The organism is Enterococcus sp. 3G6_DIV0642, assembly GCF_002140635.1.
Lineage (GTDB): Bacteria > Bacillota > Bacilli > Lactobacillales > Enterococcaceae > Enterococcus_D > Enterococcus_D casseliflavus.
Genome location: NZ_NGLH01000001.1, coordinates 57,672 through 288,357, shown reverse-complemented (window position 1 = coordinate 288,357; position 230,686 = coordinate 57,672). Strand labels below are relative to the sequence as shown.

Genomic DNA, 230,686 nt, shown 5'->3' with positions numbered 1-230,686 from the left:
GCTTTGAACTTATCCCGCTGTTCAATCAAGCGTTTGTGGATAAATTCGATCGCTCCGACATCCAACCCACGGGTCGGATTGGCAACGATCAATAGATCAGGATCGCGGCTGATTTCTCGTGCGATAATCGCTTTTTGTTGATTCCCGCCGGACAATGCCCGTGCCGGTACGATCTCATTGACTGTTCGTACGTCAAATTCTTGAATCAAGTCACGAGCAAACTCGTTGATCTCTCCATAGTCCAAGACACCTGCATTACTCAAAGGTTTTTTGTAGTAGGTTTGTAAGGCGATGTTTTCTGATAACATCATATCCAAGACAAGCCCGTATTTATGGCGGTCTTCTGGCACATGACCAACGCCGGCTTCGGTGACTTTCCGAGGCTTGAAGTTGGTGATGTCATCGCCATTCAGCAAGACCTTGCCACTTTCGACTTTCCGTAAACCAGTGATGGCTTGTAACAGCTCTGATTGCCCATTGCCATCGATCCCAGCAATCCCCAATACTTCACCTGCACGTACTTCTAAGCTTAAGTTTTTGACTGCTTCTAAGCCGCGGTTTTCTTTTACGACTAAGTTTTCAACAGAAAGCACGACTTCTTTTGGTGACGCCTCTTTCTTCGGTGTCTTGAAGGACACAGAACGACCAACCATCATATCGGCCAACTGTTGGGAGCTGACGTCTTTGACATTGACAGTGCCGATCCCTTGTCCCCGACGGATAACTGTACAACGGTCTGCCACCGCTTTGATCTCATCCAGTTTGTGGGTGATCAAGATGATCGATTTCCCTTCGCGCACCAATCCGCGCATGATTTCGATCAGCTCTTCGATTTCTTGCGGTGTCAAAACTGCCGTTGGTTCATCAAAAATCAGTACATCTGCGCCGCGGTAAAGAGTCTTCAAAATCTCTACCCGTTGTTCCATCCCGACAGAGATGTCACGCACATAAGCATCTGGATCAACCGATAAACCATATTGTTCAGAAACTTTTTTGATTTCTTTGCGGGCTTTCTTGCGATCTAACACACCGAGATGATGGGGTTCGCTTCCCAAAATGATATTTTCTGTTACAGTAAAGGCGTCTACCAGCATGAAATGCTGATGCACCATACCGATCCCCAATTTGTTTGCTGCGGTCGGACTCGTGATATTCACTTTTTTACCATTCATCCAGATTTCACCAGATGTTGGTTCCAATAATCCTGACAGCATATTCATCAAGGTCGACTTGCCCGCTCCATTTTCACCAAGCAATGCGTGGATTTCTCCCGGCCTTACTTGCAAGTTGACATCGTCATTGGCTTTGAACGTTCCAAACTCTTTGGTGATATGACGCATTTCTACAACATATTTTTCCTCAGCCAAATTACTCACATCCTTACTTTCTAATTCGCTTATACAAACCATTCGTCATGTCAAAAAAATAATTGCTATTGCTTAGGATGATTACTATCCTCATGAAAACCCGTAGCTTTCATCAACATAGTAATCCAACAACGATCATCTTGCCCTAAGCTAGGGCAAGATAACCGAAAAGAACCACTTTATTTTTCAGGTGTTTCTGGTACTTCTACTTTGCCGTCGATCACGTCTTGTTTCGCTGTTTCGATCGCTGCTTTGGCATCATCTGAAAGGAACCCTTCAGTAATGTCTACACCGCCATCTTTCAAGCCGTAAACAATGTGTTCGCCGCCAGGGAAGTTATCTTCTAACGCACGAGTTGAGATATCTTGTACCGCTGCGCCAACACCTTTCAATGTTGAAGCCAGTGTGAAGTTATCTTCTTTGCCGTCAACAGTTGTGAATTTTCCTTCGTCTTGTTGATCGCTATCCACACCGATGACCCAAACTTTTTTGTCTTCTAGGTCTGCTTCGTTCAATTGTTCGTTGATTGCTTTTGCTTCTTGGAAGACACCTGCACCCGTACCGCCAGATGCGTGGAAGATTACGTCAGCGCCGCCTTGATACATTGAAGCTGCCAATGCTTTTCCTTTGGCAGGATCACCAAATGATGCTGCATATTGAGAATCAATGGTAATTTCTTTGCCTAGTTTTTCAGCTGCGTCTTGAACACCCTTTGTGAAACCAGCTTCGAAACGGTCGATAACGACGCCTTCTTCACCACCGATGAAGCCGACTTTGTTTGTTTTGGTTGTATAAGCTGCAGCATAACCAGCTAAGTAAGCTGCTTCATTATCTTTAAATGTTGCTGAAACAACGTTGTCTTTGCCTTCGATCACATCATCGATGATCCCGAATTGTGTATCAGGGTTTTGGTCAGCTGCTGCTGCGATTGAATCTTTCAATAAGTAACCCACACCGAAAATCGTTTTGAAACCATTTTGAACGGCACCATTTACGTTTGTTGTGTATTCTGATGCTTCATTTGATTGCACGTAGTCATAACCACCAGCACCGCGAGCGATCCCGTGTTCTTCCCCCCATGCTTCTAAGCCTTCCCATGCGGATTGGTTGAATGAACGGTCATCCACCCCGCCGATATCGGTAACGATTGCGACACTATGCGCTGCATCAGTCGTACCGTCTGCAGAACCGCCACCAGTTGAATCAGTTGAACCTGAATTTCCTCCGCCACAAGCACCAAGTAAAGTCAACCCAGCTACTGCAACAATACCGAAACTAAATAATTTTGCTTTTTTCATTGCTGTAAAGCCCCCTAAAAATATAGTTTTTTTCAACAGCCGCATCGACTGAATGAACATGGTTTATAAATCTTTGTTCGTGAAGTAATAAGGCAATAGGCCTTCTACCGTGGTTTCTTTGATGACACCATCATCGCCGACTAAGGTCACCGGCATATCTGGCGCACAAAATTCCACCATGACCTGGCGGCAAGCACCGCAAGGAGAGATCGGTTCTGGCGTATGACCCGCCACAACCAAATGTTGAAACTCTTTTTCGCCTTCAGAAACGGCTTTGAAAAAAGCGGTTCGTTCTGCGCAATTTGTTAAGCCATATGAGGCATTTTCAATGTTGATACCTTGATATATCGTACCATTTTTGGCAACGAGACAAGCACCGACCGGAAACTTAGAGTACGGCACATACGCTTTATCTAAGGCGGAAACGGCGGTGTCGATCCACTCTTTTTTCGCTGTTGTCATTGTCTTCCCCGCTCTTATTTTTATTTTTTACTACTTTACTTAATAATGCTAAGCTTAGTAGCCAGCACCTGTTGAGCCAGTCACAATGGCAACACTTGCGCTTGTTCCTAAGCGGTTTGCGCCCGCTTCGACCATAGCTGCAGCTTCTGCTTCGTTGTGGATACCACCAGAAGCTTTGACACCCATTTCTGGTCCTACTGTTTCACGCATCAAGCGAACATCTTCAATGACTGCCCCACCAGTTGAAAAGCCAGTTGAGGTTTTCACGAAATCTGCACCAGCTGCTTTGGCTAATTCACAGGCTTTGACGATTTCTTCGTTGTCTAATAACGCTGTTTCAATGATTACTTTGACAAGCGCTTTGTCTTTGGCTGCTTCAACGACTGCTTCGATGTCTGCTTGAACTTTTTTGTATTGTTTTGATTTCAAGGCACCTACGTTGATTACCATATCGACTTCATCTGCGCCGTTTTTGATCGCATCTGTTGTTTCATAAGCTTTGACCTCAGATGTGTTTGCCCCTAAAGGAAAACCGATCACGGTACAAACAGCCGTTGGTTCGCCTTGTAATTTTTCTGCTGCTAATGAAACCCACGTTGGATTGATGCAGACAGAATAGAAGTGATAGGTTTTTGCCTCTTCGATGATTCGTAAAACATCTTCCTCCGTTGCGTCTGCTTTCAAAATCGTGTGGTCGATCATGCGATTCAATTCCATTTTTATTCGCTCCTTATTCTGTAATAATGTCATGGATCAATGGCGGTTCTGCGCCATCTTCCCCAATTTCAATATTTTGGTCGATCAATGCTTTGACATCCTCGATTGCTTCGGTATTGCTATAGATCGTCAATAGCGATTCCCCTTTGCTTACGGATTCGCCAACTTTCTTATGCAATTTGATGCCCACGGCATGGTCGATGTCTTCGTCTTTGGTCTTACGACCTGCCCCTAACATCATCGCCGCGATCCCTAGCTCATTGGCAACTAATTTCGTCACCACGCCGCTAGTTTTCGCTGGGACTTCCACTTCATATTTCGCTGTCAAAATCTTGCTCGGGTCATCGATCACTGTAGCGTCTCCGCCTTGGTCTGTGATCATCTGTCTGAATTTTTCTAACGCTTTGCCTGAATGCAGGGCTTCTTCCAACAGTTGGCGTGCTTCTTCCAATGAATCAGCTTTTTTCGCTAAAACGACCATTTGGCTGCCCAGTGCATAACACATTTCTTCCAAGTCTTTCGGTCCTTTTCCTTGCAGTGTCTCAATGGCTTCCACCACTTCCAAACTGTTGCCGATCGCTTCCCCTAAAGGCTGTGACATATCAGAAATGACTGCCATCGTTTGGCGATTTGCCAATTTTCCGATGCGGACCATCGTTTGGGCTAAGCGTTTGGCATCCTCCAAGTTTTTCATAAAGGCGCCATCGCCTGTGGTTACATCTAACACGATCGCATCGGCACCTGCCGCGATTTTTTTACTCATGATCGAGCTGGCGATCAATGGGATCGAACTAACCGTTGCCGTCACATCTCGTAAGGCATACAGTTTTTTGTCTGCAGGAGCTAAATCTCCTGATTGACCGATCACGGCCACTTTGCTTTCATTGACTAATCGGATAAAGTCGGCTTCAGAAAGCTCGATTTTAAATCCAGGGATCGCTTCAAGCTTGTCTAACGTCCCACCAGTATAGCCTAAGCCGCGCCCAGACATTTTCGCAACTGGTACGCCAACACTAGCCACTAAGGGCGCTAAGATCAATGTGGTCGTATCACCGACACCGCCAGTCGAATGCTTATCGACTTTGATTCCTTCAATTGAAGATAGGTCGATCACTTCACCAGAATTTGCCATTGCTAGCGTTAAGTTCGTGATCTCTTCATCTGTCATATCTACATAAAAAATAGCCATCAACAAGGCACTCATTTGATAATCTGGAATACTTCCTTCAGTATACGCAGTTACAATGTAGTCAATTTCTTCCTTCGTCAATGACTTGCCGTCACGTTTCTTTTCAATTAAATCCACCATTCGCATCGAAATGACCCTCGCTTCCTTTAACATTATACAATAATTTTTCGTAGGGTAAACCACTTTAGTAAAACAGTTTACTAAATATCGCAAAACTATGAAAACACTTACAAGAAGAAATATACCGCATTATTTCTCGCTTGTCAATGTCTTCACGCTCTCACGAATAATTAATTTTGTATCAAAAATCTTATTTGGAATTCGCCGTGTCGGAAACTCAATGGCGTCCACTAAAAACTTCGCTGCGGTAAACCCGATCTCAAAAGTCGGCTGCATGACCGTGGTAAGCGGTGGTGTGATGTATTCCGATAATTTCAAGGCATCAAAGCCGATCACCGAGTAGTCTTCTGGTACTTTTTTGCCCGCCTCATAAATCGCTTGATAACAGCCGATCGCCATGGCATCGTTGCCACAGAAGAACGCTGTGATCTCTTTATACTTCAATAATTCCTTCGTTGCTTCGTACCCGCCGGTAACCGTTAATTCAGCATTTTCTACATATCGGCCTTTAAAAGGGATCTGATGATCCTTTAAGGCATGGCGATAGCCATTGAACCGTTCCTCTAATTGATAGTAGCCGGTGATTTCTTTGAGCATCGCAATGTTGCGGTGACCATTTTTGATCAAATAGCTAACAGCTTGGTAGGCGCCTTCGTATTCTTTCACGATCAAACGACCATTGTCCCGCTGATTGATCCCACGATCGACTAAAATAATTGGTCGGTCATCAAAGAACCCGCTCTTCAAGGAATAATCCTCTGGCAGCAAATGCGGCGTCGCTAATAAGATGCCATCTACCGAACGATGAGACAGTTCATTCAAATATTGAACCTCTTTTTCTTGGCTGTGGCGCGAATTGCATAACACTAACATGTAACCTAGTGGATTGAAATAACTTTCCGCCCCTTCAATGACTTTAGAGAAAAAGAAATCCGTCACATCAGGCACGATCATTCCGATCGTTTTTGAATGGCGGTTGATAAGATTCGAAGCAAAAAAATCCGGCTTATAGTGATATTTATTTACGATATCTAAGACCCGCTTTCGGGTTTCTTCACTAAAACGGCTGCCTTTATTGTTTAGGATCTGCGACACGGTCGTGACAGAGACGCCAGCCATTTCAGCAATCTGTTTAATCGTCAATTTCATCTGCTTCTCTCCTCTCTTGCCTAAAGTGTAGCAAATTTTTCTCAAAAAAAATAGCACACTTTCAACAAGTGTGCGACTTTCTTTTTCGTTGATCAAAAATGGCCCGATGATACAGACAGCTCTTTTAGCGGAGCTGCGATTGCCCCAAAGGCTGATGACAACAGGCTTTTTGAAAAACCAACTGGTCCAGTTGCCGCTAACCAGCGCTTGTCTTGGCGATGCCTTTGATCTGTTGAGAATCAAAGAGCAGCTACGCTTCTTTTACGCTTTGAATGATGTAATAGCCTTTGTCTTTTTTGATGATTTCGGCATTGCCAAAGGTCTCTTGCATTTTCTTTTGAGCACTCGGCGCCCCTTGTTTCTTTTGGATCACAATCGTTAAAGTCCCGCCTGCTTTAAGCAAAGGAAACGCCCCCGTCAAAATCTCATGAACGACTTCTTTTCCTGCCCGAATCGGTGGATTGCTAAGGATCGCCGCATAAGCAGGTTGATTTAATTGGGCATAGATATTGGATTGATGGATATCTACCTGTTCAATGCCGTTACGCTGGGCATTGCCTTTTGCCAAATCCACTGCCCGCTGATTGATATCGATCATCTCGACAGGTCGTTGACTCGCATAAGCTAACGCTAAGCCAACAGGTCCATAGCCGCACCCAACGTCCAGCAGACTTCCTTCTGGCAGCTCCCCCCACTCAAACGCATCGATCAGCACCCGCGAGCCATAGTCCACCGTGTCACGGGAAAACACCCCGCTATCTGTCACAAAATGAAAGTTCTTTCCTCTTAATTCAAACGACCACTGCTCAAAATCATGGGCCGTATCAGGATTTTCTGTATAGTAATGATTACTCATGGTTATGCTCCTTTCTTCTATTTCCTCTTCGCTTGTTTTTTCTACTGGTTTCTACTAGTTTTTCCTTGTTTCTTCTATTCGAACAAGTGAACATAGTGAAATCACCAGTAAAAAAGCCCTGCAAGATTTGTCTGCTGCTTCTTTCTAATCATACCGAAAAACAGCCAGAAGTAAACGCCCAGCAAAAAAAACAACGAAAAAACAGTTTTTTGTTGTTTCTGCAAAGGAAATCATGTCTTTTTTCCAAGTTCCGCAGGTTTCTATGGTAAAATACTTTCGAACAGTGGCCCGTCGCTTCTAATAGAAACCGATGATGCCGCAAAAAAGGAGCCTACTATGCAAGAAACCATGAATTTTTATCAAATTCCTCGTGAGCAATGGCAAGGGTTTTATACGAACGGCATGATGCCTTTCACTCAAGAAGAATTGGATAATATCAAAAGTTTGAACGACCGGATCTCGGTCCAAGATGTGGAAGATGTTTACGTGCCTTTGTGCCATCTGATCCATCTTTATATGAAAGAGTTTGAATCATTGACCCTCAGCAAGGGACTCTTTTTACACCGCTACGTCAAAATGCCGCCTTTTATCATCGGCATCGCTGGAAGTGTCGCCGTCGGAAAAAGCACCACCGCACGGCTCGTCCAAAATTTGTTGGCCCGTTTGTTTCCCCGTAGAACCGTCCAACTGATCACCACTGACGGCTTTTTGTACCCGAACGAAGTCTTGGAAGAACGCGGCAGCTTGAATCGCAAAGGATTTCCAGAAAGTTATGACATGGAAGCCTTGATCAACTTTTTGAATGCGGTCAAATCAGGAGAACCAGACATTCAGATCCCCGTCTACTCCCATGAAGTCTACAATATTATTCCTGATACGTATGAAACGATCAGTCAACCAGATATCTTGATCGTGGAAGGCATCAATACCCTGCAACTGCCTGCCAACCAACAAATCTATATCAGTGACTTTTTTGATTTTTCAATTTTCGTGGATGCCCAACCAGCACTGATCGAAAAATGGTATTTGGAACGATTTGAATCATTACTAGACACGGCCTTTCAAGATCCCAGCAATTATTATTACCAATATGCGATCGGGGATCGCAAGGAAGCGATTAAAATGGCAAAAGAAGTATGGAAAAATGTGAATTTAAAGAATTTACACGAGTATATCTTGCCTACACGCAGCAGAGCCGATATAATTCTTCATAAAACAAAGCACCATTTGATCGATGAAGTGTTCTTGCGCAAGTATTGACCGCTTCATTTTTATGATTATGCTGTTGAAAAGGCCCAGCCTTTTTTCAATAAAAACTAAAAGAATTGAGGTAATTTATTGTGACAAACGTTGACACTTTGCCAAACGTCGAAAAAATTATCGTACTTGATTACGGTAGTCAGTACAACCAGCTGATTACACGCCGTATTCGTGAGTTCGGTGTTTTCTCAGAATTATTGAGCCACCGCATTACCGCTGAAGAAGTAAAAGCGATGAACCCAAAAGGGATCATCTTATCTGGCGGACCAAACAGCGTCTACGACGAGAACTCTTTCGGCATCGACGAGAAAATTTTTGATTTAGGCATCCCAGTTTTAGGGATCTGTTACGGCATGCAGTTGATTACTTATAAATTAGGCGGAAAAGTTGAACCTGCCAAAAACCGTGAATACGGCAAAGCAGAATTGGAAGTCACTTCTGATGCAGCGGCTCTTTTCCAAAACACGCCCGCAACCCAAACCGTGTGGATGAGCCACGGGGACTTGGTCACTCAAGCACCTGCAGGCTTTGATGTCGTGGCAACGAGCAAAGATTGCCCGATTGCTTCTATCCAAGATGCCGAGCGCAAAATGTACGGTATCCAATTCCACGCAGAAGTTCGCCATTCAGAATACGGCAACGACTTATTGCGTCACTTTGCCATTGACGTTTGTCAATGTACAGGTGATTGGACAATGGACAACTTCATTGATATGGAAATCGCAAAAATCCGCGAACAAGTGGGCGACAAAAAAGTCTTGCTTGGTCTTTCCGGCGGGGTCGATTCTTCTGTCGTTGGTGTTCTTTTACAAAAAGCGATCGGCGATCAACTGACTTGTATTTTTGTTGACCATGGTCTCTTGCGTAAAGGCGAAGCCGAGCAAGTAATGGAAAGCTTAGGCGGCAAATTCGGCTTGAACATCATCAAAGTTGATGCCAAAGAACGTTTCCTATCAAAACTTGCTGGGGTTTCTGATCCTGAAGAAAAACGCAAGATCATCGGTAATGAATTCGTGTACGTCTTCGATGATGAAGCAACCAAACTAGCTGGCGAAGAAGGCGTTTCTTTCCTTGCCCAAGGAACCCTTTATACCGACGTCATCGAATCAGGAACCGAGACTGCTCAAACCATCAAATCACACCACAATGTGGGTGGTTTACCTGAAGACATGCAATTCAAATTGATCGAACCATTGAACACCTTGTTCAAAGACGAAGTCCGTGAATTAGGGACTCAACTTGGCATGCCAGACAGCATCGTATGGCGCCAACCATTCCCTGGACCAGGTCTAGGCATTCGTGTCCTTGGCGAATTGACAGAAGAAAAACTAACGATCGTCCGCGACTCGGACGCAATCTTGCGGGAAGAAATCGCAAATGCCGGCTTAGACCGCGACATTTGGCAATACTTCACCGTCTTACCAGGCATCCGCTCCGTCGGTGTCATGGGTGATGGCCGGACCTACGATTATACCGTCGGCATCCGTGCAGTCACTTCAATCGATGGCATGACCGCTGACTTTGCCCGCATCCCATGGGAAGTCCTACAAAAAATCAGCGTCCGCATCGTCAACGAAGTCGCACACGTCAACCGGATCGTGTACGATATTACGAGTAAACCACCTGCTACTGTGGAGTGGGAATAATCTTCAAAAAGACAGAAACCCTCTGTATCAAGGGTTTCTGTCTTTTTTTATTTTGATTCTTTCCAACAGATATTCAATACACATCAAAATATTAGTAGACGAGCAAAAAGGGAATGACCAATTTTATTTTTTTCTATGTTTCCAATTGAACTAAATTCTTTACGAGTAAAAACGTACAAATTATTTTATAAAAAAAGAGTGCGGAAAAATATTCCACACTCTTTTTCTATTTACATATTCTTATCTATCAGTTGTTACTGATAAACTTAACCCAAAATACCAAACGCACTCAAAACGATCGACAAGATCAAGATGATCCAAATTACTCGAGTGGAATTTAGTTTCTTTTGGCCTAACATCCAGTAGGTCAGCAAGACGAGCAAGATAGGTACAAGGGATGGCAAGATGGCATCCAACGTGTCTTGGATCACCAATTCGACGCCATCTTTTTTATAGACAAAAGGAACAGTTGCTTTGACCACAGAGGGAATCAAGGCACCAATCACTGTGACCCCTAAAACGGTTGCGGCATTGGTGAAGGCCGATAATTTGTCTTTCAAGGTTGTCACTAATTTGACCCCTTGTTTGTAACCTAGAGGTAGCAACGCTGCCCGACCGAAAAGTAACGCGATGTTGGCGATGATCCAGATGACACAACCAACGACGGAACCATTTTGCGCTAATGTGCCAGCAACAGAGCCAAAGATCGTTCCCCAAATCACGTGGAACAAGGAGTCACCGACACCGGCCAAGGAACCCATCAAGGCCGTTTTCAAGGCGATGATCGTTTCTTTGGCTTTGTGTCCATCTTGTTCTTCAATCGCGACATCGATTCCCATGATCAAGTTCCCAAAGATCGCATTGGTATTGAAAAATTGATTGTGGGTCCGCAGCATATCTTGCAGCTGGGTTTCATCGTGGCCATAGAATTTTTTCAAGACGGGCAGGATGCCGTAAAGGTAGCCTGAACTCATCATTCGCTCATAGTTCCAGTTTAATTGGCTTGCCAAAATATAGCGCCAGCTAATGGTATTCAACTCTTTTTTTGTCAGTTTTTGATCACTCATCGCCATCATATCCTCCTTCAAAATCTCCAGCAGCTGCCGTTGCAACGGTGCCTTTTTCGCTATCTCGTTTAAAGACTAACATTGCTGCTACGAGCCCAATGATGGAAACGCCGAGCATTGGGACTTGCAGATACGCAGCTAAAAAGAAGCCTAATAACAAATAAGGAATATAGTGCTTTGTTGGCAAGTAGCGCAATAAGATCGCTACCCCGACGACTGGCAAGACGCCACCAGCGGTTTTTAGTCCAGTCATCAGCCATTCTGGCGTGTTATCGGTAATCGTCGTAACGACTGCATCTCCAGCTAAAAGCATCAATAAAATCGGAATCGCCCGTGACAATCCCCATAAGAAAGAACCCGATAAAACTAACCGTGGGATTCGTTTGACTTGCATGTTGTCGATGGCTCTATCGATCCGGTGTAGTAGAAATACGTTACAAAAACGAGCCACCACATCCAGTTGCAGCATCAGCAAGGACACTGGAACTGCTAAGCCGATGCCATATTCCGCGCCGTTTCCTGAGATCACGGCAAACGCTGTTCCCAGTACTGCGCCGGTAAAATAATCCGGGACGGATGCACCACCAAATGCGGCGATCCCCAAACGCATCAACTGTAAGGTCCCACCGACCATCAAACCGGTCTTTAAGTCCCCCATGATCATTCCAGAAATCATTCCGGCGATCGCTGGTTGGGTCAACGTATTGGAAATAAGTGAATCATTAATAGCAATAAAAGCATAAACAGTAATAAGAATGATTTGATACGCTGCTAAATGCATGAATTTTCCTCCTAATTGTATGAACGAGTCTTAACTGGCTAGTTATCGATCGTTATGTCGCCTCAGATAAATCGTGAAAAACACTCGTTTTTTGACAAATCTTCCGCTACATATTCTCCTCGATTCAATCCCTGCCTGGTTTATCCTCGTAATTTCTTCATAAAGTCGATCGATGGTTCATTGGGTACAAGCTGTGCCGTGACGGTGATGCCTTTTGCGGCGATCGCTTCAAAGATCGGCTCTTCTTCTGGCAGTACTTGAATGCTTTTGGTCACTTCCCGCGCGCCTTCTTTGTAGCTCATGTTGCCGACGTTGATCGCTTTGATCGGTCCATCTGCTTCAATATAACGCAAAACATCTTGGGGATTTTTGAAAAGCAAAAACAACCGTTGTTTTCCATAACGACCGGCGCGAATATTTTTGGCTGCCGTTGCCACCGGAAGGACCGAAAGTCGCATCGAAGTTGGCGCTGCCATTCGTAAAGAAGATTTTTGTAATGGGTCTACGGCGGCTTCATCATTGGCTACGATGATCCGTTGCGTGTTTAAACTGGTGGACCAGATACCGGCGACTTGTCCATGGATCAAGCGCTCATCGATTCGACTATTGACGATATTTTCTTGCCCAGCATACGCACTGTAATCCCCTAATTCCTCTTGCTTTTCTTCTAAAATCTCTTGTTCTGCTTGGTTCATCCCTGCTTTGACATCAACGATGTTTTCTTTGGCTAAGCAAAGCAGCTCTTTGATCGTCGCTCGTTGATTGACGACTGCCTCGATCACTACGGACAATGTCATTCCAGCTAAGATCGCCACTTCGTCATCCTCTAAATAATTCTTGACTGCAACGTTGCACGGGGTTCCTCCTAATAAATCCGCAATAATCAATGTTGAACCGTTAAGGGCTTTCATTTTCTCGTTCAATTCTTTCTCAAATTGCAGATTGTCACTATCTGGTCGTAATGAAACGGTGTGAACGTTTGCTTGCTGGCCTACGATCATCTCGAGACTACTTTTGACCCCTTCTGCCATGCCGCCATGACTGATCAATACAATGTTTTCCACTAATTTCCCTCCTACTCCGCAGGTCGCCCTACTTAACATGTTATGTTCCTTGTAAGCATACTATACCACATGGCAAGCCATTCGTAAACCTAATATCTTAACATATTGAATTTTATTTTTCAGACCTGTATAGACTGGAAAACAACGAATTTTCTACAATAATTAAGTGGCAGGAAAGGATTTAACATGTTATGCTTGATGTATTCATATGGAATGGAGGGAAACCACTGTGTTGCCAAAGTATGAGCAGATCAAGCAAGATCTTTTACAAGAAATCAAAGACCATAAATTCATTCCCGGTGATAAGTTTTATTCAGAGGCAGATATCAAGCGGATGTATTCTGTTAGTTCGATCACGGCAGTCAAAGCGTTGAATGAATTGACGAGTGCTGGCTATCTGTATCGCATCCAAGGCAAAGGGACCTTTGTTTCAAAAGCAAAAGTATCTCAGAGTGTGAAGTTTTCCGACATTGAGCTGCATTCACTGGACCAAGAAAAGGTCAAGGTCCTTGCGGTGGAAGAAGGAAATGCCCCAGAGATTTTGAAAGAATTAGGATTGGCTGCCAGTGCTTCCTACTACCGAATCAAACGAGTCCGCTATTTTGGCGACGTTCCTTTCTTGGTTCACATCACTCATTTGCCGAAGAAGCTGATGAAAGAACCGATCGCCAAAAACCTCAACCAATATGCTAGTGTTTATGAGCGGGTCCGAAAAGACTTTGCGATCGACCTTTTCTCATTGGCTTCTGTTGAAACCAACGAAATCGTCTTTCCTGATGACGCTGAATTGTTGAACTTATTGCAACTGAGCTTCCGAGAGCCTGCGGTCAAACAAGTCAAGCACTCCTATTTGGCAGATGGAAGTGTCGCTGAATACATCGTCAGCTACAAGCATTGGAAATATTTCAAAACAAAAATAGAAGTAGAGCCCGCGTAAATTTGGGTCTCTACTTCTATTTTTTTATTCTACGACAGGTTGATCACAGAAAACGAGTTCCTTGATCTCAACGCCATCGGTTTCAAATACCACGACTTCGTTGCTGCCTTTTTTCAAAAATTCTTTCGGACAGTATAAGGAATGCACGGGGCCACGTTGCCAATAGCGACCAAGATTGATGCCATTGACGATAACGACGCCTTTCCCATACCCACGGCAATCGATAAACGTATCTCCTACCTCTGTCAGCGTGAAGGTCGTTTGATAAAAGGAGGGGTGTGTCGGATTTTTTCCTGCTTGATAATCGATGGCTTGTAGCTGCTCTGCGGAAAGCGTCAATGGGTAATGACGATAGCCTTGATGGAAATGAATATCTTGCATGATGCCCCCACGGATGCCTTTGGCTTGTGTAGGCCCATTCAATTTAAACCCGTAGTTCACGCGCCCTAGGTTTTCTACTAAGACATCTAGCTCGATGGTTTCTTTATCTGGTGTCCCTTGGATCAACAGCTCCTCACCTAGCGTTTCTTGGTATTGGATCGCCTGTAATTGGCCGTCGGTAAAAATATGCAACCGATCGCTAGCTTCTACCACTTTTAATTTGTTTTCTCGATGATAGTTTTTTAACTGAACCGAATAGAGCAAATAGCCGTAGCCTGTGCTGGCAGCTTCCATTGTTAGTGGATACATGTTTTCTTGCGGTGCCATCAGCTGATCTTTGATGGCCAGTAACGAGACACTGTTTTCAATGGGAAAGGTTCCTAATGCCGCTAATTGCTTGGTCCGTGGTTTGGCTTGCCACACTTCGGGACAAGCTTCTTTTATGGCTTTTTGTACCTGATAGTATTTGTCGGTAGGTTCTCCTGCTTCTGTCAGTAAAGCATCGTAATCATAGCTGGACACTTGTGGTAGATCCAGCGCCCCCCGAGCGGAACAGCCATTGTAAAAGCCAAAGTTCGTGCCTCCATGGAACATGTAAAGATTCAAGGAACCGACTGCTAACATCTCTTTGACTTCATTAGCTAAGTCTTGACCGTCTCGCTTGATGATCGGCTCGCCCCAGCGGTTGAACCAGCCATCCCAATATTCCATGCACATGATGGGCCAATTTTTGCCATGTTTTGCCATAAACTCTTTCATCACAGCCGCATTTTCTTTGGAACGACTGCCGAAATTGCCTGTGACAAAGACGTCGTCTTCAATCAATGTCCCAGCGTCCAAGACTTCTTCCCATGCCCCATCTGAAGTAAACAAGGGTACATCGATGCCGCATTCTTCCATCAACTCCTTGGTCTGGCGCAAATACGCTTTTTCCATTCCATAAGAGCCGTACTCATTTTCCACCTGCATCATGATCACTGGTCCCCCATGGGTGATCTGCAACGGCACAAGCTTTGGCAGCAAGACCTGGAAATAGTTACGCACCTTTGCCATGAAGCGTGGGTCGGTTGAGCGCAACCGCATCGGTTCGTTTAACAGCCAAGCTGGCAGCCCGCCAAATTCCCATTCAGCACAAATGTAGACGGAAGGCCGCAAAATGACCATCAAGCCTAGCGCTCGGGCTTGCTTTACAAAAGCACAGATGTCTTTCATTCCTTCAAAGTCGTAGACTCCTTCACGAGGTTCGTGGAGATTCCAAGGAATGTAGGTCTCAACTGTGTTGGCTCCCAGTGCTTTTAGATTGTAGAGGCTATCTGTCCATTGCGCCGGTGTCATGCGGAAATAATGGATCGCTCCGCTGATCAATTTGATTGGTTTTCCATCTAACAAAAAATCTTCTTTTATCTCAAACGTTCGCATGTCGTCTTCCCCTTTACCAGTATCTTTGCCAATTAGGCAATGCCAATCGGATCAATCCTTCTAAATAGAAATAGTCTCCCCAAAGATTGGGTTCATCGATGCCTTTGCCTTCCGCATGAGCATACACACCATGCAGCAATAAGCCTTCATTTTCTGGCACTTGGCTCGCTGCATACTGCTCGCCTAATTGGTAAAGCATCCCTTTAGCGATTTTTTGGGCATCAGGATATGCCTCCATTTTCTCTGCTTCCAACAAGCCACAAGCCGCGATCGCTAAAGCTGAGCTGTCTTTTTCAGCAGGATGTTGGTCGTTAAAATCAAAGTCCCAATACGGCACGAGATCTGCGGGTAAATGAGCCAAAAACACCTCCACGATCTGCGGATAATTTTCTGGAAAAGGCTGGCTATGCAAGTAGCTTTCATTCAAAGGAAGCCCTAAAATCGCCCAGCTTTGCCCTCGTGCCCAAATCGATTGGTCGCTGTTTCCTTGATGCGTCGCACCGTGACTTGGCTGCCCCGTTTCAGGATCGAAATAATACGTATGAAAGGTGGTGGCGTCATTTTTGATGACAGTCTTTCGCACTGTCTGATAATGCTTACTCGCGGCCTCTGCGTAACGAGTCTCTCCCGATAATTGGGTTGCTGCAAATAAAAGCGGCAAGTTCAGTAGCGAATCAATAATCAAGCGGTATTCTTGTGGGTCGCCATAAGTGCCCCAAGCTTGAATAAATTCCCCCTTTTCTTGAAAACGTGCCAACAAAACATCTGCTGCTTGAATGACTTCTTGCTTGCAGTGTTCATCGCCAGTGATCTTGTAGCCCGCACCGGCAGATAAGCTATATAAAAATCCAATATCATGATGATCTAATACAAAATGGTCGTCTAAGCGCGTTTGAAAACTGTCGATATTCTCCATTGCTCGAGTCAAAAAGTTCTTCTCTTTGGTCCACTCATAGGCGAGCCACAACATCCCCGTCCAAAAGCCATTGGTCCAATCATCGTTGCCTTTCAGCCGATATTTGCCATTGGTGGCACAGGCTGAAGGAAACTGTGTGCCAAAGCGCTGACTATTTTTTTCGATCTGTTGGATGCACGCGGTGATTTTATCCGCTAACCACACATCGGTCACTTTTTCTCCTAACAGGATCAAGCGTTGTTTGTTCTCTTGCAGACGCATGTTTACCCTCCTCTTAACTTGTTAACATATTAACTGAAATCATTATAACGTAAACGAACAAAAAAAGCGACCTTCCTTCATTGATTCCTAAAAAAAGAGCATGACAACTGCCCACAAATGCAGACCTGTCATGCTCTTGTCCTCTTTTTTTAACAGTTCCAACCAAATACTTCGATTTGTGTAAGAGCTGGAAACGGGGAATCATCCTCTGCTTTTTGCAGCTCTTTATAGGTCAGCTTAGTCGTTTCTTTTTTCGGAAAACGAACTTCTTGAAAAGACGCCGTATTTATCGTTTCCACCACCAGCTCTTCTCCATCAGCAAAGACCAAGGTCCCTTTGGTCCAGTAGCTATCATGGGGATAATCTGCCCGTAATAGGAAGCGAACCCGATCGATCAAGACGGGACGACCAAAATCAATGGTCAATGCAGCATCGGCTTGCTGATTGATGCCCCAAGAAGCAAACGGATACGAACCGTGGGATCGGTTGCCATATTTTCCATCGATCGCATTCTTGGCAAAAAAGACGGAATCATCTCGCGTCTCCACATTCGCTGAAGCATGAGGATACGCCCCTATCGCTGACTTTTGATCATGGGCATTGAAAGATAAATTTTGATAATTCGTGATCTCAAACGCATGGGCTTTACGCACCATCAGGTGATGGCGCTGCGAGGCAAAGGCCGTTTCCACCGAGGACTTTCGATGAGATTCCGTCCAAGGGATCTGATATTCCCAAGAGGATTGGGAAAGATAGATCAGTGATGGTGCTAAGGTTTCATCAAGCTGAAAGACATAATACGGATTTTCCCCCGTCACCTCAATAACGATCTTATCTCCTTCCTCATAGGGATAGTTTTTAATGGCTAATACGGCCAAATCATCACCAGAAACTTGAAATGGCGCGGGTTCTTTTTCATGGTCGATGCGACCGACGATCACCTGGTCCTGCTTATTTTTTATTGCTAGCGTAATCATTTGGATCGATCCTTTCTTTTTCTACGATACCACCGACTAAACAAATCAAACGGTGCTTCCCTGGCAGGATATGTTGTGCTAAGTATGGAAAACTAGTTCTTGGAAAAAAGACGGAGGTATTGGCTTCTGGCTGAACAATACTGGCTTGTTGATAGCCTTCGATGTTGATGATTTGAGAACAAAAGCCCCCTTCACTGACTCGACTCCAGGTCGGTCCTGTTTGGGCCTGAGGCAACCGTCCAGTCAGCGGTACACTAAACCCGCCCTCACGAAGGTCCAACGAAATCGTCGTCGTCAACTCGTGCACGCGCACATGCCACTGACCAAAGGGATAAATCTCAGTTTCAATCACTACCTCCTCAAAGGGAGCCCATTGGTAAAAGACGCCTTTTTCCGTCACTCGATAATCCCTGACTGCGCCCTTCGTGCGAAAATAGCTGCCATCTCGAGCAATAGCTAATGTGCTATCGAAGGCGCCTTCGGCATATGTAACGCCGGCTTTCGACACACTGAAGCCAAATTTGCTCGAATAGACGAATTTGCTGTATTTTGATTGAGCATGGGCTTGCTGTTCAAGCATCAAGCCTGCAGGATACCCCAACAGATGATGGCTTTTTTCATTGTGCACCAGCAACATATTGCCTTTTTCAATCCGTTTTTGCGGCTCTCTTTTGATCGGCTCAGGTTCAGCCCGCCAAAAAGGATGCGTTTCTGCGACCGCTAAAAGCAAAAAGGTCTTCAGCCCCCAATAAGGCGAGCCTGGTGCATTATACCCTTCTGCCATTACATGATTTTCATAGTGGTACCCGATGGACAAGCGACCATCGAAAGTGAAAATTTCTTGTGCCATCCAATTGCGCAAGTGCTTCGCCAGTAGTCCTCGCACCTGTCCCCATGGGATCGCTTCGACGTCTGCGAAAACCAGTGCCGAGAAAAACGCCCCTTGCGCAAACCGATAAGTCAGGCTGCGGCCATAGGGCAAGGCTTCGCCATCTTCATCAAAATAATAGACGAAGTCTTGCGCAAATAGCGTGGCTCGCTCTTTAAAACGCTGCGCCCATTCTGGATCTTCGTCTTGCATAAATGTAGCGTAAATCAAGCCGTAATAATGAAACGCAAAAGGAATGTAGTAATCTCGCTGCGTCGTTTTCCCGTCTACGTACCAACCATCGCCAACGTACATGGAATCGATCAATGCCAACTCTTGGGACAATTCTTCTTTTGCCAACGGTTCCCCACATTGAAACAAGGCAACGCGTATCAACACTTTGAAGAATGTCCAGTTGTTCTTAGGAATCTTGCACTCAAGTGCTTGGGAAAGCCAAGCCACTAGCTTTCGCTGGTTCTTCTGCGGCAACGCTGTCCAAAAAGCGTCCTTTTGCAACAATAGGGTCAATGACAATGCGGCTGCTTCCACGATGTATTGATCATAATCCGTGATCCTTCCCCAGTAAAATGCGTGTTCAGGATCTGTCCCTGCTATCACTTTTTCTACGTAAGCTGCTCGTAACGGATCATCTGGGCAACCTCTCCAATAAGGCGCGAGCCCCCACAAAGGACGCACAAGCGCTTCCATCTCAGATCGTGTTCGGTCATACACGGCCCCACTGCTACCTAGATTCAATCCTGGATAGTCATCTGCCAAGATCGCTTCTCGCAAAGGAGCGATCATGTCTTCCAATGCCCGCTGATAATCCAGACGCGTCAAAAATGGATTCTTTTTGATTGCCATTTGCTTCATACGCCATCTCCTTCTGTCAATTTACAGAACAGAATAGCAAGCAACGGCTTTTTTATCAAGCGATCTTCTACTGGCAATACTGCTGAAAAATGAGAAAAGATTTCGAGGGATTTTTGACTTAACCTGTTAACAAAAAAAGAGGAATTGAAGCTATGGGAAAGTGATTGGAGAAATGGTGAAAGTTAACTTAGATAAAATGAGGAATTTATTATAAATAAACATTGATTTCGTGACTTTTTTTTATAAAAAATTTTCCTGAAATTATACTATAGATATCCATCACATGATAAACATTTCTTACATTTTTTCAGTTCGAATATTTCTAAGTATTGATAATATACTAAAGACAAAAAACTTTGATTCAAATAGACATGACGAAAGAAGAATGATTGTCTATAATAAAATAGAATTCGTTATTTGAATAAATACCCATAGTAGCAGAAAGGAGTGCGCAGATGGCCGTATATATTGAATTGTCTAATCCCATCCATGGAGGAGAAGGTTGGGAGCTAGGAGAGGTTTTATGGAGTCCCGTTGCTTCATCATGGAACACAATTATGAGGAAACCCAAAGAGGGGGATATGATTTTACATTCTATCAAAGACAAAAAACGAAATATCAATCATAGATTATGGGGATGTTCTCAAGTTGCTGGTTCCTATAAAATCTTATCAAGTCCGCCACCGATCCCAGCTAATTGGGATGGATATGACGAATACTATCAAATCCCCTTAAAGTACTACACAGAATTTCAGGACAAAGTTTTTTTACAGGAAGTTATCGATCAGAACAAAGACGCATTAAAAGCAATAGCGCCTCAAAAATCTTTTTATACGGAAACAGGTGTGCGAATGCAACCCGCACAGAAATACTTGGCGCCTGTTAGTAATGAGCTATTAGAAATCTTAACTCCTTATATAAAAAAACCGGTCTACTATAACGAAAACAAGCAGAGATCAGAAAATATTGTACGTGAAGGTGATTCAGAAGAACTTCTTAGTGTGGGAAGTGGTGGGCAGGTTACCCGGATTCAAACAACTATCGATAGGATTGTTAGGGACACGTCTCTTGTTAAAAAAATGAAGCAAAAATACAATAATCAATGCCAAATTTGCGGTAAATCCATTTCATTGTCCAAACAAAAATATTACTCCGAAGGACATCATTTAAAAAAACTTGGGGGTATTCATCAAGGGCCAGATATAGAGAGTAACATTATTATACTTTGTCCCAACCACCATGTTGAATTTGATTATGGGGCAATTGCAATAGACGTTCACTCACAAAAAATTATTCATACAGACCCGCACAATCCTTTTCATAATAAGGAATTAGCATATAAAAGAGAAGATTTAAATAAAGAATTTTTAACATACCATTTAAAAAATATATTTATAGGATAAGCCCCATAAATGGAGTGTTTAGAATAGGATTTTATTCCTTTACTGAAAACCTAAATTCTTTTTTATAATTCAATTTAGTTAATTATCTTTGATATAACGTTCAATAATTCTCTTTAGGGTAACTATTGGACGTTATTTACTTTTATTCTAGCTGCTTCTATTTTAAGTACCTATTTCATCTTTTTCTCAAAGCAGACCACACTTACCTCATGATCACTGACGGTTGTCACGGCTTTTCGTGTTTCTTTAAATCCTTGACTCTCCCAGAAAGATCTACCGGCTGTGTTTTCTTCAATAACAGCGAGAGATACGAGAGAAATCCCCTTTATGCGCCAGTCTTGTTCTACTTGCTGATAAATAGCTTGCCCGTGCCCCTGACGTCTTTCGCCAACCAGTAGCAAGCCAATATACACAGTGCCCTCTTGCGGATAATCAACAAGATAATCCATGATAGCAATAGGTTTTTGATCAGAATAAATGATAGAAAATACCTTTTGCTCTTGAGCCACGGCTGGCGGAAGAACAGTCATGTCTCGCATGAGTTGTTCGATGGAAGGTGTCTCTTTCGTTAAAGCAAAATAGGCCTGGTTTTTCTGATAAATACTATAGGCAGCTTGTTGGTTTTCTGACGTGACGGAATGAAACGTATACTCGTTCATGAATGCTCCTTTATTGTAGGTTTATTGAACTTTATTTCGACCAAAAGTGAAGCAGGTGGATTTGATGGCTCTTATTGCTAGTTTATCCTATTCAAGTCCCCTCGTAAATTACTCTCGCAACCTCTTCCTATTTACGTTGCATTCCTACGATGATAACCGAACTTGTCAAGTCATAAAAAGACACCCTAGAGCCTTAAGTCAGAAGCCTACCACTTCTTCTCAAAAGCCCTTAAGATGTCTGATTACTGGCCATTTTTCTTGTCAAACAGCGCAAAAACTAATCTTCGACCGCGACTTTGTCCCACCAAGAAGTGGCGGTCTTTTGGATCACTTCATTCAAGTCTTCGATGTGCTGTTTTCCAGTACTTGCTAGCCATTCTTGGGCTGCTTCTGTTCCTCGTTTTACAAAGGGATCAACACCGTCTTTCCACGTTGCCCGGCCGCACAAGACGCCATTGAAGGTTGAACCGGCTTCTTTGGCAAAAACCAGTGTTTCTTGGAATAAGCTGGCTGATACGCCTGCACTGAGAAAAATAAACGGCAGATGCGTTGCATCGCTTTGCGCTTTAAAATACGCTGCGGCTTCTTCCTTGGTATGCACGGCTTCTTCCTTGGCAAAACCTGCCACATAATTCATGTTGACTGGTACTTCCACTTTTAACACATCAACTTTGTACTGTGGTTTCGAAAATTCCTTCATCAATCCGATGACTTTTTCTGGTTTGCGTTGCGCATACGCTTTTGAGTCGACTTCAGGTAGCTTAGCATCATAGGAAAGGACTTCTAAAAAGAAGGGCAGATCAGCGGCTTGGCACTCGCTGCCGAGTCGTTCCACAAAGACGTGTTTCAACTGATTGATCTGGGCATCTTCATCTACATCATAGTAAAGCAAAAATTTGATGGCATCGGCGCCTGCTGCTTTTAATCGCTCAACTGACCATTCCCCTAATAAATCAGGCAAACGTCCCGGCGTAGTCGCATCATAGCCGGTTTTTTCATATGCCAGCAAAAGCCCCGCCTCTGGATCACGGCTTTGCGCAGCTGCCAACCCATATTCTGGATCTAATAAAATAGAAGACGCGTAAGGGGTCAATTCTTGTGAGACTAGCGTTTTAAACTGGCTGATTTTCTCTGCGTCAGCCTCCACGCCCAGTGCTGCCATCATTTTTTTCAAGGCACCTCGTTGGTCGATCGCTAAAGCTGCGATCACTCCTTCTTTCGTTGACAGGCGATCCATCGCTGCTTTTTTGGCTTTCGTTACGGTTGCTTTCATTAAAATTCCTCCTTTTTTGTCCATGCCAAAGAATCAACCGCTTTCACTTTTTTTCAGCGTTGGCGAAACGGTTGTCAGCACGTATAAAGATGTCTATTGATGAAGCCGTTCGACTGATTGACCACCGCACGTATCGACTTCGTACACGAAAAGATACGTGCTCGTGGTGGGCTTTCTCAGTCATCGTTAGTTGTTATACGGATGAATCGTCACGCCTTTGACCACCCGATTGACGGTACGCGTTGGCGAAGGGGTGTCGGGTGTATTACCGACTTTGATCGATGCCAACAGTGCGATCGTTTGTGCAAAGACAATGTCTGCTAAGGCAAGATAACCGTCTGGCAATAATGTGTCATCTGGAAAGAAAAAGTTTGTTCCTGAAAAATTCACAGTTGCCGGCTGTCCGATGGCGGTCACTGCGGCGGCGATGCCGTCACTTTTTAACTCTTCCAACATATCAAGATCATACTGCCGCGTGTAGGGCGTATTGCTGACAAAGACAAAGACGAGGGTTTGATCATCTACGAATGATTTCGGTCCATGACGGAAGCCCATCGATGAATCGAACACGGTGGCGATTTTTCCCGCAGTCAGTTCCAATACTTTTAGCTGTGCTTCCCTGGTCAACCCCGACAACGTGCCTGACCCTAGGTAAACGATCCGCTTAAAGGAACGGTCCGTCAGTACTTGGAGTTCTGTTTCTCTGTCGATGACTTCTTGCCCCAATCGGCTAAGGGTTTCAACATAATGCCTCTTTTCTGTCAGCGGCGTCTGGTCAAAAATCAGCAGTGCGGAAAGAGCCATGCAAGAAAAACTTCCCGTCATTGCAAATCCAGCATCATTTGACCGCTCAGGCATCAATAACAGATAGCTCGTTTCATCAGCGGCAGCTTGTTGTGCCAAAGATCCGTCGGCTGCACAAGTGATCGTCAAATGATAGCTGTCGGCAACGAATTGATCGACGATTTTGACCGCTGCTAAACTTTCTGGTGAATTGCCGCTTCTAGCAAAAGAAACGAGCAGTGTTGGTTCATCCGCAAATAAAACTTGTTCTGGAGCAGCGACGATATCCGTCGTAGCAATACTTTCAAAAAGATAATCCGCAGTTGCGCCGGTCTTATTCAAGTAAGGAACGATCGTATCTCCGACATATTGCGACGTCCCCGCTCCCGTGAAGACTACCCGAATGCGTTTGTCCGTCTTTTGCTTGATAGTACGTAAGAAAGCCTCGATCGTCTCTTGCTTTTCTTGATAGATCGTCAAGGTTTCTTGCCAAAGTTCTGGCTGTTGTTTGATTTCTCTTGTTGTAATCTCCGCACCTAATTCTGCTAATTCCTTTGTTGACAGTTGAAACATCTTTCTTCCTCCTAGCTACTGTTTTTCCAGTATGTATTCCCAGTGACGGTACGAGGAGCGTTGTCTTGGATGAATACTTAGCGATCACCCAAAGGGCAAACTTCCTCGACCTCACTGGTGTTGAATACACACCTTTTCTTTGCTCGAGTGGATCATTTCAGACTGTCTAGGAAATGCGCTACTCGTCGTTACGCAAGTGGCGGACTTTGTATCTAAATTGGTCTGCTCGAGCAACACTCAAGGTGTATTCGATCACTTCATTTTCAATATTGAACGTGCTGCGTACCAGGTTCAACACCGGCGCACCTTCGTGGATTTTCAGCAATGCCGCATCTTTCGCACTGGCAATGCTGGCAAAAAATTCTTCGTCCGCGAGGCGGATCACTTGATGAAAGTCTTCATGAAATATATCGTACAATGGTTTTTGCTCGATCATCTCACTCGTTAAATGCATGAAACGTTTGACCGGCAGATAAGAACGCTCGATCATCATCGGTTGGCCATCAGCAAGACGCAATCGTTTTAACTTGTAGATCGGCTCGCCGATGGAAACTTGCAACTGAGTGGCAAAATATTTTGTCGCTTCCATTTTTTTGAATGCCAATACTCTAGTTTCTGGTTGTTTTCCTAGTGCTTTCATCTGTTCGGTAAAACTATACGAACCTGATAAATTGGTTGCCTGCTTGCGGATATCCGAGACAAAGGTGCCTTTGCCATGTTGGCGATAAATATAGCCTAATTTTTCTAACTCCTGTAGAGCCAAGCGAACGGTGGTCCGACTTAATCCGTAGCGCTTTGACAGCTCTCTTTCTGAGGGAAGCATTGTGTCTGCTTCCATTTCATTTTCGATTTTTTCAATCAGTAAATTTAACAATTGATCGTATAATGGTTGTCGATTTTTATTGATATTCATAAGCCCCTCCAAACTGGTTACTACCACATAACGAGTGTACTATTTCCCGATAGGCGTGTCAAACAATCGTCTACAGGGGCTCTGTTTCCTGAATTTGTGTCTTTTCACGCAGGAAAATGAACCAATTGCCAGCACGAGCTAAGCTGAAAAGTCAGCTGTTGCTTGCTTAGCAAAACTCCTCCTACGTTTTGCGTCGTTTCTTCTGCTAGCTTGCTTATTGCGGCCAAATGGATGGATACAGGCCAAAGCCAGAACCGATCAAGCCGATCACTAGCAGCAAAGCGATACATTTCAACGGCGTCCAGCCGCGTTTTGATAAGAAGAAATACAGCATCAGTGTGATGGTCAATGGAATCACTTGCGGCAAGATCCCATCGAGGATTTTTTGAATATCGATCGTCACAGGCACTTCGTTGACTTTGTTAAACGTCAATTCATATTTGCCGTTAGCCAGTTCGTTGACCGCCGCATTTTCTTGCAATGTGTCAGTCAATTGACCATTCTCATCCGTGGTATACAGCATGTCTTCGTAAGCGGCAATGGCTGCTTGATCATCCACGATCGTCGTCGCTTGCGTCACTTCATTGGTAGTGCCGTTAGGGATCTGAATATCCAAAGATGTCGCCCCATACACGCAGGTCAAGGAACCGACAACAAAAATCCCTAAAATACTCGCTGCTCGGGTGAATTCTTTGGCATTTTCCGTTAAGATGCCAATCGCATCTGTCCCTAAACGATAGGACCAATGCATCAAGAAGAACCGTAAGCCGAATTGGGCCGCATTGAATACCAGTAAGAAAATAAACGGTGCAGCGATGTTGCCATTGATCGCCATATTGGCTGTGATACCAGCTGTTATCGGTACCAGAGTGAACCAGAATAACGCGTCACCGATCCCGCCTAGCGGCCCCATTGCAGCGACTCGCACTGCCCGAATCATGGGAATATCGGCTTTGTTTTGTTCCATCGATAAAATAATCCCCATCACAAAGTTCACCAAGAATGGATGAGTATTGAAAAACTCTAAGTTATGGCTCATTGAAGCAGCCAAGTCCTTTTCATTTTTGTGGATCTTTTTCAATCCCGGTAAAATACTGAATAACCAGCCTCCTGCCTGCATTCGCTCATAATTGAAAGAGGCTTGTAGAAATAAGGAACGCCAGACCATATTGTTCAAGGTCTTTTTATCCAGTTGTTCTGCGGGCGCTTGTTCGCTATAAGAATCGGGAATATTATATGCCATCTTCGTCGCCTCCGAAATCATAGGTATTGGCTGCTGCTACTTTAAATTTGGACTGGATTTGATAATCCCAAAAGGCTAATGCAAAACCGATAAAGGCTAGAATGATCAAGGCTGGTCCTTGCAAAGAAGGTGCCGCCATTACGATCGTGGCTAAACCAAACCCCATAAAGAAGAAGCCCCACATTTCTTTGGAAACCATCACTTTTAGTAAAATCGCAAAACCGACATACCGCATCATGCCCCCAGCTGCGCCGAGCCCACCCATCAACCATTGAGGGATCGCTGCGACCGCCTGATTCCCGAAAGCAGCACCGCCGATAAAGAATAAGACCACGATCAAGCCGAAGATCGTACCAAGACCCGCCATCGCTAAATAATTGATTCGATCAATCCCCTTCGTATTGGCATCATGGGCGTAGCTGTCGGCTTTTGACATCACTGGCGACATTAGTGAGAAGATAATCGTCACCCCATATTGCCCCAGCAAAGAAAACGGAATCGCCGTAGCAACCGCTACTGTGGGTTCCAGCTGCAGCGTGATCGCTAAGATTGCTGCCATAATTCCGCCAATCACCGCATTTGGCGGTTGCGCGCCGCCCACCGGCATATTGCCGATCGTCATTAACTGATAGGTTCCGCCAACGATCAAGCCAGTTTGAAGATCTCCAAGAATAAGTCCGATAACCATCCCGGTAACAATGGGTTGGTACAATGATTCTAAAAAACTAAATTGATCGATTGCGGCAATGAATGTAACTATGAAGACTAAAATGATTTGAAAAATCGTGTAATCCATTTTCTTTCTCCTTCCTTACCTCTGCATTACTGAAATAATTTCTTTTCATCTTCAACAGGTGTCGTTGGAACCCGCTGGATCACTAATTGCACCCCCATTTCCTTCAGTTTTTTAAAGGCATCGACATCTGCTTCATCGACGGCAACTGTCGTAGCAACCTGTCTTTTCCCTTCTGACATATGCATATTCCCAATGTTGAGTTTCTTGATCGGCACCCCACCTTCAGCTAATTTCAACGCATCTTGCGGATTTTCAACCACCATGAAAATCTTTTGTTTTGGCGATGCTTTATGAATGATCTCGATGGTTTTTTGAAGCGAGAAATACCTCGTTTGGACGCCAGCTGGCGCCGCCATATCCATCAACCCTTGTCTGACTTTGTCTTTGGCGACCTTATCATTTGCCACTAAAATTAGATTTGCTCCCAACGTACCGTTCCATTGGGTGGCAACTTGCCCATGAATCAACCGATTGTCGATTCGCGTCAATAAAATATTTGGTTCTCCCATAAATATGTCCTCCTTCTATTTACTGCATGATTTCTGCAACCGCACTACGTTCTACTTCAATCACCGTTCCCGATTTCACCCTTAGATCGACCGTCTCTTTCCCCAGTGTTTGAATCTCCCCAATAATGCCGCCGTACAATTTGATTTTCTGTCCCTTTTTCAAAGACTGCTGCAATTCAGCGAAATAGCCCTTCTGCCTTTTCAGATTTTTCCCATTCAGGAAAGACGAGACCCCCAAAAAGAGGGAGAGAAAAACAAGCACCACGATTGAGGCTGCTAAGATCATTTCCCACATGTTTAAATTCCTTCTTCCTCATTGATTTCCTCATGGCCTTTGATCTTTCCGTGAAAAATACCGCTCTTGCCAATCTCTGCCAGTTCTTGGCAAAAACCCTCTGGATCGGCTGCCGTATAACTAGTCAACGAACCTTCCACTAGCATCAGTAGATTGATGCCGCCGATGACCTCGACTTGCGGGTCCTCATTGGTAGCGGTCATCGCAACATTAAAAGGGGTCCCGCCCACAAGGTCTGCACAAATCACGACCCCATCACAGGTTTCCTTTAATTGATCGATTGCTCCTTGCAACTCTTTTTCAAAGTCAGCTAACGGATTTTCCTCTAAAAACGGCACTGCTAGAAATTGTTCTTGGGGTCCTGCAATCATCGCAAGCGCATTTTCCATCCCTTGCGCAAATCCTCCATGACCTGTTAAAACCAAACCAAGCATCTTATGTCCTCCCCTCATTCTCAACTGGTAGTAACCACATATCCAATATAAACGCTTTCATTTTGTCTGTCAACAAATTTTTTGTTTTTATATAAAAATATCTTTTTTATCTTTAAATACGCAAAAAAGCGTAAATATTGTGTCTATCAAACATAATAATCTATTTTTTTTTAATGATAAGCAAACTAGACATATATGGGATTGTTATTTTTCACAAATTTTAACATCTGCTTTCAGATACTGGTATTAAAAGAACCATACGCTCATTTTTTTTCGATGAAAACCTCTATTTCCCCTTGAAATAAGCGATCCTAAGAATACCATGCTGAATAAAATAAAAAACCAGTCAGGGTAACTCCGTGACTGGTTCTAATCATTTCAATTAATTCCTCCTTATTCCGCTCTTCATTAAATCTTCCTTCCACAATAAATCGACTAGCCCCCTTATCCTCTGCTGTTGATAGTTTAACCGTAGTTATGCAGAGTTTCCTCTACGTTTCTTTATTCTCCATTAACATAGAAAAGCACTACTTCCTAATTGTACTCGGGAAGCAGTGCGGCAAAAAAATTTTATTTGAGTTTACACAATAACTATGTGATAGCAGATACGACCCGCTTATGCAGTTCAATGATCTCTTTTGTTAAATCACAAAAGGCGATGGCCGTCATCAAATGATCTTGACTATGAATGGTTAGGAGGGTGATTTCTGCTGCATTGCCTTGTGCTTCATTGGTAAGCATGGAAGTTTGTGCGTGATGCGCTTCAACAATTGCCTCCTCTGCTTGTTTGACTTGCTGGTCTGCTTGCTCAAAATTTCCTTCTTTAGCTGCTGTAATTGCTCCCATCGCATCACTTTTTGCGTTACCGCTATGAATGATCAGACCCATAACAGACTCTAATTGTTCTTGATTCATGACTTGATTCTCCTTTTTTCATTAAGTAGTTGAAGGAGTGAATGATTCACGCCATCTTCTTCATTGCTCTTGGTTACATAATCGGCTTGCTGTTTAATGGTCTGGGCTGCGTTGCCCATTGCCACGCTGATCCCTGCAAACTGCAGCATAGACAAATCGTTTTCATTGTCGCCAATGGCCAAGACTTCATTCGACTGGATCCCTAATTGTTCCGTTAATCGCTGCAAGGTTTGGCCTTTGCTTGCTTGAAGCGGCAAGAACTCATAAAAACAGTCCAAACTCCGCATATGATTAAATTGTTTCGACCAGTTAGACAAAATCTGCGGGATTGCTGCATCGATTCGCTCTTTTTCCCCCACTAGCATCACTTTATAGATAGGGATGTGTCGTAATTCATCGAGCTTCACAATTTTGATTGGCACACGATTTAATATACTGTCATAGGCGGTATATTGATCGATGACTAGTGAACTTGTGAAAATTCCTTCCTTACTTTGGACATGGTAATTCAGTCCCAATTGCTGCCCCAGATAGAGTACCTGCAAAAAATTCTCGTAGGACACTGCTTGTTCGAAAAAAATTGTTTCACCTCGAGCATCCGATAAAACAGCACCATTAAAGCTGATGACGTATTCATCTTCTTTATGTAGCTGCAGCTGCTTGATCAAAGGTGCCAGACTATAAAAAGGACGTCCAGTGCACAAAACGATTTTAATTTTTTCTTGCCTAACAGATTGGATGGTCTGCTTAACCGATGTCGATAGCTCCCCTTGCGGATTCAGCAGGGTTCCATCCAAATCGATCGCTACTAATTTGATCATGGTTCTTCACTTCCTCGGGCGTATATGACTTGATAAGCCGCGCCATAAACTCCAGCATCATTTCCCAGCATGGCTTTTCGTACAGGAAGCTTCCCTCTAATTTCTGGGAACAAATAAGTCTCTAATGCATTCTGAAGTGGTGTCAAAAAAGCTGGTCCAGCTTCTGAAACACCGCCACCAATAACCAATTCCTCTGGATCGACTGCATTGATCAGGCCGGCAAAGGCTTGCGCTAAATAATCAATCGTTGTATCAATCGTCTCTTTGGCTTGCCGATCTCCTTGAGCTGCCAAGTCAAAGATCTCTTTTGTCCCACTGACCCGTTCAAAACCGGCGATCAGGTTCATGGTTTTGATCATTCCTGTCGCAGAGCCGTAACACTCTAGGCAATTTTGATTGCCGCAACCACAGACACGGACTTCCCTTGTTTGAAGTGGGATGTGGCCAATCTCTCCAGCAGAAGCATTCGTTCCGTTTAGGACTTTGCCATCGATGATCACGGCACCACCGACTCCCGTTCCAATCGTAGCAAAAACGATTGACTGACAGTCAGAAGCTGCGCCTTGCCACAACTCGCCCAACGCAGCTGCATTGGCATCATTCATTACTAAAACTGGTACATTCAATGCAGCTTCAATAATCTGTTTCAAAGGAAAATCGATCCAGCCGAGGTTGACTGCTCGTTTAACGACCGTTTCGTTTACCGGTCCTGGAACGCCGATCCCAATGCCTTTCAGTGCGCTTAAAGAGAGCCCGTTCTCGTTTAGTTTTTTCTTGATACTCGTGATGATCGTTTCTGGGATCATCGTTCCGTTATTCCTACTATTTGTCGGGATCGACCATTTGTCCAGCAGTTGCTGATTCTCGCTAAACAGTGCCATTTTGATTGCTGTACCGCCGATATCTATACCGATAATCGTTTCCATTGTCTTTTCATCCTCTCGTTTCTTCTGTTTGGTTTTTCGTCAATGAGGCAGGATGCTGTTCTTTTTTCATTAAGTACATTTGTCCTAAAAGCAGCAAGACACCAGTAAACAATAGGAACAAAACGACAAAGCTTTGCTTGGACCCTTCAACGACTGCTGCTGAATTGCTTAAAGCAGGATCAGCTTGGCTTTTGGCCATGATTGCCGCAATAATAGCAGTACCTGCGGCTGCGGCAAATTGCTGAACGGTCATGATCAGGGCATTGCCAGCGGCTTGTTCGACTTTTTCCAATTGTGCCAAAGCGCTGGTCATCAAGTTGCCAAAAGAAAAACCGATACCTAATGTAAAAAGAAAATAGAGCAGTCCAATCATGATATTGCCCAAGTTTTCAGCCAATAGCCAAAAAAGTAACAGTGCGCTGATAATCAAGAGACTTCCGCCAACGATAGGTCTTTTCTCCCCATATCGATCTAAAAAGCGTCCGCCTAGAGGTGTAAAGAGCGCCCCCAAGGAAGCCCCCGGCAAAATAATCAAGCCGGCAGTTTGGGCAGTGCTTTGATTCACTAATTGAAGATAAAGTGGCAGGATAAAAACCAAACCCATCAAGACAAGCTGCATGATAAAAAAACAAACCAGTCGAAGGCTGTAGCCTTTGTTCTTTAATAAGCTTAATTTTAAGACCGGTGATGGATGCTTTCTGACGTGCAAAAGCAGCAGGCATAAGCAAACTGCCCCTAACAAAAAGGCGCCACCAATTGCCAAACTAAAAAAACTGCGACTGCCCATATAGCTGAAGCCAAAAGTCATGCCGATAAAAAAGCCCGCTACAAGTATAGTGCCCATTAGATCCAATTTAGCTTTTTGCGGCTTCATTTTCTGTTCAATCGTCAACGCACCGAGAAGCAATGCTCCAATCAAAACCGGCAACAGGAAAATGAAAATTGCTCGCCAGCCGAAGCGCGTAACGATCCAGCCGCCAAAAGTCGGACCAATCGCAGGAGCAATGGCGGGGATCATCGTTCCCACACCCATCATCATCCCAAGCTTTCCGCTAGGAACTTGTTCCAGAATAATATTAAACATCAGCGGTAAAGCGATGCCGGTCCCGATCCCTTGTACGACACGCCCTATTAAAAGTAGGACAAAGCTGCTTGCGAATGCGTTTAAAATAATGCCTGCGATAAACAGCCCAATTGCAACTAAAAATAAAGATTTGTTTTTAAATGACTGTTTCAAAAAGCCAGATAAAGGAACGATGATTGCCAAAACTAAAAAATAAATTGTTGTCAGCCATTGGATCACCGCAATATCTACTTGAAATTCCTTACTCAACACGGGAAAAATCACATTCATTGCTGTACTGATTAAGACCCCGCAAAAAGCCAGAATTCCTGTTGCTGTGACAGCCCCAATCGTTTTTCTTGAAATCTTTTCTTGTTTCATTTGTCTTCTCCATTTCTAATAGATCATGACGCAGATCATGCGTTAAAAAAACGTTCTGAAATGAATCCATTGAAAAGGCGGCTGTGAAAGCCGCCTTTGACTATGCTTCAACAAGTGAGAGTGCTTGCTGCAGCACTTTTTCGCCATTCATAGTGCCGTAGGCAGACATATCGATCACTGAAACAGGAATCTTATCTGCAACCAATGCACGGATCTGTTTTTCTTTAAAGCGAACTTGCGGTCCTAATAAAATCACATCTTTATCCGACAAGTAGTCTTTGATGTCCTCGACTGGTCGCGCATCGACTTGCGTCATGATTGATTGTGCTGTACCCGCTTTTTCGATTTTCTCGATCAATAAGCTGGTACTCATGCCGGCATTGCAAACTAATAAAATATTGATTTCTTTCATTTCTTTTCCCCCTTATTTATTCCGCAACTGCTGCGCCAATGTTCATTTGTACCGTCTGCTCTTTTTGTGCTTCTTGTTCTCGCTTGTATTCGACGTTGTCTGCCATTTTAAAGAAGGGGAAATAGATGGCAGTAGCAACGATCACACAAACGATTTGAGCTAGTAGCATCCGCCAGCCACCCGCAATCACGGCGTTAACAAAGGTCGGCGTCCCCGTTGGCAACTGTGCGCCTACCATTCGCGGCATCAAACCAGTCGTGATCGATACATAGCCGATCAAGCCAGTCACTAACGGCGTAATGACCGTTGGCAGCAAGAACATTGGGTTCAAGCAGACCGGCGTTCCGAATGTGATCGGTTCATTGATACCAAAGAATGTGGGGATACTCGTGATCCGGCCAACACTTTTGTACTGTTCACTCTTCGCAAAGAAAACAAAGCAGATCGCTAGACCCAAGACACAGCCACCGCCGCCAATTTCTAAAAAGGCAGAAGTAAAACCAAAATCAATCAAGTTCGGTGGTGTCGTACCTGCTGCAGCTGCGTTCATATTTTCGATCGTCATAGTCTGCAAAATGGGAGCATAAACGCCAAAGATGATTGCTTTGCCATGAATGCCAAACCACCAGAACAGACCAATCAATGCATAGGCAACCATCACTCCGCCAATCGAACCGCCGATCTGTTGGATCGGTACTTGTAAAACAGAGTACACTAAATTATGGGCACTGCCGTAACTCGTAAATGAAAAGCCCCATGAGATACACGCCATAAGAAACGTGATAGAAAAGAAGGGAATAATCGAACTAAAGGATTTTTCTACGAAGCTGGGAACACTATCTGGCATTCGGATCGTAATATTATTTTTGATAAACCAGCTGTAAAGTTTCGCAACGGTCAACCCAACAATGATTCCAACAAACATTCCTCTCGAACCAATAAAATCAAAGCTGATAAAATCGACTGGTCTGACGGTGTCGTGCACTTGCTGTTCAACAGTTGCGAGTGGTGTCAGTATCAAAAAAGAAACAATGGCTAGAAATCCTGGAAACATCCCATCGATTTTATAGGATTTCGCTAAATTAAACGCAATAAAGTAAACAACGATCAGTCCCATAATGTTACTGGTGAAAATACCTGGCAATAACAGCAGTGTTTTTAGCCCGTTTGATTGAATAAATTCCTGGTAGCCGTCAAACGGCATGTTGGCGATCAAAGTAAGCATCGCCCCCGTGATACTCGCAGGGATCGTCATGACCATCCCTTTACTGACGGCTTTTAGATAGCGGTTATCAGAAATTTTTTCGGCGGCCAATTGTATTTTTTCAAGATTATTAACAAAGCTCATAGTGAAGTCTCCTCTTTTATTAGTCTATCTGAACAAAACGTTCAATTGCCTTCCCAACGCCATTTTCATCGTTTGTATCCGTTTGGTACTTTGCAGCTTCTTTTACTTCTTCAATCGCGTTGCCCATCGCGACTGTATAGCCAAATCGTTCATCTAGCATCCCGAGATCATTATAGCTGTCACCGATCGTCATAATTTCTTTCAGGTGGATGCCCTTTTTTTCTGCATAGGTTTTGATTGCCTGCCCCTTATCTGCCAATGGATTAGTAATTTCTAGATTGATGGCAAATGATCCTGTGACGTTGACCGGATAAATTGCTGGAAGTGTCCGACGCAACGCGGCAATTTTTTCCGTATCATGAGAAAAACTGATTATCTTCCCAACAAAGTAATCGTTTTCAAAAATTTCATCTAAGGAAGCAATTGGTGTAACTTCTCGGTACAAAAAGTGTTCCCCTGCAGACTTGTAGGCCTCTTCTACAGAAATCTTCGGATGAAACTGATTGATCTTCGCTGCAACCGCCCATTTCCTGCGCTCTGCATCACTGGGAGTGAACGTCCCCCCAGTGGTATAAAGTTCGACACATAGATTTGCTTTCTCCAGCTCTGCCACTATATCGCGAACCAACATTTCACTAAGGTAGAGGCTTTGTATGATCTTTCCATTTTCGTTCCTCAGTTCACTACCATTCATCACTAGATAACTGCACTCGATACCCGCTTGCTGGACTTGGGGGACAGCATCTTCGTAACTTCTACCGGTGGTGATAATAAATTCGATCCCTTTTTCTTGGGCTTTTTTTACAGCTCTGGCGTCAGCTTCTGAAATTTTATGATTCGAGCTGACAAGTGTTCCGTCCATATCTGAAGCAATCAATTTGATCATCGCAATACCTATCCAATCACACTTTCTAATACTGCTTGGTGTCGTTTGACTTGCGTGATACTGTCTACTTCCATATAGTCTTGGATGTGGCGGTTTCCTTCATATTCACTGCAGATATAGCCATTGTAGCCAGCTTCTTTTAGTACTTCGATCACATCTTTGTAGGGAATACTCGTTTCTTGAAGTTCTGGCGTGATATCATAAAACTTTCCATGAATATGAACGATATACGGCATATTTTCCACTAAAATCTTTGGATCTGTATAAACAAAGTGGCGGCAAAATTCAGCGAACGCTTTGTCTGTCTCAGTTGCTTCACTCATGTTCGAAACTTGTTCAAAAGTCGCATCACGATCGATGCCTTTTTCATAATTGTCACTGACCCATTGAATAATTTCTGGCGTGCCGCCTTTACGGATATAACTGTCTTGGAAGATCGAACCGATACGTTTCGTAAAAATCCCAAAGTCTGGCATAATCCCAAACCATTTTGTGCCGCTTTCTTTGATATAATCCAACCGTTCCTCAAACCAGGGGGTGCCGAATGTGAAGGGAGCATGGACTTCCAATGCGATTTTAACGCCGACTTCTTCTGCATAAGCCAGACTTTCTTTGATGACTTCTAAAGGAGTCGAGACCAAAGTCCTTAAAATCTTACAGCCCAATCGGCTAGCGATAGTCAAATCACGTTTCATCATTGCAACATTCTCAGAAGTAGTCAACATCCGGTTAGCAAATAATTTGTTATCTAAAAACGCATCATAAGCAATGGGTTCCACCTGATATTTTTCCATCCAGCCATGCCACTGCTGAACAAATTCATCGGTAATATTCGGAAACGTTGGAATCATCTGTTCCGGTAAAAATTCGATTCCTTTGGCACCAGCCGCAGCTGCTTCACGAATGCAGTCTTCTAACGTCATTTTTCCGGTATAAAATTCTTCTTGGTAGCTGTAAAGCGATACCCCGCGTTTAATTTTACTCATCATTTCATCTCCTTTAAGCTTCTAACTGTAATGTTTTCTTGTCATCGCCCACATTGTTGAAAGGCAGATAGGAAATCCTTAAACTAACAAACGCATGAATCGTATGCTCTCCGGCAGCCAATCCACCTGGTTTCTTTACAAAAACCGTGATTGTTTCAATCATTTCCCAGCGATGGTTGATCGCTGTCGCTAATTCATCAAAGGTGAATGATTCCCCTTTGACAGTGATGATCATATCCTTCACAGCAACCTTTTCTCCGTCTATGGTTAGATCAATGACTTCTACACAGCTCATAGGTAAACCGCGGTAATACGGTATGCGTAATTGCACCTCAAAGCCGGTAATTTCTTGCTGTTCGCGCACATTTCGAAACCCTTTTGGATGAACCAAATATTTTTCAAACAATTATTTCAACTCCTCTTTTATTGATACGAAGGTTGGCAAGCAGCAATCTGCCTAGCCAATCAGCGGCTGCCTGCCCTTCGCTCATTTTGTTATAGTTTTACTTCGCTGCCTGTCTCTGCTGCTTGATAGATCGCGGCTAATACTTGCGTTACTTTGAATGCTTCTTCTGGTTTTACCAATGGTTCGGTATCATGGATGATTGCTTCCAACCATTGCTTAGCTTCCAATGATTCTGGTGCTGAATCACTTCCCTCAAAGAAGGCAATATTGCCGGCAGCACTGATACTTTCTTCCGTCAGTAGACCGTTTTTGGCCCGATTGTACGTCAATTGATTCACTGGAAAACTCATACCAGCATCGATCTCAGCCCCTGCCTTGGTTCCGCATAACGTTGTTGCCGCTTCTTTGGATTCTAAGATATTTAGTGCCCATGAAGATTCTAAGAATACCGTCGCACCATCTTTCATTTTGATAAAACCGAATGCTGAATCTTCTACTTCAAACTTCTCGGTGTCCCAGGGACCAAATAAGTTGCCCGCCTCTGCCCCAGGAAGATTACCTAATTTACTGAAAACAGAACCTGTTACCGACTCTACTTCATAGTTATTCATCATCCATAAGGTAATATCTAATGCGTGGGTACCGATATCAATCAGTGGCCCGCCGCCTTGTTGCGATTTATCTGGAAAAACACCCCATGTCGGAACTGCTTTACGACGAAGCGCATGAGCTTTGGCAAAGTAAATTTCACCTAACTCCCCATTGGCACATGCTTCATGTAGTGCCGTCACTTCTTTACGGAAACGGTTTTGGTACCCGATCGTAAATTTTTTACCTGATTTTTTCCACGCATCCATCATCGCTTGGGCAGCTTCTGGTGTATGAGCCATCGGTTTTTCGCATAACACATGCTTACCGGCTTCAAAAGCTGCAACCGTAATGGGACTGTGGCTAACATTCGGCGTACAGACATGGACCAAATCGATTGATGGATCTGCTAAAAGCTCATGATAGTCTTGATAATATTTTGCTCCTTTTGCCCCAAATGATTCTGCGGCTTCTTTTGCCCGTTCTACTTGAATATCACAAAATGCCACAAGTTCACATTTGTCTTTTTGATTTGTTAAGGCTGGGAAATGTTTGTTATTTGCGATCCCACCGCAGCCAATGATACCGATTCTTAGTTTTTTCATAAATAAACCTTCCTCTTCTTAAGTGATATATTGCTTTTTATTCAAAGCTGATACTTTGGTGATAATTTGCTGAAATGCGGATTGCCTCAATGACTTCCATCAGACGCAAAATCTCTGTTGGTTTAACGATCAGTTCCGCTTGACCTTGAGTATAGGCATAATAGTTATCGAAAAACATACGATGATTGACACGCACTTCCGGCAGCGCTTCAGTAATGATCCGCCCTTCTGGTGCCGGTCCAAAACTGCGGGTCGGTCCCGCATGAGTCATGGTTATTTTCCCAGGGACATTGCTCAGCAGTTCCGATGTCCGAGTAATCTCTCCTCTTGGGTAAAAGCCGTCGATCTTGGCACTTCCTTCATTCCCTCCCAAAAACCAGTGACGCTCAAACCAGTTTTCCGAGCTGTTTAAGAAGTAAGTCCCCAATTCGATCTGGGCATTGACGCCATTCTCAAAATAAAGCTGGATGTTAAAATAATCGTCCACCTGTTCATTGATCACATTCCTTACGTCGGCATAGATCGTCTTCAATTTGGCTGGCATCATCCACAAAATCTGATCAATAAGATGAACACCCCAGTCATAAAGCATGCCGCCTCCCATTTCAGGATAGATGTGCCAGTCATGCATGTTGCCGTTAAACCCATATAAGGCGCTTTTGACAGTATACGGTGTCCCCAACAATCCTTGGTCAAAGATTTCTTTGGCTACCCGATAATCATGATCCCAGCGTCTTTGCTGATGAACCGTGAAGCGAACCTTTTCTTTTTCCGCAACAGCGATCATTTCTTTTACTTCTTTGGCATTCATGGCGAGCGGTTTTTCACAAATAATATCTTTTTTCGCTCGTGCTGCTTTCAATACCATCTCCAAATGCAGTTGATTCGGAACTGCAATAATTACCGTATCAATGGCAGGCTCTGCCAACAATGCATCAGCTTCGGTAAAAGCTTTGATCTGCTGAGGCAGCTCTTTGAATCGGTCTGGATCAATGTCGCAGACTGCCAGCAGCTGAGCATAATCCAGTTGTGCGATGGTATCAGCATGGGTCTGACCCATAAAACCATATCCGATAATGCCGATGTTTAATTGTTTCCTCATTTTCTTTCCCTCCGATCAAAATAATCCCAGTGCTCAATAAATTGCGTGTCGGACATTCGATATAAGTCAACGACATTGCTTTTCACTCGACCCTGTTCATCGACACTGCATAAAAATACGGCTGCGTATTCGCCATCAATCAAAATCGTATCGATTACTAAGTGAAAAAATTCTTGCGACTGAAATTTTGCCTTAAAGGCTTCAATGAATCCTTTTCTTCCTTGGGGAACTCCAGGATTATGCTGGCGATAATTATTTGCGATGTACTCCTCTGCTAGCGCCAGCTTTTGCTGATTAAAAAAGCCTTCATAAAACGCATAGATCTGTTCCTTAGTCAGTGTCATCACAGACCCTCCCGTTCTAATTCTTTAATCTGCTAATAGGTTTTTCACCATTTGGAGCTGACGTTTGGTGAAGGTGGTTCCGCCGCAATACAGTTCATCCTCATATTCACAGATTAAATAGCCAGAGAAGTCAGACTCTTTGACCACTGTTAAAATTTCTTTGTAGGGGATACTTGGTTCGACCAAATCTTCTCCTAGATAGTGGAATTTCCCGTGGAGTTCAAAACTATAAGGCAAGATTTCTTTCAATTCCGCTAGAAGTGTCGGCAATTCCGAGGCTGGTTTAAATTGCACAAACCCATACATGCCTTGTAGCGCAGATTGAATCGCTGGATGGGCCCCACTTTCATTCAAACGAGTGCGGGCTTCTTCTAATGGAATACCTTGATAACGAAAGGAAGCGGCCTGTTCAAGATGTTCTTCGCTAACCCCTGCTTCCAGCGCTTTGAGCCAATGGGCTTTATTCGGCGCTACCGCAAAACAACCAAAATCAGGAATAAAGCCTAAATGCTGCGATCCGGTTTTTTTGATTACTTTCAAGTATTCTTGAATCCGCGGTGATAAGGGAGTCTCTGGATTGTGGATCTCAATTCCAACACGAATATCGTATAGCTCAGCATACGGCGCCAACCGTTCGAAGGCTTGCGGCGACAACATCACTTGAGCGCGCATAACCTTGCATCCTAATTGATGGGCCGTTTTTAAATCGATGATCGCATCCGCCAGCATTTCATCATCCGTCAAATTACGATCGTGCATCAGCCCTTTATCATTATTTGCGCCATACCCCACTGGTCCGATGCCGTAAGCGGCTTTTAACGATTGGACCAGTCCTAAGAACTCTTGGCTGACATTTGGGTAGTTGGGCAGCATTTGGGTGCCGACGATTTCATAGCCTGAGGCTCCTGCCAGCGCTGCTTGTCGGACACACTCAGCAAAATCATATTCATGTCGGGCGTATTCAGTCCCATAGCAAAAGAGGGTTGCACCCAGTTTGATTTCACTCATTCTTCTCACCTTCCAGCGTAATCGTTATCGTCTCCCCTGAATCCAGAGGCATAAATGTATGGCCAGGTCCTATCTGCATGTAAGGGATACGAAGCATCAACTTCAAGCCAATCTCATGCTGTCCAGACAGTCCGTTTGGCAGTAACAAATGAAGCTGTGCCAAATCATCTTGACGCCAAAATTCTGTCACAGCATATTTTAGTTTGTACAAAGGCATTTCTTTGCCATTCAATTCAAAAGTCACTGCTTCATCAGGGATTTTTTTCCCGTCGATTAAAACTTCCAGGCTGTCAATATCTGAAAGATAATGGCCTCGATAATAGGCAAGTTGAAGGGCAAACGTCAGACCTTGTCTTTTGCCATGAATATAAATAGGCTTGAAGGACTCTCTTTTTATAATCTGCGGAGCCAATTTCATGCGCATAGCAAACATCTTTTCCCCTCCTTCTTATCCAACAAAATTTCTTAGATATTTAGTGCTTAGTGCCACTGATTTTTTGACATCTTCATAACTTTTTTCAAAAGCTTTGTCTTCAATTTCAATACAGCTATACCCATCAAACCCGATATCAGTGAGTGCTGAAACATATCGGCCCCAATCCACATCGCCTAGTCCTGGCAATTTCGGACGCATAAACGCTAACGGTTCTGCCATTACACCTACATCTTGCAACTTTTCTGGGTAGAGTTTTATGTCTTTGTAATGGACATGGAAAATCTTTTCTTTAAACTCATAGAGCGGAGCGATATAATCAATCTGCTGCCAAACAAAGTGTGACGGATCGTAATTCAACCCTAACATTGGACTATCCAAGCGTTTGAAAACTTCTCGCCAGATTTTTGGTGTGGTCATCAAGTTTTGCCCGCCAGGCCATTCATCTTCTGAAAAGAGCATTGGACAATTCTCAATGGCAATTTTGACACCTTTCTTTTCGGCATAATCTAAAAGAGGTCGCCAGACAAGAACCATCTCTTCTAAATTTTCTGCTACTGATTTAGTCTGCATCCTGCCGATAAACGTTGTGACTAAATTGATCTTCATTAGAGCAGCCGCATCGATCAAACGATACAAATGTTCGATCACAGCCTTTCTCTTTTGCCGATCTTCATCCAGCGGATTCGGATAATAGGCGAGTGCTGAAATCGTGATCGTTTTACTGGCAGCATAAGCCAGTGCTTCAGCTGCCAGCTCTTCCGTCAGATTTTCTATATCAAGATGGGCAACGCCGGCATACCTGCGTGAAGCTTTTTCCTTTGGCCAGCAAGCAACTTCTACACACTCCAAACCGTTTGCTGCGGCAATATCGATCATTTCTTTAAAATCACTTTGATCAAAAATAGCACTTACAATCCCTAACTTCATTTTTTCACCTCAACTTCTTTCTATACCCAAATTATAAAACGCTTTCTTGTTGACAGCTTCCCGATTTTTGTGCTAGTAAAACCTTATTTTTGTTTTCTTTTCTTTAGATAAATAAAAAAAGACAAAAACAATCAGATGGTTTTTGTCTTTTTATAAGGTAGTTGATTATTGTCGCTTTCTAATGTTGATTTCATAAAACTCATTGGTCTCCAAATGCTTCTGAATCACAATGCGGTTATTGGTGACCTCGATCTCATCAAGTGTTTGCAGATGGGTACTTTTTGCCTCCAAATACTTGATGTCTGACCCCCGAAGCTCGCGGATGAAATTCAGTTTGGCCCACTGAGTGAATAAATCGCCATGCGCTGCTAAGCAGGAAAATACTCGCAGTTCATAACGTCCATTGGGAATGTTTGTCAATACGAGTTCTTCCTCATGATCAGATGCTTCAAAAAACTGTTCGATCTCTGTTAGTTTTAAATGCGATTCATCTTTAAGAAAGTAAAGATTGTTCGGATGAACATAATAGTGCCCCAATATAAAATACTCATTTTCTTCCGAAGCGCAGACCAAGTGTCGGTCATCTTTGGTTTGAAAATAGGTACCACGAAGCTGATCGAAAAACTTCATCGCATGCATTGCCGGCTTTAATAAACCATTTTTAGTGACTAAGCCGTTACCACCAGTCAATAAGCCATGATAGTGGGTATTTTTTTGAGCCAAATCTGTGGAGAGCCAATACCCCAGTCCATCTACTTGATCAAAAATATCAATCAGACTTTTCACAATGAAGGTCCCTTTGTATAAGGTGTCATTCAATCGATTGCTTCGTGAAACTGTGCTGCTCCATTCAGAAATATAAATTGGTCGTTTAAGATCGCTTTTCTTTAAGCGCTGGACTTGGTTCTTCAAGAAATCTGGATCAGTCACACGCTGATAGTTACGCTTTTCCCGTACTAAGCGATTTGAATACGGAAACAAAGCGAAGGAATAAAAATCGAAGCAGCAATCTGCAAGACAGCCGTTGAGTAATTCTTCTATTTTGAGGTCATTCGTCACAATAAACGTGCCGCCGCCAATCGCAGTCTCCGGTAGCAATGTTTTGCAGATCGACGATGTAAGTTGATAAAATGTTCGATAGCGTTTGGCTGATTCAACATCCTCCGGCGCACTGGCAACAATTTCAATTTTCCATTGCGACACCGCTTGAGAGCCGTACCGATTGAGGAGATGCAGGCAAAAATCATGAATCAAATTTCGCCATTTTTCTCTAGGATACTCGCTTTCTTTGAATCCTCGACTGATCTTATTAATAGTAATCCATGGCGTTAATCCTAAAATAACAAGGGAATCAATGATTTCATCAATCGTGTCATAACGACTCAAGGATTCGCCCAAAAGTTCTGGTGTCAATAGTGCCCAGATTCTGCCATATTTAAACTTCAAGTTTTGCTGGATGGCAGATAGTTGCTGACGCAGTTTGCTATTCAAAACAAATTTTGCTTCCCCAACATTTAAAATGTTCGCCCAACTCGTTTTGATGGGCTCTCTATTTTCTCCGCTAATTTCATACTGACGAAAGGTTTGGTTTGAAATCACTGGTCGTTGCTGTTGCTTTTTATAGCGGCTAAAAGTGTCCTTGATTTCTTCACTGACTAAAACAGCAGGCGCTTTTTCTTTCACACGGTAATTTTTCCGATAAACCGATGGCGATGTATTGTATCGTTCCTTAAACTTTTTATTGAAGCCGTTGACACTGAAAAAACCATTATCGATTGCGATCTGCGTGATTGGTTTCTCGGTCTCCAGCAAATCACGAACGGCATGCTGCATCCGAACATTGCTCAAATAATCTTTGAAATTGATTCCGAGATTTTTTTTGAAAAATTTAGAAAAATAAGCGACATCCATATGAACCAAAGTTGCCATCTGGCTTAGTGACAAATTGTCGTAATACTGTTCTTTGATTACCCGAGTTATTTTTTGGATGCGCTGGTCTTCCTCAAACGACTCGATTGTCTTCTCTAAAAACAAACTGCTTAGTTCATTCAGCAAGTGATAAATTTTACTGATATGTAAGAAGTTTGTTTTGTCATTTTCAAAAAGCAGCAGATCAATGATGCTGATGATTGATTGGCGGATCGATTGATAGTTTCTATTCGGTTGCTCAATCGAATTGCAGTAAAAGCCTTCTCTTTCAACTTCTAATGCCTGAGATAGCAGAAACTGTGAGATCGAAAAGTGAAAAAGCAGGCTTCCTTCTTCCGCAAGTAGTTTATAGCTCTCCTGCTTGTTGATCACAATGATATCATCTTTTTTCATCACGCTTTTTTTGCCGTCGACCACTAATTCGGCCTTCCCCTGCAACAAAAAAAGCAAATCCGTGGTTCGAATCTCCTGATAATACAGCTGTGCATCCGCAAGCAAACGAATATCACTCTGACTATCCAAATAATGTATGATCTTACTCATCAATGTGCCTCCCCTTGACAAACATCATTATTTTTTTGAATCTGCTTATTTTAGATACTATCACAAGAAATATGAGTTAAATAGCGCTTTCATTGTTTTTTCTTTTACATTACTTACTAAACGGAATACAGATACACTGTTTTCACGTGAAACAAAAAAACCTAACCAACCAGCAGGATCGCTGTTTGATTAGGAAATGGGTACTGCTTTATTGTTCGTTCAACCATGTGCGCGAGTGTTCAACTTCTTCATACGTTAACTGATGACTCGGGGTCCAAATGGTTGAGAGGACTGCGCCCCGCGAGGTGAAGATTTCTTGGACGTAAGCACTGTCGGCTAGGGAAACGATTGGGTCGTTTCTGCCAAAACTCATAAACACATGAGTGTCAGGCAAGGAATTCGTCGGTAAATTCTCGACTGGATACATGGCGTGGTAGAGGATCGCTTTTTTAAAGTGGTCACTATCATTTAGTAATAAGCGAATGGCAATGTTGGCGCCATTGGAATAACCCACCAGTACCACTTGCGCTAACGAAAAGTTGTATTCTTTGGCGGCTTGCCGAATGAAATCGGCTAATTCGTCGCCGCGAAGTGCTAAGTCGGCTTCATCATATACCCCTTCAGCTAGGCGTTTGAAGTAACGAGGCATGCCGTTTCCTATGACATTGCCGCGAATACCTAATAGTGACGCTTGGGGCTCAAGGGCTTTGCCTACTTCCAGCAGCGACTGTTCGTCGCCACCGGTGCCGTGGAGCAGCACCAAAACTGGTGCGTCAGCTGCTCCTTGTTGGTAGATTGCTTTCATCGAAGTTCCTCCTTTAACTTGGTCGTTTGATATCGAAAATCTCCCCAATCGTTGCGTAAGAATTTCCCGCTAGCCGGCTGACTGCTTGTAAGGCACGGGGATCGATCTTGCCGTCTTGATAGACATCCTCTGCAATCTGGTAGCCGACGACTTCCAACAATAAGAGATCGGCAGTGGTCTGCTGGTCTTTTTTGATGGGTACGTGCTGATGCAGAATCGTTTCTAAGCGTACACTAGCTTCGTTCAAGCCAGGAACGGCAATCGTTTTCGATATCGTTGTGGTAAACCCAGAAACCGTCAACTCGCTTTGGTCTGCGGGCAATAATGCCGCGGTTTTATTGGCCTCTTGGACATTTGTTTGATCCAAAATATGCACGACGGCTTCTTTCGTCGCCAACAGATTGCGGGCGGTGTCTTTCAGTTCCCCCTCTTTGCGCTGGATAGCCAACGAGAGGATCACAGGTTCTGAGCTGACGATGTTAAAAAAACTAAATGGGGCGATGTTGACGATACCATCGGCTGATTGCGTACTGACCACTGCCACTGGCCGTGGAATGATGGAGCCAATCAGTAGCTTATAATTTTCTCGTTGGGTCAAATCCTTGGGATCTAAATAGTGCATACAGCGTCTCCTTTTTTCTAAACCGATAAGTCTGGCAAGCGATCCTCGATCTCTGCACGGCGGCTTTCAAATTGGGCTGGCAGCATCAACTGCTGTCCTAACGTTTCTAATGGTTCATCAACGAAAAAGCCTGGGGTTTCTGTTGCGATCTCAAAGACGATGTTGCCCCGCTCTTGGAAATAGACGGCTTTGAAATAGTTGCGGTCCTTGATTTCAGTGACTCCGTATCTTTGATCGTACAAGTACTCTTGCCACTCTTTTTGCACTGCTTCCGTTGGCACAGACCACGCGATGTGATGGACGGTGCCGACACCCCAGCGCCCTGCTGGCAGTGCTTCATGGGGCACGACGATCTCATGAGCGAGGGTGCCTGCGGTATGAAGATGGGTGCTTTTCTCTGTTTTGTTAAAAATGTTTAGTCCTAGATCATCTGCCAACGTTTGAATGGTCGCTTCTGGTTGTGCCGAAAGCAAGACGGCCCCATGAAAGCCTACAATCGCTGGTGTTTCCGCCGATTCTTCGGCTTCGACTAACGCCAAAGACAGGTCATGCTGATCATGAAGTTCTAAAGTTGGCCGGTCAAACAATGTACTTTCTTGGACAGTTACTTGATGTTTCGCCAAATGTTCTTGCCAATAGGCACTGCTACCTTTAGGAATACGAAAGGCGATCGTGCCGACTTGTCCGCTTCCTACTCGTCCAGGATGGGCATTTGCCCAAGGGAAGAAAGTGATGATGGTCCCATTTTCTAACGCTTGATTGCTGTAATAAAGATGATACGTGTAGGGATCATCAAAATTGACGGTTTGTTTGACGAGGCGCAACCCCAACACGTCACGGTAAAAGGCAACGTTCGTTTGCGGATCGCCTACGATGGCTGAAATATGGTGGATCTGTTGAATGGGTTGCATACTATGTGCCTCCTTAGGCGCGTTTTGTATTGAAGGGTTTGATGACTCCTTCGATGTATTCACGGCGATTTTCTAAAAATGGTGCCAATGATAAGGATTCACCCAATGTTTCATATGGCTCATCCCCCATAAACCCTGGTTCATCTGTCGCTAGTTCAAAAAGAATATGGCCGATGCGCACATACAACGATTCAAAATAGTAACGATCGACATAGCCAGAGTTGGCCAATCCCAAGTTATCAAAGACTTCTTGCCAGACTGCTAACGAATCGTGATGGGCTAAGCGAAAAGCCACATGATGCACTTCGCCGTCCCCTTGTTGTGCTTGTGGGCTCGTGGTGTCTTCCACTAAAACGATTTGGGCGCCATTGCCGCCTTCACCGACTTCTAGCAAATAGCGATTGTCTACTTGATCAATGGTTTTGAAATCAAAAACGGATTCCAGCAGCCCTTTGAAATCTGCCAAGTAAGATACAGACATTTCGACAGGACCTAAGCCATAAATCGCAAACTCAGTAGGAACGGGTCCTTTTTTCCAAGGGATACCAGCTTTCACGCCAGTATTGTGTTCATCAGAGATCAGTTGATAGGCTTGCGTATCAAAATCCCAAAAGTGCAACACTTTTTTCCCAAATTCGGTGGTGATTGCCTCGTGTTTTACCTCAAATTCATCAAAGCGTGCGGCATAATAATCAAGGGCTGCATCACTGGGTACTCGAAAACTGGTGCGGGTGATCGAATTGGTTCCTTTGCTACCACGAGCGGTATTGGGAAAATCAAAGAACGTCATGGTTGTTCCCGGTGTCCCCAAATCATCCGCAAAGTAAGTATGGTACGTATAGATGTCATCTTGATTGACTGTTTTTTTCACTAAACGCATCCCTAACACATCTGTAAAGAAATGGTAATTCCGTTCCACATCACTTGTCATAGCCGTCACATGGTGTACCCCTAATAATTGGTCTTGTTTTCTCATTTTCTTTTCCTCATTTCTGATCGTAAGTTATTTTTCGTAAAATTGTTTTTAATTGTTGCAATTCTTCACTGCTAAGTTCGGAAAAACTCGCCGCAATCTTTTGTGCATGACTGGGAAAAATTTTCTCCATCAACGCCCTGCCTGCTTCCGTAATACTGACGTATGTTACCCGTTGATCTTCTTGGCTAGGTTCCCGTTGCACGCAGCCTTTTTTGACTAATTGATCGACCACGTAGGTTGTGGAGCTGCTGGCGATCAAGATTTTTTCCTTGATGGCTTGCGTCGTATGGGTGCCTTTATGGTAAAGCAATTCCAGTACGGAAAACTCTGTAATATTTAAGCCATAACAACGAACATCTTTTTTTGCCACTTGTTCCAAACGACTCGCCGTACGCAGCAAACCGATGTACGCTTTGAGCGCTTCTTCTTGATGCGCCATTTTCCTCACCTCTTTATTTCGAATTCGAGATAATCATAACTTACTTTTTGTAAGTTGTAAAAAGATATGCTTTGGTTGTTTAAGAAAATCATTCAATGCTTATTTTTGTAGAGATAAAGAACACTTAGACACTAACGACGGTCCCGCCTTTTCTCTATGAACCCGCCAAATCTAAGAAAAAAAAGCGGAACTTATGAAAGGTTCCATAAGTTCCGCTAAATATATATTTTAATGAAAAGGATTCGATCCATTCCATGTACCGATCAATGAAGCGCTGATTCCGACGCATACTTGTCCTTTTTAGATCATTGTGGTCGGCTGCACCTGCTTTTCCAAAGCCAGCAGCCACTTTTTGCGTTCGACACCGCCGCCATAGCCGCCGATGCTGCCATCGCTATTGATGACGCGGTGGCATGGAACGATCAACGCCACTTGGTTTTTTCCGTTTGCATTGGCAACAGCTCGGGTAGCTTTTTCATTGCCGATTCGCTGTGCCAATTGTTTGTAGGAGTATGTTTCTCCAATCTTCATCGCCAACAGCTGCTGCCAGACGGCTTTCTGAAAATCAGAGCCGATCAATGCGATGGGTACCGTGAAGGCAGTTCGATTCCCTGCAAAATATTCCGTCAGTTCTTGCTTGAGTTGCTGAATGATTGCTGTTTGCTGGGGAATGATCACTGCATTCAAGCGGCTTCTCAAAACAGCAATCTCCGTTTCTAGCCCTCTGCGATCCACGAATTCTAACAAGTAAAGCTGCTGCTGGTCGCTGATTGCCAGCATCGATCCCAGCTTAGTCTCAAGCCAAGCAGAAGAAAGAATCTTTTTTTCACGGCTGTTGGAAGGCAATTCCCCCATAATCCGAGAAAACGCATCTCGAAAGCCGTTGCCAGAATCGAAACCGGCTTCTAATTGCGCTTGGATCAGCGGTTCTCCTTCACGAATCTGCTTAAACGCTAATCCTAAGCGGCGTGCACGGGAGTATTCGATAAAGGTCATGCCAAAATATTTTTTGAATTGTCGGCGTGCGGTATTGGGATGGATCGCTAGTTCTTCAAAATCTTTGTCGGTCCACTTTTTCTCTGGGTTACTCTCCACGGCTTCCACCAGGCTTTTCACGTCAGGGGATAAGTGGCTAGGCGAGCTGAGTGGGCGACATCGTTTGCAGGGACGATACGCCGCCAGCAGCGCTTCTTGTGCCGTCTGAAAAAACTCGCAATTTTTTTTGAGCGGTTTTTTCGCTGGGCAGGTGGGACGGCAAAAGACGCCGGTGGTTTTTACCCCAACGTAAAAAATCCCTTCATATTGCGAATTTTTTTCAATCAGCATGTCGTAATAGTGGTCCCGTTGTCGGCTATCTTCAATCATCTTGCGCATCCCCCCCTCTTTTCTACACTTACAAAAATACTTCGTGCTTGTACAAACATATGACCAACCATTGCAACAGCCTGCATTGGCAGTTCGAAAATTTGCCCACATCCTTCTGATGACATACAATCACCCTTTCCTCTGAATGACCTTAGTGTACAAAGAATGGTCTTGGCACATCCCATAAAAATTAACACCAATTTTTTAAAAAGGATCGAAGGCAGTTGCCCTCCGATCCTTTTGATTTCCAGTTTACCTATTTTTCAGCAAATATTAAAGCGGCACCTACAGGAACCTAGACCGTCGCCTTCTGCTTGACTTGCAGGGCACTTTTTTTCCGCAAGACTCGCTCCAAACGGGGGCGATTGTAGCGTTGGATCATGATGAATGGGCAGTTAGCCAATAACGCATAGACGATCATCACCCAGCCCGCCCACGCAGGATTCCAGAGGAAAAAGAACGGTGCTGGAACCATCAGCAGCCAATGGGTCAGCTCTGCTCGGCGTGTCTCGATGACGAATTTTTCCAGATAGTCCTTTTGCTGTTGAGCCAAGCGGGATTTGTCAAAGCCTTTTTTGGCAATCACAGTGCCGTCGGGCAATTTGTCTTTCCACTGACGAATACGAAACACCTCCGACCAGATCCTACCGCCTTTTTCAAAGGCAAAAGAACGGAACCAGTTGGCATGACGTTCAAAAAAGGCATCACTGACTTTGCGCAAGCCAAAGGAGATGCCTAGATGAAACAGCAGCCAAGCCAAGCTGTCTGTAATGAGCAAGAGCAGTGGAGATAAGGTGATCAGCGGCATGTGCATCGCCTCCTATAAATTGATTTTGCGTCCTTTCCAGGTCACGGATTTCAACAAATGGGTTTGGATCCACGACCAACCAAATAAGCCTAGGAAAAAAAGCAAGTAACATGGGAAAAAAAGCAGCAGGATTCGGTTGAAGTTGCCGACACGGCGGGCAAAGCACAGAGTTTGTCCAAAATAAGCAGCATAAAAAAGCAGTCCTAGCCAAAGCGGTTCCATCAGAAATGGTGCCGCCAGTACCCCAATGCCGCCGCTGATCCACAAGATGACGCCCGCCATAATCAAAGGGTGAGTGGATTGCGAAGCAGTGGCAAAGTCCTTCGTCCAGCCTTGAACAAGTTGACGAACACCAGCTGGATACATCCGAAAGGCCACCAAGTCTTTTCCACCATACAAGGCGATCGGCAAGCGTTTTTTCTTAAAGCGTCTCGCTAATGCTAGATCATCTAAGATTCCTTGTGGCATGTCCTGATGTCCATTGGCTTGAAGGTACGCAGTTTTGCTGCATAAAATACACGGACCAAAGGCGCCGCCAGCTGAGAGTTTTTCGCCTACGATAGAAAAGCGGTTCAACCCGACAGGTAAGACGACATTAAAGACGGCAGACAGTTGTTCATACAGGCGCTTCGTTTGATGATAGGGCTGCACCGAGAGCAGTCCTTGTCCCGATCGCTCCTCATACGCAGCGAAAAGACGCTCTAAGCCATCTTCTGCTAGAAAGAAGGTATCGGCATCCAAAAATAATAGATACTTGCCCACCGCTTGTGAGGCGCCTAACCAACAAGCCGCCGCTTTCCCAGCAGAATCAGCAGTGGTTTGCAAGACCGTCGCACCGAAGCCCTTGGCACAGGCGATCGTCTCATCTTCCGATCCGTCATCAACCACCAAAATCTCCACAGGATGAAGGGTTTGCTGCTGCAAGGACGCCAACAATTGCGGCAAATTTTCTGCTTCATTGCGGGCGGGGATGATGATCGACAGTTCTCCCCTCTCCGTCAAGTCTTTGGATGCGGCTGTCTCCTTGCGGGTGGGTATCGTCGGCAGGCGGAAAAAAATCAGCCAGCCTGCTAGCCAAGCAGCGCAAATACCAGCGAGCAGCAGGTACACAGTCATCATCCTTTCTTGTCTTAGTGTTCTCTTTTGGTGATCATCTCACTGACTTGCTGGCCACTGAGGGTCACCATCGGCATGCCGGCACCTGGATTGACCGTACCGCCAACGAAGTATAGATTGTCGTAGCGTTCGCTGTGTTTCGGGTGTTTAAAGCCATGATTTTTCTTGCGATTAGAGACCGTGCCGTAGATGGCGCCACGATGTGACAAATAATTCTTTTGGATGTCTTCGGGTGTCCAGCGGTCTTCATACACGATGTGCTTACGTAGATCCGTTAAACCCATGTTTTCCAGCTTGATCAAGATCCGTTCACGAAAAGCATCGTATTCCGCTTCCGTAAAGGGCTTATCCTGCAAATAAGGGATATGAGGCAAGATTTTGATGTTCTCATGCCCTGCCACTGTTTGCGAAGGATCGGTTTTGTTGGCATTGACCAAATAGATCGTTGGGTCTTCTGGCAGCTGATGCTGATGGAAATTTTGATCAAAGTTTTCTTTTGAGGCATTTGAAAAGAAAAAGTTGTGATGGGCCAATTGCGGATAGGAGGTTTTGACCCCTAAGTGCAAGACAAAACCAGAACTTGCTGGTTCAAATTTTTCTTCCAGTTTTTGAGTAAAGGTCGGTGCTTCTTCTAACAGCTCTTCATAGGCCGGGATCACTTCCATGTTGGAAACAAAATAGTCGGCTTCGATCAGCGTACCATCATCCAAACGAGCGGCACGGATCTGTTCCTGTTCAACGATCAATTTTTCCACTTTGTGTCCCGTGTGGAAGGTCACACCGATCTCTTTTGCTAAGCGAACGATGCCTTCGGCTAAACGATGCATCCCGCCTGGCACGTACCAGACACCTTGGGCATGCTGCATATAGATCATCATGTTCAAGACGGCTGGAGCGTCATAAGGAGATGAGCCGACATACTTGATAAAATAGCTCAGCATGTCTTGCAGCTGCGGATTGCTGACACGTTTTTGAATGGCATCATGCATCGAAGAGAAATAATCAAAGCCTTTCAGCGCTTTGATCACGCCATGATACTTCAAGATTTCTTTCGTGGTATCTAAGCCTTTCTCAAAATAGCCTTTTTCTGTGATTGCATAAATCTTTTGCGCATAGTCCAAAAAGTCTTGGTACTCTGCCATGTCTTTTTCCGACAAGTGCGGGTTTTCCTTTGCCATACGTGCAAGATCGCCATAGAGATCGATCTTGGTTCCATCAGGAAAAAAGGAGCGCCATTCCAATGGCAATCGGCGAATCGCAACATAATCTGCCATATTGCGATTGCTGCCAGTAAATAATTTTTCGAAAATCTGCGGCATCGTCAAAATCGAAGGACCTAAGTCAAAGCCGAAGCCGTTTGTTTCCAGTCGGTTCAACTTGCCGCCTAAGTGTTGATTTTTTTCATATAATGATACATCAAAGCCATTTTGGGCTAATGAGACCGCCGCTGATAGACCACCAAGTCCGCCGCCGATCACTACAACTGTTTTTTTCTCTTTCATTGAATTGCTCCTCGTTTGCTTTAATGAACGACCCTATTTAGCCAAACCTTCTCGTCAAAACTGACGGTTGCGTCTCACTGCAACTGCGTGTCTTGGCACTGTTTTGGCATTGGCAGCTTGAATCAAAGGATCGTTTTTCTAGATAATTCTATAGTATCACACCTTTGAAAAAATGACGGGGATGAGCCTATCGGTCAACTGATGCTGTTTTTTTCTCAACCATGATTTAAGCAAATGAAAAAACAACCCGCTGGCAAAGAATGGAAACCCAGCAATCTCGCTCATTTAAGAAATATTCTTTTTATAACAATAATTACCAGAATATTTAAACATTTTTGACGTTAATACCAGCGAAAAACAAATCTTCGTATGGTTACGAAAAAACGCGTTTGAGCCGATTTGGAATATCCTGTACATTGGATGTAGCGAAAGTCCTTCCCCCAATCATAAAAAAAACAAAAGGGCCTTCTCAATAAGACATTGCTTAACAGTGACTCTTTTTGATAATGACACGTATTGTCGCCTTTTCCTAACACTTATAAGGAGTATTGATATGAACTTAAAAACGATCCAATCAGCCGAAGAATATTTAAACTTTTTTGACGAAGAATTTATCCACTCGCCCTGTTCTTATACACACCCAAAAATCTTTAATTTTTATCTCTCTTTGCGCCAACGATTCTTAGCGATCTATGAACAAGACGAGGGTACTTTTTTCGAAAAAATGTCGTTGCTATTAGATATCGACGCACAACTGCAAATACTAAAAGAACTTTATGTTTTAAAAATTTCTTCTCTAAACGAGTATACGGAAGAAGAAATCATTCAGCTGACGGTCAAAGACAAAACCTGTTTCTATCGGGAATTGACCGGTCTTCAGCTAAACCAAAAGGCGCCTTGGAGTTTGATTTACTTAAGTGAAGCCCAATGATTCCGCCCAAATCGATCGATTGAATTGAAAACTGCTGGTTCCAAAGGCTTGCATCCGTACCTGATGCACTCCCCACTTCCCCTCCCCACACTCCTGCACAGCTGCGGAAAGTCAAGCCATTAAAAAAGAAAGCATCTTTCCTTACGTCTGTCTATGCAGTGAAGGAAAAATGCTTTCTTTTCATGTAAAAGGCCCTTTCTAGCAACTCTTTAGGTCAAAACATAATGGGAAACTAGAAGAGGTCTTTTAGGGCAAATTGGCGGGTGACGTTAGGATTGATCCGTTCAAGCAGCCGATTCCAGTCAGAAGAAGACGGGATCGTTTTGAAGACGATACATTCAACGATATCTCGAAATTCAGTCGCATGCTCGGCATAGTTCGTCACTAGCAGATCAATGGTATTTTGTTCTAAATACTGGGCATTGACTTCCCCTGAGTCAGGATAAAAGACTTGATGGGATCGGCTAAAATAGCGGTTAGACCAGCCTTCAATGTACTGAACGATATTGTTATTTCCTTCGAAGATAAAGGCGATATTTTTCCGGGGAAACCAATGACGTTCTCGAACAGATTCGATATAAATCACTAAGTTTGCACAAAAATCCGTCAGATACTCCTCAGAATAAAGGTTGTGGTACTCGCGACTATTTTCTAAAAACTCTCGGTAAGCAGCAAATTCCTTAGGAAAGGTTCTCTTAATAAACGCATTCACATCATAGATATTGCGATTGGCAGAAGTGGATAAGCACTCCTTCAATTTGGCAGAGGTAAAAAAAGATTCGATCAGAATCCGATCTTCTTTGGGCTTTTTCGACGATACCTTCAACATCTGATAAAAATCGTTGGTCAACGTGCGGATCTCTGTCCAATGATTATAAGAAAGACAAAACTTTTGTTCGACGATCACATTTTGCAGTTTTTTCTTTGTGATAATACTAACAAATAAGAAGATAAGTTCATCGTTCGTCAATCGATATTGAAAGTACTTTTCAATGACCCCATTGATTCGTTGAAAATGCATCAGCTGAATACTGTGTCGCAAGGCGTGGTACAATTCAGCGTTGATTTGCACAGTCTTACCTTGCATAAATCGCTCAAGCGAAATATAGAGCAGATACGTGTATTGTGAAAACGAAACGGTGTGGTAACTATTTTTGTCAAACATCCTGCCGATTTCCGTTACTGCCTGCTGGACCGCAGCTGGCGGAAATACAGTATGGGGGGTGCTGTCCGTTTCATAAAAAAAGGTACAGAAGAAATTGCGGATATCTGCTTCTTCCCCAACGATATTCACAGGATCTAATGCTAGCTGGAGATCAAAACGTGCCAGTTGTTCATGAATGCGCTGCAAGTACTTCGATAAGGTACTCTTGGATAAAAACAAGCAGTCCGCCCACTCATCGATCGTCTTTAACTCTCCAATAAAAATATTTTCCAATAAAATAAAGAGCGGTTCATTCGCTAAAAGCGAGGCTTTTTTCTTTTCATACTGTGAATAATCAAATAGTTCAAACGAATAGCCTTGATTGGTGGAAGTGATCAGGATCAGCCCACAGAAATACTCGTTGATCTGACTGATGTCTTTGCCAATCGTCCTCGTGGTACTAGTTGTTACTTCAGCCAATTGACTGGCACTACAAATTTCATTTTTTTCAAATTCACTTAGAATCTGCAGCCATCGGACGGTCGATTTGCTTGTGACAAAACTCAATTGAAAATTTTTCAAACATAAGCTCCTTACTAAAAAGTTTCTTTTTTGCGGCTAAATTACGCATGAAAGGCGCCTAAGCAGTCTCATTATATCGGTTTTCATCCTACATAAAAAATCGGTTTTTTCATAGCCTGATGAAAAAAAGCGTGGGTTCCAGACTACTGTTGTATAACAATTATTTTATCGGCTATTGAAAATAGTGCAAGGATTTCGCTTTTGCTTTCATTAGAGACCACCTAGAGCGGATACGCATCTTGCTTCATGTTTGAAAAAGCTACTGCGTGAAAAACCACCTATGTTTTCTTTATTTGTCTAAATGTGTCTGACATGATGTTTAAAAGCTGCTCATAGTGAGATTCTTGACTTGCTTTTTTCACCCGTACGTTAAAGTCTTGCTCAATAAATTGTTTGGGTATCAACTGATCCATTTCTATTTTTGAAAGCCGCTCGGTACACTCCGCTAACAGTTGGTAATCCTTTACGAGTGTTTCAGGTAATTTATATGTTTGTGTAAAAAAGGAATAACTCGCATTCTTTTGAATCGTTAGTGCCACCTGCTTTTGAATCAAATAGTGTAATTTTTCTAATTGCGTATCCGTGACGGATCGTTCACCGTTTCGTTCAAATAATTGACAGTAATAGTCTAAAAATTCACTATTAGCCATCACTGTTTCAAAATCCGTTTTATTTATTCTCATAAAATGTTCCCCTCTTTTTTTATTTTATGCATCACTGTGTAAAACATTCTTTTCGTTTAACAGAAAAAAAGAGCAGCTCATTTATCTCTTCTACTTTTTTATGGTTAATCATTTCTTGTTAGTTCTTTTCAACGATCAATACTGATTAGAAAAAAAGGAGTAGACTTATAATTGATGCACTTCCTGATTATTCGCTCCCCTACTTCGTTAGCAAGTTTTTATTCGTAGGGGTAATAACTGTAACGATTTTGCTTCTCCGCTCATCATCAATAGCATTCGAACCTACCATTTGTGCTGCTGGCTGACCGATCTGTTCACGCCAGTTTATGGGTTAGCAACTGTTACGGTTATGTGAAAATTATAAAGAATCTATGCACGATTTTTTTAAACATTTTTTCGGTTTTCATGAAAAAAAAATTAAAATCGTTGCTCCCAAAAAATTGCTGGAAAAAGACAAAAAAAGAAAGTATCCACGATACTCTCTTTTCGGCAATCCTTATTTTGTTAAAAAAGCGATTGGATCGACCAATTTCGCTTGGCTCAAGCTAGGCGATGCACTGACTTCAAAGTGCAGGTGTGCGCCTGTGCTATTGCCCGTACTACCCATGAGCGCAATCGTTTCTCCTTGTTTCACTTGTTGGCCCACCCTCACAAGGTTCTGTTGATTATGGGCATAGAGCGTCGTCATCCCGTCGTCATGAAGAATTGCTACATAATTCCCCCAAGAAGGATGAACCTCTGAACGGATGACCGTTCCAGATTGACTCGCCATGATGGGTGTCCCAAACGCTGCGGCAAAGTCAACACCTCGATGAAAGCTTCCCCAACGTGGACCAAAGGTAGAAGTGACAACGGCTTTTTCAACAGGAAAAAGATACGTCTCACTTGCGGTCACATCAGGTTTTTTCTGATCATAACGGGTCAACGCATAGGCTTCGATCAATGCGGTCAGCTTTTGATCATACGCGGTATCAGTGGCATACCGACCAGTCAAATAATGGGCAGCCTCTTGATAAGAAGCCGCTTCTGATTTCCATACACCTTTATAAAAATCAGACTGCTGCCCGACCCCTTCTTTCAACAAGCGAGCATAGTCCATCAATGACTCTTTGTAGCCAGTATATTGGCGGAAAGTTGCTGTGATTGCATAATGATTTCCCGAACCATCATCTTCTTGTGTCCGAAAAGCGACACCCTGTCCCTGATAGGTTCCTTTGATGCCAAAGAGATTGAAGTATGGCGCCTGACTCAGTCTGCTTTGCCCGCCACCTGATTCTAAAATAGCCTGGGCAATCATGACAGAAGCGTACAAATCATTTTTCAAGCCGATTTCTCGGGCATCTTCGCCGATTTCTTGGATAAAATCCCACACTTCTTTTACTGGTGTGACCGTCAAGCTCGTTTCGCTGCCTTGCTGCGGTGTCGGATCGGATTGACTTGGCCCGCTTGGAGCTTGGGTACTTGGTGGCATGATCGGTGACACAGCCGCCGGTGTTGCTTGACTTGCTTCACTGTTTGCTTCTGGTGTCGGTTTCGTTTCTACAGGTTTTGACGGTTTGGGCTTCTCTGGCTGCGTTTCAGGTTTGGGTGCTACAGGCTGTGTTGGTTCTTCTGGTTTGGGTGCTGGCGTTGGTTCTTCTGGCTGAGAAGGCTCTGGATTACTCGGTAGCCCTGGCTCTGGCTCTTGCTCTGGTTCTGGTTTCGGTGCTGGCTCTGGCGTCGGTTGGGGATTTGAAGTTGGTTCTTCGGTTTGCTCCGTATCCTCCGGCGCTGTCTCAGATCCTTCTGGAACACTTTCTACAGGTGCCGATCCTTGCTCAGAATCGGACACTTGTCCTTCCACTGCTGGAGCAGTTTCTTCGCTAGTCACTTCTGTGCTGCTACTGTCACTTGCTTGTGCAGCTGTTTCTGATGTTTGGGCAACGATCGTACTTTCCGATGCAACAACCGCAGCTGAAACTGGCACACTAGCTAAAAGTTGTCCGCAAACCAAAAGAAGCGCTACCCCTTTTTGCGAATGCTTCATAGGCGAAATCCTTTCTCTTCCTTTTTCCTCTTAACAACCTCTATTGAAAAAACATCTTGCCATCCAATTAGTAAATAAATATCAATTCTCTTTTATTATACTACGCTTCGTTTTTTCGACTCAAGCAAATGACTCCCTTGCTTGTCAAAGAGAACGAGTTGTTGGAAGAATGGGTCTACTGATAAAGGACCACGTTTTGCATCCAATTCGTTATCGAGTCTGGGTTGCAGCTTTTTCTTTCTGTTGCCTGAGATCCTCTGGCGTCATCAGAAAAAAACACAGTTGTTCAAATGGGCAACTGCCAGTTGAACAACTGTGTTTTTATCGTCTTTTCTTACTTCATTAGCTTTTTATCTAGCGTTTGGAGCCTTTCTATTAGCGTTTCGTTTTCTCAAGTTTATGTATGATTTTTGGCAATTGGTTTCTCAGGTCCTTGCTATACTTACCGTGAACGATTGATATTCCCGGAAATGTTTTGCTGGTAGTCAGAGCCTTCAAGGCACTGTGGCAAGAACGCCTAACAGTTGAACGTTTCATTATCTGTGCAAATGATTATGCTATAATTATTTAAACTTATTTTGTTGGAGGCTGACATGAAAACATTTCAATTAAAATTCATGCGAAACCGCACGTTGATTCGCTGGCTGCAATTGTTGAATGAATTTGAGAAAAGTCCCTCCCGTACACTGGGAGAACTCGCTGAAGTGACCGAGAGCAGTACGCGTACGTTGATTACTGACATTGCTAGCTTGCGAGAGTATTTTAAAGGGGCTATGGCGATCCATACAGCAAAAATTGGATATCTTTTTGAAGAAATCGATCATGATAGGTATCGAAAGCAAAAGCAAGAATTGATAAAAGATGAACCGATTTTCCAGATTTTAGAAAGTATTTTTTATAATGAGCAGCAAACCCTCTTTGATTGGAGCTTAACGCTTAATATTTCTGAACAAGCGCTGATCAGCTACTTCCGGAAAATACAGCCATTTTTATCCCCTTTCTGTTTAAAAATCAAAACGGATCCCGTCTCTTTGGCAGGTTCGGAGATCGATATACGAAAATTTTTCTGTCTTTTTTACTACGAGTCTGACATTAATGTCCACACGTTATTTCCCTCGATCCATGTACAAGATGCGGTGATGGAAATCACTGACCTTTTGGAAACGAAGGCCTTACAGAGCTCTTCGTTTTCTTATTTTGCTTATATCCTTTATATTAGCGTGGAGCGCAGCAAACGCGGTTTACTTGCTGCCCCCTCTCCAGAACTAAGCGAGTTAGTTAAAAAAAATGGTTTACTTTCAAATTATGAGGACCTTAAAAAGATTATCCAGCGTTATTTTACCTTTGAGTTTCCTCAAGAAGAAGCAATCTATCTTTTGACTTGCATCATTTGTCGTCGCAAACTCAACACCGATCTAGAAACAAGCAAAGCGTTTTGTCTTAACTATAACCACTGGCCCGCGATCAAACAAATCACTGCTGATTTCTATGCCCAAAATCGCGGCAACAGCTTTGATGAACAAAAAGATTTGCTTTGGTTAGAGTCATTCTTTACTATTTTCAAGCTTCGTGAGTTGTTATCGCCAACGATGAACGTCAACATCGATGATTTGAATGCTTTCGTCAAAGAGAAATTTGCGGCTGAATATAAAAAAAATCGCCAGTTTTTGCTCTCACATCCTCTTGTAAAAACACTCTATTCTTTCGACCATTTGGATGATTTTTGTGCAAGTCTCACCTTCCACATGGAAGCCATCATTGAAGAGAATTGGGGCACACGGAGAACTATAGCTGTTATTTTTGAAGGTAACGAGTATGTTTGTGAGTACGCCGAAAGTATTATCCGAAAATATCTTGGCGTTTATCATGAAATGTACTACCCTGATTCAAACGAACTCTCCCACGAGTATTTAAAAGAAAAAAACATTAATTTTCTCATTACTAACTACTCCGAATACGCCACTGAATACTTACTGGATGTTGAAAGTGTCTTATTAAAATCAATACCCGACGCTGCCGATTGGAATTATCTTTTGAATCGAATCAATCCGAGAATTTTGCGGTTGGTCGTTCTTGATAATACGTAGTAATTCCAATCATTCACGCCGCTTCTCCAAAGAAAGAGAATTGATATTTCCTTGTCGCCTTTAAACGAACGCCTGACTAATCCTCCCATATAAAGCTGTTCTTTTTTAGTGGAAGCAGCTTTATATGGGACTTTTCCAATGAATCAAGTACGCTTTTTCCTTCTACGCCGCTACTATCAGCAATCACTGCTCTTTGGATTGATCTGCACTTAAAAATGTCCGTTTCGTAAAAGCCAGTGCGCCTACGAGGGTCATGAGTACGATGATTGGATGAGAAGATGCAGACAAGATCCCCAAAATCGCCGTCAACAGCGTGCCCGTATAACTCAAACCGACTGCCCATTGCTGAAGCCTTGAAAGCTCTCGCAGCTGCCCTTTAAAGGCCACCCCCAGCATCATTGCTCCGACAAAAGATAAAAGACCAAAAACTACATGTAAAAGTAACATTCTTTTTCCTCCTTTCTTAAATGTTCACATCGATCGCTTCAGCGATTCGTCTGCCGTATTCTGGGTCCGCACGGTAAAAATGCATGACCTGCCGTTCTTTGATCTGTTGATTTTGAACCTGTCCCAAACTTCCCGCAATCGTTTGAATTAAACGTGTTCGTTCTTCTTCTGAGAGCAAACGATAAAAATCACCTGCTTGGCTATAATAGTCTTCATCGTAATCAAAGGAACCGATCTCTCCTTCTAACGAATAGTGGATGCCCTTGGCATGCGGGTTTTCTTTGATGCCATCGAAACTGTTCGGTTCATAATTGATCCCTGAAGAATTCGTTTTGGTATTCATGAAACCGTCCTGTTGGTGATTATGGACAGGCGCTTTTGGCGCATTGATCGGCAACTGGCTGCTGTTGGGTCCAACTCGATAACGATGCGCATCACCGTAAGCAAACAGCCGACCTTGCAATAGTTTGTCCGGAGAAAAATCAATCCCTGGAACGATATTGCCCGGTGAAAAAGTGACTTGCTCGACTTCGTTGAAATAGTTCTCTGGATTTCGATTCAAAGTCATTCGTCCCACTTCAATGAGCGGGTAGTCTTTTTGTGAGACTGTTTTGGTCACATCAAAAAGATTGACGGCAGCTGACCAACCTTCTTCAAAGGGAATGATTTGAACATAGAGTGTCCAAGAAGGATACTCCTTTGCCTCAATCGCTTTATATAGATCTTCAATATGATAATCAGGATTGCTTCCCGCAAGTTCTGCTGCGAGTGCCGCACTCATGTTCATAATGCCTTGATCCGTCCGAAAATGATATTTCACCCAAAAGCGTTCTCCCTCTGCGTTGAGCCAAGCGAATGTATGGCTCCCATACCCATGCATATGACGAAAGGTTGCCGGTAAGCCCCGATCCCCCATCAACAGGCTGACTTGATGGAGGGATTCCGGTGAATGGGACCAAAAATCCCATACCGCCTCTGGATTTTTCAAGTGCGTTCGCGGGTCTCTTTTTTGGGTATGGATAAAATCAGGAAACTTCAACGGATCACGAATAAAGAAAATCGGGGTATTATTGCCCACGAGGTCATAATTCCCCGCTTCCGTGTAAAATTTAACCGCAAACCCTCGAGGATCGCGCAACGTATCCGCAGACCCTAGTTCTCCGGCAACCGTTGAAAAGCGAATAAACATCTCCGTTTCTTTCCCGATGGCTGAAAGAAACGCCGCTTTCGTGTACATCGTTACGTCGTTTGTTACTCGGAAGACCCCATGAGCCCCCGCACCTTTCGCATGAACGACCCGTTCAGGAATCCGCTCACGATTAAAATGTGCCAGTTTTTCTAGCAAATGGACATCTTGAATCAACACTGGGCCACGGCGCCCCGCTGTCAAAGAATTCTGGTTATCCGCTACACTGGCTCCTTGCGCAGTCGTCAACTTTTTTTTCATATCTTTCCTCTTTTCTCTATAAAATCAGTCAAGTGCAATTACTCTCAACAAAATACTTCTAATTAGTACAAAAATTATCATTATTCTTCAAATATATCAATTTATTTGCTTGTAATTAAGAATTATTTCGGATTTTTGACTATTTTCCAGCTTTTCTATCGAAGCATCCAGGTTTTGCAGCAATCCGCATGAATAGAAGAAAGCACAAAAAAGCAGCGAAGCGTTGGCTTCACTGCTTTTTTGCGTTCCATTCGATTCAAGACCACTCTACTGGCGATCAATTATTTTTGCTGCCTGCTGCTTATTCGGCAGCTTCAATATCTTTGGCGATTTTTGCGACATCGATCTCCCGCTGCAAGTAGTCTTGGTTGTCTATAGGAAAATGCTGACGAAATTCGGCTAGTTCCATCAATTCGACTTCACCAGCTGCCACTTCAAAGTCTAAGACATGGCCAGCAAATGTCCGATCATCACTAATAAAATGCAGGTGGAAACCAGCAGCCGCAGCGCCGTGGAACAACAGCGGGGTAAAGAATCCGACGATCGTTCCGCTGATATTTTCTGTCTGAAATTCGGGTTGATGCTGGATGATCTCAATGAATTTTGGGTACGGTTTTTCTTGCTTTGGGGCAACGCGGACGTGCATCTTGGTAAATACCCCATGAATTTTGACAGCGGAAAACAAATTCGGGCTGACTTCGGTCAGGACGTGGTTTTTCACTTCTTCATCGGTCATTTCTTGGCTAACCTGCAGGTGCTTCGCCGCAGAAAAATCAACGACTGCCGCATAGGGGGTTCCTTCATTGCCTTGGAGCACTCGCACCTTGCCCGACTCGTCTACATGGTAGATTTCACCATCTAAAATAATCACTTCACCATTGGAGCCAGCCAACGTACCAATCCCAAAATTGCCATATTCAAGCATTTTGCCGATTTGCTCCGTGCCATCCATTAAATCCTGCATCAACCCACCTAGGGTGCCATGCTGATATAAATAACTTTTGTTTTTCACTTTCATCTTGCTGCTCCTTTGGTCTTAATAAAATTGATCAGGTAGGATCGTTTTGCCAAGATCGGCATTGTCTGAATAATCCACAGGGATATCAATGATCACTGGACCATCCGTTGCAAAGCCTTCTTCGATGGCTGCCATCAATTCTTGTTTGGTGGTTGCCCGTAAGCCTTTGGCACCAAACGCTTCGGCATATTTCACGAAATCAACGGGTCCAAAATCAACCCCAGAAGCACGATCATATTTCATTTCTTCTTGGAATTTCACCATATTGTAGGTACCGTCATTCCAAATCAAGTGAATGATGTTTTGTTTCAAACGGACGGCTGTTTCTAACTCTTGGGCAGAAAACAAGAAGCCACCATCGCCAGATACAGAGATCACTTGAGTATTTGGTCGCACGAGCGCTGCCGCGATCGCCCATGGCAAAGCGACCCCTAAAGTCTGCATGCCATTACTAAAGAGCAGATGCCGTGGCTCATAACTGCGGAAATGACGGGCCATCCAAATGTAGTGGCTGCCGACATCCACCGTCACCGTCATGTCATCGGTCACTTCTTGTTGCAAAGCATCAATGATTTCCAGGGGATGCAAGGTATTGTTGCTGCCTTCGACATCCGCTGGTTTTTCATTGAGTTTGGTTTGCAGCGTCGTTAAATAGTTTTGAGCGTCTTCGGTCAAGTGATACTGATCGATGGCTTTTGATAGTTGTTCAATAATTTTCGCGATACTGCCCATCAGTTCAACTTCTGGCTGCATAAATGGATCGATCTCCATCGGTACTTCATCGATGACGATCACGCGGGCATCTTTTTCCGCATTCCAGTTGCGAGCTTCGTATTCGATCGGGTCGTACCCCACAGCGATCACTAAGTCGCTGCGTTTCAACAGCATATCACCAGGCTGATTGCGGAACAAGCCGACGCGGCCAAAGAAATGCTCTTCTAATTCACGAGAAATGATCCCGGCGCCTTGGAAGGTCTCTACGACAGGCAACCCAGTTTTTGCAACTAAATGACGAATCGCTTGTGTTTCTTTCACGCCTGAAGCCCGCATCCCTAAGAGTAGGACAGGCAGTTTGGCTTCTTTGATCCGATCGACGAGTGCCTGGATATCTTCTGCATCGGCACTGCCTAATTTAGGCGAAGATAGAGGTTTGATCGCTGCCCCTTGAACGGTTCCATCTGTCACATCTTGAGGAATGGATAAAAAGCTCGCCCCTTTTTTCGCTGTTTTTGCGATGCGAAAGGCGTTGGCAATACTTTCAGAAAGGGTTTCAGGATCTTGGACTTCACTGCTGAATTTCGTGATCGGCGCAAACAATGCCGCATTATTCATGCTTTGGTGGGTCAATTTTGAAAGGTCAGAACGCTTCACTTGGCCTGCTAGTGCCAGGACGGGATCACCTTCGGCAGTTGCCGTGACCAACCCAGTCGCTAAATTACTGGCTCCTGGTCCACTTGTCGCAATGACGACTCCTGGCTCTCCTGTCAGGCGACCGATTGCTTGTGCCATGAATGCCGCGTTTTGTTCATGTCGCGCCAAAATCAACTCTGGTCCCCGATCACTCAACACATCAAATACGCCATCGATTTTTGCACCGGGAATCCCAAAGATATAAGGCACCCGATGATTTTCTAAACTTTCAACAATGATTTCTGATCCTTTTGCACTCACTGTATTACCTCTTTTCGAAAACTGTATTAATCACAATACATATAATAGCACTTTATATTTATTTATCAACGAAAAACACTTATTAATATCTGTACTATAAAAACGTAGTTTTTTAGAGAGCGTTTGCATCTGCTTCAGACTGCAGGTGTATGTCTTTCCATTTTTCCGACAAAAAAAGGAGTGGATCGCTCCACCCCATAAATCCTTTACTGTATCAGAACACCTCTAAAAAGAAGCTTCTTTTGTCGGTTTTTTATTCTGCTGGGACATTTTTTTCCGTCAGCCAACCGACAGCCAGTGTCATGGCCGCTCGTGCAGCTTGGGTCTGATCCATCGCATTGACCATCACAAAATCATGGATGATTCCTTGCAGACGTGCTTGGGTAACTTCCACGCCAGCTGCTCGTAAATGCTGCGCATAGGCTTCCCCTTCATCCCGCAAGACATCTGCTTCCCCTGTAATGATCAACGCTGGTGGCAGATCGGCTAACTCCTCTTTGGTCGCTCGTAAAGGAGAAGCGGTAATTTGATTCCGCTGTGTTTCATCCGTCGTGTATTGATCCCAGAACCATTGCATCCCTTCTTTGGTCAGAAAATAATTTTCGCCGAATGCTTCATACGAAGGCGTATCAAAGCGGGCATCTGTCACAGGATAGAACAATAATTGCTGTGCGATCGGAATGCCGCCACGGGCTTTCGTCAACAAGGTCATAACGGTCGCCATGTTCCCACCTACGGAATCACCAGCCACGGTCAAACGGCTAAGGTCTAAGCCTTTGACATCGACAAATCCCGGTAATTGCTGCAAGACCGCATAATTTTGTTCGATCGCCGTTGGGTATTTTGCTTCTGGTGAACGACTATATTCAGGAAAAATGACGATCGAGTTGGTTCGTACCGCCAATTCACGGATCAATTTATCATGAGTCGCGGCACTGCCGAAGACCCAACCCGCGCCATGGAGATAATAAATAACAGGGAGAATCGCATGATTTCCTTCGGGACGAACAAAACGAACATTGATGCTCCCCCATTCGCCTGTATCAACGGTCTGATCTTCTATCTCAACCGCCAATTTATTGACGGGTGACTCTTGGACTTGTTCCAATAGTGCGCGCCCTTCTTCTGGCGGTAATTCATAGATCCGTGGGTGCGGTGCATTTGCCTCACTAAATTCAACGGCTGCTTTTTCCAACGAAATTCTATCTGTCATACGATTCTCTCCTTTTGTTTGAAAACGTTCGTGTTGAACTTAAGGGTACCACCAAGTCATTCTGATGCAAAGAATCTTGCTTCCTTCTGTTTCCAGGCATTTTGTTCGACAAAAAAGTTGGTTTTTGCACTCTTAACTGCCTTGCCTTCATCACCGATAACTGTAAGACACTCGCTGTGTAAACTTCCCAAAAAACTGAAAGGCGTAGGTAAGTACGTATGAAATTCACATTAGATGAAACACAAAATAATCGTCTGCTCGCTGCTATTTTTCAAGAACTCGCTGTCATAGTCTTTGATCCGCAAAAAGAAGTTGTTTTCGCCAATGCCAACATGACTGATATCCTAGGTTATAGCCAAGAAGAAATCATTGGCTTGCCGCATCGGACCTTTTGTTTTGACCATTATGCTGCCAGTACGGATTACCAAGCTTTCTGGAATCAACTGCTGTACTCAAAGCAACGATTTCAAGACAAAATCATCCGGAAAAACAAACAAGGAGAAAAACTGATTTTAGAAGGGATCTACTTCCCCGTCCTCGATGAGCAGCAAGAAGTCGTCAACGTCGTCAAAATCGCTTTTGACATTACTCAAAGAGAACAAGCCTTAGCGGTCACTATCAAAAAAGTGCAAGAAAGTGCGGCTTCCCTGACACGACTTTCTGCCAACGGGCATCAGCAAGTCGATCATTTGTCAGAGAACTTGGCGCAAGTCAAACGGCTGTCTGATCAAAATCAAGCAACGACCCATGCCTTAGAAATGGATAGCCAACAGGTGACAGCGGTGCTGCATGACATCGACCGCATTGCACAACAAACCAAACTGCTATCCTTCAACGCTTCCATCGAAACAGCACGGATCGGCGAACAGGCAGCTGGCTTTCGGGTAGTTGCCGATGAAATGCAAAAATTAGCTGAACAGACCAAGCAGTTGACCCAAACCATTGCCGCAACCATGCAAGCCATCAACCAGCAAGCCTTAGTCGTGTTAGATAGTGCCGATTCGACGACCATGAAAATCAGTGATTCGCAAAAAAGCCTCGCTGCCGTTTTGCATTCTTACGACACGCTGCGAACGACTGCCAGTCTTTTAAACGATGAAGCCGAGTATTTATCAGAAACTAACGATGCTGAGCTAGAAACCACATAAAGTGAAAAAAGAGCGCCGCGGTTTGCGACGCTCTCTTTGTTTTTTTGACCAATAAATTGATCCTGTATTTGATTTTATTGATACTCAGCACTAGCCAGCCTCCCACTCTTGCAACAACTGCTGTAATTCTTGCAAAAATGATTGGGTCGCAAAGCCCAATGCTTGGAGAGGAATGCGGTATTCCTGTTGAATCACCAAAAAGCTACTAAACATTTTATGCTGGACCTCAAAACTGAGGTTTTTCCAAACACTCCAGGAAAAACTGGCTATTCGTTTTTCTTTCTTTTCGTACGTGCACAAATACACTCGTTCAACGCCAAAAAGCAGCCCCGCATTCGCTTTCTTGCCAGTCATCTTTGCCGTTAGCAGTGCCAGAGGCGTCTCCGTTTCAGGTACTTGAAAACTGGTAAGGACTTGTCTTTGCCATTGCCGTGGCAGCACTTGTCTTTCTCCAGAAAAATAGAACAAAAAATCTTGCTCTTGCAAAAAAGCATTCAAACGAGTTTGTCGCTCCTTGACTGGATCGCGTGGCGCCCGCTGAATCAAAGACGTCTGATTCATTGCCGATTGCTTTGACTGCTTGTGATCACTTGAACCCCCTGCCGCTGAGGAGTTTCCCAGGGGAAGAGGATCCATCGTTTGGTTGGCAGCAGCTGACTGACTGATTTTCTTCAACAAAGCAGCAAGGTGCGTCAGCGCAAGCTGTTTTTCTGTCATAGGATTGGCATGCGGGCTTTTGGTATGATCGAAAGATTGTTTAATGACCATTTTCCCACGACAATACAGACAAATCGCCGTGCCAGCGTCCCAATTGACTTCTAGTTCTCCTAGGCAGTGGGGGCATTGAATCGGAATAATATCCATTGAATCATCCTTTCGTTTCGATACAGGTATCGGAGCTTTTTGTTGTAAAAATACGGATCGTATTCCAGGTGACAAACGCCAGCAGCACTAGAAACGATAAGCCATAAAAACTGAAATACCAAGTCAGGATTGCTAAAAAAAGGATCAAGGCAAATTCATACGCCATGTTTTCCAGACTGCTGTAAAATACTGTTTTTCGAACGAGTTTCTTCCTCCGCGTTTCAAAAGCTTTCTTCGCTGCAGCCGTTGATGCATCCGACTGACTCAATGCCTGGGAAAGTTCTGCTTTGAATTTGCCGTACTCTGAGAAAAACTTGACCTCTGGTACGAGCAAGAAGTACCAAGTCGCAAGACAAGCAATCAGCAAGATGACCGCTGAAGCAAGCAGACTAAAGGCAACAGCCGGTAATAAAAAGCCATCAAATAGAAAACTCGAAGCAATTCCAGAAAATAATCCGACAAAAAAGAAGGTATAGCAGAACTGCCAAAGGACACTACTGGTCTTCGAAAAACTTTTCTTCACTTGCACCAGCTGTTCATATTCAGGAAGCTGGGTTGGAAAAAGACGTTCAGCATCGGTGCCATCAGCCACGAAAGAATAGGTTTGGTTTCCATACTTGAATTCGCCAATGTAATAAGGAAAATACAGTTTTTCCGTATCACATTGTTTCGGAAAAAGAGTCAGTTGAACCTCATTGGCAACCTCTGCTCCCACCAAATGGTCTTTGGCTTTTGCTTCAAAGACTTCCATTAGATGGGTATCAGAGAGTGCCGCTTCTCTGGAAATATCAAAGGGCAGCACCTGAGCGCCTTGACTAAGTGCCGAAAACTGCTGCATATCCGTGCAATAGGCGGCTCCTTTTTGAAGATGCAGCGGCAGCTTACCATTGATACTGTAATCCGCTTCTTTTTGGGTATCCGTAGGGAAATATTCATTGAAAACCGTTGTGTTCCCGCTGTTATGTAAAGAAATGTCGGCAGTAATGCGCCCACGCCCCCTCTGCTGTTCCTCGTGGACATAGCTTCCTCTCACTTGCGCATCATAAGCAATTTGAAAATAATACATCGGGATAAATACACGTTTTAGATGAACCATCTCTAGCTCAAAAAAGATACTTTCCGAGATGGTGTCTTGCCAGGCTAGTCTGTTTTTCAACGCCGTTTCACATGCCTTTTCATCATAAGCAAACGGATAAAATCCTTCTTTGACGGTCCCTTGAATGCGTGGCAACTCTTTAAGCGAGACGACTTGGTTTGTTTGTTCCTGTTTTTTTTGTTCCGGTTTGATCAACAGCTCATTCAAGCAATACTGACAGACTGCTTTTCCTGAGTCCCAATCAACTTCTAGACGCCCTAAGCAACTGGGGCATTGGATTTGGGTGATTTTCATTTTTTCTCCTTTTTATGAATCGTTTTTTCTTTTCAACAAGATGGTTTATCAAAGAAACCGAAGAATGTTCCAAATAAGGGTAACGACCACGACCACATAAGCGATCGTATCGAGCCATTCATAAAATTTCCTCATTCTTGCAAGCTTCTTTCCACACTTCTCGTAGTTTGCTAACAAAGCGGTCCCAACCGTTTTCTTACCTAATAATTCTCTTTGGAGCTCATCTCTAAATTTTCGGGCTGTTTTGAGATACTGTTCTCTTAGAAAGTGCAACACTATCCCCGATACTACCCAATAGACGGCAGTTGGCAGGGAACTCATGACAATCCCCCCTATGACAGCTCTGAACACTCTTCCTAGAGGGATCCATTCAGAAATGAATAGCGCCAAGATCATCAGGAGCACACCTAACGAAAAAAAGAGTACGGAGGACCAGCCAAAAACCTTGCGAGCTTTTGAAAAATTCGCAACCGTTTGTAAGGTTTCTTGGCATTGTGGGATAATCGGCAGCTTCATTCGGTCAGGATCTTTGCCGTCGATCGCAAATTCAAAGGATTGCTCTTGGTACTTGAAGGTGCCCATATACAAGGGAAAGTAGAGCTTTTCTGTAGCACAGCTGATCAGGGAAAGATCTAGGTGCAGCTCTTTTAGATGATCAGCAGATTCTTTCTTCTGGATCACGGCATTCGCATGGGCTCTCAATTCCGCTTGTTTTTCAGAACCAAAGAGCGCCTGCTCTTGCTCAATATCAAAGGGAAAAGCATGAATAGCATGTGCTGAGATTAGCTGTTGAAATTCCTTTTGATCGGTACTAAAGTGCGGTTTTCTTTTCATTTCATCATTGACCTCGAAGCTCTGAGGAATTTCTTGCTCGATCACCTCCGAACTGCCGCATTGATAGAGTATGACCGTCTCATCTGGATGGTCGCCTCGCTTCTTTTCCCACGTGGTCGTATGCGAGCCGTCCCAAGCAATGGAATGGGTATCGTAGCCAATGGCCCCCTCCCAGTGCATCGCATAGGTCACCTGAAATTCATAAATCGGAATAAAATATCGTTTTACCTCGCTGACTTCAAGATGAACGACAATGCCCTCAGGAACTGATTCCTGTTGGATCAGCCATTTTTTCAAGGCATTTGCTACCTCGTCTTCATTAAAGGTAAACGAATAAAACCCTTCTTTGACTTCTTGAAAAACTACGGGAGCTTGTTCATTCGAAGCTTCTTGCGTTTGTTTTGGCGGCGACTGTAGGACTGACTTAGTTAAGCAATACTGGCAGACTGCTTTTCCTGTCTCCCAGTCAACGGTTAACTGACCCAAGCAGCTGGGACATTGGATTTGTGTGATTTTCATTGCTACTCCTTTTGCACATACTGATTTTCTTATCAATGAAATGGCTTGGTTGCAAGTGAGGGGGAATCTCTTTTTTATGGTGTTATTTGGGGGAAGGAACAAAAGGAAACTGCTGATTTGCAGATGTTTGCTCGTTTCAATCCTTTTGGTTCAAGCGTCTGTTTCTAGTGATAAAGCAAACAAGTGTATTGGTATCAAGTGTCTTTTTGAAAAAGGCAGCATAAACAAAGATAGCCCTTTATGTATCATTTTATAATAAAAAATAATGTAAATCTATTTATTATTGATAAAAAATAAATATTGATTTGCGATTAGTCCTCCCTACTACTCTCATCACTATTGATCCCAGTTATTAATGGCGGATACGTTAATAAAAATGTTATAATTAAAATATTCACAAGAAAGGAATTGGAAAAAGTTATGGGGATGTTTATTTTTGTTATTGGTTTTTTGACAATGGTTGTAAGCGGAATCTTTCTTATTCTTGGATTGATCAAGAAAAAGCCGCTTCGCAACAAGATCGTTATTTTTATGGGTGGTTTTCTCTTATTGATTGGCGGGGCACTATTGACTCCTGCAGCAACACCGGAGCTTCACGTAGATGAAGCAGAACTGGTTACGAATGAGCAAGGCGAAGCGGCGATCACTGGGCGAACCAACCCAGAAGCGCAACTGACGATCAACGGGGTGGAGGTTTCGCTGGCGGACGAAACATTTTCTTATGCTGTCCAACTGGAAGATGAAGAGGAACAGGAATTTACTGTCCAAACCTCCATGGGTGGAATCACTAAAGAAGAGGTCGTCACCGTCAAACCTTCTCACGCATTTCTAGCGAGTTTGCAAGCTGAAAAACAAGAACAAGAAGCACTGGTAAAAGCCGAGACGGCACTGGCTCTTGCCGAAACCCAGCCAAACCAAAAGAATTACAACGAAGCCGTGACGCTGATTCATGCTTTAAGTAAAACCTACGAAGATCTCGCTACTCGGCTCGCGGTAGTTGAAGACCATCTTGCCATCGGCAAAGCCCTCGATACTGCTGAAGCTTCCCTTGAGCGCAGTGATTTCGATCAGGCAAAAGAATTAGTTGCACAAGCGGTTTTGAACAAGGAAACGTTTGAAAGTCGGTTATCCACTGTAGAAACCAAGATTTCTGAGAAAGAAGCAGAAGCCCTCGTTGCAGAAGCTGTCCAAGCGGTGGAAGCGGCAGAGGCGGAGCCGACAAAAGATGCCCTTGCTCGTGCAGAAGATGCTGTCGCTCGTCTCAAGACCCCCGATGAGGAATTAGCTGCTCGAACGAAAACAGTGGCGCAAACGATCACTGCCAACGAACAAGCAGCCGCACAAGCTAAGGCGGAGGAAGAACGGCAGGCAGCCGCCGCTGTGCCAGAACAAAGCCAGCCAGCCGCTGCTAGCAATCAAGCCCAAACGTCGGTCCTCGTTACACCAACAGGTTCGAAATATCATACGAGAAAATGCGGTAACGGTACCTACACGCCTGCCACTTTAGCAGAAGCGCAAAGTCGCGGACTTACTCCTTGCGCAAAATGTTTTCCGTAATAGTCACTAAATTTTACAACAAAAAAAGACAAACCTCATTTTTGTCTAAGGTTTGTCTGCAGTCTAAAGCGGTTGTCTCGTCGGAGGCAGCTGCTTTTTTGTCACTTGCTATTTCTCATCGTAAGAAAACTCGTACTCGTTTTGTTCATCATCGATCAGACGCTTGTCATTGTTGTCCACCATTTTGAATACTTTCTCAAAATCATCGCCAGTCATGCGCACTTCCTTTTTCTCTTGATCAATGATCACTTGGGCATTTGTCACTTCAAAGGTGTGCATAGTGCCGATGTCTGCCGCAGTCAGTGCTTTGCTTTTGGGAAACTCTGCTTGCAGTGTTTCGTTGATCTGCACTAATTGCGCCTCTTGTTCTTCTACCAAGTCCGCAGGTTCCTGATTCGGATCGACCAAAAAACTCAGCGTTTTATTGACAGTGATCCTTCCATCTTCAAATAGATACAAAGCATATTGTTGATGACTGTTGCTATTGGTCAATACTTGATTTGCAGCTGCAGAGTCAACCCCTGAGCGGCTGCAGCTTGCCAAAAAAAATAGCACCGCCAAACAAACGGTAGCAAACATTCTTCTACCTAACTTGCTTTTCGTTTTCATTTTTCCCCTCCTCGTTTTCCCTAAGTTTCCTTCTTTCATGATTTTTCGCAAACCCGTGGGTTTGTGTTTCCTGTCAAATTGAGTTATTTTCAGTATAGCATAAAAAATTTGCTTTTATAGCTTTTTTTTATAGTGAGATTAATTTCACACGCAAAAAAACCAACCTTGTCGAGACAAGATCGGCTTTCTTTAGGATTGATTCGTTGAGATCTTTGAACGTTCTCGCTGGGATATGATCGCTGCCTATTGTCCAATTAGTCCGACAACAAGCCCTAAAACGATCACTCCTAGAAACCCATTCACAAGGTGCAGCCCAACTAATTTACGGGACTGTCCCGAGTAAACAGCCATCACGAAGGTGGCGACCCCATACACCCCTAGCCACAATAAGCAAGCGACTTGCAAGGAGGTCATCAGCCAACCATCATGATCGAATGTGGCAAACCAATAGACGACTTGATAGGTCGCTGCCGATAAGAGAATCCCACCAACAATCGTGCCGCCAAAGGTAAAGAGCATGTCACCGGTCGTCATCTGCTGACCGTCCATCTTCTCTGCCATTCCTGATTCTTTCGCCCAAAACTTGCCCCACTTATGCATCGGGTTGTAAAGCAGACTTTCCACCACAACCCAGCTGAGGGTGCCGAAAATCAATGTCCAAAAATTAACCATTTTCGTATTCTCCTTTACTTTATTTTTAGCCATGTTCCTGAGAAGCGAAAAAATAGCCAAGCGGGCTGTTCCTTCTCCATCAGTTTATGCCTTAAGGGAGGGTTCTTCAACTTTTTCCACTGGTGTCCCCTATTTTTCGATGGTTCCAATAAAAACTAAGAAAAATGATCGTATACAGCAATGCGGTGAAACCTGTAACCGCTAATGGGTTAGTGATCAAGATTCCGGCAAACAGCAAAAGCAACGCAAGGATCGCCCCACCCAAAAAAATCGTATAGCCCATTTTCTTCTGCTTGCGTACCAAAACAAACGCCGCCACACTGATCAACAACCAAATCAGTAATACAGTATACGACAGGGAGCCTGCCAGATAATTGAAGAGTTTGTCGCCTAAAAAGTAAGAAAGAACGACTCCAAGATATAAAGTACCGCTGCAAAACATGATCGCTCGTTGGGGCACGCTGTTTTTATTCAGCATCGTGAAGCGGCTTTTTTTCTGGCCATTGTTGCTTAACCGGAAAAACAACGTTCTTGAAGAAGCATAGACCCCAGAATTGATGGAGGAAAACAAGGCCAAAATGATCACTAAATTAACGATGTCGGAAGCAAAAGGCACATGGATTTTTTGAAACACCATTACAAAGGGACTGACATTTGGATCTGCTAATTGATTCCACGGATAAATGATCAGTAAAAGAAACATGGGAATGATGTAAAAAGCGGCAATCCGAGTCATTACTCCTTTGATTGCTTGAGGGATCGCTTTTTTGGGATTTTCTGCTTCACTAATCGTGATGGCTACTAATTCAGAACCGCCGTACGAATAGATTACGACCAATAACGAATTGATAAATCCTTTGAGACCATGAGGGGCAAAACCACCATAGTCTGTCATTTGTCTCATCGTCGGTAAAAAGCCCAGATCAAAGACTTGCGTGGCAACCAGATAGAGACCCACCAAGATCAGCACAATCACCACACTGATTTTGGCCCACGAAAGCCAGTATTCCGTTTCTGCAAACAAGCGGACCGAAAACAAATTGATGATGGTCGTGAGTAGTGCCAAAATCAAAACAAAGATCCAAGCTGGAATATTGGGAAACCACAGCTGCAAAAAGCTTGCGGCAGCAACTGCTTCGGCGATGATGTTGATCATCCACATTGACCAGTAGATCCAATCAATGAAATCAGCTGTATGCAAGCCAAGATACGGCTGGACTAAGCCCGAAAGGCCATGTTGTTTTTGGTCAGATAAAACCAACTGTCCCAGTCCTGTCATGACGACAAATAAGATCAGCCCACAAAAAATAAACGCCAGCAAGACCGCAGGCCCCGCTAACTGGATCGCTTCCCCACTGCCTTTGAATAGGCCGGCACCGATTGCGCCACCTAGTGCCAACATAGTGATGTGTCTGGTTTTCATCTGTTTTTTTAATTGATTTTTTTCTGTCATACGTTCCTCCTCGAAAACCGTTGATCCTTCATACACAGTGATTCTCTCACTGTTGCTATTTTTAATTATATGAATGATTTTTTTTAACTACCTCATAGAGAATACCAGACGTTTCTGCTATTGCAACTAAGAATTGAAAAAATTATCTATTTTTTCTGAAAATTCTATCATCCTCTAATCTTTTTCACCCAAATCAAATCTTGGCGAACTTTTCTTTAGGTGAAGGTACTAAAAAAAGCCATCTCCCAACTTGTGGGAAATGACTTTCTGTCCGTTTCTTCAAGCAGGCTCGATGATCAATGGGTCGTAACCAACTCGTCTTTGATAGCGTCAGGGAGATCCTGCTCGGTCACCTCTTGATACGACTCCACATGTTTGCCCTTTGCATCAAGCTCTAGGTAGGCATTTTCTTTTAATTTTTGTGGTGCCCAAAACGTGATTTTTATTTTTTGTCCATCTTCATTGATTCCTTCTTGCGTATATTCATAGGCATCATGTTCTTGCGGCACGCCATACTCATCGGATGTTTTGACATAAACCTTTTTCTCCGGTACGAAAGGATTGAAACGATCCACCAGCTGAACCAGTTCGCTGGAATCATCTTTCGTAAAATAAGACCATGTAACCAATGTGACGGTCCCGATCGTTAACACGAGCAGGATCATACTAATTGCTTTTTTCAAGTGATTGTCCTCCGTTTTTTCTATCTACCTTCAGTATAAAAAAACAAGCGATAAATATAATCAAACTTAAGGCGTATTTTTCCGTCGGTCATTGTGACTAAGACAAAAAGGGCCTACTTTTTCAAAAGAAGCAGTAGTCCCTCACTTAGATGTTCCGTTTGTTCGTGACCTTTAAACCGTCACTGCCACATCGATCAACTTGTTTTGCAAATGAACGAGGGTCTCTTGTGCGACACCAATCGTCCGCAAATAATGATACGCATCGGTATAGGTTTCTTCCAGATGTGTTAAGACGGGCAAAAGATACTCCGGTGCTGACAGCCACATCTCATTCGTGATCGTTTGGACTTGCTGAGCCACCAGCGGGTTAGCAGCTAAATAGGTGTGCGTCGTTTGATAGTTGGCAATAATATCAGCTTTTGCTACATCTGCCAGTTGAAGCAGCAGCATAGCGATCACACCCGTCCGATCTTTGCCCGCCGCACAATGAAACAGCACACAACCTTCGGCAGCAGCCATCGTTTCCATGATCTGCTTGATTTGCTCTTTACGGTCTTCGATCATCTGGATATACAGCTCCGCCATATTGAAAATCAGCGGCTGCTCCAGTTGCGTCACGTCCCCCATCGTTTCTGAAATCAAGGAGATCGGCCAGTTCGCCACACCGTCGATCACAGGGGTTGGCTCCTTTTCGATCTCTAAGGTCGTCCGTAGATCAATGATGGTCGTCAGCTGATACCTTTGTAAAAAAGCGATATCTTCTGGATGTAGATTGGCTAGACTGTCGCTTCTTAAGAAACGCTTCCAAGCAGTTGCTCCGTCTTTTGCGGCATAACCGCCTAAATCTCTTGTATTATAGGTTCCTTTTAATGGCAATCGTGTGTACATTCTTGATCGTCTCCTTATCTCATTCGTTTTTTGACTTGTCCGATCCCTAATTCGACACTGATCATCGTGAAAAAGATCAGCAAAATCAGCATCGAAATTTCACCATAATTGTATTGACCGATCGCCCGCGTCAAGAGCATGCCGATCCCGCCGGCGCCTACCATTCCAAGTGAGATCGACTCAGCAATGTTGCCTTCCAGACGAATCGACGTCCAGGTTAGAAAGCGGCTGCTCAAGTTAGGCAGCAGGCCTTCTGTGATCATTTGCAGCCAGCCGGCACCGGTGGCTTGCATCGTTTCAATGATTGCCGCGTCTTGTTCTTCGATCGAACTGATAAAGGATTTTGTTAAATACCCCACCGTCGGGAAAACCAGTCCCAAAACCCCCGAGGTATTCCCAAATCCTAAACTAGCCACCACGATCAAGATCCACACAAGGGCTGGAACGGCCCGTACTACCGCTACGCTGCCTTTGATAAGCATTGAAAGGAAAAGATGCGGTGTGGTGTTGGCTGCTCCAAGAAAGCTTAATACCAGTGCAATGAGCCACCCGATGAATAAGCCGCAGATCGCCATACACAAGGAAACAAACAATTGGCCCAACGCTGGAATGATTTTTGAAAAGTCGAGGGTCATAAATTTTGCCAAAATCGTCCCAGCATCTTGCCAACGGCTTAAAAAGCGCGCGACCTCCAAGTCCAGCAAAGCCACACTTGTGATCAGCAATAAGACGAGGCCACAAATCGTGCCTAAAGTCAGCAGTCGTTCTTTTTTCGTAGATAATGCAATTTTTGTTGTCATCGCTTCCTCCTTCAATTAGGCAATTCGTTTTCTAAGCTGATTGACTGCAAATTCAGTCAATAGCACCAGCAAAACTAAAAGAATAATCAGGGCAAACGCTTCGCGGTATTTAAATAAACGAATATTGGTCTGAATCATGATCCCCATTCCTCCTGCCCCCACCATTCCTAAAATGGAAGACGCACGAATATTGATTTCGAAAGAAAATAAGGTCCAATTGATCCAAGAAGGAATAAATTCAGGAATCAATCCATGAAAAAGAATCTGCCAATAAGAGGCGCCTGCTGCTCGCAGCGCTTCTAATTTACTGCTGCCGATCTCATCGATCGAATCCGCATAAGAACGAGCCAGAAAACCTAAGGTCGCAACGGTCAATGCCAACAGCCCCACCATATTCCCAATGCCGAAAATATAAACGAACAGCGATGCCCAAACCAGTACTGGGATATTTCTCAGAAAAGAGATCACCATGCGGACGCTCGTCCGCACTAGCGGATACGGATTCGTCTGCTCTGACATCAGCAACCCGCAGACAAAAGCCAAAAAAGCCGAGAGATAAGTGCCAACGATCGCAAACAAGACGGTCTCTGCCACCAAGGGCAAGTAACTACGGATGTTTGTAAAATTTGCTGGGAAAAAGTTTTGCACAAAAAATCCCACAAATGCTGGAAGTGACCGAAAGGCTTCCACCAGATTGATTTGCAAATAGGCAAACGACAATAGAACAGCTACTACTACCAACAAGCCGTTCAAGATTCGTCCTTTGTTTGATTCAACCCTCAACGGAATCACGAATCTAGGCTTCTCCATAGGTCAACTGCTCCTTTCCTACGGGAATCGTTGCTTGCGTTAACCTCTGCTGTTCTTCTTTTCCTTGATAGATATGTGCGATCATCGCTTCTGTCAATTCTTGGGGCTTTCCGTCAAAGACGATCTTCCCTTCTTTGACGCCGATGATCCGAGTGGCATACGCCTTGGCAAAATCAACTTGATGCAGATTGACGATGCAGGTGATCTGGCGCTCTTGGGTGATCTCTTGCAACTGTTTCATGACGACTTTCGCAGCGTTAGGGTCTAAAGAAGCGATCGGTTCATCCGCCAAGATCAGCTTCGGCTGCTGCATGATGGCGCGGCATATACCAACTCGTTGCATCTGTCCCCCGGACAAAGCATTAGCTCGCTGGTACATCTGCTCTTGTAGACCGACTTTTTCTAATAGTTGGACCGCCTCTTGTTTGTCTTTTTCAGGATACAGCCCGAAAGCCGTTTTGCGAAAAGGAATTTTCCCTAAACGCCCATGCAGGACATTCTTAAGCACATTGGTACGGCCAATCAGATTGTAATGTTGAAAAATCATGCCGATTTCTGAACGAATCTGTCGCAGCTGCTTTTTCTTCGCACGGGTGATGTCCGTCCCCGCAAAGATCACTTGCCCCTCAGAAGGTTCGATCATGCGGTTGATTGAGCGGATAAAGGTCGATTTCCCAGCACCCGATGGACCGATCACGACGATAAATTCCCCTTCTGTCACCGTTAAATCAATTTTCGACAACGCGTATTTTTTTCCATCATAGGTTTTGCTCAACTGCTTGATTTCTAATAAGTTATTCGCCATGACTATTCCTCCTCTAAGTTAAGGATCTCGACCATTTCTTGTACCACTTCATAATCTTCATCTTTTGCTTCGGTAAAACGAACCTCTTTGCTGCCATAGAAGGTCTCAAAATACTCTTCGTTTTCATAGGTAAGGTAAAAGTCTTTCAATGCCGCTTTGGTTTCTGCTGGCAAATCGGAGCGAACGACGAAGAGGGCATTCGGGATCGTCTCTGTTTCTCCAATCACTCGGATATCGTCTTCTTGGATCATCCCAGCATCTACGAGTGAGGTGATGACTTGTCCAGCCACTGCTGCGGCATCGTAATCTCCTTTGGCTACCCCCATCAAACTGGAATCGTGCTTGCCTGAATAGGCAACAGTATCAAAAAAATAGCCGGGATTTTCTAATTGATTGGGGTCCAATGACAACTCTTTAACTAATTTCGCCTTGGGGTACATATAGCCAGAAGAAGAAGCAGGATCAACAAAGGCAAAGCTTTTTCCTTTTAAATCAGCCAATGACTGCGTCGTGGTATCGTCTTTTCCAACAACGAAAAGCGTTTTGTATTCTTCTTGGCCCATTGAAGTCGTTGTCACTAGTGGTTCTGCACCTGCGATTTTTTTGGCTTGATAATAACTCATTGGACTAACCAGTAAAACATCCAGCTTCCCTGCTTTCAACGCTTCGATCCCGACTGAATAGTCAGCACCTTCTAATTCTTCCACTTCAATTCCTAACGCCTCTGACATGTCTGAACGGAACTGCTCATTTTTCTGACCAGAGTCTGGATTTGTTTCATCTTGTATTTGAACGATCGTCAGTTTATCAACTGACTGTCCATCCTTAGCATCCGCCGATGCTGCTGATTTCCCGCAGCCTGCCAGCATACCTAGTGCAAAAATGTGAATGAGACCAACCAAAGCCCACTGTTTTTTATTCATAATAAAAAATCCTCACTTTTCGTTTTGTTTAGTAGTATACTACTAACAATATGTAGTATACTTTGATTGAAACAAAGGCGTCATCAAGAACCGGTAAAAACTACGTAAAGGTCTTGTAAACCCATAAATGGAGGAAACGACGTTGGAAGAAACCATCGAAACCATTGTTTATAAAAAAATAAAAAGTGAGATCCTCACAGGAAATATCAAAGTCGGCGAAGCATTTTCGGAAGCTTCTTTGTCCAAATCGACCGGCTATAGCCGCAGCCCGATCCGCTCTGCTTTAAAACAGCTGGAACACGAAAAATTGGTCACTTATAAGAAAAACCGCGGGGTCGTTTTGCGGGAAGCTTCAATCAAAGAACTGGCCGATATCACGCAAATCTGTGTCAATTGGCTGATTTTAACTACTGAGCAGGTTGCTGCTGGTTTGGGGAGTTTTGCGATTGACGACATTCAACAGCTGCTGAATGAAGCCAAAACGTACCGACAGCAGATGGATTACGTCAATTATATGAACAAGATGCCAGAAGTCTACATGGCGATCATGGCAGCCAGCCCCAACGATCTGCTGGTCAGCACCTACCAATGGTTGAGCAGCCGTGTCATTAGTGCCTCAATCTATAAAAAAATGGCGAATCCTAAAAATTCACCTAAAAAAACACTGTCAACGGTTCAATTTTTCCAAACCTACATCGACCATCTCCGAGCAGAAGATTATAGCCAAGCGATTCGCTGCCTAAAAGACTACCAGCAATATGCCAACCATCAGATTCTTTATTATGGGTATTTGTAAAATCGAAACTTCTATACTTTATAATAACGATATCGATTGAAATCCACTTTAAAATGGTTAACAAGTTTATGCCAATGTTCCCCTAGTAGCGAGACATTGGCATGTACAATACCCACAACCGCATCAAACCAAACAACTGCTATTATAAAAGATAACGAGGTGTCCCATGCTAGAAATCAAACTGATCGATCAAGAACACCAAGCTGACATTCGCTTGAAAAACGAACCCTTCTCCTTATGGGGGAAAATGCTGCCGACTTATAATGAGGGCAACTGGCAGTACACGATCTGTAAATTTGCACCTGAAGACATTCAGACGATGCGTTTCCCAGATGAAAATTATTGCTATGACGAAATGAGCCGAAACAGTCTGTTTATCGGTGCTTATGATGATGGAAAATGTATCGGCTTAGCGATCGTTCAAGACGCTTTTTTCAAGTATCTGTACCTCTATGACTTAAAGGTCAACACAGACTACCGCCAGCAAGGAATCGGTCAACTGTTGATCCAACAGGCACTGAAAGCGGCCCTTGCCAAAGGCTATCGCGGCATCTATACACAAGCGCAGGACAACAATCCTTCTGCCTGTCTGTTTTACTTGCGAGCAGGCTTTCGTATCGGAGGCCTGGATACGGAGGTGTACAAAGGAACCAATCAGGAAGGCAAAAGTGATATTTTGTTTTATTTGGATGCAGCGGAAACGGCAGGCAAAAAATAGCTGAAAAAAGAAAAAAATTCCTCCTGCCAGATGGTACACTTAAGGCAACAATGTTTTAGAAGGTGAGGAAGAAGAATGTACGTAGGATTTGATATTGGCGGAACAAGTATTAAATATGGTGTTTTAGATGAAAGCGGAGTGATCCTTGAAAAATCAGCGATCCCTACTAGCTATGAACCAGCCCAGTTTTATCAGGATCTACTCACGATCATCGAAGATGCCCAGAGCCGCCACACGATTGATGGCATTGGGATCAGTGCCCCAGGGATCGTTCAAAAAGACGGGTTTATGTTAACGGCTGGCGCTATCAAATCGTTATATGGTGAAAATTTTAAAGCAGTCTTGGAAGCGCGTACAGGATTGCCTGTGGCGGTGGAAAATGATGCCAATGCAGCAGCGATTGCTGAAAAATGGATCGGGAATGCACAAGAGTCTGCTAACTATTTGTGTCTTGTCCTAGGCACTGGTGTAGGCGGTGGGATCGTGCTCAATAACCAAGTCTACCGAGGTGCTCATGGCATGGCTGGTGAATTTGGCTGGATGGTGATCGATCAGCTGCCAGAAGAAGGCAATATCGAGGAAAGTTCCATCAATAAAAAAACTGCCGTCGTGGGCGGCTTGATTCGCCTCTACAATTTAGCGGGGGCAGCAGTTCCTGGCTTTGAACCCACCCAAGACGCCAAAGAGATTTTTGACCGCGCGCAGCAAGGCGAAGCGTTGGCGCTGAAGCTGACGGACCAATTTCTGACGGATCTGTCTGTAGGGCTGATCAATTTGATCAGCTGCTTTGACCCAGAATTGGTATTGATCGGCGGCGGCATCAGTGCCAATCCTTATTTCTGGGAACGACTGCAGGCTCGCTTGACGATCACGGAAACACGGCATGAAGCGATCAATTATTTGCGCGGACAAACCATCGCACCTGTTCGTCCAGCGAAGCTGAAAAACGACGCCGGCTTGATCGGCGCAGTCTATCAGATCCATCAACAGCTGCACCGTTAAAAGTTCGGATATGCTATACTGGTGTAAATTGATTATCTAGGACAGCGAGGAACCAGCATGGCGCTTTTTGAACAATTAAACTTGAACAAGCTCTCTGCGGTAGAACAAGAAATCTACCGTTTTATCGTCAATCACTTAGAAAAGATCCCGTATATGCGCGTGCGCGACATTGCCGATGATGCCCATGTCTCTTCGACTTCGGTCTTTCGTTTTATTCAAAAAGTCGGCTTTCAGTCGTTTCCAGAATTTCGCTTCTATATCAAAAATCATTTAGAAAAAGCTCATTTTGACGCACATCCGGAACACTTAGGTTTAGAAGCGCGCATCAAAGGCTTGAATATGCAGATCTTCCACCCTGATGCGGAATACCAAATACGAAAACTCGCCGAAGCGATGCGGGATGCCGATTTGATCTTATTTATGGGGATGGGGGCATCCGGTGCAATCGCGCAATACGTTGCCCGCAAACTAGCCAGCCTCGGTTACTTTAGTATCAGCATTGATGAGCTGACCTACCCGATCAAAAGCTTTTTGCGAAAAGAGCAAAAGAATGTTTTGGTTTTTTTGAGTGTCTCTGGTGAAACCAAAGAACTGATCGAAGTCATTACCGGTTTAGACAATCAGGCGATCGTGCAGAAGTACTGCATTACCCCTAATCGGGAAAGTACGTTGGCACGTCTGTGCGATTATTCGATCGAGTATGCGATCAAAGAGGAACGCAAAGACATCTTTCTTGATTTGACTAGTCAACTGCCTTCAGTAGCGATTTTAGAAACGCTGATCGGCTATTTGCAAGATTATCGTACCCATTCTTGATGGTTCAGTTTACTGAACCATCTTTTTTTGTAACACTGTGTTCCAGCTGCGGAATTTTTTTCATTTCTTGAGAGATATGTACGGAATCCGTATCCGCTTACTTTTAGTCGTTTTCATTCGCTATAATGATGGCATCAATTAATGAAAGGTGTTATTATTATGCAAAAATTCAATGACCTGTTAGACCGCTCGTTGGTACCAATCGCAACAAAGTTGAACAATCAACGCCACGTAGCAGCGATTCGAGATGCGTTCATGCTGATTTTCCCACTGACCATCGCTTCTTCTCTCGTTATTTTGGTCAACAATATTTTATTTTCCAATGAAAGTTTCATCGTGCAATTATTTCAACTGAATCGGCTTTTCCCTAATCTGGAAAGTGCTCAGCAAGTCCTAGCTTCCGTGGCGAACGGGACCATCAACATCATGAGTTTATTCATTGCGTTTCTTGTTGCCCAACTTTTAGCCAAACATTTCCAAGCAGATGCTACACTAGTTGGTTTGACAAGTGTCGCTGCCTTTATGATCTTGTACCCGACCTCCTTTGCAGTAGATGATGTCAATGTGATCTCCACACAATATTTAGGCGCCCAAGGGTTGTTCGTAGCTATGATCGTGGCTTGTTTGGTCGGTGAATTCTTACCGAAGCTTTTCAAGGTCAAACGATTGCAGATCAAAATGCCTGAAATGGTACCACCAGCAGTTTCTCGTTCCTTTTCTGGCATGATTCCGATCGTGATCATCGTGGCAGTCACTGCTTTGATCAATTTCTTAGTTTTGATGATCGCACCAGAAGGCATCAATGAACTGATTTATAATGGAATCCAAAGTCCATTGCGGGATCTGGGGGGCAATGTCGTCGGTGTCTTGATCTTGGCGTTCTTGCAAACTACGTTGTTTGCGATCGGGATCCATGGACCAAATACTTTGAATGCGGTTCGTTCAGCGATTTTTACCGAACAGGACCTAGCTAACCTAGACTTTATCAACCAAGGCGGCTCCTTGTGGGACGTTCCTTACAAAGAAACTTGGGGCGTTTTAAATGATATGTTCGCAAATATGGGCGGAACTGGTATGACATTGGGCTTGATCATTGCGATCTTCATCGCTTCAAAACGTCCAGAACAACGTGAGATCGCTAAGATGTCTTTAGTTCCAGGGATTTTCCAAATCAATGAGCCGATGATCTTCGGTCTACCGATCGTCTTGAACCCAATCATGATCATTCCGTTTATTTTGACGCCTATGGTCAATATTTTGGTGGGTTATTTTGTCACTGTTGTCTGGCCGATCATGCCGACCCCAGCGATTGGGGTACCATGGACGACCCCAGGAATCATTAATCTCTTTTTAGGAACTGGAGGAAATGCGATCGCTGCGGTTGTCGGTGTCGTTTGTCTTGCGATTTCGGTCTTGATCTATTTGCCTTTCGTGATCGCCTCTAACCGTTCCCAGAAAGTAGAATTATAAGCAAACGAATGAGTCGAGGAGGAATGAAATTTATGTCCGCAAAAATGCCGAAAGATTTTTTATGGGGCGGCGCGATCGCTGCCCATCAAGCGGAAGGCGCTTGGAATGTTGCTGGCCGTGGAATGAGTACCGCTGATGTTATGACGGCCGGTGGCAACGGTATTCCCCGTAAAATCACCAAAGGCGTCATTGAAGGAGAGTATTACCCGAACCATGAAGCCATTGACTTTTATCACCGTTACAAAGAAGATATCCAGTTATTCAAAGAGCTGGGCTTGAAATGTCTACGGACATCGATTTCTTGGAGTCGGCTCTATCCAACTGGAACAGAAGAAGAACCAAATGAAGCCGGTCTCCAATACTACGATGATCTTTTCGACGAATTGCAGGCAAACGGCATCGAACCCGTGATCACTTTGTCCCACTTTGAAATGCCTTATGCCCTCTATGAAGAATTTGGTGGGTTTGCTAACAAAGAAGTGATTCCCCTCTTTGTCAAATTCGCCAAGACTGTTTTTCAACGGTATCGTGACAAAGTAACGTATTGGATGACCTTCAATGAGATCAATAATCAAGCAGATGGGCAAGAGCCGCTGCACGTTTGGACCAATTCTGCCATGATCATCGAGGATGACAGTCAAAAAGAAGCACTCGTCTTTCAAGCGGGCGTCAATGAGTTGATTGCCAGTGCGGCAGCGGTGATCGAAGGCAAAAAAATCAATCCAGAGTTTCAGATTGGCTGTATGATGGCCTATGTCCCAGTCTACCCCTACTCTTGCGCACCCGCTGATTTGATGGCATCCGTCAAAGCCAATGAACGGCGCTATTTTTACAGCGACGTCCACGTACGAGGCAAGATCCCAACCTATGTGCAAAAATATTGGGCGAAAAAAGGCATTACGATTGAGATCACGCCCGAGGAACAAGCGCTATTAAAAGCGGGAACCGTTGATTATATTGGGTTCAGCTATTACATGTCAGGAACGATCTCAACCCTTGATGAGGTGGCTGGCACACCAACTGAGGATATCCCAGGAGCAAAAATCGTGAGTAATCCTTATATCAGTGCTTCTGATTGGGGCTGGCCTATCGATCCAGTCGGGTTGCGTTATGTGTTAAATACAATCTATCAACGCTATGACTTGCCGCTATTTATCGTGGAAAATGGCTTTGGTGCTTACGATCAACTAACTGATGAGCAGCAAGTCCATGATGACTACCGCATCACTTACCTGAAAGAGCACATCGAACAGATGGAAAAAGCGGTAGTTGAAGATGGTGTACCGTTATTAGGCTATACGCCTTGGGGGATCATTGATATCGTCAGCTTCGGCAGCGGCGAAATGGAGAAACGCTATGGCATGATCTATGTCGACAAAGATAATACCGGGAAAGGAACCTTGAATCGTTTGAAAAAAGATTCCTTTGCGTGGTACCAGCAAGTGATCGCCTCCAATGGTGAAACGCTCTAATTACTGCTTCCATGACTAACGTACAAAAACCGCCCCTCGTTGCGCCATACTCCTTTTCACATTAGGAGCCCGGCAACGAGGGGCGGTTTTCTTATTAAAGAGGGGCGCCATTGCGAGGATGGCTTTTCTTATCATCACTAAACACTACCTCAATGCTGTGGTACACTATAGCTATTCATTTACTTTCACTTTAAGGAGGAGCTGCATGAAGCCGATATTTCGTTCGATCCAATCTCAAGATGATGCGCCCTTAGCCGCTATCATTCGCAAAAGCTTGACCGACCACCAGTTGGCGGTTCCAGGGACTGCCTATTTTGATCCCGAGTTAGACCACTTAAGTGAATTTTATGCAGCAGATCCTGCTAGCCGCCATTATTTTGTCGTCACTAATGAATCGGGTACCCTTTTAGGCGGCGGTGGTCTTGCCGCTTATGATTCAGAAGGGCAAATCGCCGAGCTGCAAAAATTTTATCTCAGTGATGCTGCCAAAGGGCAGCGCCTCAGCTATCCCTTGCTGGCGAAGATCGAGGCCAAAGCTGTTGAACTAGGTTATCGGCAACTCTATTTAGAATCCCATCATTCTCTAGAAGCAGCCTTGCATGTCTATCAAAAAGCCGGCTATCGCGCATTGTGTCAGCCACTATTGGCAGCACAGCATACCACGATGGATCGCTTTTATGTGAAAACACTCGCTGAAGAAAACGAATAGAAAAGCAGCCGTTCCTTGATCGCTAGGAATGGCTACTTTTCCGTTATCCTTGTCCATAATAAGCATGTTCGCCATGCTTGCGGAAATAATGTTTATCCAGCAAATAATCAGCGATCGGTGTTCGATCCAAGGTCAAAGCTTCGGTACCTAATGCCATTTCTGCAACCTCTTCTAAAACAATACTATTGCTGACCGCTTGTTCCGCAGATTGCCCCCAAGTAAAGGGACCGTGTCCCGCTGTGAGGACAGCTGGGCATGCAAGTGGATCTAATCCCCGCTTTTCAAACGTCTCGACAATGACTTTGCCAGTTTCTTTTTCATAGTCTGCCGTTACCTCAGAGGCCCGTAACGGTCGTGTGCAAGGGACACTACCATAAAAAGTATCCGCATGCGTCGTTCCATATGCAGGGATGTCTCGCTGTGCTTGCGCCCATTTTACCGCATTTGTCGAATGCGTATGGACGATCGCCTTGACGCCTTCGAAGTGCTTATACAATAGCGCATGGGTTTTGATATCCGAGGAAGGCTTCAACGCCTTCGCCTCTTTCGGCGTTCCCGCTAAGTCGCAAACCACCATTGAATCAACCGTCATCGTCTGATAATCAACACCACTGGGTTTAATGACGATGATCCCTAAATCTCGATCGATCTCACTGACATTTCCCCAAGTTAGCTTTACTAGTCCTTCCTCAGGCAGTCTCTTATTGGCTTGATAAACTCGCTCTTTCATCAATTGAAGCTGATTGATCAAGGTAACCGACCTCCTTTAGTTTTGGTAATAAAAATGCTTTGGCTTGTTCGATTTCCGCAATCGGGTCAGCGCTCGTCTCACTCCACATCTCGATGACAAAAGAACCGTTATAATTCAACCGCTTCAGCGTGCGTAAGCAGCCATCAAAATCAACACACCCAGTGCCAAACGGTACTTCTTTAAACTTTCCTCGAAACTTATCTGAAACCGCCAATGTATCTTTCAAATGAATCTGGGTTATCTCGCAAATGCCTTTTTCTAATTCATAACCGACATCATTTTCTGGCCAGGCCGATAGGTTCCCGACATCTGGATAGACTTGTAGATAGGGCGAAGGGATCTGCTCCTTGATCCGTAAATACTTTGAGATAGAATTTAGAAACGGATCATCCATGATCTCTAGTGACAAAACGACACCCTTTTCAGATGCCCTGGCGACTGCTTCTTTTAGATTGGCAATGAACCATTCTCGGCTACAAAGACTTTTTTCCTCATAATACACATCGTATCCGGCTAATTGGATGCAGCGAATACCCAAATCTGAAGCCAAGTCGATGGCTTTTTCCATCAGATGCATCGCGTGCTTGCGCTTTTTTTCATCGATCGAACCAAAGGGAAACCGCCGATGTCCACTGAGACATAAAGACAAGATTTTGATCCCCGAGGCATAGATTGCCTCGACGATCTCTTTGCGTTGCTCTTGGTCCCACTCTAAGCGTGCCAAGCGTTCATCAGTTTCATCAATGGACATTTCAATGAAATCGAAGCCTCGGTCTTTGACAAACTGCAATCGTTCCGACCAAGAGAGGGTTTTGGGTGTTGCTTTTTCATATAGACCGATCAAACTCATGGAAAACTACCCCCAAATCCGTAAAATCTCTTGCTTGAAATCAACTGCTGCTTGTTGCGGATCGTCAGCTGCAGTGATGCCTCGTCCTGTGATAAAGGTATACACATCAATGCCAGCAAACAGAGCCAACGTCTCGACGCTCAATCCTCCCGTGACTGACACTCGAAACCCCATATCGATCAATTTACGGACTTTCGTTAAATCTTTTTCTCCCCATGTTTCACCAGCTAACAGTGCGTCACGACTTTGATGATAGATAGCTTGTGAGATGCCGGCATCTAGCCACTGCTGTGCTTGCTGGTAGGTCCAGTCACCATATAATTCTACTTGGATCTCAGCAATTTCTTTTGCCGCTGCCTTCATTGTTGGGATCGTTGCTGCACAAATCACGGTCATATAATCCGCGCCAGCTTGCTGGCAGTTTTTGGCGACCGTCCCACCGGCATCGGCACATTTTGTGTCTGCTACGATCAACTTTTCCGGATACATCGCTCGGAAGCAGCGTAGGACCTGTGCTCCTTCTTGCAACAGTAAAATAGTTCCTGCTTCAATGATATCCACCACATCGCCGACTTTTTTGATATCCGCCAGTGCACCAGCTAAATCGGAGTGATCGCAAGCGATCTGCAGTTTTGGTATACTCATGAAATTCCCCTCTCTTTTGTTCGATCATCTTTTTGTTCTTGTCACGTCCTGATGCACTACTCCTTCGAAAGACCCGCTTCTCTGACCCGCTCAATAATTTCTTTGGGGGACATCACATTTCTGACCCCGATCACTGTTACGCCCTTTTCTTTGGCTTTATCGAACATATTGACAAAGTTCATTGGCGTAAAGACCACATCGTAATTCTTGGCGGTGCTTTTGCCTTCAGAAATCGCGCAATGATGAATAGAGGTGATCGTGATCCCTTCTGACTTCAAAGCTTTTTCGACACTCCGCATCATCATCAAACTTGTTCCTGATCCATTTGCACAAGATACCAATACTCTCATCTTCTTTTCCTCCTAAGAATTCATTATTTTTGTTTTTCTACATACGCATCATAATCATCTACGATCAAGAAATACCCTTCTGGATCTCTGCGGTACTGCAACTGTGGAATCACTAATAAGATCACCACTACAAGAACCACACCAATGATGCCTAAGAATTTCATCAATACTGTAAAGAATGGCCAGACGGTCGCCCAGTCGAACATCCCAAGATAGCCGCCATATTGAGACAATCCTACCCAAGTAGCGATCAATGCCGAACCACCGATCTGAATGATGCCTGATAAGAATGGGAAAAGACAAGCCGCCTTGATACCTCCACGGTTGTTGGCAAAAACGGCAATCGCTGCATTATCAAAGAACAGTGGGATAAACCCGGCAATGACGATCGTTGGTGACCGGAACAAAATCAGTAAAGCGATCATTAAGAATTGTCCTAATGCACCGAATAAAAAGCCCACCGTCACGGCATTTGGCGACCCAAAGGCAAAGGTTGCGGCGATATCGATCCCTGGAACAGCACCTGGTAAAATCGTATTCGAGATTCCTTGGAATGACTCGGTCAATTCGGAAACGAAGGTGCGGACACCTAATTGAAGAATTGCTAAATAGACGGCAAACATTAGTGAAGTTTGTAAAATATAAAATAAGAAACTTTGTCCTTCTGCCATAAATCCTGCTGTTATTAAATAATCTTGTCCAAGCGTCACTAAAATGATACCGAAGAAAAAGAGCATCAAAATCGAAGTCGATACCATATTTTCATTGAAGACCGATAAAAAACCCGGTAGTTCGACATCTTCTAATTTCCGGTTGGATTTGTTCTTTTTGAACCGTTCCGCAAGTCGTGCAAAGAAGTAAACACCAAACATCTGTTGATGGGCAATCGCAAAACCAGCACCTTCCGTCAAATCTTGACAGATGCCAACGGTCAAATTGGAACCAACCACCCAATAGCAGCCTAAGATCAAGCCCATGACAAGTAAGACTTCGATTCGACCCAAGTCTGGGAAACAGAATAGCAGCAGCCAAAAGGCCGTTGCGGCTTGCTGTACTTGTACATTTCCAGTAGTGAAGACGGCCCGCAGCTTCGTATATTTTTTGAAGCGAACGAGTAAGATATTAAAAACAAAGGCAATCAATAATAAGAGCATCGTGTCACCAAAGGTGCGTCCAAATCGTTCTTCAATGCCGGCGGTGATCGCATTTTGACCAAAATACGGGTCAGTGACCATCGCATCTAATTCAAAACGCTCCTTAAGCCCCACCAGGATCGGACGGAAATTATTGACCAATCCACCAGAGCCAATCGTCAAAATCAAGTAACCAACGGTGGCTTTTAAGAAACCTGCAACACATTCAACAAACGGCCGTTTCAATAGTAAGTAACCAATCAGTACAATAAAACCGATCAAAAAAGCTGGCTGCATCAAAATATTCTGAGCAAAGTAATCCCAGCATCTCAATAAGAAATCTCCTACCATTTCCATCTAATCCCTGCTTTCTTTTTGGTCATATTTCTCCATCACCGCTTCAAAATCTGCCATTGTTTTTACACCTAGTAAATCTTCCACCAGCCCTTCTTCCATCAGCATTTCGGATAAACTAGCGATATTGTTCATATGTGCTTCAGCATTTTTGGCAGCGAGCATAAAGAACAACTGCGCCTCTTTGTCGGGGTCATCATCTTGAAATGAAACGGGGGCTGGAAAAATCGTCAATCCGATCCCCGTTCCTAAGACACCTTTGCTTTCTGCTGAAGAATGGGGCATGGCTACTTTGGGAATGATCACAATATAAGGACCGTATTGATGAACATCCCGAATGACATCTTCAATATACTGATCCGTGATCAACGCCTTTTGCTTTAATCCTTCGCCACTCGCCCAGATAGCGGCTTCCCAATCTTCGGGCTGTTCATGATTGATCGCAACCAACTCATTTTCATAAAAATAACGCAGCATTACCTTTGCTCCTTTCAAATTTGGCTTTTGCAGCATCCCCCTTCTTTTATAAAAAAGAAGGGAATGGCGTATCATTATCGACCGAAAACACATCTTTGAAGCCGCGATAGAAATTAAATTCAAGATCATCTTTATTCGTTGGGTAGGTAAATTTGCCGCCAACTTGCCAAATGTACGGTTTAAACTCATAGTTCAAACGATCTTTTTTAAACTTCCAAATCTCAGTGATCTCCTTTGGATCAGCCATAAAATTGGACCAGATATCATAGTGTACAGGTATCACTACTTTGGCATTGAGGGATTCTGCCATCCGCAACATATCGACTGAAGTAACCTTGTCGGTGATGCCCCGCGGGTTTTCGCCATATGCACCTAAGCAAACATCGATCTTGTACTGATTCCCATGTTTAGCAAATACATTCGAATAATGAGAATCTCCAGCGTGATAAATCGCCCCACCGGAAGTCTCAAACAAGTAATTGACTGCGATACGATCCATGTCCTGTGGTATTTTTCCTTTCAAGCTGGTATCCGGATCTTCACAAGTAATTAGAGCGGTTCGATCGAATGCTTCTAAAGCGACGATTTTCACCTGCCCAATGGTCACTTCATCCCCTGGTTTGACCACGAGGGTTTTTTCTTCTGGTATTCCCCATTTCAACCAAGTTGCAACGACTTCATGGGGACCGACGAATTTTGCTTCTGGACAATTTTGATAGACTGCAGCTGCGGTATTGATGTCTAAATGATCGGAATGAATATGGGTCACCACTAACGCATCCACTCCTTTGATTTCAAATGGATCGATCACAAAGGGCTGCGTCCGTAGGTTAGGCTGCATTTCCTGTACACCACTCATCCGCATCATTTGATGGCCTTTTTTCATTTGCCCATTCCCATGACTGCGTTTGCCAGTGCCGCACCAAAGGTCGCATAAAATGTTGGTTCCTTCCGCACTCTTTAACCAAATACCCGTACAGCCTAGCCACCACATGGAAACTGTGCCTTCTTTCACAAGTTCACTTTCGATCTCCTCGTTTAAATAGGTTCCCCATTCTGGAAACGTATTTAACAGCCAACTCTCTTTCGAAACATCATTTACGTGTGCCATCTTTGTTCCTCCCTTGCTTATTTACACCTTGATTCTAACATATAGAAAAACGCTTTCAATCAAGTTTTATGTTAATTTATCTTATTATATGTTAATTTACCGAGAAATAAATGTGATTATTTAATATATATGGTAATGTTTCTGTGATATGTTAAAATGAGTTCGAAAGAAGAAACGATAAAAAATGGCAGTTTTTAAACGACGGCTGTGCGATTATCCCGCGAATTCGTGAGAAAGAGACACGTGATTTTGCTGCACAGGATAATTGCAAGCTGGACAGATGATAGAAGACAATAATAGAAAAAAGCGCATGTGAGGAGGAAGTATCGTGAAACGTTCCAATGAAGAAGTGAGGCAAAGAAGAAAACAATTGATCGATCTGATAAAAGCATCTGGTCTTTCTGATGTGAGGACCCTCAGTCATCAGTTGGGAGTATCAGAGATGACGATCCGCAGAGACTGTACTGTCCTCAGTGAGATGGGTCAGATCAAACAAACCCACGGAAAAATCGAATACTGTGAAGCTTATGAAGATGAAGCACACCCCACCGACTCGATCGAGTACATCAAAGATCGACTAGCCAAAGAAGCGGCTCGCCAAGTAAAAGATGGCGATACCCTTTTCGTCAATACGAGTACCAGTGCGGCTCAAACGTTGCGCCATCTCACAGACAAACGAATCAGTTTGCTGACAAACAACACGAGTGTGATCCAAATGGAACACCATCCAAAATCAACGATTGTTTTAAGTGGCGGCGAAATACGTTACCCTAAAGCGGCATTGTCAGGAGACATCGCCGTGGAGTCATTTTCTCACGTTCGTTCTGATGTTACGATCATTGGCTGTAGTGGGTTAGATTTACAGACCGGCATTTCCACTTCAGTAATCCACGAAGCCAAAGTCAATGCGAAAATCATCGAAAATTCTGGCAAGTTGATCGTTATCGCGGATTATCGCAAAATCGGTAAGCAATCCAATTTTACGATTGGCGCAATTGCGGCTATCGATCTGCTGATCACCGATCATTATTCTGATCCCAAAGTCATCGATTTGATTGAGCAACAAGGTGTTCAAGTCATCCAAGTACCCGTCTAACCTTCTTTGCCGCTAAAAAAAGCCCGACAGTTGATCTGAAAAGTCACACCTTGCTGCCTCTTCCAACAGAAACAGCAAAGCGTGCCCTTCGATCAACCGTCGTGGCTTTTTTCGTTAAACAATCGTGCGCTTCAAACGTGCTTTATGGGTCGTGCCTCTTGTGAATTAGAGCCGCAGCAACCAAATCAATGCAACAGCACCCACGGTTTGGACGGCGCCAACGGAAAGACCATAGAATAAAAAGCGCGGGCCTTCTTTTAAAAACTTGCGGAAATCCAGGCGCAAACCGATGGCTGCCAACGCCGTCGTTTCAAACCACGTACTGATAAAATGAGCGCCCTCATTCAACCAGCTAGGCAGCGGCAAGAAGCTGTTCAAGATACAGATGGTCAAGAAGCCCAACACATACCAAGGGATCGGCAGCCGCAGCTTGCCTTTGGCTTTGGTTTTGGTGGGGGTCTTTGTCGTCATTCGTTCAAAAACAATGACGACGACTGCCAACATGATGATGCGCGCGATTTTAAAGAGCATCGCGTATTTGACGGTGTCGGCATCAATCAAACTAGCCCCCGCCACGACTTGTCCGACGGATTGCAGCGTGCCACCAAGTAAGGCGCTTTTTTGCAACAGATCATCGCCGTATAAGGCCAATCCTAAAAACGGCAGCGTCAGCATCATCACTGTTCCTAAAAGATTGACCAAGGTGATGATCTGCCCTTTTTCTTCATCATCGGCATCAATGGCTGGTGCGATCGCCGCAATCGCAGAGGACCCGCAGACAGCGTTGCCGCCTGCCATCATCAGGCTCATCTTTTGATTAAAGCCCATTTTTTTCCCTATCAAATAAGCAGCGGTAATGACCAAACTCATCATCAGCAATATAAAGAGAAAGCCCCGAAGGCCCATTTCACTGATGGTCTGGAAAGTGACGGTAAAGCCCAGCAAAACCACCGAATATTCCAAGAGCCGACTTTCCGCAACCTTCGTTCCGACTTGATAGCGTTCTTGCTTGAACAGTGTATTTCCTAAAATGATTCCTAATAAAATAGCAAGGGTTGCTCCCCCTAATTTTGGCACAGCCAAAGCCATGATTCGGGCGATGACGGCTACCGAAAAGGATAGGAACAAACCGGGAAGTATCAAAGCTGTTTGTCGTTGCTTCATTGCTTTCATCCTTTCATATAACATCCATTATACACAGATTGACCGATCAGTAGGATTTATTGGTATAATAGTTATGATTGAATTTTCTAATGGAAGGGATTGCAATGTTAAAATTACTGGAGACCTTCAAGATGGTCTATGAAACGAAAAATTTTTCGAAAGCTGCCGAATTGCTGTTTATTTCGCAGCCCACGGTTTCTGCTCAGATCAAGCAGTTGGAACAAGACCTGGATACACCGCTTTTTTTACGCAATGGTCGCAAAAACGTGATCGCCACGCCCCAAGCAGAGTACCTTTACGAAAAGGCACTGAATTTATTGGATGAGTGGTCGACGATCACAAGCGAGATCCATACCAACACGCAGCATCAAAGCCACTGTGCCCTAGGCATCTCTCATACCTATGCGATGGCCTTGATGCCTGACTTGATGATTGCTTTATACAACGCCTTTCCCACGGTGCGTTTTCGGGTATCGATGATGAACTCCGCTGAAGTCTTAACAGCGCTTGAGCAACATCAACTAGATTTAGGGATCATTGAAAAACCCTTATCTGCACCAAGTATTTTGCGTTTCCCGATTTTGAAAGATCAGCTCGTCTTAGCTGGTGATCCCCAAGTCGGTCCTTGGCTCGTCCGAGAAGCGAGTTCTGGTGTCTACTATTACACTAAGCGCTATCTAGAGGAACAAAATATTCAAGGACCGATCATTGAGATCGCCAGCAATGAATTGATCGTCGCTTTACTGAAACAAGGCTTCGGCTGTTCGATCCTTTCCAAGCGAGCCGCCCACGGCATTGGCTATCAACTGCTGGATAAAAATTTTGAGCGCCAATTTTACCTCATCCAGCGCAAAGCCGTCACAGAACCAGCCATCGAGGGATTGCGGACCTTCATTCAGGAGTGGTCGCAAGAGGATTCCTTGCAAGCAGAAAGCAAATAAATTCACTTGTTTTTAAGGGAGGAAACCACCGCCTCGTGGGATTTCTTAACCTTTTCTTACGATTACGCTTCCTCGCTGCCGATCCGGCCCGTTTGATTGTTTCTTAAGAAATTTGTGCTAAAATGAAGAGTACTGGCTATGGGCTCTAATGTTCCCCTTTTCGGTGGATCTTAGACCGCCCTTTGACTACTTTTGCAGTTCGTGAGCAAACCAGTAAGAAAGGATCTTGAAATGAACGAACAAATCAAGAACAAATTAGCGCTGCTTCCCGATCAACCTGGTTGTTATTTAATGAAAGATAAAAATAACAAAATCATCTATGTTGGGAAAGCCAAAATTTTAAAAAATCGTGTCCGTTCGTACTTTACCGGCAGTCACGATACGAAAACCGAACGGCTCGTTCAAGAAATCAATGATTTTGAGTACGTCGTTACCGAATCAAATACGGAAGCCTTATTGCTGGAAATTAATTTGATTCAAAAAAACAAACCGAAATACAATATCATGCTAAAGGACGACAAGTCGTATCCTTTTATTAAAGTAACCAAAGAGCGCTATCCGCGTCTGATCATCACTCGTAAAGTTTTAAAAGACGGGGCTTTATATTTTGGCCCCTATCCTGATGCACGAGCAGCCAATGAAACCAAACGGGTGCTGGATCGCCTCTTTCCTTTACGAAAATGCGGTCCTTCTCAAAAGCGGCCTTGTCTTTATTATCATTTGGGTCAATGCGTCTGTCCTTATGTCAACAATGTAGATCCCAAGGATTATCAGAAGATCGTTGATCAAGTCAAACACTTTTTCCACGGCGGTCACGTCGATATTTTGAAAGACCTGAAAGAGAAGATGGGCGAAGCTATTGAAACGTTAGAGTTTGAACGAGCGGCTGAGCTGCGGGATCAGATCCAAGCAATCGATACCGTCATGACGCGACAAAAAATGACTCTGACAGATCTGATGGACCGTGATGTCTTTGGCTACAGTGTCGACAAAGGCTGGATGTGTGTCCAAGTCTTCTTTATCCGTCAAGGAAAGCTGATCGAACGGGAAGTCTCTTTGTTTCCTTTCTACAATGAAGCGGATGAGGATTTCTTGACCTTCGTCGGCCAGTTTTACCAAAAGAATGAGCACTTCATTCCCAAAGAAGTCTTTGTTCCGCAAAATGTCGATGCTGCCCCATTAGAAGCGCTGCTGGAAACCAAAGTCCTGCAGCCCCAACGAGGCGACAAAAAGAAATTGGTCGATTTGGCCAATAAAAATGCCCGCATTGCCTTGGCCCAAAAATTTGCATTGATCGAGCGTACTGAAGAACGGACGATCGGTGCAGTGGATCGTCTAGGCGAAGCCATGGGGATCGCGACACCTTATCGGATCGAAGCCTTTGATAACTCCCACATCATGGGGACCGACCCAGTGTCTGCAATGGTGGTTTTTGTCGACGGGAAGCCGTTTAAAGATGATTATCGGAAATATAAGATCCGTACCGCACAAGGCGGCGACGATTATGGCTCTATGCAAGAAGTCATCTACCGCCGATACTCTCGTGTCCTAAAAGAAAACCTGCCTTTTCCTGATCTGATCATCATCGATGGTGGGAAAGCCCAAGTCGGTGCCGCCCAAGAAGTGCTGCATAACCAGCTAGGTTTAGATATTCCCGTTGCCGGTTTAGTGAAGAACAACAAACACAAAACCAGCGAGTTGATTTTCGGGGAATTTTTAGATCCGATCCAACTGGAACGCAATTCTGTAGAATTCTTTTTGCTGCAACGGATCCAAGATGAGGTCCATCGTTTTGCGATCACCTTCCATCGCCAACTGCGCAGCAAAAACAGCTTTTCTTCCAAGCTGGATGAAATTCCTGGCTTAGGACCAAAACGCAAGCAACAGCTGATGAAAACCTTCAAGTCGTTAAAAAACATCCAAGCAGCTTCCGTGGAAGAGATCCAGCAAGCTGGCATCCCCAAAGCCGTTGCGGAAACTATCTTAGCCAAACTAGGTGATCAAAACCAACCCACTTCTTAAGTCAAAACAAAAACGCTCCATAGCCAACAGTAGCTATGAAGCGTTTTTTCGTTGAAGAAGAATTTTGTAAGCCGTTACTTTTTGCGGTGCTGTAACAGGTCAGGCTTCATGTCTAACATGGAATAGCCACGAACATCATACCGATTGCGGCTGCAGGAATAGTCCACTGGACGTCCCGATTCTAAATAGATGATCTGTTCTAATTCCAATACTGGGTCATCTGCTTGGCACGCTAAATAGGTTTGATCGTATTCATCGCTTTTGGCAGCCTGAAAGGTCCGATAAGCACCAGCAAATTTGTAGCCTAAATCTTGCAGCAGATAGTCATAGACGGATTCTTCCAAAATCTCTTTCGTCAAACCGCTGACCAGATCCAACGGCATATAGGAATGCTCGAGTATGTAGGGATTGCCTTCTAAGATCCGCAAACGGATCACATGATAGATTGGTTGTTCAGCAGTGATCTGAAGCATCTCTTGAATTATTGTTGTAGGAAAACAGACTTCAAAGGTGATGACTTGGCTAGTCAACGTCCGTTTTTCTTGTTTCATCTGATAACTCAGGCCTTTGTATTCTGTCACCGATGAGGTATCTTTGCCCCAAAAGGAATGATTCAAAACTTTGGTCCCTAAGCCGCGCTTTGTCAGCAGCAAGCCTTCCATAATCAGGATGTTCACCGCATTTTTAATCGTCATTCGGCTGACGCCAAACTCTTCCACTAACTCTGTTTGATAAGGTAAAAGACTGTCTTTCGGATAAGTTCCGTCCTTGATTCTTTTACGCAGAACATCTGCGATCTCCATATATTTAGGCATTTTGCCACCTCCAAAACGTGTGTTGTATTGTATTGATTGAAAAACGATAAAAGAACCGGCCAAACGAAAAGAGTGTCATCACACCACTGCACCTACCAATGAAGCAGTGTGATAAGGGGTATTGCACTCTGATCGCGGCCGGATAAGGTCTATTACGTTTGGCGCTTGTTTCTAATCGACTCGATCAGACATTACGCATTTTTTAAACGGCGTGTTTCTTGAATTTGCGCCATTTTCACGAACGGCAAGTAGATAACGATCGACAAGATCAAGTTAACAGCTGCCAAGATTCCGCCAGCAATACTTTGTGTCGACAAAATACCGCCGATGATTGGTGGCGTCGTCCATGGTGCGATGACGGTACTTGCAGGAACTAAGCCAGTTGCGGTTGCAAAATAAGCAGTCGTTACTAAAACAAGTGGGGTCAACACATATGGGATGAACAAGATTGGGTTTAAGACAACTGGCAACCCAAACATCACTGGTTCATTGATCATGAACACACCTGGTGCAACAGATAGTTTTGCGACAGTCATATACGCTTTATGATGACGAGCAACTAAAAAGATCGCAATCAAAAGACCTAGTGTCGCACCTGTTCCGCCGATGTTCACGAAAGAATCAAAGAATGGTTTGTTCACGATATAAGGCAAATCTGTTCCTGCTTCTAATGCTCGTGCGTTTGCTTCGATCGCTGGCACATTGATCGTTTGCATGAACGGGTCGATGATGTTGGCACCATGTAAACCAAAGAACCATAAGAATGCAGAGATAAAACCTAATAGCAAAGCAGCTGGGTAAGAGTTTGCCAAGCCCATGAATGGTTGTTGCACCAATTCATAGAAGGACAATACGATACTTGTCACACCAAATGCTTGGAAAATTGCTGTAAACAAAGCAAAGATCGATACGGTGATCATTGCTGGGAATAATGCAGCAAATGAACGTGAGACTGCTGGTGGTACGCCATCAGGCATGTTGATGACTAAGCGTGGGTTGCCAGCTAGACGACGGAAGATCTCAGTAGAAATGATCGATACGATTAATGCTAAAAATAATCCTTGAGAACCAAGTCCGGCAGCTGTTAACAAACCATCTGGGCCTGTCGCCATTGCACCTAATGCGAAGAAACTTGCAACTGAGATCGCCCCAGCACCTAATGCGTCTTGATTGTAGCTTTTAGCTAAATTATACGCTACTGTGAAAGCGATTAACAGACCAAGTATTGAAAAAGTACCTGCTGACAAGTTGTTCCCAAAGGCTTGCCATGTCCCTTCACCAAAAATGCCATTCATAAAATCAATATAGGCAGGGATTGGTAAGTTGTTGATCAATACCCCAAAAGAGCCTAAGATCATCAACGGCATCGTTACGATAAATCCGTCACGAATGGCCACTAGATGTCTTTGAGAGCCTATTTTAGAAGCGATCGGAATAAAGTGCTTCTCCATAAATCCAATAAATTTATCCATTGTTTTTTCTCCTTTCAAACCCTAAACAAAATAATGAAACCGATTTCTACTAAAGAATACCACGAGAACGTTTCCATGTCTAGTCTTTTCTTTATCAAAACTGTGCTTTTATTTAACCCAGCTTATCATTTGCAAAAACAGGTGGTTTTTTAATAGAATACCCCCTTTGAAATCAGCCAGAAAAAATCCGCGATTTTACACAAAAAAGCAATGCTGATTCCTACAGCATTGCTTTTTTCATTGTTATTAAAAGCCGTTATTATCTGAAACTTCTTTAAACCAACGACCTGATTTTTTCACCGTTCGTTTAGCATCATTTGCTAAGTCAACGGAGATAAATCCGTAACGGTTCTTGTAAGCATTGGTCCATGACCAGTTGTCCATGCAGGTCCACATATGATAGCCAACACAATTGGTTCCTTCTTGGATCGCTTGGTGGACGTACTTCAAGTGGTCAGAGACAAATTCGATGCGGTAATCATCTTCGATCACGCCATCAGCATTGACGAAACGTTCTTCTCCTTCGACACCCATGCCATTTTCAGAAATGTAGCACTTGATATTGCCATAGTTTTCTCGCGTGTTCGTCAAAATATCATAGATCCCTTTTTCATAGATTTCCCATCCACGATACGGGTTCATTTTCTTGTTCGGCATATCATAGTTATCAAAGTAATCATCAGGCATTGGACTTTTCGCTTCATCGATCGGTGATTCTTTCTTCATGATACGACGAGGTTGGTAATAATTGATCCCCAACAAGTCGATCGTATTTTCGCGAATCGTTTGTAAATCATCGGCTTCCATCGCTGGTACCATATCCAATTCCTTGACGATGGTCACTAATTCTTCTGGGAACGTGCCTTTGACCGCAGGGTCTAAGAAAGAACGATTAAAGAAGGCATCCGCGATTTGCGCTGCTTTGACATCCTCTGGATCGTTCTCATCTCTTGGATAGCTTGGCGTCAAGTTCAAGATGATGCCGATCTCCCCATCAAGGTTCATCTCATGATAGACTTTGATGGCTTTAGCACTCGCCAACGTTTCGTGGAACCCAACTTGGACTGCATGTTTCATGTTGATCTCATTTGGATAATGGAATTGGTAAAGATAGCCGCCTTCAACAGGGACGATCGGTTCATTATGAGTGAACCATTTCTTGACACGATCACCAAATAATGTAAAGCAGGTTTGCGCAAATGCGACATAGGCATCCACGGTCTCTCGGTTCAACCAGCCGCCTTTTTCTTGCAGCGCCATCGGCATATCGAAGTGGTAAAGGTTCATGAAAGGTTCGATCCCGTTGGCGATCAACTCATCAATGTAGGCATTGTAAAAATCAACGGCTTTTTGATTGACTTCTCCTTTGCCTTGCGGGAAGAGACGACTCCATTGGATCGACGTCCGAAACGTCGTATGGCCGGTTTCTTTCATTAGTTGAATATCTTCTTGATAGCGTGTATAGACTTGCGAGGTTTTTTCAGGACCTACCTCATTGAAAAATTTCTCTGGTTCTTGCTGATACCAGTAATCCCAGATGCTTGCCCCTTTGCCATCGCCTTCAAATACACCTTCTGTTTGTGGGCCACTAGCGGCTGACCCCCACCAAAAGCCTGCTGGAAATTGATAATCCATCTTCATTCACTCCTCATTTTTTCTTTGCTGCCCTAATCATAAAGGAAGCAGTTACAAAAATCAATCTTTTTTAAAATAAATGTATAGACATTTAAAATAAAACATGATACATTATCAATGTAATCGATTGCAAAAAGAAATTTAAGGAGTGAACTAATAATGAATGGTTTTATGGACAAGTTATCTGAAAAGATTTTGCCCTTGGCGAATGCCTTAGGACAAAATCGCTACCTGACCGTCTTGCGGGACGCGTTTATGCTTTCGTTCCCAATCACTATGTTTGGATCGATCGTGGTCGTTTTAAACAACCTGCCCTTCTTCAGTGATGCCACTAAAGGAACATTAGGAACACTGTTTGGCAATGGGCAAAATGCAACAATGAGTATCATGACTGTTTTCGTTACTTTCGGTATTGGCTATTATTTATCAAAATCATATGATGTGGAAGGGATTTTTGGTGGTGCCGTTTCGTTTGCCAGCTTTTTGATCTTGACTCCTTTCTTTATGACTACTGAATCTGGCGAAACGATCTCTGGTGTGCTGTCTCTTGATCGTCTTGGCGCAAAAGGGATGTTTATCGGGATGATCGCAGCATTTTTGGCAGCTGAAATCTATTGCCGCATCACAAAACGCGGCTGGCAGATCAAAATGCCTGATGGGGTGCCACCAGCAGTTTCTAAATCCTTTGCCGCTTTGATTCCAGCAATTATCACCTTAACGGTATTCTTAGTGATCAATGCCATCATGACGGGTGTCTTCAATGCCAACTTGCATGACCTGGTTTATGAATTGATCCAAAAACCATTGACTGGACTAGGCAGCAGCTTGCCAGCAACTCTATTGGCTTTGTTCTTTGTTCAATTCCTTTGGTTCTTCGGTCTACATGGTCAAATCATCGTCAACTCTGTGATGGACCCGATTTGGAATACATTGATGTTAGACAACTTAGAAGCGTATCAAAATGGGGATGCACTGCCGCATATCGTCACAAAACCATTTATGGAAACCTTTACTGTTGGATTAGGCGGTTCTGGTATGACGTTAGCCGTTGTTATCTTGATGGCTTTCGTATTGAAGAAAAAACAATACCGCGATGTGGGTCGTTTGGCTTTAGCACCAGGGATCTTTAACGTTAACGAACCAGCCATCTTCGGTATGCCGATCGTCTTGAATGCGACGATCCTGATTCCTTGGGTCGTGGCACCTCTTGTGGTAACGACCTTCAACTACTTAGTGATGGCGGCTGGACTTGTTCCTGCACCAACTGGTGTTTCTGTTCCTTGGACCGTTCCAGTGGTCTTCAGTGGTGTCTTAGCAACCAACTCTTGGTTAGGTGGTTTGCTGCAAGTCATTGACGTGGTGATCGTCGGCTTGATCTGGTATCCATTCTTACGTGTTTTAGATCGTCAAGCAGAACCATCGATCGATTAAGCGCAACGGCTGGCTGAATTTTTTCAGTCAGCCGTTCTTTTTATAAAAAAACCAAGGTTTGATTGTCGAAACCGCTTTTTTCAGCTATACTTCTTGCGAGGTGATCAGATGCCAAAATACCAAGAAATTGCCAATATTTTACGCACACGTATCAAAAACAAAACGTATCCGCCTGACAGCTTACTGCCGAATCAAACTGATTTAGTCGAGGAATTCGGAGTCAGCCGGATGACCGTCAAAAAAGCCATCGGTATTTTAGCCATGGAAGGACTGGTTTATTCTCAGCGGGGCGCTGGAACAAAAATATTGAACCACCCATTCTTAAAAAAAGACACCACTGCTTTAACGGTCTATGAAGGCTTGTCAACGGAAATGGGCAAAGCTGGCCGCAAGCTAGTCAGTCAGGTCATCGATTTTCAAGTCGAATTTCCTGACCAAACGATCCAAGAAAAGTTGATGTTAACGGAAGAACAACCGATCTATAGTATTGTCCGCTTGCGGATTCTTGAAGACCAACCGTTTATTTTAGAATATACCTATATGCCCGTCCATTTGGTGCCCAATTTAACTCGTGGCCATTTAGAAAGTTCTATCTACCGTTATGTCAAAGAGGAACTAGGGGTCCAGTTTGCTGGCGCCTACCGCACCATCGCCGCTGATAAAAGTACCGCGTACGATCAACAGTATTTGGACTGTAAAGCCGATGATCCGGTCTTAGAGATCGAACAGATCGTCTATCAGAAAAATGGCTCACCTATCGAATTTTCCCGTAGTCGCAACCGTTATGACGTGCGGGCCTACTCTTATTTAGATGTCCAGCACTAAAAAGACCTGCCCACGGTTTTCTTCCATCAGAAACCGTAGGCAGGTCTTTTTGTTGGTGCATTCGTTGCTTCGTTTATTTTTTCGCTGAGGGTTGGAATCGTTTCAGCCGCAAGGCATTTAATAAAACGGATACCGAGCTGAAGCTCATGGCCGCCCCAGCGATCATTGGATTGAGCAAGGGACCACCGAAAAGATGCAGCACACCCATTGCGACAGGGATGCCTAAGACGTTATACGCAAAAGCCCAGAAAAGATTTTCTTTGATGTTTTTGATGGTTGCCCGACTTAACTCGATCGCTGATGGGACGTCCATCAGATCGCTGCGCATCAGTACGATGTCTGCCGATTCGATGGCGACATCGGTACCAGAGCCGATCGCGATCCCTACATCGGCTTGGGCTAACGCGGGCGCATCATTTATCCCGTCACCTACCATCGCAACCTTTTGGCCTTTGGCTTGCAGGCCAGCTACTTTGGCGGCTTTATCTTCTGGCAAGACGTCACTGATCACTTCATCGATACCGACTTGTTTGGCGATGGCTTGGGCCGTTCGGGCATTGTCGCCCGTGATCATTGCTACGTACAAGCCCATTTGATGCAACCGTTCAATGGCTTTTCGACTGCTTTCTTTGATAGTATCTGCCACAGCGATGATCCCGATCGCTTCGCCGTCTTTGGCAACATACATCGGTGTTTTCCCTTCGTGAGCCAATTGTTGGGCTTGCTCGATCAGGCCATCGATGGCAACGTTTTGTTTTTCCAACCATTTCTGGTTGCCTAATAGGACTGGACTGCCAGCGATCGTTCCTTGAATCCCATGCCCTGGGATCGCTTCAAACCCGTCAACTTCTTGTAGGGCGAGAGCTTGCGTGCGGGCTTCGATCACAATGGCTTCGCCTAATGGATGTTCTGAGCCTTTTTCAACAGAAGCCGCCAGTTGCAGCAATTCCGTCGGCGTGTGGTTGCCGGCAGGCAGGAGATCGGTTACGACTGGTTTGCCTTCTGTGATCGTGCCGGTTTTATCAAAGACGATCGTCGTCACGTTTCTAGCTGTTTCTAACGCATCGCCGCTTTTGATCAAGACGCCATTTTCTGCCCCTTTGCCCGCACCCACCATGATGGCGGTCGGTGTCGCTAATCCTAAGGCACACGGACAAGCAATCACTAATACAGAAATCGTAATGGTCAATGAGAAGATCCAGGTTTCTTGTCCTAAGAAAAACCAGGCAAGTCCTGCAAAAACCGCCAAGACCATCACGATCGGGACAAACACACCCGAAACTTTGTCAGCCATGCGAGCAATCGGCGCTTTGGAGCCCTGGGCATTTTCTACTAATTGAATGATTTGCGCTAACGTTGAATCTTCTCCCACATTGGTGGCTTCATATTGAAACGAGCCGTTTTTGTTGATGCTGGCGCCGATCACCCGATCACCGACTTGTTTTTCGATAGGTAAGCTTTCTCCAGTAATCATTGATTCATCGATGGCAGAGCGGCCTTGGGTAACGATCCCATCCACAGGGATCTTCTCACCAGGTCGTACGACTAAGATATCGCCAGCTGCGACTTCTTCAATACCCACTTCGACTTCTTCGACTTGATTCCCGCTGCCGCGAAGCACGCGGGCTTTTTTCGGTGCGAGATCCAACAACTTCTTGATGGCTTCGGAGGTTTTGCCCTTCGAGACCGACTCAAGGTACTTTCCTAAGGTAACTAATGCCAAAATAACGGCGGCCGTTTCATAGTACAAGTGCATCGCATAGTGGGTCGTGCCCAGGTAGACCATCACGGTTCCATAAATACTATAAAAGAAGGCAGCACTGGTTCCCAATGCGACAAGGGAATCCATGTTGGGATGGCCTTTCCAAAGCGCTTTGAAACCAGCAATGTAAAAGGCGCGACCGAGGACCATCACCGGTAAGACTAAAATCAATTGAGTGGTAACGAAATTGACTGGATAGGCCATCGGATCTAAAAAGCCAGGGATCGGCAAACCTATCATTTCCCCCATCGTCAAATAGAACAAGGGGATCGTAAAGAGCGCTGAAAGCCAAAACCGTTGCCATAAAGCACGAATCTCTGCCTGTTTTGAATCCGCCTTGTCAGCAGAAGCGGTCGGCAGCTGTGCATCATAGCCCGCCTCTTTCACGGCAGCTGCGATCTTCGCGGCGGTCACTTGATCTTGTTGATAGCTGACCGTCAGTTTTTCTGTTGCCAGATTGACGGAGGCTTGCTCCACACCCGCTAATTTTTGGACAGCTTTTTCTACTGTTTGGGCACAAGACGCACAGGTCATGCCCGAGATGGCAAAGGTCTCTTGTCTTTGGGAGCCGATCAGTTGATAGCCCGCTGCTTTGATGGCCGCAGCGAGTGTTTCTTCGGTGAGCTGCTGCTCGTCATAACGAATATGTAATTTTTCAGTAGCCAAATTGACAGCTGCTTGATCGACCCCCGCCAGCTTGCTGACTGTTTTTTCGACGGTCTGGGAACAAGACGCACAGGTCATCCCTTTTACCCCATAATTCTTTTCGATCATTGTTTCCTTCCTCCTTGCTTGCTATGCAAACCCATTAACCTTTTATGTTTACAGTTGTAATCTTCTTCTACTTTACAATTATCGTTTACACTTGTCAACGATAATACTCAAAAAAAGGACGTTCTCCTTTGAAGCGGCCCAAAACGCGAGACTTTTGGTCTACCTTTGGGCGATCGCTACAGGTGGAACGTACTTTTTTCTAAGAAACGATCACTGCCGTTGCAGGGGTCGTTTCGCTTATTCAGGTATTGGTCTTAGGAGGCTAGCACTCTTGCCCGTTGGTTTTGATCAGCTCTTGGTACCAGTAGAAGCTGTCTTTCTTGTAGCGTGCCAAAGATCCTTCTTGCGTTTCATCTTGGTCGACATAGACAAAGCCATAGCGTTTTTGATAGCCGTTCAACCAGCTTAGCAAATCAGTGAAGGACCAGGTGCAATAGCCAAGAACTTCCGCGCCGTCGCTGATCGCTTCTTTGATGGCATGGACATGCCCTGCTAAATAATCGATGCGGTATTGGTCATGGATTTGATGATCGTCAGTTAGTTTGTCGTATTCACCAAGTCCGTTTTCCGTAATGATCACAGGCACCCGATAACGGCTAGTGATTCGTCGTAAAGCGATCCGCAGCCCTTGAGGATCGATCTCCCAATCCCAATTCGTCCGTTCCACAAATGGATTTTCGGCTTTTTTGAACATTCCTGGTGTACCGGTTTCTTCGGAGCTGCCTTTTTTCCCAGTGGTGTTCATTTTCCCCGCACCGACACCATCTAATGGATTGTAGGCATTTGTTGCTGTTTGGTAATAGTTGATCCCTAAGAAATCTGGTTTTGCTGAACGCAGCAAGTCCATATCTCCTGGTTCGATCGTTGGTGCGATCCCTTGCTCTTTCAAGTAATTCATTGCCGCAATCGGGTATTCGCCCCATAGATAGACGTCTAACCAATAATGCGCCATCAAGTCTTCCGCGTTTTCAGCTGCCAAAATATTTTTCGGGTCGCTGTTGATTGGGTAGTTTGGTGAGTAGGCGAAACTTGGTCCGATTTTCCCTGGGATTTTCATCTCATGGAACTTGTTGATCACCGAAGCATTCGCCAAGTTAGCGATATGATTGACTTCATACATCCGTTTAGGATCGGTCACTCCTGGTGGATGGGCAGCTAAAAGATAACCTAAAGAAGTAAAGATATTTTGTTCATTCAAGCTGACCCAATAGTGGACTTTGCCGCGAAAGGCTTCAAACAATACGGCCGCATAGTTGGTGAAATCTTCAATGATTTTGCGAGATTCCCAGCCACCGTATTCTTCTTGCAAGGCTCGTGGCAGATCCCAATGGTACAAGGTCACCATCGGTTCGATCCCTGCTTTTATCAGTTCATCGATCAATGCTAAATAAAAGTCTAACCCTGCTTGATTGACTTCTCCTCGTCCTTCTGGAAAAATCCGTGTCCAAGCAATGGAAAAACGATAGGTTTTCAATCCTTGTTCTTTCATCAAGGCAACATCTTCTTTGAAGCGGTGGTAATGGTCGACTGCGACATCTCCGTTAGTTGCTTTAAAGGTTTTTCCGGGAATGCGGACAAAATCGTCCCAAACCGAAGCGCCTTTGCCGTCTTCTTGCCATGCGCCTTCTACTTGATAGGCTGCTGATGCTGAACCCCATAAGAAATCGTTGGGGAATTCTTTTAGTTGTTTATGATCCAATTGTTTCCCTTCTTTCTGTTTGATGATACCCCTTTCTTAAGTATACCGATAATTGCCTGATTTGTCATAAGAAGATTTTGTACCTATGCCAAGAAAGCCGATGGCACGCAAAAACATCCTTGCAAGCAGTGGCATTCTCTTTGCAAGGATGCGGACTAGCTATGGATCATGCATCAAATTGTGCCTGATAGAGTGCGGCGTAACGCCCCTCTTTGGCTACTAATTCTTCGTGGGTCCCTTGCTCTACGATATTCCCCTGCTCCACCACGAGGATCGTGTCGGCATGTCGAATCGTGGACAAGCGATGGGCGATCACAAAGGAGGTTTTTCCTTTCATCAATTTGGTCATCGCTGCTTGGATCAGCAGCTCTGTTTGCGTATCGACATTCGATGTGGCTTCATCAAGAATCAACAGATCGGCATCCAACAGCATTGCTCGTGCAATCGTCAACAGCTGTTTTTGCCCTTGTGAGATACCGGTTCCGTCTTCAGAGATCAAAGTATCATAGCCTTTTGGCAGGCTCATAATAAAGTCATGGATATGGGCGGCTTGTGCAGCAGCTTGGACTTCTGCCAACGTCGCATTCGCCTTGCCGTAGGCCAAATTGTCGAAAACCGTTCCCGTGAACAACCAGGTATCTTGCAGCACCATCGCATAGCTTTGCCGTAGGCTGCGGCGTGTCGCTTGGCGGATATTTTTACCGTCTAACCGAATCGCTCCTTGGTCAGGGTCATAAAACCGCATCAAGAGGTTCACGATGGTGGTTTTCCCCGCTCCGGTCGGTCCGACGATCGCGACCAAGCTGCCAGCTGGTACTTGTAGCAAAAGGTCTTTGATGATGGGCTGCTGTGCTTGATAGCCGAAGGTCACATGGTCAAAGGCGACATCACCAGACACCTCGTGGTATTCGTAGGCTCCAGGAACATCAGAAACTTCAGGTTCTTCATCCAGCAAACGGAAGATTCGTTCTGCCGCCGCCAATGCTGATTGCAAATCGCTGAAGATGTTGGCTAACTCATTGATTGGTCCTGAGAATTTTCTGGAGTAAAGAACAAAGGAAGAAACATTCCCTAATGTCAGATGACCGAACAAAAACAGCAAGGCGCCAAACATACTGATCAAGGACAACGACAGATTGTTGATAAAGTTGATGGAAGGACCAGTCATACTGCCGTAGTACTCGGCATTGTAATAGGCATCCACCGCTTCTTGGTTTTTTTCGTCAAAACGGCTGATGATCGCTTCTTCTTGGTTATACAGCTTGATCGTTTGCTGACCAGAAATAATCTCTTCCACAAAGCCGTTCAGTTCGCCTAATTTGCGAGAACGACGGCGAAACAATGGTTGAAATTTGCTCATCAAAAAGCGGGTCAAAAAGATCGAAGCGGGAACCGTTACGACAAAAATCAGCACCAGCAGCGGCGAAATCAAAACCATCATCACAAACGAACCAATGATCGTCACAAGACTGCTGAGGACTTGAATGGCATCGCTGGCCAATGACGTATTGATGGTATCGACATCATAACTGATGCGGCTGATGATATCCCCAGTGGCGACTCGGTCAAAATACCCCACTGGCAGTTCGGTGATTTTATCAAAAATCGCCTTGCGCATCGCTGCCACCACCCGCTGGCTCAAGCGGATCATCATGAGCGAAATCAGATAACTAAGAAGGGAAGACGCAAGATAAAACAGCAGCATCAGCCCACAATAAAAGAAGACTCGGTCAAAAATGACCTTGCCGGGACCCGGTTGAATGGCATCAATGGCGTACCCGGAAAGCAACGGGCCCACCAAGGCGAAAATGTTGCTGGCCATCATCAATACAGCGGCTGCCAGCAGGAGACCTTTGTACTCGTAGAGATAGCCCCACAAACGCCGTAGTGTTTTCTTACTATCCTGCGGTTTTTCCGTTTTTTTCTTCGGCATCGTCGGCACCTCCTGTCTGACCTTGATAAATGGCTTGGTAGATCGCATTTTCTGCTAGTAATTCTTGGTGACTGCCAAAGCCGTTCATTTGCCCGTTTTCCAGTACCAAAATTTTGTCGGCATGCTGGATCGAGCTGATCCGCTGCGCGATCAAGACCGTCGTCGTCTGTTGAAACTGCTGTCTCAGGACCTTGCGCAACTGAGCGTCGGTCCGATAATCCAGCGCACTGGCAGAATCATCCAAAATCAAAATCTCTGGATCCCCCGCCAAGGCCCGCGATAACAAGACCCGCTGCTTTTGACCCCCGCTTAAATTGCTGCCTTTAGCATGCAGTGGATGAGCTAAGCGCTTGGGTAGTTGATTGATAAACTCCTTGGCTTGGGCGCGAGCCGCCGCTTCTTCGATCTGTTCTTTGGAAAACCGCCGGCCAAAGGCGATATTTTCTTCGATCGTTTCCGCAAAAAGCACGTCTTTTTGTAAGACGACACCGAATAACTGATGCAGCTCCGTCGGATCGATGGAGCGAATGTCGCGACCAGCGATGCGAATCATGCCCTTCGTTGGGTCATAGAGCCGCAGCAGTAGTTTGACGATCGTTGATTTTCCACTACCAGTCGCACCGATGATCCCTAAGGTTTCTCCTGGCTGCAAGGAAAAATCGATGTCTTTCAGCACCTGGGTACCGTTAGGATAGGTGAAGGAAACTTTTTCAAAAACGATATGCGCAGACTCTTCTTTGACAGGCGCCTCAATGACTTGCATATTTTGCGGCAGGCGCAAGACGGATTGGATCCGATCGGCAGAAGCCAGCCCCTTCGACACGATCACAAAGATGCGCGTGATACTGAGCATGGCATTCAAAATGATCGTAAAATAAGTCAAAAAGGCGATGATGACGCCTGGTTGGGTCAATCCTTGATTGACGCGAAAGGCACTGACGACGATCACTAGCGTCAGTCCGATATTCAAAAATAGGTCCATCAGGGGTGGTGTCGCAGCCATCGTTCGATTAGCGGTAGTTTCCGCAGCTACTACGTCTTGATTGACGTGGTCAAAGCGCTTTTTCTCGTAATCTGCTTTGGACAAGGCCTTGATCACCCGAGCCCCAGTCACATTTTCACGGACAGTTCGCACCAACACATCCACTTGCTTTTGTAATGAAGCAAACAAGGGGATCCCCCGTTTCGAGATCGTGACTGCCGCCACTAAAGTGAAGGGCAAGACGCCTACTAAGACCAGCGTCAACACGGGATCTAATGTGGCAGTGATCATGATCCCCCCTAATAACAGAATCGGGGCACGAATCCCCATCCGTTGGATCATGCCTACCGTTTGATGGATGTTGTAAGTGTCTGTCGTCAAGCGAGACACCAAGGAAGGGATCCCGACTTCTTCGACTTGCGGAATCGACAGATAGGAAACTTTTTCAAATAAATCATGGCGTATACTGCCGGTGGTATCGCGAGCAACACTGGAGGCCATCCGATTGGCGATGATATTGGTGACGACTGCGATGATGGAGCAGACCACCATCGCCCCACCCCAAGCAAAAATCGCAGATACCTGCTTCGTGGGAATCACAGAATCGATGATATACGCCAAAATCCAAGGCAATAGCAAGTCCATCAGGGAGCCGAAGAATTTGATACTGACGCCAAGGGAGATGCGGCCGATATAGGGTTTTAAATATTGAGTCAAAAGATTCATTCCATCGCCTCATCTTTCGCTAAAAGCCGCTGGGAATTTTCTTTGACGATTTCCAGATCGGCGATCAACTGCTGCTGTTGGGCAGCAGAAAAACCTGCTACGACTTGTTCATTCCAGCTTTGAAGCAGCTGTTGGATCGCTGGTTGGACGGCGAGTGCTTTTTCGGTTGGATAAACCAGTAATTGTCGTTTGTCGGTGGGACTGCTGGTTCTAGTGACAAATCCTCGTTCTTCTAGGATTGCTAGTTGACGGGCAACATTGCTTTTATTCACAAAAATCTTCTTGGCTAAGGCTTCTTGACTGATCCCCGGTTGGCGGCAAATGTTTAAGATATAGGTATGATGCATCCCGCCTAAACCAAATTTTTTCAGTTCTTTTTCCCGATAAAGGGTGGCGAGACGGGCAATATGATTGATTGAGCGGATAATGGCTTCCATGAGCACTCCTGCCTTTCTTAGTTCTTCAAAGTGTCTAATCTATTATAAGGAATAATCGTTGCGTGCGCAACGATTATTGTTTCTGACGAAAAGCAACAGGTCCACTGTTGTTGATCAGCAAAAAAAGAACTTCAGCCCTCTCGCTGAAGTTCTTTTCTGATTCATTTTATTCAGATTCTTTCAATAAAGCTTGTACGACCTTACGACGACGATACAGCTGTCTTGTTTTCCAGCTGATAAAGCCGATGAGTAAAGCGAGCCAAGAAATGATCGTCAGCCATAAAGCTCCGTCGAAAAACCAAGGCGCGTCGTAATCAACGACTAAGACATTCTCCCCTGCTTGCTGTTGGACAGAAACGGCACCAATGGCACTCAAAGAGACATCTTTCTCAGTTAGTGGCTGTTGATTGAGGGTCAATTCAGTATATCGGTAATTGATGATCGGTAACGCCTTCCAATCCTCTTGATCACCTTGCCAACGTAAAGTAAGTTTCCCGTTTTCTACAGTTTTTGCCACGGTATCATTCTTTTCAATGATTTCTTCCCCGTACAAATTGTATTTGTTCTTCTTGGTCTCTTGATAGAGGGGCAGATAATCTGGGGTAGAACGTTGATACAGCGCTAATGCTAAGGACTTGTCTTTACTAAAATAGGCTTCCTTCAATTGCGCTTCAGATTCCGCCGACAGATAGGTGTGGTTTCGCAGTGAAACCGCAGCTTCATCGGAGTGCCAGTCCTGCATTTTGACCGTGTTTTGGATCAAGATTTGACCAACACTCAAGACTAAAACGAGGACGAACCAACGCGGATTTGCCAATGGCTTGCCCCGATAATAAGGAACCAGCAGGCACAAACCGACTAAGATCAAAATCGTGGCAGGAACAAAGAACCGAAAAGGAAATTGCAGTAAATTGATCACACCATTGTCCAGGCTGCCTAGCCATTGCCAAGGAACAGCGTTCGATGATAAAACGAAAAAGACTGCTGCAGCTGCCGTCATTAATTTGAAGCCGCCAGATAGACGTGGCCACACACGGATCGCACCACAAAAGAACAAAGCACATAAGATGGGCAGCAGGTACGGAGTCGTCCACCAATAGCTGCTGGTTCCAGTAATGGTATTGTTCTGCATGTTGCGATTCACAAAAGGCGCGATCAACGTGTTACTCGTATAAAGATCCAACATCCCTAACCAAATATTGGCGGTCAGTAGCAAGAAGATCCCGATCGCTCCTGCTAAGCGCAGCACCAATTGTCGTTTTTCTTCGCCAGAAGTCCCAACAAAAAAGGCGCGTAAGAAAAAGGGCACGTATAAGAACACTAACAAGATGCTTGAAAACACATGGATTTGAAATAAGACCGCCACGGAAACCCCTACCGCAAAAGGCCGTAACCGTTTATGTTCCCCTAGTGCGATCAGTGGAATCAGGCACATCGGCAGCACAGCCGCCCCCCAAGCAGAAAAGCCCTGTCGCTCAATCCAATACTGGACAGAATAGGTCGCCATAAACAGGACGCTCATCCCCACTGACAGCCAACCATTGACTAGTAATTTCTTTAATAAGCCAAACATCGAAAACCCTGCTAACAAATAGAGCAGCCCGTTGGCGAGCAGCTGGTAGGAAAACCACGAAGGACTCAGCAAGACCAGCAATCCTTGGAAATAGGCAAAAAAGGGCCCGTATAATGCATTGACGATACGAGCAGATTGCTGAAACCCGTAGATAGAAAGAAAATATTGAAAATTGCCCTCTTTGATCTGCTGGCTGGTCTCATAAAAACGATTGAAGTGAAAGACCACATCAGAGCCCAAAATCATGCCTTGGCCTAAGATCTGCGGTAATAAAAAAACACCACTCATTGCAATCAGAATCACCACTTGCCAGAAAAGCGGCTTTTGTACTATTTTTTGTTTCAAAAAAAAACCTCCTTGCACCTTTTCGGTACGCTCATAAAAAGAGTACCAGATAGGGACGAGGAGGGGAAAAAGAAAGCTTAGTGAAAAGGGATACATGGTAAAAATTTAACCAATTACTAAACTTTTCTAGGTTTTAGGTGGTCGTTTCTGTGCTTTTTCTCAAATTTATTGGGTGATCGTTTGCCAGCTTTCCAGTAGTTCGCTTAAAAGCGGGACGACCGTTTCTGCAGGGGCTGCCTCTTTTTGGACATTGGCACTGACTAGCTGATCGTACATATAGCCATACAGCTGATCGAGATCTTCTGCAATAGCGCCACCTTGCTCACGGTCTAAAGAGACCCGTAATTCCAATAAAATATTCTGCGCCTTGACAAATTGCTGATGAGCTTGGCTCAACTCTTCTTTTTCCAATGCGATCACTGCTAATTTGATATTTTTGATCGCTGCTTGCAACAGCATTTCAATCAGTTTGTTGGGGGAGGCACTCATTACTTGGTTCTGCAAATAGTTGTTTTGCATTTTTTGATAATTCATCTTTTTTTCCTCACTATAAATCAAATTCGACGAAGGCGGCACTGTCTTCTTGCTGCAAATACGTTTTGACAAGATTGTTTTTGCGGTTCAAACGCCCCAATTCTTGTTTGATCTCTTGCTGCTGGGCTTTGACCTGGTCTAAGAACGCTTGATACGCTTGGATCACTTGTTGCGCCAATGCACTGGTTTGTGGACTATGGCTCTGTGCTTCTGCTTGCATGGCTGCTATGACCGCTGCATTGGCTGCCATCAAACGACTGGCTTCTTCGCTGTCGCCGCGCCATTGGGCAAAACCAATTAAAATCTGATTCAAACGTTCATCTAATGATACGTGTGGCTCCATAGGTTGTTTCCTTTCATGTTGACGAGGGTTTCTTATGCGAATGAAAAAATGACTGCTTTAATCGGCTATCCTGCCTAGTTTGACGTATTGGCAAACTGATTGCTTAGGTAGCTCAGCTGATTTTCAGCCTCCATCATCACGGAGTCTAACTTGGTAAACATTGTGATGTAACGCTCTTTTTTCATTGCCAAAATATCATCAAACCGTGTGATCTGCTTGTTTAAATCCTTGATGGTACTGTCATAGGTCGCAGATTTGGTGGCAATGATCCCTTTATTGGCTGAAGTATTGACGACATAGCTGTTGGCTAATTCTTTTAGGGCTAGTGTATAGCCAGTCTCTTTCGTGCTCGCAGTGCCATCAGCTTCTTTGGTTTTCGTACTTGCATAAAAGAAAGACTTCACAGCAGCGGGATCTTCCGCTAAGGCTTCTTTTAACTTTGTCGTATCCAATCCCAATGTACCATCATTATCAACGGTGGATATGCCTAGCTTATTGGCGGTCAGCTTTGAGCCACTGACGGCTGGAATGGTGATCAAATTTCGCAATTGGGTCTGTAGACGAGTCAACGCACTGTCTCCCACCAAGGTCCCCGTCTTGTTGTTTTCACTACTAGGATCTCCCACGGTCAAATTGTCGCCGATAAAACTCATCAAGCTATTGTATTGATCCACTAATCCTTGCACTGCATCAACGACTTTCGAGGTATCATTGGCTAAAGAAAGCGTCACATGCTCCTCGCTTTTTTTCGCTAACGTCAGCGTGACACCATCAATAACATCCGTCACACTGTTGCTGTCGCGAGTGATCTTCATGCCGTCTAGCTCAAAAATAGCCGGTTGGCCTTGCGTCGTTGTCGCAGTTGAACCGATCCCTAACCCTTCGGCAGCATTGCCGTCGATCAAGAAATTTTTGTCGCCCATTTTGGTGTTCGTTAAAATCAAACGGTTATCCACGATGCTCGCCGCGACGAAGGTCGTCTTGCTTTGGCTATTGATCTTGGCTGCCACATCTTTTAAGCTGTCTTCTTCCGTGATCTCGATCGAAGCGGTGATCGGTTTGCCATCTTCATCGACTTCAGAACTGGTCAATGACAGCTGACCACTGACATTTAGGGCCGTTTTGCTGCTTTGAGTTACTTGACTCCCCGTCACCTTCGTGGCTGTTGCTAGTTGGTTGACTTTTAGATCATAGGTGCCTTCTGGAGCTTCCGTTGTTCCTGCAATTGAAGCGATGCTGCTATTGGTGGTCGTCGCTTTTTTCGTTTGATAAGCATCATCTTTTTGTAATGCATCGACTTTTGACAAAAAGTTAGTCAAGCGAGTGCTGATATCACTCCACGCCGTTTTTTGTGCTTTTAGCGACGTGATTTTATTCTCAGCGCGGGTCTTGTTGATCGCATCTGCCGCCAATAATTTTTCAATATCTTCTGAAGTCACGCCAGAATAACTCCCTAGCGTTGTACTGATTCCTGAACTGCTGGTTACACTTGCCATGTTTTCATCCCTTTCGATCGACCGCGATGCCCATGTCATCCCATATTTTCCCAATCACATCTAGCATGTTGGCGGGCGGGATCTCTTTGATCACTTCGTTGGTCTGCATATCCACTAAACGCACCATCGTACGCCCTGTGCGCTCATGTACTTCATAAGCCAATTTCATATCTTTGCCAAGTAGTCGCTGATTCACTTCCTCCACGGAGGCTGCGATCTTGTGCTGATCGGCTACTGAAAAATAGTGGATCGGCGGTTCAGTGACCACTGTCTGTTCCTTTTTCTCCGCCAGTTTCCCCTCTTGGTGTTGCGGCTGAAGGTTGGCGTTCTCTTGATCTAGGGATTCGATCGGACGTGCTTTAGCGACCGACGCAACGGCTTCGATCGGGTGTATTCCTGACATTGGCTGAATATCCATCAGAGCTTCCTCATTTCTAAGCGTTTTTGTGCTGCTATGTAAAACACAAGAACTGCGCTTCCCCTAGGCAGTCCTTGTGTTAGTGGTTCACTTGATCAAAAATTATCCTTGTAACAAGCTCAATACGCTGTTAGGCATTGAGTTTGCTTGTGCCAACATTGAAGTTGCTGCTTGAGAAAGGATGTTGCTCTTCGTAAAGCTCATCATTTCTTGCGCCATATCAACGTCACGGATACGTGAGTTTGCTTCAGATAGATTTTCTTGCGTTGTACCTAAGTTGTTGATTGTGTGTTCTAGACGGTTTTGCGCCGCACCAAGATCCGCACGTTGTGCAGAAACTGCTTTGATCGCTTCATCGATTTTTGTGATTGGGTTGTTTTCAACGCTGACAGTTGCCGCTGCTGCTTTGCCTTCATCAGAAGCGGTAAATGTTGCTAAAGCATCATCGTATGTTTTTTGAGCTGTTGCTTTTGCTGTATCATCCGCTGCTGTATCGATGGCTGTTTGTAATTCAGCAACTGTTTTACCAGCAGCCGCATCAACTGTGCCGTCCGCTGCATATTTTGTTGTAGCATCTGCTTTGAAGGCAGTCGCTACTGCTTTATCTTTTGCTGCAGCAACAGCTTTAGCATCGCTTGTGTCAATGGCTTGTGTTAAATCTAAGCCTTTTACTTTCAAGGCAGATGAGCTCATGTTGTTGATTGAAACGCTCATTGTTTGGTTTGCGTTGGCACCGATTTGGAAAGTGAATGATTTCGCATCATCGCCTTCACCAGTTAACAAGCTTTTTGTATTGAATTCAGTGGTATTGCTGATACGGTCGATTTCATCAGACAATGCAGTGTATTCTTTGTTGATCGCACTGCGGTCGTCATCACTTAACGTACCGTTTGAACTTTGAACCGCAAGGTCACGCATACGGCCTAAGATGCTGTGGGTTTCATTTAATGCACCTTCTGCTGTTTGGATCAATGAGATACCATCTTGTGCATTGCTTTTTGCTTGTGACAAACCGCCGATTTGGCCTTTCATTTTTTCAGAAATTGCTAAGCCAGCTGCGTCGTCCCCAGCTTTGTTGATGCGTAAGCCTGAAGATAATTTAGACAAAGAATTGCTTTTAGAAGCATTTGCTGCCGTTAGGCGTGAGTAAGTATTCAATGCTGAAACGTTTGTATTGATTCTCATGTGTAGTTCCTCCTAATTTTTATTCGCTAAGGTTTCCCTCTGCTACTATTTATCGGAAGAAACCGTTCAGGGTTAAGCCTTTTTTCTAAAAAAAATAAAAAACTTTTGCTCCCGTCAAAGAACAAAAGTTTTTTGGGTTAATTTAAATAATCTAGAATGGACATCTGCATGATCTTTGTTCCCATTGCTAATGTTGAGCGGTAGGCAGTCATTTGATTTTGATATTCCATATACTTTTCCGCAATATCGACGTCTTGTTTGTTGGACAGTGTTTCGGTCAAGTTCAGCTTTTCCGTCTCATTTCGATCAGCTGCCGCCTCCAAGCGATTGTAGAGGGTGCCGATCTGCGCCCGTACATTCACTACATTGGTGGCATGCTGGTCATGAGCAGTTAAAAGCTCGCCCCCTAAGGCATCTTTATCATCACTGCGCAACGCAGACAACAAATCATTGAAGTAGGTGCTTAAATTTTGGGGATCCGTAGCGGTGCCCGTCTCGTTCATCAGTCGATCACCGCTGGCTAACAGATCCACTGAGACCCCATTTGCGATTTCTCGCGGCAAGTCTTCGCTGGTGCCATTGTATTTGATACCGACGATGGCGTCATTTTCTTTGACGATCTCAAAAGGCGCCGTCGTCGTATTCGTTCCGCTAAATAGATAGCGGCCATCAAAGTTGGTGTTTAATGATTCAACGATGCCTTCGATCTCTTGCTCGATCTCTGAACGATTTGCCCCTAATTCCTCACTGCCAGCTGTCGCATTGGCAGAAGATTGAACCAACGAGCGAATCCGCAGCATCGAAGTACTGACGCTTTCTAAAGCAGAATCTTGGGCTTTTGTCCAAGAAATACTGTCTTTGATCGTATTGTTGTAAGTTTTGTTTTGATTTAACGACACATTGAGATCCATGATTTTTGAAACCAGCAGCGGATTATCCGAGGACTTGCTGACTTCTTTTAAGCTCGATAGCTGATTCAACGTGGATTGGACTTTGGAGGCGTTGGTTCCTAGATTTCGTAAAAAATCATTGTAGGTGATTGAATTGGAAATACGCATGGTCTACACTCCTGTTCGATTGATCAATGTGTCTAACATTTCAGAAACGACCGATAATATGCGGGCATTGGCCTGAAATCCTTGTTGGAAACGAATCACATCTGACATTTCTTCATTTAATGAAACCCCAGACACCGATTGATTTTTGTATTCTAGTTGATTCAGCAGCGACAATTGGGCACTGACCGTATTGTCGGCTTGCTGTTTTGAGATTCCGTTTTTGGTGACGATGCTGTTAAAATAACTGCTGACACTCATGCCCGATGCTGCATTAGCAAACGTCAATGTCTCAGAATCAAAAGAAGCGATCGTCTTTTCTGACAACGGGAAATCCAATTTGGCACTGCTGAGTTTCGCCATTGCAGCAGCTCTTGAACCATCTCCTGCTGCATTGCTCGTTCCGCCGGTCACCAGACTTGGGTTATCTAACAGTGCTTGGCTGACCCGAATCGTCGTCGCTGTGCCGGTATCATCTTGGCCGATCTCAAATAGTCCGCTTGTGCGAGAAGCGCCGCCGGTAAAGACCATGTTCATGGCTTGCGCGATCGTCGATGTAAAGTTGTTCAATTCCGTCAAGCGGCTGCCGATCTCCCCAGATGATGCTTGCAGGCCTCCGATCGCGCCTTCTTTGATCGGCAATTCTGTATAGGCGGTTTCGCCATTGTCGGTGGTTTTCGTCAACAAGACGGTTCCAGCTGGATAAGACCCTGTGATGGTTTCGGCAGGATTCAAGGCGTTGCCGTCTTTGGAAACCAAGGCGCCTGTCTCGCTTTGTCCCACCACCACACTAAGGGTATTGCGTTCCTCCGCACTTAAGATCGTCTGTCCGCTCATGGATACAAACCCACGGCCATACTGATCGGTCTTGGTTTCGATCCCTGCTAGACCCGAGAGATCTTTCAACAGACTGTCTCGACGATCTAAAAGATCATTGGGTGTCTCACCACTCGTCGTCAACCCATAGATCTGTTCATTCAAGGATTGCAGCTGCTTGACCTTTTCATTGAAGTCCAGCGCGGATTTTTCGATGGTATCCAGCGTGTCGCTTTGCAGCTGCGTCATTTGTTTGCCCATTTGGTTGATGGTATCGGCAAATGTACTGCTGTTTTCCAGCACAAGGGTCTTAGACGTATCCAGTTCAGGATTGTTGGCTAATGCGGTCCAAGAATCAAACATCGTTGCCAGCTGTTTGGACAGCCCGTTGTCGGAAGGCTCATTCATTAAACTTTCCAGCTGTCCTAATATGTCTGCTTTTTGTTCATAATATGTATAGGTAGAATTGGCATTGCGTACTTGTCCAATGACAAAATCATCGACGATCCGTTCGACACTGCCGACTTTCACACCCATACCGATGCTGCCGACACCCGCTAAATGATAAGACGCTTCGGCTTGCAAGTTGACTCGTTGTCTTGAGTAGCCGTCTGTATTGGTATTTGCAATGTTATGGCTGCTGGTTTGCAACGCTGCTTGATTGGCGGTCATGCCCCGGGTTGCGGTGCCTAATGAACCAAATAGTCCTGTCATAGAAGTACTCCTTACATTTTTTGATCGATGATCGCTGTTGAGACAGCTTGTTTTTCTTGGTATTTCGAATACGTATTTGCCGGTGTCTTGATATTTTCTTTGACTGCATCCATCAAAACAGTTTGGAAACTAATGGCTTGCTCCGTCAGCAGGAGATTTTCGGCTTGCTGCACTTGGATCTGGCGGATGAGTTCTTTGATCGTCACTGAAAGAGTTCCTTCATACGTGGAAAAAACGGGTACGAAGGCGGTTTTTTTCTCGACGAGTTCTGGTAATTTTTCTGCTTGATTTTTGATCAAGCAGGTCTTTTCTTTTTGCAGCAACCGCAAGAACTGCTGAAGCTGACGCTCAAATTCCCGTTCTGTCATCTAGTCGACCTGCTTTTCATCTTGTTGCAGCATTTTATCTGCGATCGTTTCGGCAGATACTTGGTAGGTGCCTTCTTTGATCGCTCGTTTCAATTCTGCCACTCGCTCACTGCGACTGGCTGTTTGATTGGCACTCTTTTGAATGGCTTGAGCTGTTTCGGACAATTGAACATCGACGGTTTTTTCTGTCTGAGCAGCAGATGGCTTTTCTTGTTTGACCGCTTCACGTTTGATGGCCTTGTCGCTGTATTCTGCGTAACCTCTTTCGATTTTCATAGGTTCTCCTCCGTTCTCATTCTTCTACCCTCTACTATCGGTCAAATCACAAAAAAGTTAAACCCATATGTTTAACTTTTTGCGATTTCTTCAAATTAATGCAAATTGTGGATGCGTTGTTTTTGCGAAAGAATGTTGGTGATCCGCACACCAAAGTTTTCATTGATGACCACGACTTCCCCAGTGGCGATCAGTTTGCCGTTCAACAAAATCTCTAGCGGTTCATCCGTCAGTTTTTCCAGCTCGATGACGGACCCCGTATTGAAAGATAAAATGTCCTTAATAGTTTTTTTGCTGCGGCCTAACACGACACTTAGATCCAATGGCACATCAAGAATCAAGTCCAAATTATCCCCATCGCTCACTCCGCTGGAGGCCAATGTTTGAAACGCAGGTTTGCTGACTTCCACGGGCTTTGATGCAGCCGCTGGTTCTGGCGTAGGTGCAGCAACAGGTGCCGTTGGCTGCGGTGTTGGTGTTTCCCGAGTAACGACAGTCGCTTCATCGGACAGCATCGCACTGGCGATATCGTTGACCACCGGATCCGTAAAGATCTGCATGATTTTGCTTTCGATCAAACCTTCGACGCGCAAAGAAAATGAGATACAGTAAATCTCTTCCTCTGCCTCGATCCCGCTATACTCAATGTTTTCTGGTGTCTCCCATAGTTTGACGATCGGCGGCAAGATATCCACTTTGCGGCTGATCATCGTTGCCATCGAAGTCGAGGCAGTCCCAATCATTTGGTTCATGGCTTCTGCCACAGCACTTAGCTCTAATTCCGTAAATTGAGTGTTGCTGGTTTCACCAGTTCCACCCATCATCAAATCAGCGATCACGATGGCATCTTTGACTTCTAACAGCATCAAATTACTGCCTAAAAGGCCTTCTTTAAATTCAACTGTCGTTGCTACTTTTGGTGCAACGAGGTCGTTTAAGATCTCACCAAATTTGATTTTAGACACCCGGGGAGTCGTGATGCTGACCCGACGATCAAGAATGGAAGACAACGTCGTCGCCGCTTGCGACATGGAGATATTGCCAACTTCGCCGATAATGTCGACTTTGACTTGCTCTTCTAATCCTTGCGGCTGGGTTGGGGCACTTTGATTCAACAATGCATCGATTTCTGCTTGGGATAAACGTTCACTCATAGTTCTTGCTCCTCTTCTAACTTGTCTAATAATTCAATGGCTAAATGGTCCTCTTGCTTCCCAGGTTTTGCTCGGAAGTAAGGTTTTCCATCGATGAAGGTCTCTAATGGTTCAGTAATTTTTTTGTCTAGTTTGATGACATCGCCTTCTTCTAAGTGGAGAAACTCAGAAAGACTCATTTGAGCATGGCCCAGCAGAACTTCTAAATTCAATCCGACCCCATTCAAACTTTTTTGCAACTCGCGGCTATCGTCTTGGTTGACTGGCTGATTGCTATCAAACCAATTGCGGAAACTTAATTTATCAATGATCCCTTCAAAGAAGACATAGGGGATACATAGATTGATAAAATGTTTCACTTCAAAAATTTTGATAGTAAAGGTCACTAACACGACGGGTTCGTTGGGCGACATGTTTTGCATCAATTGCGGATTCGTATCGATTCCATCCAAAACCGAATCCAAGGCAACGATGTCCTTCCAAACATTTTGGTAGACCCGTACAAATTGTGCTACTACTTCTTCCAAGATCGCTGTTTCAATATCAGTAAAACTTTTTTTCTCGCTAAAATCCATTTCGATCGGCTTGTTTTGATAAACATCCAAGCCGCCGCACAACAACTCCACCAACATCATACACAGTTGTGGGTTCATCTCGATCATTTGGATCCCGCTCAAAGGCTGCGAATGAAAGAGCCCCAACAAAGTAAATTTTGGTATCGAATGGATAAATTCGTCATAACTGACTTGTTCGATAGCTGCCAACTGCAAAGAAACATTGGTCCGCAGTTGGGTAGAAAGCATGCTGCTGCTCATCTTCGAGAAATCCTCGAAGATCATGTGCAGGGTATTGACGTATTCTTTCGACAGCTTTGTTGGTCGGCGAAAATCGTAGGCTTTCACTTTGGCTTGTTTGTCTTCTATCTCAATAATTTCTTGATCGATCTCTCCGCTGCTCATCGCATTCAACAATAAATCAATCTCTTGCTGCGTCAATACCTGATCCACACTAATCCCCCATTTTTTTAAAAAATCATGTGATCGATTTGAATCACACTGGCTACTTTTTCACCGATCGTCACGACCCCAACGGCATGTTCTGTCTCTTGATTGCTTAGTTGGATATCGTCTTCGGTGATATCAAGAACTTCAATTACTTCTTCTACGAGGACCCCTTTGGTCTCCTCTTGCTTCTTCATGATCAATATGTTTTTTTCGTAGGCTGGTTCCATAATGGGAATCAATTTTGCCAAACGAATCACCGTTACGACAGACCCCCGCAGATTGATCAACCCTTCCACCCACTCTGGTGCTAAGGGCACCTTCGTAAAAGAAGGGGCATCAATGACCTCGTCCACCGAGTCCGCCGAGATCAAATAGTACTGCTGAGCCATTTTGAAAAGAATCATCTGCATGTCGCTATCCTCCTAGGCATTAGGCAAAGGCTTTGTCGATGGCAGTGATTACGCGGTCCGTGTCAAAGGGCTTCACGATAAAGTCCACCGCACCGGCGCGAATCGCATCCATCACCATTCCTTGTTGTCCCATGGCACTGCACATTACGACTTTGGCCTGCTTATCAAACGTGCGGATCATTTTTAATGCCTCTAAGCCATCCACTTCTGGCATCGTGATATCCATGGTCACTAAGTCTGGTGTCGTTGCTTGGTATTTTTCAAAAGCCTCTTGGCCATTTTGGGCTTCCCCCACGACTTCATAGCCGTTTTTTTCTAAAATATCCTTTAATTTCATGCGCATAAATACCGCATCATCCACGATCAATACTTTTTTTGACATTGTATTTGCCCCTTTCAAATTCCTAATGAATCAAATATGTTTTCTAGTACACCGATTTCTGGAATCAAAAATAACGATGCTTCTAATGTTTCTTTGGCGTAGACGAACTCATTACGGATCACCATCACCTGCTCATCATACTGGGCCATCGCCAAATAGATGGAGCTGATCGCTGCGCCAAAGAAATCATAGCTGGCGCTTGGTAAAGACGCACTCAGCTGGGTTTCCAACAGTTGCCCGATCGCGATCAAAAAAGAATTGGTAAGGATGTTGGTCAACTCGTTGATGACCGATTGCTTCAATTCTTCAGACGGATCGCTTTCTTGGATCATCAACTGACGCAATTTTGCGGCGGATTCATCCGTTAAGACAAACAAGAAGATCCCTCGAAATGCCCCTTCGATCTGGCTCATCACCACATGAACTTCTTTGTCTTCCGCCATGATCTGCTGATACAGGTCCTCATAAGCTAGAATCTCGACTTCCGGTACCCGCATATCGATCGGTTGTTGGACGAGCTTTGATAAACTAGTCGCAGCGTGACCACCGCCGATATTGATCAGTTCTTTTAGGCCATCGATCTGCAGCGCTGTATAGCTCATAAGCGGTCATCCTTTTTTTCCTGACAGATGGCATGAATGTCTAGGATCAGTGCGATCGAGCCGTTGCCCATAATCGTTGCCCCTTGATAGCGATTCAGCTTTTGCAGCAATGGATCGATTTTCTTGATGACGATTTCTTGCTGGCCGATCAGCTCATCTGCCAAAATACCGTGAAACTGCTGGTCATTGTTGACGATGATGGCGAATTTTTTCTCAGATGGATCGCCTTCGATCGCTAAGAGTTGATCGGTCCGAACCAAGGGAATCAACTCCTCTTGAAAACGATAGACCTCATCCGAGACCGTCTGGATGATCTCTTCTTCTTTGACCATCACCACGCGTTCGACGAGATTTAGTGGGATCGCAAAGGTTTCTGCTCCGACGCGAACCATCAACGCTTGAATGATCGACAGAGTCAATGGCAATTTGATCACAAACTGCGTGCCTTTATTTGGCTGGCTCTTCATTTCGATCGTGCCCCCTAGTTGGGTGATCTTGGATTGCACGGCATCCATCCCGACACCGCGCCCAGAAATGTTAGTCACTTCTTGTGCCGTTGAAAAACCAGGATGGAAAATCAGCTGCTGCAACGCTTCATCGGAAAGACCTTCCGTTGCTAAGCCTTTCTTTTCAGCACTTGCTTTGATTACTTGCGGATCAAGGCCTTTGCCATCATCCTCTAAAGTAATGATCACGCGATTGCCTTCTTGATAGGCCGCCAAGCGAATCGTGCCCTTGCGCGGTTTGCCCAGTTTTTCCCGAACATCGGGTGCTTCGATGCCGTGATCGACAGAATTACGTAACAGATGGACCAGAGGTTCGCTCAATTCAGAAACCACTGTTTTATCCAATTCCGTTTCTTCCCCAAAAATGACAAGTTCCATTTCCTTTTGCAGTTCATTGGATAAGTCCCGAACCATTCGTGGAAAGCGACTAAAGACGACATTGACTTGCTGCATGCGGATCCGCAAGACCAAATCTTGCAGCTCAGAGGTCAATCGCGAGACTTGCTCTAAGGGGTCTTTGACTGCTTCGATGTTTTCCCGCTCACTGACATCTTCCAATTGATTGCGATAGACCACCAATTCGGACACGAGATCCAAGAATGAATCTAAGCGATTCAAGTCGACTCGGATCGATTGATTTTGGGCGGACGCATGATGCGCGGGCGCCGGCGATTTTTCTTTCGTTTCTGTTGTCGCTTGCTGAAGAGCAGAAGTCTCTGACTCTGGGGTCGGCACTGGTTGAAGCAGCTCTTCTGCCTCCTCCAACACAGCCGCTGAAGGATCAAACGGTGCCACCACGAAGGCTTCGATCTCACTGTTGCTGGCGATGTTTTGCTCGACATCAGCCAGTGTTTGCTGCGTCAAATACAGCAGTGAAAAATCTGATTCAAAGGTGCCTTCTTCAAGTGTTTGGGCATCTGGTTCTGTATAAAGAACATCCCCTGCTTGGCCAAGCTTTTCCATGATCAAGAAGGCACGAGCACCTTTTAACATGGATTGGGCATCTAAGCGAACAGCAATTTGGACCGCTTGATAGCCATCTCCAGCCGCTTGCTCGATCACATACAGATCAGAAGGATCGATCTGTTGAAGCTGTGGGGTTAACGCGCCCACTGCGGTGGGGTTTTGTCTTACTTCTGTCTCGGTTGATATACCGCCAGAATGTTCCGTTTGGTCAAGTTCGGCCAATAAATCGGCAATTTGAGCTGGCTGCAGGTCGCGTTCTTCCCGCAAGTCCTCCACAAGTTCTGACAGGCGATCCAGACATTTGAAAATCAATGAGATCGATTGCTGGGTCACTTGCAAGGTCCCAGTTTTAAATAACTCAAAAATATTTTCCATTTTATGGGTCAGCTGCGTCATGACGTCATAGCCCATCGTTGCCGCCATCCCTTTAAGGGTATGGGCAGAACGGAAAATATCATTCAGCAAGGCGCTATCTTTTGGATCGTTTTCCAATTGCAAGACATGATCATTCAACTGTGCTAAATGATCGTCTGTTTCTTCAAAGAAAAGGGTACGATAGACACTATTGTCATCCAAATGGGTCCCTCCTTTACAAAATTATACTTTTTGATAGATAAACGAATCGATTTTCTTGAGGCCGAATTGTTCCGCAAAATTGATCGTTTCTGTCGCTCCCGTAAACAAAATGCCCCCTGGGACCAATGCATCGCTGAATTTTTGATAGACGTCATCCCGAGCATCACTTTTGAAATAAATCGTCACATTGCGGCAAACGATCACATCAAAAGGCCCATTGTACGGGTCTTTCAAAAGATCGTGTTGCTTAAAATGAACCCGCCGTTTGATTTCTGGTTTGATCTGAAACTGGTTCTTTTCTTTTGCATCAAAAAAACGGGTACGTTCTGCCGCTGAGACATTCCGCAATTCGTGGTCTCGATAGAGTCCTTGCTTGGCTTTTGCCAAAATTTGCGTATCGATATCGGTAGCCAAGACATTGGCTGCGGCAATTTGGTTTTTTTCTAGCAGCATCGCGATCGTATAGGGTTCTGCCCCAATCGAACATGCGGCACTCCAAATTTTGGGCAGCGTGGTTTTCGGGAGAACAATGGTTTTCAAGACGCGTTCAAAAGCGTCAAACAGTTCTTTGTTGCGATAAAATTCCGTTACGTTAATAGTGATATGGGCTAAAAAAGCCGCCCGCACCCCGTCATCGCCTTCGATCAATTGCTGGTATTCCCTCAACGTTTTTGCCCCGCTGTTTTCCATGATCGTAAGGATGCGGCGCTGCATTTGATTTTCTTTGTATGCGGCTAAGGGAATCCCTAATCGGCGATCCACCCACGCATTAAATAAGGCAAATTCTTCTTCCATCTTCTTCACCTGACCATCTGTGCAATTTTTGCTTCAATGCCCTGCAATGGCAGGACTTCATCCACGACTCCTTGTTCAATGGCATACCGTGGCATCCCAAAGACTGTACACGTTTCTTTGTCTTGAACGATCGTATAGCCCCCAGCCGCTTGGATCTGTCGTAAGCCAGCGGTGCCGTCTTTTCCCATCCCCGTCAAAACCACTGCCGCTAGTTGCGGGCCATAGTAGTCAGCTGCTGAGGAAAAAAGATAATCGACGGTTGGCCGCGTCCCATGCCGTTTTTCTCGCTGGTCCAGCTGCAGGTGCCCTTGTTGGACCGTCATGTGGTAATCCCCTGGACAAAGATACACTTGATTTTCGATCCGCATGCCGTCGACTGCTTCTTGTACTCGGACGGTTGTCTCTGTGTCTAAGCGTTTTGCAAAGGAAGCCGTGAAGCCCGCTGGCATATGCTGAACGATCAAAATCGGGCAACGCAAACGTGCAGGCAGACGGCGAATAATTCCCAGCAAAGCACGGGGTCCGCCTGTTGAAGCACCAATGACTAGCGCATCAAGTGATACCGGCAAGCTGTTTTGTGTCAGCTTAGTGGGCTGGGCAATCGTTGGTACTGGCGGGTGAACCGTACCGACTTCATGATCCATCGCCAAAATCTTTTGATGAAATTCAGCGATCCATTCTTTTTCGATCATCGATAGACTGACCGGTTTTTCGACAAAATCTCGGGCGCCTAGCGCCAATGCCTCAATCGTGGTTTCTTGATTGGTTAATGAACTAAGCATGATGACGGGAATGGCTGATTGCTGTTTCATCCTCCGCAAGGTCTCTAATCCGTTCATCACTGGCATCTCCACATCCATTACTACCAAATCAATCGCTTCTTTGGTCAGATAGTCCAATGCTTGTTTGCCATTGCGGGCAGCGACGGTCACCTCGATATCAGGCAGCTGATTCAATAAATCTGTCACTACTTTCCGCATGAATGCCGAATCATCGACGATCATTACTTTTTTCATGTCCCTGTACTCCTTTTACAAATAAACGATTTCTTGTTTGACTTGCCGAACCATGGTCTTGAAATCCTGAAGATCTACGATCATCGTTCGACCAGCGCTGCCGCCAACGTGTTTGGCTACGATCGGAATGTTTAGCCGAGCCAAGACTTCCTCGACGGCTTCAATATTGCGCTGACCAATATTGCTGGCAGCGTTAAGCGTCTGGAACTGAAACATATTGGCGCCGCCAACGATTTTCGCTTGAAAGCGAGGCCGACGGATCTTTTGTTCCAGCTCAGCCACCATCGCTGGCAATGCCAAATCCGCAAACTTCTCGGGCTTGATTTCCCGCTTGTGCAAAAAAGGCTGACTATCTGGCAGCATAATATGACTCAAGCCGCCGATATGACTGGCTTCATCGTAAATGATCGTGCCGATGCAAGAACCTAAACCCACCGTGATCAAACGCGTCGGCGCTTGGGCGATCTTATACTCCGAGATCCCCACATGCAGTTCCTCATTCACGGTCATCATTGTCATGGTCATTGGCGGCTGCCAATTCCTCTGTCTGATAGGCGTCTAACTCCGCCGTCATCTCAGCGGCTTGTTCATAGCTGAAGAGAAACGGCAGCTCCAATGCCAGCACAAGTTCATCGTCTTTTTTCAGAAAGGCTTCGATATAGTTTTGCTTGAGTCCTGACGTATTTAGTTCCGCATTGCTAGGACTTTCAACTAGCGGTAAAATGCCGACGATCTCTTCCACGTATAGGCCGATTGCCTGCTCTTGCCAGTGACACAACAAGACCACATTTTGCCCAGTTTCCGGTGTAAATTCATCAAACAGCTTTTTGCGGATGTCAATGATCGGCACCATCGCCTCTTCAAAAGGCTGGATTCCCAGCACGAAATTTGCCACTTCTGGCAGCTGTGTAAAAGGAGCAGCCTCAATGACCCGTACCACATAGTCGATACGCAAGGCAAAGAGTTGTTGATGACTTTTAAATACAACGTATTGTTCCATTGGCGTCACTGCTCCTTTTTAGAATTTGAAACTATCCACTTGGAATTTAAGGATAGTGGCGATCGTTTCGATCTCTTGCACATTCCGTTCAAAGTCTTCGATGACTAAGTAGAAGTCTTCTAAGTTTGCCGTTACTTCTTGGGTGCCGGCAGAGGTTTCCGAAACAGCAGCCGAAATGTTGCTGACGGAAACTTGAACCATGTCTTTTTTCTCAACGATCCCGGTAATATGGGCTTCCACGGCTTGAATACTTGAAACCAATTTTTCGACAATATCAGAGATCTCATTGGCTGACTCGATCGCTTTGTTGATATTGTTGGTTTGTTTTTCGCCGCTTTCAAAGGAATCCGTCACTGCAGAGACCACTTTTTCCGATTTTTTGCGGATCGTTTCAATGATCGAACGAATGCTTTTCGTTGATTGACTGCTTTGTTCCGCCAAGCTGCGGACTTCTTCCGCAACGATGGCAAACCCTCGGCCCGCTTCTCCAGCTCGAGCTGCTTCGATGGATGCATTCAATGCCAGTAAGTTGGTCTGATCAGAAATGTCATTGATCAGCTGAACGATCTTACCGATGCTTTGGACATCTTCGTTCATGTCGTTCATGCTTTCTACTAATTCTGCTTGGTTTTGCCGTTCGATCTCCCAGCTTTCAAATACATGGAACATCATTTCCGAATTGTGGACATTGCTGCTTTGGGATTGACCCACATAGCCGTTCATCAATTCGATCTCTTTGTGGATCTCTTCGATACTTAAGGCTAGCTCGTCCATATCAAAGGAGGTTTGTTCCGCTTCGGAGGCTTGTGAACTAGTGGCATCTGCGATGGCATTCATCGTCTGACGCACATTTTCAATTGAATTTTTGGCATTTTTTGAGGTTGTCGTTAGGCCGCCTACCATTTTTTCCATTCGGCTGCTTTCTTCGTGCATGCCAACGATCACCGCTTTGAAGGTGTTTAAAACCCCTTGAAAACGATTTTGAACTTGCCCAAAAAGGGAAGTTTGGTCGCTGCTGCCGATCTCATCGATATGCGACAGATCACCAGAACCAACTGCTTCTAGTTCTGTCAACAACGTATCCATGCCCGAGTGGGTCTCTTTTTTTACCAAATAGGTCATTCCTACTAACACTGCGATTTCTAGCAGCAATACGATCACTGAAAAAATAAAGAAACTTTTTGCTGCTTGTCCGTCTCCGTGGGTGCGGATCACGAAGAAATAGCATCCTAATAATACGATCAGGGTAAACCCTAGCGGAATCAACGCCGCCAAGCGGATTTTTTTGATGATAGCTTGTACCTTCTTCTTCATAACAGTATCCTTTCCTATGCAAAATGATCAGTCGTGCTGTTTATCAAGATTCGCTCTTCACTTGATAATCGTTGGGTCACTCCTTCTTTATCCGATTATGAAAACAATCTTCTAGTTCTTTAATCGGATCTTTTGCTAGAAAAGTTAAGCATCTTCACCAGACATATGTATCTTTTGGATCAGCAAAGCGCGTATAGCCGCCTTGGTATTCATCACGAACCAAGCGACCGTTTTGCAGCTCGACCACCCGATTACGGACCGTATTGACCATCGTGCTGTCGTGGGTCGCCAAGAGGATCGTGGCACCGACTTGATTGATCCGCAAGAGTAGTTTCATGACTTCAACGGCTGATTTCGCATCCAGATTGGCGGTGGGCTCATCGGCGATCAAGACTGCTGGCTCTGTGACGATCGCCCGCGCGATCGCTACTTTTTTGCGCTGTCCCACGGAAAGCTCTTCAGGATAGTGATCCTTTTGAGGAAACATACCCACCAGTTGCAGTGCTTTGGCGGTTTTTTCCTGACGCAGCTTACGGGGAGTGCCTAGTACTTGCAGCGCATAGTCAACGTTTTTGGCAACCGTCAGATAAGGAAGCAAAAGGTCTTCTTGTCCGACGATACCGACTTGTCGTCGAACCATATAGAGATGACGGTCTTTGAGTTGTTCCAACAAGACATTGCCGACTTGGATAGAACCAGCCGAAAGCTCTTCTTCTTTCAAGAGCAATTTGAATAATGTCGATTTGCCGGCACCACTGGGACCCACCACATAGATAAATTCTCCTTGAGGGATCGCAACAGAAATATCGGCCAATGCCAACGTACCATTGCTGAATTTTTTACTGACCTTGGTTAAGCGAATCATGTTCTTTCTCCTCTAATCTGTAAAACGATTGATCACGGACCACATCTCATCAGCTGTCTGCATGGCTTTCGTATTCAATCCATACGCACGCTGGGTCGTTAACAAGTCTGTCATGGAAGTCGCTAGATCCACCGTCGACTGTTCTAACTGTCCTTGCAACACGCTGCCAAAGGCTGCCGGATTGGTTTGCGAAGTAAGCAACGCTTGATCACCGGCACGATACAGTTGGTTGCCCACTGGCGTGATGTTTTCTGTATTCGTCGGCTGATAAAGGGTCAGCTGTCCCAACACGCGGGTCTGACCATTTTCTTCCGTCGTCAGCTGACCGCTGGCATCTATTGCGATTTGCTGCGCATCTGGCCACTGAGGGGTCGGTACGTTTGTGGTCATTGCCACAGGGTACCCTTCACTATTGACTAATTGCTTGTTCTCACTTAAATGAAAATTGCCTGCTCGACTCAGCAGCAATTGACCAGTTTGGTCCCGGACCCCGAAAAAGCCATTGCCTTGGATCGCGAGATCTAATGGCTGAGTGGTGCCCGCCAGATTGCCTTGGGCAAAACTGGTAGTCGTAGTCGCTTTTGCCCCCATTGACGCACCATATTGGGCGGCGTTGCCATTAAATAGCGTTTCTTCTGCACCGATGGCATTTTCCATCAATGCTTGAAAATGGGTCGTTTGTGCTTGGTAGCCATTGGTATTGACGTTGGCGATGTTGTTGGCTGTCGTGTCTAAGTTTGTCTGCAAATGATTCAACCCAGAACGGCTGATTCCTAATAATCCACTGATATTCATTGACTCATCCTCAAATCTTTCCTAATTCGTTGACCGCTTTTTGCAATGTCTGATTCGTTGAACTCAAGGCTTTCTGATTGGCTTCAAATTCGCGAGAAGTCTGGATCATCGCCACCATTTCATCGGCAACCGCTACATTGGCTTGTTCTAAGGCACCTTGCTGGATCACGGGTGCATTCACCGTGGTTCCTGCTGCGTTGCTAGTCACATAGTTTTGACCAGCTGTAGTCAATGCTTCTGGGGGGAATGTTTGGATCTGAAAGTTCGCTGGTCCCAAGGCGCTGACTGCTTGTCCATTGGCACCCAAGACAAGATAGCCTTCTTGTGTCACGTATTGATTCTGCTGATTGACGGTAAAGTCGCCATTTCTCGTATACAACCGCTGCCCCGCATTATTTTGAACGACAAAGTAGCCTTCGGAAAGCAGTGCAAAATCGCTGGCTTGTCCCGTCTGTTTGACGGCGCCTTGGTCTTGACTGATGGTACTGCCTGCCAATTGGGTCCCTAAAGACAATCCACCGATATCACGGCGGGTATCCGCATTGGGCCCGCTTTGGTAATTATGCAATGCGACTTCATCTAGCGCCGACTGGAACAAAGTTTTTGCTTGATACCCTGTTGTATTGACATTGGCAATATTGCCGCTCGTCGTCTCTTGTCGCTTTTGTAATAATGAAATGTTCCGTGATAAGACATCCAATCCTCGAATCATGCCAGTTCCTCCTCAATCAATGTGCGCAATTTGGCAATCGTTTTGCCATGAATTTGTGAAACTCGCGGAATCGAGACTTCTAAGATTTCAGCGATTTCTTTTAACGTCAGTTCTTCGGTATAGTACAAACTTAAAATCAATTGTTCCCGTTCCCCTAATTTTTTGATGCACGCCACCAAGGCGGTGCGTTTTTCTTCAGCGACCAAGGTATCTTCGACATTTTCGGCTGGATCCCGAACCATATCTTTTAAGGTCATGCCTTCTTCTTGGTAAGCAAACAAGGTATCTTCCAAAGAGACGCTGGCTAAGTAGTGCAGACTCTCATAAATATCCGCTAGTTGACTTTGGTTGATTCCCAGCTGTTTGCAGATCTCGGTGTCGGTCGCTTCTCTTTTGAGGCTTTGCTCCAACTCTTGCCGTGCTTGATAAAACTGATTGACTGCCGCCATTTTGTATCGGGAGATTTTGGCGTGCTTGCGTACTTCATCAATAATTGCCCCTTTGATGCGAATCGCTGCATAGCTTTCAAAAGGAACTTTTTTTGAGGGATCGAATTTCCGCAAGGCATCCATCAGCCCAATCACCCCAATATTATAGAGATCGCCTGATTCATAATCGGCGGTTTTGATAGACAGGCGCTGAACCACCCGTTCCACTAGCGGCAGATACTTGATGATCTCCGCTTCTCGATCGACTTCATACATCGGCGATGCCCCTTCCTAAGAAAATTCTGCTTAAATGTCAATACTGCCCACCGTTTCGATCGCAATTTCATTGGGAATCTCATTTAGAGAAAGAACGGCGATATCTGGAAAATTAAAAACGATCATTTTTTTGAATGCTAACCGGATCTTAGGCGATGCTAAAATGACGAAATTGATATTTTGAGCGATCGCTGCATGTTGGATCCCACTGATGGAATCCAACAGCTTGGTCACGGTATCTGGTTTTAAGACCGGGTACGAGCCAGTTGCGGTTTTTTGGATACTTTGAGCGATGATTTCTTCTAGTTTCGGCTGGATCACCGCCACTTGCAGCTCGTGGTTCTCATTAGCATACTTGGCAGCGATCGTCCGTTTCAATGCTTGGCGGACATATTCTGTCAAAACTTCTACGTCTTTCGTGACAACGCCGTAATCGGCTAAAGTTTCTAAGATCGTTGCTAAGTCATTGATGGGAATTTGCTCATCCAATAAATTTTGTAAAACTTTTTGGACCTCGCCGAGCCGTAAAATATCGGGGATCAATTCATCGATCACGACATTGTACTGCTCTTTGATGCCCTCCAATAATTTCTTGACTTCTTGGCGACCTAACAGCTCTGGTGCATGGGCATAGATGATTTCTTTTAAGTGTGTTGCGATCACGGTCAACGGCTCGATAATCGTAAACCCTTGCAGATCCGCCATCTCCTTATCGGATTCATCAATCCACATAGCATCCAGATGAAAGGCTGGTTCTTTTGTTGCGATTCCTTGAAAAGGAAACGGCTCTTCATTCGGACTGATCACCATGACTTTATTCGGGTAAATATCGCCGCGGCCGACTTCGTTGCCGCGGATCTTGATCACGTAATCGTTGGCATCCAAATAGAGATTGTCGCGAATACGAACGGGACTGACTAAGATCCCTAATTCTCTAGCACTCTGTTTACGGATCGCCACGATGCGGTTCATCAAGCTGTTGTCGATCGAACTATCCACGATAGGGATCAGACCATACCCGATTTCCACTGAGATTGGTTCCACTTGGAAGGAAGCCACGGAATCGTCTTCTTCCTGTGCTTCTTTTTTGCGTTCCAGTGCCAATTTTTGTTCCCATTGTTTTTGTTCCACTCGCTGCTTTTCTTCTTTTTGCGTCACCAGAAAGCTGGCTGCGAAAAGGCCTAAGCCAATCAACACAAAAGGCACAAACGGAAACCCAGGAACTAAGGCTAAGACGAAGAGAATCGCCCCCACGATCCGAAACAGTTGGGGATTACGCATCACATCTGCCGCAATATCTAAACCAAACGAACTATCGTTATCAGAACGAGTCACGATCACCCCAGAAGCAATGGAAATCAATAAAGAGGGAATCGAGCTGACCAAGCCATCCCCGATTGCCAGTTTCCCGAATTGGGCGAAGGCTTCCATGACGGTCATTTGTCCCCCCATGGAGAAAATGATCGCCCCGCCGACTAAATTGATGACAGTGATCAAGATCCCTGCGATCGCATCCCCTTTGACAAACTTGCTGGCACCATCCATCGAACCAAAGAAATCAGCTTCTCGCTGCAGATCTTTTCGTCGTTTGCGGGCATCCGCTTCCGTGATCAAACCGGCATTTAGGTCGGAATCGATCGCCATTTGCTTGCCGGGCATCGCATCCAATGTGAAGCGAGCAGTCACTTCTGAGACACGCCCTGCACCATTGGTCACGACGACTAGCTGAACCACCATGATGATCACGAACAAAATGATCCCCACGATGTAATTGCTGCCGGCAACGACATTGGCGAAGGCATCGATCACGTGTCCGCCATTTCCTTGGGTCAAGATCAACCGCGTGGAAGATAGGTTCAAACCTAAACGAAACATCGTTGTGATCAGCAGCAATGTTGGAAACGTAGTGAATTCCAACACTGATTTGGTAAACAGGGTGATCAGTAAAATGTTGATCGCGATCGTCAAATTGATAATGATCAGAATATCTAATAGTGCACTCGGTAATGGAATAATAATCAAACCAATAATAGCTAGGACGATCACCGAGATTAAGATATCCGCCAGACCAATGCCTTTTTTCGGTTTTGAGGCAGCCTCATTCATTTTTGTTCCTCCTGTTTCCTTAAATCTTGCCGCGTTGGCTTTCTTCTAACTGATAGACCAAAGCGATGATTTCGGCAATGGCTTCATACATCTCAACCGGGATCAGATCCCCGGGTTCTACTTGGCGATAAAGGGCTCGTGCCACTTCACGGTTTTCGATCTGTGGAATATTTTCTTTCAGTGCTTCTGCTTTCATCCGCTGCGCCAGCTGATCTGCCCCTTTGGCCAGGACCCGCGGCACCCCTTCACTACTGGCATCGTACCGAATCGCAATGGCGAAATGGGTCGGATTGGTGATCAACACCGTCGCTTCTTTGACGTTGGCGATGGCATTTTGGGTCATCGCACGGTACTTCGCTTTGCGCTGTGCTTTGACTTGCGGATCACCTTCCATTTGCTTGAACTCTTCTTTGACTTCCTGCTTGCTCATCATCAAGTTCTTACGATGGTTATAGCGTTGGTAGCCGTAGTCGACTACGGCCAAAATGATCAAGAAAATCGAGATCTGTAAAAACAATTCTTTGGCCCGCAGCAGCATGAACAGGATCGTTTTTTCCAACCCCACTTCACTCAAACCCAGTAAAACAGGGACGGCGGCTAAAAATTGTTGGTAGCACAAGTAGACGATCACGCCGAATTTCGCCAATGTTTTGCCTAAATTCATCAACGAGCGCAAACTGAATTGCTGCTTGATCCCGCTGATGGGGTTCAGCTTTTTAAAGTCTGGTTTGACGGCCTTGCCAGAAAACAACAGACCAACTTGGGCATAATTCGTGATAAGCCCGACTCCGAGCGCGACCAAAAAGACGGGCGCACACAACAAAAGCAGCAGCAAGATACTCTGCACCCCCAGTTTCGGCAGATCCGCCAAACTGGTTTGATAATCAGCCAGCTGCGCCAAACTTCGGGAAAAATAAGGCAAAAAAGAAGCTGCGAAAAACTGCCATAAAGACAGGATCAAAAACGAGAAGACCAATAGGGAAACAGCTGCTGCTAATTCCTGGGTCTTAGGGACCTCCCCGCGTTTGCGGGCATCCCGCAGCCGCTTGGCACTAGGTAGTTCGGTTTTGCCATCTTTTTCTGCCATCTTCTCACCTCCTGCTGGCTACCTGTTACTTTATTGAAAGGACTCGATAAACTCCTGCAAATAGCGGACCGTATCTGGCAAGTGTTTGCCTAAGTACGAAAGGACATTAGGTAGTAGCAAGAGAAACACCACAAAACTGATGGCGGTTTTCATCGAAAGACTCATCATCAAAATATTGATCTGGGGAATCGACCGAGAAATCACACCTAGCACCAGGTCCACCAACAGCAGCGCAATGATCATTGGTGCCGCAAGATTGACTGCCATCACCATCATTTGGCTGAAAAGTTTGACGATGCCTTCAACCGTCGTGCCTTGGATCACCACAGAGCCTAAGGGCACGATCCGAAAAGACAACAGCAGTGCTGTGATCAGTCGATGATGCAGATCAAGTCCAAAAAACACAGCGATCGTCAGCCAATAGTACGTTTTGCCATACTGGGAAGAGGCGATTTGCAACGTCGGATCATAGGCTTGCGCCATCGAAAAGCCTACTTGAAAGTCGATCAGTTGACCCGCAATTTCCACACCAGTAAAGACGAGCTGACTCAAATAGCCCATCGCCATCCCAAACAGTACTTCCTTGATGACGAAAACCGTCAGCATAAAGAGGGAAAGCTCGGGAATCGCAGGTGCCGTCGGCAGACATAGGACCGTCAACGCCATGCCGATCACGATTTTTGCCAGTGACGGAAAATTTTGCTGTGAGAAGATCGGACAAAGGACGACAAACGCCAATATTCGACAAAAAATCAACACCGTCGCTTGAATCGGCGCCATCAGGTTTCCTCCTTACATTGCCGCAATCATCTTGAAAATCATTTTGGTAAAATTCAACAAGAGATTCAGCATAAAATTCCCCGCCAAGATCAAGGTCAAAAAAATCGCTAATAGTTTCGGCACAAAGCTCAACGTTTGTTCTTGGATTTGGGTAGTGGCTTGAAAAATACTGATCACCAATCCAACGAGCATGCCAACCAATAAGGCAGGGCCAGATATCGCTAAAATTCGAAGAAAGGCTTCCCTTAGCACATCAAGTACCATTTCTACTGTCATTTCCTCTTGGCTCCTTTCTTAGCGGCTATTGAAAGCTCTTGATCAGCGACTCCACGATCAGATACCAGCCATCCACTAAAACAAATAGTAAGATCTTGAAGGGCAGTGAGATCATGATCGGCGACAGCATCATCATCCCCATCGACATCAAGATACTGGAGACGACCAGATCAATGATCAAAAAGGGGATAAAAATCAAAAAGCCGATACTGAAAGCCGTTCGTAACTCACTGATAATAAACGCCGGTACCATAACGGTCAGAGGAACATCGTCAGAAGAATGATACTTTTCGGTCTCCCCATCAGCTTCCGCAAACAAGGCAATGTCTTTTTCCCGTGTCTGTACCATCATAAAGGCCTTGATCCGTTTTTCTGAGCGGTCAAAGGCTTCGGCTTGGCTGATCTCTTGTCGATCAAACGGTTCGATCGCTTGCTGATAGACGTCGGTATACACAGGTTTCATAATAAAAAATGTCAAGAATAAGGCCAACCCGATCAACACTTGATTGGGCGGGTTTTGCTGTGTACCTAACGAACTGCGCACAAAGGACAAGACCATGATGATACGAGTAAAAGAAGTCATCATGATCAGCAAGACTGGTAAAAGGGAAAGCAGCGTCAGCAACAAGAAGGTATTGATCGTATCACTTGAGCCATTCCCATTCGACAATAAATTGTTGATGGTGGAACTGACGTCTTCCGTGTCTAGCGCAAATGCCGTCTGCGGAAGCATCAGACTGCTGAAAAGGACCGCAGCCATGATCTTGATATCTCTGCCTTTGCTCTTCATTTTTGCTTGCCTCGTTTTCCAGCAATTTCCGCCTTGGCTTTGTTGAGCCATTCAGAAAAGTCTTTGCCAGCTTGCACTTGGGTGCTTTCTAGGCTTTGCTGTAAAAAAGCGGCCGTTTCTTCTGGCGTCAACTCTTTGATGATTTGGTTTTGCTGTTCAGAAAAGCTCATGACATAACATTTGTCCATGATTTGGACGATCCCGATCGAAGACGACTTGCTGACGGCGATTTTTTGCAAAATACGCAGCTGGTGATTGTGCTGGTTCGTGTAACGATTCAAGTATTTCAAACTGATGTTGATCAAATAAAGAATAAGCAGCAAAAACCCAATCATTTTGACCAGCGATAAAAATGTTTCCATCAACATGCCTCTTTCTATTGGATCACTAAATCCGTCACATAAACATCCTTGGCGATTTCTGATCCGTATTCCTGATTAATTGTTTCTTTCAATGCTTTTTTTAAGTTCGGTACACTTTCGGCGGAGCTCAAAATACCGCTGGCCTTTTGTTGGCGCAATAAGTTTACGACGCTGTCACGAATGACGGCCACATTTTTCGTGGCTTCCGCGCTTTTTTCCTCATCCGCCACTAGAATCGATAAATTAACCTTCATGTATTGCTGCTCTTGGTTGTCTTCTTTGGCCAGATTGACTAAAAATTCATCCAATGCCACGATCGCTTCGTCTGAGGAGATTTTGCTGCTGTCTTTTGCTGTTTCAGCAGCTGCTGTTTTTTCCCCCGTCAAAAAGTGATTCGTCACTAAGGTCCCGCCGATACTGCCGCCGACTACCACGATCAAGAGGATCGGCAGTAAAACAACCATACTCAAGCCTTTTTTCTCTTTTTCTGCTTTTGGTGCTTTTTCTTCTTTTGCCATCTTTCCCACCCTTACGTTTTCACTTGGTTCGAATGGATCACCGTATGATACTCGATCACCCGCTGCGCAACTTCTTGCGCAGCTTCCGTCACCACTAATGTTTTGCCATCTGTCAGTGTGATCAATGTATCCGGCATTTCTTCGATCCGATAAATCAATGTTGGATTTAAATAGAATGGCTTGCCATTCAATGCTGTCACTAGAATCATGGTCAAACTCCTCTCAATGATGAAGCGTCACGTTCTTAACGTTTTAGATTCAATAATTCTTGCAGCATTTCATCAGAAGTCGTAATACTTCTTGAATTTGCTTGATAGGCACGGCTCGCAATGATCATTTCGGTAAATTCTGTCGAAAGATCGACATTGGACATTTCCAAGGCACCTGCTTGCAGCGTTCCTGCGCCATTGTTGCCAGGTCCTGCAACGATCGGATTCCCTGAGTTGCTGGTTTGGATATAGTTGTTGCCGCCGACTTTTTCTAAGCCTTCTGGGTTATTGAAGGTTGCGACACCGACTTTTCCCATCACAAAGGTTTGATTGCCGTATTTTGCCAACACTAAGCCATTGGCATCGATCGCCATGGAGTTATAGGTCAAGGTTTCCCCATTGACGGTCAGTGTGCTTGGGATCGACAAGGGAGATACCGCACCTTGTCCGCTCAATGCCGTGTTTTCATCAAAGTTGTCATCATAGACAACTGGTTGACCGCCATTGACTGAACGACCTAAGACTTGCATCCCATCACTATTGGTCAAGGTTCCGTTGCTGTCGCGCACGAATGCGCCATCTCGTGTGTAATAGGTTTCGCCATTTGCTCCTGGTCCTTGTACCATAAAGTAGCCCTGTCCGCTGATATAAAAATCCATGCTGCGACCTGTCGATTGCGGGGCACCGACTGTATTGATAGTATCGATGGAGCCCGTCTGAACCCCTAAACCGATCTGCGTTGCGTTGATCCCGCCTAAGCCGTTGCCTGGCGCAGTTGCGTTAGACATCGTTTGGCTCATCATGTCTTGGAAAAGGACTCGACTTGATTTGAATCCAACCGTATTGACGTTGGCGATATTATTGGAAACCACGTCCATTTTCGTTTGAAGATTTTTCATTCCACTGACACCTGAATATAATGATCGTAACATGCTTGTTTTCCTCCTTATGGTTGGCGTATTTTCCTCTGTCATTCAGAAAATACTTGCAGCCCCTTTTCAGTCCAGCTGCTATTTGATAAATGTGGCGCTGTCAATATTGGTGACGGTGTGAAGCTCATTCATCCCCATCGCCGTAATGATGGTTCGTGAATGGACATCGGCGATCAAGCCCATATCTTTGTACACGAGCAGTGATTCTTTGCTGCCTTTTTCCGCGAGCTCACTAAGCGCCGTTGAAAGGGATTGGTAATCATCGTCTTGTAAGGTCAATTCTCTTGCGGTCAAACGCTTTTGCGCATGATGGGAGACTTTGATGTCGCTTTGTTTTTGTTCAAGCATTGAAGAGAAGGCTTGTTTGTCCACGGCTTTGCGGGGATGTTGATAAGGCTCCCCGGCAACTTTTTGCAGCCCCTGTTGAATCGTCAAACTCATTTTGCTTCGCCGCCAATCTCTTGGATCGCACTCATACTGTATTCTTTGCCATTTACGACGATCGTGGCGTAGCCATTGGCAAAGCGGACCTTTTCGATGGTTCCTGACAATGTTTCTGTGCCGTCCATCAGAGTGACTTGTTTATTGATCAAGCTAAAGGCTTGCTGCTGTTGCTGTAAAATCACCGAGGTCGTCAACGTTTCGCTCAATTCATTCAAGCTCTCTAAGGTCGTAAATTGAACCAGTTGCGAGATATAGTCGGTGCTACCACCACCAGAAGAATCGCTGCCTCCCATCGATGGGTTGCTCATAGATGCGGCTAAGATCTTCAAAAAATCATCCATGGAGATATCTGAAGATTTTTTTGTTTGCGTTAATGCCGATGTATTGGCAATACCGGCCGCAGCTGCTGTAATTTCATCTGCCATAGGTCTCCTCCTTTACACTAAAATACTGATCGCATGATCGATCGGTGCTAATTGCGGCTCTTCTTCAGCCGTATTGCTTTGATGAAATGGCTTTTTGCTTTGTCCTTTTTGAGCCTGTAAAAAACGCTGTTGGCTTAACTGACTGTCACTTGCCATCATACTGCCGGCAAAGGATTGATTTGACAGCGGACTAGCCTGCTGGACAGAAGCTAATGTAGGTTCTTTGATCGCTAGGATCGGCTGCTCTTGCTTTTGCAAAACTTGCTCTAGCTCATGCTTGATGGACAGCAATAATTCTTTGGCTTGCGGCTGCTGAACGGTCAGTTCTAAGCGGCTGCCTTGGGCATTCGTTTCTAGGGAAAGCTGGATCGTGCCTAATTTTTCGGGAACGAATTGCAGCGTGATTTTTTTCTCGCTTGCCGTGCTGCTCGTTTGGACGAGTTGGGCAGTCGCTTTTGCTAAGGGTAGGACCGCTTGTTCCATACTCGCTTTTGTTGGCGCCGGTCCTTGCTTGGTCAAAAAGGGAGAAACATCAAGCAGCTGCGGTGCTGATGCCGCCATTTCATTGTCAGTTACTGCTGAAGAAGCAATGGCTTGTGCAGAAACAGCTTCCGCTTTTTTGGCAACTATTTCATTCGTGCGTTGCAAGGTGCTAGTCGTATCCGTCGCTTGGTTGGTCACTGGCGACACTTGATCCAATGGTCCCGTTTGGCCCAATTGCGCGGTCCCTTCGGTGGACTGTTTCAGCTGTGCTGCTGTCGTCTGCGCAATCGCGGCTTTTGTTACTGAATCGATTTCCTTGAAAGTCGCGATCCCTTTTGCCGTGGACTGCTCTTCGCCTACTAAGTCTTCTGGCAAAGGCGTTTCAAGCGTTGGTGCAGCGGCTTCACTTCTGTCATTTGTCATCAAAGCTAGACCTTCAAGCGCAGGCTCGGAGGGGTTGATGACTGTGGTGGCTACGTCTATTGGTGCTGGAAAAGCTGCTGAAACACTGTCGAGAGAAGCTGCTGTGGCGCTCGTTTGGTTCTGCTCCGTCGTTGCCATTGATGCCTGTGGCGCTTCTTGAACCAAGCCTGCAAAAGGTGCCTGGCTGATCTGGCTCATTTCTGGCGCTTGTGTCGTTGCAGGTTGTTCGACTGCTGGAGTGATTTCTGGCTCCTGTGGCAGATGTTCCATACTGCTGGCAATCCCCTTTTCTGGTGCGGTGGCGGTTTGCTCCGACATACCTGATGGTTCGAAGGATGCTGACAGGTTGCTTGCGCTCTGTTCCGTCAGCTGTTGCATCAGCAAACTGAAGACTTCTGGTGACGCCTCCGTCTTTTTTGATTTGCTACCGACAGGTACAGCGGTTGCGGCACTTGTTGTGATCTCTTTCATTGTTCACCTCCTCTCAGCTGATGATTTGAAACCAAGGTCGTCTCATCACTAAAACCATTAGTGCTTTAAGAAAATATGGCGCGATTGCCGAACTCATCCAATTGTTTTTGCTCTTCCAATTGCTGTTCATAGGTGTATTCAGCAAATTGTTTTTCTCGCAGCTTTTCCACGATCTTGCGTTCCTGCTGCGCTTCTACCACCACCGATAAAGACTCTGCCAATTCTTGCTTCACGTGAAACATTTTGTTCTGAACCTCATCGATGGTGGCATTCAACGCAAGCAAATAGCGTTGTTGCACTTGCATCCGCCCAATGGTCATCTCATTGACATCAAAAAGCTGGGCTTTTTCCTGTGTCAGCGTATTCAGGTGCTGTTCTTGCTGAATCAACAATTGTTGTTTTTGGGCGTAAGCGCGTTTGGCTTCTTGCTCAATAGTTTTTCGGTGATCCAATACTTTTTCTAAGGAAAAGTGAAATGCTTGCATAGCTGCTCCTTTATGATCTGTTTTACATGGTCGATCGCTGGCGCTCGATCAGCGCTTCTTCACTGAACAAATGCGCCAGTTCAAAAATCGTTTGTTCAAATGGGATCCGCTCATCCACTTTTTGCTGTAAAAACCGTAGGATGGGGTGATGCAACGCGATCGCTTGGTCAGTCAACGCATTGCTGCCGCTTTTGTAGGCACCGATATCGATCAAATCCTTGGCCTCTGCATAAACGGCCATGTTTTCTTTTAGTTCCCCCGCATGTTTATGCTGTTCCTCAGAAACAAGGGTCTTCATCAAGCGGCTGAGGCTGTTTTGAATATCGATGGCAGGATAATGATTTTGAGCGGCGATTTTTCGGGACAACAGAATATGTCCATCAAGAATTCCCCGCACCGCATCAGCGATCGGTTCATTCATGTCATCCCCTTCTACCAAGACAGTATAAAAGGCCGTGATCGAGCCTTTGTCCGACATCCCACTGCGTTCTAACAACTTCGGTAAAGCTGTAAACACAGAAGGGGTATAGCCTTTGGTCGTCGGCGGCTCGCCTGTCGATAGACCGATCTCCCGCTGTGCCATCGCAAAACGGGTCACCGAATCCATCATCAATACGACTTTCTTCCCTTGATCGCGGTAATACTCAGCGATCGCTGTTGCCACATGAGCCCCTTTTAATCGTACGAGAGGCGGCATATCGGAGGTGGCACAGACAACGACCGACTTGCGGTAACCTTCTGGGCCTAGATCATTTTCAATAAATTCTTTGACTTCTCGTCCCCGCTCACCGATCAAGCCGATCACGATGACATCGGCTTCGCAATAACGAGCCAACATCCCCAATAAAGTACTCTTACCGACCCCGCTGCCGGCAAAAATGCCGATCCGTTGGCCAAGGCCGACGGTCAAAAGACCATCGATCGCCCGGACACCTGTCGGCATGATCTCAGCGATTTTTTGACGGCGAAAGGGGTCAGGAGAATCTTGACTAACTGGATATTCTGGCGCACTTTCCAGCTCCAGCGCCATATCTAACGGTCGCCCTAGTCCATCTAAGGTGTGCCCTAGCAGCGTATCATCGATTTTTACCGTCAACGATTTGCCAGTTGGCCGCACCAAACAGCCCGGTCCGATGCCTTCTAGCTGATCAAGGGGCATCAGGAGCACGGTTTTTTTCACAAAGCCTACGACTTCGGCTAAGGCTGTATGTGTCTTGTTTTGCAATGCGACTTCACAGATTTCCCCTATGAAAACCGCCAGCCCTTCGACTTTGATCAGCAGACCTACGACTTCGCTGACTTTGCCGTAGGTGGTAAAAAACGGCTGTGCTTGCGCCGTTTTGCGCAGCTCTGTGATCGGTAATTCAAACGTCATTCCTTCACACTGCTTTCTAGAAATTGGCTCAAAAAGCGAGCGATTTCTTCCCTCAGTTCAAAAACCACCAAGGCATTTTCAGATTCGATACAAAAATCGTGTTCCGCCAAGCTGTCATCTGCCATGAGTAAATAGCGAAACCCGCTGATCGTCTGCTTTTTGGTTTCCAACAATTCTCGCAATCCTGCAAGATGCTGCTCTTGGCTGCGAACAGTCACAAATTGATCGGGTTGTTCAAATTGCCATAGCACAGACTCCACAAAAGGCAAGAAGCCTGCTTGCTCATCTGTAAAACGTTGATTGATCAAGGCTTCAGCGATTGTCGTGCCATAAGCGATCATTTCTTGCTTTTTCTCTGAGCGAAAGGTATTGATCTCAGAAACGGCTTCAGCGACATTGGCTTGGGCTTGTGCCATCAATGCTTGCGCGGCTTCTTTGCTGGCATTGAGTCCTTCTTGATAGCCTTGTTGAAAGCCGTCTGCTTGTCCTGCTTGAAAGCCTTCCGTTCTCGCTTCTGCTAGAATTTGCGTTGCTTGTTCTTGTGCATCGGTCAAAATCTGCTGCTTCAAGGCTTCCATTTGCTGCAGATGCCGTTCCTGCTCCAACTGGCGTGCACGTCTAGCCGCTTGCAGTTCTGGGTCTAAGCTTGGTTTCTCAATCGGCGCTTTGATGGTCGTATCCGTCAAAATACTGCGCGCAGCTTCGGTCGTTTTGACCGCCTGCTGCTTCAATAAACTGCTATTTGACCACTGCATCTTGGTCGCCCCTTCCGATGTAGATCTCACCGGTTTCATCTAGCCGTCGAATCACAGCCACCACACTTTGTTGGGCTTCTTCTACAGCAGACAAGCGGGTAGGACCCATAAATTGAATTTCTTCTTGCAGATTTTCCACCGCCCGTGATGAGAGGTTGGAGAAAATAAAGTTCTTGATGTCATCGGTCGTGCCTTTAAGCGCTAAGACTAACACATCGTTTTGAACATCTCGTAAGACTTTTTGAACATCCAAGCGATCGAGGGTCACGATATCCTCGAAAGTAAACAAGCTGGATTTCACTTCGTTGGAGAGTTCTGGTTGCCGCTTTTCTAAGTCGTTCAAAATGTTCTTTTCGGTGCTGCGGCTGACTGAGTTCAAGATCTCAACCAGAGTATGCACACCACCGACATTTTCCGTATCGTTCTCAATGTAATTCGAGAATTTGTTCTCGATCACTTTTTCGATCCGTTCGATCACCAAAGGCGACGTACTGGAGATCGTCCCGATCCGTTCAGCGATCTCCACTTGCAAATGATCGGGAAACTGCGACAAGACGCTGGCCGCTTTGTCCGGCTGCATGTAGCACAAAATCAACGCTACCGTTTGCGGATGTTCACCGATCAACAGATTGGTCAACTGTTGAACATCGGCTTTGCGAGCGATATTAAAGGGCCGTTCCCGCAGCTGAATCTGAGTCAATACGTCAATGACTTCTTTGGCTTTTTGAGGGCCTAATGCTTGGTTCAGCAAATTTTTGGCATAATCGATCCCGCCGTCTAAGACATATTTGCGGGCCGTTGCGGTATGAGAAAATTCCTCCAACACTTGATCCCGCTCTTCGGGACTGACAAAGTCGATATTGGCGATCTCATAGCTCACCTTTTGTATAAATGATTCTGGCAGCAGCTTCATGATCTTTGCAGAGGTATCTGATCCTAGAGAGATCAGAAGAATCGCTGCTTTTTTTACCCCGTCTATTGTATCCATGGCTGCCCCCTTATTTTTCTTTCATCCAAGCTTTGATCAATTCCGCCGCTACTTCAGGATTGCTTTCGGCATAATTTCTAGCCGTTTGATCCAATGTTGGTTCTCCTGAATGTTCTGCTGCGGCTTCTTGTGTGGATGCTTCTGGCACCGCTGGTTTCGTTTCAGCAGACCGATTGCCGACACCGCCAAAAACGACTTCTTGTGCAACTGACGGACTTGCTCCAGTGCTAACTGCTGACGGTTGTGCAAAAGTGACCATTTCCTCCGTCACATCGACTTCCAGCTCGTCTTCTTTACGACGACGTCGGATCACGCCAACGATCATTAAAATCACTAAGAACAAGGTCAACACGATGCCGCCGATGATGGCATACTTGAGATAACCTTTGGCAGCTGCAATCGGTTCATTCCCTTGCGGATCAACGGCTGGATCAACCTCTGCTTGGGCAAAGTCAAATCCTTGGATCGCGATTTGATCACCACGGTCATTGTCATAGCCGACGGCACTAGCAATCAACTGCTGCAATTCTGCTTGATCCGCTTGCGAAAGGTTCGCATTGATCACGATCGAGCTGGTCATTCGTTCGATCATGCCAGGGGCCGTAATGGTCGTGGTGGTCTCGGTATCCAATTCGTTTTCCACCGAACGGCTGTAGGAATTGTTTCCCTCTCCATCCGTGCCCGTCACATTGGAGACATTGTCATCCACCGTCCCTGTTTGGGCTTCTTGGACGGTCCCTTGCGAACCAGCAGCCTGCACTGTCTCACTCTTGATCTCTGGGTCATCATAAGTAACTTTCTTCCGCTCGATCGAGTCAAAATTCAAGTCTAAATTGATCGACACTTGGAATTTGTCTGCGCCATAGATCGGTGTCAGCAGCTTCGCTACTTTTTCTTCTAGTGTTTTTTCATAGGAATCTTTGATGGCAATGTATTTAATGTTCAGGCCACTTAATTGACTGGCTTCATCTTCGGTTCTCGTCAAGGTATTGCCCGCGCTATCAACGACTTTTACATTTTCTGGCTTCAGCTTTTCCACTGCCCCTGAAGTCAAGGTAACGATCCCTTGCACGGACTCGTCTGCAATCTGCTGATTTTTCAAGGTCAACACGATAGAAGCAGTTGGCGCACTTTCCTCAGAAGAAAAGACACTTTCTTCTGGCATTACGAGTAAAACTTTGGCGGATTTGACCGCATCGATCGACTCGATCGCTCGTTGCAGTTCGCCCGTTACTGCCCGCTGATACATGATCTTGCGGTCTTCGTCGGTTGTCATCATGTTGGCATCATCAAATAATTCAAAGCCCGTACTGGTATTTGGTAATTTATTGTCCACGGCAAGATTGATGCGGTATTCATCGACTTGGTCTTTATCGATCAAAATAGTCGTCCCATTGTCGGCTAATTTGTAGGCGATCTGCTGTTCCTCCAAATCCTTGCTGATCGTTCCCGCATCGGCATCGCTTAGATCCGTAAACAAGATACCGTATTCAATTCGCGTATTTAAATAATAAACAGCTGCTGTGATTCCGAGAACGCTGATAACGGAAAGAACAACGATCATTTTCTTTAAAGAGCTTTGCATTTGCCAACGGTCTTTGAGTTGTTCTGTCCATTCTTTCACTTTATCCATCATTTATCCTTATTCCCTCACCCACTGCTAAAACTGCATATTTTTCACGTCATTGTAAGCTTCTAAACACTTGTTTCGTACTTGAACGGCTGTTTGTAGCGCCAGTTGCGCCTCCGTCATGCGAATCATCACATTCCCTAGATCGCTTTCATCGCCGGTGATCAAATTTACAGTATCTTGATCCATGACCGCCGTTTTTTGATTCAACTGATCGACCGCATTGGTCAAGTAAGAAGAAAACTGATTTTCCTCGGCGCCTGCAGCACTGGTCTCGTTTGAAGCAGCCCCCGTGCCTAGTGTCCGCAAAACGTTTTGGTAGTCCGTTAATCCTGTCGTTAAAAGTCCATCCATTTTCTCGTTACCCCTTTGATATTTCTAATGCTTTTTTCAAGATCGTTTTATTCATTTCTGAAGCAGAAACATTGGCTTCGTACGTTCGAACCGCTTGCAACATTGCCACCATTTCATCGGCAATATCCACATTTGATTGACCGACATATCCCTCATCGTTGGCAGCGGGATTCGTAGGATCATAGGTCAGTTTTTCCGTCTCATCGGCAGCGATCCCCGTCACTTTGACACCATATGTAGCCGGTGTTCCTTCGCGACTATTTTTTAAATTTTCTGAAAAAAGAATACTCTTTTTTTGATAAGCAGCGGTTGTTTGTGTTTGATTCGTATTTACATTTGCGATATTGCTGGAGATCGTATCTAGTTTTAACCGTTCCAATGCTAGACCGCTCGCGTTGATCGTTAGTCCATTAAACATACCCATTTGTTTTTCCTGCGCTTTCTATCAATTACTCAATACAAGGTTCATCATTTGCAAGCGACCGTTGACTTGTGCGGTCAATGCACTGTAATATAACCCATTGGCTGCTTGATCCAACATCTCCACTTCAAGATCCACGTTATTGCCGTTGTCTTTGATGCTGGTAGTTGCATTTTCAGTGATTTTCGGTTTTACTTGAGAAACTGACGCTTCGGTTGCAGCGTCCGTCCCTGATGAAGCGAGTGCCTGCTTTAATTCGCTTTCAAACACAATGCGTTTTGCTTTGTACCCATCCGTGTTGACATTAGCGATATTAGACGAGATCAATTCTGCGCGTTGGGCAGAAACGTTCATGGCTGTTTTTAATAAATCATAGGTATCCAACAATAATTGCTCCTTCCACCTTCTGTACCAAACGTTTTTTTCAGCGATGGAACAGAAACAAATATATTTATTTATTTTTTTGTTATAGATTAAAAAAACAAGAAGACGTGATGTCATTATAGTAGAATTATTTTTATTTTACAATTTGATTTTTGCAACTTTACGGATATGACATTTAAGTTACAAGCATGTTATGTTATTTGTTAAACACTGTTTCATCGCAATTTCGTCCCCAGTTATAAAAAGCAAACGATCGATATAAAGCGTTTTACAAGCATATCTATGCCTTTTGATCAAAATCAGTTTTTTGATAAAAAAACAAGCATTATTCGAAAAATTGATTAAAACATTTTCATTTGTGCTGAATGACATGACAAACCCTGAGAAACGGTTCACGAAAAAAAACGGTACCGTCTATAAATATTCACAAAAATTGCAAGCTGTACCATTTCAAAAATTTGCCGCAACTTGCCCAAAAAACAACAAAAAAAGAAGAAGCTGAAAATTTATTTTAGTTATTTTTAGGATTATTTTTTTTTGCTATTAAGAATGATTTTAATTCACCGATAAAATAAATGAGGGTTTAAAACCTGGAAATAGAATTTAGGAGGACGCAACAAATGGATTTTTTCTTGCTGATCGGTATTATTTTAGGATTGATATCTGTGGTGGTTGGGATGATTGTAAAAGGTGCCAATGTGGCCGTTTTGATCAATCCGGCAGCCGCGATCATCATTTTCGTTGGTGTGATCGCAGCCGTTATCAATTCATTTCCCAGCAGTGATATCAAAAAAATCCCGAAGATCTTCGGCGTTCTGCTGAAAAATAAAGAATACGACTTAAAAACAACCATCAATACCATCGTTGAATTAGCCAACCAAGCCCGGCGCGACGGTTTGTTATCTCTTGAAGGTGCCATCCAAAACTTAGAAGATCCTTTTTTAAAAAAGGGCTTGGAAATGGTGGTTGATGGCATCGCTGCCGAACAGATCCAAGAAATCATGGAGAATGAAATCTATGGGATCGAAGAACGGCATCGCATCGGCTCGGCTATTTTTAAAACCGCCGGCACGAGTTCCCCGACCTTAGGGGTGTTAGGAGCCGTGATCGGGCTGATTGGGGCGCTAGGTAATTTAGAGGATGTAGAGGCACTGGGGCACATGATCTCGGCGGCCTTCGTGGCGACCCTTTATGGTATTTTCTTCGGCTATGTCCTGTTCATTCCCTTTAGCTCACGCCTGACCTTGAAATCGGAGCAAGAGGTCCAAATGATGTCGATCATCGTGGAAGGGGTCTTAGCGATCCAAGCCGGACAATCGCCGAAAAGCATTGAGAAAAAATTATACAGCTTGATCGATCCGAAAAAACGGCAAGAACAATTATAAAGGGTGAAGCGACATGAAGCGAAAAAAGAAACATGAAGAACATGTAGACGAAGCGTGGCTTTTGCCTTACTCGGATATGTTGACCTTGCTGCTGGCTTTGTTCATCGTCATGTTTGCCATGGCGAAAGTCGATGATGAGAAGTTCCAAGAAATCCGAAGCGAATTCGGCACCATCCTTTCCAGCCACCACAGCAATTCATCTGTGATTGGGTCAGTGATCGATATGGGCGAGACCACGCCGCGAAAAAAAGCCGCCACTTCTGCCGAAGCACAAGCGCAAGAAGCAGCGGTTCGGACCCAACTAGAAAATCAGCAACTAGAAAAAATCAGCGACCAGCTGTCACAAGAGCTGGCAGCTTCTGGCTTAAAAGAGCAGACAGAAGTCCGCTTGGAATCCGATGGCTTGCATATCACGCTTGCCAGCAGTATCTTGTTTGCCTCTGGCAGCGCCGAGATCACGGACACCACTCGTCAGTCACTGGATCTACTATCGGACTCACTGAAAAAACTAAAAGCCAACAAAATCGTGATCGCTGGGCATACCGATAACGTACCTGAAAAAGGCAATGGCCGCTACCAATCTAACTGGGATCTTAGTTCCGCTCGGGCCATTACCGTTATGGAGTACTTCATCAGCAAAGGCGCCGTTTTAGAAAAAAATGCTGCCATCCAAGCCTTTGCCGATACCGAACCGAAAGCCGATAATAACACCCCCCAAGGCCGCTCGGAAAACCGCCGCGTGGAGATGATCATTCAGCGGACTGAAACGGCAGTTGCTCAATAAATAACCTTTTCCAATTAAAAAAACGATCCCCTTTCAAAGGCGATCGTTTTTTTTATCTATAAATAAATTGTAGTAGCCGTAACAAATGATGACAATGCCCACCAATGTGAAACGGTCAATAAAAGGAATCTCAAAAACCATAAAAAGCAACCCTTTTAAGCCTAAAATGATGATACCCATAACTAGCATCAGCCAAGAGGCGAGACGAATCAATTGGTATTCTTTTCCAAAAATCTTCAGCAACCGTACCCCTCCTTTTCTCAACTTAAAGTGTACGCTTTCTTAATGAGCAATCACAGTTGACCTGTCTGATGTTGCTGCTTGGCAAAAGTCGACAGCCATTGGTTGCTTCTTCTCATTATAACAGATGCTTCATGCCTCACCCTACGGTTCCCTAACTGACCTTCTTTTTTGCAGTTGGACAATTCTGATTTAACCTTACACATCAAAAAACCCCCATTACCAACGAATTTATTGGGAATGGGGGGGATGATCAGCTTTCGCTAGTCAATCATTTATTTTTCCACTTCAAACCGATTGGTCAATCGCTTCAACTCTTCTGCAATGTCCCTGAGATCGGCCACATGGTTGGTAAATTCATCCATGGTTGCCAAGACTTCTTCTGCATTTGCGGAAACTTCTTGTGTACCAGCGGCATTTTCTTCCGTTGATGCGGAAATGTTTTCTAAGTTTTCCAGTACACTGTTTTGAATGTTTTCGATACGAGCACTGGCTGCTTCAATATGATGGATGCCTTCGATCATATAGCTGCTGCGTTGGAAAACTTCTTTTGAAGAGGAGATCGCTTCTTTGATCAGGTTGGTTTGGCGAACGCCGCCTTTGACAGATGCCGACGTTTGTTTGACCATTTGACTAGACTGCTCACGAATTTCTTCAATGATCGCTTCGATCTCTTTGGTAGAAGCCTTGCTTTGTTCCGCCAATTTACGGATCTCAGCAGCTACGACGGCAAAGCCTTTGCCCGACTCACCTGCACTTGCGGCTTCGATCGATGCATTCAAGGCTAGCAAGTTGGTTTGGTAAGAAATATCGTTGATGACCCCAATGATCGAGTTGATGTTTTGGATACTATCATTCATTCCCGTCATGTTCGACATCAAGCGCTCCATCTGTGCCAACTCTTGTCGCCAGCTGTCATCGACTTGATCCATGATCGTTAAGTTTTCTTGATTGATCTTCGTAGATTCTTGCGACTTGCTGCTCATGCCGCCAACATTTTCTCGTAATTCTTTCACGACTTGCGACAGATTTTGCATTTGTGACACGCTGTATTCTGTTTCTTGGGCTTGAGCACCGGTCACTTCAGCAATACCCGTAATGGTTTGAGAGACTTCTTCTGTCGCAATATTGGTTTGTTTTGACAATTCTAATAAAGAATCCGACATTCCTGCGACACTGTTGCTTTCTTTTTGTACTTTTTGGATCAATGCACCCGTGCCTTCGATCATCACATTGTAATTGTCCGCCATTTGCTGGATCTCATTGCCTGCTTTGTCTGGATATACAACTCGGCGTGCCAATTGATCCCATGTCCATTTTTCGCCTTTGGCTCTTTTGGTTTTGCTCATCTTCTCTAGTTTGCCTTCACCGACTTTTCTAAAGTAACGATTGAAGCAATCGATGATCGCTGCGACTACTTTGATCGCGGCATAAGAAACCAGTCCTACAAAGAGCAGCATCAAGATCGTAACGATAATGGTGGTGCGGACTAACGCTCCTAACTCTTTGTCTAGATCACTAGCTTTGACTTCGGAGTACGCCCAAACATTGGAATCAGCAGACTTGTCATACAACACATCGTTGACTTTATTCGAGTCGCCTAAGCCAACCATGCCTGTCGGGTTTTTAGCTTCTTTGATTTTTTGGAACACTTCTTCTTCTTTGATATTCTTACCGATTTGTTTGGTGTTTTTTGAGGTCACGATGACCCCAGATTCTGAAACTAAGGTGACATTCCCAGTCCGCCCTACGGTAAAGGAAGACAAGATGTTTTGAATGCTTTCATAGGAAACATCGACGCTTAAAACCCCCACTTGATTATGGGAATTTTTGACCCTGATCGAAGCCGACGTCACAAATTGATTCGACACTGTATCTAAATAAGGTGCTGTCCAATACACTTCTCCTTCGGCTTTTACGGCCCCTTTGTACCATGGCCGAATCGTAGGCTTATAATCATCTGGTAAGGGATTGAAGGTTACATATTCATCATCTTCTGTTCCAAAAGTCACCGCTAAGAAGCTGTTGCTTCCAGCAATCGCTAAAGAAAGATCTGAACGGATGCGTCCCATGCTGAATTCTGTTTTCATCGCTGGCAGTTCAGCCATTGATTTCAATTTGCTTTCCGTCGATCGGCGCAAACTCTTTTCTTCCGCCAAGATCAAATTGACGGCACTTTCTTTGTTCAAATCATTTCGTTCAATCAATAAGTTCTTGGTGGTTAAATAGGAACTTGTCAGCATGACAATGATCGGGATCCCCGCAACCAGCATCAAGGTGATCATCACATAAATTCCTATCGTCTTTTTTCTTTTTTTCACAACTGTGCCACTCCTTCATTTCCAATTTCACACGATCCAATGAAGACTCGTCCGTAGACGACCCTTAGTAAGGATAATCGGTTATTTCTTTGAATGATTAAGAGGGTTCATTGGCAGAAACGGCTGCAAGCGCATTTTCTTTTTTGCTAAGGCTTACGGTTGCTGATCTAACGAATAGAAAAGCTCCTCAGTCATGAAGGAGCGTTGCGACTGCATAAAAATAGCCAGCACGGAAGTTTCCGCACTGGCTGTAGGGGCCCCTTTAATGGGGCTGCTTTTTATTGCCTATAATTCTTTGATGACAGCTTTTTCTTCCGCAGTCAAAGCGAAATCAAAGAGCGCTAAATTTTCGGCTTGATGTTTTTCTGAATGGGATTTCGGAATCACGATCACCCCACGCTCGATTTGGTAACGCAAGACCACTTGGCTCCAGGTTTTTTGATACGCTTCACCGATTTGGGTCAAGGTTTCCCGAGCCGCTTCTGAAATCCGTGAAAGTGGCCCCCAGGCTTCTGGAACTACCTGATTGGCTAAGGAATAGGCGATGATCGCATCGTTCCACTTGCCTGGATGCGATTCGATTTGATTGACCGCTGGTTTGATCCGACTGTTTGCCAATAAATAGCTAAGTTCTTCTTCTTGGAAATTGGACACCCCGATCGCTTTTAAGACCCCTTTATCGACATAAGCCTCAAGAACCGCCCAGACAGCGGCGATCTCTGCCAAGTTGTCCCACGGATGATGGATCAAATAAAGATCGATCGATTCCGTCTGCAAGGCTGCTAAACTCGCTTCGACTGACGCTTTCACGGCAGCTGCATCTTGCGTATGCTCTGGTTTCCCAGGAATCTTAGAAGTCAGGAAAAATTCGCTGCGGTCGATCCCGCTTTCTTTGATGGCTTTGCCTACTACGGCTTCGTTGCGGTAAGAAATCGCCGTATCAAAATGCCGATACCCAAGCTTGATGGCAGTCAACAGCTCTGTCGTATCATCATTGATCGCACCTTGGTATTCTCGGTTTTCTTTCCCAAATGTATTCGTCCCGCTGCCGATCACTGGAATCTGAATGCCGGTATTCAATTCAATCGTTTCCATGCTGCTTCCCCCTTTGTGTTGTTTCTAGTCTATCAAAAAAGCAGGAGTAAGGGGAAGAAAAACTCTTATTGCCGCTAAAAACGGGGAAAAGCACAAAACGCATGTTCAAGCAGCCCCTCCTCCGTTATACTGAGGGTAAGACACGAAACACCCAAATAAGGAGGGTTACTTTTGAAAAAAACACTGTTTTTTCTTTGTGGATCACTGACATTCGGTCTAGGTACGTTAGGAATCTTTTTGCCTTTCTTACCTACAACGGTCTTTTACTTGCTGACGGCTTATTTCTGGCTGCGGAGTTCCGATACCTATTATCAACGCTTGGTTCAATCAGAAAATTATCAAAAATACATTGAAAAACCACTCGTACAAAAACAGCTGAGCACCAAGGGAATGGTTCGGATGTTTGCCATGATGCTGCTAGTCTTTGCAATTCCTGCACTATTGATCCCTAATCTGCTGGTACGTTTCGTCCTCGCTGCCATCTACCTCGCCCATGTCATTGGGATCACTTGGTATTTAAAAGGACGCAAACCCGCGATTCAAAAAACGGATCAGCCCCTGTAAGAACGACGCTGCACGAACACACCGTAATCCACCAAGCAGGCGAGCCTTGCTAGTGGACTGCGGTGTATTTTTTTCTCCTATTTTAGCGGGAGCCCACTGACGCCTCTTCGATGATGGGGGCGGATTGGGCGATCGCTAACCAGGCAGCAGGGATTCGGTATGGGGAGCAAGAAACATAGTCGATGCCGATCTCTCGCAAAAATGCAATGGAATAGGGATCGCTGCCGACTTCGCCACAAACACCGATCGAGTGCTCTGGCTGACGATCTCTTACGCCAGTGATCGCTTGGCGCATCAAGGTGCCAACACCCGCCTGATCTAAGTGCTGGTAAGGATCTTCCTGTAAGATCCCCGACTGCAAATAGGCTTGAATAAAGCTGCCTGCATCATCCCGCGAAAAGCCAAACGTCATTTGGGTCAAGTCATTGGTACCAAAACTAAAGAACGCAGCATCTTCAGCACACTCCCCAGCGATCAAGCACGCTCTAGGTGTCTCGATCATCATGCCGATCTCGATGTGCAATGGTTGCTGCAGGGTTGCTTCTGCTTGAGCGATCACCTGTGTCAACGTCGCTTTCAACACCTGCAGCTCTGCGGGCAAACTGATCAGGGGCAATAAGATCGCCGCCTCTACCTCGACTCCTTGCTGCCGCAATTCCACAGCCGCTTCACAAATCGCCGCTGTTTGCATTTCATAAATTTCTGGATAGCTCAGTCCTAAACGGCTGCCGCGATGCCCCATCATGGGATTGACCTCTTGCAGCTCGTCAATTCGCCGCTCGATCACTGCCAATGATTTTTGACTACGGCGAGCCATTTCAAGGCGTTCATGCTCATGGGGCAAAAATTCATGAAGTGGTGGATCTAATAAACGAATCGTGCACTTCTTTCCTTGCGCGGCCTGCAGCATTTCTTGGAAATCGGCTTTTTGATAAGCCTTGATCTCAGCCAACGCCTTCAATCGTTCCGCCTTCGTTTCCGCCAAAATGACTTCCCGCATTTTCCACAAACGCTCTTCCCCAAAAAACATATGCTCCGTCCGTGCCAGACCGATGCCTGCTGCCCCAAAGGCCAGCGCAGCCTCAATGTCATTTTTCGTTTCCGCATTTGCGTAAACCTTTAGATCTGCCTGGGCTTGTGCCCACGTCAAAAGCTGATCCAGCAAGACACGCTCCTGGACACTGGTCATAGGCAGCTGCCCTTGATACAGTTTGCCAGTGCTGCCGTCTACCGAAAGCACGTCACCTTCTTCAATCAGCAGCTCGCCGCAGCGAGCCTGCTTCAAAAATACATCGACACTTAATGCCTCGCACCCTACCACACAGCAGACCCCCAGACCACGGGCGACCACCGCCGCATGCGAAGTCATCCCCCCACGAGCGGTAATGATCGCTTCACTCACCACCATGCCTTCAATATCTTCAGGTGAGGTTTCCTGCCGCAGCAGCAGGACTTTTTCTCCTGCGCGGCTGGCTTTTTCCGCCGCCTCTGCAGTGAAATAGACATGTCCTGAAGCTGCTCCTGGACTAGCCGGCAAGCCCTGCGCAAAGGCTTTGGCTTGCTGTAAGGCTTCGGGGGCAAATAACGGGTGCAGCAATTGATCGATCATTTCTGGTGTGATGCGATCTAGTGCTTGCCTGATAGTGATCCGACCTTCTGCGACCATATCCGTTGCGATTTGCGCTGCGGCAGCGGCGGTTCGTTTGCCGTTTCTCGTTTGCAAGACAAACAGCTGGCCGTCATCGATGGTAAACTCAATGTCTTGCATGTCTTGATAGTGATCCTCCAAACGCTCAGCCAGTTGCTTTAATTCCTGATAGATCATGGGATGCTGCTGTGCCAACGCTTGGATCGGTTGCGGTGTACGAATCCCTGCAACCACATCTTCCCCTTGGGCACACACTAAAAATTCGCCGAAAAGTCCCGGTTCCCCGGTTGCTGGATTGCGGGTGAAGGCGACACCCGTCCCGCTATTTATCCCGCTGTTACCAAAAACCATTTCTTGAATCGTTACGGCAGTCCCTAGATCGTCAGGGATGCGATGGAGAGATCGGTAGGTCTTTGCCCGTGGGTTGTTCCATGAGCGAAAAACCGCCGTGATGGCTGCCAACAATTGCTGAAACGGGTCTTGCGGAAACGCTTCTTGAGTATGTTCCATATAAATACTTTGAAACACGCGGCAGATCATTTGCCAATCATTGCCGGTCATCATTTGGTCTGACGCATAATTCTGCTGTTTCTTATAATCTGTCAAGTAGGCTTCAAAGTGCTCTTTTGCTACACCTTTCACCACATCCCCATACATCTGGATCAAGCGGCGGTAACAATCATAAGCAAAAACGGGGTCCCCCGTCTGCTGAGCCAAGCCTTGGACGGTTTCATCATTCAACCCAAGGTTTAAGATCGTATCCATCATCCCTGGCATGGAAAACTTAGCCCCACTGCGGACAGAAACCAACAATGGCGACTGCAGTCCGCCAAATGTTTTGTTCCTGCGGACTGCCAATTCTTCGATGGCAGCTTTGACTTGCTTGATGATCGCCTCAGGAAGAACCTGTTCTTCTAAATAGGTCAGGCAAATAGTCGCAGGGACGATAAATCCCTGGGGAACAGGCAAACCCAAATTGGTCATCTCCGCCAGATTTGCCCCTTTCCCGCCTAATAGTGCTTTTTGCTCTTTTGTGCCTTCTGAAAACCATACGACTGCTTTTTCCATCATGTTCCTCCTTTTAAATGTTATATACTATTTCGATTAATTAGCAGTATATAGTATGACACATTTAATCGTCAAGCTGAAAAAAGAAAACTTTTCAGGGATTTATCCTTTTTAAAAGAGAAGGATTGCCTTTTTATTCGGAAAATCATATAATCAATAGCATAGCACATAAAAGAAAGAAGGTGACACATTGGAATTAAGCCAAAGACAAATGAAAATCATTGAGATCGTCAAAGAGCATCAGCCGATCAGTGGGGAGACCATTGCGAAGCAGTTGGGCTTGAGCCGCGCAACCTTGCGGAATGACTTATCGATTTTGACCATGACCGGTTTATTAGACGCCCGACCGAAAGTCGGCTATTTCTATACAGGACAAACCGTTGAGCCTTTGCTTTTCGAAAAACTCTATCATACCAAAGTTGCAGAAGTCATGATCCCGCCGTTGCTGATCTCACAAACGGTCTCCGTTTATGAAGCGGTCACGACTTTGTTTATGTACGATGTCGGTTCCCTCTATGTCAAAAATGACCAAGACGAGCTGATTGGGGTCCTCTCCCGCAAAGACCTACTGCGCTTTGCGATCAGCAATGCCGCACCAGAAAAAACACCTGTAGCGATGATCATGACTCGCATGCCAAACATCGTGACCATCACACCCGAAGAAACGATTTTGACGGCTGGTACGTTGTTAGGGCGACATGAAGTCGATACCTTGCCTGTGGTCGATCCGCAGGAACCAAAAAAAGTCATCGGCAAAATTACGAAGACACGGCTGATGAATTACTTTATTCAAGCAGGCAATGACAGTGACAACACACACTTTTAGGGGGCAAAAACAATGAAGAACGTTCGAATATATTTGATTTCAGATTCCGTAGGCGAAACGGCACAAAAGCTGATCGCAGCCGTTTCCGCGCAGTTTCCCACGATCGACCTTTCAGACATCCAGCTCTTTCCCTTTACTAATGATGAAGAGAGCTTAGGCGAGATCCTCAAAGATGCCTTGCTAGACAAATCGATCGTCGTTACCACCTTAGTCAATAAAGAATTAGTCGCCTTTGTTGATGCTTTTGCCAAGCGGACTGGTTTGCAGTATGTCGACTTTATGTCGCCCTTGACCACGATGCTGGAAAAAACATTCGGTTTAGAAGCCGTCCAAGAGCCTGGTGCCTTGCATCGCTTGAACCAAGCATATTTCAGCCGGGTGGCAGCGATGGAATTTGCGGTGAAATACGACGACGGCAAAGACCCACGGGGATTTCTCGATGCTGACTTTGTCCTCTTAGGGGTTTCGCGAACCTCGAAGACACCATTGAGTTTATACATGGCAAACCGCGGCTACAAAGTGGCAAATCTGCCTTTGATTCCTGAAGTTGCTTTGCCAGCCGAAGTGCACCAAGTCGACCCGCGAAAAATGGTCGGTTTGACCACGAATCCAGAATCTCTGACCGAGATTCGGCGATCCCGAATGCATTCATTGGGCTTAAAAGAAGAGACCCATTACACCAATTGTGAACGAATCGAAGCAGAATTAGCTTACGCGAATGAATGGTTCAAAAAGCTGAACATTCCGGTGATCGATGTCAGCAAACGCTCCATTGAAGAAAGCGCGATGCTGATTGAAGAACAAGCCAAAGAACAGGTCCATGTTCAATAAAGACGCCTTGGCAAACCTGACCGAGATCATCAACTTGGAAGCCATCCAGCAGCTGCCGAAAGCCACCGAGCACTTTGTCAGCGATCTGCATGGTGAATACGATGCCTTTGACCATATTTTGCGGAATGGTTCTGGCAGTATCCGAGAAAAAGTCGAGATTTTGTTTACTGGCGTCTTGACGAAAGAAGAACAGACCGAACTTTGTTTTGTCATTTATTATCCAGAGGAGCTATTACAAGAACAGGCATGGACCCCTGCCGATTGGCGCTTAAAGATGGCACAGCTAGTGAAAGTTGCCCGCTTTACTTCCAGTAAATACACACGCTCCAAGGTACGCAAAGCACTGCCGTCTTCTTTTGCTTATATCTTAGAAGAACTGTTGTACCAATATGATGCTGACTTCAATAAAGAAGCTTACTATCGGGCGATTTTTGATAAGATCATTGAATTAGAGGCAGCCCCGCTTTTTTGCCAAGAACTGGCGTACTTGATTCAGCGCTTCGTAGTGGATCATCTCCACGTCTTAGGCGATATTTATGATCGCGGACCAGCGCCAGACAAAATCGTCGATCGCTTGATGACTTTGCCCTCACTGGATATTCAGCTAGGCAACCATGATATTTTGTGGATCGGCAGCTTTTGCGGCTCGCTGCCCTGTTTGGCCAATACGATCCGCATCGCTGCTCGCTACGGCAATCTGGCATTATTACAAGATGGTTATGGGATCGATCTATCAAAAGCACTGGCTTTTAGCCAAAAATATTACACAGAAAATGAAGGCTTTTATCCGCAAAAAACAGTGGACCCTTTATCAAGCCAGCAAAAAAAAGCAGCCATGCTTTTGCAACAGGCGTTTGCCATCATCCAATTCAAAGTCGAAGCAGCCGTGATCCAGCGGCGACCAGCATTTGCGATGGCAGAGCGCTGCTTGTTGCATCGCTTGTCTCAAGATCGGCAACAAATCCAGCTAGACCAGACCTATCCTTTGATCAACGGCTGTTTTCAACTAGTAGATCCCGATGATCCTTACCGTTTGACAGCAGAAGAACATGAGGTACTGCAAGATTTGCTGAGCCAATTTCAACGCTCGCCTCGCTTAGCTGCGCATATGCGCTTTTTAGTTGAGCATGGCACATTGTATCAGCGCTTCAACGACAACCTGCTGTATCACGGCTGCCTGCCTTGTCAGGAAAACGGCGATTTCCTGGCCTTTACTTTCCAGCAGCAGCCCTTAGCAGGCAAAGCGTTGATGGACTTTTTTCAGCAATGTTTGCAGGAAAGCTTTGCCCAACCAGAAAAGCAAACAGACCTTGCCACCGATATGATCTGGTATCTTTGGTGCGGCGAAGGCTCTTCCCTCTTTGGCAAAAAAGCCATGAAAACCTTTGAGCGCTACTTTATAGCAGATCGCAACACCCATACGGAACAAAAAAATGCCTATTATTCTTTAAGGGAAAACGAAGACTTCTGCTGCCGTGTCCTAGCTGCCTTCGGTCTGCCGCCGACAGGTCACATCATCAATGGCCATACCCCTGTCAAAGTGCGTAAAGGCGAGACGCCCATCAAGGCAAATGGTCGTTTATTGGTGATCGATGGCGGACTCTCTCGCTCCTATCAATCCGTCACAGGCATTGCTGGTTACACGCTGTTGTCAAATTCCTTCGGCATGACCTTAGCAGCCCATCAACCCTTTACAGATCGCCAGCAAGCCATCCAGCAGCGACGTGACATCGTCAATCAGAAAAAAATCGTCGTGCGGCAAACGGAAAGAACAACGGTAGGCCAAACAGATATCGGCAAGCGGCTGCAGCAAGAAAGTCGAGTGCATTTTGAAGAATTAAAAAATCATCCGATCCCTTGACGAGTCATTCGTCAACCAATCGGATGATTTTTTTTACAGTCCTTTGGAACTATGAAAGGCTTTGAGTTTTTCCAACGCCTGCAGCACAATGATCAAGACCAAGATCGCTAACGCCAAAAAGAGCGTTTCTAACCCTTTTCCTTGCGCTAAAAGCAGCTCTCTTAAAATTGCTGTGATACTGATCAAAATCAAGTAACGCACCGGAATATGGTGACCTTCTTTTACGTAACGCAATAACATCAAAATAATTTCCAGTAAAATAAACAATGTGGCGATCTCTTCGATCAATAAAGAAAGATCGCTAACTTCATGCAGTGGGATCACATGGACAACGATTTTGTAGATCGCTTCCGCCATCACCACCAAAACCAACAGAACCAACAGTCCTAACATAATATCAACCACAACACTAATCAATTTTTCGAAGTGCTTAAAATACTTTCCCATAACACCCCTCCTCGCACTTATTATAGCGAAACTACTCAGAATCACTTTATGATATGCTTGCAAGTGCAGTTTTTTTATGGAGGCAGTGAATAAAAGCGTAAGACAGCTCTTTTCTGTCCCAGCAATCCTCCAAAAAACCTTCCTCTTTGCTACTTTTTGAAGTCTCAGAGTGAGGAATCGCGCATCCTTCGTGCACTTGGTGTGTTCGTGGCTCTGAACATAAGCAAATAAAAAAGCTAGGCACAAGGCCTAGCTGAAATGGTCCCTTTAGATGAGATTGATTTTTACAGTCAGGCTCAGTGAGCCCCTTCGACTGTTAGATCAACATTTTCACTCGTATCTTCCGCGGCTTCGTCGTCGCTATTGGAGGTTTCTGAAGACGGCTCAGTCGTTTCACTGCTGGAGCTGCTTGTTGTAGTACTGGTCGAACTCGTACTGGAAGAGCTTGAAGAACTGCTGCTAGCGCTACTGCTAGAAGTATCGCTAGTGGTGGTTGATCCGCCACTCGGCGCGGTACTCGAACTGCTTTCGCTACTTGCTGAAGTGCTGACGCTAGGCTCTGTCTCTGCTTCACTTACAGAAACAGACGTGCCTTCATTTGTCGACGCTTCGATCGAGCGACTAGTCGTTGAAGAAGGTGTATACGAACTAACACTGGCTTCATAAAAAATCTGACTGGAATCAGAGGTTTCTTCGATACTGCTGCTTGCGGTCTGGTAAGGTGGCTCGGAGGAACTACTGGAAGAATCTCGAACAAAGGGCGCGGCAACAAAGGCATTGGCATCTTGATTGATCGCCACACTCAAAAAAACCGCAACAAAACAACTGACTAATGCCGACTGCATATTGAACTTGAATTTCATCGCACTCCCCATCCTTTCCCAAAAATATGGTTGGACCTTCCGTCAATAATCTATCTCATTCTTATATTATACAAAAAAAAGCAATCGTCAACAAATTAAGTTTTATTTTCAAAGATGACAAAGACATGAATGCCCGTTGCGCAACAAAAAAAGCCCGAGGGCGACGGTCGATCACCTGCGGGCCCATCCCTTCACTAAGGGTTGGCAGGTGCGACGGATGCTCGTTCCTCTGGCTTTAATGGTTCCTTTACTTAAGAAATTCTTTTACTTATAAGTTTCGCAGATGATTCGGGTCATGGATCGGTGCTTCAATATCACTGTCTCCCATGCGCGGTGTTGGATGAACGGACTCATCGGGCATCGCTGTTTCACCTGGTAACGGTTGATCGATGATTGGCTCAGTATCTGCATCACGATCCGTTATTTTGTCCATCGGCTGATAATCGTAGACGCCGACAACGAGTTTGTCTCGTTCGATGTCATCTCGGTAGCCGTATAATGGATCATGTTCATCGTCTCTGTGATCTGAATCGCCAAAAGAAAACGCATCTTTGATTTTTTCCCAAAGCGAACGATCTTCGTCTTCACTAGCAGCATGCTCCACTTCCACATCATCGATGGATTCTAACCCAAATTGATCGATGACTGTTTGATTCGCATACAGCACGATATCGTCTTTGCCATAGCCTTCGTTTGTCAATTGCTCAATAACCGGTAATACTTCTGTTCGAGTGTCGTAACTGCCAATAATCGTTAGGTTTCTGTTGTGCATGTGAAATCCTCCTTATTTTGTGTACGCTTCGATTGTTCTGGTTCTGAAGCAATTCTTTTAAAACTAGCAATTTCTATTGCTTCTTTCATTCTAACGCAGGGTTCTATGATTGACCAAATAGTTTGATTGCGCTTACGAAAAACAAGTAGTTTCTTGATAAACCGCTAGCAGCTTAGTGAACGCTTGATCCAGCATAAAAAACCGCGTGAGCCAATGGCATACACGCGGTTGCTTTTGCTTATTATTTAGAAACGATCAACTTTTGCCCGACATAGATCGTATAGCTGCTGTTGATCTTGTTCCATGATGCGATTTGGCTGATGCTGGTATTGTATTTTTGTGCCAGTGACCATAGGCTGTCACCTGATTTCACCGTGTGCGTCTTCGTTGAACTACTGCTGGTATTCGTATTAGAAGACCCACTGCTAGCAGCTGTCAAGTAGGCACCGCTGACCCAGCCTTTGCCAGAAACATAATACCATTTGTTCGTGCCATTGACGGTCGTCCCGGTTTTTGTTGCGGTAACCGTGACGGTTGCCCCTTTACTTAAAGAACCAGTAATACTGCTGCTGGTAGAAGCATCGGAACGAACATTTAAAATCTCGGTGGTTTTCATTTTCTGATTTGTCGTCGTTGAACCGCTGTTATTGGAAGAGCTGCTGGTTGTTGTCAAGTAGGCACCACTGACCCAACCTTTGCCAGAAACGTAGTACCACGTTTTATTGCCTTCCACTGAAGTACCGTTCTTTTTCGCTGTCACGGTAACGGTCACCCCTTGACCAAGCGTCGTCACGACACGGCTGCTGGTAGAAGCATCCGAGCGGACATTCAATGCGGCCGTCGTCTTCATTTTTTGATTGATGCTTGAACTGTTGTCTTCTTTTTCTGCTTCAGAAGCATTATTGTTGGTCACTTCAGTAAGGTAGGCACCGCTGACCCAACCTTTGCCAGAGACATAGTACCAATTTTTGTTGCCGTTGACTGATGTGCCGGTTTTCATAGAAGTGGCTGTAAAGGTCGTGCCTTTGCTAAGTGATCCTACCACTGATCCGCTAGTAGAAGCGCTGGAACGAATATTCATCGCTTCCGTCGTCTTCATTTTTTTGTTGATCGTCGTGCCAGAATTGCTATTGTCAGAACCGGTGTTGCCTGATCCGCTATTGCTATTTGAAGAATCGGTCGAAACCTTCGTCAAATATGCACCGCTGACCCAGCCTTTGCCAGAAATTTTATACCACGTGGTGTTGCCGTTGACGCTGGTGCCCGTTTTGGTCGCCGTTGCCGTAAACGTCGTATTGGCTGCTAACGAACCAGTAATAGAGGCACTGGTGGAGGCATCCGAACGAATATTCATGGATGACGTGGTTTTCATTTGCTGATTGATCGCTGTTTCATCACTGACGATCGTTTCATTGCTATTGCCGCCGCCTGCATTTGAGCTGCCAGTGTCATATTGCGTTAAATTATACGTACTGATCAAATTGTTTAATTTGCTGGCATAAGAAGTATCGGTTGCATACCGCCCTTGCAGCCAAGCGGTCGCTTGCGTGTAAGAGGTCGTATTGCTTTTCCACGCACCGCTGTAATAGTAGTTGCCGCTAGAAAAACTCGTGTTGCGCAACACATACGCATTGTCTTCAAAAGACTCTTTTAATGATGGGTATTTCCGAAACTTGGCGCTGATCAAATAATAATTGCCTGAACCATCATCTTCATACGTATCCATTGTCACGTATTGACCATTATAGCTACCTTTGATCCCAAACATATTGTTGGCCGTGGTCGTCAAAGTTGATGCGCCCCAGCCAGATTCCAAAATCGCTTGTGCCATCATGACAGAGGCATACAGATCGTTTGCTGCCGCTACTTCCGTTGCATAGCCGCAAATCTGACTGATAAAGGCAGCCGGATCGATCGTTGCCCGTGAAAATAATGCCCGACTGGTCAAATCCGAAAGGGCTGATGGTACTTCATCTGCTTCTAAGACTTCATCACTAGCGACTGTTGTGCTTTCTGTCGTCGCTGTTTCTGATCCCTCAGTGACTACTTCCGTCCCTGACTCCTCCGTCGTTTCCGAAGTTTCTTCGGTCACAACAGGTGCTGTCGTCGATGCTGTCGTTTCCTCAACCGGTGTGCTGTCGGTTTCTGGTGTAGTGTTTGTTGTTTGTTCAACGACCTTGAGGTCATTGCTAGTTTCTGTCGTTGCCGTTTCAGCCGCATGCCCTAAGGTCGGGATAAACGTTGATCCCGCTACTAAAGTAGTAGCCATCGTAATACTTTTTTGGGTATATTGTGTGCGCTTCAAGCGCTTTTCTAAGCGGCGTCGTTCTTTACGAATTGTCATTTAATCCCTCCGTCGTATTAGCCTTTTTTTATTGTAACACGATTTATTAAAAAATGGGGGGTTAAGATGAAAAAACAGTGAAATCAACGAGATAATTTCTTGCTATGAAACAGTTCTCTCTTTTGCTTCATCCGCCAATCCTCTGTTTTAAAAAAAGAAAAAAGAGTGGTTTTGGCACCAAAAAAGCAGCCTTTATCAAAAAGACTGCTTTGGTTGAATTGTTATTTAATAACAGGTGCGGGCTTTCTGGCTTTTTTCAGCATCGCATAGCCAATGTTGAGAACGAGCCCAAAAACCGCCAAGAAAATTGCTGTATAAAAGGCTTTTGTATAATCTCCTTGGTTACTTTCAGCGATTGCTGCTGCCACTCTAGGCCCAAAGAATGCTGCCGTAGAATAACCAATAAAGACGATTCCATAGTTGACTCCTTGATTGATCGGTCCGTAATTTTCCATAACGATCGATGGGAAAACCCCCATCACGCCCCCGAAGCACAGTCCTAAACCGATGATCCCGACAGTGAAGATCACGGTTGTTTGACCAAGCGTTAATAAGAATAAGGACAATGCCACCACGCCATAGATGATCATCAACGTATTCGTCCGACCAATTTTATCAGAAACGGTGCCCCAAAGGACACGACCAAAACAGTTGCTCAATGAGTACAAGCTGACATAAAAAGCAGCGGCGGCTGCCGTCAAACCGAACATACTTTGCCCGATCACTGATGCGTTAGAAGCAATCATCAAACCTGAGAAAGCCCCTGCCCCTAACATAACGATAATCAAGTAGAAGGTTGGTGTCTTTAGCATGTCCAACCAATTCAGATTGATTTGTGGGCCATTTTTCCCTTGCACCGCTGGTTGCCAACCTGCTGGGCGATAATCTTCTGGTGCCTTGCGAATAAACAGACTAGCCACTAAGACGATCACGATATAGGCGATCCCTAAAATCCGAAACGCTGCTAGTACATCTTGTGATTCGATCAAACGATTTGCAATCGGTGCGGCAATAATCGCTGCCCCACCCATACCTGCTGTGATCAAGCCAGAAGCCAGTCCCCGTTTATCTGGGAATAGCCGAATCGTATTGCTTAAACAAGCCGAATAGGCCAAGCCTTGCCCTAAACCAGCAAAGACTCCATAGGTCAGGTACAGCATGGCGGGTGAGTTGACCAATCCCGTCAGGAAGAAGCCCGCTCCGAACAACACGCCTCCACCAGCGATGACCCATCTAGCGGCTCCTCGGTCTGTCAGCAAACCACCCAAAATCATGGTAATCGGGCCAACTGCGGCATTGATGGTAAAGGCTAACATGATCTCTTCCATGGACCAGCCTTTTAATTGACTAAGAGGTCCTGCAAAAACACTAAAGGCGTAAACAGCGCCCGTACACAGCAATACCGCGGTCGAAGCGATCAGAATCAGCCAACGATTGATTTTTGTTTCCATTTTTTCTCTCCTTTGCTTTAAGCATGTTACTTTATTCACATGTTTTTTCAAAAGCTAGCACGCGTGTCGAGACACAACGCGCAAGGCTTTTTATTCGAGATGTTCTGCGACTGCTGTTTTTCCAGCAATTCGGCCAAAAGTAAAGATGTCTGTCAACGAGTTGCCGCCTAAGCGATTGCCAGCATGGATCCCCCCAGCAACTTCCCCTGCTGCATACAGCCCTTCAATGATTTGATCTTCCTTCGTCAACACATGGGTTTGCGGATCGATCTTCAATCCCCCCATCGTGTGGTGAACCGCTGGTTTTCTTGGTGTGGCATAGAAAGGCGCTTTTTCCACTTTCAAGTCGAAGACATCTTTGCCAAACTCTGGGTCCTTCCCAGCATCCACATAGCTGTTGTATTTCGCAACGGTCGCCTCTAAGACGGCTGGATCAACATTGATCTGCTCTGCCAGGCCAGCCAAGGTCTCACTGCGGAACAGCGTACCAGCAGCTACTTGCTTATCGATTTTTTCTTGGCTCGTGTTATAAGCGGTTTTCTTGATCTCTTCATCCGCGATCAAATAGAACAATCCGCCATTATCGATCGCCGCTTGGGTCAATACATCGCGGCTTTCGTATTCATTGACAAAGCGTTCACCCTTTTGATTGACCATCACAAAGTTAGCAGGTGGCACTTGCAGGCCACTGAACAAAGCCCCTGTGTTTGGATCAGATACGGGCATCATTTGCGAAAAGCCCATGCCAACAAGGTCCGCGCCAGCACTTTCCCCTAGTTTGATCCCGTCACCAGTGATCGCTGGTGAATTTGACGTTTTGATATCGTCTTCGATCTCTGTCCAATAGGTATTGTATTGTTTCAACATTTTGGTGTTCGCTCCGAACCCGCCGGAAGCCAAAATCACTGCTTTGGCATGGATTGTGATTTTTTGACCGTTACGGCCTTCCCCGATGATTCCAGTAACCTTACCATCTTCGATCAATAATTCTTTGACAGGCGTATCGGTTAAGATCGTTCCGCCATGTTCTTTCACGAATTGATGCAAAGCCGATACAAAGGCATACCCTTCGTTTTTGACTGGTTTATGCCCACGGCGCCATTTCGCTCCTACTGGCATATCGACATTGTTCATATCAAATTCTACGCCGATTTCTTCTAACCATTTCACTGAGGCCAATGCTTGATCCGTCAAGATTTTCACTAGCTCGTACTTCCCATAGATCGGTTGCCCATTCAAATCTTTGCGTTTTCCGCCTAGATAAGTTTGGATTCGATGCCACAAAGCAGAATCAAACAAGTATTCTTTTTCTGGCGTCGTTTCTGAAAGATACGCAGTGATTTGTGCCTTCAAAGCTTTGAAGTCTGGCAAGTATTCTGCATCGATGTCTTGTTCATCGATCGTCAGCACTTCTTCTAAAGCACTGCGTTCGCCAGGCAATGCGGAGAAGCCATTTTGCCATTTTGGATCCGCAGCATTCATCGGTCCGCCAGTACGTACGGTATTGCCGCCGATCGCTGGGAATTTTTCTACTAAGATCACGTCTTTATTGGCTTGCAGCACACTGGCAGCTGCACTCAGACCTGCGCCGCCGCCACCTACGACAACGACATCGGTAGTATACGTTTCATCTTCTGTTTGTAAAGCACTGGCGGCTTTTGGACGTTTGCGCAAGACATCTGGGTTCGCACCAGCCATTTTCACGGCTTTTGCTACCCCATCGACGACACCGTTACTAGTAACCGAAGCACCAGAGATCGCATCGACATTTAAGGTTTGCCCTTCAATAATCTCTTGAGGGATCCGTACGAAAACGACATCAGCGATCCCTTCTGATTCACCAGACGTATCGATATCGATGGCTTCGATCCGTTCTTCGCTCAATTTGACGACCATTGGTAGATCCCCGTTATGTCCTGGTGCTGTGACGGTGTATTCACCAGGCTCATAAACGACTTCTTCTGGTACGTTCAACAAATTAGCGACTTCCGTAAACCGAACGAACTTGCGGAAACAGCTTTCCAAAAAGTCGATCGTTCGTTGATCTTTTAAATTGCCTTGTTCATCAAAGGCTTGATGCGCACGCCCCAGCAAGAACTCATTTCCTGGCATGACTGTCGCATTGACACCTGGAGCGTCAAGGATTTGGCGCAAATGAAGCTGTGCTCGGGAGGAGCCTTGCACATCGTAGGATGCGCCGACGATCATCACTGGTTTGCCATCAAAGGGATGGAGATTGAAGGAGAGCCATTCCAAGACGCTTTTCAATGCGGAAGGAATCGAATGGTTATGCTCTGGTGTTGCGATAATCACTCCATCGGCTGCTAAAATCTTGCTATTTAACCGTTGGATCACTTCACTATTGGTTTGATCTTGTGTTTCATTGAACATTGGAACATCCTTGATTTCCAGCAGTTCAATTTCTGCTAGGGCAGCAAATTCTCGCTGCATAAACGCTACTAATTGGCGATTGGTCGATTTTTTGGCGTTCGTTCCGATTAGGCCGACAAATTTCATGACTAGTTCCTCTCTTTCTTATGCTTGTTCCCACGAAAATTTCTTTGCTCGTTCTTTAGCCGTTGAATATTCACTGACCAGACGGTTCGTGATTTCGACGAACAAGACAAATTCATTGAAACAGTCTTCTAGTTCGGCAACTTTTTCGTTATCGATCAAGTTTCCTTGTTCATCGAAGGCTTGCATGGAATGCCCTAACAAAAATTCCGCACTCGGCATGATTCGGGCTTTTACTTCAGGCGCATCTAAGATCTGACGCAAGTGGGCTTGGGCTCTCGATGAACCTAATGCACCAAGAGAAGCACCCGTGATCATCACTGGTTTATCGATCAAAGGCCGCGTCGTATAAGAAAGCCATTCGATCATGCTTTTTAACACCGCTGGGATCGAGTGGTCGTATTCTGGTGTACTGATGATTACCCCATCTGCTGCTTCGATCTTCTCTGACAAGGCTTGGACTGCCGCTGGTGCCGTCCGATCTTCTGGTTCATTAAATGCCGGCAGATCACTGATTTCGCAAAGTTCGATCTCCGCTTGGTCACTAAAATGGCTTTGAATAAATTGCAGTAAGCGACGGTTGGTCGAACGCGTCGAGTTGGTTCCTACGATTCCAATCAATTTCATTATCATCTCTCCTAATTGTGAATAATTTAACATTTAACAAAAAATAAAAAGTTTTTGACCATTGGCTTTGATTTCTTTTTTCAATCGTTTCTCAAGTTGATTTTTACGACCTACTGAGATGAAAGGCTTCTTCCTAAACAAAAAAATCTTCCCCAAGTACCCATTAAGTGTACGGCTGAATTCTTTATTTGTGAAATATTTATTTAATTATCTATCGATAACAAATTTGTTATAATGAGAAAAATGACTAGGAGGACAACGCGATGGCACTTAAAGATTCCCATCTGATGCTGCAATACCTCGATACCTTGTTAAAGCATAGCAACTACACCAAAGCCGCCAAAGATCTCTACATTTCACAGCCTTATTTGACGCAAACCGTGAAACGAGCCGAGCAAGAGCTGGGGACCCCCATCATCAATCGGCAGCCGGGACATTTTCAACTGACGGAAGCTGGTAAAATCTATTATCAATATCTAGAAACCTTGGAAACAGAATCTGCCAAATTGAAAAGCCGGCTGTCTTGGTATACCGCGACCGAGAAGCGTTCTTTGCGCTTAGGCATCTTGCCAAGCCTTGGTTCTTACCTGCTGCCGCTCTTTTTGCCTGCGTATTATGAACACTATCCCAACGTGCACTTTTTCTTGCGGGAAGACCTGCCGAAGCACAATGAAAAACGCCTGCTGAATGGGCAGCTGGACTTTTTTATCGGACAAAATCCTGAGACGATCGCACCGAATCTAACGGTCCACAGTACCAATCAAGAACGGTATCTAGCGATCATTCCGCCTTGTTCTTCCCTGTATCAACCAGAGAAGCGGTATTTAGCGCCTGATTCATTGGCCGTCAAAGACTTGCTGCAAAGTCCATTGATTTTGACCGCCAGCGGCTCGGCGATTCGCCGCCAAATCGATCAATTGCTGCAAAAATACAAAGTAGAGGCGACGGTTCTCATAGAAAGCAGCAATATTTATACAGCAGCGGCATTGGCAGAAAACAACCTTGGGATTGCGATCGTACCAGAAAGCGTGCTACAAGCAGCGACCGCGACCCCTTTTAATCTTTATCCAATGCCAGAGGAACTCTTGTCCCTCACCTATTTTATTGCCCATCAAGCCGAACGGGCATTGTCAAACAGCGAAGCCGCCTTGATCGAGGCCTTTTTGCACCACGTCTAACTTTCCTTTTTTACAAAAAAAAGTAAGCAGCGATCACCTATATTCCTAGGTGATCGCTGCTTGCTTTCATTCTGCTGTTGGCGTTTCGATCAAACGTGCTAATTCTTGCGGATAGATCAATTCACCTTGTTTGGTAATGACTAATCCAGTGATCCCTTCTAACGGCGCCAGCTCCTGCAAGATGGCTTGTGGCTCTTTGCCGAATAAGCGGGTCGTCCAAATCTCTCCATCAACCGATTTGTCGGATAGAATCGTGACACTGGCAATGGCTGACTCTAACGGATAGCCCGTTTCTCGATCAAAGATATGATGATAGGTCTTGCCCGCTACCTGATAGGTTCGTTCATAGATCCCTGATGTAACGACTGACTGATTGTGTACCTTCAACGCGGCGACAAAATTCCCTCTTGGCAAGAAAGGATTTTGGATCCCGATCCGCCAATAGCCATCAGCATGGCTCGGGGCATCGCCGTAAGTCACCACATTGCCCCCAAGATCGATCAAAGCGGCTGTGACACCGACCTGCTTGAAATACGCCATCAACAAATCAGCAAAATACCCTTTCGCAACGGCCCCTAGATCAAGCTTCATGCCGGCAGCTAACCCAACGGTCTGCAGCGTTTCATCCAAAACGATCTTGGCGGGATCAGTCTTTGGCAGCAGTTCAGCGATTTTCTCAGGCGTTGGTAGATGGGCATCTTGAAACCCGATTCGCCATTCCTGCACTAAAGGACCGATGGCAATATTTAAGTAGCTATCTTTTGGCAAGCTATGGGTTTTCCCTAGTGCGATCAATTCAACCAATTCCGGTGTGGCGGCGATCGCTCCTTGTCCTGCCTGCTGATTGATCTGCATCAACTCAGACGTCGGGTCATTGGCACTAAAACGCTGTTCAAAGGCCACGGCTCTTTTCGCTGCTTCCTCTAAGATCACTTCTGGGGTTTCATGCTGCACCCAAATCGTGATCACCGTTCCCATTCCCTGTAACACTCGTTGACCTTCTGCCATTGTCCTTGCTCCTTTGTCCTCTTCTTTTGGCTATCATAGCAGTTTCTGGGAGAAAAAAGTAGTCTGCGGGATGCCGCCACTGCTTTTTTTGAAAAAAAAACTGCGAGGTCACCCTCGCAGTCTGCTGTCTCTATTGCTCAATGATAAAAGTCGAAGCGGCCTTTCGCCAATACTTCTTTGACCCCACCGGTTTGGTACAAGGAACGGTCCATAATGGCTTTTTTCACCACGGAAGCGGGATAGCCTTTGATGCCCATTTTCCCTACTAAGCCAAAGGCATGGGTATTGCCGATAGACGCCACTGAACCTAATGATTCAAAGTGGAAATCTGTTGGTTTTTCCCCGTTCATTTGACGTAAGATATTTTTACCCGCATGCTGCCCCATCTTCAAAGCGATTTGAGCCGTTGTTGGATACGGGCGATTGGTCGCTGGGTCCATGACTGCTGAAACATCACCGACAACATAGACGTTACTATGATCAGGGTCTGTTAGGTCTTGATTGACCATCACGCGACCACGACGAGCAGAAAAGTCTGATTCAGCCATCACATGGCTGCCGCTGACGCCTGTGGTCCAAACGATGGTTTTGGCTGATAATTCAGCTGTTGCTCCTGTATCGGCATCATCTTGATAGACAACGACACCCGGTTTGATTGATTTGATGGGTTTACCAGTCAGGAAGTTCACGCCCCATTTAACGAGATTTTTGATCCCATAATCCGATAGTTTTTCATCAAACATCGGTAATAAACGAGTCACTGCTTCGACACAATACAGTTTGATGTCTTCTGGCTTGACGCCTGCTGCTTTCGCAAAGGTTTTACGGTTTTCCACCAATGAACCTAGCAATTCGATTCCGGTAAAACCAGCACCGCAGACAACGATTTTTAGGTAGTCAGGATTTTGTGTTTCTTTGTATGCCTTCATTTGTTTCAACAAATGATGATAGATGTTTTCTGCGGAGTCGACATCCACCATTTCCAACGCATGCTCCTCGACACCAGGGATCCCAAATGATTCTGATTCAAAGCCTAACGCCACGATCAAATAATCATACGTGCACGTGGATTGATCTTTAAAAACGATCACTTGCTGGTTACGATCGATCGACGCCACTTCCTTTTGAACAAAGCTCGTCTTTTGGGGACGAACGACATCATTGATGGGATAGCAAATGCGGTCTCTTGGTTGCGTACCAGCCGCAACTTCATGAAGATCGGTTGCCTCATAATGATAATCGTTTTTGTCGATCAATGTGATGTGAAACGCTTCTTTTGCTCCTTGCAGTACGTGCAATGCTCGCAATCCAGCATACCCTGCTCCTAAAATGACAACTTCCTTCATGTTTCCTTACTTCCTTTCTTTGCTGTAAAAATTATAAAATCAAACCAATCGCAAAACACAGCACTTGTACGCATGCTCCGACCGCAAGGATCCGAACGGCACAAATGAAGGTCTCTCTTTTGATTTGTTTTTGCATAAATCGTTTTGTCTGTTGCCAGACAAAGGGCGCCGCGAAAAAGGTCAGAACCAGTGACCAAGGCGCAATGTTGAGAGCAACTGAGGCAATGATCGCAACAAACGCCAAGACGTTCATCACGATAAATAATTTCAACGCACGGGCTTTACCAAGGTAATGCACCAGCGTATAGCGCTCATTTTTTTCATCCTCTTCCAGATCACAAATGTTGTTTGCCAGCATCAAGTTGGCGATCCATAATGTGTTGGGTAATGAGATCAAGAAAATACTGCCAATCGTGGCAATGTTCCATTCAAAGGTTTGATAGGCATTAAGATAGACACAGATCAATGAGATCATAAAGCCCATCGTAAAGCCGGAAAAGAACTCGCCTAAAGGCAAACTAGAAAGCGGCCGTGGACCAGAGGAATAAAAGATCCCGACTAGGTAACAATACAGCCCCATCCAAAAGAGCGGCCAGCCAACCACCATTGCCAAGGCGATCCCCATGGCAGCGGAAAGGATGATCATGGAGACCATCAACCAAAAAACCAATTTGACAGACAATTGTTCCCGACCAATGATATTGGTTTTTTCTTTGTAATCATGCCCTTCTGTGGCATGATGGTAATCGTTGTAGTTATCTAAAATATCCACCGCCATATTGAAGATCAGCATGGCAATGAAATACAACAAGACATAGCCAAGATGAATCGTTTGATAATTGTACCAGCTGTAGCAGACACCAATAAAAAATGGCAAAATACTGGCGGTTTTTGCTTTAAATTCGACAAGTTCTAAAAATACAGGTAGCGTCACAACTTCACCTCCTTTAGTGAGTGCATTAAACTAGTCAATCACGCCCCTTTACGCTAGAATAAGGGCTGAATGACTGTTAGAAAGGGTTATACTATGTTTGACTTTTGGATCGATTATCCGACGATCGAACAACGATTGAAAACCGTATGTTCCATCATTGAAGAACACGTTACTGTTCGTAACAAAGAGATACAAGATGTTTTGATCGACTTTACTTATTCAGGTGGGAAAATGCTGCGGCCAGCGCTCTTTTTTTTGTTTGCTGACTTAGGCGATCCCCATTATAAAAAAACCGACCAATTAACAAAAATTGCTGCTTCTCTAGAAATTTTACACATGGCCACTTTGATCCATGACGACATTATTGACGATTCGCCGCTGCGGCGCAGTCAAGTCACTGTTCAAGCCAAATATGGCAAGGATATCGCGGTCTACACGGGTGATCTTCTGTTCACCCAATTTTTTGAGCTTTTGATCGAAAGTATGAATGGCTCCCCGTTTTTAAAAACCAACGCACAAGCCATGAAACGACTCCTTTTAGGCGAACTTGATCAAATGCACACTCGCTACAACATCCATGAATCGATTGACGACTATCTGCAAAGCATCAACGGCAAAACCGCTGAACTGTTTTGGCTCGCTTGTCTCGAAGGCGCTCATTTTGGCGGCCTCGACACAGAAAACCAAGAACGAGCTGGTGAGATCGGGCGCAACATCGGGATCGCCTTTCAAGTATTCGACGATATTCTCGACTACACCTCTGATAGCGGCACCTTGAAAAAACCGATTCTAGAAGATTTGGCGCAAGGGGTCTATACCTTGCCGCTGCTATTTGCCAAAGAACAGGCACCTGCAGCATTCGCTCCTTATTTGAATAAAAAAGCAGCACTCTCCTTGGCAGAAGCCCAAGAAGTTGCGGATCTTGTCGTCCGTTACGGCGGTGTCGAAAAAGCGCGCGCTTTCGCGGTCACCTACACGCAAAAAGCCTTAGACGACATCGATCTGCTGCCAGAAGCACCTAGCAAAGCCAAAATTCGTTCATTAACTGAACTGCTCTTGCAGCGCAATTACTGAGCCATAGAGCAATGAGAAGAAAAGCGTCCATCACTGATTGATGGACGCTCTTTTTTATCGTCGTCCTTGGTCAATGGCCAATAAGTGTTGAAAATGTTTATTTTCTGCGGCCAATTCGGCAGGTGTTCCGCTCATGGTCAACTGACCATCTTCAATAAAAAGCACACGATCCATCATCGAAATTCCTTGCAAGTGGTGGGTGATCCAAATGATCGTTTTGTTCTCCAGCACTTGGAAAAAGGTTTCAAGTACGCCTTGCTCCGTGATTGGGTCTAAGCCGACGGTTGGCTCATCCAATAAGATGATTGGGGTGTCTTTTAGCAAGATTCGCGCCAATGCCAAACGATGCCGTTCTCCACCAGAAAAACGCAAGCCGGCTTCATCCACCATCGTCGCCAAACCATTAGGCAAAGCTGCCACCATTTCTTTCAACCCGACTTGCTCCAGTACGCGCCAGACTTCTTCTTCCGAAGCCGACTCATTGCCTAGCCGAATATTATTCAAGACGGTCGTATGGAAAAGATAGGGACTTTGATTGATGACACCGATCAAGTCACTGATTGACTCACTCAATGCCGTCACTGGCACGTCATTTAAGGTGATCGCCCCTTGCGTCGGTTGCAGATCGCCTCGCAACAAGGAGGCAAATGTACTTTTCCCAGAACCGCTGCGGCCAAGGATCGCTAGTTTTTGATGTGCAGGAATCGTTAGATCCAGCCCATGAAGCACTTCTTTGCCTTCAGGATACTGAAAATGCAAGTCCTTGACTGTGATCGACACGAGGCCCGTCACTTCAGGTACTAACGGTTGCTCCATGGAGACCTCTTGGCGATTTTCTTCTGGCAATGCATTGAAGCGATCGATGGAGTCTTTGTACCGATTGGTTTCTTGAGCAGCTGACGGTAATGGCGCAAATGCATCAACTAAAGGAAAGACACACAGGACAAAGGCAGCGATCCAGTTGGCTGCTCCTCCGTGGTTACCTGGAAAGCGAATGCTGGTCCAAAGCAGCAATGCGACAGCGATCACCCCAAAGATGCTTTGTAAAAGAAAATCACGCCGGCGATCAAAGGACAGCATCTGTTCATCCACCGCCCGCAACTGCGTTTCCAGTTCCTTATGGGCAGCCACGTACTCGCTCCCTCTTTGAGAGAAGACCCAATCAGAAACCCCTAATACATTATCCGTCAGTGTCGTATACAAGTTGTTTTTCATATGTTTTTGCTTTTCTTGCCGCGCGCCGTTGATGATCACCGACCAAAGTGGCAAGACAAAGACGATGGTTCCTAATAGCAGCAGCATCACCAAAGCAAACCACCAAGAAAAATAGCCGAGTCCAATGATCAAGAACGCATACAAGATCCAAGCGATCACAGTAGGAAAGATCGTCCGCAAATACAGGTTTTGAATATGGTTGATATCTTCTGCCAATAAGCCCAAGATATCCCCTGTGCGATGCGCTTGCTTAAAGAAGATCGCATCTTTTTCTACTACGTTGTACAATTTCAATCGTAAATTAGAGGTCATGCGCAAGACCCAGCTATGACTGGTCAACCGTTCCAAATAGCGAAAGACTGGTCGGCCGATCCCAAACGCTCGGGTCAGTACGATGGGGATGTAAACCAATAGAATGTTTTCTGGGATCGATGCCGAGCGGCTGATCAGGTACCCAGAATTAAACATCAGTGCCCCACCACAGAAAAAGGTCAAGAAGCCTAGGAATAAGGCCAGCGCCAAAACGTTTTTGTATTTTGACAAGAAAGGCTTGACCCACGTATCAGTTTTCAATGAGCGCAATAAGCCGATTTTATTCAAGCTGTTCCCTCCTCATTCCATTGACTAGTTCTGTAAAAGCACCTTGCTTTTGCTGCAGTTGTGCCAAGGTTCCTTGTTCCACGATTCTTCCTTGATCCATCACGATGATTTCATCCATTTCTTCCATCCAGTGCAAGCGATGGGTTGCAAAAAAGACTAAACGGTTTTCCATCAGCGGTAGCATCCGTTCTTTTAAGGCAACTTCGGTTTCAATATCCAAATGAGCCGTTGGTTCATCAAACAAAAGAATCTTTCGTTGCTGGTCTAAAAAGGCACGGGCTAGAGCGATCCGTTGGGCTTGTCCGCCACTTAGATGCCGTTCCCCTTCTCCTAACATCGTGTCCAACCCTTGCGGCAGCTCCGCCAAAAGCTCAGTCAAGCCTGCCACTTCAATGGCTTTAAGTACGGCTTCTTTGGTAGCTGTCGGCTGATAAAACGCGACATTTTCCTGCAAGGTCAACCGATAGATATAAGGATTTTGCGGAATATAGATCAGCTGTTCTTGCCAGCTTGCTTGGCGAAAGGCCGTGGTCTTCGCCCCTCCAAGAGTGATCTCGCCACTGTCTGGCACGAGAAAGCCACTCAAGGTATTGATCAAGGTAGACTTGCCAGAACCGCTCAAACCGATGATCCCGATCTTTTTGAAGCCAGTCACGTTCAAGTTGATATCCGTCAAAGCCGCTTTTTCCTCGTAGGAAAACGCCAGCTGATCGATCGTTAACTGGGCGTCTTCCTGCCAACGAGGCACCGTTACTGCCGGTACTTGGGCTTCTGGCTGATGCAAGATCTCCGTCACCGCAGTCATCGCATTTTTCCCGTCTAAGGTTGCATGGTAATCACTGGAAAAGTCGCGGATCGGCAAGAAATATTCTGGTGCTAAAATCAAGATAGTTAACGCCGGAAACAGCAAGATCCCTTCATTGATCAGCCGCAAGCCTAGCAAGACTGCCACGACGGCAATCGATAAGGTCGTGAAAAAGTCTAAGGCGAAGGTCGATAAAATACCGACTTTTAATGAAGCCATCGTCGCTTTCCGAAACCGTTCGCTGGAAGCAAAGATACTCTTGCCATATTTTTTACTGACCCCAAACAATTTCAGCGTGTCGATCCCTCGCAGGGAGTCGATGAAATGATTGGACAGTAATTGAAACGTTCGGTATTGTTTTTCCGCTTTGCTTTGCGCGGCATAGCCCAAGATGATCATAAAAATGATGATCAAGGGGAACACCAACAGCAAGACCAAGCCAGATTCCCAATCCAGATAAAAAACGAGTGCCAAAATGACCCAAGGAATGATCGACATATTCATGATTTTGGCAAGAATCAATTTCAAGTAGTTTTCGACTTGGTTGATCCCTTCCAAGACCATCGTTGTTACATTCCCCGTCCCTTGCTGTTGTGCGATCTGAGGACCGACCCGAAACAATTTCTCCAACAATTGATCCCGCAGATCGGCGGCTTGCTGGTAACTGTAATCATCGAGTCTTTTGGAACGGAAATAGATAACGGCTTGTCGGGCGATAAACGAACAAAAGAACAGCAGAATCCAGCCCCACTGTTCCTCTAATGGTCGTCCTTCCCATAAGCCAGTGATGGCACGTGCCAATCCATACGCCTGCCCAATAATGAAGAGCGCCTGCAGGAACGAAAGTCCCGCAAGCAGCCCTAAAAGTTGTTTCATTCCTGGGAGCTTCATGATTTGTTTATCAATCATTTATACCCCTCCAACGCCTCCGTATGACTGATCCGTTTACGGAAGATATAGTAACTCCAAGCCGTATAGGCCAAGACGAAAGGCAAGATCGTCAGTGAAAGATAACTCATGATCTTCAATGTGTAGCGGCTTGAAGACGCATCAGCGATCAACAGGTCATAGCTTGAATCGATCGAACTGATCAAGACTCTTGGGAATAACCCTGTGAAGATCAATGCCACCAAAGCGATCAACGTCAAGCCGCTCGCAATGAAAGCCATCATTTCTTTGCCTTTAAAGACGCCGATATTTGCAATCAGTGTCAGGACAACGATCACAAGCAACAAACCAAGCGTTATCGCAAAATGATTTTCGAAGAAATCCGTTTGGAAGTAAAGCATCACAGCAAAGACGACTAAGCCTGCATATAGGATGCCATAAAAAATACTTGCATAGTTGCGTGCTCGTGCCCGAATCGGACCTTCCGTTTTCAAAGCGATATAGTTTAATCCGTGCAAGTAGCACAACAAGGTCAACGCGATCCCGCCAACGATTGAAAAGGGATTGACGTAATCCGTAAAGGTTGCCGTCATGTTGCCATCTTCACCCAAAGGCATTCCTTGGATCATGCTGACAAACATCAGACCGAAGAAAAATGGCACGATCGTACTGCCGATCGTCAACGTCCAGTTCCAAATATTTTTGTGTTCTTTCGGGAAGTTCGCTCGAAACTCAAAGGAAACACCACGAATGATCAACCCGACTAAGATCAATAACAAAATCAAATAAAAACCGCTGAACAAAGAAGCATACCAGTATGGAAACGAGGCGAACATCGCTCCGCCGGCGGTCAATAGCCACACTTCATTGCCATCCCAGACAGGCCCGATCGTTTTGACGATCTGGTCTTTTTCCTCTTCATTGTGGGCCAATGTCTGCACAGACATCCCCACACCAAAGTCAAACCCTTCTAAAAAGAAGAAGCCAGAAAATAAAAGCCCAATCAACGTGAACCATAGTAATTGCAGACCGGTCATCCTTCAAACGCCTCCTTATCAAATGGGTCTTCGTACCCTTCTTGGTTGTCTCCTTGGCTGATTTCACCGAAGGCTTCTTTTTCAGGTCCATGATCCATTTCCCGTTTCACCAGATAGACCATCGTTCCGCCTAAGCCAGAGAACAAGAGGAAGTAAACGATGTTTGAGATCAAGAGTGAGGTCACGGAAACGTTAGGTGACACACTATCTTCGATCGTAAACAAGCCGTAAACCGTCCATGGGTAACGCCCTAACTCCGTGATTAACCAACCAGCTGTATTGGCAATAAATGGGGTGAACAAAGTGATCGCCACTACCCAAAGCAGCCAGCGTTTTTCAAAGAGCCACGGTTTCTTCTTACGCGTAAAATACAACCCCAGACCAGAAACCAACAGCATCAAGGCACCAAAACCAGCCATGATCCGGAAGCTCCAAAAGAGTGTGTTGACCGGCGGGTAGTAATTGCGGTCACCGTAGGTTTCAATCAATTGCTGATTGACCGTATCCATCCCATCGATGGAGCCGAAGGGTTCATTGAAGGCTAAGATACTCAACATATAGGGAATCGAAATACCGAAGACTTGGTGATGTTCCGCTTCATTCGCCCAAGCAACGACAGTCCAAGCCGCAGGACTCCCGGTATCTTCATAAGTTCCTTCCATTGCGGCAAATTTCATTGGTTGTTCTTCAACCAAGTATTTCATTTGTTCATCCCCAGCTAGCAAGACGGTGAATGAACCGAACAATGCCACCGCAAAACCGATCCGCATTGATTTTTTGAAGAAGTCGCGGTCAATGTCTTTGTCTTTCTTCAACAGACGAAAGGCTGATAAACCAGCAACAATGATCCCACCCATCGTGATGGCAGCGGTGATCACGTGTAAAAACTCATACCACACTTGTGGATTTGCCAATAATGCACCGAAGTCAGTCATTTCTGCCCGGCCATTGTTCAAGGTATACCCCACTGGATGCTGCATAAAACTATTGGCAGCTAAGATCCAAAACGCCGATAGCATCGAACCTAGCGTCACCAACCAGAAAAAGGTGGCGTGCAGCTTGGGACTGACCCGATCCCATGTAAAGATCCACAGTCCTAAGAACGTCGATTCTAAGAAGAACGCCAACAAAGCTTCTAAAGCCAAGGGCGCACCAAAAATATCCCCGACAAAACGAGAATAGTCTGACCAGTTCATCCCAAATTGAAATTCTTGAATGATCCCTGTCACGACCCCGACAGCAAAACTCAATAGAAAAATATTCCCCCAAAACTTCGTCATCCGGCGATATTTTTCATCTTTTTTGATCACATAAAGTGTCTCCATAATTGCAACGACGACACCAGTTCCGATCGAAAACGGTACAAAGAAAAAGTGAAAAATCGTCGTCATCGCAAACTGGATTCGCGCTAGTGTCACAATATCCATCCTACATCCTCCTATTTCATAAAAAGTACATTAAAATAATTCTAAATAAAGAAAAATTCCAACTTCGAATATACTCCTCTAATCAGTAAAAAAGAAGCAAATTGCTTGCATTTACTGATTTTTAATCACTTCCTCTCCGATTCTTAAACATAAGGCGCTTTCATAGGCGGGAAACAGCTTTTTCTAGCTACTCCCAGCCAAAGCGGGTTCCTTCAGAAAGCAATGGATCACTCAATAAAATCCCTGGAAACTCTTCTTTCAATACAGATGTGCTTAATAATTGATACATAGCAAACGTGTTCTTCATGCCTAATCTTTCCAGCTGATCTAACGTTTGCTGCATCAAGTCCGCCGCTTGTGCCTTATTTTGTTTTAATAGACATGTCCAGCCTTCAAAAAATGGCATAAAGATCGCTTGTTCAATGTGCTCTTTTTCATAAACATGATCTCGCCATAAATGAAAGGTCTTTTCCGCATAATTTGCCTCGTCGAAAACAGCAAAGACAGAAAATACCGTCTCAAACGTGTTGTACAAAATATCTTCATTGCCAGGAATTTTTGCAAAGCGCTGACTCTTTTTGATGGCGATCGTCAAGCAGCGCCAAAGCAAAGCTGGCTCCATCGAAATTGCTACGCGGGCAAACAGCCGCAGCTCATAAACACCCCATGTATCGGTATTCAGCAAGTAATGCTTGGCAGAGTCCAAACAGTAATTGTGTTTCAGGTAAGCCTCCTCGATGGGCACCCCTTTAAAAAGCTCCTCTTTCATCAAGTAGTCAAAACGGATCAGTTGTAAGAAGTGGTCCAGCTCCAAGGAGTAATGCTGTTGAAAGTACGTGGTCAGCTTTTGATATTTCTTTTTTAATTTAGGTACTTCATCAATGGATTCGATCCCCATCGAACGGACATAGTCAACCATTAGCTTTTGAGCCTCCGAATGATGCTCCCCCGTATGCAGCAGCTGAAATTCGGCAAAACTCACTTCCAATTTATCTAGCAAGCGATGAAATCGTTCGCAGGAAATCGTCGTTTTGCCATTTTCAAATTGCGATAGCAAAGACATCGACAATTGTTCATCCACTAATTCCTTCAACAGCAAGCCTTTGCTTTTGCGAAGCTCTTTCACTGTCGCACCATAATTGTTCATTTTTTCACCTTCTTTTTCAATATATTGAAATAAGCAGTTGCTTTTCCCGAAGAGCCTTTATAGTTGAATTATCTTATAGAAACGAGGGAAAAGCTATGGATATCCATATAAAAAAGAAAATGCTTCACGTGAAACATTTACAAAAAAGCTTCAAAGACAAAACCGTTTTGAAAGAGGTCACTTTTGACGTCACTCCTGGCGAAGTATTTGTCTTACTAGGATCAAACGGCGCTGGAAAAACCACTTTAGTCAAAATTTTGTCCACTATCCTACCTTTTGACCAAGGAACCGCGCTGATCGATGGGATCGACTTGACCAAAGATCCAGCAGCGATTCGCGAAAAAATCAGTCTGACAGGGCAATTTTCCGCCGTCGATCAAGAACTGACCGGACGAGAAAACTTGCTGATGGTTGCTGCCTTGCGCCATGTCAAAAACAAACAGTTTATCGTCCAACATTTGTTAGAGCGTTTTGATTTGGTGGATGCCAGCAACCGACTAGTCAAAAATTATTCTGGTGGCATGCGACGACGCTTAGACATCGCCATGAGTTTTATCGGCGAACCTGACCTGCTCTTTTTGGATGAACCAACGACCGGGTTAGACCCGCAAAACCGCTTAGCCACATGGCACATGATCAAAGAGATCGCCGCTCAAGGACGAACGATTTTCCTGACGACTCAATACCTCGAAGAAGCTGAATTTTTAGCAGACCAAGTCGCCATCTTGCATGAAGGGAAAATCATCTTGCAAGGAACACCAACGGAAGTCAAAGCACTGCATCCTTCACAAACGATGGAAATCAGCGTATTGACGAAAGAACACTTGCAGACCATGCGACAGCATCTGTCTGACTTTCCGCTGCAAGTCAATGAGTCCAGTCTCTCTCTGGCATTTCCCGTCAGTCAAGACTTCCAGCATTCCTTCACGCTGTTGCAGGAACTCAATCAACTACCGATCACTATCACCAGTTTTAATCAAAAGAATGCTTCGTTAGAAGATATTTTTCTAACACTTGTCCAAGGAGGAAACCAATGAAAGCAATTATAGAAACCAACACCTTATTCAAACGTAATCTCTTGCTATCGATTCGCAGTATGGAGACTTTGCTAAGTGGGATTTTGACCCCAGCGATTTTAATGATCCTCTTCGTCTATGTTTTTGGGGGAGCCATGAACGTCGGCGATACCTCTTATGTCGATTTTGTCGTTCCTGGTGTTCTCGTCCAATGTATCGCCCAAAGCGCCTCCTCCGTTGGGGTAACGGTGACGGAAGATTTGAAATCCGGCATGGTGGAACGGCTGATGACCTTGAGTATTTCTAACTCAGCCTTTTTAAACGGCCATGTCTTCGCCGCGACCCTTCGAAGTTTGATCAGCACCTTGGTCGTGTTGATCGTTGCCATGGTCATCGGTTTTCGCCCTCAAGCCACAGTTGCAGGCTGGGGACTCGCCTTCCTATTGATCTTTTGCTTCACCTTCGCCTTTACTTGGGTCTCAGTTCTGGTTGGGCTCATCGCCAAAAGCCCCGAGACAGCTACCTTGTTTACTGTCTTGATCACCCTTTTGCCCTACTTAAGCTCTGGTTTCGTCCCTACGGAAACCATGCCGCGTCCGTTAGCCGTTTTTGCTGAATACCAACCAATGTCGCCGATCATCCATTCTTTGCGCGGGCTTTTGTTAAACTTGAAAGATACCACCTTGATCAGTGCCTTTAGCTGGTGCGGCGGTATCGTAGTGGTGAGCTGGTTCTTGGCACGGATGCTTTATCAGAAACGGTTACGCTAGATAAGAGGAACCAGTGGTATAATATAAGTAGTTTTCTATTATGAAAAGGCAGGGATACCCATGGATCTTAAAAACCGTCTGATCGCCTTCGCTCAGACCTTCAATGATGTTCAGATCGACCATCCATTTGCAAAGTTTCCCGAGTACCAAGTCTTGCGGCACCGTAAAAGCGGCAAATGGTTTGGCTTGCTGATGACTATAGAAAAGCAAAAATTAGGCTTGGAAGGAACGGAAATGATCGAAATTTTAGATGTCAAAGCAGCGCCCGAAATGGTTTCGATCATCAATCAAAGTCGCGGCTATTTACCCGCTTATCACATGAATAAAAACCATTGGCTCACCGCATTACTAGATGGCTCTGTATCAGAAAAACAACTCCAATCTTTGTTACGAGACAGCTATGAACGTACCCGTTAAAACCAAATATCAAAAAAAACCGATCAACGATGCGCCTGTATAGGAGCACCGTTGATCGGTTTTCTTTTATAACGGATCCTGTGTCATCCGTGAGTCTAACGAAACACTTAGGCCAACTCTTCTCCGTTTGTTGCAATGACTTGTTTGTACCAATCGAAGGATTTTTTCTTGGAACGATCCATCGTGCCGTTGCCTTCGTCATCAAAGTCAACATAAATAAAGCCATAGCGTTTGCTCATTTCGCCTGTTGAAGCACTGACAAGGTCGATACAGCCCCATGGCGTGTAACCGATCAAGTCTACGCCATCAGCGATCGCTTCGCCCATTGCTTCAATGTGGCGGCGCAAGTAATCGATACGATAATCATCTTCGATCTTACCTTCTTCGTTAAAGGTATCAATGGCTCCTAAGCCGTTTTCCACGATAAACAACGGTTTTTGGTAACGATCATACAGTTCATTTAACGCGATGCGCAGCCCTTCTGGGTCGATTTGCCAGCCCCATTCACTTGCTTCTAAGAATGGATTGCGGACGCCGCCCAACAAGTTTCCTTGCACTTCATCGGCTTCTTCTGTGGTGATATCCACGGCAGAAGACATGTAGTAGCTGAAGCCAACATAGTCAACAGTATGTTCAGCGATCAAGGCTAAGTCTTCTTCGGTAATCTCAAGATCCTCTTTATTGACGCCGTGTTCTTTGTACAAACGATCCGTAAAGGATGGGTATTTTCCACGTACTTGCACGTCGGCACAGTAGTAGTTGAAGGCTTGATTATGGATCATCGTCGCCACTTGGTTGACTGGGTTCGCATCAATGCTGTAAGTCGTTGCATAAATGATCATACAACCGATCTGTAACTCTGGGTTTAATTCATGGCCGATTTTGACTGCTTTACTGCTGGCAACAAATTGATTGTGCCACGCTTGGATCACGTTTGTAAAGTCGCTGGCACCCGTGCTGTTGACCATTCCTTGACTCAATGCGGAGAAATGGAAAGCAGAGTTGATCTCATTAAAGGTCATCCAGTATTTGACTTTGCTGTGGAAACGTTCCAAGACGACTTTTGCAAAACGTTCATAGAAATCGATCAATGCTCGATTTTTCCAGCCACCATATTCTTTGGCTAAATGCAGAGGCATTTCATAGTGGGAGATCGTAACCACTGGCTCGATCCCGTATTTCAAACATTCATCGATCAGCGCATCGTAAAATGCTAGCCCAGCTTCGTTTGGTGTCGTTTCATCGCCTTTTGGAAAAATACGTGTCCATGCGATAGAAAAACGATAGCTCTTGAAGCCCATTTCTGCAAACAACGCAATGTCTTCTTTGAAACGGTCATAATGGTCGATCCCGCGATGATTTGGGTAGGTGTATTTGTCCTCATCGATCGTCCAATCAAACGTATCACTGCCTAAAATCGCTAAACGCTGTTTGCCGCCAGGCATTGCATCCGCCACTGACAAGCCTTTGCCATCGCGATCGAACGCCCCTTCTAATTGATTCGCTGCGGTCGCGCCGCCCCATAAGAAATTTTCTGGAAATTTTGCCATTTGCTCGTTCTCCTTTTGTTTTCTTTTGATAAACCTACCTAGCTGATTACTGAAAAATCCCCGATAAAAAACAAAAAACCTAAATAAGAGCCGCTGCTAAAACGAGAAGAGCGCTTTCTTATTTAGGTCTTGCCTGATCGAGTCAGTAACAATCCACGTGGGTTTTCTTTCTTTAACTATAGCACTAACTCGTTGGCTTGTCATCATAAAATCGGTTTCTTTTAAACCGTTTCCCCCGTTGCATCGATACTTTCAGTTTGACCCTCAGCTTGCGCAGCTTCTGCTTCGGTTTTTAATTTTCCTTTATCTAAGACTTTAACAAAAGGAATGTACAGCAAGCAGCCTACCAAAACGCAAACAACTTGTAGAACTGCAATTTGCCAACCACCAGCGATAAAGCCGTTTAAAAAGATCGGTGTACCAAAAGGAACTTGTACCCCACTAAGTCGTGGAACGATACCACTCCAAATGGCTAGATAAGCAACTAGGGTTTGTACCAGTGGTGTTAAAATAAATGGAATCGCCATAATCGGATTTAAAATCAACGGCAATCCAAAAATAATTGGTTCATTGATCGTAAATAAACTAGGGACAGCACTTAAATTCGCTACTGTTCTGGATTGCTTGGATTTTGCTAATAAAAGCAAAACGATTACTAATGATAATGTTCCTCCGGCACCACCAATACCAGAAAATAAGTTATAGAAGGACTGACTTAAAATATTCGGCAGCTCGGAACGAGCAACACCACTAGCTAAAGCATCCATATTTTCCACATCCATTGGTAAGTACAAAGCGGTGACAAAGCTACCCACCACCAACGAACCATGGATACCGAAGAACCATAGCACCATTTGGATCAGTACAATAAATAACAACGAACCTACACTAGAAGACAAGCTTTGCAGCGGCATTGCCAAGATTTGATAGATGAAATCTGAGAATGAGCCATAAGAAGTAAAACTGAATGCCCAGCTAATGACGATCGCGGCAAACCCAGAAATAATTGCTGGAATCAAACCGGCGAAGGTATCCGTCACAAATTGCGGCACGCCTGCTGGCATTTTGATGGCGATATTTTTTTCTAAAATAAAGCAGTACAAACGAGCAAAGACTAAGCCGCAGATCATAGCGGTAAACAAGCCTTGAGCGCCGAGTTTGCTCATGTCGAGGGTCGTTGTTTCCTCTAAGGTAACCATTGGCGTCATCATCAAAAAGGCAAACAGTGAAACGATGCCGGCAGGGACTGCCGACTGCTTAAATTCTGTCGCTAAACGGTGACCGACCAGAAAGGAAGCGTACACTGAGATAACCCCAACGGTCATACTGTAACCGACGGAAAAATAGCCGCCAATATTGATCGAATTGATAAAGTCTGTCCATCCTTGAATCGGCAAAACTGCTAACAATAAGGCGATCGAGCCAATAATGTTGATCGGCAGCGTCGCCATCAACCCGTTTGAAATTGCCTTTAAATACCGATTGTTGGAGATTTTATCTGCAAATACTAACACCTTATCCATATACTTATCCATTTTCTTTTCACTCCTTTATTTGGATGACGAACAATACGTCTTCGTGACAATTGTGGGGATGGAAAACAGTGATACCATCGGTAACTGTCAGTTTTGGTTTCAAGAAACGATTGGTATTCAAATCGATCAATGTGACGGTCGCTGTAGAAAGATCTCCTTGCAGGCGAACTGTTGTATTGCTTGGCAAGTAAAGCAACGCATCCTTCGATCCTGCGATGGCTGCCATACGAATCTGTTCATTTGCATCGATCAAGCGCTCTTGGCAAGGCACGAGCTCCTGAATATTTAATAATTCGAATAATTGCTTGATAAAGCCATAATCATCTGCCCCAGGAAAAGACAAAGCTTCTGGCCAAATCATCGGACGGTCAAACGCTTCCCCGATTTCTTCCGCAAAGGTCGCCGTCGGGGTTTGCCAACTCCAGATGCCGTGGGCACCGTACGTGATCCCAGCCGAGCCGCCGGCTAACAGTGATTGCCATGCTGCTTTGCGGACATCTTTTTGACCAAATCGACCGTATACGTGACGGGCATAGCCCATTTGTTCATAGCAAGGTTCTGAGTTGATGATCGGCAGCTGCGGTTCTCGTTGATAAAAACGCTCTGCCAAATAATAAGGCATATTCAAAAAGGCGCTGTTATGACCTGATTGGTATAAAAATAAGTCCAAATGTTCGACGATAGGTTCAGGAATCTCTTCAAAACGTCCCTTGATATGAATCGTTTTCAGGGTATTCGGCGAATGCTTTTCAAAGAAAGCAAAGGCTTCTAGATACGTATCGATGGTTGGCTGTGTTGGGAAATCCGTATCGCCACCAATAAAGTAGATCGGATGGAAGGCATCAAAAGTCGCAATCACTTTTTGATAGTAGACCTGGCGGCAATCCTCCGGCAACACGTTGCGTTCTTTGTCCAACTGGCTAGCCCACGTGCCGGCGACATAGTTTGACCACAAGACGACCAATGCTAAAGTAAAGCCTTTCTCATCGGCAATTTTACAAAGACGCTGAGCCCGTTCGAAATAGGCATCCTCCCAAACAGTAAAATCAAAGACGCCCGCATCAACAGGAAACGGCAAGCAGTCAAATTGACCACGGCTGCGATCCCATTGCGGTAACACATTGATTTGTAAGGTATTGAAGCCCTGCTCTTTGCGTTTGTCTAAGTAGGTGATCCAGTCATTTTCTTGAATACTAGTAAAGGCACTCCAGCAAGTATCGGCTAAATAAAAGAAATGCTGGCCGTCTCGCAATAAGGTGCGTTTGTTTTGGCTCACGGTGATTTTCACGGTGGTGCTCTCCTTTCATCGGCACAAGTTGTGCACTGGCGGTTTTTTAATCAATATAACTGCTGAGCCAGCCCTCGCACAGCTCAAACCATTTGGCGACATGGGTATTGAGGTGACTTGGCTTGCGTGCCGTTGTTCGATCCGCTAATGCCAGTCCGTGTTCGCCTTTTTCAAAAATATGCAGTTCAAATGGAATTTCTGCTTCTCTTAATTTGACCGCCAGCTTCAACGAGTGTGCCACATCGACTAAGACGTCTTCCGTCGTATGCCAGAGAAACATCGGAGGTGTCCACTGATCGACATGATGCAAAATGTTCATGGATTGAATGGCTTCTTCCGTCGGTTGTTTACTCCCAAAAAAGCGCTCGTTGGCAGTTAAAGGTGTCTCGATCAGACTAGCGGCAAAGCCTAGCTCATCGATTGGGAAGGCATGCTCTTGATAAACCAATGGGTAGCCGGCGATCGCCAAATTCACTTTCAGTAAGTCACTGCTGACGCCCAATGCTTCTGCCAGCTCAGCATCGTGCCAGCGCGTCGCTAACTGCAACGCTAGATGACCACCTGCTGAAAAACCGCAAACAATGATTTGTTCCTCATCCACCAACCATTCTTGAGCATGCGCACGAATGATTTTGACGGTTTGGGCGGCTTCCATCAAGGCATTATGGGGAACGTTTTTCACTTGGTCACCGGTGGTGTACCATAAAACAACACTATTTAGCCCGATACTATTGAATTTCAAGGCAATGACTTCCGCCTCTCGATCACTGGTAAATGCGTAGCCGCCGCCTGGACAGACGATCACTAGCGGTCGTTTCTTGCCGACATTGTACTCTTTGGATTGGTGCAATAAATAGGTATCAACGTAAGCCGTTTGATTCAATTGGATTCGTTGGGTCTCCATATAGTTCCTCCTTTATCCTTCACTAAAAGCAGCTGACTTCTCAATGAACCGTTTCCATTTTTCATATTTCAAACGGATCACGGCCTGTTCGGCTTGCGGAACGATCGTGGCTTGCTGAATAGCTGGTTCATTCATGGTTGGATTGGCAACAAGCATCGTGCCGATGGCTGAAAATTCTTCGACTTCGCTGACGATGACGGGTTTATTGATCAAAGTCGCCAATAAGCTCATCAAGGCGCGGTTTTTCGAAACACCGCCATCGATCATTACCTGATTGATCAGTCGTTCAGCGACTTCTTCCATCACATCGATCACTGCTTTGATTTGAAAAATGATACTTTCTAAAACGGCTTTCAACAGCTCATGAGTCGTCGTCGTGCGTTTCATGCCGACAAAGCTGGCAGTCATCGTATTATCCCAAAAAGGGGCACCCATTCCTTGCAATGCTGGGATAAAATAGATGTCTTCTTGACTGTCACTGGTCAGCACTTCTTGACAGATCTCAGCTACATCTGGCAGCGGAGCCACTTGCTCACTGAACCAGTTGATGGCGTCACCACAGGAACGGATGATGCCTTCTAGCGCAAACGCTGTTTCCTGGCTAGTTTGCCAGCCGACCGTCGTCAAAATGCGGCGATCTCGCAACGTCTGCTCCTGCTGCACTTGCATCATGATCGAACAACCGGTGCCCATCGTGATTTTTACATCCCCAAGGCTTTGACAACCTTCCCCAAATAATGCCGCTTGTGAATCGGCTAAGATCCCTTTGATAGGGATTCCGTGATAGTCACCGAAAACCGCATCAGCAGGTTTGATCGCTGGCAAGTCTGCTAAATGGATGCCAAAAAGTTTGACGAGTTCTGCATCCCAACGGCCCTCTTCAATATTGTAAAATAATGTTCGGCAAGCGTTGCTGGCTTCTGTCGCAAATACTTTCCCTTGCGTTAAATTCCATAACAGCCAGCTGTCCATCGTACCGATCGCCAACTCGCCAGTTCCCGACTTTTCCTTGATGGCCGATAATTCTTGTGCCAGCCATTTCACTTTGGTGCCAGAAAAATACGGGTCTAAGCGTAAACCGGTCTTTTGATTGATCGTCCTTTCCCAGCCTTGTGCCGTCAATTCTTCACAAATCGCGGCGCTGCGGTTGCATTGCCACACGATCGCATTGTACAGGGGATTGCCAGTCAATCGGTCCCATGCAATGATCGTTTCTCGCTGATTGGTCAATGACAAGGAAACGATTTGATCTGCAGTGATCGCTTGTTCTTGAAACACTTGTGCCAGCAATTCTTGGACATTTTGCCAAATCTCGAGGGGATCATGTTCGACCCACCCGACTTTTGGATAAATTTGGCGGTGTTTTTTATCGTAACGTTGCAGGATTTTCCCTTCTTGAAACAGTAAGAGCTTGGTACCGGATGTACTCTGATCTAAAACCAGCTGATAGGTCTTGTCCATCTTAAGCTCCTAGAAACGCAACCGCTGTTTTCGCTATGGAGGCACCGTCTAAGCCATAATGGGCAAACAGTTCTGACGAAGAACCAGTAATCAAGGCTTCATCCGGAAAAGCAATGATTTTTTGTCGAATGTCCGTTTCTTCTGTCAGTGTTTCCGCCACGGCAGCTCCTAAGCCGTTGTATTGGCTGTGTTCTTCCACAGTGATCACGGTGCCTGTTTCTTTCGCCACTCGTTTGACCGTTTCTGAATCAAAGGGCTTCAAGGAATGAACATTTAAAACGGAAGCAGTGATGCCTTGTTTTTCCAATAGCTCAGCAGCATCCAACGCTTGGCGCACGGTTTCGCCGGTGGCGATCAATGCGACATCTTGGCCGCTTCTCAGCTCAATGGCTTTGCCGATCTCAAAAGGATAATCTGCAGAATCATAACAATCTTCAACAGGATTGCGACCGAGACGGATATAGGCTGGTTCATTTGATGCCGCTAAGGCTTTAAACATTTGGATCGTTTCAAAGCGATCTGCTGGCAACAGCACTTGCAAATTAGGGATCGCTCGTGCCACTGCGATGTCTTGCAAGGAATGATGACTCATGCCTAATGCCCCATAACTGACACCGCCGCTGATACCTACGAGTTTGACATTTTTATTCGAATACGCGACATCGACTTTGATCTGCTCGATACTGCGCATGCTGAGAAAACAAGCTGGAGAGGCAACGAAAGGGCGTTTGCCCATATGGGCTAAGCCAGCCGCAATACTGACGATGTTTTGCTCTGCGATCCCTACTTCCACCAATTGTGTCGGTAATTCCTTGGCCAAAGGTGCTAACGAAGCGGAACCACGAGAATCACTGGTCAACACCGTGATCGCAGGATTCTTTTTTCCTTCTTCAATCAATACGTCGCACATCGCTTGGCGATTGGCAATATTATTTTTTCCCATGAGTCAAAACCTCCATTTGCTGATCAAGTTCGGCAATAGCTTGTGCAAGCTCTTCTGCCGTTGGCACTTTATGATGCCATTGCGCTTGATTTTCGGCTGCAGAATAGCCTTTGCCTTTGATGGTTTTAGCAATGATCAGCTTCGGTTGATTGGGCTGATGCGGTTTTTCTAATGCAGCCACCAAGGCAGCCATATCATTGCCATCAACGATATGCACATCCCAACCAAAGGCACGCCATTTTTCATCTAGCGGCTCCACTGCCATCACATCTTCCGAGGCGCCCGTGATCTGCAAGCCGTTGCGATCAATGATGGCGGTCAAATTGTCCAGCTGGTAGTTGGCAGCCGCCATGGCTCCTTCCCATACCGAGCCTTCTGCTAATTCGCCATCTCCCAACAACGTATAGGTTTGATACGTGCGGTGATCCAGTTTGCCTGCCAAAGCGATCCCTACTGCGACGGGTAAGCCGTGACCTAGCGAACCAGTATTCATCTCAACACCAGCTACTTTATTGTTTGGATGACCGATCAGTCTTGAACCAAATTGCGAAAAGGTGGCTAATTCTTCTTTCGGCAAAAAACCTTTGTCCGCTAAAACGGCCCATAATACTTCTGCCGCATGTCCTTTACTTTGGATATACTGGTCACGATCTTGCTTTTGAGGATCTTTCGCATCGACATTCATTATCCGATAATACAAGGCCACTAAAATATCGGTACAAGAAAGATCCGAACCAGTATGACCCGTTTTTGCTTGATAGATCAGCTCTAACACGGATTTTCGAATCGTTAAAGCCTTCATCTCCAGCTCGTTTATTTCCATGATTGATCCCCTCTCAAGTATGCTTTGACGTCTTCTTCGATTGGATCATAAAAATCTGGCTGCACACCGATGTATTTGCATGCTTCGTACAAGATCGGCACCACATTTTTTCTGACCGCCGCAACATGATGAATATAAGGGCCTTCAACGAGTTTGAATTCCAAGCGATTCAAATTCGCAAATTCCAGATAGAGATAGGTCCCTTGATTGTATGGGCCATCGATCCCTTTACCAGTGCCCATCAGCAGTGAGTACTCGCCGTTGTCCCCATCAAAGCGACACAGCGTATACTCGTCTTTGATTGCCCGAAAAGCGACTGATCCTGGATAGTCAAAAACAAAATGTCGTTGCGGCAAGATCGGTTTGGTCTCTGCAGTGGAATAAGCAAAAACTCCTAAGTGTTGCAGCAATTCGCCATTCTCGTTCTCTGGATGGCGGCAGTTGACATCCGCAAAGATCGCTCGATTTTCCCCCAACGAAGCGGCTTCGACCAACAGTTCCGAGATCGCCCCATGGACATCCGTCTCACAGACAAAAGGCAAGCCTTCTTCTTGTAACAGCGACAGGGAGGCATACGGTAAAATACCGATTTCGTCTTGTAAGGCCGTCCAACACTGGATGACTCCTGCATTGCAGCCGTAGCTTTCACATAAGTTTTGCAAAGCCACTTTAAGGGCTGCCACCATCTCCAAATCTCTCGCCGAAATTTGGACTTCCGTATTGGTTTCGAAATAATCAATGACTGCTTGCAATTTATCTGGCTGCTGTTCTTTGACTTTCTTGATTTCTTGCACCACTTCTTGGATCGGTACTGGTGATAGCGAAATATTGAAACGCTCCAATAGTTCGCCTTCGTTGCAGATCACAGTCCAAAAATCAAAGGGGCGTGGGCCAACTTGCAAGATTCGTGTTTGTTTGAAGGTCTTGACGACATTGCAGACTTTGATAAAGTCTTGCAAGCCGCGGGCAAATTCTGGTGAATCAATATCAGAATTTTTGACATAGGTGAAAGGTACCTTGAAACGGCGCAAGACTTTCCCAATAGCGAAAAGACCGCATTGCGTATCCCGCAAACGTGAACCGTCGGCGGCTGGCGTCTCATCTTTAGGTCCCCACAGTAAGACGGGGACATCTAGTTTTTTGGCTAGACGAGCACAGGCATATTCCGTACCAAAGTTTTCATTGGCTAGAAAAAGACCGTCGATCTTCGCTGCTTTGAATTTTTCGGCGATTTTTTCAACCCCTTCATCATCGTATAGTAAGCCGTCTTCGTTGATATCTAAAATATCTACATAATCAATGGCGAGTTCGTCCATTTTTTGTCGTGTCAGATTGGCGTAATCAATAGCTGCTTCTGCACTAAACAAATTTCTTCTAGTCGGGGCGAACCCGATGGTTACTTTATCCATAAAACCACCCTTTGCGTTTTAGTATATTTAGCTAAATTTTTATTTCTTCGACGATTCGTGCTACATTTTTGCTCAGAAATTCCTCATCCGTCAGTAAAACGATTTTTTTATCAGGAAAGGCTGCTGCGACTTTCGCTTGATTGAAGCGGGTTTGAGGAGCTAAAATCAAAAAATCATAGTCATTCCCCACCATAAATATTTCTGAAAAAGGCGCGGAATTGACTTGGTAATGCTGTTCATCCGCTAGTTGCTCTTTGAGCGCTTTGACGAGCAGTGCACTGGAGAGCCCAGTGGCACAAAAGAGACCGATCTGTGTCATCTATTCACTTCCTCAAAATGTAATCCCTTACTTTTTACACCTTAAATATAGCACAAGCTAAATATTTTGCAATAGTTTTAGATAAATATTTTTGTTTAATAACTAAAAAAGGACAAAACGCTTGCTAAACGTTTTGTCCTTCTTCTTATTTTTCATATTATTTTTACTCTTAATTGATGCTTTCGCGTTCGACGATCGTCGTGGCGACCAGCATTTTCAGATGGTTTTCATCTTCACTCGTGATTTTCTCGATCAAGCGTCGCACGGCTTGGCGACCAAGGTACACTTTATCTACTTTGACGGTGGTCAGTGGTGGGTTGCAAAATTCCGCCAAAGGAATATCATCGAACCCAACAATGGTCAACGGATGATCGGGAAACACTTCGCGAATGGCTTTCATGGCACCGATGGCGATATTGTCATTGACCGCAAAAAAGGCGCTTGGCAACGGTCGCTGATCGGCACGCAAGGATTCCAAATAGATCTTCATGTCTTGATAGGAGCCTTCCAAGGTGGGTTCTACTAAGGCTTCCGTCTCTTCATAATGGATCAGATCATGCTCTTGGATCGCTTGGATGAACCCTTGCTTGCGTTCACGGAAGTTGTTGATTTGAAAGGTAGAATTGATAATGCCGATGTCACGGTGGCCTTTTTCGATCATCTTTTCAACGATCTCATAGGCACTGTCACGATTATTGATGGCGACAAAATCAAAGTCCTGCGAGTTAAATACCGTATCTAAAATCACTAACGGTACTTCCAAATGGCGAAAGACTGCTAAATCTTGTTTTTCCAATTCCGTTCCTAACAATAGCAAACCATCTGCTAATTCTGGACGGATCTTTTCAATCGGGTCTTCTTCTGGTGCCAGTGTGATATGGGAAATGACCAGTTCATAGCCTAACGCACTGCACTCCATTTCGATTCCTCGGATCAATTCAGAAAAGAAAGGCGTATCCCCTACGACATTTCCTTGTTTGTTCATTACGACAAATTTGATTTTTTGGCTTTCCGTTTTTTTAATTTCTCGCTGATCAAAATACCCCATCTCACGAGCGATCTTCAAGATCGCTTGCCGTTTTTGTTCACTGATCCCCTTACGATTGTTGATCGCATTAGAGACTGTTCCGCTGGAAACGCCAGCTTTTCGGGCAATATCAGAGATCACAACTTTCATTTGCTCACCGCTTTCTGCTTCTCATTCTGTTAAAAGTATAGCAAAAGAATTGTTTTTTTACTACCAAAAAAGCTAAAACAAACTAAAATTTTTAGTTTGTTTTAGCTTCTACTTTGATTAGTTACTTTGTTCCGCCAAAATGCAGAAGGACAATGGGTCGATGGTTATCCTTGACGCTGCTACGCCGCGAGAAGCGATCCCAGCTCCTTTGGGGTCAGCAACGAGGTGCCAAGAAGCATTTTCTGTTGCCGTCGGTAAGTCAAAGGACCAGCTTTCTTCCGTGCTGTTGAGTAAAACGAACAAGGAACGCCATGGATGCTGTTCGTCACGATTGGGTACTTGATACGCCAAGCGATTTTCATCCTTTGTCTCATAAAAGACCATGCTTTCAGCCGTTTGGGTCGTGGCATCTCTCAATGGTGCATAGGACTGCCGCAATGCCCACAAGCCCCGATACAGCTCGCGCAATTCTTTGAAGGTTTTGGCACGTGCCCAATCCAGCTGATTGACTGTCAGTGGCGAACGGAAGGAGTTTTCATCGCCTTCTTTGGTACGGCCAAATTCTTCCCCAGCTTGGGTCAGCACGGCTCCTTGGCTAGTAAACAAAATGGCTGCTGCTAGTTTGTTACGGGCTAAAAGCTCAGGATCAAAATCATAATTTCTTTCCTTCGCTGAAGCCTGCATGGTTGCCACCAGTTTATCCCATAAGGTCAAATTATCATGGACTGACGCATAGGCGATCACTTGGCGGGGCGATTTTGCCCAGCGCTCGGCGCCTTCTTGCCCAGCAACTTTTGTATTTCCTTGAATCGCCGTTGCCAAATTTGCCGCATAAAAGGTTTGCTTGACTTGCGGTTGACCATTCATTCCTTGAATAAACGCGCCGTCTGTTTCTTCAAAGACATCGCCTTTGATACTGTCTCTTAAATCATTGCTAAAAACCGCAACGCCTTCTGACAGTGCCCAAACATTGCTTTTATTTGCTGGGATATTCGGCTGAATGATTTGATTGCTGCCGGCATCCCATGGCTCGCCGTATAAAATCACATGGCTGAGGCCGGCATCATCTAGGCGTTGACGCAATTGGTTCATGGTTTCCACATCGATCAGGCCCATCAAATCAAAGCGAAAGCCGTCGATTTTGTATTCTTGCGCCCAATATAAAACTGAATCAATGATAAATTTACGCATCATTTTCCGTTCAGAAGCCACTTCATTGCCGCAAGCAGAACCGTCCGCAAAATTCCCTTCATCATCTTGACGGTAGTAATAATCAGGCACCGTCAAATTAAACCATGATTCTTCTGTGATCGCAGTGTGATTAAAGACCACATCCATCACAACGCCGATGGCTTCTTCGTGCAGCGATTGGATCATTTGCTTGCATTCACGAATCCGTGTCTTGGGATCACTAGGATCAGAAGCGTATCGTCCTTCAGGTACATTGTAATTTTTCGGATCATAGCCCCAGTTATAGGCAGACGAAGTTTCATCATTGTCAAAATCGAAGATCGGCAGCAGATGAACATAATTGATCCCCAGCTCTTTTAAATAGGCCATACCAGTTGGTTGACTTTCATCTCCCACCAGATGGGTCTTTTTTTCAGTGAAGGCTAAATATTTTCCGCGATTTTCTGGTGAAATACCGCTGTTTTCGGCACCACTGAAATCTTCGACATGTAATTCCCAAATATAGGCATCTGTGATCGACTGCTGACCGACGCCGTGACTTTCCTGCCAACCTTCAGGATCTGTTTCCTTTAAATCAATGATCGCACCGCGGTTTCCGTTGATCCCTACTGCCTTGGCATAAAGATCCATCGCTTCTATTTTCTGCCCATCTCGTTGAAACTCAAAGGTATAAAACAGCTCCTTGACGTTTTCTTCCGTCGTGACTTGCCAACAGTTGTCTTCTTGAACCATCGGCAGCGTCAGCAGACGATCGTCAGTCCCAGCAACACCGCTTTGATAAAGCAATACTGAAACGGCCTCTGCCTCTGGTGACCAGCATTTGAACGTGGTTTGCTGTCCTTGAAAAGTCACACCAAGATCATTCCCGTGATACGTATGTTCTTCTAAAAAACCGATCCTGCGATCGATCGCAATCTTTTTTTCTCCATACTGCGTGTTTTGTCCCATCAAAATTCCTCCATTCAAAGTTTCTAACTATAAAAGCCAGTTACTTTTCTGCTATTTCTACCTTCTCATATTTCTTGAAAATTGCCAACAATAAGCCGCCTTTTCTTTGACCTAAAAATAAGCCTTAACACTACAGACAAGCCCTTTTCTTATTTTGCTAAACGACTTCGCACCTATTTTTATCAAAAGAAAAACCCCCACTCGTTGAACGGCTCTTAAAGAATAGCTATTGCTTCTAATCTTTAAGATCACTGCTCCGATGGGGATTGTTGAAAAAGAGGAAATCAATAATGGCAATGATAGCTGTCGCAATATTCTGAAATCTCTTCCTCTTTTTCTCGCTATCTATTGATCACTTACAGCTAGACCTGATTCAAGTAAGGTTTTAGGTAAATCACCTTGATAAAAATCGACCGGTTCATGAAGGACTCGCTGCCAATAATTTTGTGTCTCTTTCAAAAAATTAGCATTATCTTGCGTATTTCCTTCACGAATAAACAGCAATACCAACCCACTAAAAAAGATCAAGGCTTCTTCATGATATTTTCTCAGATCGCTTTTATGCGCACATTGAAAAACAGCTGATTCAGCAATTGCTTCTTGAAAATAAGCAAAAGAACGCTCTTTTATGTAAGGACCGCAGCCAATATCATTTAAAAAAAGTGCGAAAAAGAGGTTGCGATTGCGGCTGGCAAATACGTAATAGTCCTGCCAAAAGCTGTATAAGGAATCGAGTGTCTCTTCTGACTCTTTTTTTGTTTCGTGAATGTCGCGAAACACATCATCAACCATCGCCTGTTTATAATTTTGCATGTTTGAAAAATTCAAATAGATCGGTTGGGTCGATGTTCGTGCATATTTAGCAATGTCGCGGACAGTGATTGGTCGATAAAGATATTCCACCAGATATTTTTTTAAGCAATTGATCAAATATTTTTTCGTAATCGTTGCTTTTCTCATAATACCCCTTCCTTTCTGGACGTCACCAATTCTTGCTGATGATCGTCTCATTCACTTTGACTACTTGCAGCTTTTAGAAGCACAACCAACGCCCATTTTCTTACTGAAAGTAATCTTTATACTTCTACTTTAACAAAAAAGAGCACGTTAACCTATACTTTCCGCCGATTTTCTTAATTTTATTTTTTATTTTTGACCATTTTATTAAAGAAACTCTTGTTGTCTTATGGTGCTCAGACTTAAGGCTGATTTTGACTGGTGCTGCTTGTGGAATGATACTATGTAATGTATAGTATGAGTATGAACAGGAGGAGAGCCTTTGGATGCCCAATTAAAAAAAGGATTATTGGAAATTTGTGTTTTGGCTTATTTGCAGCATGGTGACTCTTATGGCTATGAATTAGTCAAAAACATATCTCCTTTACTGCCAATCTCAGAATCAACGCTCTATCCTATCTTGAAGCGCTTAGAAGCCAGCCGAGCGGTTGAGACTTATAATAAAAGCCATCAAGGACGGACCCGAAAATATTACCGCTTGACCAAAATCGGAAAACAGCGGATCGACGATTTTTTAACCAACGACTGGCCCCAATTGACATTGATCCAGCGATTTATTAAAGGAGGAACATTAGATGAACAGAGTTGATTTTATCAAGGCATTGGCTGCGGAATTATCTGAAAAAGTCAGACCTAGCGAGATTCATCAGCTGATCAACTATTATGACGAGATGATCGAAGATTTGATGGAAGAAGGATACACTGAAGAAGAAGCCGTGGCACGCCTTGGCTCCCCAAAAGAACTGATCCAAACAGTCACAGAAACAGAAGAGGTCGTGGTAGAGATTCCCCGCCGCTTTCATCCCTTTTTGCTCTTGATCTTAGTGCTAGGCTTTCCATTGTGGGGCAGCCTCTTGTTAAGTGCCGCTTTGCTGATCCTAAGCTTTTTAATAATCATCTGGTGTGTGCCTTTCACCACTGGCATGATTGGTGTCACTACGTTTATCGGTGGGATTGCTAGCGTTGTCTTAAGTCCCATGCTGATGGCGGATGGTTTCTATCTCTTTTTAAGTCAGTTAGGTGTGGGGATTTTCTTATTTGGTTTAGGGCTGCTTTGCCTGATCGCCACTTATAGTATGAGCCGACCTTTTTCACGTCTTACCCACTCCCTTGTCATTTGGCCGAAATCATTTGTTCAAAACTATCGAAAGAAGGCAGTCCTATGATCAAAATCAATAAGCGCTTTTTCGTTTTTCTCAGTCTGTTGTTTATTATTCTCGGACTGGTCATCACCTTTATCGGTTTTTCAATGTCAGGCTATTCACCTGATGCCTACCATATTGAGCATCGTCGCTGGTATCAACTCGTTGGTTTCTATACGGAATAACAGACGGAAAATAATTATAAGTTGATTTTTTGGTCATAAAAACAATCGATTTGCATTAATTTCATGTATCGGTGAAAAAATTGAACTTCTCTTTTTGACGGAACCATATTACTATATAAGTACATCCTGTATCCTATTTCATAGGGTAAACAGAAAAACCCATACCATCCTATGGGTTTTTTTGCTGTCTATAAAAGCAAAAAACGTGCCGCAAGTCCAGGTATCGCCAAGCTAGCTGTTTTAGCTAACCTTGGCAGAACCTGTCTGCAGTACGTTTTTTCTAATGATCGATTATTCCCCTAGTACTGGCTGTTCTTGCACAGTGCCAATAGGAAACAAGGCGCGAAACACTCGGCGAACGATTGGACCTGCAATGAACAATTGCAACGGCAATGCGACGATCACATTTTTCCCAATGTTGCTTAGCCAATTGACCAACACTGAGTGATCAGGGTTTGGGTGCATCAACGCACCAAAGAGTGACATACAGATCACCATGCCGGCGATCATCAATGAAGAAATCAAACCGATTTTTTTCCAAGTAGCTGATTGATGGTCCAAAAATCGAAACGCCAAACCTTTTGCCGGACCAGAAACAATGAACCAATCCAAAATAAAGGCGACACAAAGGGCTAATGGCAATTCATTCCACGCCAATTGGAATGCCAATGCCGAAACACCGACTTGAAACATGAGGTTATAAACACTCATAAAATACACCATGAAAATACACATAAGTGTCGTATAGATCAAACTTTCTTTTTTATTGATGGGCATGTAACAACTTCCTTTCTCTTTTTCGTACTCGACTATTCTAGCAGAAGAAAATTTCTGGTGTAAGTAAAAGTTTGAAAACTTTCAAAAAAGTTTTTTGCTATTTTTTTATCCACTTCTCTTGACACTTTCTTATGAAGTCAGTAGAATAGCGATAGATTAAATCGTACAGATAACAAGCGGGTTCGCTTGTCGAGAGAGAGGCGGTTTCTATGAGAATAGAAACGGTCTCTTTTTTTGCGAATTTTTAGAGGTGAGAATATGGAAAACAACAAAAAACTCGTGGGGGCGATCCTCGCAACCGGATTGATGTCATTTGCAGGTGTGCTGATTGAAACAGCCATGAATGTAACGTTTCCGACATTGATCGATCAATTTACGCTTTCAACATCCGATGTTCAATGGGTGACGACCATCTACTTACTGGTCATCTCCATCATTGTCCCAATATCGACCTACCTTTTGAAACGCTTCTCATTGAGAACCTTGTTTCTAGCTGCCAACGCCTTTTTCCTTGTTGGCTTGGTGATCGACTTTTTATCGCCGACGTTTGCCATTTTGCTGATTGGCCGCTTTTTCCAAGGTGCCAGCACAGGGATCGCACTGCCTTTGATGTTCCACATCATTTTGACTTACTCCCCCTTTGAAAAACGGGGAGCGGCAATCGGCTTAGGGAATTTGACCACTTCCATCGCTCCAGCGATCGGACCGACATATGGGGGCTTATTGACCGCCCATTGGTCTTGGAATGCGATCTTTCTTTTCTTGATCCCAGTCTTGCTGGTCTCCCTAGTACTCGGCCTTTACTCGATCCCTAAAACGGCTGGGGCAAAAGACACTTCCCTGGATTTACTGAGTGTATTAGGAATCGTCTTGATGTTCAGCGGCTTCTTATTGTTCTTGAATCAAGTAGGCACCTTGGCAAGTCTACTGCCGCTGCTTTTCGGTTTCATTGGTGCTGGCTTGTTTTATCAACGCTCAAAAGGCCCGAACCCTTTGATTCGTTTGGCTGTTTTGAAAAACCGCAGCTTCAGTTTGTTTCTGTTTGGCTTTCTTGTTTGTCAGTTCCTTTTACTGGGCATTTCCTTTGTCTTGCCGAACTTTGTCCAACTCGTCTTGGGAAAAGATGCCTTTACTGCAGGATTAGTTATGCTTCCTGGGGCGGCGATCGGGGCGATCCTTGCGCCGATCTCTGGTCGGTTGCTGGATAAAGTTGGACCGAAAAAACCGATCCTGTCTGGTTTGACGTTGATTGCCATCGGTTGGCTTTCCTTAGCCCTCGTTTTGCATTCGCCTTTCATTTGGAGCCTAGTTGCTGGACATGTCTTTTACATGATCGGGATCGGCTTAGCCTACAGCAATATGATGACCACCGGCTTAAACAAGCTGACTCCTGCGTTGTACGCGGACGGTAATGCGATCTTTAATACGCTGCAGCAATTTTCTGGTGCAGTGGCGACGGCTGTGGTGGCGACCATTATCAATTTGGCACAAAATGCGGCGACCGATTACACCCAAGGGACGGTCATCGGCTCTCAAATCGCCTTATTCTTTTTGTGGGCCCTGGTCTTACTGACTTTCCTATTAACGATCAACTACTTCCGCAAAAGCACCGACAAAAAAGCCGTCAGCTAACTGCGGCTTTACCCATTGAAAACCAAGAAAAAAGCCGCTCTCCCTTGAGGGCGGCCATAAAAAAATCCGCTTCCGATCCCCCTTCTTAGTCAAAGGGCGCTCTCGGAAACGGATTATTTTTTTAGTTTAATTCAGCTGAACCAACCGCTGTTTTGGCTGTCACTGTGCCTGTGGTCGTCAATGAAAGCTGACGCACTTTTTCGGCATTCGTGATGACTGTTAAAACATCTGTCTGTTTGCCAGATGCGGTCACTGCATCTAGATCCATCACTGCAATCTTCGTTTCTGGTGTGACCGTGTCACCTTCAGAAACAAGGACCTCAAATGGCGCACCTTTTAATTCCACAGTATCTAAGCCCATATGAACAAGAACTTCCGCGCCACCAGGCGTTAAAATCCCAATTGCATGCTTTGTTTCAAAAATGCTAGAGATCGTACCTGCAACAGGAGCATAAATCGTTCCATTCGTTGGCTGAACAGCAAAGCCGTCACCCATCATTTTTTGAGAAAAGACAGGATCAGAAACTTCAGTGATGGCAACTACTTTCCCATCAGCTGGAGCATAAAGGGTTTCTTCTGAAACTTGTGCCGCTTCTGGGGCTGCAGTTGTCGGTGCAGCCGTCGTTGGTGCAACAGCCGCTGCTGCAGCTGTATCAGCAGCCAATTGCGGTTCTAATTTATTTAAGAAGGTAACTTTTCTAAAGATGATGGTGCAAACAAACGTGATCGCAATCGTCACCGCCATTGAGATGAAGACCATTGGATAGTTTTCAATTTTAAATGATAAGAAGCCAGGTAGTCCCCCTACACCAATACCTAATGCACGGGTATTCGTTGCAGTGATCAGCATACCACCAAAGGCAGAACCTACCATTGCTGCGACAAATGGGTAAACATATTTCAAATTGATCCCGAACATCGCTGGTTCAGTAACCCCCATATAAGCAGAAATCGTTGCTGGAACAGAGACTTGTTCTTCTTTTTTATTGCCACGGTGAAGGAACCAAATCGCCAATACTGCCGTACCTTGCGCAATATTTGACAGCATGATCATTGGCCAAAGGTTGGTTGTCCCAAAATCCGCTACTAATTGAGAGTCGATCGCTAGCGTTGTATGATGCAATCCGGTAATAACCAAAGGCGCATACAAGCCACCGAAAATGAAACCAAATAACCAGTTTAATGGTGAGGTCAAGCCAGCATTTACGACCCAAGAAATGCCTGATCCGATTTGCCAACCGATTGGACCTAACACCATGTGGGCTGCTAAAATAGTTGGCAGCAATGAGAACAATGGAACGAAGATCATTGAAACCGCTTCTGGAATCCATTTCCGGAAGAATCTTTCAAGATAAACCAATAAGAAACCTGCCAGCATTGCTGGGATCACTTGTGCTTGATACCCAATTTTATCAATAGTGAAGAACCCGAAGTCCCACGTATAATTTTGAGCAATTTCTGCAGCAGAAGTTGAACTTACTGAATAAGCATTTAATAATTGCGGTGAAACCAATGTAATCCCTAAAACAATCCCTAATATTTGCGTGGTTCCCATCTTACGTGTAATACTCCAAGTAATCCCTACTGGTAGAAAGTGAAAGATCGCTTCACAGGGCAGCCATAAAAAGCCGTTGACACCGTTCCAAAAAGTAGAAGCTTGTGTAATGGTTTGTCCACCTAGAGCTTCTAGCGGTACACCTTCTAAGAAATTTCTCAGCCCTAGCATCAAACCACCGACAATAATCGCTGGTAATAACGGGGTAAAGATCTCAGCTAACGTAGCGATCGCTCGTTGCACGATATTTTGATTGTTTTTTGCAATCGCTTTACTTTGTTCTTTAGAAACACCTTCTATTCCTGATACATCGGTAAAATCATTGTAAAACGTTGAGACATCATTGCCGATAATGACTTGGAATTGTCCCGCATTTGTAAACATTCCTTTGACACTTGGAATTTCTTCAATTGCCTTTTCGTTTGCTTTTGACTGATCGTTCAAAACAAAACGCATCCGTGTCGCGCAATGTGTTACTGCGGCGATATTTTCTTTGCCGCCAACATATTCCAGCAGCTTCTCAGCATCATCACGATACTTTCCCATAATTAATAAACCCCTTTCATCTCCACTTGTATATATATGTTTTGATTACGCACTAATCATAACTTGATAATTTTGATATTGCAAGCGTTTCAAACCAATTTTTTTTACTTTTTCTATAAACAATACAAGCAAATAGCAAAGGTACCATATAAAAACCTTGATAAATAAACGTTTTTTAAAATGTTTCATTAATATAAAATAATATTGCCAACAACTTTATTTACTGTTTATTTGACAAAAAAGAATAAAAAAACAGGCTAGATAAATTGAAATAGCTTACAATTTACGTTATAATCATTTTGCATGTATAGACAAGTTTAAAGGAGGACAACTACTGTGAATACGATTATATTATCTAAGGAACAATGGCTGTTAACGGATCAAACTGGTACGACCTATCCGTTTTCTGGGACTGACAGTGAACGCGTTGCCGCACTGACCGCGCAGCTGCAGCAAATGGAAGGTGGCGGGATCGTCTCTGAATCGCTGGTGTTTACGAATGAAGAAGGGACTTTTTCACTGGACCAATGGTTGACAGAAAAATTAAATCGTCCCTTTGTTTGCACTACGAAAGAACAGTATGAAGAAAAAAGTGCTGAAATTCCTTGGCGCCTCGAATACTATGGCTACACCCCTGGTAAAGATGAATACTCGGTGGAGTCACTTTTAACCGTCGGTAACGGCTATTTAGGGCTGCGAGGCACAACGCCTGAGATGACCATTTGTGAAGCGAACTATCCAGGACTGTATTTAGCAAGTCTTTACAATACGGTGGAATCGGATGTTTCTGGTCATACCATCAGCAATGAAGACTTCGTCAATGCACCGAATCTGCAAAAAATGTACGTAAAGATCGATGATGAAGTGATCGATATCGCCAACAATCAGCTCCTTTCCTTTAAACGGACATTGGATTTGAAGACCGGCTTGTTCCAATCAGTGGCAGAAATTGAAACCAAAAAACAAAAGCGTCTGCGAATCGAAACGAAGAAGATCGCCAATATGCAAGATGTTCACCAATACAGTTTGGTCTATCAGTTTACTCCGCTGAACTTTTCTGGCGTCGTTACCTTCGTCAGTGAAGCCGACGGATCGGTCTATAACTATAACGTCGCTCGTTACCGTAGTTTAACTAACCAGCATTTGACCGTGAAAGAGGCAGCAGCTGAACAAAACAAAGCGCATTTAGTGGTCACCACTAACCAATCACAGATTACCGTTGTCCAATCCTCTGAACTGTTTTCACAGGACCTACCATTGGCTGAGCTGCAAGCTGAAACAAATGACCAGCTCATCCGTCAGCAAGTAGCCCTTGAGGTGACGGAGGGACAAACTTATCGGGTCGAAAAATCAGTCACTGCTGCCGCTTATCGGCAAGAGGATCCGCAACCGGCATTTACGTTTTCTTCCTTAGCATTACCTGATTTTGCGACGATGTATACCGCCTCAAAACAAGCATGGGCTGAATTATGGGCGAAAGCGGCCATCGAAGTCACTGGTGACTTGATGTCACAAAAAATGCTGAATCTGCATACGTATCATCTGCTGGTCTCCGCAGCACCGAATGCTTATCAGGAGTCCTTAGATGCCAGTATCACTGCCCGTGGCCTACATGGTGAAGCCTATCGTGGTCATATTTTCTGGGATGAACTGTTTATCTTACCCTTTTACATTCTACATTTTCCTGACACCGCCAAAGAAATTTTGCTGTATCGCTACCGCCGCTTAGCTGCTGCCAAAAAAGATGCCCAAAAAGCTGGTTACCAAGGCGCCATGTTCCCATGGCAATCAGGATTGGATGGCAGTGAGCAATCCCAAGAACTGCATTTGAACCCTATCAGCGGCGAATGGAAAGAAGATCACAGTCGCTTGCAACGCCATGTCTCCTTAGCGATCGCTTATAACATTTGGCAATACTGGCACAACACGCAAGATCGAGTCTTCATGGAACAATATGGGTTAGAATTGATGTTAGAAGTCGCTCATTTCTGGCAAAGTGCTGCCACCTGGGATGATGCTGCTCAACGTTACTTTATCGATAAAGTCATGGGACCAGATGAATTTCATGAAAGCTACCCAAATAGTGAACAAGGCGGCTTGAAAAACAACGCCTATACCAATATGATGGTAGTATGGTTGTTTGAAGAGATCGAGAACCTTCAACAACAACTTTCAGCAGAGAGCTTCCAAGCGGTATTAGAGAAAACGGCTTTAACCCCTGCAGATATTGCTGCTATGGCAGATATTCGTACCAAGCTGGGCTTAGAGATCGATCCAGAAGGCATCATTGCACAATTTGAAGGGTACTTCCAGCTGGAAGATCTGGATTGGGCTCACTACAAAGAGAAATATGGCAACATCTATCGGATGGACCGCATCTTGAACGCTGAAGGCAAGAGTGCTGACAGCTACAAAGTCGCGAAACAAGCGGATAGTTTGATGATTTTCTACAATTTCTCAAAAGAGCAAGTCAATCAGATTTTGGCAGATCTTTCTTACCAGCTGCCAACAGACTATATTGAAAAAAATCTCCATTATTACTTGGCTCGTACCTCCCACGGCTCGACGTTGTCACGCATCGTTCATGCCCAGTTGGCGGCAATGGTAGATGATCAGGAGTTGGCTTGGTCATTATACCAAGAAGCCCTCTCTTCTGATTACCGTGATATCCAAGGCGGGACTACAGCAGAAGGCATTCACGCCGGTGTCATGGCTGCTACGTTGTTTATTCCATTAACCACTTTTGCTGGGATCGATATTCGAGAAGAGCAGCTGCAGATCACGCCAAACTTGCCGAAAGCTTGGGACAGCTTAGCCTTTCAGCTAGAAGTTCGCGGCACCCGCTTTGCAATGAATGTTACACATGAAACATTGACGATTACCGCTGATCAGCCAGTCACGATCTTAGTGAATGGGCAACAAGTTTCTCTAGAAGCAAAGAAAGAAGCAACGATTACTTACTAAAAGGAGTGTTACACATGAAAAAAGGATTTGTTTTTGATTTAGACGGCGTTATCACGGATACGGCCAAATACCACTACATTGCATGGAAAGAATTAGCTGCGGAGATCGGGATCGAGATCGATTTGAAGTTCAACGAGCAGTTAAAAGGCATCAGCCGCATGGACTCTTTAGAGCGAATCTTAACCCTAGGCAACAAAAATGATGCCTACACAGAAGTCGAAAAAGAAGCGTTAGCGACGAAGAAAAATACCCACTATGTACAATTGTTACAAAGCTTGACTCCTGATGATCTATTGCCAGGGGTGAAGACATTCCTTGATGAAGCCAAAGCAAAAAACATTCCTTGTGCCATCGCTTCGGCATCCAAAAATGCACCGTTTATTTTGGACAAACTTGGGGTCATGCAAGACTTTGATACGATCGTTGACCCAGCAACCTTGAAAAAAGGCAAACCAGATCCAGAAATCTTTATCCAAGCAGCGCTGGCACTAGGCATTGAACCGGCAGAAGCAGTTGGCTTTGAAGATGCTCAAGCAGGGATCGACGGCATCAAAGCTGCTGGTATGTATGCGGTAGGTGTTTATTCAGGAGAAGAATTACACGGTGCAGATGTGATCGTTGAAAAATTAACGGACCTAAACATTGACGAACTTTTGGCGAAATAGTCGATTGCATTTCCAAATTGGCCTCGCTATAATAGCCAAAGAGGGGGCAATCCGATGAACAAGTTCAAAGAAATATTTTTAGATTTAGAACAAAAAATTCTAGCAAACGAATACCCTCCGCATTCTTTGCTGCCTAGCGAAAACCAATTGATCAAAACTTATGGTGTCTCCCGGGAGACTGTCCGTAAGGCATTGAATTTATTGCGGGATGCTGGTTATATCCAAAAGAAACAAGGGAAAGGTTCGATCGTTTTAGACTTGAATCGCTTTGATTTCCCGATTTCTGGCTTGACGAGTTTTCGAGAGCTGCAAGATACCCAACGCATTCCTAGTGAAACAAAGGTTGTCGAGATCCGCAAGATCGCCGTCTCGCCAAAGCTGCACGAGACCACTGGTTGGCCTGTTGCTTCTGAGGCATGGAAACTGATCCGTCAGCGGAGAATTGATGGAGAAGTAGTGATTTTGGATAAAGATTACCTTGATGCTTCTATTATCGAAGAGTTGCCAGAAAACCGAGCGAAAGTATCGATTTTTGATTACTTTGAAAATGATCTTGGCCTTGAGATCGCTTATGCACAAAAAGAAATCACTGTTGACCCCGTCAACAAAGAATTGCGGGATCTAATGGATCTGCGTCCTGAAGATCAGCATGTCGTTACGGTTCGCAGCCTCGTGTATCTAGAAGACACGCGCTGTTTTGAATACACCGAATCGATCCACCGACTGGATAAATTCCGCTTTGTGGACTTTGCCCGCCGACGCAAGATTTGATGGACGTATAGACGTGAAACACATCAAACAGACCTGGACTTCCCCGAGAAGTCTGGGTCTGTTTTTTTTTCAATAGCCCCCCACTCGATAATACTGGATCGATCCTCCCATTTTTCGCCTCTGTCGCTATCGAGCCATCCTTTTGCTTGCTCGTTTTTCTATTGCCGATGAATAAAAAAGGCACGATCATTTATGGGACTGATGAAATAGTGTTGAATTTGCACAACTCAGCCGTCCTTATTGACAATCAGCTACACAAAAAAGCAGTATCCTCTGAGAGGATACTGCTTTTGCTTGCTATTTGGCGTAATCCGTTGCGCGAGTCTCGCGAATAACGGTTACCTTGATATGACCTGGGTAATCCAAATCGTCTTCGATCTTCTTGCGGATGTCGCGAACCAATCGTACAGCATCCAAATCAGAAATCTCTTCTGGTTTGACCATTACACGGACTTCACGTCCGGCTTGGACTGCAAAACTGGAATCGACCCCTTTGAAGCCGTTGGCGATATTTTCTAGGTTTTGCAAGCGGCGAATATAATTTTCCAATGATTCGCTGCGAGCACCTGGACGGGCTGCTGACAAGGCATCTGCGGCTGCAACTAAAACAGAGATAACCGAAGTTGCTTCAACATCTCCATGGTGAGAAGCGATCGCATTGATCACCACACCATTTTCTTTGTATTTGGCAGCTAACTCAGCCCCGATCTCAACGTGAGAGCCTTCGATTTCATGGTCAAGGGCTTTCCCGATATCATGCAAGAGACCGGCACGTTTGGCTAACTGGATATCTTCGCCTAATTCTGCGGCAAGAACACCGGTTAGTTTTGCGACTTCGATCGAGTGGTTCAAGACGTTTTGTCCGTAGCTGGTACGGAAACGCAAACGACCTAAAATCTTGATCAAGTCTGGATGAAGGGTGTGAGCACCGACTTCAAAGGCTGCTTGTTCCCCATATTCACGAATATGCTCATCCATTTCTTTCCGAGATTTTTCGACCATTTCTTCAATTCGAGCTGGATGGATCCGGCCGTCTTGAATCAGTTTTTCAAGGGTCATACGAGCAATTTCACGGCGAATCGGATCAAATCCTGATAAGACGACTGCTTCTGGCGTGTCATCGATGATCAAATCGATCCCTGTCAAGGTTTCAAGGGTGCGAATGTTCCGACCTTCTCTTCCGATGATTCGACCTTTCATCTCATCATTTGGTAATGATACGACCGATACCGTGGTTTCAGACACTTGGTCTGCGGCACAACGTTGGATTGCTAGGGACAAGAGATTTTTTGCTTTTCGATCTGCTTCTTCCTTCGCACGCTGTTCAGATTCTTTGACCATGATCGTTAATTCATGGTTCAATTCCTCTTCCGTTGATTTCATGATCAACTCTTTTGCTTCATCTCTAGACAGCGCGGCGATGCGCTCTAATTCTTTCTGTTGTCCATCGATTAAGTTTTCTACTTCTTTTTCTCGCTCGTCAATTAATTGTTGTTTCTCACTAAGTCTGCCTTCTTTATCTTCAAGTGAGCGTTCTCGTTTTTCCAAAGAATCGTCCTTACGATCAAGTACTTGTTCTCTTTGGAGTAAACGATTTTCTTGTGATTTTAAATCAAGTTTGCTTTCTTTCAACTCACTTTCAATCTCTGACCGATACTTCTGATTTTCTTCCTTAGCTTCTAACAATGCTTCTTTTTTAAGAGTTTCTGCTTCTTTCTTAGCGCTTTCGATAATTCCAGCTGCAGAATTTTGGGCGCCGTTGATTTCTTTCTCATGACGAGATTTCGTCACATAAACTCCTAATCCAAGACCGACAATTAAACCGATGATAGCGAGGAGAATGTAAAGTAGTTCCAATGAATCCACCTCCATACTATCTTTTTAAATATTTTGTAATTTTGATTAACAAAGGATAACAAAATTATCAATTCGCTACTTCTTATGTGGAAATCCACATACGTTTATTCTAATGTTTGAACACAAGAGTGTCAACTTTAAATAATAAAGTAAACTTTCGCAACCCTTCCTTTTTACGGATGTTTTTTCAACAATAGATGAATCTAGCAAAAAGCCACAAAAAAGCCAAACAACCTCGTTGTTTGGCTTTTTCAAGACTTATTCGTCTAATGGTAATTCTTCTTGCGCTTCCTCGAGGGTTACGGTCTCTCCTGTTCCAATCCCGTAAGCATCGCGGACGCGAGCAGAAACTTCTAGCATCATTTCTTGGTGTTCACGCATATAGTTTTTGGCGTTTTCACGACCTTGACCGATGCGATCCCCTTTATAGGCATACCACGCACCGCTTTTATCAACGATGTCTTGTTCCACGGCCATATCCAATAATTCACCTTCTTGTGAAATACCTAGACCATACATCATGTCGACTTCCGCTACTTTAAATGGTGGCGCTACTTTGTTTTTGACTACTTTGATCTTCGTGCGGTTCCCGATGATATCTGTACCGGATTTCAATTGCTCAGCACGACGTACTTCCAAACGGATGGTTGAATAGAATTTCAACGCACGTCCACCAGGTGTCGTTTCTGGATTCCCGAACATGATCCCAACTTTTTCCCGAATTTGGTTGATAAAGATCGCGATCGTTTTCGTTTTGTTGATGGAACCAGAAAGTTTCCGTAATGCTTGTGACATCAAACGTGCTTGCAAACCAACGTGGGTATCACCCATTTCACCGTCGATCTCCGCCCGTGGGACTAAAGCTGCTACCGAGTCAATGACCACGATATCAACCGCACCACTTGAAACTAAGGCGTCAGCGATCTCTAATCCTTGTTCCCCTGTATCTGGTTGTGATAACAAAAGATCATCGATATTTACACCTAATTTTTGCGCATATTGAGGATCTAACGCATGTTCGGCATCGATAAATGCTGCTGTTCCGCCATTTTTTTGGACTTCCGCAATGGCATGTAAAGCAACTGTCGTTTTACCAGAACTTTCTGGGCCGTAAACTTCTACGATCCGTCCTCGTGGGTAACCACCTACACCTAATGCAACATCCAAGGCCAATGAACCACTTGGGATCGTTGAAATTTGTTGATCAACTTTTTCGCCAAGCTTCATGATGGCACCTTTACCATAGTTCTTTTCAATCTTCTTTAGTGCAGCATCTAAGGCTGCTTTACGATCATCTGCCAAACGGATAATCCTCCTTATATTCATCACTTTCGTGTGTCGTTCATAAGATAATAATAGTCCTTCTGACGGGAAATTGCAAGAAAAAACGAACAAACATTCGCATTAATTTAATAATTCCTTACGTATTTGATTTAAGCCCGCCATGACGGCACTATGCCGAATATAGGCGCGGTCGCGGTTGAAGTGATACAGCTGGCTCGAGACGCCTTTGTCAGAAGCTAAGGCGATCCAAACGGTACCTTTAGGTTGACCTTCAAGCTCGTCTGGACCAGCAACACCAGTAAACGCCACCGCATAATCGGTCTCGGCTTGTTTGCGGGCATAGACGGCCATTGCTTCTGCACATTCCTGACTAACAGTCCCATAGCTTTCTAAAAGCCCTGGATCGATGCCTAAGAGCTTGCTTTTTGTTGCAGCAGAATATGTCACGAACCCACCGGGAAACACCTCAGAGACGCCAGGAATCCCTCCTAGGGTCGCTTGGAACAAACCAGCGGTCAAACTTTCCGCTGCGGTGACGGTTTTCTTTTTCTCGATCAGTAGCTCGACGACTGTTTCTGCCAGTGAATTTTGTTCCCCATACCCATAGAAATACGCACCGACCCGTGCTTGGACGGTTTCTTCTAACGCATCCAATTGTTTGATCCCTTGCGCTTCGTCTGCGGTTTTGACCGTCAGACGCAGCGTGACCTCATTGGGTTTGGCATAAGGAGCGATGGTGGGATTGACTTGATTCTCGATCAAATCGGCCAATTCTGTGACCAATGCCGATTCCCCGATCCCGTAATAGCGCAAAACGCGAGAAAGCAAGACCTCTTCTTGGGGAAACTGCTCTAACAGAAGTGGTTTTGCGTGGGTAAGAAACATCGCCTGTAGTTCACTTGGTGGTCCTGGCAGCAGCAAATAACTGGTAGCGGCTGTCTGATAAAAGATCCCGATCGCTAGTCCATTGGGATTTGGCAAAGACACACCGTCTTTAAAAACGAGGGTCTGCCGCAAATTGTTTTCCGTCATCCTCCGTTGACTGTTTTCAAAGAAGGCTTTCAATTGGTGATACCCTGGTTCATCTCTGACTAACTCTTGTCCCACATGACGGGCAGTGACTTGTTTCGTCAAGTCATCGTCGGTGGGCCCTAGGCCGCCGCACAATACGATCAAGTCGCTGCGTTTGTCGGCGATCGTCAGTAATTCTTCTAAGCGATTGGGGTTGTCCCCGACAACACTATGATAAAAAACATCGATCCCAAGACTTGCCAGTTCTTCTGACAAGAAGGTCGCGTTCGTATTCACCACCTGTCCTAAAAGTAATTCGGTCCCGACTGCAATAATTTCTGCTTTCATTCGTTTACTCCTTCATTTATCAGATACGTAAAAGTCTTTCATATTGACAAAAAAAGTCCAGAAAACTTCTGAACTTTCGTGACTTATATCCTTGTTTTTATCGCTTCTTTATCTAGATCTAGAAATTTTACATAGAATCTTTAAAAACATTCGTATTTTTTATGAAATAATCGACCCCGGAATAGATCGTGAAGATCAAACATAGATACAACATGATTTGATCGATAGGCAAACCGATCATTGAAAAGGGAATGTTGTTCAAGAACAAGAAAATGATCGCAACCATTTGTGTCGCGGTTTTGATTTTCCCTGGCCACGCAGCAGCCATGACTTCCCCGCTTTGTTCCACTAACAACAAGCGTAAACCCGTCACTGCCAACTCGCGGCAAACGATGATCGAAACTACCCAGCCTGGGGCTTTGTCTAATTCAACCAGCATGATAAAAGCCGTCATGACGAGCATTTTATCTGCTAACGGGTCAGCAAACTTCCCGAAGTTGGTAACAAGGCCTCTGGAACGAGCGATCTTGCCATCTAGCCAGTCTGTAATGCTGGCTGCCGCAAAAAGGATCGCTGCAATAAGGTGCGTGTTTTCTAATTGTGTCGTACCAACGGTCAGCGTGCCAAGATCGATTGGCAAAACCAAGACCAAAATAAAGATGGGGATCATAATGATCCGTAATACAGTTAATTGATTGGGTAAATTCACGAAATAGACTCCTCTCTGCCGACTATTGTACGAAATAACGGCAAATCATGCCACTACTTCTGCTTTTCAATGGTCGGATGCAACAGATAACTTTTTAGCTAATGATACCTCAATAAGGCGCATTTGTCAGATTTATGCCGCATCGTCTTGGTATTCAATCACGAGGCGGACTGTCTTTTGTAACAATTCAAATTGCGGGTCAGAAAAGTCCACTTCCTGACCATTGGCAGTGATGGAGATATTTTGACTTGCGCCCAGGGTCAAGGTCGCATTCGTGGCGCCTTCTGGCAGCGTCATCGATTGCGTTTCTCCCGCTTGAACAGTGTATTGGTACACATAAGCGTTGTCGACTTGTACACCGACCCAACAAGAAGCATCTAGCCCAGTAAATGCTAATTCAATAGGATTTTCCGCATCTTTCATCGTGATCGTGATCGACGATTGCGTCGAATCACTGGCAGTCATCGTCATTTTCGCTTCGCTGGATTCCGTCGTACTTGAAGACTCCGTCGCTTCACTCGAAGTACTGGTTTCTTCCGTACTTGACGTGGTGGAAGCGGTAGACGCTGAATTTTCTACCACAAGAGAAGAGCTTCCTTGGATCATCGGCGTTGTATTCCGGTCTTGCCAAGCCATGTAGCCCACGATACTCACGATCGTAATGGCCACCAGACCTAATAGAATCATCGGCAAATAGCGGACGACAAATGAGCCGCTTTTTTCTTCTACGTGCTGTGCTTTTCGTGAGCCGCTGACGGTTTCAGGCTGCGGTCTTTTTGGTAAGGGGGCGTCTAACGTCTCTTTGCCATCAAAAACGGCTACCAATTTGTCGCCGTCTTCTCCAACCGCTGCTGCATATTGGCGAATAAACGCACGGACATAAAAAGTGCCTGGCAATTGATCAAAACGCTCTGCTTCAATTGCTTCTAAATAGCGTTTTTGGATCTTTGTCATTTGTTGTAATTCAATCAATGAAATGTTTTTATCTAAACGGGCTTGCCGTAATTTTGCTCCAATCGTTGTTTCGTTGGCCACTCGATCATCTACTCCAGTCTTTTATTCATCTTTAAAAAAAGCCCTAAAATCGCTTCGCTGCTTGTCGTAAGGTCAGCAAAGCTGCTCTATCATTTTAAAACAGGGGTTCCCTGTATACGTCAATAAAAAAAACTCCGTCACGCCGATTGCCATCTGGGCGCGCCGTCTACTAAATATAACATTTTTTCCGTGAATTTTTGTAAAAAAACAAAAAAAGATTTTGCTTCAATAATTAAAGAATACCATAAAAGAAAAAGTCTGAGGATAGCCTAACCACAACTCGCAAACAAATTTTAATACTTTTCGCCAAATTGGCATCAAATTGCAAGAAAAAACCACCTTTTGACGCAAAAAGAAAACACTGAATGACTCAGGAGTTGGCCAGCCCTTGTTCTGTTGGGCGTTCCTCCTTGAATCATTCAGTGTCGCTTAGATGACAGCTGTTTGACAAAACTAGCCTTCGCTTAGGCTTTTTCCGTTGGATACATGTAAAAACGACTAAACGCTTTGGGATCGATAAAGGAACGAGCCGCTTGCTGGACATCTTCCAAAGTGATCGATTGGATCACCTCTGGCAGATCAAAGAGCGTCGTTTCACCGAATAAACTTTGGGTAAACTGGTTTGCGATAAACTCCAGTGAGTTCAGTGATTGGAAATATTTCCCTAGCATTTTCTTCTTCAATAACGTCAAGTTTTCTTCATTGATCTCTGGATCTTGCGGGAAATTCATTACGATCGCTTCGATCTCTGCTAACATTTTTTCTGGCTCTTCAGAATCCCCCGAGAAGTCGGCAAAGTAAAAGCCGCGATCCAAGTTCACTTCAAACCCAAATGTGTCGTCGATGATGCCTTGATCATACAAACGCAAATAATTGGCGGAAGTATTGCCTAACACCAATTGGCAGAAAAGATTCAACGCATTTTTGAAGCGCAAGAGCTCTCTTCCTGATTTCGGCAGTTTGTTCAAGTCCCCTTTGATCCCTAACACGCCTTTAGCACGTGTCACTGGCATGGTAAGACTTGATTCTGCTTGAATATCGGCAAAGGTTTCTTCAGGAAACTGGCGAATGATCGCTTGCGTTTCTGGAAAGGTCTTGGCCGCTTGATTGGTCCGAATCCACGCCATCGTTTCTTCCGGATCGATATTGCCTACCACAAAAAGTGTCATGTTGCTTGGGTGATAGAAGGTATTGTAGCAAAGATACAAGTCTTCTGCGGTGATCTGCGCAATGCTTTCCACCGTACCAGCGATATCGATATGAAAGGGGTGCTTCGGATACAGATTTTTGATGATGCCGAAAAACTGCTGCCAGTTCGGATCGTCATCATACATTTGGATTTCTTGACCAATGATCCCTTTTTCTTTTTCGACGGTTTCTTCTGTGAAATACGGGGCTTGAACGAAATCGATCAACGTTTCAAGGTTCAGCTTGATTTGATCGGTTGCCGAAAAAAGGTAGCTGGTTTTCGTGAAACTGGTAAAGGCGTTGGCAGACGCCCCCTGCTGACCAAAGGTTTGAAAGACATCGCCGTCTTCTTTTTCAAACAGTTTGTGCTCTAGAAAATGGGCAATGCCATCTGGAACTTGATGCAATGCTTCGGGAGAAAACCCGAAATGATTGTCGACAGAGCCATAGTTCGTACTGAAAAGTCCGTAAGTTTTATGGAAATCGGCTTTTGGCAGCAAATAAACTTTCAAGCCGTTTGGCAATACTTCTTCATAAAGGGTCTCATTGATTTGCTGATAGACTTTTTTATTCATGGGTCGTCTCCTTATCCAGGAAGAATACAGCTTGCAAGGACACGTTTTGAGCCAATGCTTGGACATCTGCCACGGTCACTTGTGCCAATTTCTGCATAAATTCATCTTCCGTCATTTTCGTATTCGGTACCCACTGATTCAGATAGGCTGTTTCGATCAGTGCTTGTGGGTTATCCAATGAAAGCAAGTACTGGTTTTTCAACATCGCTTTTGTTTGTGCCAGTTCTTCCGCGGTGACTTCGCCACGCTGCAAGCTTTGCAGCTGCTGTTCGATCAATTTGAAGACCTTGTCGCGGTTTTTGCCATCGATCCCTGTTTGGACCGACAAATACCCACGAAACGTATCGATACTGCTGGAAGCATAATACGCCAAACTTTCTTTCTCTCGGACATTCATAAACAGTTTTGAATGAGGGAATCCGCCAAACAACCCGTTGAAGACCATAAAGGCGATCCGCTCGGCTTGGTCATAATACACGCCAGTATGATAGCCTAGGTTCAATTTGGCTTGGATGATTGGTTCCCGCAAAATTTTCTCGCGAATGATGTTTTCCGCCGCTTGCTGATAAAAGACCGGCATTGCTTGGTCTGGCCGATCGGTAAAGGTCATGTTCTGGAAGAGCTCCGCGACTTCTGCTTCAACCACATCGCCGATCACGAAAATATCGATTTGGTCATTGTCCATCATTGAGCGATAGGTTTGGTAAAGCTCTTTTGCGGTCACAGCTTCTAAGTCTTGGGGACGGCCAAAGCTCGGATACTTCTGATTCTGATCGTTTTCGAAATACAACTCTTGCAGTCCTAAAGAAGCCAATGCTTGCTTATCTTCTGCCACGCTGTTCATATAGGCGATCAAGTTGTGTTTTTCGATGGTGAAGTTCTTTTCTTCAAACTGTTCCTCGTGGGTATTCGGATGGAACAAAACTTCTGCTAAAAAAGCGGCTGCTTGCGGCAATACTGCTTCATCTGACACGTACTTCCCGTTGACAAAGGACATCGCTGCATTGATTTGATGCAGATTGCCCCGTTTGTTGACATTCATACCAAAGCTGGCACCGTAAAGCTCTGCCAGCTGACTGCTAAATGCGGTCTGTGTCGGATAAGCCAAACTAGTCGTTTCTAATAAACTGGTCAATAAGGTCCGTTTGGCGGTCATTTCAGCCTGCAATGGTGCAGTAAACCGAACGAAAAAACGGATCGTTTTATACTTTTTGGTCGGTAGCACCGTTAACCGAACACCTTTTTTTAATTCAATAGACATGTGACACCCCTTCTAGAAGCAAAATTATCTCTTCAATTATAGCATAGCTGACAAACTTTCTCCTCGGCTCGCTGATCAAACCTGCTGCAGCGAGCGTTTTTTTTTATAAATCCCGCGTTTTTCGCTATACTGTCAGTAAGATTTAGAAGGGAGGATACAGGATGATTAAAGAATTTAAAGAATTTATTTTACGAGGAAACGTCATTGACTTGGCGATCGGGGTCGTGATCGGGAGTGCCTTCACCGCAATCGTCACTAGTTTAGTTGAAGGATTGCTGACACCATTGGTTTCATGGATCTTATCACTCTTTGGTAACGCCGATGCCTTTTCTGGTTTGGTCTTTGAACCTGCCAAAAATGTGGTCTTTGATTTCGGCCGCGTAATTACTGCCATTATTACGTTCTTGATTACCGCATTTGTCTTGTTCTTGATTGTCAAAGCAGTCAACAAACTACGCAATCTGAAACAACAACCTGAGGAAGAAGAAGTACCAGAAGTCACTGCAGAGGATTATTTAGAAGAGATTCGTGACCTTCTAAAAGCGCAAACGCCTCCTGCCAACACTGTTGATCCACGTCCAACATCATTGGATGATACGATCCGATAAAAAAACGGCTCTTAGTCAATAAGGTCGAAAGAAGCGATTCGGATTCATCCGATCCATCAATCATAGCGCTAAAAGAAGCAAGCACGCGAACCTCGCTAGAGAGTCGCTGTGCTTGCTTCTTTTTTCATCCCGACATGCAGGATCCCGTCTTCATAAAAAGGCGGTGTAATGGTTTTAAAGCCATATTGGCCGTAGAATTTTTCTAAGTGGGCTTGTGCTTCGATCTCAATAGGCAAAGCTGGATAACACTGCTCAATGCGATGCAAAACTTCTTTGATCAGACGATGGCCTTCTTTTTGCCCTCGGTATGCTGGTGCCACAATGACCCGACCAAAATGCACCGTTTGTTCCTGCTGGAAAATACGGGCGTACGAAACGATCTGCCCTTCCTCATCAAGGGCCCATAAATGTTTGGCTTGTGCATCGATCGCATCGATCTCTTGATACGCACACGCTTGTTCCACCACAAAAACCGCTGTACGCAAACGGGCAAGCTGATAAAACTCCACCCCAGTCATTTCCCCTAACTCTTTTAGAAAAAACGCCATCCCATCACTCCTTATCTTATTGAACCAAAAAAGAGTCAACAAAGTGTCAACTCTTCTTGTTTCAAACAGCTTCTGATAAAAATTCAATCTCAACAGTTCTGGTTAAAATATCTGAATAACTATAAGAAACCCGCTCGAATGAATTCTCATTTGGATCCAAATCTACAACAAAAACTGAAGGATAAGTTTCTGTCAAAACGCCGCGACGTTCAGTTTGACGCTTACGTCCAGTCTGAGCAACTAGCATAATCTCACTACCGATACGGCCTTCTAAATCTTTCTTGATCGTAGCTAAAGTTGTTGGCATCGCATTCACCTCGAGCATCATCATACCACGAAAAGCAGAAAATTTCAAGTTTACCATAAAATAATTCTACTTTCAATAAGATTTTTGTTAAACACCCTTGATAAGCGCTATCAACTTTGTCCGACCGCGACTGAAAGCGCTTTTTATTTTTTCATAAGGCAGCTTTTCTTGAGCGGCAATCTGATCAAGTTCTAATCCTTTTAAATAATTCATTATAACCATTCGTTCTAAAGACGATAAACTTTTCGGATACTCTGCCAACGATTCATTAACGAACAAGTAGGTCTCTGCAGTTTCCGCACAGCGATTATGATCGGTCAAAAACCGATTGCCTTCTTGTAAAAGCTTTTCTTCCAGCGAGCAGGCATCGACTTGGGCTTTGCGTTTTTGGGCATGCTGCGCCCGCAACAGGCTGCAGATACGGTTCTCAAAGGAACGCTTAAACAAGATACCGATCGTCGTTCCTTTGTCCTTATCGTAAGTCTTTAGACACTTATTAAAAACGATCCTGCCTTCTTGCAGCCAATCATCTAAGTCATAATCCCGCAGATAATATTTTTTATGCAAAATCTCAACGATCGGTCGATATTTTCTGAACAACTCTTCAAATCTATCTGAACGGTGCGATACTTGTCTTTCCTTTGTGCGCATCGAGATCACTCCTTTTGTTTTTGGTTCATTTGCTACAAAAGGAGCGTATCATAAATGGCTGGGACATCTTCTAATTTACCAGACCAACTTTGTCCCTAACTAAGGTCTTGCAATTTCTTTTCAAGTTCAGCTAATTGTTCAGGTGACCAAGGGGAGTTGCGTCGGAAATTTTCAAACCGCAAGTCGGTTTGATGCTCGTGGATGTCTTTTTCCGTTTTTTCCACGCTTTTGTACAATTCCCGTGCCGAAGTTCGCAAAGCACCTTGAGAGAAGATCACCCACTGTTCGGCTAAATCGCTGGTAGCGACGGTGACTTGGGTCAATCGATTGTTTAATTCACCAGCGATTCGTTCGATGTAGCTGTCGGCGGTCTCTCCTTCTTCGGTAAAAATAACTTCCAGCTGATATTTGGTGTAACTTTGGGTCACACCAGGCACAAGTTGAGCATCAAAAACAACGATGATTTTCAACCCTTCATATTTTGCATAATTCGACAGCCGATTCAGTAAGGCTTCTCGGGCATCTTCTAAACGGTCCTGATTTTTCAAAAGAACCAGCTCCGGCCAAGCGCCAATCATATTGTAGCCATCCACGATCAGCAAAGGGGTTTTCATTGGGACGCCCCATTTCGGCTAGTAAAGGCCTGATACATCAACAAGCCTGCCGCCACACTGGCATTTAAGCTCTGCACGTGCCCAGTCATTGGGATCGTCAGCATTTGATCCACTTCTTTTTTCAAACCTTCCCCCATGCCGCGACCTTCGTTGCCGATGATCAAACCGACCGCCCCTTGGGCATTCCATGTGCGGTAATCACTGCCACTCATATCAGTACCGAAGATCCAAAAACCAGCTTTTTTCAGCTGCTGGACTGCTTGGGTCAAGTTGGTCACACGGGCCACAGGGATATGTTCCACTGCGCCGGTCGACGTTTTCACCACGATCGGCGTGATCCCCACCGCACGGTGTTTTGGAATGATGATCCCGTCTACGCCGCTGGCATCAGCGGTTCGCATGATGGAGCCGAAATTATGGGGATCTTCTAGATTATCTAAAATCAGATACAGCGGCTGTTCTTTCGTTTGGGCCAACAATTCATCCAAGGTCAAATACTGATAAGGGGTGATCGCCAAGATCATGCCTTGATGGACCCCTTGGTCACTCATCGTATCCAGCTTTTGTTTTGGCACCCATTTGACCGGAACTGCCTGTTCCCGCGCCATTTCTTTCAAACGATCGATTTTTTCTCCCCGGGCTTCTTCGGAAAGAAACAGCTTGTTGCCTCGCCCTTCTTTCAAGGCTTCAGCAACCGCATGATAGCCGAAGACAAAATTATCTTCGATGGCTTCTCCAGCGGCTTCTTTGCGGCGATCCGGTCTATTTTCTTGTCTGGCTTCTGATCGGCCAGCTGTTTTTTTATTTGGACGCTTTCTTTGCGGTTTTTCTCGCATCTTCTTCTCCTACTTTCTTTATACACCAGTCTATTAGCTCGTCTAAGCGTTCTTGTTGCTGCGTGAGGTGCAAATACCCGATCAGCGATTCAAAGCCAGTAGCGATACGATACGTCGTGACATCGGCATTTTTGGCGCCCGTATGGCTTTTACTATTGCGGCCGCGGCGGTAAAAATCATGTTCTTCTTCGGTCAGGATCTCTTCATCCAACATCTTTTGGATCAATGCCGCTTGGGCTTTGGCCGACACATAGTGGGTCGCCATATGGTGCAGTTGGTTCGGGCGGGTTTGGCCTTGGGCGACTAAATAATCGCGAATATAGACTTCATAGACCGCATCCCCCACATAGGCCAATGCCAAACCATTCAATTGTTTATAATCTCTCATGCTTCTCGTCTCCATCGGGTTCCTTGCGGGGTATCTTCTAAGATGATCCCTTGTTCTTTCAACTCATCACGGATTTGGTCGCTGCGGGCAAAATCTTTGGCTTTGCGGGCGGCGATCCGTTCATTGATCAGCTGTTCGATTTCTTCATCCAGCAATTCTTCGGATACAAAATAAATCCCGAAAATCGTCAGCCATTCGCTGAATTTGGCTAATCCAGCCGCTAATAAAGCCAAATCTGTTTCTGGGTCTTCGCTAGCTAAGTTCAGCCACTTCGCCAATTCATAGACCACAGTGATCCCGTTAGCCGCATTGAAATCGTCGTCCATTTCTTTGACGAAACGTTCTTCAAATTCTTCCAGAACCGCTGCATGGACTTCCTCATCGCTGGCTTGATAATGACTGCTATTCAAGCGGAATTTGGCATTTTCATAGGTCGTCCGCAATTTTTGCAGGTTGGTTTGTGCTTCATGCAAGGTAGTCTCACTGTATTTGATTGGTCGGCGATATTGGGTCGTTGCCAAAAAGAAACGCAGCACCTGCGGATCAACTTTTTTGACCATCTCATGCACTGTGACGAAGTTGCCCAGTGACTTACTCATTTTTTCTTCGTCTTCACCGATCGTCACATAGCCGTTATGCATCCAATAGTTGGCAAAGGTCTTGCCAGTTTTCGCCTCGCTTTGGGCGATCTCATTTTCATGATGCGGGAAGGTCAAGTCTTGTCCGCCTCCATGAATATCGATGGTCTCGCCTAGGTGTTTGGTCGCCATCACCGAGCATTCGATATGCCAGCCAGGACGACCGGCTCCCCAAGGAGATTCCCAAGCGATCTCATCGCCTTTTGCCGCTTTCCACAAAGCAAAATCCAACGGATCTTCCTTGATTTTTTGTTCTTCACCGGTCCGCTGACTTGCGCCGACTTCCAGCTCATCGATGGATTGGTCGCTTAATTGCCCATAGTGAGCAAATTTACGGGTACGGTAATAAACATCGCCATTGACTGGATAGGCATAGCCTTTTTCTACAAGAGCAGCAATAAAGGCAATGATGTCTTCGATATGATCCATCACACGAGGATTCATCGTAGCAGGTTTGACGTTCAGCGCTGCGGTATCTTCATTGAAGGCGTTGATAAAACGCTCTGCCACTTCTGGGGCCGTCGTGCCTAATTCTTTTGCCGCACGAATGATTTTATCATCGACATCGGTAAAATTCATCAAATAGTCCACTGTATAGCCGCGGTATTCAAAATAACGGCGTACGGTATCAAACGACACAGTACTGCGGCCATTCCCGATATGGATGTAGTTATAGACGGTGGGTCCGCAAACATACATTTTTACTTTTTTTTCTTCTAATGGCTGAAACACTTCTTTTTCCCGTGTCAGCGTATTATAGATTTTAATCATCGTGGGTAACCTTCTTTCCTTTGATTCGAACGATCTTTGCTGGGATTCCGACAGCAGTTGCTTCTGCGGGGATATCCTTCAAAACCACTGCATTGGCGCCGATCTTTGCACGCTCACCGATCGTGACAGGGCCTAAGATCTGCGCATGGGCTGAGAGAAACGCACCGGTTTTGACCGTGGGATGACGCTTGCCCCGCTCTTTACCGGTTCCCCCTAAGGTGACACCGTGAAACAAGACGACATCATCTTCAATGATCGCCGTCTCCCCGATCACGACGCCCATCCCATGATCGATAAAGACCCCTTGGCCGATCTGCGCACCAGGATGAATCTCGATCCCAGTCAAGAAACGCCAAAACTGGGCCGTCAGTTTTGCCAAAAAATACCAGCGATGCTGAAACAAAAAATGCGACCAACGATGCCAAAACAAGGCATGAAATCCTGGGTATGTGATGATGATCTCCAACGTTGATCGTACCGATGGATCATGTTTTTTTGTTGCCGCAATTGCTTTTTTGAACCAAGTCATCTTCTCACCTACTTTATCCAAACTTCTTGATACGAAAAAAGCGTCTTTCAAATAAGTTTCCTTATTCAAAAGACGCTTTTTTGCGTGGTCCCACTTTTGTTCGCAGTTCGGCACTGCCTTCAAGCGGGTAACGTCCGCTGCTTCGTCTTTGACTTGCGCCAAAGCCACTCCTAGGTGCATTTCCTAGCCTTTTTTGACCACTCTCACCTTCCGTGGTCTCTCTGAAAAAAATCGGCTAGTACTTCGTCTATTCGCTGTGTTTATAACACGTTATTCAAATGATCAAGGGCTTTTTCTTTCCCTAATAATTCAACGGTATCTGGTAGTTCTGGTCCGTGGGTTTGGCCTGAGACCGCCACGCGGATCGGCATGAATAAATTCTTGCCTTTGATGCCTGTTTCTTTTTGGATCTCTTTGATGGCTGCTTTGACTGCCGCAGCCTCAACGACTGGCATCGCCTGTAATTTTTCTTTAAAGGCTGTCAAAACCGTCGGTACAGTTTCTCCTGCTAAGACTTCTTTGGCTGCATCATCTAATTCAGGGTGTTCTTCGAAGAACAATTCCGAAAGGTCGACGATTTGTGCCGCAAAACTCATTTGCGGTTGATACAAGGAAACGATTTTTTTCAACCAAGCAGCTTTTTCTTCGGTCAATGTTTCTTCGATGCGACCGGCTTTTGCCAAGTAAGGGACGCACATTGCCGTCAATTCATCCAGATCCATTTGTTTCATGTACTGGTTATTGACCCATTCCAACTTCTTGGCATCGAAGGCAGCTGGTGATTTGCTCAACCGTTCAGGATCAAAGATTTTGATCAATTCTTCTTGAGAGAAGATTTCTTCTTCCCCTACTGGTGACCAGCCTAAAAGTGCAATGAAGTTGAACATAGCGTCTGGTAGATAACCCAACTCACGGTATTGCTCGATGAATTGGAGAATCGATTCGTCCCGTTTGCTTAATTTTTTCCCGGTTTCGCTATTGATGATCAACGTCATATGCCCGAATTCTGGTGCTTGCCAGCCAAATGCTTCATAGATCATCAACTGTTTTGGTGTGTTGGCGATGTGGTCATCTCCACGCAGCACATGGGTGATTTTCATATGATGGTCATCGACTGCTACTGCAAAGTTGTAAGTCGGCATACCGTCACGTTTTTGGATGACAAAATCGCCACCGACATTATCTGATTCAAAAACGATCTCGCCTTTGACCATGTCGTGGAATTTGTATTCAGTATTGCGAGAGACACGGAAACGAATCACTGGTTTCAAGCCTTGTGCTTCTTTTTCGGCTTGCTCTTCTGGTGTTAAGTTGGCACATTTCCCTGCATAATGGGGCATTTCGCCACGAGCTCTTTGGCCTTCACGTTCGGCTTCCAATTCTTCTTCCGTACAATAACACTTATACGCACGATTGCTTGCAAGCAATTGATCGATCAGTGGTTGGTAGATATCGCCGCGTTCTGATTGACGATACGGACCGTATTCTCCTGGATTTTCAGGTGATTCGTCCCAATCCATTCCTAACCATTGCAAGTTTTCAAGCTGGCTTTTTTCACCATCTTCAATGTTTCTTTTTTGATCGGTGTCTTCGATTCGGATAATAAATTCACCGTCATTATGACGAGCAAACAAATAATTGAATAAAGCCGTCCGAGCATTCCCGATGTGTAAATGTCCTGTTGGACTTGGCGCGTAACGTACACGTACTTTTGTCATTGTTTTCCTCTTCCTTCATCTGATTTCCAAGCCAGCCAAGCTGCTTGGGGCTTATTGTTCAGTTTAGTGGGAAAGACCCGCGTAAAAAACAGAACCCTCAAGTTGAATTGTACAATCAATAACCCAATTAGTAAAGGCAGCTGGCATATTTTACGCCAGCTGCCTAGGATTATTTCTCTGATTTCGATCCTTCTTTGTTGTCGATGCCGCGACCAGAATGGGCTGGTTTGGCAAAAATCATCCGCCCAGCTACCGTTTGCAAGGCGCTGGTGACGATCACTTCGATGTGTTCATTCATGTAATGCTGGCCATCTTCCACCACGACCATCGTCCCGTCATCTAGATAAGCGACCCCTTGCTGGCGCTCCGTGCCAGCTTTCACCACTAAGACGTGCATGCTTTCTCCTGGAATCACCACTGGTTTGACCGCATTGGCCAACGCATTGATATTCAAGACAGGCACATTTTGAAATTCAGAAACTTTGTTTAGATTGTAATCATTGGTCACGACGACACCATCCAGCATCTTCGCTAACTTGATCAGCTTGCTATCAACTTCGGAAATGTCTTCAAAATCGCCTTCATACATCTCAACTGCGATTCCTTCTTCTTTTTGCAAAGCATTCAAAATATCCAAGCCGCGGCGGCCCCGAACCCGTTTCAAACTATCGCCAGAATCTGCGATGTATTGCAATTCGTACAAGACAAAATTCGGGATCAGCAAGACGCCTTCTAAAAAGCCCGTTTTAGCAATGTCATAGATCCGACCATCAATGATCACGCTGGTATCCAAAATTTTGTATTTGTGGAAATGGTCCGCGATCTTTCTTTCCAGCATCTGCTGTTCATCTTGCTCTTGGGGCTCTGCCTTTTTGTTTTTCGGGGCAAAGACTTTTTTCCATTCATCGATCCGTGTCGTCCCGATCTGAAAACCGAGATACCCTAACAGGACCATCACTAAGATTGGGGCGATCCCGTTGATAAAAGGAATATCCCAATTGTAAAAAGGAATCGACACGATCACACCGATCATCAGACCGATGATCGAACCAATTGCGCCAAACAAGAGATACGTTAAGCTCAATTCACTTAGTTTTTCTTCAATTTTGCGAATACCGGCTGCAATATATTTCGCTAATAGTAAAGATAATAAAAAGAAAATAAGGGCTCCAAGCAAACTATTAGTGATGTTATTATTCAGCCATTCATTTTGGGTTTGCCCAATGGCTTGCCATGCGATAGGCATCAGTGAGATCCCCAGACTTGCTCCGGCAAGTACCATTAGTGCGGTAATGACTCGTTTCTGCATACATGTTCCTCCATACTCCAGTAAGTTTCTTTTGTTCAAAAATCCGTGCTGCCAGACAGGCTCCTTCCGCCAGTCAGCGGCTGTCGGTCGGTTGGTTCAACCAAATGAACCAGCAGCGTCAGGGCAAGAGGAGAGGCGATTGCCCCTTGCTCTTGCATTGACTCCACTTTAACGGAAGACTTTCCGCAAGGTTTCGGCTAAGGTAGACACGCCTTCGACTTCGATGCCTTTGGGCGGCTGCCAGCCAGTCAGATTATTTTTAGGCAAATAAACTTTCGTAAAACCTAGTTTTTGCACCTCTTTGACCCGTTGCTCGATCGCGTTGACTCGGCGAATCTCACCCGTCAAGCCAATTTCACCGATAAAACACTCCGTCGGGCTGGTGCCTTTTTCTTTGTAGCTAGACGCGATACTAACAGCGATCGCTAGATCGATCGCGGGTTCATTTAATTTGACCCCGCCGGCTGCTTTTAAGTAGGCATCTTGATTTTGCAGCAGCAAGCCTGCCCGTTTTTCTAAAACCGCCATGATCAGCGAGACGCGGTTGAAGTCTAGCCCCGTCGTCGTGCGTTTGGCATTGCCGAACATCGTTGGCGTGACCAGTGCTTGGATTTCCACCAAGATTGGCCGACTGCCTTCCATTGCCACTACGATCGCCGATCCAGTTGCGCCTTCTAAGCGTTCTTCCAAAAAGACTTGTGACGGATTGGCGACTTCTTTCAACCCGCCTTCTTCCATTTCAAAAATCCCGATCTCATTGGTGGACCCAAAGCGGTTTTTTACGGCCCGCAAAATTCGAAAACTGTGGTGCTTTTCGCCTTCGAAATACAAGACGGTATCCACCATATGCTCCAGCATCCGCGGTCCTGCGATCGAGCCTTCCTTCGTCACGTGGCCAACGATAAAGATGGCGATGCCATTGGTTTTGGCGATTTTCAGCAATTCTGCGGTCGTTTCTCGCACTTGGCTGACACTGCCTGCCACGCTGGTGATATCCGGTTGGGTCATGGTTTGGATCGAATCGATGATCACATAATCTGGGCGGATGTTTTCGATCGCTTTACTGATCTCTGACATGTCCGTTTCCCCATAGAGATAAAATTCTGTGTCGATGGCGCCTAAGCGCTGCGCCCGCATTTTGATTTGTTCGGCACTTTCTTCTCCTGACACATACAAGACCGTCCCGCCGATCGCTGCTAATTGCTGGGAAACTTGCAAGAGCAGCGTCGATTTTCCGATCCCTGGATCCCCACCGATCAAAATCAAGGAGCCTGGGACCACGCCGCCGCCTAAGACGCGATTCAACTCAGCAAGTTTCGTTTGGACCCGCGGTTCTTTTTTCG

Annotated in this window: 220 protein-coding genes and 1 other annotated feature (2 of these 221 only partly in view); of the genes, 39 read left to right on the top strand and 181 right to left on the bottom strand. The window is 45.0% G+C overall.

The features are described from left to right. From A5878_RS01390 to A5878_RS01360, 7 genes are all read right to left on the bottom strand, one after another. A protein-coding gene (locus A5878_RS01390) for an ABC transporter ATP-binding protein (protein WP_373270288.1) crosses the window boundary here: on the bottom strand, positions 1-1,409 show its 5' portion. Its footprint begins 202 nt before the window's first position; the window shows 1,409 of its 1,611 coding nt (coding positions 1-1,409); it begins with the start codon at positions 1,407-1,409; its stop codon lies off the left edge, out of view. 137 nt (positions 1,410-1,546) lie between these two features. Then, a complete protein-coding gene (locus tag A5878_RS01385) occupies positions 1,547-2,665 on the bottom strand; it encodes a BMP family protein (protein ID WP_086294414.1) in 1,119 nt (372 codons plus the stop codon). A gap of 63 nt (positions 2,666-2,728) precedes the next feature. Then, on the bottom strand, positions 2,729-3,127 hold the full coding sequence (locus A5878_RS01380) for a cytidine deaminase (RefSeq protein ID WP_008376409.1): 399 nt from the start codon (positions 3,125-3,127) through the stop codon (positions 2,729-2,731). A 54-nt stretch (positions 3,128-3,181) separates the two neighbouring features. After that, positions 3,182-3,844 carry a deoxyribose-phosphate aldolase gene (deoC, locus tag A5878_RS01375; protein WP_008376411.1) on the bottom strand — a complete coding sequence of 221 codons (663 nt, stop codon included), beginning with the start codon at positions 3,842-3,844 and terminating at the stop codon, positions 3,182-3,184. Between the two features lie 13 nt (positions 3,845-3,857). Further along, a complete protein-coding gene (locus A5878_RS01370) occupies positions 3,858-5,159 on the bottom strand; it encodes a pyrimidine-nucleoside phosphorylase (protein ID WP_005226834.1) in 1,302 nt (433 codons plus the stop codon). A gap of 123 nt (positions 5,160-5,282) precedes the next feature. Next, positions 5,283-6,302 carry a LacI family DNA-binding transcriptional regulator gene (locus tag A5878_RS01365; RefSeq protein WP_005226832.1) on the bottom strand — a complete coding sequence of 340 codons (1,020 nt, stop codon included), beginning with the start codon at positions 6,300-6,302 and terminating at the stop codon, positions 5,283-5,285. 250 nt (positions 6,303-6,552) lie between these two features. Beyond that, positions 6,553-7,158, bottom strand: coding sequence for a class I SAM-dependent methyltransferase (locus A5878_RS01360; protein WP_005226831.1), 606 nt, complete (start codon positions 7,156-7,158; stop codon positions 6,553-6,555). A 336-nt stretch (positions 7,159-7,494) separates the two neighbouring features. Here A5878_RS01360 and coaA point away from each other — a divergent pair, with 336 nt between their 5' ends. Further along, the gene (coaA, locus tag A5878_RS01350) at positions 7,495-8,418 is read left to right on the top strand and encodes a type I pantothenate kinase (protein WP_005226828.1); all 924 of its coding nucleotides are present in this window, start codon (positions 7,495-7,497) and stop codon (positions 8,416-8,418) included. Between the two features lie 80 nt (positions 8,419-8,498). Beyond that, positions 8,499-10,064 carry a glutamine-hydrolyzing GMP synthase gene (gene guaA, locus A5878_RS01345; RefSeq protein ID WP_016619593.1) on the top strand — a complete coding sequence of 522 codons (1,566 nt, stop codon included), beginning with the start codon at positions 8,499-8,501 and terminating at the stop codon, positions 10,062-10,064. Between the two features lie 266 nt (positions 10,065-10,330). On the opposite strand, the gene A5878_RS01340 is transcribed toward guaA, so the two are convergent. From A5878_RS01340 to A5878_RS01330, 3 genes are all read right to left on the bottom strand, one after another. Next, positions 10,331-11,140, bottom strand: a complete 810-nt coding sequence (locus A5878_RS01340; protein WP_005226799.1) for a PTS system mannose/fructose/sorbose family transporter subunit IID — start codon at positions 11,138-11,140, stop codon at positions 10,331-10,333. Beyond that, the gene (locus tag A5878_RS01335) at positions 11,124-11,912 is read right to left on the bottom strand and encodes a PTS sugar transporter subunit IIC (RefSeq protein ID WP_005226797.1); all 789 of its coding nucleotides are present in this window, start codon (positions 11,910-11,912) and stop codon (positions 11,124-11,126) included. Before A5878_RS01335 ends, A5878_RS01340 begins: the two co-directional genes overlap by 17 nt. A 140-nt stretch (positions 11,913-12,052) precedes the next feature. Further along, positions 12,053-13,015 (bottom strand): PTS mannose/fructose/sorbose transporter subunit IIAB, encoded by a 963-nt coding sequence (locus tag A5878_RS01330; RefSeq protein WP_167822644.1) that lies wholly within the window; start codon positions 13,013-13,015, stop codon positions 12,053-12,055. Between the two features lie 190 nt (positions 13,016-13,205). Here A5878_RS01330 and A5878_RS01325 point away from each other — a divergent pair, with 190 nt between their 5' ends. Further along, positions 13,206-13,913, top strand: coding sequence for a GntR family transcriptional regulator (locus A5878_RS01325; RefSeq protein ID WP_008376433.1), 708 nt, complete (start codon positions 13,206-13,208; stop codon positions 13,911-13,913). A 24-nt stretch (positions 13,914-13,937) separates the two neighbouring features. Here A5878_RS01325 and A5878_RS01320 read toward each other — a convergent pair whose 3' ends face one another. The 4 genes from A5878_RS01320 to A5878_RS01305 form a co-directional block, all read right to left on the bottom strand. After that, positions 13,938-15,713 (bottom strand): beta-galactosidase family protein, encoded by a 1,776-nt coding sequence (locus A5878_RS01320; RefSeq protein ID WP_086294412.1) that lies wholly within the window; start codon positions 15,711-15,713, stop codon positions 13,938-13,940. A gap of 13 nt (positions 15,714-15,726) precedes the next feature. After that, positions 15,727-16,890, bottom strand: a complete 1,164-nt coding sequence (locus A5878_RS01315) for a glycoside hydrolase family 88 protein (RefSeq protein WP_086294411.1) — start codon at positions 16,888-16,890, stop codon at positions 15,727-15,729. A gap of 149 nt (positions 16,891-17,039) precedes the next feature. After that, complete coding sequence (locus A5878_RS01310; protein WP_086294410.1) at positions 17,040-17,867, bottom strand: hypothetical protein; 828 nt, start codon at positions 17,865-17,867, stop codon at positions 17,040-17,042. After that, positions 17,842-19,608, bottom strand: coding sequence for a DUF2264 domain-containing protein (locus A5878_RS01305; RefSeq protein WP_086294409.1), 1,767 nt, complete (start codon positions 19,606-19,608; stop codon positions 17,842-17,844). Before A5878_RS01305 ends, A5878_RS01310 begins: the two co-directional genes overlap by 26 nt. A gap of 455 nt (positions 19,609-20,063) precedes the next feature. Between A5878_RS01305 and A5878_RS01300 the strand changes: the two genes are divergently transcribed. Beyond that, positions 20,064-21,011: an HNH endonuclease gene (locus A5878_RS01300; protein ID WP_086294408.1), complete on the top strand. Its 948-nt coding sequence runs from the start codon at positions 20,064-20,066 to the stop codon at positions 21,009-21,011. Positions 21,012-21,181: 170 nt separating this feature from the next. Here A5878_RS01300 and A5878_RS01295 read toward each other — a convergent pair whose 3' ends face one another. The 34 genes from A5878_RS01295 to A5878_RS01125 form a co-directional block, all read right to left on the bottom strand. After that, entirely contained in the window at positions 21,182-21,670 is a 489-nt protein-coding gene (locus A5878_RS01295; protein ID WP_086294407.1) for an N-acetyltransferase, read from the bottom strand. A gap of 277 nt (positions 21,671-21,947) precedes the next feature. Beyond that, positions 21,948-22,943 (bottom strand): tagatose-bisphosphate aldolase, encoded by a 996-nt coding sequence (gene lacD, locus A5878_RS01290; RefSeq protein ID WP_306297919.1) that lies wholly within the window; start codon positions 22,941-22,943, stop codon positions 21,948-21,950. A 186-nt stretch (positions 22,944-23,129) separates the two neighbouring features. Then, positions 23,130-24,299 (bottom strand): SIS domain-containing protein, encoded by a 1,170-nt coding sequence (locus A5878_RS01285; protein ID WP_086294405.1) that lies wholly within the window; start codon positions 24,297-24,299, stop codon positions 23,130-23,132. Between the two features lie 178 nt (positions 24,300-24,477). Beyond that, positions 24,478-25,212 (bottom strand): GntR family transcriptional regulator, encoded by a 735-nt coding sequence (locus A5878_RS01280; RefSeq protein ID WP_005226773.1) that lies wholly within the window; start codon positions 25,210-25,212, stop codon positions 24,478-24,480. A 214-nt stretch (positions 25,213-25,426) separates the two neighbouring features. After that, a complete protein-coding gene (locus tag A5878_RS01275) occupies positions 25,427-26,455 on the bottom strand; it encodes a PTS system mannose/fructose/sorbose family transporter subunit IID (protein ID WP_008376454.1) in 1,029 nt (342 codons plus the stop codon). After that, the gene (locus A5878_RS01270; RefSeq protein WP_005226770.1) at positions 26,445-27,251 is read right to left on the bottom strand and encodes a PTS sugar transporter subunit IIC; all 807 of its coding nucleotides are present in this window, start codon (positions 27,249-27,251) and stop codon (positions 26,445-26,447) included. Before A5878_RS01270 ends, A5878_RS01275 begins: the two co-directional genes overlap by 11 nt. Before the next feature lie 26 nt (positions 27,252-27,277). Beyond that, the gene (agaV, locus tag A5878_RS01265; protein WP_005226769.1) at positions 27,278-27,760 is read right to left on the bottom strand and encodes a PTS N-acetylgalactosamine transporter subunit IIB; all 483 of its coding nucleotides are present in this window, start codon (positions 27,758-27,760) and stop codon (positions 27,278-27,280) included. 19 nt (positions 27,761-27,779) lie between these two features. Beyond that, entirely contained in the window at positions 27,780-28,055 is a 276-nt protein-coding gene (yajC, locus tag A5878_RS01260; protein WP_086294404.1) for a preprotein translocase subunit YajC, read from the bottom strand. Positions 28,056-28,057: 2 nt separating this feature from the next. After that, entirely contained in the window at positions 28,058-28,489 is a 432-nt protein-coding gene (locus tag A5878_RS01255; protein WP_086294403.1) for a PTS sugar transporter subunit IIA, read from the bottom strand. A 591-nt stretch (positions 28,490-29,080) separates the two neighbouring features. Next, on the bottom strand, positions 29,081-29,404 hold the full coding sequence (locus tag A5878_RS01250; protein ID WP_086294402.1) for a PTS lactose/cellobiose transporter subunit IIA: 324 nt from the start codon (positions 29,402-29,404) through the stop codon (positions 29,081-29,083). Further along, a complete protein-coding gene (locus tag A5878_RS01245; RefSeq protein WP_086294401.1) occupies positions 29,401-30,225 on the bottom strand; it encodes a Cof-type HAD-IIB family hydrolase in 825 nt (274 codons plus the stop codon). Before A5878_RS01245 ends, A5878_RS01250 begins: the two co-directional genes overlap by 4 nt. Then, entirely contained in the window at positions 30,222-31,151 is a 930-nt protein-coding gene (locus A5878_RS01240; protein WP_086294400.1) for an ROK family protein, read from the bottom strand. Before A5878_RS01240 ends, A5878_RS01245 begins: the two co-directional genes overlap by 4 nt. A gap of 7 nt (positions 31,152-31,158) precedes the next feature. Beyond that, positions 31,159-32,595: a DHA2 family efflux MFS transporter permease subunit gene (locus tag A5878_RS01235; protein ID WP_086294399.1), complete on the bottom strand. Its 1,437-nt coding sequence runs from the start codon at positions 32,593-32,595 to the stop codon at positions 31,159-31,161. Between the two features lie 100 nt (positions 32,596-32,695). Further along, positions 32,696-33,007 (bottom strand): PTS sugar transporter subunit IIB, encoded by a 312-nt coding sequence (locus A5878_RS01230; protein WP_086294398.1) that lies wholly within the window; start codon positions 33,005-33,007, stop codon positions 32,696-32,698. Between the two features lie 16 nt (positions 33,008-33,023). Next, positions 33,024-34,355 (bottom strand): PTS sugar transporter subunit IIC, encoded by a 1,332-nt coding sequence (locus A5878_RS01225; RefSeq protein WP_086294397.1) that lies wholly within the window; start codon positions 34,353-34,355, stop codon positions 33,024-33,026. A gap of 19 nt (positions 34,356-34,374) precedes the next feature. Beyond that, positions 34,375-35,241 carry a Cof-type HAD-IIB family hydrolase gene (locus A5878_RS01220; RefSeq protein WP_086294396.1) on the bottom strand — a complete coding sequence of 289 codons (867 nt, stop codon included), beginning with the start codon at positions 35,239-35,241 and terminating at the stop codon, positions 34,375-34,377. Positions 35,242-35,249: 8 nt separating this feature from the next. Then, on the bottom strand, positions 35,250-36,227 hold the full coding sequence (locus A5878_RS01215; RefSeq protein WP_223597670.1) for a sugar phosphate isomerase/epimerase: 978 nt from the start codon (positions 36,225-36,227) through the stop codon (positions 35,250-35,252). Positions 36,228-36,240: 13 nt separating this feature from the next. Beyond that, positions 36,241-36,633, bottom strand: a complete 393-nt coding sequence (locus A5878_RS01210; protein WP_086294394.1) for a DUF6379 domain-containing protein — start codon at positions 36,631-36,633, stop codon at positions 36,241-36,243. Between the two features lie 89 nt (positions 36,634-36,722). Continuing rightward, positions 36,723-37,826 (bottom strand): Gfo/Idh/MocA family protein, encoded by a 1,104-nt coding sequence (locus tag A5878_RS01205; RefSeq protein ID WP_086294393.1) that lies wholly within the window; start codon positions 37,824-37,826, stop codon positions 36,723-36,725. A 37-nt stretch (positions 37,827-37,863) separates the two neighbouring features. After that, positions 37,864-38,928, bottom strand: coding sequence for a Gfo/Idh/MocA family protein (locus tag A5878_RS01200; protein ID WP_086294392.1), 1,065 nt, complete (start codon positions 38,926-38,928; stop codon positions 37,864-37,866). Next, positions 38,925-39,272, bottom strand: coding sequence for an ester cyclase (locus tag A5878_RS01195; RefSeq protein ID WP_086294391.1), 348 nt, complete (start codon positions 39,270-39,272; stop codon positions 38,925-38,927). The genes A5878_RS01200 and A5878_RS01195 overlap by 4 nt, the downstream gene beginning before the upstream one ends. Before the next feature lie 24 nt (positions 39,273-39,296). Further along, positions 39,297-40,280: a sugar phosphate isomerase/epimerase gene (locus A5878_RS01190; RefSeq protein WP_086294390.1), complete on the bottom strand. Its 984-nt coding sequence runs from the start codon at positions 40,278-40,280 to the stop codon at positions 39,297-39,299. Continuing rightward, a complete protein-coding gene (locus tag A5878_RS01185) occupies positions 40,273-40,713 on the bottom strand; it encodes a DUF6379 domain-containing protein (protein ID WP_086294389.1) in 441 nt (146 codons plus the stop codon). Before A5878_RS01185 ends, A5878_RS01190 begins: the two co-directional genes overlap by 8 nt. A gap of 15 nt (positions 40,714-40,728) precedes the next feature. Continuing rightward, entirely contained in the window at positions 40,729-41,643 is a 915-nt protein-coding gene (locus A5878_RS01180; RefSeq protein ID WP_086294388.1) for a sugar phosphate isomerase/epimerase, read from the bottom strand. Between the two features lie 165 nt (positions 41,644-41,808). After that, on the bottom strand, positions 41,809-44,115 hold the full coding sequence (locus A5878_RS01175; protein WP_086294387.1) for a helix-turn-helix domain-containing protein: 2,307 nt from the start codon (positions 44,113-44,115) through the stop codon (positions 41,809-41,811). A 208-nt stretch (positions 44,116-44,323) separates the two neighbouring features. Next, complete coding sequence (locus A5878_RS01170) at positions 44,324-44,920, bottom strand: alpha/beta hydrolase (protein WP_086294386.1); 597 nt, start codon at positions 44,918-44,920, stop codon at positions 44,324-44,326. Positions 44,921-44,933: 13 nt separating this feature from the next. Then, on the bottom strand, positions 44,934-45,542 hold the full coding sequence (locus A5878_RS01165; protein ID WP_086294385.1) for a flavin reductase family protein: 609 nt from the start codon (positions 45,540-45,542) through the stop codon (positions 44,934-44,936). A gap of 17 nt (positions 45,543-45,559) precedes the next feature. Then, positions 45,560-46,453 carry a VOC family protein gene (locus A5878_RS01160; protein ID WP_005232639.1) on the bottom strand — a complete coding sequence of 298 codons (894 nt, stop codon included), beginning with the start codon at positions 46,451-46,453 and terminating at the stop codon, positions 45,560-45,562. Positions 46,454-46,466: 13 nt separating this feature from the next. Continuing rightward, on the bottom strand, positions 46,467-47,429 hold the full coding sequence (locus A5878_RS01155) for a ring-cleaving dioxygenase (RefSeq protein ID WP_010748594.1): 963 nt from the start codon (positions 47,427-47,429) through the stop codon (positions 46,467-46,469). A gap of 10 nt (positions 47,430-47,439) precedes the next feature. Then, a complete protein-coding gene (locus A5878_RS01150) occupies positions 47,440-47,868 on the bottom strand; it encodes a MarR family winged helix-turn-helix transcriptional regulator (protein ID WP_010748593.1) in 429 nt (142 codons plus the stop codon). Between the two features lie 300 nt (positions 47,869-48,168). Next, positions 48,169-49,233, bottom strand: a complete 1,065-nt coding sequence (locus A5878_RS01145; RefSeq protein ID WP_086295795.1) for a bifunctional transcriptional activator/DNA repair enzyme AdaA — start codon at positions 49,231-49,233, stop codon at positions 48,169-48,171. Positions 49,234-49,528: 295 nt separating this feature from the next. Continuing rightward, positions 49,529-50,041, bottom strand: coding sequence for a hypothetical protein (locus tag A5878_RS01135; protein ID WP_015508786.1), 513 nt, complete (start codon positions 50,039-50,041; stop codon positions 49,529-49,531). A gap of 12 nt (positions 50,042-50,053) precedes the next feature. Further along, on the bottom strand, positions 50,054-51,160 hold the full coding sequence (locus tag A5878_RS01130) for a glycosyltransferase family 2 protein (protein ID WP_086294383.1): 1,107 nt from the start codon (positions 51,158-51,160) through the stop codon (positions 50,054-50,056). Positions 51,161-51,171: 11 nt separating this feature from the next. After that, on the bottom strand, positions 51,172-52,659 hold the full coding sequence (locus A5878_RS01125; RefSeq protein ID WP_010748589.1) for an NAD(P)/FAD-dependent oxidoreductase: 1,488 nt from the start codon (positions 52,657-52,659) through the stop codon (positions 51,172-51,174). A 553-nt stretch (positions 52,660-53,212) separates the two neighbouring features. Here A5878_RS01125 and A5878_RS01115 point away from each other — a divergent pair. After that, the gene (locus A5878_RS01115) at positions 53,213-53,590 is read left to right on the top strand and encodes a hypothetical protein (protein WP_074536634.1); all 378 of its coding nucleotides are present in this window, start codon (positions 53,213-53,215) and stop codon (positions 53,588-53,590) included. 232 nt (positions 53,591-53,822) lie between these two features. Here the strand turns inward: A5878_RS01115 and A5878_RS01110 are convergent, their stop codons facing one another. The 3 genes from A5878_RS01110 to A5878_RS01100 all read right to left on the bottom strand — a co-directional run bounded on the left by A5878_RS01110 (position 53,823) and on the right by A5878_RS01100 (position 58,025). Further along, positions 53,823-55,316, bottom strand: coding sequence for a helix-turn-helix domain-containing protein (locus A5878_RS01110; RefSeq protein ID WP_074536633.1), 1,494 nt, complete (start codon positions 55,314-55,316; stop codon positions 53,823-53,825). Positions 55,317-55,594: 278 nt separating this feature from the next. Further along, positions 55,595-55,999: a hypothetical protein gene (locus A5878_RS01105; protein WP_086294382.1), complete on the bottom strand. Its 405-nt coding sequence runs from the start codon at positions 55,997-55,999 to the stop codon at positions 55,595-55,597. A gap of 496 nt (positions 56,000-56,495) precedes the next feature. Next, positions 56,496-58,025 (bottom strand): peptidoglycan DD-metalloendopeptidase family protein, encoded by a 1,530-nt coding sequence (locus A5878_RS01100; protein ID WP_086294381.1) that lies wholly within the window; start codon positions 58,023-58,025, stop codon positions 56,496-56,498. Between the two features lie 593 nt (positions 58,026-58,618). On the opposite strand from A5878_RS01100, the gene A5878_RS01095 reads away from it, so the two are divergent. Continuing rightward, positions 58,619-60,112 (top strand): helix-turn-helix domain-containing protein, encoded by a 1,494-nt coding sequence (locus A5878_RS01095; protein ID WP_086294380.1) that lies wholly within the window; start codon positions 58,619-58,621, stop codon positions 60,110-60,112. Between the two features lie 183 nt (positions 60,113-60,295). Here the strand turns inward: A5878_RS01095 and A5878_RS01090 are convergent, their stop codons facing one another. The 5 genes from A5878_RS01090 to A5878_RS01070 form a co-directional block, all read right to left on the bottom strand. Beyond that, complete coding sequence (locus tag A5878_RS01090; RefSeq protein ID WP_005232670.1) at positions 60,296-60,559, bottom strand: hypothetical protein; 264 nt, start codon at positions 60,557-60,559, stop codon at positions 60,296-60,298. Positions 60,560-60,575: 16 nt separating this feature from the next. Next, on the bottom strand, positions 60,576-62,006 hold the full coding sequence (locus A5878_RS01085; protein WP_005232671.1) for a catalase: 1,431 nt from the start codon (positions 62,004-62,006) through the stop codon (positions 60,576-60,578). A 301-nt stretch (positions 62,007-62,307) separates the two neighbouring features. Next, positions 62,308-63,024 (bottom strand): acetolactate decarboxylase, encoded by a 717-nt coding sequence (gene budA / locus A5878_RS01080; protein ID WP_086294379.1) that lies wholly within the window; start codon positions 63,022-63,024, stop codon positions 62,308-62,310. An 18-nt stretch (positions 63,025-63,042) separates the two neighbouring features. Further along, the gene (gene alsS, locus A5878_RS01075; protein ID WP_005232673.1) at positions 63,043-64,695 is read right to left on the bottom strand and encodes an acetolactate synthase AlsS; all 1,653 of its coding nucleotides are present in this window, start codon (positions 64,693-64,695) and stop codon (positions 63,043-63,045) included. A gap of 253 nt (positions 64,696-64,948) precedes the next feature. Next, positions 64,949-65,908, bottom strand: a complete 960-nt coding sequence (locus A5878_RS01070; protein WP_086294378.1) for an alpha/beta hydrolase — start codon at positions 65,906-65,908, stop codon at positions 64,949-64,951. A 218-nt stretch (positions 65,909-66,126) separates the two neighbouring features. Here A5878_RS01070 and A5878_RS01065 point away from each other — a divergent pair, with 218 nt between their 5' ends. Then, complete coding sequence (locus A5878_RS01065; protein WP_086294377.1) at positions 66,127-67,056, top strand: methyl-accepting chemotaxis protein; 930 nt, start codon at positions 66,127-66,129, stop codon at positions 67,054-67,056. A 90-nt stretch (positions 67,057-67,146) separates the two neighbouring features. On the opposite strand, the gene A5878_RS01060 is transcribed toward A5878_RS01065, so the two are convergent. The 3 genes from A5878_RS01060 to A5878_RS01050 are packed head-to-tail and all read right to left on the bottom strand — an operon-like array spanning position 67,147 to position 70,663. After that, the gene (locus A5878_RS01060) at positions 67,147-67,920 is read right to left on the bottom strand and encodes a hypothetical protein (RefSeq protein ID WP_086294376.1); all 774 of its coding nucleotides are present in this window, start codon (positions 67,918-67,920) and stop codon (positions 67,147-67,149) included. A 4-nt stretch (positions 67,921-67,924) separates the two neighbouring features. After that, positions 67,925-69,310, bottom strand: a complete 1,386-nt coding sequence (locus tag A5878_RS01055; RefSeq protein ID WP_086294375.1) for a hypothetical protein — start codon at positions 69,308-69,310, stop codon at positions 67,925-67,927. 48 nt (positions 69,311-69,358) lie between these two features. Beyond that, positions 69,359-70,663, bottom strand: coding sequence for a hypothetical protein (locus A5878_RS01050; protein ID WP_086294374.1), 1,305 nt, complete (start codon positions 70,661-70,663; stop codon positions 69,359-69,361). Positions 70,664-71,083: 420 nt separating this feature from the next. On the opposite strand from A5878_RS01050, the gene A5878_RS01045 reads away from it, so the two are divergent. Beyond that, entirely contained in the window at positions 71,084-72,220 is a 1,137-nt protein-coding gene (locus A5878_RS01045; protein ID WP_086294373.1) for a serine protease, read from the top strand. Positions 72,221-72,328: 108 nt separating this feature from the next. Here the strand turns inward: A5878_RS01045 and A5878_RS01040 are convergent, their stop codons facing one another. The 9 genes from A5878_RS01040 to A5878_RS01000 form a co-directional block, all read right to left on the bottom strand. Continuing rightward, positions 72,329-72,829: a hypothetical protein gene (locus A5878_RS01040; RefSeq protein ID WP_086294372.1), complete on the bottom strand. Its 501-nt coding sequence runs from the start codon at positions 72,827-72,829 to the stop codon at positions 72,329-72,331. A 243-nt stretch (positions 72,830-73,072) separates the two neighbouring features. Further along, positions 73,073-73,501: a DUF1761 domain-containing protein gene (locus A5878_RS01035; RefSeq protein WP_008376507.1), complete on the bottom strand. Its 429-nt coding sequence runs from the start codon at positions 73,499-73,501 to the stop codon at positions 73,073-73,075. Between the two features lie 106 nt (positions 73,502-73,607). Further along, on the bottom strand, positions 73,608-74,954 hold the full coding sequence (locus A5878_RS01030; protein WP_008376509.1) for an amino acid permease: 1,347 nt from the start codon (positions 74,952-74,954) through the stop codon (positions 73,608-73,610). 296 nt (positions 74,955-75,250) lie between these two features. Further along, complete coding sequence (locus A5878_RS01025) at positions 75,251-75,619, bottom strand: YxeA family protein (protein WP_016619558.1); 369 nt, start codon at positions 75,617-75,619, stop codon at positions 75,251-75,253. A 189-nt stretch (positions 75,620-75,808) separates the two neighbouring features. Next, positions 75,809-76,525, bottom strand: a complete 717-nt coding sequence (locus A5878_RS01020; protein ID WP_086294371.1) for a tyrosine-protein phosphatase — start codon at positions 76,523-76,525, stop codon at positions 75,809-75,811. A 14-nt stretch (positions 76,526-76,539) separates the two neighbouring features. Continuing rightward, positions 76,540-77,325, bottom strand: a complete 786-nt coding sequence (locus A5878_RS01015) for an ABC transporter permease (RefSeq protein ID WP_086294370.1) — start codon at positions 77,323-77,325, stop codon at positions 76,540-76,542. Positions 77,326-77,340: 15 nt separating this feature from the next. Next, positions 77,341-78,135 carry a phosphonate ABC transporter, permease protein PhnE gene (phnE, locus tag A5878_RS01010; protein ID WP_086294369.1) on the bottom strand — a complete coding sequence of 265 codons (795 nt, stop codon included), beginning with the start codon at positions 78,133-78,135 and terminating at the stop codon, positions 77,341-77,343. After that, complete coding sequence (phnC, locus tag A5878_RS01005) at positions 78,122-78,940, bottom strand: phosphonate ABC transporter ATP-binding protein (protein WP_086294368.1); 819 nt, start codon at positions 78,938-78,940, stop codon at positions 78,122-78,124. Before phnC ends, phnE begins: the two co-directional genes overlap by 14 nt. A 2-nt stretch (positions 78,941-78,942) precedes the next feature. Continuing rightward, entirely contained in the window at positions 78,943-79,863 is a 921-nt protein-coding gene (locus A5878_RS01000) for a phosphate/phosphite/phosphonate ABC transporter substrate-binding protein (protein WP_015508762.1), read from the bottom strand. A gap of 142 nt (positions 79,864-80,005) precedes the next feature. On the opposite strand from A5878_RS01000, the gene A5878_RS00995 reads away from it, so the two are divergent. The 7 genes from A5878_RS00995 to A5878_RS00965 all read left to right on the top strand — a co-directional run bounded on the left by A5878_RS00995 (position 80,006) and on the right by A5878_RS00965 (position 86,846). Beyond that, positions 80,006-80,659, top strand: coding sequence for a GntR family transcriptional regulator (locus A5878_RS00995; protein WP_086294367.1), 654 nt, complete (start codon positions 80,006-80,008; stop codon positions 80,657-80,659). A 166-nt stretch (positions 80,660-80,825) separates the two neighbouring features. Then, positions 80,826-81,377, top strand: a complete 552-nt coding sequence (locus tag A5878_RS00990) for a GNAT family N-acetyltransferase (protein WP_086294366.1) — start codon at positions 80,826-80,828, stop codon at positions 81,375-81,377. Between the two features lie 75 nt (positions 81,378-81,452). Continuing rightward, positions 81,453-82,379 carry an ROK family protein gene (locus A5878_RS00985; RefSeq protein WP_086294365.1) on the top strand — a complete coding sequence of 309 codons (927 nt, stop codon included), beginning with the start codon at positions 81,453-81,455 and terminating at the stop codon, positions 82,377-82,379. Positions 82,380-82,436: 57 nt separating this feature from the next. Next, a complete protein-coding gene (locus tag A5878_RS00980) occupies positions 82,437-83,195 on the top strand; it encodes a MurR/RpiR family transcriptional regulator (RefSeq protein WP_086294364.1) in 759 nt (252 codons plus the stop codon). Positions 83,196-83,354: 159 nt separating this feature from the next. Continuing rightward, on the top strand, positions 83,355-84,665 hold the full coding sequence (locus A5878_RS00975) for a PTS sugar transporter subunit IIC (RefSeq protein WP_008376519.1): 1,311 nt from the start codon (positions 83,355-83,357) through the stop codon (positions 84,663-84,665). A gap of 32 nt (positions 84,666-84,697) precedes the next feature. Then, positions 84,698-86,137: a 6-phospho-beta-glucosidase gene (locus A5878_RS00970; RefSeq protein ID WP_086294363.1), complete on the top strand. Its 1,440-nt coding sequence runs from the start codon at positions 84,698-84,700 to the stop codon at positions 86,135-86,137. Between the two features lie 205 nt (positions 86,138-86,342). Continuing rightward, positions 86,343-86,846: a GNAT family N-acetyltransferase gene (locus tag A5878_RS00965; RefSeq protein ID WP_086294362.1), complete on the top strand. Its 504-nt coding sequence runs from the start codon at positions 86,343-86,345 to the stop codon at positions 86,844-86,846. 43 nt (positions 86,847-86,889) lie between these two features. On the opposite strand, the gene araD is transcribed toward A5878_RS00965, so the two are convergent. From araD to ulaG, 7 genes are read right to left on the bottom strand one after another with little or no spacing between them, the layout of a single operon-like run. After that, positions 86,890-87,576, bottom strand: a complete 687-nt coding sequence (araD, locus tag A5878_RS00960) for an L-ribulose-5-phosphate 4-epimerase AraD (RefSeq protein WP_016609058.1) — start codon at positions 87,574-87,576, stop codon at positions 86,890-86,892. After that, positions 87,548-88,447 carry an L-ribulose-5-phosphate 3-epimerase gene (locus A5878_RS00955; protein WP_010748565.1) on the bottom strand — a complete coding sequence of 300 codons (900 nt, stop codon included), beginning with the start codon at positions 88,445-88,447 and terminating at the stop codon, positions 87,548-87,550. The genes araD and A5878_RS00955 overlap by 29 nt, the downstream gene beginning before the upstream one ends. Before the next feature lie 6 nt (positions 88,448-88,453). Next, positions 88,454-89,092, bottom strand: coding sequence for a 3-keto-L-gulonate-6-phosphate decarboxylase UlaD (locus tag A5878_RS00950; RefSeq protein WP_010748564.1), 639 nt, complete (start codon positions 89,090-89,092; stop codon positions 88,454-88,456). Positions 89,093-89,148: 56 nt separating this feature from the next. After that, positions 89,149-89,442 (bottom strand): PTS sugar transporter subunit IIB, encoded by a 294-nt coding sequence (locus tag A5878_RS00945; protein WP_008376531.1) that lies wholly within the window; start codon positions 89,440-89,442, stop codon positions 89,149-89,151. A 23-nt stretch (positions 89,443-89,465) separates the two neighbouring features. Next, entirely contained in the window at positions 89,466-90,932 is a 1,467-nt protein-coding gene (locus A5878_RS00940; protein ID WP_086294361.1) for a PTS ascorbate transporter subunit IIC, read from the bottom strand. Further along, a complete protein-coding gene (locus A5878_RS00935) occupies positions 90,933-91,406 on the bottom strand; it encodes a PTS sugar transporter subunit IIA (protein ID WP_010748562.1) in 474 nt (157 codons plus the stop codon). It lies immediately after the preceding gene. 46 nt (positions 91,407-91,452) lie between these two features. After that, positions 91,453-92,517, bottom strand: coding sequence for an L-ascorbate 6-phosphate lactonase (gene ulaG / locus A5878_RS00930; protein WP_086294360.1), 1,065 nt, complete (start codon positions 92,515-92,517; stop codon positions 91,453-91,455). A 328-nt stretch (positions 92,518-92,845) separates the two neighbouring features. Here ulaG and A5878_RS00925 point away from each other — a divergent pair, with 328 nt between their 5' ends. Continuing rightward, complete coding sequence (locus A5878_RS00925; protein WP_081117676.1) at positions 92,846-93,613, top strand: DeoR/GlpR family DNA-binding transcription regulator; 768 nt, start codon at positions 92,846-92,848, stop codon at positions 93,611-93,613. 165 nt (positions 93,614-93,778) lie between these two features. Here the strand turns inward: A5878_RS00925 and A5878_RS00920 are convergent, their stop codons facing one another. Further along, the gene (locus tag A5878_RS00920; RefSeq protein WP_060791641.1) at positions 93,779-94,801 is read right to left on the bottom strand and encodes a YeiH family protein; all 1,023 of its coding nucleotides are present in this window, start codon (positions 94,799-94,801) and stop codon (positions 93,779-93,781) included. Positions 94,802-94,866: 65 nt separating this feature from the next. Here A5878_RS00920 and A5878_RS00915 point away from each other — a divergent pair, with 65 nt between their 5' ends. Together A5878_RS00915 and uvrC are read left to right on the top strand one after the other, a co-directional pair. Next, positions 94,867-95,718, top strand: coding sequence for a LysR family transcriptional regulator (locus A5878_RS00915; protein WP_016609049.1), 852 nt, complete (start codon positions 94,867-94,869; stop codon positions 95,716-95,718). A 231-nt stretch (positions 95,719-95,949) separates the two neighbouring features. After that, a complete protein-coding gene (gene uvrC / locus A5878_RS00910; RefSeq protein WP_015508751.1) occupies positions 95,950-97,740 on the top strand; it encodes an excinuclease ABC subunit UvrC in 1,791 nt (596 codons plus the stop codon). Positions 97,741-97,814: 74 nt separating this feature from the next. Here the strand turns inward: uvrC and A5878_RS00905 are convergent, their stop codons facing one another. The 3 genes from A5878_RS00905 to A5878_RS00890 all read right to left on the bottom strand — a co-directional run bounded on the left by A5878_RS00905 (position 97,815) and on the right by A5878_RS00890 (position 101,662). Next, on the bottom strand, positions 97,815-98,555 hold the full coding sequence (locus A5878_RS00905; RefSeq protein ID WP_086294359.1) for a GntR family transcriptional regulator: 741 nt from the start codon (positions 98,553-98,555) through the stop codon (positions 97,815-97,817). A gap of 191 nt (positions 98,556-98,746) precedes the next feature. After that, a complete protein-coding gene (locus tag A5878_RS00900; protein ID WP_005232725.1) occupies positions 98,747-100,027 on the bottom strand; it encodes a PTS sugar transporter subunit IIC in 1,281 nt (426 codons plus the stop codon). A 246-nt stretch (positions 100,028-100,273) separates the two neighbouring features. Further along, a complete protein-coding gene (locus A5878_RS00890) occupies positions 100,274-101,662 on the bottom strand; it encodes a glycoside hydrolase family 1 protein (protein WP_015508750.1) in 1,389 nt (462 codons plus the stop codon). A gap of 159 nt (positions 101,663-101,821) precedes the next feature. On the opposite strand from A5878_RS00890, the gene celB reads away from it, so the two are divergent. Beyond that, positions 101,822-103,093, top strand: coding sequence for a PTS cellobiose transporter subunit IIC (gene celB / locus A5878_RS00885; RefSeq protein ID WP_005226670.1), 1,272 nt, complete (start codon positions 101,822-101,824; stop codon positions 103,091-103,093). Between the two features lie 108 nt (positions 103,094-103,201). Next, positions 103,202-103,918, top strand: coding sequence for a GntR family transcriptional regulator (locus A5878_RS00880; protein ID WP_005226669.1), 717 nt, complete (start codon positions 103,202-103,204; stop codon positions 103,916-103,918). Positions 103,919-103,991: 73 nt separating this feature from the next. On the opposite strand, the gene A5878_RS00875 is transcribed toward A5878_RS00880, so the two are convergent. The 50 genes from A5878_RS00875 to flgB all read right to left on the bottom strand — a co-directional run bounded on the left by A5878_RS00875 (position 103,992) and on the right by flgB (position 149,853). Then, on the bottom strand, positions 103,992-106,454 hold the full coding sequence (locus A5878_RS00875) for a heavy metal translocating P-type ATPase (RefSeq protein WP_086294358.1): 2,463 nt from the start codon (positions 106,452-106,454) through the stop codon (positions 103,992-103,994). A 262-nt stretch (positions 106,455-106,716) separates the two neighbouring features. Then, on the bottom strand, positions 106,717-108,153 hold the full coding sequence (locus tag A5878_RS00870) for a glycoside hydrolase family 1 protein (RefSeq protein WP_005226667.1): 1,437 nt from the start codon (positions 108,151-108,153) through the stop codon (positions 106,717-106,719). A 166-nt stretch (positions 108,154-108,319) separates the two neighbouring features. Beyond that, positions 108,320-110,086, bottom strand: a complete 1,767-nt coding sequence (locus tag A5878_RS00865) for an ABC transporter ATP-binding protein (RefSeq protein ID WP_086294357.1) — start codon at positions 110,084-110,086, stop codon at positions 108,320-108,322. Then, positions 110,052-111,794, bottom strand: a complete 1,743-nt coding sequence (locus A5878_RS00860) for an ABC transporter ATP-binding protein (protein ID WP_005226665.1) — start codon at positions 111,792-111,794, stop codon at positions 110,052-110,054. Before A5878_RS00860 ends, A5878_RS00865 begins: the two co-directional genes overlap by 35 nt. Next, positions 111,791-112,231, bottom strand: a complete 441-nt coding sequence (locus A5878_RS00855; protein ID WP_010748552.1) for a MarR family winged helix-turn-helix transcriptional regulator — start codon at positions 112,229-112,231, stop codon at positions 111,791-111,793. Before A5878_RS00855 ends, A5878_RS00860 begins: the two co-directional genes overlap by 4 nt. Before the next feature lie 166 nt (positions 112,232-112,397). Next, positions 112,398-114,149, bottom strand: coding sequence for a hypothetical protein (locus A5878_RS00850; protein ID WP_086294356.1), 1,752 nt, complete (start codon positions 114,147-114,149; stop codon positions 112,398-112,400). A gap of 165 nt (positions 114,150-114,314) precedes the next feature. Then, positions 114,315-114,683 (bottom strand): flagellar export chaperone FliS, encoded by a 369-nt coding sequence (gene fliS, locus A5878_RS00845; RefSeq protein ID WP_008376567.1) that lies wholly within the window; start codon positions 114,681-114,683, stop codon positions 114,315-114,317. Positions 114,684-114,696: 13 nt separating this feature from the next. Continuing rightward, positions 114,697-115,026: a hypothetical protein gene (locus tag A5878_RS00840; protein ID WP_086294355.1), complete on the bottom strand. Its 330-nt coding sequence runs from the start codon at positions 115,024-115,026 to the stop codon at positions 114,697-114,699. 74 nt (positions 115,027-115,100) lie between these two features. Beyond that, positions 115,101-116,522 carry a flagellar filament capping protein FliD gene (gene fliD, locus A5878_RS00835; RefSeq protein ID WP_086294354.1) on the bottom strand — a complete coding sequence of 474 codons (1,422 nt, stop codon included), beginning with the start codon at positions 116,520-116,522 and terminating at the stop codon, positions 115,101-115,103. Between the two features lie 4 nt (positions 116,523-116,526). Beyond that, complete coding sequence (locus tag A5878_RS00830; RefSeq protein WP_086294353.1) at positions 116,527-116,940, bottom strand: flagellar protein FlaG; 414 nt, start codon at positions 116,938-116,940, stop codon at positions 116,527-116,529. Positions 116,941-117,042: 102 nt separating this feature from the next. Next, complete coding sequence (locus tag A5878_RS00825) at positions 117,043-118,125, bottom strand: flagellin (protein WP_005226642.1); 1,083 nt, start codon at positions 118,123-118,125, stop codon at positions 117,043-117,045. A 137-nt stretch (positions 118,126-118,262) separates the two neighbouring features. Beyond that, positions 118,263-119,183 carry a flagellar hook-associated protein FlgL gene (flgL, locus tag A5878_RS00820; RefSeq protein WP_016619541.1) on the bottom strand — a complete coding sequence of 307 codons (921 nt, stop codon included), beginning with the start codon at positions 119,181-119,183 and terminating at the stop codon, positions 118,263-118,265. Positions 119,184-119,186: 3 nt separating this feature from the next. Next, positions 119,187-120,710 (bottom strand): flagellar hook-associated protein FlgK, encoded by a 1,524-nt coding sequence (gene flgK, locus A5878_RS00815; RefSeq protein WP_086294352.1) that lies wholly within the window; start codon positions 120,708-120,710, stop codon positions 119,187-119,189. Between the two features lie 11 nt (positions 120,711-120,721). Beyond that, entirely contained in the window at positions 120,722-121,078 is a 357-nt protein-coding gene (locus A5878_RS00810) for a hypothetical protein (protein ID WP_005232752.1), read from the bottom strand. Continuing rightward, on the bottom strand, positions 121,079-121,354 hold the full coding sequence (gene flgM, locus A5878_RS00805; protein ID WP_005226638.1) for a flagellar biosynthesis anti-sigma factor FlgM: 276 nt from the start codon (positions 121,352-121,354) through the stop codon (positions 121,079-121,081). A gap of 95 nt (positions 121,355-121,449) precedes the next feature. Continuing rightward, positions 121,450-122,508 (bottom strand): flagellar motor switch phosphatase FliY, encoded by a 1,059-nt coding sequence (gene fliY / locus A5878_RS00800; RefSeq protein ID WP_081116145.1) that lies wholly within the window; start codon positions 122,506-122,508, stop codon positions 121,450-121,452. After that, positions 122,505-123,515 (bottom strand): flagellar motor switch protein FliM, encoded by a 1,011-nt coding sequence (gene fliM, locus A5878_RS00795; RefSeq protein WP_008376586.1) that lies wholly within the window; start codon positions 123,513-123,515, stop codon positions 122,505-122,507. The genes fliY and fliM overlap by 4 nt, the downstream gene beginning before the upstream one ends. A 17-nt stretch (positions 123,516-123,532) precedes the next feature. Continuing rightward, positions 123,533-123,922, bottom strand: coding sequence for a chemotaxis protein CheW (locus A5878_RS00790; RefSeq protein ID WP_005226635.1), 390 nt, complete (start codon positions 123,920-123,922; stop codon positions 123,533-123,535). A gap of 19 nt (positions 123,923-123,941) precedes the next feature. After that, positions 123,942-124,304, bottom strand: coding sequence for a response regulator (locus A5878_RS00785; RefSeq protein ID WP_086294351.1), 363 nt, complete (start codon positions 124,302-124,304; stop codon positions 123,942-123,944). Positions 124,305-124,318: 14 nt separating this feature from the next. Then, the gene (locus tag A5878_RS00780; RefSeq protein WP_005226634.1) at positions 124,319-124,906 is read right to left on the bottom strand and encodes a chemotaxis protein CheC; all 588 of its coding nucleotides are present in this window, start codon (positions 124,904-124,906) and stop codon (positions 124,319-124,321) included. Then, complete coding sequence (locus A5878_RS00775) at positions 124,903-126,954, bottom strand: chemotaxis protein CheA (RefSeq protein WP_086294350.1); 2,052 nt, start codon at positions 126,952-126,954, stop codon at positions 124,903-124,905. The genes A5878_RS00780 and A5878_RS00775 overlap by 4 nt, the downstream gene beginning before the upstream one ends. A 21-nt stretch (positions 126,955-126,975) precedes the next feature. Further along, a complete protein-coding gene (locus A5878_RS00770) occupies positions 126,976-127,749 on the bottom strand; it encodes a protein-glutamate O-methyltransferase CheR (RefSeq protein WP_086294349.1) in 774 nt (257 codons plus the stop codon). Between the two features lie 5 nt (positions 127,750-127,754). Next, entirely contained in the window at positions 127,755-128,765 is a 1,011-nt protein-coding gene (locus tag A5878_RS00765) for a chemotaxis response regulator protein-glutamate methylesterase (RefSeq protein WP_016609024.1), read from the bottom strand. Between the two features lie 15 nt (positions 128,766-128,780). After that, positions 128,781-129,290 (bottom strand): chemotaxis protein CheD, encoded by a 510-nt coding sequence (locus A5878_RS00760; protein ID WP_005226629.1) that lies wholly within the window; start codon positions 129,288-129,290, stop codon positions 128,781-128,783. After that, a complete protein-coding gene (locus A5878_RS00755; RefSeq protein ID WP_086294348.1) occupies positions 129,262-129,765 on the bottom strand; it encodes a chemotaxis protein CheW in 504 nt (167 codons plus the stop codon). Before A5878_RS00755 ends, A5878_RS00760 begins: the two co-directional genes overlap by 29 nt. Before the next feature lie 18 nt (positions 129,766-129,783). Continuing rightward, a complete protein-coding gene (locus A5878_RS00750) occupies positions 129,784-131,079 on the bottom strand; it encodes a methyl-accepting chemotaxis protein (RefSeq protein ID WP_005226627.1) in 1,296 nt (431 codons plus the stop codon). Positions 131,080-131,233: 154 nt separating this feature from the next. Next, on the bottom strand, positions 131,234-131,944 hold the full coding sequence (locus A5878_RS00745; RefSeq protein ID WP_005226626.1) for a cell division ATP-binding protein FtsE: 711 nt from the start codon (positions 131,942-131,944) through the stop codon (positions 131,234-131,236). Positions 131,945-131,956: 12 nt separating this feature from the next. Then, positions 131,957-132,739 (bottom strand): flagellar hook-basal body protein, encoded by a 783-nt coding sequence (locus A5878_RS17780; protein ID WP_015508738.1) that lies wholly within the window; start codon positions 132,737-132,739, stop codon positions 131,957-131,959. A gap of 10 nt (positions 132,740-132,749) precedes the next feature. Continuing rightward, on the bottom strand, positions 132,750-133,451 hold the full coding sequence (locus A5878_RS00735; protein WP_061053556.1) for a flagellar hook-basal body protein: 702 nt from the start codon (positions 133,449-133,451) through the stop codon (positions 132,750-132,752). After that, positions 133,448-134,155: a sigma-70 family RNA polymerase sigma factor gene (locus tag A5878_RS00730; RefSeq protein ID WP_015508736.1), complete on the bottom strand. Its 708-nt coding sequence runs from the start codon at positions 134,153-134,155 to the stop codon at positions 133,448-133,450. The genes A5878_RS00735 and A5878_RS00730 overlap by 4 nt, the downstream gene beginning before the upstream one ends. Positions 134,156-134,185: 30 nt before the next feature. Next, complete coding sequence (gene flhA, locus A5878_RS00725) at positions 134,186-136,261, bottom strand: flagellar biosynthesis protein FlhA (protein WP_005232779.1); 2,076 nt, start codon at positions 136,259-136,261, stop codon at positions 134,186-134,188. 19 nt (positions 136,262-136,280) lie between these two features. Continuing rightward, positions 136,281-137,348 (bottom strand): flagellar biosynthesis protein FlhB, encoded by a 1,068-nt coding sequence (locus tag A5878_RS00720; RefSeq protein ID WP_010748538.1) that lies wholly within the window; start codon positions 137,346-137,348, stop codon positions 136,281-136,283. Positions 137,349-137,378: 30 nt separating this feature from the next. Next, a complete protein-coding gene (gene fliR, locus A5878_RS00715) occupies positions 137,379-138,128 on the bottom strand; it encodes a flagellar biosynthetic protein FliR (protein WP_005232781.1) in 750 nt (249 codons plus the stop codon). A 12-nt stretch (positions 138,129-138,140) separates the two neighbouring features. Next, positions 138,141-138,404, bottom strand: coding sequence for a flagellar biosynthesis protein FliQ (gene fliQ / locus A5878_RS00710; protein WP_005226613.1), 264 nt, complete (start codon positions 138,402-138,404; stop codon positions 138,141-138,143). Between the two features lie 25 nt (positions 138,405-138,429). Continuing rightward, positions 138,430-139,194, bottom strand: a complete 765-nt coding sequence (fliP, locus tag A5878_RS00705; RefSeq protein ID WP_081117652.1) for a flagellar type III secretion system pore protein FliP — start codon at positions 139,192-139,194, stop codon at positions 138,430-138,432. Then, positions 139,191-139,556, bottom strand: a complete 366-nt coding sequence (locus tag A5878_RS00700) for a flagellar biosynthetic protein FliO (RefSeq protein WP_005231716.1) — start codon at positions 139,554-139,556, stop codon at positions 139,191-139,193. The genes fliP and A5878_RS00700 overlap by 4 nt, the downstream gene beginning before the upstream one ends. Before the next feature lie 14 nt (positions 139,557-139,570). Beyond that, complete coding sequence (fliL, locus tag A5878_RS00695; RefSeq protein ID WP_005472968.1) at positions 139,571-140,074, bottom strand: flagellar basal body-associated protein FliL; 504 nt, start codon at positions 140,072-140,074, stop codon at positions 139,571-139,573. An 11-nt stretch (positions 140,075-140,085) separates the two neighbouring features. Further along, positions 140,086-140,283, bottom strand: coding sequence for a flagellar FlbD family protein (locus tag A5878_RS00690; RefSeq protein WP_005226609.1), 198 nt, complete (start codon positions 140,281-140,283; stop codon positions 140,086-140,088). A gap of 35 nt (positions 140,284-140,318) precedes the next feature. Beyond that, positions 140,319-141,215: a flagellar hook-basal body complex protein gene (locus tag A5878_RS00685; RefSeq protein ID WP_074535607.1), complete on the bottom strand. Its 897-nt coding sequence runs from the start codon at positions 141,213-141,215 to the stop codon at positions 140,319-140,321. A 78-nt stretch (positions 141,216-141,293) separates the two neighbouring features. After that, positions 141,294-141,656: a flagellar protein gene (locus tag A5878_RS00680; protein WP_074535606.1), complete on the bottom strand. Its 363-nt coding sequence runs from the start codon at positions 141,654-141,656 to the stop codon at positions 141,294-141,296. Further along, positions 141,653-142,084, bottom strand: a complete 432-nt coding sequence (locus A5878_RS00675; protein WP_003129052.1) for a flagellar hook capping FlgD N-terminal domain-containing protein — start codon at positions 142,082-142,084, stop codon at positions 141,653-141,655. Before A5878_RS00675 ends, A5878_RS00680 begins: the two co-directional genes overlap by 4 nt. Before the next feature lie 12 nt (positions 142,085-142,096). Then, on the bottom strand, positions 142,097-143,461 hold the full coding sequence (locus tag A5878_RS00670) for a flagellar hook-length control protein FliK (RefSeq protein ID WP_074535605.1): 1,365 nt from the start codon (positions 143,459-143,461) through the stop codon (positions 142,097-142,099). A gap of 65 nt (positions 143,462-143,526) precedes the next feature. After that, a complete protein-coding gene (gene fliJ, locus A5878_RS00665) occupies positions 143,527-143,946 on the bottom strand; it encodes a flagellar export protein FliJ (protein ID WP_074535604.1) in 420 nt (139 codons plus the stop codon). Between the two features lie 22 nt (positions 143,947-143,968). Next, positions 143,969-145,321: a flagellar protein export ATPase FliI gene (gene fliI / locus A5878_RS00660; protein WP_086294347.1), complete on the bottom strand. Its 1,353-nt coding sequence runs from the start codon at positions 145,319-145,321 to the stop codon at positions 143,969-143,971. After that, the gene (locus tag A5878_RS00655) at positions 145,318-146,076 is read right to left on the bottom strand and encodes a hypothetical protein (protein WP_086294346.1); all 759 of its coding nucleotides are present in this window, start codon (positions 146,074-146,076) and stop codon (positions 145,318-145,320) included. Before A5878_RS00655 ends, fliI begins: the two co-directional genes overlap by 4 nt. Continuing rightward, positions 146,060-147,064 carry a flagellar motor switch protein FliG gene (fliG, locus tag A5878_RS00650; RefSeq protein WP_005226586.1) on the bottom strand — a complete coding sequence of 335 codons (1,005 nt, stop codon included), beginning with the start codon at positions 147,062-147,064 and terminating at the stop codon, positions 146,060-146,062. Before fliG ends, A5878_RS00655 begins: the two co-directional genes overlap by 17 nt. A gap of 10 nt (positions 147,065-147,074) precedes the next feature. Continuing rightward, on the bottom strand, positions 147,075-148,697 hold the full coding sequence (gene fliF, locus A5878_RS00645) for a flagellar basal-body MS-ring/collar protein FliF (RefSeq protein WP_175445281.1): 1,623 nt from the start codon (positions 148,695-148,697) through the stop codon (positions 147,075-147,077). Between the two features lie 27 nt (positions 148,698-148,724). Then, positions 148,725-149,048, bottom strand: coding sequence for a flagellar hook-basal body complex protein FliE (gene fliE / locus A5878_RS00640; protein WP_074535600.1), 324 nt, complete (start codon positions 149,046-149,048; stop codon positions 148,725-148,727). Positions 149,049-149,055: 7 nt separating this feature from the next. Beyond that, on the bottom strand, positions 149,056-149,472 hold the full coding sequence (flgC, locus tag A5878_RS00635; RefSeq protein ID WP_003129038.1) for a flagellar basal body rod protein FlgC: 417 nt from the start codon (positions 149,470-149,472) through the stop codon (positions 149,056-149,058). Positions 149,473-149,493: 21 nt separating this feature from the next. After that, positions 149,494-149,853 carry a flagellar basal body rod protein FlgB gene (gene flgB / locus A5878_RS00630; RefSeq protein ID WP_017144455.1) on the bottom strand — a complete coding sequence of 120 codons (360 nt, stop codon included), beginning with the start codon at positions 149,851-149,853 and terminating at the stop codon, positions 149,494-149,496. Between the two features lie 620 nt (positions 149,854-150,473). Here flgB and motA point away from each other — a divergent pair. Next, positions 150,474-151,238, top strand: a complete 765-nt coding sequence (gene motA / locus A5878_RS00620) for a flagellar motor stator protein MotA (RefSeq protein ID WP_005232810.1) — start codon at positions 150,474-150,476, stop codon at positions 151,236-151,238. Between the two features lie 13 nt (positions 151,239-151,251). After that, entirely contained in the window at positions 151,252-152,022 is a 771-nt protein-coding gene (locus A5878_RS00615; RefSeq protein WP_086294344.1) for a flagellar motor protein MotB, read from the top strand. 33 nt (positions 152,023-152,055) lie between these two features. Here A5878_RS00615 and A5878_RS00610 read toward each other — a convergent pair whose 3' ends face one another. The 3 genes from A5878_RS00610 to A5878_RS00600 all read right to left on the bottom strand — a co-directional run bounded on the left by A5878_RS00610 (position 152,056) and on the right by A5878_RS00600 (position 155,678). Continuing rightward, positions 152,056-152,265 (bottom strand): hypothetical protein, encoded by a 210-nt coding sequence (locus A5878_RS00610; RefSeq protein ID WP_086294343.1) that lies wholly within the window; start codon positions 152,263-152,265, stop codon positions 152,056-152,058. Between the two features lie 272 nt (positions 152,266-152,537). After that, entirely contained in the window at positions 152,538-154,583 is a 2,046-nt protein-coding gene (locus A5878_RS00605) for a methyl-accepting chemotaxis protein (protein WP_005226571.1), read from the bottom strand. Between the two features lie 285 nt (positions 154,584-154,868). After that, entirely contained in the window at positions 154,869-155,678 is an 810-nt protein-coding gene (locus tag A5878_RS00600; protein ID WP_005226570.1) for an aldo/keto reductase, read from the bottom strand. Positions 155,679-155,849: 171 nt separating this feature from the next. Between A5878_RS00600 and A5878_RS00595 the strand changes: the two genes are divergently transcribed. After that, positions 155,850-156,242 carry a YbaN family protein gene (locus A5878_RS00595; protein WP_086294342.1) on the top strand — a complete coding sequence of 131 codons (393 nt, stop codon included), beginning with the start codon at positions 155,850-155,852 and terminating at the stop codon, positions 156,240-156,242. Between the two features lie 82 nt (positions 156,243-156,324). Here A5878_RS00595 and ppdK read toward each other — a convergent pair whose 3' ends face one another. After that, entirely contained in the window at positions 156,325-158,958 is a 2,634-nt protein-coding gene (gene ppdK, locus A5878_RS00590; RefSeq protein WP_015508725.1) for a pyruvate, phosphate dikinase, read from the bottom strand. A gap of 190 nt (positions 158,959-159,148) precedes the next feature. Between ppdK and A5878_RS00585 the strand changes: the two genes are divergently transcribed. From A5878_RS00585 to A5878_RS00575, 3 genes are read left to right on the top strand one after another with little or no spacing between them, the layout of a single operon-like run. After that, positions 159,149-159,784: a helix-turn-helix transcriptional regulator gene (locus tag A5878_RS00585; protein ID WP_005232817.1), complete on the top strand. Its 636-nt coding sequence runs from the start codon at positions 159,149-159,151 to the stop codon at positions 159,782-159,784. Between the two features lie 12 nt (positions 159,785-159,796). Further along, on the top strand, positions 159,797-160,615 hold the full coding sequence (locus A5878_RS00580; RefSeq protein ID WP_086294341.1) for a pyruvate, water dikinase regulatory protein: 819 nt from the start codon (positions 159,797-159,799) through the stop codon (positions 160,613-160,615). Beyond that, positions 160,605-162,476: a fructose-1,6-bisphosphatase gene (locus tag A5878_RS00575; RefSeq protein WP_086294340.1), complete on the top strand. Its 1,872-nt coding sequence runs from the start codon at positions 160,605-160,607 to the stop codon at positions 162,474-162,476. The genes A5878_RS00580 and A5878_RS00575 overlap by 11 nt, the downstream gene beginning before the upstream one ends. A gap of 33 nt (positions 162,477-162,509) precedes the next feature. Here A5878_RS00575 and A5878_RS00570 read toward each other — a convergent pair whose 3' ends face one another. The 7 genes from A5878_RS00570 to A5878_RS00535 all read right to left on the bottom strand — a co-directional run bounded on the left by A5878_RS00570 (position 162,510) and on the right by A5878_RS00535 (position 171,494). Further along, positions 162,510-162,923, bottom strand: a complete 414-nt coding sequence (locus tag A5878_RS00570) for a phosphate-starvation-inducible PsiE family protein (protein WP_005232820.1) — start codon at positions 162,921-162,923, stop codon at positions 162,510-162,512. 296 nt (positions 162,924-163,219) lie between these two features. Then, positions 163,220-163,786 (bottom strand): hypothetical protein, encoded by a 567-nt coding sequence (locus A5878_RS00565; protein ID WP_086294339.1) that lies wholly within the window; start codon positions 163,784-163,786, stop codon positions 163,220-163,222. A 268-nt stretch (positions 163,787-164,054) separates the two neighbouring features. Further along, on the bottom strand, positions 164,055-164,558 hold the full coding sequence (locus A5878_RS00555) for a general stress protein (protein ID WP_005226556.1): 504 nt from the start codon (positions 164,556-164,558) through the stop codon (positions 164,055-164,057). Positions 164,559-164,799: 241 nt separating this feature from the next. Then, complete coding sequence (locus A5878_RS00550) at positions 164,800-166,902, bottom strand: SH3 domain-containing protein (RefSeq protein WP_086294337.1); 2,103 nt, start codon at positions 166,900-166,902, stop codon at positions 164,800-164,802. A gap of 221 nt (positions 166,903-167,123) precedes the next feature. Next, the gene (locus A5878_RS00545) at positions 167,124-168,353 is read right to left on the bottom strand and encodes an OFA family MFS transporter (RefSeq protein ID WP_086294336.1); all 1,230 of its coding nucleotides are present in this window, start codon (positions 168,351-168,353) and stop codon (positions 167,124-167,126) included. 90 nt (positions 168,354-168,443) lie between these two features. Further along, the gene (locus A5878_RS00540) at positions 168,444-170,870 is read right to left on the bottom strand and encodes a flavocytochrome c (protein WP_074535589.1); all 2,427 of its coding nucleotides are present in this window, start codon (positions 170,868-170,870) and stop codon (positions 168,444-168,446) included. Between the two features lie 18 nt (positions 170,871-170,888). After that, positions 170,889-171,494, bottom strand: a complete 606-nt coding sequence (locus A5878_RS00535) for an NADPH-dependent FMN reductase (RefSeq protein WP_008376652.1) — start codon at positions 171,492-171,494, stop codon at positions 170,889-170,891. Between the two features lie 263 nt (positions 171,495-171,757). On the opposite strand from A5878_RS00535, the gene A5878_RS00530 reads away from it, so the two are divergent. Further along, entirely contained in the window at positions 171,758-172,672 is a 915-nt protein-coding gene (locus tag A5878_RS00530; protein ID WP_086294335.1) for a LysR family transcriptional regulator, read from the top strand. A gap of 66 nt (positions 172,673-172,738) precedes the next feature. Here the strand turns inward: A5878_RS00530 and A5878_RS00525 are convergent, their stop codons facing one another. The 3 genes from A5878_RS00525 to A5878_RS00515 form a co-directional block, all read right to left on the bottom strand. Further along, positions 172,739-173,680: an FAD:protein FMN transferase gene (locus tag A5878_RS00525; RefSeq protein WP_086294334.1), complete on the bottom strand. Its 942-nt coding sequence runs from the start codon at positions 173,678-173,680 to the stop codon at positions 172,739-172,741. A gap of 137 nt (positions 173,681-173,817) precedes the next feature. Then, positions 173,818-175,026, bottom strand: a complete 1,209-nt coding sequence (locus A5878_RS00520) for an NAD(P)/FAD-dependent oxidoreductase (RefSeq protein ID WP_005232831.1) — start codon at positions 175,024-175,026, stop codon at positions 173,818-173,820. Between the two features lie 31 nt (positions 175,027-175,057). After that, positions 175,058-175,960: a prenyltransferase gene (locus A5878_RS00515; RefSeq protein WP_086294333.1), complete on the bottom strand. Its 903-nt coding sequence runs from the start codon at positions 175,958-175,960 to the stop codon at positions 175,058-175,060. A 93-nt stretch (positions 175,961-176,053) separates the two neighbouring features. On the opposite strand from A5878_RS00515, the gene A5878_RS00510 reads away from it, so the two are divergent. Beyond that, on the top strand, positions 176,054-177,034 hold the full coding sequence (locus tag A5878_RS00510) for a polyprenyl synthetase family protein (protein WP_005226544.1): 981 nt from the start codon (positions 176,054-176,056) through the stop codon (positions 177,032-177,034). A gap of 54 nt (positions 177,035-177,088) precedes the next feature. On the opposite strand, the gene cydC is transcribed toward A5878_RS00510, so the two are convergent. From cydC to A5878_RS00485, 5 genes are all read right to left on the bottom strand, one after another. Then, positions 177,089-178,849: a thiol reductant ABC exporter subunit CydC gene (gene cydC, locus A5878_RS00505; protein ID WP_005232834.1), complete on the bottom strand. Its 1,761-nt coding sequence runs from the start codon at positions 178,847-178,849 to the stop codon at positions 177,089-177,091. After that, the gene (gene cydD / locus A5878_RS00500) at positions 178,842-180,563 is read right to left on the bottom strand and encodes a thiol reductant ABC exporter subunit CydD (protein WP_005226535.1); all 1,722 of its coding nucleotides are present in this window, start codon (positions 180,561-180,563) and stop codon (positions 178,842-178,844) included. Before cydD ends, cydC begins: the two co-directional genes overlap by 8 nt. Next, positions 180,560-181,579 carry a cytochrome d ubiquinol oxidase subunit II gene (gene cydB, locus A5878_RS00495; RefSeq protein ID WP_086294332.1) on the bottom strand — a complete coding sequence of 340 codons (1,020 nt, stop codon included), beginning with the start codon at positions 181,577-181,579 and terminating at the stop codon, positions 180,560-180,562. Before cydB ends, cydD begins: the two co-directional genes overlap by 4 nt. Next, the gene (locus A5878_RS00490; RefSeq protein WP_005226527.1) at positions 181,576-183,006 is read right to left on the bottom strand and encodes a cytochrome ubiquinol oxidase subunit I; all 1,431 of its coding nucleotides are present in this window, start codon (positions 183,004-183,006) and stop codon (positions 181,576-181,578) included. Before A5878_RS00490 ends, cydB begins: the two co-directional genes overlap by 4 nt. Before the next feature lie 187 nt (positions 183,007-183,193). After that, positions 183,194-184,153 (bottom strand): helix-turn-helix transcriptional regulator, encoded by a 960-nt coding sequence (locus A5878_RS00485; protein ID WP_086294331.1) that lies wholly within the window; start codon positions 184,151-184,153, stop codon positions 183,194-183,196. Between the two features lie 95 nt (positions 184,154-184,248). Between A5878_RS00485 and A5878_RS00480 the strand changes: the two genes are divergently transcribed. Genes A5878_RS00480 through A5878_RS00470 form a run of 3 tightly spaced genes read left to right on the top strand, consistent with a single transcriptional unit; the run spans position 184,249 to position 186,356 of the window. Then, positions 184,249-185,190 carry an ATP-binding cassette domain-containing protein gene (locus A5878_RS00480; RefSeq protein WP_086294330.1) on the top strand — a complete coding sequence of 314 codons (942 nt, stop codon included), beginning with the start codon at positions 184,249-184,251 and terminating at the stop codon, positions 185,188-185,190. Continuing rightward, the gene (locus A5878_RS00475) at positions 185,187-185,939 is read left to right on the top strand and encodes an ABC transporter permease (RefSeq protein WP_086294329.1); all 753 of its coding nucleotides are present in this window, start codon (positions 185,187-185,189) and stop codon (positions 185,937-185,939) included. Before A5878_RS00480 ends, A5878_RS00475 begins: the two co-directional genes overlap by 4 nt. Before the next feature lie 60 nt (positions 185,940-185,999). Next, positions 186,000-186,356, top strand: coding sequence for an MmcQ/YjbR family DNA-binding protein (locus A5878_RS00470; RefSeq protein ID WP_086294328.1), 357 nt, complete (start codon positions 186,000-186,002; stop codon positions 186,354-186,356). Positions 186,357-186,463: 107 nt separating this feature from the next. Here the strand turns inward: A5878_RS00470 and A5878_RS00465 are convergent, their stop codons facing one another. The 12 genes from A5878_RS00465 to A5878_RS00410 form a co-directional block, all read right to left on the bottom strand. Next, entirely contained in the window at positions 186,464-187,906 is a 1,443-nt protein-coding gene (locus A5878_RS00465) for a glycoside hydrolase family 1 protein (protein ID WP_005226517.1), read from the bottom strand. Between the two features lie 221 nt (positions 187,907-188,127). Next, positions 188,128-189,441: a PTS sugar transporter subunit IIC gene (locus tag A5878_RS00460; RefSeq protein ID WP_086294327.1), complete on the bottom strand. Its 1,314-nt coding sequence runs from the start codon at positions 189,439-189,441 to the stop codon at positions 188,128-188,130. Between the two features lie 7 nt (positions 189,442-189,448). Then, positions 189,449-190,729 (bottom strand): DUF4038 domain-containing protein, encoded by a 1,281-nt coding sequence (locus A5878_RS00455; RefSeq protein ID WP_086294326.1) that lies wholly within the window; start codon positions 190,727-190,729, stop codon positions 189,449-189,451. Between the two features lie 46 nt (positions 190,730-190,775). Beyond that, a complete protein-coding gene (locus A5878_RS00450) occupies positions 190,776-191,633 on the bottom strand; it encodes an alpha/beta hydrolase (RefSeq protein ID WP_086294325.1) in 858 nt (285 codons plus the stop codon). A 12-nt stretch (positions 191,634-191,645) separates the two neighbouring features. Further along, positions 191,646-193,094: a glycerol kinase gene (locus A5878_RS00445; RefSeq protein WP_086294324.1), complete on the bottom strand. Its 1,449-nt coding sequence runs from the start codon at positions 193,092-193,094 to the stop codon at positions 191,646-191,648. 1 nt (position 193,095) lies between these two features. After that, entirely contained in the window at positions 193,096-194,037 is a 942-nt protein-coding gene (locus A5878_RS00440; RefSeq protein WP_086294323.1) for a transketolase family protein, read from the bottom strand. Then, on the bottom strand, positions 194,024-194,860 hold the full coding sequence (locus tag A5878_RS00435) for a transketolase (protein WP_005231740.1): 837 nt from the start codon (positions 194,858-194,860) through the stop codon (positions 194,024-194,026). The genes A5878_RS00440 and A5878_RS00435 overlap by 14 nt, the downstream gene beginning before the upstream one ends. Further along, positions 194,851-196,269: an L-fucose/L-arabinose isomerase family protein gene (locus tag A5878_RS00430; RefSeq protein WP_086294322.1), complete on the bottom strand. Its 1,419-nt coding sequence runs from the start codon at positions 196,267-196,269 to the stop codon at positions 194,851-194,853. Before A5878_RS00430 ends, A5878_RS00435 begins: the two co-directional genes overlap by 10 nt. Before the next feature lie 31 nt (positions 196,270-196,300). Next, entirely contained in the window at positions 196,301-196,588 is a 288-nt protein-coding gene (locus A5878_RS00425; protein WP_010748502.1) for a hypothetical protein, read from the bottom strand. A 169-nt stretch (positions 196,589-196,757) separates the two neighbouring features. Beyond that, positions 196,758-197,765 (bottom strand): LacI family DNA-binding transcriptional regulator, encoded by a 1,008-nt coding sequence (locus A5878_RS00420; RefSeq protein ID WP_086294321.1) that lies wholly within the window; start codon positions 197,763-197,765, stop codon positions 196,758-196,760. 117 nt (positions 197,766-197,882) lie between these two features. Next, positions 197,883-199,904, bottom strand: coding sequence for a type I pullulanase (pulA, locus tag A5878_RS00415; protein WP_086294320.1), 2,022 nt, complete (start codon positions 199,902-199,904; stop codon positions 197,883-197,885). Positions 199,905-200,249: 345 nt separating this feature from the next. Continuing rightward, a complete protein-coding gene (locus A5878_RS00410; RefSeq protein ID WP_179190610.1) occupies positions 200,250-200,864 on the bottom strand; it encodes a TetR/AcrR family transcriptional regulator in 615 nt (204 codons plus the stop codon). A gap of 319 nt (positions 200,865-201,183) precedes the next feature. Here A5878_RS00410 and A5878_RS00405 point away from each other — a divergent pair, with 319 nt between their 5' ends. From A5878_RS00405 to A5878_RS17435, 3 genes are read left to right on the top strand one after another with little or no spacing between them, the layout of a single operon-like run. Continuing rightward, the gene (locus tag A5878_RS00405) at positions 201,184-201,510 is read left to right on the top strand and encodes a PadR family transcriptional regulator (protein WP_005226473.1); all 327 of its coding nucleotides are present in this window, start codon (positions 201,184-201,186) and stop codon (positions 201,508-201,510) included. Continuing rightward, a complete protein-coding gene (locus tag A5878_RS00400; RefSeq protein WP_086294318.1) occupies positions 201,497-202,087 on the top strand; it encodes a DUF1700 domain-containing protein in 591 nt (196 codons plus the stop codon). The genes A5878_RS00405 and A5878_RS00400 overlap by 14 nt, the downstream gene beginning before the upstream one ends. Further along, on the top strand, positions 202,084-202,248 hold the full coding sequence (locus A5878_RS17435) for a hypothetical protein (RefSeq protein WP_005226470.1): 165 nt from the start codon (positions 202,084-202,086) through the stop codon (positions 202,246-202,248). The genes A5878_RS00400 and A5878_RS17435 overlap by 4 nt, the downstream gene beginning before the upstream one ends. Positions 202,249-202,539: 291 nt before the next feature. Here the strand turns inward: A5878_RS17435 and A5878_RS00395 are convergent, their stop codons facing one another. Next, positions 202,540-203,025, bottom strand: a complete 486-nt coding sequence (locus tag A5878_RS00395; RefSeq protein WP_086294317.1) for a DUF2798 domain-containing protein — start codon at positions 203,023-203,025, stop codon at positions 202,540-202,542. Positions 203,026-203,283: 258 nt separating this feature from the next. On the opposite strand from A5878_RS00395, the gene A5878_RS00390 reads away from it, so the two are divergent. Further along, positions 203,284-204,657, top strand: a complete 1,374-nt coding sequence (locus A5878_RS00390) for an MFS transporter (protein WP_086294316.1) — start codon at positions 203,284-203,286, stop codon at positions 204,655-204,657. Between the two features lie 121 nt (positions 204,658-204,778). Here the strand turns inward: A5878_RS00390 and treP are convergent, their stop codons facing one another. Next, positions 204,779-206,758 (bottom strand): PTS system trehalose-specific EIIBC component, encoded by a 1,980-nt coding sequence (treP, locus tag A5878_RS00385; protein WP_086294315.1) that lies wholly within the window; start codon positions 206,756-206,758, stop codon positions 204,779-204,781. Positions 206,759-207,094: 336 nt separating this feature from the next. Between treP and A5878_RS00380 the strand changes: the two genes are divergently transcribed. The 3 genes from A5878_RS00380 to treR are packed head-to-tail and all read left to right on the top strand — an operon-like array spanning position 207,095 to position 211,158. After that, complete coding sequence (locus A5878_RS00380; RefSeq protein ID WP_086294314.1) at positions 207,095-209,722, top strand: glycoside hydrolase family 65 protein; 2,628 nt, start codon at positions 207,095-207,097, stop codon at positions 209,720-209,722. A gap of 14 nt (positions 209,723-209,736) precedes the next feature. After that, the gene (gene pgmB, locus A5878_RS00375; protein ID WP_005232889.1) at positions 209,737-210,387 is read left to right on the top strand and encodes a beta-phosphoglucomutase; all 651 of its coding nucleotides are present in this window, start codon (positions 209,737-209,739) and stop codon (positions 210,385-210,387) included. Between the two features lie 54 nt (positions 210,388-210,441). Further along, entirely contained in the window at positions 210,442-211,158 is a 717-nt protein-coding gene (gene treR / locus A5878_RS00370) for a trehalose operon repressor (protein WP_005226457.1), read from the top strand. Between the two features lie 297 nt (positions 211,159-211,455). Here treR and rny read toward each other — a convergent pair whose 3' ends face one another. From rny to yfmF, 7 genes are all read right to left on the bottom strand, one after another. Beyond that, positions 211,456-213,030, bottom strand: coding sequence for a ribonuclease Y (gene rny / locus A5878_RS00365; protein WP_005232891.1), 1,575 nt, complete (start codon positions 213,028-213,030; stop codon positions 211,456-211,458). Between the two features lie 243 nt (positions 213,031-213,273). After that, positions 213,274-214,317: a recombinase RecA gene (gene recA, locus A5878_RS00360; protein ID WP_008376737.1), complete on the bottom strand. Its 1,044-nt coding sequence runs from the start codon at positions 214,315-214,317 to the stop codon at positions 213,274-213,276. Positions 214,318-214,419: 102 nt separating this feature from the next. Beyond that, complete coding sequence (locus A5878_RS00355) at positions 214,420-215,658, bottom strand: competence/damage-inducible protein A (RefSeq protein WP_086294313.1); 1,239 nt, start codon at positions 215,656-215,658, stop codon at positions 214,420-214,422. Positions 215,659-215,785: 127 nt separating this feature from the next. Next, positions 215,786-216,367 carry a CDP-diacylglycerol--glycerol-3-phosphate 3-phosphatidyltransferase gene (gene pgsA, locus A5878_RS00350; protein WP_005226440.1) on the bottom strand — a complete coding sequence of 194 codons (582 nt, stop codon included), beginning with the start codon at positions 216,365-216,367 and terminating at the stop codon, positions 215,786-215,788. 132 nt (positions 216,368-216,499) lie between these two features. Then, positions 216,500-217,402, bottom strand: a complete 903-nt coding sequence (locus A5878_RS00345) for a helix-turn-helix domain-containing protein (RefSeq protein ID WP_086294312.1) — start codon at positions 217,400-217,402, stop codon at positions 216,500-216,502. A gap of 464 nt (positions 217,403-217,866) precedes the next feature. Then, on the bottom strand, positions 217,867-219,165 hold the full coding sequence (gene yfmH, locus A5878_RS00340) for an EF-P 5-aminopentanol modification-associated protein YfmH (protein ID WP_086294311.1): 1,299 nt from the start codon (positions 219,163-219,165) through the stop codon (positions 217,867-217,869). Next, positions 219,158-220,426, bottom strand: coding sequence for an EF-P 5-aminopentanol modification-associated protein YfmF (yfmF, locus tag A5878_RS00335; RefSeq protein WP_086294310.1), 1,269 nt, complete (start codon positions 220,424-220,426; stop codon positions 219,158-219,160). The genes yfmH and yfmF overlap by 8 nt, the downstream gene beginning before the upstream one ends. 161 nt (positions 220,427-220,587) lie before the next feature. On the opposite strand from yfmF, the gene mscL reads away from it, so the two are divergent. Beyond that, positions 220,588-221,034: a large conductance mechanosensitive channel protein MscL gene (mscL, locus tag A5878_RS00330; protein ID WP_005226421.1), complete on the top strand. Its 447-nt coding sequence runs from the start codon at positions 220,588-220,590 to the stop codon at positions 221,032-221,034. A 95-nt stretch (positions 221,035-221,129) separates the two neighbouring features. Here mscL and A5878_RS00325 read toward each other — a convergent pair whose 3' ends face one another. The 12 genes from A5878_RS00325 to radA form a co-directional block, all read right to left on the bottom strand. Further along, positions 221,130-221,582 (bottom strand): GNAT family N-acetyltransferase, encoded by a 453-nt coding sequence (locus tag A5878_RS00325; RefSeq protein WP_010748489.1) that lies wholly within the window; start codon positions 221,580-221,582, stop codon positions 221,130-221,132. A gap of 61 nt (positions 221,583-221,643) precedes the next feature. Further along, positions 221,644-221,889, bottom strand: a complete 246-nt coding sequence (locus A5878_RS00320; RefSeq protein WP_005226417.1) for a Veg family protein — start codon at positions 221,887-221,889, stop codon at positions 221,644-221,646. Positions 221,890-221,976: 87 nt separating this feature from the next. Continuing rightward, positions 221,977-222,540: a sigma-70 family RNA polymerase sigma factor gene (locus A5878_RS00315; RefSeq protein WP_015508689.1), complete on the bottom strand. Its 564-nt coding sequence runs from the start codon at positions 222,538-222,540 to the stop codon at positions 221,977-221,979. Between the two features lie 95 nt (positions 222,541-222,635). Further along, positions 222,636-223,154, bottom strand: a complete 519-nt coding sequence (locus A5878_RS00310) for an NYN domain-containing protein (RefSeq protein WP_010748486.1) — start codon at positions 223,152-223,154, stop codon at positions 222,636-222,638. Beyond that, positions 223,151-223,990 (bottom strand): 23S rRNA (guanosine(2251)-2'-O)-methyltransferase RlmB, encoded by an 840-nt coding sequence (rlmB, locus tag A5878_RS00305; protein WP_010748485.1) that lies wholly within the window; start codon positions 223,988-223,990, stop codon positions 223,151-223,153. Before rlmB ends, A5878_RS00310 begins: the two co-directional genes overlap by 4 nt. After that, on the bottom strand, positions 223,956-224,378 hold the full coding sequence (locus A5878_RS00300; RefSeq protein WP_005226405.1) for a Mini-ribonuclease 3: 423 nt from the start codon (positions 224,376-224,378) through the stop codon (positions 223,956-223,958). The genes rlmB and A5878_RS00300 overlap by 35 nt, the downstream gene beginning before the upstream one ends. Next, positions 224,375-225,787, bottom strand: coding sequence for a cysteine--tRNA ligase (cysS, locus tag A5878_RS00295; RefSeq protein WP_086294309.1), 1,413 nt, complete (start codon positions 225,785-225,787; stop codon positions 224,375-224,377). Before cysS ends, A5878_RS00300 begins: the two co-directional genes overlap by 4 nt. Next, positions 225,780-226,316, bottom strand: coding sequence for a serine O-acetyltransferase EpsC (epsC, locus tag A5878_RS00290; protein WP_026008130.1), 537 nt, complete (start codon positions 226,314-226,316; stop codon positions 225,780-225,782). Before epsC ends, cysS begins: the two co-directional genes overlap by 8 nt. A 65-nt stretch (positions 226,317-226,381) precedes the next feature. Beyond that, positions 226,382-226,580: a binding site (T-box leader), on the bottom strand. Continuing rightward, on the bottom strand, positions 226,577-228,034 hold the full coding sequence (gene gltX, locus A5878_RS00285; protein WP_005226398.1) for a glutamate--tRNA ligase: 1,458 nt from the start codon (positions 228,032-228,034) through the stop codon (positions 226,577-226,579). (Overlaps the previous feature by 4 nt.) A gap of 169 nt (positions 228,035-228,203) precedes the next feature. Beyond that, a complete protein-coding gene (locus A5878_RS00280; RefSeq protein ID WP_086294308.1) occupies positions 228,204-229,343 on the bottom strand; it encodes a PIN/TRAM domain-containing protein in 1,140 nt (379 codons plus the stop codon). Positions 229,344-229,378: 35 nt separating this feature from the next. Beyond that, positions 229,379-229,510: a hypothetical protein gene (locus A5878_RS17640; protein ID WP_254907659.1), complete on the bottom strand. Its 132-nt coding sequence runs from the start codon at positions 229,508-229,510 to the stop codon at positions 229,379-229,381. 1 nt (position 229,511) lies between these two features. Continuing rightward, on the bottom strand, positions 229,512-230,686 hold the 3' portion of the coding sequence (gene radA, locus A5878_RS00275) for a DNA repair protein RadA (RefSeq protein WP_005226394.1). 196 nt of this gene lie beyond the right edge of the window; 1,175 of the gene's 1,371 nt are visible here — the last part of the coding sequence; its start codon lies beyond the right edge, outside the window — the gene reads right to left on this strand; the stop codon is at positions 229,512-229,514.

Excerpts from the sequence above, each read along its gene's own strand:
- A5878_RS00355 (WP_086294313.1), bottom strand. The coding sequence starts at position 215,658 with ATGAAAGCAGAAATTATTGCAGTCGGGACCGAATTACTTTTAGGACAG.
- motA (WP_005232810.1), top strand. The coding sequence starts at position 150,474 with ATGGATTTTTTCTTGCTGATCGGTATTATTTTAGGATTGATATCTGTG.
- A5878_RS01330 (WP_167822644.1), bottom strand. The coding sequence starts at position 13,015 with ATGTTAAGTAGGGCGACCTGCGGAGTAGGAGGGAAATTAGTGGAAAAC.
- A5878_RS00525 (WP_086294334.1), bottom strand. The coding sequence starts at position 173,680 with ATGGCAGAAGGTCAACGAGTGTTACAGGGAATGGGAACGGTGATCACG.
- fliD (WP_086294354.1), bottom strand. The coding sequence starts at position 116,522 with ATGGCAAGTGTAACCAGCAGTTCAGGAATCAGTACAACGCTAGGGAGT.
- A5878_RS01000 (WP_015508762.1), bottom strand. The coding sequence starts at position 79,863 with ATGAATAAAAAACAGTGGGCTTTGGTTGGTCTCATTCACATTTTTGCA.
- A5878_RS00920 (WP_060791641.1), bottom strand. The coding sequence starts at position 94,801 with ATGTTATATGAAAGGATGAAAGCAATGAAGCAACGACAAACAGCTTTG.
- A5878_RS00875 (WP_086294358.1), bottom strand. The coding sequence starts at position 106,454 with ATGATCGAAAAGAATTATGGGGTAAAAGGGATGACCTGTGCGTCTTGT.
- mscL (WP_005226421.1), top strand. The coding sequence starts at position 220,588 with ATGATTAAAGAATTTAAAGAATTTATTTTACGAGGAAACGTCATTGAC.
- A5878_RS01085 (WP_005232671.1), bottom strand. The coding sequence starts at position 62,006 with ATGAAAAAAAAGTTGACGACTGCGCAAGGAGCCAGTGTAGCGGATAAC.
- epsC (WP_026008130.1), bottom strand. The coding sequence starts at position 226,316 with ATGACTTGGTTCAAAAAAGCAATTGCGGCAACAAAAAAACATGATCCA.
- treP (WP_086294315.1), bottom strand. The coding sequence starts at position 206,758 with ATGGGAAAGTATCGTGATGATGCTGAGAAGCTGCTGGAATATGTTGGC.
- A5878_RS01280 (WP_005226773.1), bottom strand. The coding sequence starts at position 25,212 with ATGAATATCAATAAAAATCGACAACCATTATACGATCAATTGTTAAAT.
- A5878_RS01070 (WP_086294378.1), bottom strand. The coding sequence starts at position 65,908 with ATGACAGATAGAATTTCGTTGGAAAAAGCAGCCGTTGAATTTAGTGAG.
- A5878_RS01190 (WP_086294390.1), bottom strand. The coding sequence starts at position 40,280 with ATGAGTGAAATCAAACTGGGTGCAACCCTCTTTTGCTATGGGACTGAA.
- A5878_RS00310 (WP_010748486.1), bottom strand. The coding sequence starts at position 223,154 with ATGAAAACCCCTTTGCTGATCGTGGATGGCTACAATATGATTGGCGCT.
- A5878_RS00880 (WP_005226669.1), top strand. The coding sequence starts at position 103,202 with ATGCCAAAATACCAAGAAATTGCCAATATTTTACGCACACGTATCAAA.
- A5878_RS00770 (WP_086294349.1), bottom strand. The coding sequence starts at position 127,749 with ATGGAAGAAGAATTTGCCTTATTTAATGCGTGGGTGGATCGCCGATTA.
- celB (WP_005226670.1), top strand. The coding sequence starts at position 101,822 with ATGAATGGTTTTATGGACAAGTTATCTGAAAAGATTTTGCCCTTGGCG.
- A5878_RS00390 (WP_086294316.1), top strand. The coding sequence starts at position 203,284 with ATGGAAAACAACAAAAAACTCGTGGGGGCGATCCTCGCAACCGGATTG.
- A5878_RS01160 (WP_005232639.1), bottom strand. The coding sequence starts at position 46,453 with ATGCAACCCATTCAACAGATCCACCATATTTCAGCCATCGTAGGCGAT.
- A5878_RS00670 (WP_074535605.1), bottom strand. The coding sequence starts at position 143,461 with ATGAAAGAGATCACAACAAGTGCCGCAACCGCTGTACCTGTCGGTAGC.
- fliI (WP_086294347.1), bottom strand. The coding sequence starts at position 145,321 with ATGACGTTTGAATTACCGATCACAGAGCTGCGCAAAACGGCGCAAGCA.
- A5878_RS17780 (WP_015508738.1), bottom strand. The coding sequence starts at position 132,739 with ATGAATATCAGTGGATTATTAGGAATCAGCCGTTCTGGGTTGAATCAT.
- A5878_RS00320 (WP_005226417.1), bottom strand. The coding sequence starts at position 221,889 with ATGCCAACAACTTTAGCTACGATCAAGAAAGATTTAGAAGGCCGTATC.
- fliF (WP_175445281.1), bottom strand. The coding sequence starts at position 148,697 with ATGGATAAAGTGAAAGAATGGACAGAACAACTCAAAGACCGTTGGCAA.
- fliQ (WP_005226613.1), bottom strand. The coding sequence starts at position 138,404 with ATGACAGTAGAAATGGTACTTGATGTGCTAAGGGAAGCCTTTCTTCGA.
- ppdK (WP_015508725.1), bottom strand. The coding sequence starts at position 158,958 with ATGGAAAAAGCAGTCGTATGGTTTTCAGAAGGCACAAAAGAGCAAAAA.
- A5878_RS00680 (WP_074535606.1), bottom strand. The coding sequence starts at position 141,656 with ATGAGTTTGACGATTCAACAGGGGCTGCAAAAAGTTGCCGGGGAGCCT.
- A5878_RS01035 (WP_008376507.1), bottom strand. The coding sequence starts at position 73,501 with ATGGTTAATTTTTGGACATTGATTTTCGGCACCCTCAGCTGGGTTGTG.
- A5878_RS00945 (WP_008376531.1), bottom strand. The coding sequence starts at position 89,442 with ATGAGAGTATTGGTATCTTGTGCAAATGGATCAGGAACAAGTTTGATG.
- A5878_RS01175 (WP_086294387.1), bottom strand. The coding sequence starts at position 44,115 with ATGAGTAAGATCATACATTATTTGGATAGTCAGAGTGATATTCGTTTG.
- A5878_RS01255 (WP_086294403.1), bottom strand. The coding sequence starts at position 28,489 with ATGCTTGGTTTGGTTTTAACAGGTCATGGAGGATTTGCGCAAGGGATG.
- A5878_RS00300 (WP_005226405.1), bottom strand. The coding sequence starts at position 224,378 with ATGAGAGATTATAAACAATTGAATGGTTTGGCATTGGCCTATGTGGGG.
- A5878_RS01165 (WP_086294385.1), bottom strand. The coding sequence starts at position 45,542 with ATGCACTATTTAGATCCCAAGGATTTGACCCAACGAGAAAATTATAAG.
- A5878_RS00520 (WP_005232831.1), bottom strand. The coding sequence starts at position 175,026 with ATGAAGGAAGTTGTCATTTTAGGAGCAGGGTATGCTGGATTGCGAGCA.
- fliJ (WP_074535604.1), bottom strand. The coding sequence starts at position 143,946 with ATGCAAGCATTTCACTTTTCCTTAGAAAAAGTATTGGATCACCGAAAA.
- A5878_RS01200 (WP_086294392.1), bottom strand. The coding sequence starts at position 38,928 with ATGAGGAAACAATTAAACATCGGCATTATCGGATATGGTTTTATGGGT.
- A5878_RS01105 (WP_086294382.1), bottom strand. The coding sequence starts at position 55,999 with ATGAGAATAAATAAAACGGATTTTGAAACAGTGATGGCTAATAGTGAA.
- A5878_RS00735 (WP_061053556.1), bottom strand. The coding sequence starts at position 133,451 with ATGATTCGAGGATTGGATGTCTTATCACGGAACATTTCATTATTACAA.
- A5878_RS00430 (WP_086294322.1), bottom strand. The coding sequence starts at position 196,269 with ATGGATAAAGTAACCATCGGGTTCGCCCCGACTAGAAGAAATTTGTTT.
- A5878_RS01225 (WP_086294397.1), bottom strand. The coding sequence starts at position 34,355 with ATGAGCTTTGTTAATAATCTTGAAAAAATACAATTGGCCGCCGAAAAA.
- A5878_RS01365 (WP_005226832.1), bottom strand. The coding sequence starts at position 6,302 with ATGAAATTGACGATTAAACAGATTGCTGAAATGGCTGGCGTCTCTGTC.
- A5878_RS01285 (WP_086294405.1), bottom strand. The coding sequence starts at position 24,299 with ATGTTTCAACTGTCAACAAAGGAATTAGCAGAATTAGGTGCGGAGATT.
- yfmH (WP_086294311.1), bottom strand. The coding sequence starts at position 219,165 with ATGAATAAAAAAGTCTATCAGCAAATCAATGAGACCCTTTATGAAGAA.
- A5878_RS01155 (WP_010748594.1), bottom strand. The coding sequence starts at position 47,429 with ATGAGAAAACAAGACCAATTATTAGGGGTACACCATGTGACGGCTATG.
- A5878_RS00785 (WP_086294351.1), bottom strand. The coding sequence starts at position 124,304 with ATGTCAAAAAAAGTATTGATCGTGGATGATGCGGTATTTATGCGCATG.
- fliG (WP_005226586.1), bottom strand. The coding sequence starts at position 147,064 with ATGGATACAATAGACGGGGTAAAAAAAGCAGCGATTCTTCTGATCTCT.
- A5878_RS00655 (WP_086294346.1), bottom strand. The coding sequence starts at position 146,076 with ATGCAGTGGTCAAATAGCAGTTTATTGAAGCAGCAGGCGGTCAAAACG.
- A5878_RS01220 (WP_086294396.1), bottom strand. The coding sequence starts at position 35,241 with ATGATCAAATTGATTGCTTCAGATATGGACGGAACACTTGTCAGCTCG.
- A5878_RS00450 (WP_086294325.1), bottom strand. The coding sequence starts at position 191,633 with ATGGAGACCCAACGAATCCAATTGAATCAAACGGCTTACGTTGATACC.
- A5878_RS01060 (WP_086294376.1), bottom strand. The coding sequence starts at position 67,920 with ATGGATATTATTCCGATTCAATGCCCCCACTGCCTAGGAGAACTAGAA.
- A5878_RS00485 (WP_086294331.1), bottom strand. The coding sequence starts at position 184,153 with ATGAACAATTATGGTGCGACAGTGAAAGAGCTTCGCAAAAGCAAAGGC.
- rlmB (WP_010748485.1), bottom strand. The coding sequence starts at position 223,990 with ATGCGAGAAAAACCGCAAAGAAAGCGTCCAAATAAAAAAACAGCTGGC.
- A5878_RS00755 (WP_086294348.1), bottom strand. The coding sequence starts at position 129,765 with ATGGAACAATACGTTGTATTTAAAAGTCATCAACAACTCTTTGCCTTG.
- A5878_RS01295 (WP_086294407.1), bottom strand. The coding sequence starts at position 21,670 with ATGAACGAGTATACGTTTCATTCCGTCACGTCAGAAAACCAACAAGCT.
- A5878_RS01335 (WP_005226797.1), bottom strand. The coding sequence starts at position 11,912 with ATGCATTTAGCAGCGTATCAAATCATTCTTATTACTGTTTATGCTTTT.
- A5878_RS00975 (WP_008376519.1), top strand. The coding sequence starts at position 83,355 with ATGCAAAAATTCAATGACCTGTTAGACCGCTCGTTGGTACCAATCGCA.
- A5878_RS01135 (WP_015508786.1), bottom strand. The coding sequence starts at position 50,041 with ATGCCGCTGATCACCTTATCTCCACTGCTCTTGCTCATTACAGACAGC.
- A5878_RS00540 (WP_074535589.1), bottom strand. The coding sequence starts at position 170,870 with ATGAAATTTGTCGGCCTAATCGGAACGAACGCCAAAAAATCGACCAAT.
- A5878_RS00325 (WP_010748489.1), bottom strand. The coding sequence starts at position 221,582 with ATGGCGTTTTTTCTAAAAGAGTTAGGGGAAATGACTGGGGTGGAGTTT.
- A5878_RS00810 (WP_005232752.1), bottom strand. The coding sequence starts at position 121,078 with ATGACAGAACGGGAATTTGAGCGTCAGCTTCAGCAGTTCTTGCGGTTG.
- A5878_RS01230 (WP_086294398.1), bottom strand. The coding sequence starts at position 33,007 with ATGAAAGAAATCAATATTTTATTAGTTTGCAATGCCGGCATGAGTACC.
- A5878_RS00830 (WP_086294353.1), bottom strand. The coding sequence starts at position 116,940 with ATGGATATTCAGCCAATGTCAGGAATACACCCGATCGAAGCCGTTGCG.
- A5878_RS00565 (WP_086294339.1), bottom strand. The coding sequence starts at position 163,786 with ATGAAATTCAAGTTCAATATGCAGTCGGCATTAGTCAGTTGTTTTGTT.
- fliY (WP_081116145.1), bottom strand. The coding sequence starts at position 122,508 with ATGAGTGAACGTTTATCCCAAGCAGAAATCGATGCATTGTTGAATCAA.
- A5878_RS00890 (WP_015508750.1), bottom strand. The coding sequence starts at position 101,662 with ATGGATTATCAATTTCCAGCAGGCTTTTGGTGGGGGTCAGCCGCTAGT.
- A5878_RS00760 (WP_005226629.1), bottom strand. The coding sequence starts at position 129,290 with ATGACCATGACAATGATGACCGTGAATGAGGAACTGCATGTGGGGATC.
- A5878_RS00990 (WP_086294366.1), top strand. The coding sequence starts at position 80,826 with ATGCTAGAAATCAAACTGATCGATCAAGAACACCAAGCTGACATTCGC.
- A5878_RS00685 (WP_074535607.1), bottom strand. The coding sequence starts at position 141,215 with ATGTTACGATCATTATATTCAGGTGTCAGTGGAATGAAAAATCTTCAA.
- A5878_RS01215 (WP_223597670.1), bottom strand. The coding sequence starts at position 36,227 with ATGAGTAAAATTAAACGCGGGGTATCGCTTTACAGCTACCAAGAAGAA.
- A5878_RS00980 (WP_086294364.1), top strand. The coding sequence starts at position 82,437 with ATGGCGCTTTTTGAACAATTAAACTTGAACAAGCTCTCTGCGGTAGAA.
- A5878_RS00570 (WP_005232820.1), bottom strand. The coding sequence starts at position 162,923 with ATGGGAAAGTATTTTAAGCACTTCGAAAAATTGATTAGTGTTGTGGTT.
- A5878_RS01305 (WP_086294409.1), bottom strand. The coding sequence starts at position 19,608 with ATGAAGCAAATGGCAATCAAAAAGAATCCATTTTTGACGCGTCTGGAT.
- A5878_RS00510 (WP_005226544.1), top strand. The coding sequence starts at position 176,054 with ATGTTTGACTTTTGGATCGATTATCCGACGATCGAACAACGATTGAAA.
- phnC (WP_086294368.1), bottom strand. The coding sequence starts at position 78,940 with ATGGCGAATAACTTATTAGAAATCAAGCAGTTGAGCAAAACCTATGAT.
- A5878_RS00460 (WP_086294327.1), bottom strand. The coding sequence starts at position 189,441 with ATGGATAAGTATATGGATAAGGTGTTAGTATTTGCAGATAAAATCTCC.
- lacD (WP_306297919.1), bottom strand. The coding sequence starts at position 22,943 with ATGAAAGCAACCGTAACGAAAGCCAAAAAAGCAGCGATGGATCGCCTG.
- A5878_RS00730 (WP_015508736.1), bottom strand. The coding sequence starts at position 134,155 with ATGTATGAAGTCGATCGAGAAGCGGAGATCATCAAGTATCTGCCGCTA.
- A5878_RS01030 (WP_008376509.1), bottom strand. The coding sequence starts at position 74,954 with ATGACAGAAAAAAATCAATTAAAAAAACAGATGAAAACCAGACACATC.
- A5878_RS00720 (WP_010748538.1), bottom strand. The coding sequence starts at position 137,348 with ATGGCAGAAAAAGATGGCAAAACCGAACTACCTAGTGCCAAGCGGCTG.
- A5878_RS00935 (WP_010748562.1), bottom strand. The coding sequence starts at position 91,406 with ATGCTGCGTTATTTTTATGAAAATGAGTTGGTTGCGATCAATCATGAA.
- A5878_RS01185 (WP_086294389.1), bottom strand. The coding sequence starts at position 40,713 with ATGTTTGCTATGCGCATGAAATTGGCTCCGCAGATTATAAAAAGAGAG.
- A5878_RS00825 (WP_005226642.1), bottom strand. The coding sequence starts at position 118,125 with ATGAGAATCAATACAAACGTTTCAGCATTGAATACTTACTCACGCCTA.
- A5878_RS00690 (WP_005226609.1), bottom strand. The coding sequence starts at position 140,283 with ATGATTCTAGTGACAGCATTGAATGGCAAGCCATTCTATTTAAATCCA.
- A5878_RS01015 (WP_086294370.1), bottom strand. The coding sequence starts at position 77,325 with ATGACAACAAAAATTGCATTATCTACGAAAAAAGAACGACTGCTGACT.
- A5878_RS01150 (WP_010748593.1), bottom strand. The coding sequence starts at position 47,868 with ATGGCGCATCAAGAAGAAGCGCTCAAAGCGTACATCGGTTTGCTGCGT.
- A5878_RS01340 (WP_005226799.1), bottom strand. The coding sequence starts at position 11,140 with ATGATGGCGATGAGTGATCAAAAACTGACAAAAAAAGAGTTGAATACC.
- A5878_RS01235 (WP_086294399.1), bottom strand. The coding sequence starts at position 32,595 with ATGAAACAAGAAAAGATTTCAAGAAAAACGATTGGGGCTGTCACAGCA.
- A5878_RS00400 (WP_086294318.1), top strand. The coding sequence starts at position 201,497 with ATGAACAGAGTTGATTTTATCAAGGCATTGGCTGCGGAATTATCTGAA.
- cydB (WP_086294332.1), bottom strand. The coding sequence starts at position 181,579 with ATGACCGGTCTGCAATTACTATGGTTCACGTTGATTGGGCTTTTATTT.
- yajC (WP_086294404.1), bottom strand. The coding sequence starts at position 28,055 with ATGTGGGAAATGATCTTAGCAGCCTCAATCGTGGTGCTTGTTTTTCTC.
- A5878_RS00970 (WP_086294363.1), top strand. The coding sequence starts at position 84,698 with ATGTCCGCAAAAATGCCGAAAGATTTTTTATGGGGCGGCGCGATCGCT.
- flgK (WP_086294352.1), bottom strand. The coding sequence starts at position 120,710 with ATGACAGGACTATTTGGTTCATTAGGCACCGCAACCCGGGGCATGACC.
- A5878_RS01025 (WP_016619558.1), bottom strand. The coding sequence starts at position 75,619 with ATGATCCTGCTCGTGTTAACGATCGGGACCGTCACATTGGTTACATGG.
- A5878_RS00840 (WP_086294355.1), bottom strand. The coding sequence starts at position 115,026 with ATGGAGCCACACGTATCATTAGATGAACGTTTGAATCAGATTTTAATT.
- A5878_RS00750 (WP_005226627.1), bottom strand. The coding sequence starts at position 131,079 with ATGAAGAAGAAGGTACAAGCTATCATCAAAAAAATCCGCTTGGCGGCG.
- A5878_RS01270 (WP_005226770.1), bottom strand. The coding sequence starts at position 27,251 with ATGGATTACACGATTTTTCAAATCATTTTAGTCTTCATAGTTACATTC.
- A5878_RS01310 (WP_086294410.1), bottom strand. The coding sequence starts at position 17,867 with ATGATTACGCTAGCAATAAAAAATAAGCAGGACCAGGTGATCGTCGGT.
- A5878_RS01240 (WP_086294400.1), bottom strand. The coding sequence starts at position 31,151 with ATGGAAACGATTATCGGTATAGATATCGGCGGTACAGCAATCAAAATG.
- A5878_RS00940 (WP_086294361.1), bottom strand. The coding sequence starts at position 90,932 with ATGGAAATGGTAGGAGATTTCTTATTGAGATGCTGGGATTACTTTGCT.
- A5878_RS01370 (WP_005226834.1), bottom strand. The coding sequence starts at position 5,159 with ATGCGAATGGTGGATTTAATTGAAAAGAAACGTGACGGCAAGTCATTG.
- A5878_RS00315 (WP_015508689.1), bottom strand. The coding sequence starts at position 222,540 with ATGCGCACAAAGGAAAGACAAGTATCGCACCGTTCAGATAGATTTGAA.
- A5878_RS01195 (WP_086294391.1), bottom strand. The coding sequence starts at position 39,272 with ATGACACTGACTAAGGAACAGATCTATGCGTTTTATGAAGGCTTTTTT.
- fliL (WP_005472968.1), bottom strand. The coding sequence starts at position 140,074 with ATGGCAAAAGAAGAAAAAGCACCAAAAGCAGAAAAAGAGAAAAAAGGC.
- A5878_RS00965 (WP_086294362.1), top strand. The coding sequence starts at position 86,343 with ATGAAGCCGATATTTCGTTCGATCCAATCTCAAGATGATGCGCCCTTA.
- A5878_RS01040 (WP_086294372.1), bottom strand. The coding sequence starts at position 72,829 with ATGAAAACGAAAAGCAAGTTAGGTAGAAGAATGTTTGCTACCGTTTGT.
- cydD (WP_005226535.1), bottom strand. The coding sequence starts at position 180,563 with ATGATTGATAAACAAATCATGAAGCTCCCAGGAATGAAACAACTTTTA.
- A5878_RS01180 (WP_086294388.1), bottom strand. The coding sequence starts at position 41,643 with ATGAAGTTAGGGATTGTAAGTGCTATTTTTGATCAAAGTGATTTTAAA.
- A5878_RS00600 (WP_005226570.1), bottom strand. The coding sequence starts at position 155,678 with ATGGAAACGATTGAATTGAATACCGGCATTCAGATTCCAGTGATCGGC.
- A5878_RS00445 (WP_086294324.1), bottom strand. The coding sequence starts at position 193,094 with ATGGACAAGACCTATCAGCTGGTTTTAGATCAGAGTACATCCGGTACC.
- A5878_RS00435 (WP_005231740.1), bottom strand. The coding sequence starts at position 194,860 with ATGGAAATAAACGAGCTGGAGATGAAGGCTTTAACGATTCGAAAATCC.
- budA (WP_086294379.1), bottom strand. The coding sequence starts at position 63,024 with ATGAAAGTGAAAAACAAAAGTTATTTATATCAGCATGGCACCCTAGGT.
- A5878_RS17435 (WP_005226470.1), top strand. The coding sequence starts at position 202,084 with ATGATCAAAATCAATAAGCGCTTTTTCGTTTTTCTCAGTCTGTTGTTT.
- cysS (WP_086294309.1), bottom strand. The coding sequence starts at position 225,787 with ATGATTAAAATCTATAATACGCTGACACGGGAAAAAGAAGTGTTTCAG.
- coaA (WP_005226828.1), top strand. The coding sequence starts at position 7,495 with ATGCAAGAAACCATGAATTTTTATCAAATTCCTCGTGAGCAATGGCAA.
- A5878_RS00915 (WP_016609049.1), top strand. The coding sequence starts at position 94,867 with ATGGAAGGGATTGCAATGTTAAAATTACTGGAGACCTTCAAGATGGTC.
- A5878_RS01065 (WP_086294377.1), top strand. The coding sequence starts at position 66,127 with ATGAAATTCACATTAGATGAAACACAAAATAATCGTCTGCTCGCTGCT.
- deoC (WP_008376411.1), bottom strand. The coding sequence starts at position 3,844 with ATGGAATTGAATCGCATGATCGACCACACGATTTTGAAAGCAGACGCA.
- A5878_RS01245 (WP_086294401.1), bottom strand. The coding sequence starts at position 30,225 with ATGATCAAATTAGTAGCGATCGATTTGGATGGAACCCTGCTGAATCCG.
- A5878_RS01090 (WP_005232670.1), bottom strand. The coding sequence starts at position 60,559 with ATGTTACTTTTACATGTAGTTTTTGGTCTTTTATCTTTTGTCGGAGCA.
- A5878_RS00905 (WP_086294359.1), bottom strand. The coding sequence starts at position 98,555 with ATGCCTAAATATATGGAGATCGCAGATGTTCTGCGTAAAAGAATCAAG.
- A5878_RS01380 (WP_008376409.1), bottom strand. The coding sequence starts at position 3,127 with ATGACAACAGCGAAAAAAGAGTGGATCGACACCGCCGTTTCCGCCTTA.
- A5878_RS01385 (WP_086294414.1), bottom strand. The coding sequence starts at position 2,665 with ATGAAAAAAGCAAAATTATTTAGTTTCGGTATTGTTGCAGTAGCTGGG.
- A5878_RS00480 (WP_086294330.1), top strand. The coding sequence starts at position 184,249 with ATGGATATCCATATAAAAAAGAAAATGCTTCACGTGAAACATTTACAA.
- A5878_RS00425 (WP_010748502.1), bottom strand. The coding sequence starts at position 196,588 with ATGACACAGATCGGTCTCTTTTGTGCCACTGGGCTCTCCAGTGCACTG.
- fliS (WP_008376567.1), bottom strand. The coding sequence starts at position 114,683 with ATGAATTATCAAAAAATGCAAAACAACTATTTGCAGAACCAAGTAATG.
- A5878_RS01315 (WP_086294411.1), bottom strand. The coding sequence starts at position 16,890 with ATGCGTCTGCAAGAGAACAAACAACGCTTGATCCTGTTAGGAGAAAAA.
- A5878_RS01045 (WP_086294373.1), top strand. The coding sequence starts at position 71,084 with ATGGGGATGTTTATTTTTGTTATTGGTTTTTTGACAATGGTTGTAAGC.
- A5878_RS01115 (WP_074536634.1), top strand. The coding sequence starts at position 53,213 with ATGAACTTAAAAACGATCCAATCAGCCGAAGAATATTTAAACTTTTTT.
- A5878_RS01130 (WP_086294383.1), bottom strand. The coding sequence starts at position 51,160 with ATGATGACTGTGTACCTGCTGCTCGCTGGTATTTGCGCTGCTTGGCTA.
- A5878_RS00675 (WP_003129052.1), bottom strand. The coding sequence starts at position 142,084 with ATGGCAGATGAAATTACAGCAGCTGCGGCCGGTATTGCCAATACATCG.
- rny (WP_005232891.1), bottom strand. The coding sequence starts at position 213,030 with ATGGAGGTGGATTCATTGGAACTACTTTACATTCTCCTCGCTATCATC.
- A5878_RS00865 (WP_086294357.1), bottom strand. The coding sequence starts at position 110,086 with ATGCCGAAGAAAAAAACGGAAAAACCGCAGGATAGTAAGAAAACACTA.
- A5878_RS01320 (WP_086294412.1), bottom strand. The coding sequence starts at position 15,713 with ATGCGAACGTTTGAGATAAAAGAAGATTTTTTGTTAGATGGAAAACCA.
- flgM (WP_005226638.1), bottom strand. The coding sequence starts at position 121,354 with ATGAAAATCGAAAGAGGTTACGCAGAATACAGCGACAAGGCCATCAAA.
- A5878_RS00475 (WP_086294329.1), top strand. The coding sequence starts at position 185,187 with ATGAAAGCAATTATAGAAACCAACACCTTATTCAAACGTAATCTCTTG.
- A5878_RS00545 (WP_086294336.1), bottom strand. The coding sequence starts at position 168,353 with ATGGAAACAAAAATCAATCGTTGGCTGATTCTGATCGCTTCGACCGCG.
- A5878_RS01250 (WP_086294402.1), bottom strand. The coding sequence starts at position 29,404 with ATGAATCAAGAACAATTAGAGTCTGTTATGGGTCTGATCATTCATAGC.
- A5878_RS01100 (WP_086294381.1), bottom strand. The coding sequence starts at position 58,025 with ATGAAGCATTCGCAAAAAGGGGTAGCGCTTCTTTTGGTTTGCGGACAA.
- A5878_RS01170 (WP_086294386.1), bottom strand. The coding sequence starts at position 44,920 with ATGAAAGCAATCTACCAACAAGGAGCAGCTGACGCACCAGTTTTGGTG.
- pgmB (WP_005232889.1), top strand. The coding sequence starts at position 209,737 with ATGAAAAAAGGATTTGTTTTTGATTTAGACGGCGTTATCACGGATACG.
- A5878_RS01050 (WP_086294374.1), bottom strand. The coding sequence starts at position 70,663 with ATGAAAATCACACAAATCCAATGTCCCAGCTGCTTGGGTCAGTTAACC.
- A5878_RS00490 (WP_005226527.1), bottom strand. The coding sequence starts at position 183,006 with ATGGATATTGTGACACTAGCGCGAATCCAGTTTGCGATGACGACGATT.
- araD (WP_016609058.1), bottom strand. The coding sequence starts at position 87,576 with ATGAAAGAGCGAGTTTATCAAGCCAATAAGAGACTGCCTGAGGAAGGA.
- A5878_RS01095 (WP_086294380.1), top strand. The coding sequence starts at position 58,619 with ATGAAAACATTTCAATTAAAATTCATGCGAAACCGCACGTTGATTCGC.
- A5878_RS01275 (WP_008376454.1), bottom strand. The coding sequence starts at position 26,455 with ATGGCATATAATATTCCCGATTCTTATAGCGAACAAGCGCCCGCAGAA.
- A5878_RS01205 (WP_086294393.1), bottom strand. The coding sequence starts at position 37,826 with ATGAAAAAACTAAGAATCGGTATCATTGGCTGCGGTGGGATCGCAAAT.
- agaV (WP_005226769.1), bottom strand. The coding sequence starts at position 27,760 with ATGGGAGAACCAAATATTTTATTGACGCGAATCGACAATCGGTTGATT.
- uvrC (WP_015508751.1), top strand. The coding sequence starts at position 95,950 with ATGAACGAACAAATCAAGAACAAATTAGCGCTGCTTCCCGATCAACCT.
- A5878_RS00550 (WP_086294337.1), bottom strand. The coding sequence starts at position 166,902 with ATGACAATTCGTAAAGAACGACGCCGCTTAGAAAAGCGCTTGAAGCGC.
- treR (WP_005226457.1), top strand. The coding sequence starts at position 210,442 with ATGAACAAGTTCAAAGAAATATTTTTAGATTTAGAACAAAAAATTCTA.
- flgC (WP_003129038.1), bottom strand. The coding sequence starts at position 149,472 with ATGGGTATGTTTAATGGACTAACGATCAACGCGAGCGGTCTAGCATTG.
- A5878_RS00985 (WP_086294365.1), top strand. The coding sequence starts at position 81,453 with ATGTACGTAGGATTTGATATTGGCGGAACAAGTATTAAATATGGTGTT.
- A5878_RS00280 (WP_086294308.1), bottom strand. The coding sequence starts at position 229,343 with ATGCAGAAACGAGTCATTACCGCACTAATGGTACTTGCCGGAGCAAGT.
- A5878_RS01360 (WP_005226831.1), bottom strand. The coding sequence starts at position 7,158 with ATGAGTAATCATTACTATACAGAAAATCCTGATACGGCCCATGATTTT.
- fliP (WP_081117652.1), bottom strand. The coding sequence starts at position 139,194 with ATGAAGAGCAAAGGCAGAGATATCAAGATCATGGCTGCGGTCCTTTTC.
- A5878_RS00530 (WP_086294335.1), top strand. The coding sequence starts at position 171,758 with ATGGCACTTAAAGATTCCCATCTGATGCTGCAATACCTCGATACCTTG.
- gltX (WP_005226398.1), bottom strand. The coding sequence starts at position 228,034 with ATGACAAAAGTACGTGTACGTTACGCGCCAAGTCCAACAGGACATTTA.
- A5878_RS00395 (WP_086294317.1), bottom strand. The coding sequence starts at position 203,025 with ATGCCCATCAATAAAAAAGAAAGTTTGATCTATACGACACTTATGTGT.
- A5878_RS00780 (WP_005226634.1), bottom strand. The coding sequence starts at position 124,906 with ATGAGCTATACAGCGCTGCAGATCGATGGCCTAAAAGAACTGATCAAT.
- A5878_RS00410 (WP_179190610.1), bottom strand. The coding sequence starts at position 200,864 with ATGAGAAAAGCAACGATTACGAAAAAATATTTGATCAATTGCTTAAAA.
- A5878_RS01300 (WP_086294408.1), top strand. The coding sequence starts at position 20,064 with ATGGCCGTATATATTGAATTGTCTAATCCCATCCATGGAGGAGAAGGT.
- A5878_RS00440 (WP_086294323.1), bottom strand. The coding sequence starts at position 194,037 with ATGGGAAAAAATAATATTGCCAATCGCCAAGCGATGTGCGACGTATTG.
- A5878_RS00765 (WP_016609024.1), bottom strand. The coding sequence starts at position 128,765 with ATGAAAAAAGTAATGATCGTCGATGATTCGGCATTCATGCGGAAAGTA.
- A5878_RS00790 (WP_005226635.1), bottom strand. The coding sequence starts at position 123,922 with ATGCAGATGATTCTTTTCAAAATGGCTCAGCAGTACTATTTGATCTCG.
- A5878_RS01020 (WP_086294371.1), bottom strand. The coding sequence starts at position 76,525 with ATGTACACACGATTGCCATTAAAAGGAACCTATAATACAAGAGATTTA.
- A5878_RS00580 (WP_086294341.1), top strand. The coding sequence starts at position 159,797 with ATGAAGAACGTTCGAATATATTTGATTTCAGATTCCGTAGGCGAAACG.
- phnE (WP_086294369.1), bottom strand. The coding sequence starts at position 78,135 with ATGGAGAAGCCTAGATTCGTGATTCCGTTGAGGGTTGAATCAAACAAA.
- A5878_RS01125 (WP_010748589.1), bottom strand. The coding sequence starts at position 52,659 with ATGAAAGAGAAAAAAACAGTTGTAGTGATCGGCGGCGGACTTGGTGGT.
- A5878_RS00555 (WP_005226556.1), bottom strand. The coding sequence starts at position 164,558 with ATGCACAACAGAAACCTAACGATTATTGGCAGTTACGACACTCGAACA.
- A5878_RS01055 (WP_086294375.1), bottom strand. The coding sequence starts at position 69,310 with ATGAAAATCACCCAAATCCAATGCCCCAGTTGCTTAGGGCGTCTAGAA.
- fliR (WP_005232781.1), bottom strand. The coding sequence starts at position 138,128 with ATGGCGCCGATTCAAGCGACGGTGTTGATTTTTTGTCGAATATTGGCG.
- A5878_RS00470 (WP_086294328.1), top strand. The coding sequence starts at position 186,000 with ATGGATCTTAAAAACCGTCTGATCGCCTTCGCTCAGACCTTCAATGAT.
- pulA (WP_086294320.1), bottom strand. The coding sequence starts at position 199,904 with ATGGGACAAAACACGCAGTATGGAGAAAAAAAGATTGCGATCGATCGC.
- A5878_RS00950 (WP_010748564.1), bottom strand. The coding sequence starts at position 89,092 with ATGAGTATACCAAAACTGCAGATCGCTTGCGATCACTCCGATTTAGCT.
- A5878_RS00900 (WP_005232725.1), bottom strand. The coding sequence starts at position 100,027 with ATGGATAAATTTATTGGATTTATGGAGAAGCACTTTATTCCGATCGCT.
- flhA (WP_005232779.1), bottom strand. The coding sequence starts at position 136,261 with ATGAATGAGGCTGCCTCAAAACCGAAAAAAGGCATTGGTCTGGCGGAT.
- A5878_RS00615 (WP_086294344.1), top strand. The coding sequence starts at position 151,252 with ATGAAGCGAAAAAAGAAACATGAAGAACATGTAGACGAAGCGTGGCTT.
- yfmF (WP_086294310.1), bottom strand. The coding sequence starts at position 220,426 with ATGTCTATTGAATTAAAAAAAGGTGTTCGGTTAACGGTGCTACCGACC.
- A5878_RS01145 (WP_086295795.1), bottom strand. The coding sequence starts at position 49,233 with ATGATTGAAGATAGCCGACAACGGGACCACTATTACGACATGCTGATT.
- A5878_RS00465 (WP_005226517.1), bottom strand. The coding sequence starts at position 187,906 with ATGGCAAAATTTCCAGAAAATTTCTTATGGGGCGGCGCGACCGCAGCG.
- A5878_RS00855 (WP_010748552.1), bottom strand. The coding sequence starts at position 112,231 with ATGGAAGCCATTATCCGCTCAATCAATCATATTGCCCGTCTCGCCACC.
- fliE (WP_074535600.1), bottom strand. The coding sequence starts at position 149,048 with ATGGATGGACTTTTAACGACAGGATTAACGGACTACCAAAACGTTTTG.
- A5878_RS00955 (WP_010748565.1), bottom strand. The coding sequence starts at position 88,447 with ATGAGTTTGATCGGTCTATATGAAAAAGCAACACCCAAAACCCTCTCT.
- A5878_RS00860 (WP_005226665.1), bottom strand. The coding sequence starts at position 111,794 with ATGAATCTTTTGACTCAATATTTAAAACCCTATATCGGCCGCATCTCC.
- flgL (WP_016619541.1), bottom strand. The coding sequence starts at position 119,183 with ATGCGTATTTCCAATTCAATCACCTACAATGATTTTTTACGAAATCTA.
- A5878_RS00745 (WP_005226626.1), bottom strand. The coding sequence starts at position 131,944 with ATGATTCGCTTAACCAAGGTCAGTAAAAAATTCAGCAATGGTACGTTG.
- A5878_RS00420 (WP_086294321.1), bottom strand. The coding sequence starts at position 197,765 with ATGAAAGTTGTGATCTCTGATATTGCCCGAAAAGCTGGCGTTTCCAGC.
- ulaG (WP_086294360.1), bottom strand. The coding sequence starts at position 92,517 with ATGGCACACGTAAATGATGTTTCGAAAGAGAGTTGGCTGTTAAATACG.
- A5878_RS00535 (WP_008376652.1), bottom strand. The coding sequence starts at position 171,494 with ATGAAATTGATTGGAATCGTAGGAACCAACTCGACGCGTTCGACCAAC.
- A5878_RS00700 (WP_005231716.1), bottom strand. The coding sequence starts at position 139,556 with ATGGAAACATTTTTATCGCTGGTCAAAATGATTGGGTTTTTGCTGCTT.
- A5878_RS00575 (WP_086294340.1), top strand. The coding sequence starts at position 160,605 with ATGTTCAATAAAGACGCCTTGGCAAACCTGACCGAGATCATCAACTTG.